Raw genomic sequence first — 229387 nt, forward strand, 5'->3', positions numbered from 1 at the left:
GCGGCCCTGTGCGGCGCGCTCGGCGGCCCGCTGCTCCTCGTACGTACGCTCCTGCGCGCCGCGCAGCAGCGCCTTGGTCTCGATCACCGCGTCCCGGGGCGCGGCCAGCAGCGCCGCGGCCAGGTCCCGCACCGCCGCGTCCAGTTCGGCGGCGGGCACGGCGAGGTTGGCCAGGCCGGTGTTCACCGCCTCCTCGGCCGCGACGAAGCGCCCGGTCACGCAGATCTCCAGCGCGCGGGCGTACCCGACGAGCCCGACCAGCGGATGGGTGCCGGTCAGGTCCGGGACGAGCCCGAGGCTGGTCTCGCGCATGGCGAACTGCACGTCGTCCGCGACGACGCGCAGGTCACAGGCGAGGGCCAGCTGGAAACCGGCCCCGATGGCGTGTCCCTGCACGGCCGCGACGGACACGATGTCGTTGCGCCGCCACCAGGTGAACGCCTCCTGGTACTCGGCGATGGTCGCGTCGAGTCCGGCCTCGGCGCTGCGCGCCAGGTCGAGGAACGAGGGCTCGCCCTCGATCCCCTCGGGCGTGAGCATCTGCCGGTCGAGCCCGGCGGAGAAGGACTTGCCCTCGCCGCGCAGCACCACGACCCGGACGGAGCCCGGCAGCAGCCGGCCCGCCTCGGTCAGCGCCCGCCACAGAGCGGGGCCCTGCGCGTTGCGCTTGGCCGGGTTGGTCAGCGTCACCGTGGCGATCGCGTCGTCGACGGTGAGCCGTACGCCGTCCTTGTCGAGTACCGGACCGAGGTCCTGGGCGGACGAAGCCATGGGGCGCCTCCGATGGGTGCGGTCGTCTTCCGTGCCGTACGGCGGCGTCGAGCCGTCCTGCGGCACAGCCAAGTGACTGCACAGTAACCACCCGGCCGGTCAATCGGCCGACCGGGTGGTCACCATCGGGATCGAGGGGCGCCCGAGGTCAGGCCGTAGGAGCCTTCTTGCCCCGTGTCGCCCCGCCACGCCCTCGGAGCGTGACACCCGATTCGCTGAGCATGCGGTGCACAAAGCCATACGAGCGGCCGGTCTCCTCGGCCAACGCCCGGATGCTCGCACCGGCGTCGTACTTCTTCTTCAGGTCTGCCGCGAGCTTGTCGCGCGCGGCGCCGGTCACCCGGCTGCCCTTCTTCAGAGTCTCGGCCACCCGTGCCTCCTCATGGGAAGTGCGCTCTGGTCTCCTCATGATCACCCCTCCCGGCCTTCATGGCCACCCATTCGGCAAGGTCCGTGAGACAAGGTTGTGACGACAGGAGCGCATCCCCACAAACGGAATTACAGGTTCCAGCCGGTGCCGCCGATACCGCCGAACGGGTTCCTGCGCGAAGTCCCAGGTCAGAAAGGCGCGACGGCCGCGCCCCCGTGCGCGGGGACGCGGCCGTCATTTCGTTGTAGGACACACCTCGGTACGAGGAGATCTCACACGAATGATGGATCACCGATGGGCCGAATGATCCATACGCTGTGGATCATCCGTTCGATCAACCCGGACTGACCGCTCGCGGACGGCCCGGACGATCCGGACGACCCGGCGTCCGCTCAGGCGAGGGCGACGAGGTCCGCGTAGTCGGAGCCCCAGAGGTCCTCGACGCCGTCCGGCAGCAGGATGATCCGCTCCGGCTGGAGCGCCTCGACGGCGCCCTCGTCGTGCGTCACCAGCACGACCGCGCCCTTGTAGGTGCGCAGGGCGCCGAGGATCTCCTCGCGGCTGGCCGGGTCGAGGTTGTTGGTCGGCTCGTCCAGCAGCAGCACGTTCGCCGAGGAGACCACCAGGGTGGCGAGCGCCAGGCGGGTCTTCTCGCCGCCGGAGAGGACACCGGCGGGCTTGTCCACGTCGTCGCCGGAGAACAGGAACGAGCCGAGCACCTTGCGGACCTCGACGAGGTCCATGTCGGGCGCGGCGGAGCGCATGTTCTCCAGGACCGTGCGGTCGGGGTCGAGGGTCTCGTGCTCCTGGGCGTAGTAGCCGAGCTTGAGGCCGTGGCCGGGGACGACGGCCCCGGTGTCCGGCTGCTCGACACCGGCCAGCAGCCTCAGCAGCGTGGTCTTGCCCGCGCCGTTGAGGCCGAGGATGACGACCCGGGAACCCTTGTCGATGGCCAGGTCGACGTCGGTGAAGATCTCCAGCGAGCCGTACGACTTCGACAGGCCCTCGGCCATCAGCGGGGTCTTGCCGCAGGGGGCGGGCTCGGGGAAGCGCAGCTTGGCGATCTTGTCGGACTGGCGGACCTCTTCCAGGCCGGCCAGCAGGCGCTCGGCACGGCGGGCCATGTTCTGCGCGGCGACCGTCTTGGTGGCCTTGGCGCGCATCTTGTCGGCCTGCGCGTTGAGCGCGGCGGCCTTCTTCTCGGCGTTCTGCCGCTCGCGCCTGCGGCGCTTCTCGTCGGCCTCGCGCTGCTGCTGGTAGAGCTTCCAGCCCATGTTGTAGACGTCGATGGCGGCGCGGTTGGCGTCCAGGTAGAACACCTTGTTGACGACCGTCTCGACCAGGTCGACGTCGTGGGAGATGACGATGAAGCCGCCGCGGTAGGTCTTGAGGTAGTCGCGCAGCCAGACGATCGAGTCGGCGTCGAGGTGGTTGGTCGGCTCGTCCAGCAGCAGCGTGTCCGCGTCCGAGAACAGGATCCGGGCCAGCTCGACCCGGCGGCGCTGACCGCCGGAGAGCGTGTGCAGCGGCTGGCCGAGCACCCGGTCGGGCAGGTTCAGCGCGGCGGCGATGGTGGCGGCCTCGGCCTCGGCGGCGTATCCGCCCTTGGTGAGGAACTCCGTCTCCTGGCGCTCGTACTGCTTGAGCGCCTTCTCGCGGGTGGCGCCCTGGCCGTTGGCGATGCGCTGCTCGTTCTCGCGCATCTTGCGGATCAGCACGTCCAGGCCGCGCGCGGAGAGGATGCGGTCGCGGGCGAAGACGTCGAGGTCGCCGGTGCGGGGGTCCTGGGGGAGGTAGCCGACCTCGCCGGAGCGGGTGACGGTGCCCGCGGCCGGGATGCCCTGGCCGGCGAGGACCTTGGTGAGGGTGGTCTTGCCCGCACCGTTGCGGCCGACCAGGCCGATGCGGTCGCCCTTGGCGACGCGGAAGGTGGCGTTCTCGATGAGGACACGGGCACCGGCGCGCAGCTCGATGCCGGAGGCGGAGATCACGGACAGACTCCTGGGCGGTGGGGGTCCCCTGCTCGAACGGGGTCGAGGGTCCGGGGGAGGGTGGCGGGACGGGCGGCTGAGGACGTTCCCGCCGTTTAATGCGCGAGGAGAATGGCCATGCGAGCCATTCTAACGGGGCCGTGCAACCGGTTTTCCCGCGCGCGGCGTTCGGCCGCGCCCCGCCCGCCCCCTTCCCGCACGAACGATCCGGGGCGCCGCCAGTGACCGGTGCCACACTGAGCGGCGAAGGGAATGTCCGGTGATGTCCGGCTACGACACACGAGGAAGTGATCGCCATGGCAGGCACGGGCGGCGGACGTCCGAGCGTCTTCCCGACGCTGCTGTACGCGGACGCGAAGGCGGCGGTCCGGCAGCTCACGGAGGCCTTCGGGTTCACGGAGCTGTCGGTGTACGAGGGCGAGGACGGCACGGTGATGCACGCCGAACTGGCGCAGGGCAACGGCGCGGTGATGCTGGGTTCCCGGGGCCGCGGCGGGGTGTTCGACACCGCGATGAAGGACGCGGGCCCGGCCGGGGTGTACATCGTCGTGGACGACGTCGACGCACACCACCGGCGGGCGGTGGAGCGGGGCGCGGAGATCCTGATGCCTCCGACGGACCAGGACCACGGCTCGCGGGACTACCTGGCCCGGGACCTCGAGGGCAATGTCTGGGGCTTCGGCACGTACGCGCCCGGGGTCGGGACCTGAGGGGGGCCGTCGGCGGTGTCAGCCCCCGGTGTGCACCTGGAAGGCGGCCCGGCGGACCGCCTTGGCCAGGGCGGGGTCGGGATGCGCGGCGGCGAGCGCGACCAGGACCTGCACGGTGCGCGGGTGACCGACGGCGCGCACCTCGTTGAGCAGGGCGGGCACGGTCGGCTGCACCGCGGACTCCAGGTGCCGGACCAGCAGCGGGGCCTCGCCGTGGTCGGCGACGGCGGCCGCGGTGTCCACCCACAGCCAGGTCGCCTCCTCCCGGGTGAGGACCGCGGGGGCGTCCTCGGGGTCGGCGCCCTCGTGCTCGGCGAGCCACAGCAGGGCGTAGGGCCGCAGCGTCGGCTCGTCGAGCACGGCGCGGACCTCGGGCTCGGCGGGGGCGCCGACCAAGCGCAGGGCTTCGAAGGCGAGACCGCGCAGCAGGGCGTCCTCGCCCCGGGCGGCGCCGATCAGCTCGGTGACGGCGCTGCCGACCGGGCGGGCGGCCAGCCAGGCGCGGTACTCGGCGCGGGCCGCGTTGGGCCGCAGCTGGGCACAGCCGCGGAGCATGTCCTCGGCCCCCTGCTCGATGTTCCCGGCGGGGCTCTGCGCGGCGACGCAGATCTGCTCCAGTTTGACCCACACCGCCCAGCTGCCGAGCGGGGTGAGCGTGGCCTGCCCGTCGCCGTAGGTGAGGGCGCCGACGGAGGCGAGGGCGCGCAGGGCCCAGTCGAGCAGCGGCTCGAGCGGGGCGTCGGCGGCGGCCGGGTCGGCGGGCGCGGGACGGTGGGCGGCCCGGGGCTGCGGGGCGTAGTCGACCTCGCAGCGCTCGGTGCGGAGTTCGGTGACCCGCTGCTGCAGGAGGTCGAGGAGCTGCGGCACGGGCACCGGGCCGGCGGACAGCTGGAGGAAGGAGAGCACCTGGGGCATGGCCGAGACGACCTCGGCGACGGCGGCGGGCTCGTACTCCTCGGATTCCGGATGGGCCAGCGACCAGGCGTCGAAGAGGGCGACCCAGCCGCGCAGCACGGCGCTGTCGTCGCGGTCCCAGGCGCGCAGCCGCCAGCCGGGGCGGGCGGTGCCGCCGTGCACCTCGATGAGGCCGGCCAGGCGGGCGGTGTCCCAGTCGGCGCGGACCTGAGCCGGGGTCAGGCCCAGTTCACGGGCCGCCCGTTCCGCCGTCGCGTCGGAGAGGATGGCCTTGCCGTCGGCGGTGGCCCCGGCCCGGCCGGGGCCGAGGGCGGCGTCGGCCCAGCGGGCGACGCGGGCCGCGCCGGCCAGACCGGAGCGTGCCATTCTGGCCAGCTCGGCCGGGGCCGGGGTGCCCTCCGGGGGGCGCGGCGCGGGGCGGCGCGGGCGCCGCTGGTTCATCGCTCTGGGGGCGGCGGCCAGGGGTCGTGGGCGGACGAGTCGAAGCCTGGAGTCGCGCGGGATACGGGACGTCACGAGTGCAGTCTTGCGGTTGGCGGTCCGAAAACCCAAACGGAATGTCACGGTGGGCGAGCGGGATGGCCAACGCACGGGGCCCGGCGGTGGCCGGAGGGGGGAGAACAGGCCAGTGGCGCGGGGCCAAACGGAATCCTCGGGACCGGCTGATCGGCCGCCGCGGACCGCGGTCACATGAGGGGGGTGAGGAAGCGCCGCAGGGCCTCTTCATAGGTGTGCGGGTCGGCGTTCCACATCGCCGCGTGGGGAGCGCCCCTGACCGTGTGCAGCGTGACGGTGTTCGGGTGGGCGGCGGCCAGGCGGCGGGAGAAGCGCCAGGGGGCCACCGTGTCGTCGGGGCCGTGGAAGATCCGGGTGGGGACGGTGACGTGCTCCGGACGGAGGACGCCGGGGCCGCGGTCGCCGTACAGGCCGGTGCGCCCCTGCGCGGCGCGGACCGCGAGCGGCAGCAGTACGCCGGGGGTGCGGCCCGCGGCGAGGGCGCGCAGCGTCGCGTCCCAGCTGAGCACCGGGGAGTCCAGGACCAGCCCGGCGATGTGCTCGCGCGCCATGGAACGCGCGGCGGCGCGCAGCGCCATGGTCGCGCCCGTGGACCAGCCGTACAGGACCACCTGCCGGGCGCCGGCGCCCACCGCGTGGTGCAGCGCCACGTCGAGGTCGTGCCACTCGGTCTCGCCGAGGTGGTGGAGGCCGTCCGGGGAGCGCGGGGCGTCCGGGTCGCCCCGGTAGGCGAGGGCGAGCACGGGGAAGCGGTGGCGGTGCAGGAACTCCATGACGTTCATGGTGTGTTCCCGGGTGGTGCCCAGACCGTGCACCGCGATCACCCAGGTGTCCCGGACGCCCGGCACGAACCACGCGGGAAGCGGGCCGAGGTCGCCGGGGATGACGAGGTCGGTGTGGTCCAGGCCGAGGGCGGTGCCGGGGTCGCCGACGTACAGGTTCGGGGTGAGCCACGCCCGGTCGCCGGGCTCCGGGGTGCCGTAGGTGACGTGTTCCAGGCGGCGCACCACGGTGTCGGCGGAGTCGGAGGTGCCGGCCAGCACGGGCCCGACGACCGCGTGGAAGCCGTCACCGGTGAGGCCGTGGCGTCCGGGCCGCAGCGCGGCGAGGTCGCGGGTGAGGCTGACCTGGCCCGCGGCGGTGCCGTGGACGGTGAGCCGGGGTTCGGTGGGCAGGGGCCCGCCCGGGGGCACCTTGAGGGCGGCGTCGCTGGCGAGCCGGCCGGCGGCCACGGCGGCGGCGCCGGCCCCTATCACGGCGGTGACGGCAGCGGCCGTCGCTCTGGCAGTGCGCACAAGACCAGTGTCCCGGCGGAGCCCGGGACCGGCCAGTGGGCGGCGGGGATCACCCGCCGGGGCGACGGGCCCGCCGGGGCGCGCTCCGGCGGGCTTCACCCCCGCTGCCCGTACCCCCGCAGGCGCTCCGCCGCCTCCGCCACCTGCTGCGGCGACAGCAGGTGCGGGGACAGGCCCGGGACCGACGAGGCGGTCAGCCAGACGCGGCACATCCACTCCAGCTGGGCCGTGCGGTCGTAGGCCTGGGCGAGGGTCGTGCCGTGGGTGACGGTGCCGTGGTTCTGCAGGAGGCAGCCGGTGCGGCCGTCGAGGGCGCGGAGCATGTTCTCGGCCAGTTCGTCCGTGCCGTAGGTCGCGTAGCGGGCGACCCGGACGGGGCCGCCCAGCGCCGCGGCCATGTAGTGGATCAGCGGCAGCTCGTCGACGAGCGTGGAGACGGCCGTCGCGTGCACGGCGTGCGTGTGCACGACGGCGCGCGCGCCGGTCGTCCGGTGGACGGCGAGGTGCAGGGGCAGCTCACTGGTCGGGACCAGCGAGCCGAGGACCTGCCGGCCGGCGAGGTCGACACCGGTCACGTCGTCCGGCGTCAGCCGGTCGTACGGCACTCCCGACGGGGTGACCAGGACGGTCCCGCCGACCCGCACCGAGACGTTGCCGGAGGTGCCGACGACGAGTCCGTCAAAGACGGTCCGGCGCGCGGTCTCGACGAGTTCCGCCCAGGCCCGCGCCTCCTCCTCGCGCACCCGGCGCCCGGCGCCCGGCGCCTCCCGTCCGTCCCACCGCTGTCCTGCCATGCCGCGATCCTGTCAGGCGGCACGCTCCCGGGTGACGGAAACCACTTCGGCGGTCCACTCGATCGGCTGAAGAGGCCTCAGCGGGCCGCTCGGCGCCCCAGCACGGGGCCGTCCGCCGGACACGGCGGCGGTTGCGCCGTCCGGCGGAGCAACCACCCCCTCTTACGGTCACCGTGATGCCCATTCCAGTTCATCTTCCGTTCACCCTGGTTACCTACGTTCGTCCAGCCAATGACCTCGAACGAATGCCTGGGTAAATGGAAAGCTTCTCGCTGATCCTCGCGATTGTGGTGGTGACCGCACTCGCGTTCGATTTCACGAACGGTTTCCACGACACCGCGAACGCGATGGCGACGACCATTTCGACCGGTGCGCTGAGGCCCAAGGTCGCGGTGGCCATGTCCGCCGTGCTGAACCTCGTCGGTGCCTTTCTGTCGGTCGAGGTCGCCAACACGATCTCCAAGGGCCTCGTCGACGAGGCCGGCATCCGTCCCGAGGTCATCTTCGCCGCCCTGGTCGGCGCGATCCTCTGGAACCTCCTCACCTGGCTGGTCGGCCTGCCGTCCAGCTCCTCGCACGCCCTCATGGGCGGTCTGATCGGCGCCACCGTCGCCTCCGCCGGCGTCGGCGCGGTGCACGGCGACGTCCTGGTCACCAAGGTGCTGATCCCCGCGATCGCCGCCCCGCTGGTCGCCGGCGTCGCCGCGATGCTCGCGACCCGGCTCACCTACCGGATGGGCAAGAAGGCCGACGGCGAGGCCGCCGAGAAGGGCTACCGCGCCGGCCAGATCGCCTCGGCCGGTCTGGTCTCCCTGGCCCACGGCACCAACGACGCCCAGAAGACGATGGGCATCATCACCCTGGCCCTGGTCGCCGGCGGCGCCCTCGCCCCCGACTCCGACCCGCCCCTGTGGGTCATCGTCTCCGCGGGCGTCGCCATCGCGCTCGGCACCTACCTCGGCGGCTGGCGCATCATCCGCACCATGGGCAAGGGCCTGACCGACCTCCAGCCGCAGCAGGGCTTCGCCGCCCAGACCAGCGCCGCGACGGTCATCCTGGCCTCCTCCCACCTCGGCTTCTCGCTGTCCACCACGCACTCCGTCTCCGGTGCCGTGATGGGCGCCGGCCTGGGCCGCAAGGGCGGTGTCGTCCGCTGGTCGACGGCCACCCGGATGTTCGTCGCCTGGGGCCTGACGCTGCCCGCCGCCGCCCTGGTCGCGGCGATCGCCGAGTGGATCTGCGGCTTCGGTTCCTGGGGCACCGCCGTGGTGGCCGTCTTCCTGGTCGTCTCCAGCGCGGCGATCTGGAAGATCTCCCGGCGCGAGATCGTCGACCACACCAACGTCAACGACACCGACGCCTCCGGCGAGGAGCCGTCCGGCGTGGTGACCCAGGCGGTGGCCGCCGTGACCCCGCCCCCGGCCGGCACCGTGACCGACGAGTTCGCGGCCGCCTTCCCGGAGCAGGTGGCCACCGACCCGCCGACCAAGACGACCGTCTGACCGCGACCCGGCACGAAGGAAGAAGAGCACCATGCAGATCGACTGGGCGGCCCTCGGTTCCGTCTTCGGCGTCAGCCTCGTGGTCACCGTGGCCCTGGTGGGCCTGTTCACCCTCGGCATCGCCGGTCTGTCCCACCGCGACCGGGCCGCCGCCCAGGGCCGGCCCGCGGCCCTGGCGGTCACCGGCGCCTACACCTGCTTCGCGGCGTGCGCGGCGGCGGTGGCGTACGGGATCTCCCTGATCATGGCCTGACCGCGGGTCGTCTCCGTCCGACGGGCGGTGCGGGGGCTTCGGCCCCGCACCGCCCGTCCGCGTGCGTTCGCGGCTCCCGCCCGCCGTTCCCCCACCGGCGCACCTCTGTGGGCCTCGGCACACTTCAGCCTCGCAGGTCAACGGCAAGTTGACGGTTCTTCCACGGCCGTGGTGGACTGCCTCAGCCAATACGGCGGCAGGAGAGGAAGCCGGTGAGAGTCCGGCGCGGTCCCGCCACTGTCACCGGGGCGTTCGCCCCGGGAGCCAGGAACTCTCGCCGCCGGTCTCGTCGAGCCAGGGCGTGGACACCCTGAGTGAGGACACAACGCCATGCGCGGCTGCCTGTTGAGGTCGACCAGCGACGCTCCGCCCCGTCCCGGGGCCCCTCGCACCGGAATTCCCGCCGGATCCACGACCGGCTGACCCCATGGGTGCCGATCGCGTGTTCGCGTACGGCGCCGCCGCCGGCCTCCTCGGCGACCTGCTGCTCGGCGATCCCCGCCGCGGGCACCCGGTCGCCGCTTTCGGGCGGGCCGCGGCTGCCGTGGAACGGGTGCTGTGGCGGGACGACCGGGGCCGGGGCGCGGTGCACACCGCCGTCTGCGTCGGCGGGGCCGTCGCGCTGGGAGGTCTGGCCGCCCGCTGCGTGCGGTCCTCCCCCGCCGCCTCCGTCGCCCTGACCGGTGCCGCCACCTGGGCCGTCGTGGGCGGGACGTCGCTGGCCCGCGAGGCCCGGGCCGTCGGGCGGGCCCTCGAGGCCGGGGACGTCGAGGCGGCGCGGGTGCGGCTGCCCCACCTGTGCGGGCGGGACCCGCAGGCGCTGGACGCCGACGGGATCGCCCGCGCGGTGGTGGAGTCCGTCGCCGAGAACACCTCCGACGCCGTCGTCGGCGCGCTGGTGTGGGGGGCCGTCGCCGGGGTGCCGGGCCTGCTCGGCTTCCGGGCCGTCAACACGCTGGACGCGATGGTCGGCCACAAGTCCCCCCGCTACCGCCGCTACGGCTGGGCCTCCGCCCGCCTCGACGACGTGGCCGGGTGGCCGGGGGCGCGGCTGACCGCCGTGCTCGCCGCGCTCACCGGACCGGACCCGCGCGGGGCCGTGCGGGCGTGGCGGGCGGACGCAGCCCTGCACCCGAGCCCCAACGCCGGCCCCGTGGAGGCGTCCTTCGCGGGCGCGCTCGGCGTGCGGCTCGGCGGGACGCTGTCCTACGGCGGGCGGACCGAGCACCGGCCCGTCCTCAACGGCGGCGGCCGGGCGGTGACCGTGCGCGACATCGACCGGGCGGTACGGCTCTCGCGACGGGTCGGCTGGCTCGCGCTCGGCGTCGGTGCCGCCGCGCGGCTCGCCGTGAAGGGACGTGCGGCGTGAACGGTGGGGGTCTGCTGGTCGCCGGGACCACCTCGGACGCCGGCAAGAGCGTGGTGACCGCCGGGATCTGCCGGTGGCTGGTGCGGCAGGGCGTCAAGGTCGCGCCGTTCAAGGCGCAGAACATGTCGCTGAACTCGTTCGTGACGCGCGAGGGCGCCGAGATCGGGCGGGCGCAGGCCATGCAGGCCCAGGCCTGCCGGATCGAGCCGACCGCGCTGATGAACCCGGTGCTGCTCAAACCGGGCGGGGAGCGCAGCAGCCAGGTGGTGCTGCTGGGCCGGCCCGTCGGGGAGATGAGCGCGCGCGGCTACCACGGAGGACGTCAACAGCGGCTGCTGGGCACGGTGCTGGACTGCCTGGAGCAGTTGCGGGACACGTACGACGCGGTGATCTGCGAGGGGGCCGGGAGCCCGGCCGAGATCAACCTGCGCCGCACGGACATCGTGAACATGGGCGTCGCCCGGAACGCCGGGCTGCCGGTCCTGGTGGTGGGCGACATCGACCGGGGCGGCGTCTTCGCCTCCTTCTTCGGCACCGTCGCCCTGCTCTCCCCCGAGGACCAGCGGCTGGTCGCCGGGTTCCTGGTGAACAAGTTCCGCGGCGACGTGTCGCTGCTGGAACCCGGACTGGAGATGCTGCACGGCCTGACCGGGCGGCGGACGTACGGCGTGCTGCCCTTCCGGCACGGGCTCGGCATCGACGAGGAGGACGGACTCAGGGTGTCGCTGCGCGGCGCCGTACGGGAGTCCGCGGTGGCCGCGCCGGTCGGTGAGGACGTGCTGCGGGTCGCCGTGTGCGCGGTGCCGCTGATGTCCAACTTCACCGACGTGGACGCGCTCGCCGCCGAACCGGGGGTCGTGGTGCGGTTCGTGGACCGGCCCGAGGAACTGGCCGACGCCGACCTCGTGGTGGTGCCCGGGACCCGCGGCACGGTGCGGGCGCTGCAGTGGCTGCGCGAGCGCGGACTCGCGGACGCGCTGGCGCGGCGGGCCGCCGGGGGACGGCCCGTGCTCGGGATCTGCGGCGGCTTCCAGCTCCTCGGCGAACACATCGAGGACGACGTGGAGAGCCGCCGGGGGCACGTGGACGGCCTCGGGATCCTGCCGGTGCGGGTGCGGTTCGCCCGGGAGAAGACGCTCGCCCGGCCCACCGGGCAGGCCCTCGGCGAGCGGGTCGAGGGGTACGAGATCCATCACGGGGTCGCCGAGGTGACCGGCGGGGAGACGTTCTTCTCCGACGACCGGGGACACGGCCTGGACGGCTGCCGGGTCGGACAGACCTGGGGCACGCACTGGCACGGCTCGCTGGAGTCGGACGGCTTCCGCCGGGCCTTCCTGCGCGAGGTGGCCGCCGCCGCGGGACGCCGCTTCACGCCCGCCCCGGACACCTCCTTCGCCGCGCTGCGCGAGGAGCAGCTCGACCGGCTCGGCGATCTCATCGAACAGCACGCGGACACGGACGCGCTGTGGCGGCTCATCGAGTCGGGCGCGCCGCAAGGACTGCCTTTCATTCCACCGGGAGCGCCCGCATGAGCACTGTGTTGTTGTTGTCGACCGCCGACACGGACCTGCTGGCGGCCCGTGCCTCCGGCGCCGCCTACCGGATCGGCAACCCGACCCGGGTGGACGTGGCGGAGGAACTGCCGGCGCTGCTCGACGGCGCGGACCTCGCCGTCGTACGGCTGCTGGGCGGCAAGCGGGCCTGGGAGGACGGGCTCGCGGCGCTGAAGGCGTCCGGGGTCCCGGCGGTGCTGCTCGGCGGGGAGAGCGTGCCGGACGCGGAGCTGATGGCCGAGTCGACGGTGCCGGCCGGAGTCGTGGCGGAGGCGCTGCGCTACCTCGTCGAGGGCGGCCCGGACAACCTCACCGAGCTGGCCCGGTTCCTGTCGGACACCGTGCTGCTGACCGGCGAGGGCTTCGAAGGGCCGCGGAAGATGCCGGAGTACGGCGTCCACGGCACCCGCGCCCTGGAGCCGGGGCGCCCGACCGTCGGCGTGCTCTTCTACCGGGCCCACGAACTGAGCGGCAACACCGCCTTCGTGGACACGCTGTGCGACGCGATCGAGGCCCGCGGGGCCAACGCCCTCCCGGTGTACTGCGGTTCGCTGCGCGGTGCCGACGCGGAGCTCTACGCGCTGCTGTCGCGGGCCGACGCCCTGGTCGCCACGGTGCTCGCGGCCGGCGGCACGCACGCCTCGCAGGCGTCGGCGGGCGGGGACGAGGAGGCCTGGGACATCGGGGCGCTGGCCGATCTGAACGTGCCGGTGCTGCAGGGCCTCTGCCTCACCTCCTCGCGCGCCGCCTGGCAGGAGTCCGACGCCGCCCTGTCCCCCATGGACGCGGCGATGCAGGTCGCCATCCCGGAGTTCGACGGGCGGCTGATCACGGTCCCGTTCTCCTTCAAGGAGCAGGGCCCGGACGACGTCCCGGTCTACGTCGCCGACCCGGAACGGGCCGCACGCGTCGCCGGGATCGCCGTACGGCACGCCCGGTTGAAGCACAAGCCGAACGCCGAGAAGAAGCTCGCGCTCGTCTTCACCGCGTACCCGACGAAGCACTCGCGCGTCGGCAACGCGGTCGGCCTGGACACGCCCGCCTCGGCGGTGCGGGTGCTGGACGCGCTGCGGGACGCGGGGTACGGGGTGCACGGGTACCCCGACAACGGCGACGAGTTGATCCACCGGCTCATCGAAGCGGGCGGCCACGACGTGGAGTGGCTGACCGAGGACCAGTTGGCCGCCGCGCCCGCGCGGGTGCCACTGGCGGACTACCGGGCCTGGTTCGAGAAGCTGGACCCGGAGCTGCGGGAGGCGATGACCGAGGCGTGGGGCGAGCCGCCGGGCTCGCTGTACGTCGACGGCGACGACATCGTGCTGGCCTCCCTCCAGTTCGGGAACGTCGTCGTGATGATCCAGCCGCCGCGCGGCTTCGGCGAGAACCCGATCGCCATCTACCACGACCCCGACATGCCCCCGTCGCACCACTACCTGGCGGCCTACCGGTGGCTGGAGAACAGCTTCGGCGCCGACGCGATCGTGCACATGGGCAAGCACGGCACCATGGAGTGGCTGCCGGGCAAGGGGCTGGGGCTGGGCGCCGGGTGCGCGCCGGACGCGGTGCTCGGCGACCTGCCGCTGGTCTACCCGTTCATCGTCAACGACCCCGGCGAGGGCACCCAGGCCAAGCGGCGCGGGCACGCCACGGTGGTCGACCACCTCGTCCCGCCGATGGCGCGCGCGGACACCTACGGCGACCTGGCGAAGCTGGAGCAGCTGCTCGACGAGTACGCGCTGGTCTCCGACCTGGACCCGGCGAAGGCCCCGGCGGTGCGCGCCCAGATCTGGACGCTGGTGAAGGCCGCCGAGCTCCACCACGACCTGCACGTCGACGAACAGCCGGGCGACGACGACTTCGACGAGTTCGTCATGCACATCGACGGCTACCTGTGCGAGATCAAGGACGTGCAGATCAGGGACGGCCTGCACGTCCTGGGCGGCGGGCCCGTCGGTGAGCCCCGGGTGAACCTGGTGCTGGCCGTGCTGCGCGCCTCGCAGGTGTGGGGCGGGCAGGCGAACGCCCTGCCGGGCCTGCGGGCCTCGCTGGCCGAGCACTTCGGACTGGTGGAGAAGGAACTGCTGGCCGAGCCCGGCGCCCCGGTGAAGGCGCCGGTGGAGCTGACGGACCTGGTGGACGGCCCCGCGCGCACCGCCTCCGACGCGATCGACCTGCTGGAGCAGCTGTGCCGGCGGATCGCCCAGGGCATGGAGGAGCGCGGCTGGGCGGCCGCGGAGGGCCCGGCCCTCGTGCGGGAGGTGCTGGGCACCGGGCTTCCGGACGCGGAGGCCGTGGTGGAGTTCGCCTGCACCGAGGTCGTGCCGCGGCTCGCGCGCACGAGCGACGAGATCGGGCACATCCTCCGCGCGTTGGACGGCGGTTACGTCCCGGCGGGACCGTCGGGCTCGCCCACCCGCGGGCTGGTCAACGTGCTCCCCACCGGGCGGAACTTCTACTCCGTCGACCCCAAGGCGATTCCCTCGCGGCTGAGTTGGGAGGTCGGGCAGTCGCTGGCGGACTCGCTGGTGCAGCGGTACCTGAGCGACACCGGTGAGTACCCGAAGTCCGTCGGCCTGACGGTGTGGGGGACGTCCGCGATGCGCACCCAGGGCGACGACATCGCCGAGATCCTGGCGCTGCTCGGGTGCCGGCCGGTGTGGGACGACGCCTCGCGCCGGGTGACCGGCTTCGAGGTGGTTCCCCTGGAGGAGCTGGGCCGGCCGCGCATCGACGTCACGGTCCGCATCTCCGGGTTCTTCCGGGACGCGTTCCCGCACGTGGTGGGGCTGATCGACGACGCGGTACGGGCGGTGGCCGAGCGGGACGAGCCGGCCGACCGGAACTTCGTGAAGGCGCACGCCGACGAGGACACCGCCGAGCACGGCGACCGGCGCCGGGCCACGGCCCGCGTCTTCGGCTCCAAGCCGGGCGCGTACGGTGCCGGTCTGCTGCCGCTGATCGACGCCCGCAACTGGCGCTCCGACGCCGACCTCGCCGAGGTGTACGCGGTGTGGGGCGGCTACGCCTACGGGCGCGGGCTCGACGGGCGGGCGGCGCGCGGGGACATGGAGACGGCGTTCCGCCGGATCGCGGTGGCGGCGAAGAACGTCGACACCCGGGAGCACGACCTCGTCGACGCGGACGACTACTTCCAGTACCACGGCGGCATGGTCGCCATGGTCAGGCACCTGACCGGCGCCTCACCCGAGGCCTACGTCGGTGACTCCGCCACTCCCGACCAGGTGAAGACCCGCACGCTGGGCGAGGAGACGCACCGGGTGTTCCGCGCCCGGGTGGTCAACCCGCGCTGGATGGCGGCGATGCGGCGGCACGGCTACAAGGGCGCCTTCGAGATGGCGGCCACCGTCGACTACCTGTTCGGGTACGACGCGACCGCCGGGGTCGTCGACGACTGGATGTACGAGAAGCTCAGCGCCGAGTACGTCTTCGCCCCGGAGAACCGGGACTTCATGAAGAAGTCCAACCCGTGGGCCCTGCGCGGCATCACCGAGCGGCTCCTGGAGGCCGCCGACCGCGGACTGTGGGCGGAGCCGGACGCCGACACGCTGGAGAGGCTGCGCGCCACCTACCTGGAACTCGAAGGCGATCTGGAGGGCGACGACAAGTGACCACCCCCTTTCCGTTCACGGCGGTCGTCGGTCAGGACGACCTGCGCCTGGCGCTGCTGCTGAACGCGGTGAGCCCGGCCGTCGGCGGTGTGCTGGTGCGCGGCGAGAAGGGCACCGCCAAGTCGACGGCGGTGCGGGCGCTCTCGGCGCTGCTCCCGAAGGTGGCCGTGGTCCCCGGCTGCCGTTTCTCCTGCGACCCGTCGGCTCCGGACCCCGGTTGCCCGGACGGTCCGCACGAGAGCGGCCACGGTACGGCGCGGCCCGCCCGCATGGTCGAGCTGCCCGTCGGCGCATCCGAGGACCGGCTCGTGGGCGCGCTGGACATCGAGCGGGCGCTGGCGGAGGGCGTGAAGGCGTTCGAGCCCGGCCTGCTCGCCGACGCGCACCGCGGAATCCTGTACGTCGACGAGGTCAACCTCCTCCACGACCATCTCGTCGATCTGCTGCTGGACGCGGCGGCGATGGGCGCCTCCTACGTCGAACGCGAGGGCGTCTCCGTACGGCACGCGGCCCGGTTCCTGCTGGTCGGCACCATGAACCCCGAGGAGGGCGAGCTGCGGCCGCAGCTCCTCGACCGGTTCGGGCTGACCGTCGAGGTCGCGGCCTCGCGCGAGCCCGACCAGCGGGTGGAGGTCGTCCGGCGGCGGCTGGCGTACGACGACGACCCGGCCGCCTTCGCCGCCCGCTGGGCCGACGAGGAGGCCGCCGTACGGGCGCGGATCGTGGCCGCGCGGGAGCTGCTGCCGCAGGTGCGTCTGGGCGACGGGGCGCTGCGGCAGATCGCGGCGACCTGCGCGGCCTTCGAGGTGGACGGCATGCGGGCCGACATCGTGATGGCGCGCACGGCGACCGCGCTGGCGGCCTGGGCCGGGCGGACGGAGGTGCTGGCGGAGGACGTGCGGCAGGCCGCGCTGCTGGCACTGCCGCACCGGCGCCGGCGGAACCCGTTCGACGCGCCGGGACTGGACGAGGACAAGCTCGACGAGACGCTGGAGGAGTTCGGCGACCCGGGCGAGGGCGACGACGACCCCGATCCGGGGCCGGGCGGGCCCGGTGGGCGGCCGGCGCCCGAGGACGGCCCCCAGGGGGGCGACACCGCCGCGCGGCCCGAGGCCGGTGAGGACGGGGAACCGCAGGCGGGGCCCGGCGCCGGGGAGCAGACGGCCGTACGGGCCGGGGAGCCGTTCCGGACGAAGGCGCTGAGCGTGCCGGGCCTCGGCGAGGGTGCTGCCGGGCGCCGTTCGCGGGCACGGACGGAGCACGGGCGGACCACCGGGGCCCGCCGGCCCCGGGGCGCGCTGACCAAGGTGCACCTGGCCGCCACCGTGCGGGCGGCGGCGCCGCACCAGCGGGCCCGGGGGCGCGGCGGTCCGGGGCTGGTCGTCCGGCGGGACGATCTGCGGCAGGCGGTGCGCGAGGGCCGCGAGTCCAATCTCGTGCTGTTCGTGGTCGACGCCTCCGGGTCGATGGCGGCGCGGCAGCGGATGAGCGCCGTGAAGGGCGCCGTGCTGTCGCTGCTGCTGGACGCCTACCAGCGGCGGGACAAGGTGGGGCTGGTGACCTTCCGGGGGTCGGCGGCCGATGTCGCGCTGCCGCCGACGTCGTCGGTGGACGCGGCGGCGGCGCGGCTGGAGTCGCTGCCGACCGGCGGGCGCACCCCGCTGGCGGCCGGGCTGCTCAAGGCGCACGACGTGCTGCGGGTGGAGCGGCTGCGCGATCCGGCGCGGCGTCCGCTCCTCGTGGTGGTGACGGACGGACGGGCCACCGGCGGCCCGGAGCCGGTCGCGCTGGCCGGGCGGGCCGCGCGGCTGTTCGCGGCCGGGTCGGTCGCATCCGTGGTCGTGGACTGCGAGTCGGGTCCGGTGCGGCTGGGGCTCGCCGGGCAGTTGGCCGGTGAGCTGGGCGGTACCGCGGTGACGCTGGACGAGCTGCGGGCCGACTCGATCGCCGGGCTGGTCAGGGACGTGCAGGGAGCCGGTGCTTCGAGGAGGGCCGCGTAATGCCGAAGGGACAGCCGAGCGTCGTACCGGACGACGGACTGACGACCCGTCAGCGGCGCAACCGGCCGCTGGTGGTCGTGCACACCGGGGTCGGGAAGGGCAAGTCGACGGCCGCGTTCGGGCTGGCGCTGCGGGCCTGGAACCAGGGGTGGCCGATCGGGGTGTTCCAGTTCGTCAAGTCGGCCAAGTGGAAGGTCGGCGAGGAGCGGGCGCTGCGCGTGCTCGGCGACTCCGGCGAGGGCGGGACCGTCGCCTGGCACAAGATGGGCGAGGGCTGGTCCTGGGTGCAGCGCGACGCGCAGATGGACAACGAGGAGAAGGCCCGGGAGGGCTGGGAGCAGGTCAAGCGGGACCTGGCCGCCGAGACGTACCGGCTGTACGTGCTGGACGAGTTCGCCTACCCGATGCACTGGGGGTGGGTCGACACCGACGAGGTCGTGTCCGTGCTGCGGGACCGGCCGGGCACCCAGCACGTGGTGATCACCGGGCGGAACGCGCCGGAGGAGCTCGTCGGCCTCGCCGACCTCGTCACCGACATGTCCAAGGTCAAGCACCCCATGGACGTCGGACAGAAGGGGCAGAGGGGCATCGAGTGGTGACCCCGTCCCCGTCCGTGCCCCGGCTGGTGATCGCCGCGCCCTCCTCGGGCAGCGGCAAGACCACCGTCGCCACGGGGCTGATGGCCGCGCTCGCCGCGCGGGGGCTCGCCGTGTCCCCGCACAAGGTGGGCCCGGACTACATCGACCCCGGGTACCACGCGCTCGCCACCGGGCGGGTGGGGCGCAACCTCGACGCGTACCTGTGCGGGCCGGAGCTGATCGCTCCGCTGTTCCTGCACGGGGCGCGCGGGTGCGACATCGCCGTGGTCGAGGGCGTGATGGGGCTGTACGACGGGGCCGCCGGGGAGGGCGAGCTGGCGTCCACCGCGCAGGTGGCGAAGCTGCTGCGGGCGCCGGTGGTGCTGGTCGTCGACGCGTCGTCGCAGTCGCGGTCGGTGGCGGCGCTGGTGCACGGGTTCGTGAGCTGGGACCCGGAGGTGCGGGTCGGGGGCGTGATCCTGAACAAGGTCGCGTCGGACCGGCACGAGGCGCTGCTGCGGGAGGCGCTGGACTCCGTCGGGGTGCCCGTGCTCGGTGCGGTGCGGCGGGCCGGGCAGGTCGCCGTGCCGTCGCGGCACCTGGGGCTGGTGCCGGTCGCCGAGCGGCGGGCCGCGGCGGTGGACGCCGTCGCGGCGATGGCCGCGCGGGTGGAGGCCGGGTGCGACCTGGAGGGGCTGGTCGCACTGGCGCGGGGCGCGGGTGCGCTGCCGGGCGCGGCCTGGGACGCGGCCGGGGCTCTGACCTCCCCGCCCCCGCCGCCCCTTCCCGTCCCGGCCTCCGGGGGCTCCGCCTCCCACGCCCCCGGCCGGCACCGCACTCCCCCGGGCTCTTCGCACGGGGAGGCGTCCCCGGACGGGCCGGTGGTGGCCGTGGCCGGCGGGGCCGCGTTCACGTTCTCCTACGCCGAGCACGCCGAGTTGCTCGTCGCCGCCGGGGCCGAGGTCGTCGTCTTCGACCCGCTGCGGGACGAGCGGCTGCCCGACGGTGTGCGCGGGCTGGTGATCGGTGGCGGGTTCCCCGAGGTGTACGCCGCCGAGCTGTCCGCCAACGAGCCGCTCAGGAAGGCGGTGGCCGCCCTCGCCGGGAGCGGGGCGCCCGTCGCCGCCGAGTGCGCCGGGCTGCTGTACCTGTGCCGGGAGCTGGACGGCCTGCCCCTGTGCGGGGTGCTGGACGCCTCCGCGCGGATGTCCGAGCGGCTGACGCTGGGCTACCGGGACGCCGTGGCCGTGACCGACGGTGCGCTGGCCGCCGCCGGGACGCGGATGCGCGGGCACGAGTTCCACCGGACCGTCGTGGAGCCGGGGGCCGGGGCCGCGCCCGCCTGGGGGATACGGGCGCCCGAGCGGCGCGTCGAGGGTTTTGTACAGCACGGGGTGCACGCGAGCTACCTGCACACGCACTGGGCGTCCGCGCCCGGTGTCGCCCGTCGGTTCGTGGAAGGGTGCCGGACGTCATGAGCAGCAGGCTGATCGGGGTCGGGGTCGGGCCGGGCGACCCGGAACTGGTGACCGTGAAGGGCGTGAACGTCCTGCGCGCGGCCGAGGTCGTCGTCGTGCCCGTGATGGACACCGGTGAGCGGGGGCGGGCCGAGGCGACCGTGCTGCACTACGTGCCCGCCCGGAAGGTGGTCCGGGTGGTGTTCGCGCTGAACGAGCGCACCGACCGGGCGCGCCGGGAGGCCGCCTGGGACGCGGCCGGGGAGCGGGTCGCCGGGCTGCTGCGGGAGCACGGGTCCGTCGCCTTCGCGACCATCGGGGACCCCAACGTGTACTCGACGTTCACGTATCTCGCCCAGACCGTCGCGGAGTCGGTGCCGGGGACGGTGGTGGAGACCGTGCCGGGGATCACCGCCATGCAGGATCTCGCGGCGCGGTCGGGCGCGGTGCTCACCGAGGGGACCGAGCCGCTCACGCTGGTGCCGGTGACCGCCGGGGCGGCCGTGCTCAAGGACGCCCTCGCCGGGCCCGGGACCGTCGTCGCGTACAAGTTCGGGCGGCAGGCGGGCGAGGTGGCCGAGGCGCTGCGGGAGACCGGGCGGATCGGCGACGCGGTGTGGGGGTCGGCGCTCGGGCTGCCGGAGGAGTCGGTCCGGCCGGCCGCCGAGCTGGACGGGACGCCCCTGCCCTACCTCTCGACGCTCATCGCGCCGCCGCGGCGCGACGGCGGGCGGGGCGGCAAGCTGTGAACCGGACGAGCCCGCGCGGGGGCCGGTCAGTGCGCGGCGCCCACCACCAGCCAGACGAACAGCACCCCCGCGACCGTGCACAGCAGGGTCGAGCGGGCCGGGTGCGCGTGGTGGGCCTCGGGCAGGATCTCGGCCGCCGCGAGATACAGCAGCGCGCCGCCGAACAGGCCGAGGTAGCCGCCGAGCAGCGGCTCCGGAATGGTGACGAACAGGGTCGACGCGGCGCCCGCGACCGGGGCCGCCGCGGCCGCGAGGAGCATCGCCAGCGCCCGGCGGTGCGCGTTCCCGTACACCCGGGTCAGCGTGTAGGTGTTGAAGCCGTCCGCGAAGTCGTGCGCGATCACGGCCATCGCGACGGTGGCGCCCATGCCGCCGCCGACCTGGAAGGCGGCGCCGATCGCGACGCCGTCCATGGCGCTGTGGCCGACCATCGCGGCGGCGGCCGTGAGGCCCACCTCGGGGGTGCGGCCGTCGGTCTCCCCGGCGCCGTGCGCGGCCGTGGGGGTCTCCCCCGCCCGGGCGGGGCCGAGGGCCCGGGGGCGGTGGGCCAGCAGGTGTTCCACCAGGTGGGCGAGGAGGAAGCCGGCGACGAAGAGCAGCAGGGCCGCCGGCACGCCGTGCACCTCGGTGCCGGCCGTCTCCAGGGACTCCGGGAGGAGTTCCAGGCCGACGACGCCGAGCATCAGCCCGCCGGCCAGGCCCAGCACCAGGTGACGGCGGTCGGTCACGCGGTGTGCCGTCCAGCCGCCGGCCAGCGTCATCAGGAACGCGCCGAGCGCGACGAGGACCGCCATGTGCCCTTCGTATCCGATCGGCGCCCGCCCGCGCACGCGTGACAGCCGGTCACCGCCCGCTTCTCGATCCCGAGATCCCCGATCCCCCCGAACCCCCGACGTCCCCGCACGTCCCCCGAGATTCCCCGACCGCAGGAGAGGACCGATTCCCATGGCCGATGCCCCCGCAGGCAAGGTGACCTTCGTCGGTGCCGGCCCCGGCGCCGCCGATCTGCTGACGTTCCGCGCCGCGCGCGCCATCGCCGGGGCCGATGTCGTGATCTGGGCCGCCAGCCTGGTCCAGGCGGAGGTCCTCGAGCACGCGCGCGAGGACGCGGAGATCCTCGACTCGGCGACGATGTCCCTGGAGGACGTCGTGGCCGTCTACGAACGGGCCCACGCGGAAGGACTGAAGGTCGCGCGGATCCACTCCGGCGACCCGGCGCTGTGGGGCGGCACGCAGGAGCAGCTCGACCGGTGCGCCCGGATCGGCATCGCGACGGAGGTCGTGCCCGGGGTGTCGTCGTTCTCCGCCGTCGCGGCACTCGCGCAGCGGGAGCTGACCGTCCCCGAGGTGGCGCAGTCCGTCGTCCTGACCCGGCTCGGCGGCGGCAAGACGCCGATGCCGCCCGGTGAGGAGGTCCGCGAGTTCGCCCGGCACGGCACCACCATGGCGATCTTCCTGTCGGCCGCCCGCAGCGGGCAGCTGGTGCGGGAGCTGCTGGAGGGCGGCTACCCGACGACCACGCCGGTCGTCGTCGCGTACCAGGCGACCTGGCCGGAGGAGCTGATCGTGAGGTGCACGGTCGGCACGCTGGAGGAGACGGTCAAGGAGCACAAGCTCTGGAAGCACACCCTGTTCCTGGTCGGACCGGCCCTCGACGCGCACGGCACCCGCTCGCACCTGTACCACCCGGGGCACTTCCACGGCTACCGCAAGGCGGACCCCCGGGCCCGCCGGGAGCTGCGTTCGCGGGGTGCGCGCACGTGATCACCGTCGTGGGCGCGGGGACCGGCGCGCCGGTGGACGCGGACGCCCTCGCCGGGGCGGAGCTGGTCGTCGGCGGACGGCGGCACCTGGACGCCGTGCGGCTGCCGGAGCGGGCCGAGCGGGTCGTCCTCGGGCCGCTGGCGCCCGCGCTGGACACCGTGGGGAAGTACGTCGCCGAGGAGCGGCCGGTCGTGGTGCTGGCCTCCGGGGACCCCGGGTTCTTCGGGATCGTGCGGGCGCTGGCCGAGCGGTTCGGGGCCGAGCGGCTGGACGTGCGACCCGGTGTCTCCTCCGTGGCCGCCGCGTTCGCGCGGGCCGGGCTGCCCTGGGACGACGCCGTGGTCGTCAGCGCGCACGGGCGGGATCCGCGGACGGCCGTGCACCTGTGCCGGGCCCACCCGAAGGTCGCCGTGCTGACCGGGCCGGGCGCCGGGCCGGCCGAGCTGGGGGCCGCGCTGGCCCGCCACGCCCCCGGGCGCCTCCTGGTCGTCGCCTCCGCGCTGGGCGACCCGGAGCGCGAGCGCGTCGAGCGGGTCACGCCCGCCGAGGCCGCGGCGCGGGACTGGGGCCCGGCGGTGAGCGTCGTGCTGTGCCTGGATCCGTCACGGGCCCTCGGCCCGGTGCGGACCGTCGCGGGCGGGGACGCCGGCCGGCCCGCCGGCTGGGCGCTGGAGGAGGCCGCGTTCACCCACCGCGACTCCATGATCACCAAGTTCGAGGTGCGGGCCCTGGCCCTGGCCCGGCTCGGGCCGCGCCCCGGTGACCTGGTGTGGGACGTCGGCGCGGGCTCCGGCTCCGTGGCCGTGGAGTGCGCGCGGCTGGGGGCCGCCGTCACCGCGGTGGAGAAGACCCCGGACGGGGTGGAGCGGATCCGCGCCAACGCCGCCGCGCACGGGGTCGACGTGCGGGTGGTGCACGGGACGGCGCCGGACGCGCTGTCCGGACTCGACGGCCCCGACGGCTCCGACGCCCCCGACGCCGTGTTCGTCGGCGGGGGCGGGCGGGAGCTGCCCGCCGTCGTCGCCGCGTGCGCGCGGCGCGCCCGGCGGACGGTCGTCGTCGCCCTGGCGGCGCTGGACCGGGTCCCGGCGGCCCGCGAGGCGCTGACGGACGCCGGGTTCACCTGCGACGGCGTGCTGCTGCAGGCGTCGCGGCTCGCGCCGCTGCCCGGGGACGTGACCCGGCTGGCGGCCACCAATCCCGTTTTCCTGCTGTGGGGCGTGAGGTCCCCCGGCCGTACCGAAGGAGTCACCCAGTGATCGGCCTCATCTCCGCCACCGCGGCGGGAGCGGCTGCGCGGGACCGGCTGGCCGCCGCGTGGCCGGACCGCACGCGCGTGTACGAGGGTCCCGTCGCGGACGCCGTGCGGGCCGCGTTCGCGAGTTGCGAGCAGCTCGTGTGCTTCCTCGCCACGGGGGCCGTGGTGCGGCTGGTGGCACCGCTGCTGGCCGGCAAGGCGGCCGACCCGGGCGTGGTCTGCGTCGACGAGGGCGGACGGTTCGCGGTGTCGCTGCTGGGCGGGCACGGGGGCGGGGCGAACGACCTGGCCCGTGAGGTCGCCGGAGTGCTGGGCGCCGAGCCCGTGGTCACCACGGCGACCGACGCGGTGGGCCTGGCCGGCCTGGACACCCTGGGGCTGCCCGTGGAGGGCGACGTCGCCGCCGTCTCGCGGGCCCTGCTGGACGGCGAGGCGGTGGCGCTGCGCGCCGAGGTGGCCTGGCCGCTGCCGCCGCTGCCGGTGGCCGACGAGGGGGCGTACACGGTCCGCCTCACGGACCGTCTGGTCGAGCCGGGCGAGGGGGAGGCGGTCCTGCGACCGCCGACCCTCGTCGTCGGGGTCGGTGCCTCCAAGGGCGCCCCCGTCGAGGAGGTGCTCGCCCTGGTCGAGGGCGCCCTGCGGGAGGCCGGGCTGTCGGCCGCGTCGCTCGCCGAGCTCGCCACCGTGGACGCCAAGGCCGAGGAGCCCGGCATCGTGGAGGCGGCCCGGCGCCTGGGCGTGCCCCTGGTGACGTACGGGGCCGAGGAGTTGGCGCGCATCGACGTGCCCCACCCCTCCGACGCGCCGCTCGCCGCCGTCGGCACCCCGTCGGTCGCGGAGGCCGCCGCGCTGGTGCGCGGGGGCGAACTCCTGGTGCCCAAGCGGAAGTCGGAGCGCGCGGACGGGGGGCCGGCGAGGGCGACCTGCGCCGTCGTACGGCGGCCGGGACGCGGGCGGCTCGCGGTGGTCGGGCTGGGGCCGGGGGCCCGGGACCTGCTCACCCCGCGGGCGGAGGCGGAGCTGCGGCGCACCTCCGTGCTGGTCGGGCTCGACCAGTACGTCGACCAGATCCGGGACCTGCTGCGGCCCGGCACCCGGATCCTGGAGTCGGGGCTCGGGGCCGAGGAGGAGCGGGCGCGCACGGCCGTCGAGGAGGCCCGCCGGGGCCGGGCGGTCGCGCTGATCGGCAGCGGGGACGCGGGCGTGTACGCCATGGCCTCCCCGGCGCTCGCCGAGGCGTCCGACGACATCGACGTGGTCGGCGTGCCGGGTGTGACGGCGGCGCTGGCGGCCGGGGCGGTGCTGGGGGCGCCGCTGGGGCACGACCACGTGTCGATCAGCCTGTCCGACCTGCACACGCCGTGGGAGGTCATCGAGCGGCGGGTGCGGGCGGCGGCCGAGGCGGACCTCGTCGTGACGTTCTACAACCCGCGCAGCCGGGGCCGCGACTGGCAGTTGCCGAAGGCCCTCGCGATCCTCGCCGGGCACCGCGCGCCGACGACGCCGGTCGGTGTCGTGCGCAACGCCTCCCGGCCGGACGAGTCGAGCCGGCTGACGACGCTGGCGGCGCTGGACCCGGCGACGGTCGACATGATGACGGTCGTGACCGTGGGCAACACCGCGACCCGTGAGGTCGCGGGGCGCATGGTCACCCCGCGCGGCTACCGCTGGCAGGAGACCCCGGAACGCCAGGAGATCCAGAAGGCCCAGGAGGCCCGGGAGACTCGGGAGACTCGGGAGACCCAGGAGGAGGCCCGGTGAACCGCGTGGTCCACCCCATCGAGCAGGAGTCCTTCCGCCGGCTGCGCGCCCGGCTGGACACCTCGCACTTCCCGCCGCTGACTCGGGCGGTCGTCGAACGGGTCGTCCACTCCTCCGCCGACCTCGACTACGCCGACGAACTCGTCATGGACGAGGCCGAGTTGGCGAAGGCCCACGTCGCGCTGCACGCCGGGGCGCCGGTCGTGGCGGACGTGGAGATGGTCGCGGCCGGGATCACGCGCCGGGCGACCGTGTGCCGGCTGAAGGACGCGCAGGCCGGACCCGGCCTGACGCGTTCGGCGCACGCGATGCGGCTGGCGTACGAGGAGGTCGGGCCCGGCGCCCTGTGGGTGATCGGCTGCGCGCCGACCGCCCTGGAGGAGTTGCTGACCCTGGACGCCTCCCCCGCGCTCGTCATCGGCCTGCCCGTCGGGTTCGTCGGGGCGGCCGAGTCCAAGGCCGCGTTGCGCGAGAGCGGACTGCCCGCCGTGAGCAACGTGTCCGAGAAGGGCGGTTCGGCGGTCGCCGCCGCCGCGCTCAACGCCCTGCTGTACCACCCCACTTCGTCTGAGGAGACCCTGTGACCACCCCGCCCGCCCTGCTCATCGCCGGCCACGGCACCCGGGACGACGCCGGAGCGGAGGCGTTCCGCGCCTTCGTGCGGGAGCTGGCGCGCCGCCACCCCGAGCTGCCCGTCGCCGGCGGTTTCATCGAGCTGTCCCCGCCGCCGCTGGGCGAGGCCGTCGCCGAACTGGTGGGGCGCGGTGTGCGCCGGTTCGCGGCCGTGCCGCTGATGCTGGTGTCCGCCGGGCACGCCAAGGGCGACATCCCGGCGGCGCTGGCCCGCGAGAAGGAGCGCCACCCGGGGATCTCGTACACCTACGGCCGTCCGCTGGGCCCGCACCCCGCCCTGCTGGACGTGCTCCAGCGGCGGCTGGACGAGGCGGTGGACCCCTCCTGGGACCGCTCCGAGGTGACCGTGCTGCTGGTGGGCCGCGGGTCGACGGACCCGGACGCCAACGCCGAGGTGTTCAAGGCGGCGCGGCTGCTGTGGGAGGGGCGCGGGTACGCGGGCGTGGAGACGGCCTTCGTGTCGCTGGCGGCGCCGGACGTGCCAAGCGGGCTGGACCGCTGCGCGCGGCTGGGCGCCCGGCGGATCGTCGTCCTGCCGTACTTCCTGTTCACCGGGATCCTGCCGGACCGGGTGCGGCGGCAGACGGAGGAGTGGGCCCACGCGCACCCGGAGGCTCAGGTGCGGTCGGCGGACGTCATCGGCCCCGAGCCGGAGCTGCTGGACCTGGTGCGGGAGCGGTACGAGGAGGCCGTGAAGGGCGACCTCAGGATGAACTGCGACACCTGCGTGTACCGGATCGCGCTGCCGGGCTTCGAGGACAAGGTGGGGCTGCCGCAGCAGCCGCACTTCCACCCCGACGACGACGGCCATCACCACCACGGGCACCATCACGGGCATGGACACGCACATTCTCACGCGCACTGAGTCCGGGGGTGCCGTGCCCGCGCACGATCTGCGCCACCACGGGGACGCGGAGGTCCGCGACGACGGTTCGGCGCTGATCGACCTCGCCGTGAACGTCCGCGCGGACACCCCGCCGGCGTGGCTGCGCGAGCACATCGCCGCGTCGCTGTCCGGGCTGGCCGCCTATCCCGACGGCCGGGCCGCGCGGGCGGCGGTGGCGGAGCGGCACGGGCTGCCGGCGGAGCGGGTGCTGCTGACGGCCGGTGCGGCGGAGGCGTTCGTGCTGCTGGCGCGGGCGCTCGGGGCGCGCCGGCCGGTGGTGGTGCATCCGCAGTTCACGGAGCCGGAGGCGGCACTGCGGGACGCGGGGCACGCGGTCGGCCGGGTGCTACTGCGGGAGGCGGACGGGTTCCGGCTGGATCCCGCGGCGGTGCCCGGGGACGCGGACCTGGTGGTGATCGGCAACCCGACGAACCCGACGTCGGTGCTGCACCCGGCCGCGGACGTCGCCCGACTCGCCCGTCCCGGGCGGATCCTGGTGGTGGACGAGGCGTTCATGGACGCGGTGCCGGGCGAGCGGGAGGCGCTGGCCGGGCGGACGGACGTGCCGGGGCTGGTGGTGCTGCGCAGCCTCACCAAGACGTGGGGGCTGGCCGGGCTGCGGATCGGTTACGTGCTGGCGGCGCCGGAGACCGTCGCGGAGCTGGAGCGCGCCCAGCCGCTGTGGCCGGTGTCCACGCCCGCGCTGGCCGCGGCCCGGGCGTGCGTGGGGGCCGGGGCGCTCGCGGAGGCGGCCCGGGCGGCCGAGCGCATCGCGGCGGACCGGGCGCATCTGCTCGCGGGGCTGCGGGACTTCGCCGGACACGGACTGCGGGTCGTGGAGCCCGCCGAGGGCCCCTTCGTCCTGGTCCGGCTGGAGCACGCGGCGGCCGTGCGGAGCCGGCTGCGCGACCTCGGCTACGCGGTGCGCCGCGGGGACACGTTCCCGGGACTGGACGAGCGGTGGCTGCGGCTGGCGGTACGGGACCGGGAGACGGTGGACGGCTTCCTCGCGGCCCTGGGGCGGGTGCTGGCGGCCGGCTGAGCCGTGCGCCGCGCCCGCCCCGCGCCGATCCGGCCTTCCGGCCCACCGGGCCGGACGGCGGGCGGGCCGGGAGACCGGAAGCCCGGGAAGCCGGGAAGCCGGAGGGCCGGGAAGCCGGAGCTCCCCGGTCCGGCAGAGCAGTCCGGCTCATCCCGCCGGACCCAGGCCCCCGCCGTGTTCGGGCGGCGGGGGTCCGGGTCCGCGGGCTCCGTCCCGGCGTCAGCTCCGCCGGCCCCGGCGGGCCAGCGCCACCGCTCCGCCGCCCGCCGCGAGGAGGGCGACCGCGCCGCCCGCGATGTACGGGGTCATCGAGTCGCCGCCGGTCTCGGCGAGGTTCTCCCCGGCGGGGGCGGTCCGCTCCGCCCGTGCCCCCTGGGGCCGGACGTCGGCGGCCTCGGGCGAGCCCGCAGCGGCCGGCCGCTCGCCGGGGGCGGCGGGTACCTCGCACGTGGCCTCGGCCAGGGTGAGCGTGCCCTCGACCGCGGCGACGTTCAGCTTCAGCGGGTCGACCGCGACCTTCAGCCGCAGCGCGGTGGCGGCGGCCGTACGGGACGTGGTCCGCGTCGTCGACGGGTCCAGCCGCACCTCGCCGACGCCCGGCACCTTCACCTCGGTCGGTCCGGTGGAGGTCAGCGCGACGCGTTTGCCGAGCACCGTCACGGAGCCGGGCAGGGTCGTCGAGGCGAGCGGGGCCCTCCCGGCCTCGCAGACCGCCCTCGCCGTGACCTTCTCGAGTTCGATCAGCCCCAGCAGCGGCAGTCCGGGCACGTGGACCCGGGCCTTGGCGAGGGTGGCGGAGGCCTCGGCCCTGTTCCCCTCCACCGTCGCCCCGGCGTCGGCGACCTCGGCGCGCAGCACGGTGAACGGCCGGCCGCCGTCCACCCCGTCCAACCGGGCGGTGAGCGCGGTCCTCCGCGCGCTCTGCGGCGCCCGGACCTCGTTGAGGGAGACGGTGAGCGGCGCGTTCACGGTCTTGTTGAGCAGGGACACGTCGAGTTCGGTGCGCAGCACGGCGGCGCCGGCGGTGCCGTGCTCCCCGGTGGCGTGCGCGGCGCCCGCGCCGGTCAGCGCGAGGGAACCGGCGGCGAGGACGGCGGCCGCGGCGACGGCGGCCGGGCGGCGTGCGGGCATGCGGAAGATGGCGCTGTTCAAGGTGGTGGGACCCCCGGGAGACAGGTGTGGGACCCGGAAAGAATGTCCGCGCGGGAAACGGGCCGTCAGCGATCCGGCAACTCTTCACTCCATCGTGGCGAGTTGACGCGTGTTTTCGAATTCCTGGGCACGGCTGTTCCCCGGCGTCACCCTCGGGTGTCCCACCCGGGGGCGGCCCTACCCGACCACGCGCCCGTTCAGCACCACCCGGCGCGGATCCCTCAGCACCCGTACGTCCGCGCGCGGGTCGGACGCGTAGACCACCAGGTCCGCCGGGGCGCCTTCCTCCAGCCCCGGTCGTCCCAGCCACCTCCGGGCCGCCCAGGTGCCGGCCGCGAGGGCCTCGACGGGCGGGAGGCCGGCCCTGACCAGCTCGGCGACCTCGTCCGCCGCCAGGCCGTGCGGAAGGGTGCCGCCGGCGTCCGTGCCGACGAAGACGGGGATGCCGGCGTCGTGGGCGGAGCGGACGGTGTCGTAGCGGCGTTCGTGGAGCCGGCGCATGTGGGCCGCCCAGCGCGGGAACTTGGCCTCGCCGCCGTCGGCGAGCTGGGGGAAGGTGGCGATGTTGACGAGCGTGGGGACGATCGCCACGCCCCGTTCGGCGAACAGCGGGATGGTCTCGTCGGTCAGGCCCGTCGCGTGCTCGACGCAGTCGATGCCGGCCTCGACCAGGTCCCGCAGGGAGTCCTCGGCGAAGCAGTGCGCGGTGACGCGGGCGCCCAGCCGGTGCGCCTCGGCGATCGCCGCCTCGACGGCGCCGCGCGGCCAGCAGGCCGACAGGTCGCCCAGGTCGCGGTCGATCCAGTCGCCCACCAGCTTCACCCAGCCGTCGCCGCGCCGGGCCTCCCGGGCGACGTACGCGACGAGGTCGTCCGGTTCGACCTCCCAGGCGTAGCCCCGGATGTAGCGGCGGGTGCGGGCGATGTGCCGGCCGGCCCGGACGATCTTCGGGAGGTCGTCGCGGTCGTCGATCCAGCGGGTGTCGGAGGGCGAGCCCGCGTCCCGCAGCAGCAGGGCGCCGGCGTCGCGGTCGGTGAGCGCCTGCTTCTCGGCGACCTCCTCGGGGACCGCGCCGTGCCGGTCGAGGCCCACGTGGCAGTGGGCGTCGACCAGCCCGGGCAGCACCCAGCCCTCGACGGTCCGGATGTCGCGGGCGCCGACGGGACGATCGTAGGAGATCCGGCCGCCGACCACCCACAACTCGTCGCGGACCTCCTCCGGTCCGACGAGCACCCGCCCCTTCACGTGCAGCACCGCGCGTTCGCTCATACCCGGCACCCTAGTGAGGCGTCGCCCGCTCCCGCCCACCCGGTCCGGGAGCCCCGCGGTCGGGCCGGGTCCCGGGGGCCGGTTACGCTCGACTGCGTCGATCCGCGAAGCCGCGAAGTGAAGAGAGCACCGCCGTGACCCACCCCCTCCTCGACCTGGCCCCGCTGAGCGCCGCGCACTTCGCCTCGATCGAGGACCGCGTGGCGCGCCTGCTCCGCACCGAGCAGGACGTCGTCGTCATGCAGGGCGAGGCGCTGCTGCCGCTGGAGGGCGCGATCCGCGCGACCGCGGGTCCCGGCACCACCGCCCTGAACGTCATCACCGGCCCCTACGGGCAAACCTTCGGCGACTGGCTGCGGGACTGCGGCGCCACGGTGGTCGACCTGACGGTGCCCTTCCACACGGCGGTGACCGCCGAGCAGGTCCGCGGTGCCCTCGCCGAGCACCCGGAGATCGACTTCGTGTCCCTGGTGCACGCGGAGGCGGCCACCGGGAACACCAACCCGGTCGCGGAGATCGGCGAGGCGGTGCGGGCGCACGGGGCGCTGTTCTACCTGGACGCGGTGGCGTCGATCGGCGCCGAACCGGTGCTCCCGGACGCGTGGGGCGTGGACCTGTGCGTGATCGGCGCGCAGAAGGCGATGGGCGGTCCGGCCGGGGTGTCGGCGGTGTCGGTGAGCGAGCGGGCGTGGGCGCGGATGGCCGCGAACCCGCGGGCGCCGCGCCGCTCCTACCTGTCCCTGCTGGACTGGAAGGAGCGCTGGATCGACGGCGGCCGCACGGCACTGCTGCACGCGCCGGCGCAGTTGGAGATGCTGGCGCTCGAGGCGTGCCTGGAGCGCATCGAGGCGGTGGGCCCGGACGCGGTCATGGCCCGGCACGCATCGGCCGCGGCGGCCACCCGGGCGGGCGCGCTCGCGCTGGGCGGCGGTCTGGAGCCGTACGTGCGCGAGGCGGCGGACGCCGCTCCGGTGGCCACGACCCTGCGGGCCCCGGCGGGCACGACCGCCGCGGACCTGGTGGCCCGCGCCCTGGCCGCCGACCCGGCACTGCCCCTGGCCGCGGGCGGCGGCGCCCTCGCCAAGGAGATGATCCGCGTCAACCACTACGGCCCCGACGCGACGCCGGGCGCGGTGCGGGCGGCTCTGACGGCCCTGGGCGCCGTCCTGGCGGAGGAGGGCCTGACGGTGGACGTGGCGGCGGCCCTGCGCGCGGCCGGGAAGTCCTGGCGGTAGCGGGGCGGGACGCCGGCGCCCGGAATGCGCGGGACCGGACGACGCACGGGTACGGCCGGCCCCGGTCGCGCCGTCGGCGCTGACCCGGCCGGAGCCGGTGCGGCGCCTCGCCGGGGCCGGGCGGAACCGGCTCCGGCGGGTCGTCGCCGGCCTCGACGTGCCGCCGGTGGCCGCGGATCCGGCCGGGTACGCCCTCGACCCGGCCCGAGGGCTCGACGCGGCGCTCGGGATCTGGCGCCGGGAGGTCGCGCGGGCGCTGTGCGCGGGGCGGGCGCCGGACGGCACCGGGCGGATCGGCGACGGGCCGATCGCCGGGGCGGAGGCCGGTCCGCGCCGGGTGCTCATCCGTCTGATCGAGGAGCACGCGCGGCACGACGGCCCCGCCGGTCCGCTGCGCGAACGTATCGACGGGGTGACCGGGGCATGAATTCCACGCAATTCCAGGAATCCCTCGCACGCATCTTCCCGCGACATTCTTCCGCTTATTCAGTGAATACATTCCAGAGCGCTTTCCCTTCCTCTTCTGCCCGCTCTCTCCGGTCTTAAACGCAACGATTTCGAGGGCTGGACCAGCGGTTTCCGGAGGCCGTCCGAGGGAGTTACGCAGTTGTGACCGGTTCCACATCGCGCCCGTTCTGCGCCCTATCTCCCTGGAAAAACAGGGCATTCTGCCGAGCCCTCGCGCAGACACACGCGCTCGCGCGATAACACAGATCCAGCTCGTACGTAACCCCGAGAGGCGATGCAATTTTGAATTTACCTGGGTAAGTTCAATTCGCATGACTGCCGCACAAGCAGACCTGCAAATCGACCGCCCCACCGTGGCGGACGGAGCCGTGCTGTGGCGGATAGCCAAGGACTCGAAGGTCCTCGACCTGAACTCGTCGTACAGCTATCTGCTGTGGTGCCGGGACTTCGCCGCGACCTCGGCCGTCGCCCGCGACGAGCACGGGGAACCGATCGGCTTCGTCACCGGGTTCCTGCGGCCGGACAGCCCCCGCACCCTGCTCGTCTGGCAGGTCGCGGTGGACGAGGCGCACCGCGGGCGCGGCCTCGCCGCCGCCCTGCTCGACGGTCTGGCCGCCCGGACCGCCGAGGAGCACGGGGTGGACACCGTGGAGACCACCATCACCCCGGGCAACACCGCGTCCGAACGGCTGTTCACCGCGTTCGCCGAACGGCACGGCGCCCTGCTGGACCGCGAGGTGCTGTTCGAGGCCGGCCAGTTCCCCGACGGACCGCACGACCCCGAGGTCCTGTACCGCATCGGCCCCCTCGCGCACTGACCGCACGGCCCCCGTCCCGACCTTCCGGACCTTCCGACTCCTTCCGATCTCCCACGCCACCGAGGAGCGATTCGTCGTGACCATCACCCAGCCCGACCTGAGCGTCTTCGAGACCCTCGAGTCCGAGGTGCGCAGCTACTGCCGCGGCTGGCCCACCGTCTTCGACCGTGCGCACGGCAGCCGCATGTACGACGAGGACGGCCACGAGTACCTCGACTTCTTCGCCGGAGCCGGCTCACTCAACTACGGACACAACAACCCCGTCCTGAAACGGGCGCTGATCGACTACCTGGAGCGGGACGGTGTCACGCACGGGCTCGACATGTCGACGACGGCCAAGCGCACGTTCCTGGAGTCCTTCCAGAACTGGATCCTGCGCCCGCGCGACCTGCCGTACAAGGTCATGTTCCCGGGGCCGACGGGCACCAACGCCGTGGAGTCCGCGCTGAAGCTGGCGCGGAAGGTGAAGGGACGCGAGGCGATCGTGTCGTTCACCAACGCCTTCCACGGCATGTCGCTGGGCTCGCTCGCGGTGACCGGCAACGCCTTCAAGCGGGCCGGGGCGGGCATCCCGCTGGTGCACGGCACGCCGATGCCGTTCGACAACTACTTCGACGGCACCGTCCCGGACTTCCTGTGGTTCGAGCGGCTCCTGGAGGACCAGGGCTCCGGCCTCAACAAGCCCGCCGCCGTGATCGTCGAGACGGTGCAGGGCGAGGGCGGCATCAACGTCGCCCGGCCCGAGTGGCTGCGGGCCCTGGCCGAGCTGTGCGAGCGCCAGGACATGCTGCTGATCGTCGACGACATCCAGATGGGCTGCGGCCGCACCGGCGCCTTCTTCTCCTTCGAGGAGGCCGGTATCACGCCCGACATCGTCACCGTGTCCAAGTCGATCAGCGGCTACGGGCTGCCGATGGCGCTGACCCTGTTCAAGCCCGAGCTGGACGTCTGGGAGCCGGGCGAGCACAACGGCACCTTCCGCGGCAACAACCCCGCCTTCGTCACCGCCACCGCGGCGCTGGAGGCCTACTGGGCCGACGGCAGCGCGATGGAGAAGCAGACCCGCTCGCGCGGCGAGCAGGTCGAGCGGGCACTGCTCGCCGTCGCCGAGGAGAACCGCGCCGACGTGAAGGAGTACCGGGGCCGCGGACTGGTGTGGGGCATGGAGTTCCACGACAAGGACCGCGCGGAGCGGATCGCCCGGCGCGCCTTCGAACTCGGCCTGCTGATCGAGACGTCCGGCCCGGAGGGCGAGGTCGTCAAGCTGCTCCCGGCCCTGACCGTCACCCCGGACGAGCTGGACGAGGGGCTGACCACGCTCGCCCGCGCCGTCCGCGAAACCGCCTGAACCACCGGGCCGACGGCCCGGGCACCCGGCAGACACCACCATCTAGGAGGCATCGCAACACCGTGATTGTCCGTTCCTTCAAGGAGATCGAAGGCACAGACCGGCACGTGAAGTCCGCGTCCGGCACCTGGGAGAGCAAGCGCATCGTCCTCGCCAAGGAGAAGGTCGGCTTCTCCGTGCACGAGACGATCCTCTACGCGGGTACCGAGACGTCGATGTGGTACGCCAACCACATCGAGGCCGTCGTCTGCACCAAGGGCGACGCCGAGCTGACCGACCACGAGACCGGGAAGACGTACCGGATCACGCCCGGGACCATGTACCTCCTGGACGGCCACGAGCGGCACACGCTCAAGGTCAAGGAGGACTTCCACTGCATCTGCGTCTTCAACCCGCCGGTCACCGGACGGGAGGACCACGACGAGAACGGCGTCTACCCGCTGCTCACCGAGGAGGTGTGAGGTTCCATGACCACCGCGACCACCACCACCGGCACCCGGGTCCCCGACCTCTACCCGACGCGCGGCACCGCCGAGGTGCTCACCCCGCGCCAGGACCCGGTCGTCTGGGGCGCCCCCGACGCGCCCGGCCCGATCACGCCGGCCGACCTCGGGGCGTTCGAACGTGACGGCTTCCTCGCCGTCGACCAGCTGATCGGTGAGGACGAGGTCGCCGTCTACCGGGACGAGCTGAACCGCCTGGTCGCCGACCCCGCGATCCGGGAGGACGAGCGGTCGATCGTCGAGCCGAAGTCCCAGGAGATCCGCTCGGTCTTCGAGGTGCACAGGATCAGCGAGGTGTTCGCGCGCCTGGTGCGCGACGAGCGCGTCGTCGGCCGCGCCCGGCAGATCCTCGGCTCGGACGTGTACGTCCACCAGTCGCGGATCAACGTCAAGCCGGGCTTCGGGGCCAGCGGCTTCTACTGGCACTCGGACTTCGAGACCTGGCACGCCGAGGACGGTCTGCCGCGGATGCGGACGGTGTCCGTGTCGATCGCGCTGACCGAGAACTTCGAGACCAACGGCGGGCTCATGATCATGCCGGGGTCGCACAAGACCTTCCTCGGCTGCGCGGGGGCCACGCCGAAGGACAACTACAAGAAGTCGCTGCAGATGCAGGACGCGGGCACGCCGTCCGACGAGGCGCTGACCTCGCTGGCGTCCGAGTACGGCATCAAGCTGTTCACCGGCAGGGCGGGCTCGGCGACCTGGTTCGACTGCAACGCCATGCACGGTTCCGGCGACAACATCACGCCGTTCCCGCGCAGCAACGTGTTCATCGTGTTCAACAGCGTCGAGAACACGGCGGTCGAGCCGTTCGCGGCGCCGGTGCGGCGGCCGGAGTTCATCGGGGCCAGGGACTTCACGCCGGTGAAGTGACGGTGTGACACCGACCGCGGGCCGGGCCTCCTCGGGTGGGACAGGGAGGCACCGGCCCGCTGCCGTGCGCACGGCCGGGGGGAGGGGGCGCCGGGCCCTCAGCCGGGCAGCGCCTCCAGCAGCCGGTCCACGTCGGCGGCCGTGTTGTACAGGTGGAAGGACGCCCGCAGGTTGCCCGCGCGGTTCGACACCTCGATGCCCGACGCGGACAGCTCCGGCTGCAGGCGCCCCAGTCCGGGCACGGACACGATCGCCGAGCCGGGCGCGGGCACGGGCACGGGCTCGTGGCCCAGTGCGGCGAGGCCCGCGCGGAAGCGGTCGGCGAGGGCCAGGTCGTGGGCCCGGACGGCGTCCACGCCGAGCTCCTCGATGAGTTCGAGGGAGGCGCGCAGTCCCGCGTAGGTGAACAGGGCGGGGCTGGAGTCGAACCGCCGCGCGGAGTGGGCGAGTTCGGCGACGGGTCCGTAGCAGCTGGCCCAGGGGTCCTCCCCCGCGGCCCAGCTCGCCTGCACCGGCGGCAGGTCGCCGAGGTCCTCGGGCACGACGAGGAAGGCCGCCCCGTGCGGGCCGAGCAGCCACTTGTAGGTGATGGAGGCGGAGTAGTCGAACGCGTCGGCCTCCATCGGCAGCCAGCCGGCCGTCTGGGAGAAGTCGACGTAGGTGCGCGCCCCGTGCGCCCGGGCCGCCTCGCGCAGCGCGGGCAGGTCGGTGATCCGGCCGTCGGCGGACTGCGCGGCGCTGACCGCGACCAGCGCGGTGCCCGGCCGGACGGAGTCGGCGATCCGCTCCAGCGGCACGGCCCGCACCTTGAGGTCGCCGCGGGTGTGGAACGGGTTGAGGACGGAGGTGAAGTCGTCCTCCGCGGTGAGCACCTCGGCGCCCGGCGGCAGCGAGGCCGCGATCAGCGAGGTGTGCAGGGCGACCGTGGCCCCGGCCGCCACCCGCTCGACGGGGACGCCGGCCAGCCGGGCGTAGGCGGCCCGGCAGGCCTCGACGTCGGCGTACAACGAGTCCAGCGGACGGCCCTGCGCGCGCAGCCGCACGGCGTCCTGGAGCGCGGCCACGGTACGGGCCGGCAGGAGGGAGTTGCTCGCGGTGTTCAGGTAGGTGGTCTTCGGGGCGAACTCGGCACGGACGAGGTTCTCGAAGGTCTCCATGGGTCCACTCTGCGGGCCCGGGGCCTCCCCGTCCATTGCCGAATTCCGCGCGGTACCGCCAAGGAACCCTTATGCGTACGGCCCGACCTGGGCGTTTCAGTGCTGCGGCACCGCGCACCCCTCCGGGCCGCAGGTCTCCGCCGCGTTCTGGCCGTCCTGGCCGCCCTGGCCGTCCGCCGCGCCGGAGCCGCCGTCGACCGGCTTCAGCCGCGGGCGCTCGCCCCAGGCCTGCGTCAGCGCCCGGGTGAAGACCTCGGCGGGCTGGGCGCCGGAGACGCCGTACTGGCGGTCCAGCACGAAGAACGGCACCCCGGTCGCGCCGAGCTGCGCGGCCTCGCGCTCGTCGGCGCGGACCTCGGCGGCGTACGCCTCCGGGTCGGCGAGGACCCGCCGGGCGGCGTCCGCGTCCAGACCGGCAGCGACGGCCAGCTCGACGAGCCGTCCGTCGTCGCCGTAGACGGACCGCTCCTCGGCGAAGTTGGCCCGGTACAGCAGGTCGAGCAGCTCCACCTGGCGGCCCCGCTCGCGGGCGAAGTGCAGCAGGCGGTGCATGTCGAAGGTGCTGCCGTGGTCCCGGCCCCGGGTGCGGTAGGGCAGGCCCTCGGCGGCGGCCTGGACGCCCAGGTTGTCCTCACCGGCCTCGGCCTGCGCCTCGCTCATGCCGTACTTCTCGGCGAGCATCGTGATCACGGGCTCGACGTCGTCCTTGGCACGGCCCGGGTCCAGCTCGAAGGAACGGTGCACCACCTCGACCTCGTCGCGGTGCGGGAAGGCGGCCAGCGCCTTCTCGAAGCGGGCCTTTCCGACGTAGCACCAGGGGCAGGCGATGTCGGACCAGATCTCGACGCGCATCGTGTCGGCACTCTCCAGGTCGTACGGGGACGGAGGCTCCCTCCGCCGACTGTGTGAACGTTCAAACAGCCGCTCCCATTCCCGGGCGCGGCGGGGAGCGGTCCGCTCAGCTGCCGTCCCGCAGGTCGCGCGGCCAGTTCGGCCGGTACTCGATGTGGTCGTACGTCACCACGCAGCCCTCGCCCATCGGCGACTGGGTCATGAAACCGACCAGGGCGGCTCCCGACTCCTTCTCGTCGCCGAGGGTGAACAGGCGCACGAAGGTCCAGCGCTCACCGTCGCGGGAGGCGTGGAAGGCGAAGGCGCGGCCGGTGCGGCTCACCCGGAGCCAGAGGGAACCGCCCTCGACGGTGAAGGAGTTGGCGTCGTCGGAGTGGCCCCGGGTGACCACCGTGCAGAGGGTGGGCACGTCCGGGGAGTACTCCAGGCAGAGCTTGGCCCAGGCCCGCTCGCCGACGTGGACGTAGAGCACCCCGGCGTCGAAGGCGGCGGCGAAGCCGACCGTGACGCGGGCGATCAGCTGGAAGTCGCCCTCGGGCGCGCCCAGCAGCCGGGGCGCGTCGGTGGCGGAGTCCAGCGCCTCGCCGGTGGGCGGCACGAAGCGGTCCTGGCGGGCGCCCGCCCAGCCGGTCAGCACACCGTCCTCGTACGACCAGTTCCCGTCGGGACCGTACGTACGGAGGGGGAAGGGGAGTTCGGGAAGTTCTACGTCCATCCGGTGAGTGTGCCAGGCGGGCGCGTCCGCCGGGACGCTACCGCTCCAGACGCCCGTTGAACCGGCGCGGCAGCCCCAGCGGGTTGTCGTCCCGCAGCTCCGCCGGCAGCAGCGCCGGGGGCGTGTTCTGGTACACGACGGGCCGCAGCCACCGCTCGATGGCCGTGCCGCCCACGGACGTGGACGTGGAGGTCGTCGCCGGGTAGGGCCCGCCGTGGTGCTGGGCGGGGGCCACCGCGACGCCCGTCGGCCAGCCGTTCACCAATACGCGGCCGGCCAGCGGCGTCAGCTCCCGCACCAGCTCCGCGCCGCGGCCCTCGCCCTCCGCCTCCCGGGTGGAGAGCTGGACGGTCGCGGTGAGGTTGCCCGGCAGCCGCGACAGCACGGCCCGCGCCTCGGCCTCGTCCTCGTAGCGGGCCACCACGGTGACCGGGCCGAAGCACTCCTCCAGGAGCAGGTCGTGCTCGCCCTCCTGAGCCAGCCGGCTCGCCGGGACGGTGAGGAAGCCCGCGCTGACCGTGTGCTCGCCGCCCGCGCCCGGCGTCACCGGGGACTCCACCTCGGGCAGCCGGGTGCGCTCGGCGACCCCGGCGACGAAGTTGTCGCGCATGCGGTGGTCGAGCAGGACACCCGCCTCGGTGTCGCTGACGGCGTCGGTCAGGGACTTCACCAGCCGGTCGCCGGCCGCGCCGGCCGGCACCAGGACCAGGCCCGGCTTCACGCAGAACTGGCCGACGCCCAGCGTCATCGAGCCCGCCAGGCCCGCACCGATCTCCTCGGCGCGCTCGGCCGCCGCGGCCTCGGTGACCAGGACCGGGTTCAGGGAGCCCAGCTCGCCGTGGAACGGGATCGGGACCGGGCGGGCGGCCGCCGCGTCGAAGAGGGCGCGGCCCCCGCGCACGGAACCGGTGAAGCCGGCCGCCGAGACCAGCGGGTGCTTGACGAGTTCGACGCCCGCCTCGAAGCCGTGCACCAGGCCGAGCACGCCCTCGGGGACGCCGTGCCGGGCGGCGGCCCGGCGCAGCACCCTGGCGACCAGCTCGGACAGGGCCGGGTGGTCGGGGTGGGCCTTGACGACGACCGGGCAGCCGGCCGCGAGCGCGCTCGCGGTGTCGCCGCCGGGGACGGAGAAGGCGAAGGGGAAGTTGGAGGCGGAGTAGACGGCGACGACGCCCAGCGGGACCTTGTGGCGGCGCAGGTCCGGGACGGGCGGGGTGGCGGTGTCGTCGGGGTGGTCGATGACGACGTCGAGGAAGGCGCCCTCGTCGACGATGCCGGCGAAGGCCCGCAGCTGGTAGCAGGTGCGGGCGAGTTCACCGGTCAGCCGGACCGGGCCGAGCGCGGTCTCCGCGTCGGCGGCCTCGACGAGGCGGTCCCGGGCCGCCTCGAGTTCGTCGGCGGCCGTGCGCAGGAACGCCGCGCGGACGGTGCGGTCGGCCAGCGCGTCCCGCGCGTCGTGCGCGGCCCGGACGGCGGCGTCCACCTCCTGGGCCGTGGCCTCCACCGCAACCTGTTCACGCTGCTTCCCGGTTCGGGGGTCGACACTCCAGACTGGTGCTGCTGCCACCACGGGTCCCTCCACTTGAATGCCGCATGCGATGCCGCAGGATGTACGTCATCCACCAGGACTGTTCGATATGCTGAACACTGTCTCTGATGATGAATATGCTGCGGAGACTATTTCCCGGCGAACGAGAGGGTCAAGGGCGATGTCGGCTGGCGAGACGGGCGGCGGGGCGCAGGTCAAGTCCGCGGTGCGGACCGTTGAACTGCTCGAGTACTTCGCCGGACGCCCCGGGATGCACTCACTCGCGGCGGTCCAGGAGGCCGTCGGCTACCCCAAGTCCAGCCTCTACATGCTGCTGCGCACCCTCGTGGACCTCGGCTGGGTGGAGACGGACGCGACGGGCACGCGCTACGGCATCGGCGTCCGGGCGCTGCTGGTCGGCACCTCCTACATCGACGGCGACGAGGTGGTGGCGGCGGCCCGCCCCACCCTGGACCGGCTCTCGGACGACACGACGGAGACCATCCACCTCGCCCGGCTCGACGGCACCAACGTCGTCTACCTGGCCACCCGCCAGTCGCAGCACTACCTGCGCCCCTTCACCCGGGTCGGCCGCCGGCTGCCCGCGCACTCGACCTCGCTGGGCAAGGCGCTGCTGAGCACGTACACGGACGAGCAGGTGCGCAAGATGCTCCCCGAGACGCTGCCCGCCCTGACCGAGAACACCATCACCGATCGGGAGAAGCTCATCGAGGAGCTGCACCAGGTGCGGGAGCAGGGCTTCGCCGTGGACCGCGAGGAGAACACGCTCGGGCTGCGCTGCTTCGGCGTGGCGATCCCCTACCGCACCCCCGCGCGGGACGCGATCAGCTGCTCGGTGCCGGTGGCCCGGCTCACGCCCGCGCACGAGCAGATGGTCAAGGACGCCCTGTTCGACGCGCGTGACCGGCTGACCCTGGCGACCCGGAGGCTCTGAACGGTGAACCCGACGAACCCGACGGACGGGACGTACCCGATGGACATCGCCCTGCGTGCGGTGCACGACAGCGACCTGCCCGTCTTCTACCGGCAGTTGAACGACCCGGACGCCCTGCGCATGGCGGCCTTCACCCCCCGGGACCCGGCCGACCGGGACGCCTTCGACGCCCACTGGGCCCACATCCGCAGCTCGCCGGAGATCGTCGTGCGCACCGTGCTGGGCGACGGGGACGTGATCGGCCACGCGTCGGTGTACGGGGAGGCGGGCGAGCGCGAGGTGACGTACTGGGTCGACCGCGCGTACTGGGGCCGGGGCGTCGCCACGGCCGCGCTACGCGGGCTGCTGGCCGAGGTGACCGAACGCCCGCTGTACGCGCGTGTGGCCGCGGACAACACGGGGTCGCTGCGCGTGCTGGAGCGGTGCGGCTTCGAGGTCTCCGGACGGGCCACGGCGTACGCGCCCGGGCGGGACGCGGAGGTCGACGAGCTGGTGCTGGCCCTGGACGGCTGACCGCGCGCGGGGCCCGCGGCGCGGCCGGAGCCCGGCCCGGGCGGGCGCGGTGTGCGACCTCGCGCCGAGTGCCCCTCCCCCGTGCGGCGGAGGCGGATCGTCGCCGTGCAGGAGGTGCCCGCGGGCGGTCGCGCGGGACGGTGGGGGCATGTCACAGACCCTCGTCCCCACCGCCTCCGCCGAAGGCACCGCACTCCCCCGCTCCCGCAGGCTGCTGCGCGCCGTCGCCGTCGCGGCCTGCCTGCCGTACCTCACCCTCAAGGCCGCCTGGTTGATGGGCAGTCGCGTCGGCATTCCGGCGGACAGCCCGCTGCTGGACCACGGCACCGGGCTGCTCGTCGCGAACGTCCTCACGGTCCTGATGGACTGCGCCGTGATCGTGCTCGCGCTCCTGCTGACCCGGCCCTGGGGCCGCGGGGTGCCCGCGTGGCTGCTCGCGGCGCCGATGTGGGTCGCGACCGGGCTGCTGGCGCCGATCACGGCCGGCTATCCGCTCCAGTTGCTGGTGCACGCGCTCGGCGGGAGCGCCGGGGGCACCTCCGGCGGCACGGACGAGCCCTTCCTGCACACGTGGGTGTTCGCCGTCGTCTACATCGGGTTCATCGTCCAGGGCCTCGCGCTGGGCGCGCTGTTCGTGCTCTACGCCCGGGACCGCTGGGGGCACCTGTGGCGCGGCCGGATGCGGGACCTGCCGGCCGGGCCGGCGGGGACGGCGCAGCGGGTCCTCGCGGTGACGGCCGCCGTGGTCGCGCTGTTCCCGCTGACGCTCCGGGTCCTCTGGGCCTGCGGCGGCACGGCCGGTCTGAGCGCGGGCGCCGTCGCGGGCCGGGGCAGCGACTTCCACGTCCTGGAGACCCTGTACGCCCTCTTCCTCCTGGCCGCGGTCACCGGCGGGGTGCTGCTGGCCTTCCGGCGGGCCCCGGCTCTCGCGGTGCGGGTGCCGCTCGCCCTCGCCGGGATCGGCTCCGGCGCCGTGGCCTGCTGGGGCGGCTGGATGGCGGCGGTCGCGCTGATCCCCGGAGGGGATTCCGCCGACCACCCGACGAAGTTGATGTTCCTGACCTACGCTGGCCAGATGATCGTGGGCCTCCTCGTCGCCGCCGTCGGCGCCCGCTTCCTCGCGGCGCGGTCCGCCGGGGCAGTGCGGCGTCCGGTGACGTGAGGGCGTTCGCGCGGCCGCTGTTCGGGCGGCGGGCCCGCCTGCGCTGGGTCCATCTGATCCTGGGCGGTGCGCTCGCCATGCCGTACGTCTTCGTCGGCGCGGTCCTCGTCGGGCCGGCGGCCGACGACACCGGCGTCTTCACCTCGCTGCCCCTGCAGCTCTCCTCGTTCGGCATCGGTCTGCCCCTCGCCGCGCTCACCTCCCTGTTCCCGCTGACCCGGCCGCTGGAGAGCGCCGCCGTGCGCTGGCTGTGCGGGGTGGACGCCGACCGGCTCGCCGACGGGCCCGCCCGCGGCCGGGTCGCGAAGGGCCGTACGGCGGCCTGGTACACGCTGCACCTGGCGCTCGGCGGGATCGTCGCCGGGATGTCGCTGGCGATACCGCCGTTCGCCGCCGTGCTGATCGTGCTGCCGCTCGTCGCGGGGCTGCGGGACTCCCGGCTCGGGCTACCGGAGGTCCTCGACCACTCCTGGGCCCTGGCGCTCGCGCCGGTCGCGGGCGTGGCCTCGCTCCTGGCGCTGGCCGGCTGCGCGGCCGGGGCCGGGGCGCTGCTGGCCCGCTGGGCGCCCGCGCTGCTCGGCCCCACCCCCGAGGACCGGCTCGCCGCCGCCGAGGCACGCGCCGCCGACCTCGCCGTGCGCAACCGGCTGGCGCGCGAGCTGCACGACTCCGTCGGGCACGCGCTGAGCGCGGTCACCCTCCAGGCGAGCGCGGCGCGCCGGGTCCTGGACGGCGACCCGGAGTTCGTCCGTGAGGCGCTCGCCGCGATCGAGGAGACCACCCGGCGCACGGTGGGCGAACTGGACGCGGTGCTCGGGGTGCTGCGGGACGGCGACGCGCCCGGCACCGCCCCGGCACCCACGCTCGCCGACGACCTCGACGGCCTGCTGCGCCGCACCCGGGCGAGCGGGGTGACGGTGACGGCCCTGGTCGGGACGGCGCCGGAAGCACTGCCGCCGGTGCTGTCCCGCGAGGCCTACCGGATCGTGCAGGAGGGACTGGGCAACGCCCTCAGGCACGCCGGCGAGGGCGTCGCCGTCACCCTGCGCGTCGAGGTGCGGGACGGCCACCTGGAGATCACCGTGACCAATCCCCTGGCCGCCGCCCCCGGCCGGCGCCCCGGGCCCCGCCCCGGCGGCGGCCACGGCCTGCGCGGCATCGGGGACCGCGCCCGGCTGCTGGGCGGCTCCGTCCGGGCCGGCCCGGTGCGGGGAGACTGGCGGCTGCACGTGCGGCTGCCGATGCGGACGGCGACCTGACCGAAAGGACCCCCATGACCGGCCCCTCCCCGATCCGTGTCGTCCTCGCCGACGACGAGCGCATGGTGCGCACCGCGCTGCGGGCGATCCTCAGCGCCGAGCCGGACCTGGAGGTGGTCGGCGAGGCGGCCACCGGTGCGGAGGCGGTGTCCGTGGTGCGGGACCGCCGGCCCGACGTCGTGCTGATGGACGTCCGGATGCCCCTGGTCGACGGCATCCGCGCCACCGAGCGGATCCTCGCCGATCCCGGCGAGGCGCCCCGCATCGTCGTCGTCACCACCTTCGAGAACGACTCCTACGTGTACGACGCGCTGCGCGCCGGCGCCGCCGGGTTCCTGCTCAAGCGGACGGACGCCGACACGCTCGTGGGAGCGGTGCGGCTGGTGGCGCGCAGCGACACCCTGCTGTTCCCGGCGGCGGTGCGCACCCTCGCCACCGAGCACGCGCGCACCTCGCCCGCGCCTCCCGCCTGGGTGGCGCGGCTCACCGGACGGGAGAGCGAGGTCCTGCGGCACGTGGCGGCCGGGCTGACCAACGCGGAGATCGCACGGCGGATGGAGGTCGGCCCCGCCACGGTGAAGACGCACGTGGCGTCGGTGCTGGCGAAGACCGGCGCCCGGGACCGCACCCAGGCCGTCATCGCGGCCTACGAGGCGGGCTTCCTGCGCGGGAGGTGAGCGGCCGCCCGGGCCGTCCTCCGGCCGACGGGGCGCTCTGACGCCCCGTCAATTCCTTGGTGAGGGCGGCGGCAGGCGCGCGGGGTCGTCCCCGGCGCCGCAGGACGCCGCGCACGCTCCTCGGTGCCCGGGTGGTCCATGGCCGAGCACCGGTCGAACCGTGCCCGCGGGGGGTCGAGTCGGGATGTGTTTCGTGCTACGGAATCGAGTGTCGACCCGTCATACACCGTTCGGCCCTCCGCACGAACGCGTGAACGATCACTGCTACGCTCCGGATCCCGTTCGGCCGACGCCGGACGCTCACACGTCGCCCACAGGACGGACACAGCCAGACAGGTGCCCGCCGGGCGCCCGACGCCGCTGCGAGGGGAGGTAGGCCATGGGCACCGTCGTCGACGACACCGCCTCCGTGGAGTTCCACGCCTTCTTCGAGCGCCACTACGCCGAACTGTCCCGGCTGGCCCATCTGCTGACCGGTGAGGCGGACACCGCCGACGACCTGGCGGCGGACGCGCTGCTGGCGCTGTGGCACCGCTGGGACCGGGTGCGGGCCGCGGACCATCCGGTGGCGTACGCCCGGGGCGTGGTGGCCAATCTGGCCCGCACCCGGATCCGCGGCGCGGTGCGCGAACGGCGCCGGATCGCGCTGTTCTGGTCGCAGCGCGAGGAGCGGACCGAGAACCCCGACGTGGCGGGCGTGGTGGACGTGCAGGAGGCGCTGCGCCGGCTGCCGTTCCGCAAGCGGGCGTGCGTGGTGCTGCGGCACGCCTTCGACCTGTCGGAGAAGGACACCGCGCTGGCCCTGGGCGTCTCGGTGGGCACGGTGAAGAGCCAGACCTCGAAGGGGATGGCCGAACTGCAGAGGCTGCTGGGCACCCGGGAGGTGCCGCAGCGGGTGCACGCGGCGGTGGGGACGGCCGCCCGCGGGGACACGGCCGCGGGCGTGCGGAAACGCTCCGGTGGGGCCGAGGGAAGGGACCGGTGACGATGCGGCGGGACGTGCACGAGGAGCTGCGCGCCCGGCTGCAGGAGGCGGCCGGGGCGCACGAGCCCGACCGGGAACGCATGCTGGCCCGGATCGAGCGCGGCATGGCCGGCCCGGCCCGCCCGGACCACCGGGCCCGGCGTCCAACGGTGTTCGGCTGGCTCCGGGTGGCGGGCGCGACGGCCGCGGTGGCCGGTGTGCTCGCGGTGGGCGGTTACGCCGTCGCCTCCGCGGTGAAGGGCGACGAGGCCCCCTCGCAGCGGCACGTGGCCGTCTCGCCGGTCCCGGCGCCCACGCCCTCCCCGGAGGCGACGAGCAGGGCGCCCGTGCCGCCGGTGGAGCCCTCGACGGACGCCCCGGACCGGCCGCGGGACACCGGCACCCCGCCCGCCGGGACGCCGACCCCGTCCGGCACCGTCCGGCCGCCGGCCGGGGTGGAGGACGGGCCGCTGTGGTCGGACGGCTCGGTGGACCCGCACAGCAACGAGTTCTGGGCGCAGAGCAACGTCACCCTGAAGACCACCGAGCGGCTGACCGCGCTCACCGTGGAGCTGCGGATCGCGCAGACCGGCGGGGTGACCTCCACGGGCGCCTGGCGCTCGCTGCCCGAGGCCGACTTCGGCCTCACGGTCCGGGAGCGGGACGGCTTCCTCGTCTACACCTGGGCGCTGAAGGAGGGCCGTACGGTCCCGCCGGGCGAGTGGGTGTTCGCGGGACAGTACGACCACGCACGCGGCGGCCGGGACGCCGGGGGCGACCGCTACACCGCGACGGCCGCCGCCGGTTCGCAACGGCTCTCCGTGGGCGGTGACTTCGCGCGCCAGGGCGACAAGGACACGACGGACGGGGGCGGTTCGTCCGACGACGGGGACTCGTGACGACCGGCTCGTGGAGAATTCCTCGGAAGAGCGGCAACCCTTCCCGCACCGGTGGCGACCAAGAGGCGCAAAGATCCTCCCCACGCAAGGAATTGGGCATGACTGCACGAGCCGAACAGCGCGTCTCCCACCGGCGCCGGACCGCGAAGAGGCGGGCGGCGATCGCCGGGTTCTCCGCGCTCGGCGTCACGGGTGCGGCGATCGTCACCTCGACGATGCTGTCCACCGCGGGCGCCGCCTCCGCCTGGCCCTCGGACACCGGCGGCAAGCCGGTGTCGAAGACCGTGCCGGTCTCCGGCGTCTACGACGGCGGCATGAAGCGCTTCTACGGCACCGGCGCCCTGGGCGGCGACAGCCAGGACGAGGGCCAGGACCCGATCTTCGAACTGGCCGACGGCGCCACGCTGAAGAACGTCGTCATCGGCACCCCGGCCGCCGACGGTGTGCACTGCAAGGGCAGTTGCACGCTGCAGAACGTGTGGTGGCTGGACGTCGGCGAGGACGCCGCCAGCTTCAAGGGCAAGTCGTCGTCGGCGCAGTACAAGGTGATCGGCGGCGGCGCGAAGAAGGCCGACGACAAGGTGCTGCAGTTCAACGGCGCGGGCACGCTGACCGTGAGCGGCTTCCAGGTCGAGGACTTCGGCAAGCTGGTGCGCTCCTGCGGCAACTGCAAGACGCAGTACAAGCGCACGATCGTGCTGAAGGACATCGACGTGACCGCGCCCGGCAAGTCGATCGTCGGCATCAACACCAACTACGGCGACACCGCCACGCTGTCGGGGATCCGCGTCCACGGCGACGGCAAGAAGAAGATCAAGACCTGCACCCGCTTCCAGGGCAACAACTCGGGCAAGGAGCCGAAGGACCTCGGCTCCGGTCCCGACGGGACGTACTGCAAGTTCTCGGACTCGGACATCACCTACCAGTGACCCCGCCGCGTCCGTGACCCGGCTCCGGGCCGCCGTTCCGACGTCCGGCGGCCCGGTCCCGGTGCGCCCGACCCCCCTCGGGCGGCCGGAGTCCCGGCTCTCCGGACCCCCATCCGGACGGGCCGACGAGGGCGCCCCCGCCGGTACCACACCCGGCGGGGGCGTCCGCGGTGCGGGGCGTCCGCGGCCCCCGCTGGACCGGGCCCGGTCTCACAGGACGGAGCCGAGCCAGGCGTGGACCTCCTCCTGCATCGCGGCGTCGAAGACGTGGCCGGTCCCGGGCCAGACCTTCAGCCGCAGCCGTTCCCCGGCCCCGCACGAGTTCCAGACGGCGCGCAGCCTGTCGTACGCGGCCCGCACCCCGTCGGCGGGGAACAGGGCGTCGCGCCCGCCGTGGAAGAACAGCATCGGCCGGGGTGCGGCGATGCTCGCCACGTCGGGGATGTCGAGGTACCGGGCGAGCCCGGGGTGGAGCATGTGGAACGCCGACTGCCCGCGCAGCGTGTTGTTGCCGGGGACCATCATCTCCTTCAGGCCCGTCATCCAGCACACGCTCGCCGCGGCCGCGACGTCGTCGCCGAGGGCGGCGACCTGCCAGGCGCGGTAGCCGCCCATGGAGAACCCGAGGGCGGCGACCCGGCGCGCGTCCACCCGGTCCAGTCCCGCCAGGAAGGCCGCGGCCCGCTGGTCCTCGCGGGCGTGGAGGCCGGCGAGCGAGGAGCCGAGGTTCAGGAGGTTGCTCGCCAGCGCCTGCTGCTGCTCGTAGGCGAGGGGCCCGCGGTCGCCCCAGCCGAGGGCGTCCAGGCACAGCACCACGTGGCCGCGCCGGGCGAGTTCGTCCCCGACGAAGCGGCCGTCGAAGTGCCGGGCGGCCCACTCCTCGGCGGAGGCGAGCCGGGTGTCGTCGTACCAGGGCCGGACGGCCTTCTCCTTGCCGATGTCGAACCGGGAGCCGTGGTCGTGCAGCAGCAGCACGGCCGGGAAGGGGCCGGGGCCCCGCGGGGTGAGCAGGGCGCCGCGGACCCGTGCGTAGCGGGTGAGGGAGACGGTCACCAGCTCGCGCGTGAAGCCGTCGGCCTCGGCGCGGTGCGTGAACTCCGGCGCGTGCGGGGTGTCGTCCTGGCGGGGGACGACCAGCAGCTCCTCCACCTTGGCCCGGGCCGCCCGCCGCCACGCGGGGAAGTCGCGGATCGGCGAGGTGCCCCAGGCGAGCGGGAAGCGCAGGTCGTCCTTGAGCGCCCGGTGGAGGCCGGGCGGGCCGGGGAAGGGGGCCGTCACCGGGGCCGCCAGTCCCCGAGGTGGGCCTTCGGGGTGTGGGACGCGGCCTCGGCGCGACCGAGCTGGGGCCGGTTCTCCGGCACGGTGATCACGGCGCCCGGCCCGGTGTTGCGGTACTCGGCGAAACGCTGCTCCTGCCAGGGGTGGCCGCTCGACATGTCCGTGTACGGCGCGACCGCGTCGATGCCGGCGCCGAGGTGGGTCTCCCGGACGGTGAGCATCGGCCGGGCGGTGGGGTCGGAGCTGGGCACCCAGGGGCGGGCCAGCTTGTAGAAGCCGTCGGGGGCCTCGCTGCTGATCCGGCTTCCGGTGACCAGGTAGCCGCGCGGGTTGGCGCCGGCCGTGGAGGGCGCGAAGACGAAGCCGTACGGGGCGCCCGTCAGGTCGGGGCGGACCAGGGTGCGGAAGTGGCAGTGCGCGAAGACGGCGGTCGCCCGGCCGAAGACGACGTCGACGTCGCCCTCGACGTAGCAGTGCGCGAAGTACTGGCGGGCGAAGGTGCCGAGGGAGAGGGTGTCGGCGTACAGGGTGTCCTGGTGGCCGAGGAACCGGCAGTGGGTGAAGGCGCTGCGGTCGCCCTGGACCTTGAGGGCGACGGCCTGGGTGCCGCCGGTTCCGGGGAGGTCGGTGCGCAGCCAGTCGTTGGCGAAGGTGATCCCGCGGGCGGTGAAGCCGTCGGGGCGCAGGGTGGTGGTGGCCGAACCGGAGGTGCCGAGGGTGCCGCCGCCGGGCTTGGGGGTGCCGGCCGCGTTGTCGTACACGATGACCGTGTCGCGGGGGTTCCCGGAGGCGCCGAGCCAGGTCATGTCGGTGCGGTCGGCGTCGACCGAGACCGTCTCGCGGTAGGTGCCCGGTGCGACGACCAGGGTGCGCCCGGTGCCGGTCGCGGCGTCCACGGCGGCCTGGACGGTGGTGAAGTCGCCGGCGCCGCCCGGGTGGACGTACAGGGTCTTCGGGGTCAGGCGCGCGGCGGGTGAGCCGTACCGGCCGAACGGGTGGCGCGGCCGGCCCGCGGCCCGTGCGGTGGTGGTGGGCAGGGCGAGCGCGGTGCCGGCCGTGGCGCCGGCCAGCAGCAGGCCCCTTCTGGACAGGGGCACGGGGCCGTGGGGCGGACGCATGCGGGTGCTCCTTCGGTGCGGACGGTGCGAAGGCCGGGGCGGGGGCGCCCCTCAGTGGGGGTGGGACGCCTCCCGCCCCGGCCGGCTCTCGGGGGTGTCAGCGGATGCGGCCCGCGCCCGCGTGCCGCTTGACCAGTGCCGGGACCGCCTGCGCCGGGTGGACGGCGGTGCGCAGCACGGGGGTCCACCCGGCACCGGACCGGAGGGCCGCCTCCGGGTTCTCCGCGTTGTGCGCGGCGATCAGGTCCACGCGCTTGCCGTTGACCCGGTTGTGCGCGGCGGTGAGCGGCGAGTCGTTCCACCGCTTGAGGACCTTCGCCGGGCTGACGCCCTTCGGCAGGGTGAACGCGTTGTGCTCGGCGACGAGTCGGGACTCCTTGCCGATGCCGAAGCTGTAGCCGTAGCCCGCGTCGGCCACGAAGTGGTTGTTGTACACGTCGACCTCTCCGAAGCGGACGCGCGGCGTGCGCTCGGTCAGCTTCGAGAAGAGGTTGTGGTGGAAGGTCACCTTCAGCTTGCCCCGGTCGCCGACGGCGGTGGACTCGCTGTCGCTGTTGCCGATCAGGATCGTCTTGTCGTGCTCGGTGAAGACGTTCCAGGAGGCGGTGACGTAGTCGGAGCCCCGGACGATGTCCAGCTGTCCGTCGTGCTGCTGGTACAGCATGCCGAAGTGGACGGGTGCCTCGCTGTCGGGGTGCTCGCCGTCGGTGAAGGTGTTGTGGTCGAACCAGACGTGCGTGGAGCCGTACACCACGGCGGTGTCGTACTCGGAGTTCCAGTTGCCCCGGTCGCCGTCGGTCGGGTCCCACTGGGGGAAGCAGTCGACCGGGCTCTCGAGGGTGAGGTTGCGGACGATGACGTTGTCCACGTTCCTGATCTGCAGGCTGGCGCCCTTGATCCCGGCGTTCCTGCCGATGCCGATGAGGGTGGTGTCGGCGGGGATGTTCACCTTGATGGCCCGGTCCTGGTTCGCGGCCGACACCCTGCGCAGCCCCTCCGGGCTGTCGTCGGGCTCGGCGCTCAGGTCCTCCTCGTACCCCCAGGCCTGCGGGGAGTACTTCTCGAGGTAGGCGCCGAAGTCGTAGCCGGGCGCGGCGAACGCCTCACAGCCCTGGGAGACCGCGTCGATGGTCCCCTTCACCTTGATGATCCTCGGCGCGCTGCCGCCGTCCGCCAGGGCGGCCTTGAACTCGGCCCAGTTCGTCACGGTGTACACGTGCCGGGCGTCCGCGGCGGCGCCCCCGGTGGTGCCGGTGCCGTGGGCGGCCCAGCCGTCGTTCGGGGCCAGTGTCTGCCGGGCGGCGTCGCGGTGGGGGGACGGGGAGTGCGCCTGGGCTCCGGTGCCGGCCAGGGCCAGCACCAGGGCGGTGCAGCCGGCCAGCGAAGCGGTTCTCACTGTGGCATGGGCATGCCACTTCGTTCCGTTCACGGTGCTGTTCTCCTTGGGTTCGGGGGTGTTACGCGGTGGCCTCCGGCCAGGTGATCCACGACTCCGGGACCGTCTCGTCCAGCCTGCGCACGTCGCGCGGCGCGAGCACCCGGGTGCGCAGCAGCTCCCGGGCGACCAGTCGTGCCACGGCGATCGCGCCCGGCGGGTTGAAGTGCGTGTTGTCCTGCTCGGTGGGCGTCCAGTTGAAGTACTTCGTGGTCTCCTCGGCCCCGAGTTCCCGCCACAGCGCCAGCGACAGGGCCTGGACGTCGAGCAGCGCCACCCGCTCCTCGCGGGCCAGCGCCCGCATCGCCGCCGGGTACTCGCCGTGGCTCGGCACGGCGTCGCCGCCCGCGTCGAACCGCCGCCGCTCCACGGCGGTCGCCAGCACGGGCCGCACCCCGCGGGCCCGCGCCCCGTCGACGTACAGCCGCAGGTACTGCCGGTACGTCGACCAGGGCTCGGTGTAGCGGCTCGGATCGGTGGCCTTCTCGTCGTTGTGCGCGAACTGGACCAGCAGGAGGTCCCCGGGCCGGGCGGAGGAGAGGATCGCCTCGAGCCGCCCCTCGTCCACGAAGCTCTTGGAGCTCCGCCCGTTCACGGCGTGGTTGGCCACGTCCAGGTGCCGGTGGAGGAAGAAGGGCAGCGCCGTGCCCCACCCGGTCTCGGGAGCGGCGTCGGCGTACTTCCGGGCGGCGGTGGAGTCGCCGGCGATGTGGAGGGTGCGGGCGCGGCGGCCGGGGGCGGCCTGCGCGGTGCCGGTCGTGGCGAGGGCGAGGGGAACGGCGGCGAGTGCGGCCGAGGAGACCCGTCTGCGGCTCAGGGACACGGGGCGGTGCCTTTCGGTGGGGGACCTGGACCTTTCGGAAGGGAGACCCGGACCTGTCGGCAGGGGGAGGGAGGGCTCTGCGGAGGGAGGGGACGGCCCGCGGCCCGGAGCGGACGGGCCGTCCCACGGCGGGTCCGCGAGCGGACTCACCCCATCTGCTCGTCCCACTCCGCCTGCGCCTCGTTCAACTGCTCGGCCAGCCTGTCCAGGAAGTCCTTCGCGCTCAGGTCGCCGTTCAGCACCTTCTGGAAGTTCGGCTCGTTGTCGGCCTTGGAGATCGTGTTCCAGTCCGGCAGGTAGTACGGCAGCTGGACGATGGTCGTGGAGCCGTCGTTCAGCGCGTCCGCGGCCAGCTTGGTCGGCTCCGCCTTCGCGATCCACGCGTCCTTCGCGGCGTCCGTGTGCGACGGCACCTGCCCGGCCGACTCGTTGAACTTCGAGTTCGCCTCGTGCGAGGTGGCGTACTCGATGAACTTCCAGGCGGCCTCCTTGTTCTTGGAGCTCTTGAACAGGCCCAGCCCGTCGACCGGGTTGGAGACCTGGACCCGCTTGCCGCCGGGGCCGGTGGGCTGCGGGATGCCGCGGAACTTCTCGGCACCGAGCGCCTTCACGTGGTCCTGGTAGGACCCGAGGTTGTGGTTGAGCATGCCGATCGTGCCGGAGTCCCACTGCGCGACCATCTTGGTGAAGTCGTTGTTCAGGTCGGCCGCGGGAGTGACCTTCTTGAACAGGCCCGCGTACTTCTCCAGGGCCTCGACGTTCTTCGGGTCGTTGACCGTGGCCTTCTTGCCGCTGGAGTCCCAGAACGTGGTGATGCCGGACTGGCCGTACATCGCGTCCAGGGCCTGGGCGATGGAGCCGGCGCCGCCGCGGATGGTGTAGCCGAACTCGTTCTTGCGCTTGTTCGTGAGCTTCTCGGCGGCCTCGTAGAAGCGGTCCCAGGTCGTCGGCTCCTCGAGGCCCGCCTTCTCGAACAGGTCGGTGCGGTAGTACAGCACGCCGTTGTTAGCGGAGGTCGGGATCGAGTAGAGCCTGTCGTCGCCGCCGCCGGCGGCGCGCAGCGACTCGACCATGTCCTTGTTGAGCTTGCCGTTCAGGGAGGACTTCTCCAGGCGGTCGTCCAGCGGGTCGAGCGCCTGCTGCGCGGCGAAGCCCGCGAGCATGGCGGCACCGACACCGCCGACGTCCGGCAGGCCGCCGCCCTGGATGGCGGTGTCGACCTTGGACTGGTACTCGGTGGCGGCGATGCCGACGTACTCGACGTCGATGCCCGGGTTCGCCTTCTCGAAGTCGGCGATGACCTCCTTCCAGATGTCGGTGCGGACACCGCCGTTGTTGTCCCAGAAGACGATCTTGCCCTTGCCGTCGCCCTCGGCTCCCTTGTCGCCGCCCGCTCCGCTGCCGTCGTCGCCGCAGGCGGTGGCGGTCAGGGCGAGCACGGCCCCCAGGGCGACGGCGGCCGAGGTGCGGCGCCTGCCGGTGCTGCTTCTGAGATTGCTGATCTTCATCGGTCGGCTCTCTTCTCCTGGATCCAACGGGATGTGGCGTTGTGGGGGGACGGTCGTCGTCCGGCGGCGCTCAGCCGTGGGACGAGGCGCTGATCCTGAACTGGGTGAACACGGCCGCGCCGGCGTGCCCCTGACCGGCGGGCGCGAGGGCGACCAGGCCGAGCAGGGCACCGACCCAGCGCCAGGGGGTGGCGGCGAAGACCTGACCGGAGGGACGGAAACCGTCCCCGGTGTCGTACGAGAAGCGGCAGCGCGCCCCGGCCCCGATCTCGACGCGCAACCGGGCCCGGCCCTCGGGGGCGGGCCGCGGGTGATCGGCGTCCCGCTCCTGCCCCGCGGCCGCCTCGGCGAACCGGTGCACCAGGTGCGCGGTGCCGTCCGGGCCCCGCTGGAGCCCGATCCAGCGGTACGCGTCCCCGAGGACCGCGAGGCCGGCCCGCGCGCCGGGCTCCCCGCTGTCGAGCCGCAGCTCCACCTCGACGGTGCACGGGGTACCGGGCAGCCGCTGGGTGAGGACGTGGGGCAGCGTGCGCAGGTCGTGCGCGTCGGCGGAACGGACACAGGTCAGCCGCAGTCCGTCGGCGGAGTGCTGGGTGGTCCAGCCCTCCCTGGGATTGGCGGTCCACTGCCACTGGCGGCCGTGGCGTCCGCCGGGGAAGTCGTCGTCGGTGGCGGGCGCGGCGGGCGGCTGCGGCGGCAGGTCCGGGCGGCGGTGCTCGGCGACGGGGGCGCCGTCGTCCCCGATCACCGGCCAGCCCCCGGGGCCCCAGCGCATCGGCTGGAGGTGGACCACCCTGCCGTACGCCCCGCGCTGCTGGAAGTGCAGGAACCAGTCCTCGCCGGACGGGGTGCGCACCCAGCCGCCCTGGTGGGGTCCGTTGACGTCGGTGTCCTTCTGCTCCAGGACGACCTTCTCCTCGTACGGCCCGAAGAACTCCCGTGAACGGAAGGCGCCCTGCCAGCCGGTCTCCACTCCCCCGGCGGGCGCCAGGATCCAGAACCAGCCGTCGTGCCGGTAGAGCTTGGGCCCCTCCAGGGTGAACCAGCCGGGGATGCGGTCGGCGTCGACGATCACCTTGCCCTCGTCGAGGAGTTCGGTGCCGTGGGGGTGCATCCGGTGGCCGGTGAGGCGGTTCTTGACGCCGGCGCGGGACTTCGCCCAGGCGTGCACGAGGTAGGCCTCGCCGGTCTCCTCGTCCCACAGGGGGCACGGGTCGATCAGGCCCTTGCCGGCCTTCACCAGGTGCGGGCGGGTCCAGGGTCCGCGGATCCCGGGGGCGTTGACCTGGAAGACGCCCCGGTCGGGGTCGCCCCAGAAGATCCAGAACCGGTCGTCGTGGTGGCGCAGCGACGGTGCCCAGACCCCGCAGTCGTGCCGGGGCTCCGCGAACTCAGCCTCGGGTTCGAGGCGTTCGAGGGCATGCCCGACGAGGGTCCAGTTGACCAGGTCGCGGGAGTGCAGCAGCGGCAGTCCGGGGGCGCGGCCGAAGCTGGAGGCGGTCAGGTAGAAGTCGTCGCCGACGCGGATCACGTCCGGGTCGGACCAGTCGGCGTTCAGGACCGGGTTGCGGTAGGTGGGGTCCGTCCGCCCGGCGGTCATGGTCCCACCGCCTTGCGGACCAGGGCCGCCGCCTCGTCCCGGCCGAGGCGGCCGTCGGCGACGACGGTGACGATCCGGCGGACCACCGTCCCGCCGGGCGGGACCGGCAGCCGTGCGTCGTGGGCGAGGGAGGAGCCGACGCCCGGGTACTCGGCGGTGCGCACGAACCAGGGGTCGCGCCGGGTCGGTTCGGTGGCCCCGGCGAAGACCAGCGTCCAGGTGGAGCCGGCCAGGGCGAGCCAGTCCGCGCGGCGGCCGTGGACCGCCTCCTCGCCCTCCGCGCCGGCGGTGAAGACGTCCGGTGCCGCCTCCTCCTTGCGGGCCCGCCAGAAGAAGCCGCCGTAGGCGGCGCCGGGGCGGCCGTTGGTGGCGGGGCTGCCGAGGGAGAGCGGGGCGGCGGTGACGTTGGTGAGGGAGAAGGTGAGGTCCAGCGCCCAGGCGCGGTCCGTGAGTGCGGTGGCCGCGACCGTGCGGCGCTCGCGCAGCAGCTCGCCCGGTGCGGCGACCCAGCGCAGCTCCTGGACGAAGCCGTCGGGGTCGCGCAGCTGGAAGGCGGTGTGCCGCTGGGAGCCGTGGTTGTCCAGCTCGGTCGGGCCGCGGTCGCGGACGAAGGTGCGCCCGCCCCAGAAGTTGTGCCCCTCGACGTCGGGAACGGCGACACCGACGCCGAGGTGGTGTGCGTGGTCGGCGGGGCTCAGCTCGGTGACCGCCGTGCCGGCCAGGGTGGTGACGGGATGCAGGTACGGGCGCGGGGAGAGCCGGGCCGGCAGCTCGGGCCGGACGACGTACCGGCCGACCGGCCGGCCCGCGACGCGCAGGACCGTGGAGTCGTTGCCGCTCAACGGGTGCTCACCTCTTTCGGCAGGTGCTCGGCGGGCCGCGCCCAGGGGGCGCCCAGCTCGGAGTAGAGGGACAGGGTGTCGGCGGCGGCCGCGACGAGTCCGTCGACGCCGGGCACGACCCGGCGGTTCTCGCCGGGGACGCGGCGCCAGGCGCCGGCGGGCAGCGGGGCCGGGTCGGGGGCCCGCCGGATCGCCTCGACGACCTTCATGAAGGCGCCCGTCCGGTCGGGGGTGACCAGCAGGGGGGTGCCGTCGGTGAGGTGGGCGACGAGGTTCTCCAGCAGGTCGGTGCGGCCGTACTCGAACTCCTCCGGGCCGTGGTCCGCGCGCTGGAGCAGCACGCGGTCCTGCTTGTACCAGAAGGTGATGCGGCCGCTGGTGCCGTGCACCAGGACGTACGGCTCGCCGGCCCGCTCGGCGCACAGCGTCGCGGCGACGGTGACCGGTCCGCCCCGCGCGGTGGTGACGCGGACGCAGGAGGTGTCGTCGGACTCGATGTCGTGGGCGCGCAGCAGCTCGGTCTCGATGCCGGTGACGTCCTCGGCGCGGGTGCTGCCGTCGAGCGCGAGGGCGGTGGCGACGGCGTGGGCGAGCGGGTTGGTGAGCGCGCCGTCGACCACGTCGGCGCCGTTCAGCCGCCGCCGGCCCGCCCAGGGCGCCCGCCGGAAGTAGTCCTCGTCGCGCACCCAGGCCCCGGCCCCGCCGATCCCGACGGTCCGGCCGATGGCGCCCTCGGCGACCAGTTCGCGGATCGCGGGCACGGCGTGCGAGCCCAGCGACTGGAAGCCGATCTGGCAGGCGACCCCGGCCGCGGCGATTCCGTCGGCCATCCGGCGGAACTCGGCGTACGACGGCGCCGGCGGCTTCTCCAGCAGCAGGTGCACGCCCCGCTCGGCCGCCGCCAGGGCCAGGTCGGCGTGGGTCGGGATCGGTGTGCAGACGATCGCGATCCGGGCGCCGGTGGACTCCAGCAGGGCGCCGAAGTCGGCCGACTGCTCGGGGAGTCCGCCACCGAACTCCTCCTCGGTGAGCGGGGTGAGCTCGCAGATCCCGACGAGCCGTACCAGCCCCTCGTCCTGGAGCCGGCGGATGTTCGCCACGTGCCAGCGGCCGTGGCCACGGGCGCCGGCGAGGACGACGGGCAGGGGTGCGCGGGCTCCCGTCCGGGAGGGCGTCGAAGGCATCGGGGAGGCCTCGGAGGCCGGGGACGCCGTCATCCCTTCACCGCCCCCGCGCTGAACCCGGTGATCAGCCACTTCTGGATGAAGGCGAACACGAGCACGACGGGGACGGCCGCGATGATGCCGCCCGCGGCGAGCGCGCCGAGGTCGACGCTGTCCGCGCTCATCAGGGTGTTGAGGCCGACCGGGATGGTCTGCTTCTCCTGGTTGTTGAGGAACATCAGGGCGAACAGGAAGTGGTTCCAGGAGTGGACGAAGGCGAAGGAGCCGACGGCGATCAGGCCGGGCCGCAGCAGCGGCAGGACCACTACCAGGAAGGCCCTCATCCGGTTGCACCCGTCGACCCAGGCGGCCTCTTCCAGGGAGTACGGCACGTTCTTGATGAAGTTGCTGATCAGGATCATCGACAGCGGCAGCTGGAAGACCGTCTCGGCGATGATGACGCTGCCGAGGGAGTTGATCATCTGCAGTTCGGCGAAGATCTCGAACAGCGGGACCAGCAGCAGCGCGCCGGGCACGAACTGGGAGCACAGCAGGGCCAGCATGAAGCCCCGCTTGACGCGGAAGTCGAACCGGGCGAGGGCGTAGCCGCCGGCCAGGGCGACCAGGGTCGTCATGACCAGGGTGGCGACGCCGACCAGCACGCTGTTGGAGAAGAAGGTGCCGAAGCTGCGGTCCGTCCAGACCTTCTCGAAGTGGTCGAAGGTCATCGGCCAGGGGACCAGCGAGGTCGAGCCGGCCGGGCGCAGCGCGAAGAGCAGGATCCAGTAGAACGGGACGAGGGTGAAGACCAGGTAGATGCCCAGCGGGAGGTAGATCTGCCAGCGGGGCGCCTCGTCCCAGGCCCGGTGCCTCTTCGCCGGGCGGGGCGGTTCGGGGGCGGTGCGCGCGGGGGCGGGGGCGGCCGGGGCGGCCTCTTTGGTGATCACTTGCTTTCGCCTCCGAACTTGCTCAGCCGCAGGTAGACGATCGAGCAGAAGAGCAGGATCACGAACGCGACCGTGGTGAGGGCCGACGCGTAGCCGAAGTCGTGGGCGTCGACGGAGGTGTTGGCGATGTACAGCGGCAGCGTCGTGGTCTCGCCCGCGGGTCCGCCGCCGGTCAGCGTGTAGAGCAGGTCGACGTTGTTGAACTCCCACACCGCGCGCAGCAGCGTGGACAGGATGATGGCGTCCTTCAGGTGCGGCAGCGTGATGTGCCAGAACTGCTTGATGCGGCTGGCCCCGTCGACCTCGGCGGCCTCGTAGAGGTCCTTGGAGACGGACTGGAGGTCGGCGAGGATGAGGATCGCGAAGAAGGGCACGCCGCGCCACAGGTCGGCGACGACCGCCGCCGGGAAGACGGTGGAGGTGTCCGACAGCCAGCTGACGCCGTAGTCGCCGATGCCCAGGTCCGCGAGGTAGCGGGTGATGCCGGTCTGGGAGTTGTAGAGCAGCACCCAGATCGCGGAGGTCAGCACGCCGGAGACGGCCCACGGGGAGAAGACCAGGGCGCGGCCGAGGCCCCGCCCGACGAAGGTCTGGTTGACGATGAGGGCCAGCGCGAGCCCGAACAGCAGCTGGAGGCCGACCTCGACGAAGACCCACTTGGCGCTGAAGACCAGCGTGTCCCAGAACAGCGGGTCCTCGGTGAAGATGTGGACGAAATTGTCGAAGCCCGCGTAGCCGTTCCGCCACGGCTTGGTGGGGTTGTACTCCTGCAGGCTGTAGTAGAAGACGCTGAGGACCGGGTACGCGATGAAACCCAGCATGAGCAGGGCGGCCGGCGCGATCAGCAGATAGGGAAGCCTGCGGGGCGTGGCGGAGGCACGGCGCCGCCGGGGTGGCTCGGGCGGTTTCGCCACGGCTGCGGCTTGGGCCATGACTGTTCTCCGTTTCTCGGTACGTCGTGCTGTGTCGTGCGTGAGCGGGTGAAGCGCTTTCTTCGTAGGTGTGCGGGGGCCGGTCCGAACGGCGGTTCAGCCCGCGTAGGGGTCCCGCACCTCGCCCGGCCGGGCGAGGAACTCGAAGTCGCAGCCGGTGTCGGCCTGGGTGATCTGGTCGTGGTAGAGCGCGCCGTAGCCGCGCTCGTACGGCACGGGCGGCGGCGTCCACTGCGCCCTGCGCCGCTCCAGCTCCTCGTCGTCGACGTCGAGCCGAAGGGTCCGGTTCTCCACGTCGAGGGTGATCGGGTCCCCGGTGCGCACCAGGGCCAGCGGTCCGCCGACGTACGACTCGGGGGCCACGTGCAGCACGCACGCGCCGTAGCTCGTCCCGCTCATGCGGGCGTCGGAGATCCGCACCATGTCCCGCACGCCCTGCTTGAGCAGGTGGTCGGGCAGCGGCAGCATCCCGTACTCGGGCATGCCCGGGCCGCCCTTGGGGCCGGCGCCCCGCAGCACCAGCACGTGGTCGGCGGTGATGTCCAGCGCCGGGTCGTTGATGGTCCGCTGCATCTCCTTGTAGTCGTCGAAGACGACGGCGGGACCGGTGTGCTTCAGCAGGTGCGGTTCGGCGGCGATGTGCTTGATGACGGCGCCGTCCGGGCAGAGGTTGCCGCGCAGCACGGCCACCCCGCCCTCGGGGGCGACCGGGTTGTCGCGGGGCCGGATGACGTCGTCGTCGTGCACCCGCGCGCCGGCGATCTGCTCGCGCAGGGTGTCGTGGCAGACGGTGGGCCGCTCCAGGTGGAGCAGGTCCGGGATCCGGGAGAGGAACCCGGGCAGCCCGCCGGCGAAGTGGAAGTCCTCCATCAGGTACGTCCGGCCGCCGGGCCGTACGTTGGCGAGCACCGGGACGGTGCGGGCGATGCGGTCGAAGTCGTCGAGGGTGAGCCGCACGCCCGCGCGGCCGGCCATGGCGATCAGGTGGATCACCGCGTTGGTGGAGCCGCCGAGCCCCAGGACGGTCGTCACCGCGTCCTCGAACGCCTCCGCGGTGAGGATGTCGCTCGGCTTCCGGTCCTGGTGGACCAGGTCGACGATCGTCATGCCCGCCCGCGCGGCCATCCGGTCGTGACCGGAGTCGACGGCCGGGATGCTGGACGCGCCCGGGACCGTGACGCCGAGGACCTCGGCGGCGGCGGTCAGGGTGGACGCCGTCCCCATCGTCATGCAGTGCCCGGGCGAGCGGGCCAGGCCGCTCTCCAGTTCCTGCATCTCGCAGTCGCCGATGACGCCGGCCCGCCGGTCGTCCCAGTACTTCCACATGTCGGTGCCGGAACCGAGGGTCTCCCCGCGCCAGTGGCCGGGGAGCATGGGTCCGGCGGGCACGAAGACGGCGGGCAGGTCGGCGCTGGCGGCGCCCATCAGCAGGGCGGGCGTGGACTTGTCGCAGCCGCCCATCAGCACGGCCCCGTCGACCGGGTAGGACCGCAGCAGCTCCTCGGTCTCCAGCGCGAGGAGGTTGCGGTAGAGCATGGGGGTCGGCTTCTGGAAGGTCTCGCTGAGGGTGGAGACCGGGAACTCCAGCGGGAAGCCGCCCGCCTGCCACACCCCGCGCTTCACGGCCTGCGCGCGGTCCCGCAGGTGGACGTGGCAGGGGTTGATGTCGGACCAGGTGTTGAGGATCGCGATGACGGGCTTGCCCAGGTGCTCCTCGGGCAGGTAGCCGAGCTGGCGGGTGCGGGCGCGGTGGCTGAAGGAGCGCAGGCCCGACGCGACGCCGCTGCCGTACCACTGGTGGCTGCGCAGTTCCTCGGGCCGCTTGCGCCGCGGGTCGGGGGCGCTCATGCGGACCATCCGGCGGCGATGGCGGCGACCTCGGCGCGCTCGCTCTCGGGCAGGGGCTTGCTCGGCGGGCGGACCTCGCGGCGGCACAGGCCGAGGGAGGCGAGGGCCTCCTTGACGACGGTGACGTTGTTGGCGGAGCCGTTGGCGGCGCGCAGTTCCTCGAAGCGGCGGATCTGCTCCCACACCTTCATGGCGGCCGGGTGGTCGCCGGAGCGCAGCGCCTCGATCATGTTCAGCGAGACGGACGGGGCGACGTTGACCAGCCCGGAGGTGAAGCCGGTGGCGCCCGCCGAGAAGTAGGAGGGCGCGTACGGCTCGGCGAGGCCGGCCACCCACACGAACCGGTCGAGGCCCGCGTCCCGGGCGAAGGCGGCGAACCTCGCCGCGTCCGGCACGGCGTACTTCACCCCGATCACGTTGGGGCAGGCGTCGCCGAGTTCGGCCAGGCGGGCACCGGCGAGCCGCTCGTTGCGGATGTACGGGACGACGCCCAGCTCGGGCACGGCCTCGGCGACGGCGCGGTGGTAGTCGACCCAGCCGCCCTGGGAGACGTAGGGGTGGACGGGCTGGTGCACCATCACCATCCGCGCGCCGAGCTCCCGGGCGTGCCGTGCGGAGGCGACGGCGGTGGGCACGTCGTGGCCCACGCCGACCAGGACCGCCGAGCCGTCGCCGGCCTCCTCGACGGTCAACTCGGCGACCAGGCGGCGCTCTTCGGGGGTCAGGGCGTAGAACTCGCCGGTGTTGCCGTTGGGGGTGAGGGTCGTGATGCCGCCGTCGAGGAGACGCCGCAGCAGGGCCCGGTAGGTGCCGGGGTCGACGGAGCCGTCCTCGGCGAACGGGGTCACCGGGATCGCCACCACGTCGGCCAGGGCCGCCCGCTGGGTCTCGAACGTCCTTGTCATGCCTGACCGTCCTCTTTCCGGGCGCCCCGGGTTTCCGGAGCGTCCTGGGCTTCCGGGGCGTCCTGGGTCTCCGGGGTGTCGAACCCCGCTTCGGGGAACGCCCGTCGTACGAACGACGCGATGTGCGCGTGCAGGGCGCGCGCCGCGCCGTCGGCGTCCCCGCCGAGGGCGAGCCGCAGGATCTCGCGGTGCTCGCCGGCCTCCCGCTCCCAGGAGGGGTCGGCGGCCCAGGCGACGGCGGAGACGAGGGCGGCCTGGTCGCGGACCTCGTCGAGCATCCGGCCGAGCAGCGGGTTGCCGCACGGCAGGTAGAGGGCGCGGTGGAACTCGCGGTTGGCGAGCGACCGTTCGGCCGTGTCGGTGGCCTCGTCGGCCCGGGTCAGCGCGGAGCGGGCGGCGTCGAGGGAGGCGCCGCGCCGCACGGCGCGCTTGAGGGCCTCGGGTTCGAGGAGCAGGCGCACGTCGTAGACCTCGCGCGCCATGTCCGCGTCGACCATGCGCACCGTGACGCCCTTGTACTGGCTCATCACCACCAGACCGGTGCCGGCCAGGGTCTTGAGCGCCTCGCGCACCGGGGTCTTGGACACCCCGAACTGTGCGGCGAGGTCGGTCTCGACCAGGGCCTGGCCCGGCGTCAGCCGGCCGGTGAGGATGCGGCGTTTGATCTCCTCCAGCACGTACTGCGTGCGGGAGGGGATCGGGGTGGGCACAGAGGTCATGCGCGCCTCTCGGATCTCGCGTATCGGATCTCGCGTATCGCGTCTCATATATGACGTACGAAGTACGACGCGGATGACCGTAGAAGCGGCCCCGTGTTTCGTCAATGCTTCTGACAAAGGAACGTGCGGTTGCCGCCCGGCCGTTGGGCGCGCGGTCCGCGCGGGCGGCCGGGGCGGGACCGCCGGAGGGGACGGCGGTCCGGGCGGCCGCCGGCTCGGGGCGGGCGCGGGTCGGCGGTCGGGTGCGCCCGTTCGCCGTCGCGACGCCCGCCGACGCCGGCCTCGCGGAGGAACAGGCCGCCGGGCGGACCGGACGGCCGTCGTACAGCGGCCGGACGCCGAGGGGCCCCCTCGGGAGTCGGCGTCCGGGTGCCCGAGCGACCGGTGTGCCGCCGCAACCTCGCGAACGGTCCGGACCCGGCGTCCACCCCTGCCCGGGCGCCCCCGCCGCGCGACGGACACCCGCCGCGCGGCGGACACCCGGCGCGGGGGCGGTCCGGCCGGGGTGCGGGGAGGAGACGACGGACGACGAGGCCGGTGCGGGTGGGGAAGGTGCCCGAAGGACACGCGCCCCTCCCCCGCCCGCCGCCCCCGTTCGTAGGGCATCTGCCCGATGCCCGCACCCCGGCCTCAGCCCCACGATGGCCGGGCATGGAGACGAACGGAACGAGTCGGACGGGCGGGCGGACCTGGACCGTGCTGCGCGTGGCGCGGGACCGGAACGCGGGGCTCTGCCTCGCCGGGGTGGTGGTGTCGGGCTTCGGCACCTCCGCGCTGTGGCTGGCCTGCGGTGTGTGGGTGAAGGACCTCACCGGTTCGGACGGTCTCGCGGCCCTCTGCATGCTGGCGATGTGGGCGCCGACCCCGGCCGGCCCGCTGCTGGGCGCGCTCGCCGACCGCGTCCGCCGCACGCCCCTGCTGATCGGCACGAGCCTGTTCATGGCCGGGCTCCTGCTCACCCTGCTCACCGTCGACTCGGCGCACGGTGTGGGGCTGCTGTACGCGGTGCTGTTCGTGTACGGCGCGGCCGGCGTCGTCCACGAAGCGGCCGAGTCGGCGCTGGTCGCCACCGCCGTGGACCGCTCCCTGCTCGGCGACTTCAACGGGCTGCGGACGACCCTCAACGAGGGCATGAAGCTCCTGGCCCCGCTGGCGGGGGCCGGTCTGTACGCCGCGTACGGCGGGGCGGGCGTGGTCCTCCTCGACGCGGTCACCTTCCTGCTCGCGGCGTCGGTGTACGCGCTCCTGCGGGTGCGGGAGGAGCGGCCCGGGCCGCCGTCGGGCGGCCGCCCGCGGCGGACCGCGGAGGGCGCCCGCGCTCTGTGGTCGCACCCGCTTCTGCGTCCGCTGATCCTGGCGGGCGGCGCCACGATGCTGTGCGCGGGGGTGAACGGGGCGCTGGTGTACGCCGTCGTGGACGCCCTGGGCCGCTCCCCCGCGTACGCCGGTGTGCTGTACGCGGTCCAGGGCGCGGGCTCGGTGGCCGTCGGCCTGCTCTCCGGTCCCGCCCTGCGCCGTCTGGGCGAACGGCGCTTCGCGGCGTACGGCATCGCCCTGCTGGCCGTCGCGGTGGTGCTGCGCGCGGTGCCGAACGACCCGCTGGCGTGGGTGACCGGCGCGACGATCGGGGCGGGGCTGCCCGCCGTGCTGATCGCCGCGCTGACCGCCGTGCAGCGCGAGACGCCCGGACCGCTGCTGGGCCGGGCCACCGCCACCGCCCACGCGCTGGTGTTCACACCGAACGTGCTCGGACTGGCGGTCGGCGCGGCCGTGGTCGGGCCGCTCGGCCACCGGCTGCCGCTGGCCGTCTCGGGGCTCGCGCTGGCGGCGGTGGCGGTGGCGCTGCTTCAGAGCGCGGTAAGTGCCGAGCGCACCGCCTCCAGGTCCCCGTCCGACGCCAGCCCCGCGTGATACAGCCGCAGCTCCGTCGCGCCGAGCCGGCGCGCCTCGGCCGCGTCCGCCGCGAGGGTGCCGGGGCTGCCGCCCAGGCCGGAGACCACGGTGAAGTTGGCCGCGAGGACGGCGCCCTCGCGGCCCTCCCGCGTGAACGGCGCCAGCAGGCCGGCGCCCCCGGTGCAGGGCACCACCACGCCGTCGGCCACGGAGAGGACGTGCGCGGGGTCGACGCCGGCGTTGGCGCCGCAGTGGTACGACACCGGGTCCGCGTGCAGCAGCACCTGGAAGCCCTCGGGGGCCGCCTCCCGCACCGCCCGGACCGCCGCCTCCTGGAGGGTGCGGGCCGTCTCGTCGCGCCAGGCGCGCGTGGCGTTCGCCGCCGCGGCGCCGAGGAGCTTCTCGACCCCCGGCCAGCCCCCGTCGGAGGGCGCCCCCCGCCACACCGGTTCGAGCGCGTCCCGTACGGCGGCGGCGAGTTCGTCGGCGTCCAGGCCCTGGGCCCCGTAGCCCTCGCGGCAGACCGGGCAGAAGCACAGGGACATCAGGTACTGCCCGGCGTCCCCGAGGCCGACGCCGGCGGTCTTGTCGTGGGCGTGCAGATGGGCCAGCCCGTACCAGCCGAGGGACTCCAGCTCGGTGCCGCGCGCCCCGGGCCGTACCGCCGCCTCGGCGGCGAGGTCGGTCAGGTACGCGCGGGTGGCGGGCCGGGCGATGCACGGCGCCCAGGGGTAGCGGTCCCCGTGGGCGTTGACCACCGAGGTGTCCGGATGCTCGGCGCCCAGGCGGGAGTTGTGCGCGAGGACCACCCAGGTGTGCACCTCGAGCCCCGCGTCCGCGAGCGCGGCGGCGGCCTCGCCGAAGGCGTCGCCGGGGGCCCAGTCGCCGGCCGGGTACGGGCGCAGGGCGCGGCCGGACCAGCGCCCGTCGGCCGGGTAGAGCACGGCCGCGTGCTCGGCGGTGACGATGCGGTGGCGCGGGTGACGGGGGGTCAGCGCGCGCGTGGAGTGGTAGGCGGAGGCGAGCGTCACCTGCGCCACGCCGAGCGCGGCGATCCGCGCGGGGGCCTCCGGGTCCCCGTTGACGTCCCAGGGGTAGACGAACGCCGACGCCTTCACTTGTCCTCCTCCAGAAGCGCGTGTCCCCGCTCGATCAGCCGGGCGAGCCGTGCGACGTGGTCCCCGGCCGGTTCGTGCAGCGGCGGCCGGACCTCCCCGACGTCCAGCCCGCGCAACCGTACGCCGGCCTTGACGAGGGAGACGGCGTACCCCTGGCCCCGGTCGCGCAGTTCGACGAAGGGCCGGTAGAAGCCGTCCAGCAGGCGGTGGGCGGTGGCCTCGTCGCCGGTGCGGAAGGCCGTGTGGCAGGCGAGGGCGATCTCGGGGGCGAAGCAGAACACCGCGGACGAGTAGAGGGTGATGCCGATGCCGCGGTAGGCGGGCTGGGTCAGTTCGGCGGTGGGCAGCCCGTTGAAGTAGAGGAAGTCGCCGGGCGCCTCGGTGCGTACGGCGCTGACGGTCCGCTGCATGAGGTCGAGGTCGCCGTGGCCGTCCTTGAGGCCGATGATCCCGTCCGTGCGGGCCAGTTCGACGACGGTGGCGGGGGTGAGGACGGCGTTGTCGCGCTGGTAGACGACGACGGGCAGGGAGGTGGCGGCGGCCAGCTCCCGGTAGTGCCGCAGCAGTCCCTCCTGCGCGGCCCGGACCAGGTACGGCGGCATGGCGAGCAGCCCGTCGGCCCCGGCCCGCTCGGCGAGCCGGGCGTAGCGCACCGCGAGGGCGGTGCCGTACCCGGCGCCCGCGACGACCGGGACGCGTCCCCCGGCGGCCTCGACCGCGGCGGCCACGCACCCGTCGAACTCCTCGGGCGTCAGCGCGTGGAACTCCCCGGTGCCGCAGCAGGCGAACACGGCGGCGGCCCCGGCCTCCACCCCGCGCCGCACATGGGTGCGGTAGGTGTCGAGGTCGACGGCGCCGTCGGGTCCGTACGCGGTGACCGGGAAGAACAGCGGCCCGCTGGGGATACTGAGTCGGGCGGTGAGGGGGGCTGGCGTCACGAGCTCTCCCAGGTCCATATTCTTGATTGACGTCTACATCTCTGAACGGTCCCACGCTAAGCCGCCCCCGGGACGCCGGTCAAGCACGGCAACTCGCCGCGCACCAGCGGATTCTTCCCATCCGCGGCGGGTGGCGGGACACTTGACGGGCCGCGCCCCGTCTCCCTACCGTGTCCACGCTTATGAATGCCGTGCGCCCATGTGCACGTCCGCGCCTCATGCGCACGGCCGGCGACGCAAGGAGACCCGAGGATGCCCGCTCCCCGCACCGTTCTGCTCACCGGCGCCGCCGGCGGACTCGGCACCCTGATGCGGGACCTGCTCCCGGACTACGGCTACGAGCTGCGCCTGCTCGACCTGCGGCCGGTCGAGGGCGAGCCGGACGCGCTCGTCGCCGACCTCGCCGACCGGGGGGCCGTGCGCGAGGCGGTCCGGGGGGTCGACGCGATCATCCACCTCGCGGGCATCTCCCTGGAAGCCCCCTTCGAGAAGATCCTCAGGGCGAACATCGAGGGCACCTACCACCTCTACGAGGCCGCCCGCGAGGAGGGCGTCGGGCGCATCGTCTTCGCCTCCTCCAACCACGCCGTCGGCTACACCCCGCGCCCGCGGGGCGACGACCCCCTCATCCCGGTCGACACCCCGCGCCGCCCCGACACCTTCTACGGCCTGTCCAAGTGCTTCGGCGAGGACCTCGCCCAGCTGTACTGGGACAAGCACGGCCTGGAGACCGTCTCCGTGCGCATCGGCTCCTGCTTCCCCGAGCCGACCAGCGTGCGCATGCTCTCGGTGTGGATGAGCCCCGCCGACGGCGCCCGCCTCTTCCACGCGGCCCTGACCGCCGAGAACGTCGGCCACACCGTGGTGCACGGCTCCTCCGCCAACACCCGCCTGTGGTGGGACCTCACCTCCGCGCGGGCGCTCGGCTACGAGCCGCAGGACGACTCCGAGCCGTACGCCGAGAAGCTGATCGCCGAGCAGGGCGAGCTGGACCCGGACGACCCGGCGCACGCCTGCCTGGGCGGCCACTTCGTCACCGACCCGCCGATCTGGCCGTACTGACGCGGCACCGCGCGGAGAACGGGCCGCGGGCCGCACGCCCCCGCGGCGGGAAATCGACGCTCGCACCGGCGGGCGGGCACCGAACGGGCCCGCCCGCCGCCGCATTCGGGCATCCGTGCCGCCCGTTCCCACGCCCCGGGCCGTCCCCGCGCAGGTCCGAGGCGGGCACCACCGGATCCGAACGGGCACAAGCGGGCAGGAACGAAGCCGTAACAAGCCTGGTCAGAACCCCGCACCCGCTGTAGAACATCCTGCAAGGGCCGCACCGGGCCCGAACGGGCAGCGAGATCAGGAAGCGGGTGGTCGGACCCATGGGCCACGGGACGGCCGAGGAGCGCCAGCGCGAGATCGTGCGGCTGGCGCGCGCCACCGGCTCGGTCGACGTCACCGCGCTCGCCGCCGATCTGGGCGTGGCCAAGGAGACCGTACGGCGGGATCTGCGCGCCCTGGAGGACCACGGTCTGGTGCGCCGCACCCACGGCGGCGCCTACCCGGTGGAGAGCGCCGGCTTCGAGACGACCCTGGCCTTCCGCGCCACCAGCCACGTACCCGAGAAGCGCCGGGTGGCGGTCGCCGCCGCCGGGCTGCTCGGGGACGCCGAGACGGTCTTCGTCGACGAGGGCTTCACCCCGCAGCTCATCGCCGAGGCGCTGCCCCGGGACCGGCCGCTGACCGTGGTCACCGCCTCCCTGCCGGTCGCGGGCGCCCTCGCCGAGAGCGGCACCGTCTCCGTCCTGCTGCTCGGCGGCCGGGTCCGCTCCGGCACCCTCGCCACCGTGGACCACTGGACGACGAAGATGCTCTCCGGTTTCGTCATCGACCTGGCGTTCATCGGCGCCAACGGCATCTCCCGCGAACACGGTCTGACCACGCCCGACCCGGCGGTCAGCGAGGTCAAGGCGCAGGCGGTCCGGGCCGCGCGGCGCGTGGTGCTCGCGGGCGTCCACACCAAGTTCGGGGCGGTCAGCTTCTGCCGGTTCGCCGAGATCGGCGCGCTGGAGGCGATCGTCACGAGCACCCTGCTCCCGGCCGCCGAGGCCCACCGCTACTCCCTGCTCGGACCACAGGTCGTCCGGGTCTGACGGCCGCACCGCCCGGCACCCCGAAGAACCCCACCTCCCCCACCCCGTCCCGCAAGACACCCCTGTCTCCCACAAGTCCCCCTAAGCAACGACATATCTTGGAGTACCCATGCGAACCCAGAGCCGACGCTCGCCACGGACCCTCTTCGCCGTGGCGGCGGTAGGGACGCTGCTCGCTCCGCTCGCCGCCTGTTCGGGCGCCGGTGGGTCCGGAGGGTCCGACGGCGGCGGCTCCCTCAACGTCCTGATGGTGAACAACCCGCAGATGGTGCAGCTGCAGAAGCTGACCGCCGCCCACTTCACCAAGGACACCGGCATCAAGGTGAACTTCACCGTCCTGCCGGAGAACGACGTCCGCGACAAGATCAGCCAGGACTTCGCCAACCAGGCCGGGCAGTACGACGTCGCCACCCTGAGCAACTACGAGGTCCCGATCTACGCCAAGAACGGGTGGCTGCACTCCCTGGACTCCTACGTCGAGCAGGACCCCGACTTCGACCAGGACGACATCCTCCCCCCGATGACCCGGGCGCTCACCGCGGAGGACGGCAAGCTGTACGGCGAGCCGTTCTACGGCGAGTCCTCCTTCCTGATGTACCGCAAGGACGTCCTGGAGAAGGAGGGCCTGACCATGCCGGACAAGCCCACCTGGAAGCAGGTCGCCGACCTGGCCGCCGAGGTCGACGGCGCCGAGTCCGGCATGAAGGGCATCTGCCTGCGCGGGCTGCCCGGCTGGGGCGAGGTCATGGCGCCGCTGACCACGGTGGTCAACACCTTCGGCGGCACCTGGTTCGACGAGGACTGGACGGCGCGGCTGGATTCCAAGGAGTTCAAGGAGGCCACGCGGTTCTACGTCGACCTGGTCCGCGAGCACGGCGAGGCCGGCGCCGCCCAGTCCGGCTACGCGGAGTGCCTGAACAACATGACCCAGGGCAAGACGGCCATGTGGTACGACGCCACCGCCGGAGCCGGCTCCCTGGAGGCCGACGGCTCCCCGGTCAAGGGCAGGATCGGCTACGTCCCGGCGCCGGTCGAGAAGACCGACAGCTCGGGCTGGCTCTACACCTGGGCGTGGGGCATCCAGAAGGCGTCCAAGAACACCGGGGACGCCTGGAAGTTCATCTCCTGGGCCTCCGGCAAGGACTACGAGAAGCTCGTCGGCGAGAAGGTCGGCTGGTCCGACGTGCCGGCCGGCAAGCGCGCCTCGACCTATGACATACCGCAGTACCGCGAGGAGGCCGCCGCGTTCGCGGACGTCACCCGGGACGCCATCGCGAACGCCAAGCCCGAGGACCCGGGCGTGCAGCCCCGGCCCGCGCCCGGCATCCAGTTCGTCGGCATCCCCGAGTTCACCGACCTGGGCACCAAGGTCTCCCAGGAGATCAGCTCCGCCATCGCCGGACGCCAGTCGGTGGACAGCGCGCTGAAGAAGGCCCAGAAGCTCGCCGAGGCCGTCGCCGAGAAGTACGAGGGATCATGACCCTGACGACCCCGGCCCGGGCCGCCGCCGCCTCCGGACGGCCGGCGGCCCGGCGCCCGAACCGCATGCGCGTCTGGGCCACCCGGGCGCCCCTGCTGCCGGCGCTGATCTTCATGATCGTCGTCACCCAGCTGCCCTTCGTGGCCACCCTGGTGATCTCGTTCCTCGACTGGAACGCGCTCTACCCCGACCGGCGCGGCTTCGCCGGCTTCGCCAACTACGGCGAGGTGCTGACCGACCCCGACCTGCGCGGGTCGGTGGGGACGACCATCCTGCTGACCGTCACCGTGGTGCTGGTCAGCCTGCTGCTCGGGCTGCTGCTGGCGCTGCTGCTGGACCGCCGCTTCCCCGGCCGGGGCGCCGTGCGCACCATGCTCATCGCGCCGTTCCTGCTGGTGCCGGTCGCCGCCGCGCTGATGTGGAAGCACCTGCTGTTCAACCCGGAGTACGGGCTGTTCAACGGCATCCTGCGCGCCGTCGGCGGGGACGGGGCCGCCCAGCCGGACTGGATCTCCGAGATGCCGCTGATGGCGGTGGAGGCCGCGCTGATCTGGCAGTGGACCCCGTTCATGATGCTGATCCTGCTGGCCGGGCTGCAGAGCCGCGACCCGCAACTGGTGGAGGCGGCCCGGATGGACGGGGCGAGCGACTGGCAGGTGTTCGTGCACCTCACGCTGCCGCACCTGCGCCGCTACATCGAACTCGGCGTGCTGCTCGGCTCGATCTACATCGTGCAGAACTTCGACGCGGTGTTCACCCTCACCTCCGGTGGCCTGGGCACCGCGAACCTGCCGTACACGATCTACCAGACCTTCTACCAGGCGCACGAGAACGGCCTAGCCTCCGCGGCCGGGGTCGTCGTCGTGATCGGCTCGATCGTCCTGGCGACCTTCGCGCTGCGCGTGGTGTCGTCGCTGTTCCGTGAGGAGGTGTCCCGCTGATGGCCACCACCACCGCCCCGCGGCGCAGCCGGCCGCACGGCCGGTTCCGGGGGGCCGCCCTGGGCGTCGCCGCCTGGCTGGCCGGCATCGTGTTCGTGCTGCCCGTCCTGTGGATGGTGCTGACGTCCTTCCACTCCGAGGCGGACGCGGCGACCAACCCGCCGTCCGTGGCCGCCGCGCTGACGCTGGAGGGCTACCGCGAGTTCTTCGGGCTGACCGGCGGCGCCAGCCCCTGGCCCTCGCTGATCAACTCCATGACCGCCTCGCTGGTCTCCACCCTGCTGACCCTCCTCCTCGCGCTGCCCGCCGCGTACGCGCTGTCCATCCGGCCGGTGAGGAAGTGGACCGACGTCCTGTTCTTCTTCCTGTCCACCAAGATGCTGCCCCTGGTGGCCGCGCTGCTGCCGATCTACCTGTTCGCGAAGAACACCGGCCTGCTCGACAACATCTGGGCGCTGGTCATCCTCTACACGGCCATGAACCTGCCGATCGCGGTCTGGATGATGCAGTCGTTCCTGTCCGAGGTCCCGGTCGCGATCATCGAGGCCGCCCAGCTCGACGGCGCCCGGCTGCCGACCGTGCTGGGCCGCGTGGTCGCCCCGATCGCCCTGCCCGGCATCGCGGCGACCGCCTTGATCTGCTTCATCTTCAGCTGGAACGAGCTGATGTTCGCGCGGGTCCTCACGGGCGTGGTCGCCGAGACCGCCCCCGTCTTCCTCACCACCTTCATCACCAGCCAGGGCCTGTTCCTGGCCAAGGTGTGCGCCGCGTCGCTCGTCATCTCCCTGCCGGTGCTCGCCGCGGGGTTCGCCGCCCAGGACAAACTCGTCCAGGGCCTGTCGTTGGGAGCCGTGAAATGAAGGCCGCCGTCATCGAGTCCGTGGGCAGGGTCGTCGTCGCCGAGGCCCCGGACCCGACGCCCGGGCCGCGCGAGGTCGTCGTCGAGGTCGCGGCCTGCGGGCTGTGCGGCACGGACCTGCACATCCTCCAGGGCGAGTTCGCGCCCGAGCTGCCGATCGTGCCGGGGCACGAGTTCGCGGGCGAGGTGGTCGGCGTCGGCACGCAGGTCACGGAGGTGTCGGTCGGCGACCGGGTCGCGGTGGACCCCTCCCTGTACTGCCACGAGTGCCGCTACTGCCGTATCGGCCACAACAACATGTGCGAACGCTGGGGGGCGATCGGCGTCACCACGGCCGGCGGCGCCGCGCAGTACGCGGTGGCCCCGGTGGCGAACTGCGTCAAGCTGCCCGAGCACGTCCGCACCGAGGACGCGGTGCTGATCGAGCCCCTCTCCTGCGCGGTGCGCGGCTACGACGTGCTCCAGTCGCGCCTGGGCGCCCGGGTGCTGGTCTACGGCTCCGGGACGATGGGCCTGATGATGCTGGAGCTGGCCAAGCGGACCGGCGCGGCGAGCGTGGACGTGGTGGACGTGAACCCGGCGCGCCTGGAGACGGCCCGCAAGCTGGGCGTGTCGGCCGCGGCCGCGAACGCCGACGAGCTGGACCGCCCGCAGGGCTGGGACGTCGTCGTCGACGCCACGGGCAACGCGGCGGCGATCCAGGACGGCCTGGGCCGCGTCGCCAAGGCCGGCACCTTCCTCCAGTTCGGCGTCGCCGACTACGCGACACGGGTGACGATCGACCCGTACCGCATCTACAACCAGGAGATCACCATCACCGGCTCGATGGCGGTCCTGCACAGCTTCGAACGGGCGGCGGAGCTCTTCGCGGGCGGTGTCCTGGACCCGGAGGTCTTCATCAGCGACCGCGTCCCGCTGGAGCGGTACCCCGAGGCGCTGGAGCAGTTCGCGGCGGGGGTGGGCCGGAAGATCGTGGTCGTGCCGTAGGGCCCCCCGTCCGCGCGGCCCTCGCCCTCCTCGGGGGGCGGGCGAGGCCCGCGGGGGCGGAGATCCGCGGGCCCGCCGGGCGGCACAGGGTAAGGGAACGGCAAAACACCCTCGCTCGTTCACCCGGCATGACCGCTATGACCCCTGGCTCGAACATTCCCCTCTCCGCCGCCCGCGTGACGGTGGACGTCGCCGCTCCGGTGCGGCTCGACGTATCGGGCCTGCTGCTCGCCGCCGACGGCAAGGTGCGCTCCGACGACGACTTCATCTTCTACAACCAGCCCGCCGGCCCCGGCGTGACCTACCGTTCCGGCGGCGGCACCGCCCCCGACGCCATCACGGTCGACACCGCGGCCGTGCCGTCCGGCATCGAGAAGATCGTCATCACCGCGAGCCCCGACGCCGCCGGCCAGACCTTCCAGGGCATCGAACCGACGGCCACCCTCCGCAACGCGGACGACGGCACCGTCCTGGCCACCTTCACTCCCCCGCGCCTCGGCGACGAGACCGCCCTGGTCGTGGTCGAGATCTACCTGCGCAACGGCGCCTGGAAGGCCCGCGCGGTCGGCCAGGGATACGCCGACGGCCTGGCCGGCATCGCCACCGACTTCGGCGTCACGGTCGAGGAACCGGCCGCCCCGGCCCAGCCGACCCCCGCGCCCCCGCAGCCGGTCGCCCCGCCGGCCGCTGCGGTGTCCGTCCCGCAGACGCCGCCCGCGCCCGCGGCGCCCCCGGCCCCGCCCGCCCCCGGCACCGGGAAGATCAACCTGGACAAGGGCCGGGTCAGCCTCCAGAAGAACCAGACCGTCTCCCTGATGAAGGGCGGCCGTCCGCTGCTCTCCCAGGTCAGGATGGGTCTCGGCTGGGAGCCGGCGTACCGCGGCAAGGACATCGACCTCGACGCCTCGGTCATCGCCTACGGCCCGCAGCGCAACCACATCGACAGCTGCTACTTCGGCAAGCTCCAGATCGTGGGCGGCGCGATCCGCCACTCCGGCGACAACCTCACCGGTGAGGGCGCCGGGGACGACGAGGTGATCACCGTCGACCTCGGCCGCCTCCCCCAGGAGGTCACCGGCCTGGTCTTCACGGTCAACTCCTTCTCCGGCCAGAAGTTCACCGAGGTCGCGAAGGCGTACTGCCGCCTCCTGGACGGCACCACCGGGGAGGAGCTGGTGCGCTTCGACCTCACGGGCGCCGAACCGCAGACCGGCGTGATGATGGCGAAGCTGATCCGCCAGTTCTCCGGGGAGTGGGAGATGACGGCGATGGGCGACTTCGTGAAGTCCCGCACGGTGCGGGGGATGGTGAAGCCGGCCGCCCAGGCCCTGTGACCCCTCGCGCGCACCGCCGGGCGCCCCGCCGCGGGCGCCCGGCGCCGCGGCGCCCCCGCCCGGCGCCCGCACGGCCCCGGGCCGTCCCGGCCGGGAGGAGCGCCTAGAACAGCGCGCTGTACGCGTTCAGCGCCGGCTGCCCGCCCAGATGGGCGTACAGCACGGTCGCGTCGCGGCCGATCTCCCCCCGGGACACCAGGTCGATCAGCCCGGCCATCGACTTCCCCTCGTAGACGGGGTCGGTGACCATCCCCTCGGTCCGCGCCGCGAGCCGCATCGCCTCCAGCGTCGCCCCGTCGGGAACGCCGTACGTGCCCGCGTGGTACCGCTCGTCCAACTCGACGTCTTCCTCGGTCAGTTCGGCCTCGACGCCGATGAGCCGGCCGGTGTTCCGCGCGATCCGCGCGATCTGCTCCCGGGTCCGGGCGGGCGCCGCCGACGCGTCGACGCCGATCACCCGCCGCCGCCGTCCGCCCGCCTCCTCCAGGGCGCGGAACCCGGCGACCATGCCCGCCTGGGTGGACCCGGTCACCGAGCACACGACCACGGTGTCGAAGAAGACGCCCAGCTCCCGCTCCTGCTCGGCGACCTCGTACGCCCAGCCCGCGAACCCGAGCCCGCCGAGCGGATGGTCCGAGGCGCCGGCCGGGATGGCGTACGGCTTGCCCCCCGCCTCCTCGACCTCCCGCAGCGCCTGCTCCCAGCTCTCCTTGAACCCGATCCCGAATCCGGCCCGCACCAGCCGTACGTCGGCCCCGGCGAGCCGGCTGATCAGGATGTTGCCGACCTTGTCGTAGACGGCGTCCGGCCAGTCCACCCAGCTCTCCTGCACCAGCACGCACTTCAGCCCGGCGCGGGCGGCGACGGCGGCGACCTGGCGGGTGTGGTTGGACTGCACGCCGCCGATGGAGACCAGGGTGTCGCAGCCCTGCGCGAGCGCGTCGGCGACCAGGTACTCCAGCTTGCGGGTCTTGTTCCCGCCGTAGGCCACACCGGAGTTGCAGTCCTCGCGCTTGGCCCACAGGGAGGCACCGCCGAGATGCGCGGTCAGCCGCTGGAGCGGATGCACGGGCGAGGGCCCGAAGAGCAGCGGGTAACGCTCGTGGGACGAAAGGGACATGAGTGGTCCTCCCGGTCGGTGGATCCCGGTCAGGGAATGTCGGCGAGCTCCTCCAGGCCCCGCCAGATCTCCGCCGTGACCCGGACCGCCTCGTCCGTGTCACCGGCCGCGCAGGCCGCGATCAGCCGCTCGTGCAGCCCGGCGGAGCGGCAGGCGCCGCCCTCGCCGAAGCGCCGCCGTTCCAGCCGGCGGATGAGCGGGGTGTAGCGGGCGGCGGTCGCGGCGGCCGCGCGGTTGCCGCTCACCCGCACGAGCACGTCGTGCAGTGCGTCGTCGGCGCGCAGGGCGCCGTCCACGTCGGCGGCGCGGACGGCCGCCGCGAACCGCTCGTTGGCGGTGCGCATGGCGTCCAGGTCCGCCTCCCGCAGCCGGGGCACGGCGACCCGGGTGACCAGCTCGTGCATGGCGCCGACGACGGCGGCGGCGTCCCGCACGTCGGCGGCCACGAGCGGGGTCACCCGGGTGTGGCTCTGCGGCTTGCTCTCCAGCAGCCCCTCGTCGACCAGCCGCGAGAACGCCTCGCGCACCGGCGCCCGGGACAGCCCCAGCCGCTCGGCGAGCTCGGCGTCCCGCACCACCGCCCCGGGTTCGATCTCCCCGGCCACGATGGCGTCCCGGATCGCTTCGTGGGCACGGTCCCTGAGCAGGGTCCGGCGCACGGGTCGCATGGCTTCCACAACTGACATGTTAGATGTCAGTGAAGGGCCGGACAAGACGGCGACCCGCACGGATGTGCGGGTCGCCGGGAGAGGGCCGCGAGCGTCGGGTCAGCGGCGCCGCTGGCGCTTCCACGGGCCGGTGACGGCGAGCATGATGCCCGGCTCCTGGATGTTGGCGTACAGGGTCTTCCCGTCGGGCGAGAAGGTGACGCCGGTGAATTCGCTGAACTCCGGCTCCTCCTCGGTGCCGATGTTCAGTTCGTTGCGGGCGATGGGGTACGTGCGCCCGCTGTCGGTGGCGCCGAACAGGTGCTGGGCGCCCTCGCCGTCCTCGGCGATGATCAGGCCGCCGTACGGGGAGACGGTGATGTTGTCGGGGCCGCCGAAGGCGCCCTCCCCGGCCGGGTCCGGGTCGACGCCGAGCAGGACCTTCAGGGTCAGGGTGCGGCGCCGGGGGTCGTAGAACCAGACCTGGCCGTCGTGTCGGCCGGGGCTCTCCTCACGGGCGTACGAGGAGACGATGTACGCCCCGCCGTCGCCCCACCACATGCCCTCCAGTTTGCGGGCGCGGGTGACTTCGGCGGGCCCGAACTGCTCGCGCACCGCGACGGTCCGCGCGTCGCGGTCGGGCACGTCCACCCAGTCGACGCCGTACACCGTGCCGGTCCTCGTGGCGCGGGAGAGGTCGTCGACGAACCGGCCGCCGGAGTCGTAGCACTTGGGCGCCTGGAGGACGCCCGCGTCGTCGGCGAGGGCGCGGAACCTGCCGGGGCCGTGGCGGAAGTCCTTCGGCGGGGTCCAGCGGTAGAACAGGCCGTTGGGCTCGTCGGCGTCCTCGGTGAGGTAGGCGTGGCCGCGCTTGGAGTCGATGACCACGGCCTCGTGGTCGTAGCGGCCGAAGAACTTCAGGGGCTTGGGGTCGCGGTTGGCGCGCCGGTCGGCGGGGTCGACCTCGAAGACGTAGCCGTGGTCCTTGGTCATGCCGTTCTCGCCGGCCCGGTCGGAGTTCTCCTCGCAGGTGAGCCAGGTGCCCCAGGGGGTGCTGCCGCCCGCGCAGTTGTTGGCGGTGCCGGCGATGCCGACCCATTCGGCGACGCTGCCGTCGGGGCGCACCTCGACGACGGTGCAGCCGCCGGGCGCGGCCGGGTCGTAGACGAGGCCCTCGGCGAGCGGGACGGGGAACTCCGCCTGGTCGCGCGGGCCGTCCATCTCGTGGTTGTTGACCAGGAGGGTGCTGCCGCGCGGGCCGGGGAAGGCGGCCGTGCCGTCGTGCTCGGCCGGCGTGAACTCGCCCGACTCCAGACGGGTTTTGCCGGCGTGGGTGAGGATGCGGTAGGTGAAGCCCGCGGGCAGGGCGAGGATGCCGTCCGGGTCCGGTACGAGGGGGCCGTAACCGATCCCGCCGTGCCGGTCCGCCGCGTCCCCGGACGACCCGTCCGCGCTCTCGGTGTCGACGGTCGCGAGGGCGTGGGGCGCGGAGGAGAGGGCGCCGACGCTGCCCACCAGCGCGACACCGGCACCGGCGATCGCGGAGGTTCTGGCGAAGTCCCTGCGGGTGAGCGACATGGTGTCTCCTGTGACGGTCGGCAGGCCGTGGCGGGGGGCGGAGCCCGTGCGACGCCACCCTCCCGCCCCCGCCTGAACACCGGTTGAACTCCACGGGTCACGCCGCGCCCCGCTCGTGTGAACCGCGGGGTCCGCCCGGGCCGCGGGGCCGCGCCCCTCCGGCACCCCGCCGGTGCCCGGTCGCCGCGCGCCGTCCGCGGCTCAGCCTCCGTGCTGCGACCGGGCCTTGAACGCCGCCTTCCGGGCCTCCTTGGCGATCTTCTTGTCCGGGTGCAGCCGGCCCATCGCCTCCAGCACGTCCGCCGTGGCCGGGTGGTCCACCCGCCAGGCGGTGGCGAAGAAGCCGCTGTGCCGGTGGGCCAGTCCTTCCACCAGCTCGCGCAGTTCCTCGGAGTTGCCCTCGGCCGCGAGCTGGGCGGCCACCGTGTCGATGGTCAGCCAGAAGATCATGGCCTCGGACGGGGGCGGCACGTCGGCCGCCCCGTGCTCGGTCAGCCAGACCCGTGCCAGCCCGCCGAGTTCGGCGTCGTCGAGCACCTCCCGCAGGGCCGGCTCGGCCGAGGCACCGACCAGGGACAGCGCCTGCTGGCAGCGCAGCCGCCGCAGCGGGGCGCCCTCGTCCGTCCCACGCGCCGCGGCCAGCAACTCCCGGGCGGCGGTGAGGGGTTCACGCCGGTTCAGCCAGTGCTCGGTCTCCGCGTGGGCCGCCGCCGACGGGAAGGAGGCCGTGCCGTCGAGCAGCGCGTCGGCGCCCTTGTCCGCGAGGTCCCCGACCGCCGGGGCGTCGAACCCGGCCTCCAGCAGCCGGGCGCGCAGTCCGTACAGTCCGAGCGGGGTCAGCCGCACCATGCCGTAGCGGGAGACGTCGGTGTCGTCCACCGGCGCCGCCGGCTCCTCGTCGGCGTCGCTCAGCAGCGTCTCGTCCACCGGTCGGTACTCCACGAGTCCCACCGGCTCCAGCATGCGGAACTGGTCGTCCAGCCGCATCATGGCGTCCGACACCTGCTCGAGGACCTCGTTGGTCGGTTCGGCCATGTCGTCGGGGACGAGCACGGACGCGGCCAGCGCGGGCAGCGGCACCGGCGCCCCGACGGGCCCCTCCTCACCGACGGTCAGCAGGTAGAGGTTGCCGAGCACGCCGTCGAGGAACTCCGCCTCGGCCTCGGGGTCCCAGTGCAGGGAGTCGAGGTCGAGCTCTCCGGACCCGTCCCCCGCGGCGATGGCGTCGACGAGCCCGCCCAGGTCGGGCACGCTCGCGTCGGCCAGCACCGTCTCCAGGGCGGCCAGCCACACCCCGAGCACGTCCTGCGGCGACCCCCCGGTGAGCAGCGCCAGGTCGGCGCCCGCCGCGACCGTCCCCTCCTCCTCGTCGACCACTTCGACGAGCCCGGCGTCCAGGGCGACGCGCCAGGCCGCGCCGGCGTCGGCGACGGCGTCCTCCCCGGTCAGCCCCAGCGCCTCGGCCGCCTCCGGCACCTGCTCGTCGACGAGCCCACCGCCGGCGTCGACCCTGGTCCGGGGCCCGGCCCAGCGGGCGAGCCGGACCGCGCGGGACAGCAACGGGGTGGACAGCGCGTCACGCGCCAGCTCCGCTTCGGGGTGCAGCCGCGCCGGCGGCAGGGGGGAGCTGTCTGACATCGGCCGGTTCTCCTAGGACGTCTCCAACGACTCAGCCGCTCAGCCTAGACGGATTTCCACCCATGCCGCCCGCTTCATCTGCCCTTCAGCATCCGTGCATGGCCGAAACCTTGACAAGTGACCTGGCCAGGCTGGAGATTGACGCGCGTAGAAATCGGCGGACAGTTGTACACCGGACCTCCAGGGAGCCGGCCCGCACCCCTGTCGGCCCCCTGCGCGCGTCGCACCGCCCCACCGGTCGCGGCTCCCGCCGTCCACGCTCCACCCTCGTCCCGGCGCTCCACATGTCCCCGGAGGGAATCCGTTGCCGAGCAAGCCGTCCGCGCGTCTCGCCGCGCTCACCGTCGCCGCCGTGTGCTCCGCGGCGTCCACCGTCCTGGTCACCGCCCCCGCGCACGCCGACGGCGTGCGCATCCACGACATCCAGGGCGACACCCGCATATCGCCGTACGCCGGCCGGCAGGTCACCGACGTGACCGGCATCGTGACCGGTATTCGCACCTACGGCTCGTCCCGGGGCTTCTGGATCCAGGACCCGGTCCCGGACGCCGACCCCGCCACCAGCGAGGGCGTGTTCGTCTTCACCGGCTCGACCCCGAAGGGCGTGGCCGTGGGCGACGCCGTCGCCGTCTCCGGCACGGTCACGGAGTACGTCCCGGGCGGCGCCTCCTCCGGCAACCAGTCCCTCACGCAGATCACGCGCCCCGCCTTCACCGTCGTCTCCGGCGGCAACCCGGTCCCGGCCGCCACCGTCATCGACGCGCGGTCCGTGCCCGCCGCCTACGCCCCGGCCGGCGACCCCGCCGCGAACGGTTCGATCGACGCCCTGCCGCTGCGCCCCTCCGCCTACGCCCTGGACCGCTACGAGTCCCTGGAGGGCATGAACGTCCAGGTCTCCGACACCCGCGTGGTGGGCGCCACCGACCCGTACACCGAGCTCTGGGTCACGGTGAAGCCCCGGGAGAACCGCAACCGGCGCGGCGGCACGGTCTACGGCTCCTACGACGCCCAGAACACCGGCCGCCTCCAGATCCAGTCCCTGGGCAGCGCCGCGGCCTTCCCCGACGCGAACGTCGGCGACACCCTCGCCGGCGCCACCACGGGCCCCCTGGACTTCAACCAGTACGGCGGCTACACCCTGGTGGCGAACGAGCTCGGCACCCTTGAGGAGGGCGGCCTGCGGCGCGAGACGACCCGCAGGCAGCACGCCGGCGAACTCTCGGTCGCCACCTACAACGTCGAGAACCTCGACCCCTCCGACGACACCTTCGCCGCGCACGCCGCCGCGATCGTGGACCACCTCAGGTCCCCCGACATCGTGGCCCTGGAGGAGGTCCAGGACGACAACGGCGCCGTCGACGACGCAACGGTCACCGCCGGCGTGACGGTGACCAGGCTGATCGACGCCGTCGAGGCGGCCGGCGGCCCGCGGTACGACTGGCGCTCGGTCGACCCGGTCGACAAGGCCGACGGCGGCGAGCCCGGCGGCAACATCCGCCAGGTGTTCCTGTTCGACCCGGAGCGGGTCTCCTTCACCGACCGCGCGGGCGGCGACGCCACGACGGCCGTCGGCGTCACCAAGGTCCGCGGCAAGGCGGCCCTGACGGTCTCCCCCGGCCGCGTCGACCCGGCGTCCGCGGCCTTCGAGAACAGCCGCAAGCCGCTGGCCGGCGAGTTCGTCTTCCGCGGCCGCACGGTCATCGTGATCGCCAACCACTTCGCCTCCAAGGGCGGCGACCAGAGCCTCACCTCGCGGTACCAGCCGCCGTCCCGTGGCTCGGAGACCCAGCGCCACCTCCAGGCGAAGGCGGTCCACGACTTCACCGCGAAGATCCTCACGACGCAGAAGAACGCGGCCGTCGTCGCCCTGGGCGACATCAACGACTTCGAGTTCTCCCGGACGACCGAGATCCTCGAGGGCGACGGCACCCTCTGGTCGGCGATCAAGTCCCTTCCCCCCGGCGAGCGTTACTCCTACGTCTACCAGGGCAACAGCCAGGTCCTGGACCAGATCCTGATCAGCCCGTCGATCCGCCGCGGCGGCACGTTCAGCTACGACAGCGTGCACCTCAACGCCGAGTTCCACGACCAGATCAGCGACCACGACCCGCAGGTCCTGCGCTTCCGCCCCTGACCGGCTCACCCGTGCGGCGGTACGAGCCCGAGGACGTGCTCGTACCGCCGCACGGTGCTGCTCCTCAGCCCGGGCCACTCCCGCACCCGCCGCCACGCGGCGGTCGCCGAGCCGACCCCGTCACCGGGCGCCGCCAGCGCGTCGGCGTGCGCCCGGGCGCTCTCCCACTCGGCGTAGTTGAGCACCCGGGTCCCGTCGGTCCCCAGGTGGAAGTGGGCGCAGATCCCTCCGGGGTGCGGGTCCGGCTCGCTCTCCAGAGCGTCGAGAACGGCATCGGCCCAGCCCCGCAGCCGCTCGGGGTCCGCCCCCTCGAACTCCACGTCGACGATCACCACGCACCCGGGGACCCGGCCCTCCTCGCGCGCGGCGCTGCGGTAGTGCCGGTACCGGTGCAGCGCCACCCGCTCGATGCCCGGCACGGCGGTGTCGATCTCGTCCACCCGCTCCTGCCGGTGCGTCTTCACGAACGCCTCGTACGCCTGCTCACTCGCCCACTGCGAGTAGTGCAGCAGCGTCTCGCCGTCCTCCCCGGCGTAGACGTGGTACCCGAGCAGTCCGCGGGCCGGCCAGGCCCGCCGCTCCCAGGTCCGCCCGATCGCCTCGACGACCTCCTTCTGCCGCTCCGGCGTCCCCACCCGCCAGGTGCTGAAGAACGGTGCGCCGATGCGGGGATCGGCGGGATCGGGGTGCCGGTCCGTACGGCGGGCCATGGCTGCCTCCACTGCTCGGCGAACGCGATGACCCCACCCTCCGACCTCAACCGGACTTCAGGTCAAGCAGCGCACGGCGCACGGGTCCCACCGGGCGGCGGACGCGGTAGGTGCGCCTCCACCCGCCCGTGCCCGGCCTCGTCCGGCCCGTCGCGGGCATCCACGTCCGCCCGGTGCCCGTGCGGCCCGCCGCGGGCATCCGCACCCGGCCGGTGCCCGCGCCCCCGTACCGCCGCATCATCACGCTCGCCACGACGACCGCCCCCGCCGCCGCCCCGGTGATCAGCGCCGGCCGCCGGTACCGCACCCCGGTCCGCCCCGCGTGGGCGGCGCTGCTCCGCAGCTGCACGGTCATCGCCCCGGCCTTGTCCCGGAGATCGTCCGCCCGGGCCCGGGCCCGTCCCTTGACGTCCATCTTGCTCGCCAACTGCTCCACGGTGTCGCCGAGTTGGTGACGGGTCCGCTCGATCTGCCGCCGCAGCTCGTCCGGCCCCTTCGCCCCCCGGGCGTCGGCCGCACGCTCCGCGTCCGCATCCAGGTGCGAACCCGAGCGCGTCACGTCCTGCGTCATCGGTGCGCCCTTCCCTTGATCTCCTCCACATCGGCCTTCACGCTGCCCATCGTCCGTTCGGGCTTGGGCGGCGTGGCCCGGCGCAACTGGCTGCGCCCGGCGGCGGCCAGCACGGCCGCGACGGCGAACAGCAGCGCCGTGACGATCAGTGCCGCCGCCCAGACGGGCAGCACCAGCGACAGGGCGGCGATCCCCGTGCCGGCCAGCGCGAGCAGCCCGGCGTAGGCGAACGCCCCCGCCGCGCCCAGCATCCCGCCGCCCCGTCCGGCGCGGCGGCCCTTCTCGGCCAGCTCCTCCTTGGCGAGGGCCATTTCCTGTCGCACGAGCCGCGAGAGCTGTTCGGTGGCCTGCCCGATGAGCTCACCCACGCTGTGGTGCTCGTCGCGGACCGGCCGTTGGTCGATGGTCCCTGTCACGGTGTACCGCCTCCTCTCGGTCGGGGGCATCCGGGTACCCCCGACCGCCCCGCGCTACCGCTCCCGGACGAGGCACGGGAAAACACCGCACGCCCCCACCATTCGACAGCAACGCTTACCGATACCGGACAGGAATCACAAGTAGACCTTCACGATGAAGCCGCCGACACTACTGCCATGGCTCCCACGACTCCCACGGATCCCATGACCCCCACGGCGTCTCCCGCGGCCTCCCCCACGGCGCGCCCCTTCGGCCGCGCCCTGTGCGCGATGGTCACCCCGTTCACCCCCGACGGCGTGCTCGACCTGGACGGCGCCCAGCGGCTGGCCGACCACCTGGTGGCCCGCGGCTGCGACGGCCTGGTCCTCTCCGGCACCACGGGGGAGTCCCCCACCACCACGGACGCGGAGAAGGCGTCCCTCATCACGGCGGTGCGCCAGGCGGTGGGGACCCGCGCGTCGGTCGTCGCGGGCGTCGGCACCTCCGACACCCTCCACACCGCCGCACTGGCCCGCGAGGCCGGGAAGGCCGGCGCCGACGGCCTCCTGGTGGTCGCCCCGTACTACAGCCGCCCCCCGCAGGACGCGGTCGAGGCGCACTTCCGCGAGATCGCGGACGCCACGGAACTCCCCCTCGTGCTGTACGACATCCCGGCCCGCACGGGCGTCCGCATCGAGCCCGACACCCTGCTCCGGCTCGCCGAGCACCCCCGGATCGTGGCGGTCAAGGACTGCTCGTACGACTTCCTCGCCGCCCAGAAGGTCATGTCCCGCACGGACCTCGCGTACTACGCGGGCTGCGACGAGCACGTCCTGGCCCTGTACGCGGTCGGCGGCGCGGGCTTCGTCAGCACGGTCGCGAACGTCGCCCCGGGCCACCTCCGCGCGGTCCTGGACGCCTTCGACGCGGGCGACACGGCCCGGGCGGCCCGCCTCCAGCACCGGGCGACCCCCCTCATCGAGGCGATGATGGCCGGCGGCCTGCCCGGCACGGTCACGGCGAAGGCCCTGCTCACCGTGCTGGGCCTCCCCGCGGGCCCGGTCCGCCCGCCCCTGCGGCCCGCCGACCGCGAGACGACCGACGGGCTCAGGGCGGCGTACGACCACCTGACCGGCCCCGACCGGGCCGACCTCCCCGGCTAGGGACGGCGTTCGACGAACACCGGCTCCCACTCCACCGTCCCGGAGGACTCGTCCGGCTCCCGCACCCCGCTGAGCGGCAGGACCTTCTCGCTGCCGAGGGTGACCAGGACCAGCCGCGGCCGGTACTCCCCCGGCCCGGGGGCCCGCTCCCAGGCGATGAGCCGCCGGTCGTCCGCCCAGGCGAGCAGGTGCCCCCCGCGCACCCGGGCGACCTCCTCGCCCGTGCGCGGATCGCGGATCGCGGACCACGACCTGTCCCCGGCCTCGGCCGTCAGGCCGGACGCGGCGAGCCCGCCGTCGGGGGACAGCCGCGCGGGGACGTCCGACCGCAGGTGCCGTTCCTCCGCGGGCGCCGGGACCGGGGTGCCGGCGAGGTCGTGGAACTGCTGCATCCCGTCCCGCTCCCCGACCACCTGCGCGTACACGAGCCGGCCGTCCCGGGAGAACGCGAAGTCCTGCCGGCCGTTGACGTCCCGGCGCTCCGCCACCGGACTCCAGGTGCCCCGGCCGTCGGCCACCTCCAGGACGTGGAAGCCGCTCCGGGAGGACGTGCCGCCGAACTGCCGCACCCAGGCGACGCCCCCGGCCTCGTCCCTCATCCGCACCATGAGGTCGGGGTGCTCGCGGTAGGTGGTGGCGACGAGCCTCCTCCCGTCGTGCGAGAAGGCGAGGCCGCCGACCCCGTGGTCGACGGTGATCCACCGGTCGACGCGGCCCGTCGCCAGGTCGAGGAGGCCGATCCGCCGCGCGGGCAGCTCCCGTTCCAGGACGGCCGCGGTGCGCGCGCCGGGCGCGACGGCGACGAACGACCACCGGTCGTCCTCCTCGTACTTCCCGGTCCGTGGGTCGAGCAGCCAGTAGGTGCGGGTGAGCACGGCCCGGCCGTCCGGGCCCTCCACGGGTTGCGCCGTGTAGTGGGCGGCCAGCACCGACCGGCCGGCCGCGATCAGGTCGCGCGGCGGCGACTGGTCCGGGTGCGCGAGGACACCGCTCCCGTCCAGGACGGCGGCGGGACGGACGTCCTCCTTCCCGGTGTCCAGCAGCGGCACGGCGGCCGCGATCGCGACCACCACCGTCGCGGCGGCGACGGCGGAGGCCAGCCTGCGCGTGCGGCGGCGCCGGCGCGCCGCCAGCACCCGGTCGGCGAATCCCGGCCCGGGCGCGGTCAGTTCCGCTGCCTGCTCGCGCAGCGTGTCCCGCACGAGTTCGTCGACGTTCACGACCGCACCTCCACGGGCGAGTAGTCACGGGACGGCCGCCGCTCGGCGCCGGCCGGGCCGAGGGCCCGCAGTTCGGGCGCGAGGGTGCGCAGCCGGGCCAGGGAACGGTGGGCGGTGGACCGCACGGTGCCGACGGAGCAGCCCAGGATGCGGGCCACTGCGGAACGGACGGGGCCGGGGCCGCACCACGCCGTCGTGCGTGGTGCGGCCCCGGCCCGCCGAGGCGCTCGCCCCGTTCCGGAACCGGGAACCGTCAGTTCCAGGCGTATCCGTCCCCGAACAGCAGGAAGTGCTCCAGCACGTCCTCCGCGGGATCGTCGACCTGTCCGGTGTCGACGTTGAGGAGTCCGACCCGGGGCCCGTTGTGCGAGCCGGTGGTGGTCTCGTCCGCGTACGCGGCACCGGCCACCGTCCCGCACAGCACCAGCACGGCGACCACACCGAGCGCCCCGACCGTCCAGCGGAGTACGCCCCGCGCCCGCTCGTTCCTCATTGCCCGCTCCCCATGTTCCTCGGCCGGTCGTCCCGGCATCCGATCGGACTTCGCGTCCACCCGTTCATCTGCCGAAACGACCCCGAAGTCACGGGGAGTAACCCGTACGTGAGAGGACGGGGCGGGGACCGGGTCAGTTGTGGCTGTGCAGGACCTCGTTCAGGCCGCCCCAGACCGCGTTGTTCGGCCGGGCCTCGACCGTGCCGGTGACGGAGTTGCGGCGGAAGAGGATGTGGGAGGCGCCGGAGAGTTCGCGGGCCTTGACGACCTGGCCGTCGGGCAGGGTGACACGGGTGCCGGCGGTGATGTAGAGGCCGGCCTCGATCACGCACTCGTCGCCGAGCGCGATGCCCACGCCCGCCTCGGCGCCGATCAGGCAGCGCTCGCCGACGGAGATGACGACGTTGCCGCCGCCGGAGAGCGTGCCCATGGTGGAGGCGCCGCCGCCGATGTCCGAGCCGTCGCCGATCACGACACCGGCGGAGATGCGGCCCTCGACCATCGACGTGCCGAGCGTGCCGGCGTTGAAGTTGACGAAGCCCTCGTGCATGACGGTGGTGCCCTCGGCGAGGTGGGCGCCGAGGCGGACCCGGTCGGCGTCGGCGATGCGGACGCCCTTGGGGACGACGTAGTCCGTCATGCGCGGGAACTTGTCGATCGAGGTCACCTGGAGGTGCAGGCCCTCGGCGCGGGCGTTGAGCCGCACCTTCTCGACGTCGTCCACGGCGACCGGGCCGAGCGAGGTCCAGGCGACGTTGGCGAGGAAGCCGAAGACGCCGTCCAGGTTCTGGCCGTGCGGCTTGACCAGGCGGTGCGAGAGCAGGTGGAGGCGCAGGTAGACGTCGTGCGCGTCGATCGGCTTCTCGGTGAGCGAGGAGATGACCGTGCGGACCGCGACGACCTCGACACCCCGGCGGGCGTCCGGCCCGATCGCCGCGGTCGCGCCGCCGCCCAGCAGTTCCGCGGCCTGCTCGGCGGAGAGCCGCTCGGTGCCGGAGGGTCCGGGCTCGGCGACGAGTTCGGGGGCGGGGAACCAGGTGTCGAGGACGGTGCCGTCCGCGGCGATGGTGGCGAGGCCGGCGGCCACGGCGCCGGTGGTGCTGTGAGCAGTCGTGTCGGTCATGAGGGCAACCTAACCGGCGGGGACCCGGCGATGCGAACCGGTGCACCGGCGTCTCACGTGCCGGGCCGCACCCCGCCGGGCGGGGAGGGCGCGCTCAGGCTCCGGGGACGATGCGCGCCATCATCTCCCGGGCGTACTCCTCGTCGTAGGGCCCGCCGGTCAGCAGGACCTGGAGGCAGATGCCGTCCATCAGCGCGACCAGGGCGCGGGCGGTGACCGGGTCGGTGCGCCGGGAGAGCAGTTCGGTGACCTCCTCGCACCACTCGGCCGCGACGGGGCGCAGGGCGGGACGGCGCAGGGCGGCCAGGTACAGCTCGTACTCCAGCTCCACGCCGGTGCGTTCGCCGGCGAGCCACTCGCCGATCAGGGCGGCGAGTTCGGCCGCCAGGTCGGTCCGGGGGTCCATCAGGGTCCGGCGGGCCGCCACCGCCTTGGCGAAACCCTCGTTGGTCTGGCGCAGTGCGGCGACGAGCAGTTCGTCGAGGGTCTTGAAGTGGTACGTCGTGGAGCCGAGCGGCACGTCGGCCTCGGCGGCGGCGCTGCGGTGGCTCAGCCCGGCGATGCCGCCGCGGCCCACGACCCGGATCGCCGCGTCGATGATCCGCTGCCGCCGTTCGGGGTCGTGGCGCCGGGTCATCAGTGCGCTCCCCCCAGGTTCAGCACCACCACGCCGATGATGATCAGCGCGATGCCGGCGGCCTTGGCCGCGGTGAGCCCCTCGCCGAGGAACAGGACGCCGATCGTGGCGATGGCGGCGGTGCCCACCCCGGCCCAGATGGCGTAGGCCGTGCCGACGGCGACGGTCCGCAGCGTCTGCGCGAGCAGGGCGAAGGAGACGACGTAGCCGAGCAGCGTCAGCAGCGAGGGCCAGAGCCTGCTGAAGCCGTCGCTGTACTTCATGGCGGTGGTGGCGCACACCTCGGCGACGATCGCGCCGGCCAGCAGCAGGTATCCCATGTGTACGAGCGTACACAACGGCGGTCCGCCGCAGACGGGGAACGGCGGCGCCCCGCGGGCGCCGCCGTTCCCCGTGTCCTGGTGCCGTGCGTCTCAGACGTTGAAGCCGAGCGCCCTGAGCTGCTCACGGCCGTCGTCCGTGATCTTGTCGGGGCCCCACGGCGGCATCCAGACCCAGTTGATCCGCAACTCGCTGACCAGGCCGTCCGTGGCGGACTTCGCCTGGTCCTCGATGACGTCCGTCAGCGGGCAGGCCGCGGAGGTCAGGGTCATGTCGACGGTCGCCACGTTGGAGTCGTCGACGTGGATGCCGTAGATCAGGCCGAGGTTGACGACGTCGATGCCCAGTTCGGGGTCGACGACGTCCATCAGGGCCTCACGGAGTTCCTCCTCCGAGGCCGGCTTCATCTCCACGGTCTCGCTCATGCCGTTGTCCTTTCGGCGTCGGCGCCCAGCGCCTGGGCCGTCGCGTCCTTCCACGCCATCCAGCTCAGGAGGGCGCACTTGACCCGGGCCGGGTACTTGGACACCCCGGCGAACGCGACCGCGTCCTCCAGGATCTCCTCCATCGCGTCGTCGGGCTCGATCCTCCCCTTGGACTGCATCAGCTGCAGGAAGGTCTCCTGGATCCGCTGCGCCTCGGACAGGTCCTTGCCGACCAGCAGGTCGTTCAGCACGGAGGCGCTGGCCTGGCTGATGGAGCAGCCCTGCCCCTCGTAACTGACGTCGCTGACGGTCGTGCCGTCGTACTTCACGCGCAGCGTGATCTCGTCGCCGCACGTCGGGTTGACGTGGTGCACCTCGGCGTCGCCGTCCCGCAAGCCCCGCCCGTGCGGGTTCTTGTAGTGGTCCAGGATCACGTCCTGGTACATGGAGTCCAGCTTCACGCCTCAGCCCCTCATCCGAAGAAGTTCCGTACGTGCTCCAGGCCCTCGACCAGTGTGTCGACCTCGGCCGGAGTGGAGTACAGATAGAAGGACGCTCGCGTGGTCGCGGGAATTCCGTACCGCAGGCAGACCGGCCGCGCGCAGTGGTGGCCGACCCGGACCGCGATGCCCTGCTCGTCGAGGACCTGGCCCACGTCGTGCGGGTGGATGTCCCCCAGGACGAAGGAGATCGCGGCGCCGCGGTCCTCGGCCGTGGCGGGGCCGATGATGCGCAGGTCCGGGACCTCGGACAGGCGCTTGACCGCGTACTCGGTGAGGGCGTGCTCGTGGGCGAGGATCCGGTCCATGCCGATGGCCGACAGGTAGTCGATCGCCGCGCCGAGACCGACCGCCTGGGCGACCGGCGGGGTGCCCGCCTCGAACTTGTGCGGGGCCGGGGCGTACGTCGACGAGCTCATCGACACGGTCTCGATCATCTCGCCGCCGCCGAGGAACGGAGGTAGGTCCTCCAGCAGCTCCTGGCGCCCCCAGAGCACGCCGATGCCGGTCGGGCCGCACATCTTGTGGCCGGTGAAGGCCACGAAGTCGGCCTGGAGGGCCTGGACGTCCAGCGGCATGTGCGGCGCGGCCTGGGAGGCGTCGACGCACACCAGGGCGCCGACCTCCTGGGCGCGGCGCACGATGGCCTCGACCGGGTTGAAGGTGCCCAGGATGTTGGACACCAGCACGAAGGAGACGATCTTCGTCTTCTCGGTGATGACCTCGTCGATGTTCGACAGGTCGAGCCGGCCGTCGTCGGTGAGGCCGAACCACTTCAGCTTCGCGCCCGTGCGCTGCGCGAGCAGCTGCCACGGCACGATGTTGGAGTGGTGCTCCATCTCCGTGATGACGATCTCGGTCTCGTGGTCCACCCGGTAGGGCTCGTCCGCCCAGCCGAGCATGTTCGCCACGAGGTTGAGCGACTCGGAGGCGTTCTTGGTGAAGATCACCTCGTCGCGGCTCGGCGCGTTGACGAACTCGGCGACCTTGTCGCGCGCGCCCTCGTACAGCGCCGTGGCCTCCTCGGCGAGCACATGCACACCGCGGTGGACGTTGGCGTTGTGGCGCTCGTAGTACTCGCTCAGGGCGTCCAGCACCTGGCGCGGCTTCTGGCTGGTCGCCGCGTTGTCCAGGTACACGAGCTTCCGGCCGTCGTGGACCTGACGGTCCAGGACGGGGAAGTCCTTGCGGATCGCCTCGGTGTCGAGGAGGCCCGGCAGCTGTGTCACTCGGATGCGCCACCCTTCGTGTATGCCTCGTAGCCCTCGGCCTCCAGCTTGTCGGCGAGCTCGGCGCCGCCGGACTCGGCGATCCTGCCGTTCGCGAAGACGTGGACGTGGTCGGGCTTGATGTAGCGCAGGATGCGCGTGTAGTGCGTGATCAGCAGGGTGCCGACCTCGCCGCTCTCACGGACGCGGTTGACGCCCTCGGAGACGACGCGCAGGGCGTCGACGTCCAGGCCGGAGTCGGTCTCGTCGAGGATCGCGACCTTCGGCTTGAGCAGTTCGAGCTGGAGGATCTCGTGGCGCTTCTTCTCACCGCCGGAGAAGCCCTCGTTGACGTTGCGCTCGGCGAAGGCGGGGTCCATGTTGAGGCGCTCCATGGCCTCCCGGACCTCCTTCACCCAGGTGCGCAGCTTGGGGGCCTCGCCGCGGATGGCGGTGGCGGAGGTGCGCAGGAAGTTGGAGACGGAGACGCCGGGGACCTCGACCGGGTACTGCATGGCGAGGAACAGGCCGGCGCGGGCGCGCTCGTCGACGGACATCTCCAGGACGTCCTCGCCGTCGAGGGTGACGGTGCCGCCGGTGATCGTGTACTTGGGGTGACCCGCGAGGGAGTAGGCGAGGGTCGACTTGCCCGAGCCGTTGGGGCCCATGATGGCGTGCGTCTCGCCCTGCTTCACGGTGAGGTCGACGCCCTTGAGGATCTCCTTCGTGGCGTTGTCGGCCTCGACGGTGACGTGCAGGTCTCGGATTTCAAGCGTTGCCATGGGTGCCTCAGGACTCCTGGGTGAGGGAGACGAGCACGTCGTCCCCTTCGATCTTTACGGGGTATACGGGGACGGGGCGCGTCGCCGGAAGGGCGTCGGGCTTGCCGGAACGGAGGTCGAAACGCGAGCCGTGCAGCCAGCACTCGATGTGGCAGTCGTCCACCTCGCCCTCCGAGAGGGAGACGTTCGCGTGCGAGCAGATGTCGTGGATCGCGAACACCTCGCCCCCGGTCTGTACGAGGGAGACCGGCGTGCCGTCGAGTTCCACCCTTTTCGGGGTGTCCTCCTCCAGCTCGCTCAGCCCACAGGCGCGTCGGAAGGTCATGCGACCGCCGCCTCCAGCTCCTCCTCGATCTTGGCGATCAGGCGCTCCTCGATGTCCGGGACGCCGATCTGCTGGACCAGCTCGGCGAAGAAGCCGCGGACCACCAGGCGGCGGGCGTCCTTCTCCGGAATGCCGCGGGCCATCAGGTAGAACAGCTGCTCGTCGTCGAAGCGGCCGGTCGCGGAGGCGTGGCCGGCACCGACGATCTCGCCGGTCTCGATCTCCAGGTTGGGGACCGAGTCGACGCGGGCGCCGTCGGTGAGGACCAGGTTGCGGTTCATCTCGTAGGTGTCGGTGCCCTCGGCCTTGGCCTCGATGAGCACGTCACCGATCCACACGGCGTGCGCGTCGTCGCCCTGGAGCGCGCCCTTGTAGACGACGTTGGACTTGCAGTGCGGGACGTTGTGGTCGACCAGGAGGCGGTGCTCCTGGTGCTGGCCGGCGTCGGTGAAGTACAGGCCGAACAGCTCGGCCTCGCCGCCGGGGCCGGCGTAGGTGACGCGCGGGTGCAGCCGGACGACGTCGCCGCCGAAGGTGATGACCACCGACTTGAAGGAGGCGTCGCGGCCGACGAGGGCGTCGTGCTGGGCGGCGTGCACCGCCTTGTCGTCCCAGTCCTGCACGGAGACGACGGTCAGCTTGGCGCCGTCGCCGAGGACGTACTCGACGTTGGCGGCGAGCACCGCGTCACCGGTGTGGTCGATGACCACGACGGCCTCGGCGAAGGCGCCGAGCTCGATCACCTGGTGGGCGTAGGCGGTGCCGCCCTCGCCGTGCACCGCGATGCGGATCGGCTCGGTGAGGACGGTCTCCTTCGGCACGGTCACGACCGAGGCCTGCTCGAAGGCGGAGTACGCCTGGGCGGCGACCCGGTCCACCGGGGTGCCCGCGCGGCCGAGCCGCGCGTCGTCGCGGCCGACGGTCTCGACGGTGACGCCCTCGGGCGCCTCGACGGCGACCTTGACGCCCTCGCCGCTGGCGGTGGCGGTGCCGTCGTGCAGACCGCGCAGCCGCTCCAGCGGGGTGAACCGCCACTCCTCCTCGCGGCCGTGGGGGACGGGGAAGTCCGCCACGTCGAAGGACGGGGGCGCGCTCATGCGGGTGGCGACGGTCGACTCGGCGGCGACCGCGATCGAGCCCGTGGTGGTGGAGCCCACGGGGATGTTCTGAGCCTCAGCCATGGCTGTCGTAGTGCTCGCTTTCCTGTGCGTAAGGGGCTTGACGGAACGGCGCTGGTGCTTAGCCGACCGCGCCTTCCATCTGCAGCTCGATCAGCCGGTTGAGCTCGAGGGCGTACTCCATCGGCAGCTCCTTGGCGATCGGCTCGACGAAGCCGCGCACGATCATCGCCATCGCCTCGTCCTCGGACAGGCCGCGGCTCATCAGGTAGAAGAGCTGGTCCTCGGAGACCTTGGAGACGGTCGCCTCGTGGCCCATGGACACGTCGTCCTCACGGACGTCCACGTAGGGGTAGGTGTCCGAGCGGGAGATGGTGTCCACGAGCAGCGCGTCGCACAGCACGTTGGACTTCGAGCCCGGGGCGCCCTCGCCGATCTCGATCAGACCGCGGTAGGAGGTGCGGCCGCCGCCGCGCGCCACCGACTTGGAGACGATGTTGGACGAGGTGTTCGGGGCCATGTGGACCATCTTGGCGCCCGCGTCCTGGTGCTGGCCCTCGCCGGCGAAGGCGATGGACAGGGTCTCGCCCTTGGCGTGCTCGCCCATGAGGTAGACGGCCGGGTACTTCATCGTCACCTTGGAACCGATGTTGCCGTCGACCCACTCCATGGTCGCGCCCTCGTAGGCCACGGCGCGCTTGGTGACCAGGTTGTAGACGTTGTTCGACCAGTTCTGGATGGTCGTGTAGCGGCAGCGGGCGTTCTTCTTGACGATGATCTCGACGACCGCGGAGTGCAGCGAGTCCGACTTGTAGATCGGGGCGGTGCAGCCCTCGACGTAGTGCACGTAGGCACCCTCGTCGACGATGATCAGGGTCCGCTCGAACTGGCCCATGTTCTCGGTGTTGATCCGGAAGTAGGCCTGGAGCGGGATCTCGACGTGCACGCCCTTCGGCACGTAGATGAAGGAGCCGCCGGACCACACGGCGGTGTTCAGCGCGGCGAACTTGTTGTCACCGGCCGGGATGACCGTGCCGAAGTACTCCTTGAAGAGCTCGGGGTGCTCCTTCAGGGCGGTGTCGGTGTCCAGGAAGATGACGCCCTGCTCCTCCAGGTCCTCGCGGATCTGGTGGTAGACGACCTCGGACTCGTACTGGGCGGCGACACCGGCGACCAGGCGCTGCTTCTCGGCCTCGGGGATGCCCAGCTTGTCGTACGTGTTCTTGATGTCCTCGGGCAGGTCCTCCCAGGACTCCGCCTGCTTCTCCGTGGAGCGCACGAAGTACTTGATGTTGTCGAAGTCGATGCCGGAGAGGTCGGAGCCCCAGTTCGGCATGGGCTTCTTCTCGAACAGGCGCAGGCCCTTGAGGCGGAGCTTGGTCATCCACTCCGGCTCGTCCTTCTTCGCGGAGATGTCCCGGACGACGTCCTCGTCCACACCGCGGCGCGCCGACGCACCGGCGTCGTCACGGTCGGCCCAGCCGTATTCGTACTTGCCCAGACCCTCGAGCTCGGGGTGGGCCGTCTCCGTGGGGAGAGTCATGCGGGGTTCCTCCCGGACGTGCTTGCAGATGCGTGGTGGGAAATCTTGGGGATGAACGTCGTGCAGACGCCGTCGCCGTGCGCGATGGTCGCCAGCCGCTGCACATGCGTACCGAGGAGCTCGGCGAAAAATTCCGTCTCGGCCTCGCACAGTTGCGGGAACCGTTCGGCGGCGTGGGCGACCGGGCAGTGGTGCTGGCAGAGCTGCTCGCCGACCGGTGCGCTGCGCGCCGTTGCAGCGTACCCGTCCGCGCTGAGCGCCTTGGCCAGTGCTTCCGCGCGCTTCTCGGGGGGTACGGCCTCGACCGCCTTGCGGTACGCGCCCGCCTGCGCGGCGATCCGGGCGCGGGCGAACGCGGCGATCGCCTCGTCCCCGCCCTCCTTCTCGCCGATCCAGCGCAGGGCGTCCACGGCGAGCTGGTCGTACGACTGGTAGAAGGCGTCCCGCCCGCAGTCGGTGAGGGCGAACACCTTGGCCGGGCGCCCGCGCGTGCGCGCGCCGTAGACCCGCCGGTCACGCGCCTCCACGACACCGTCCGTGGTCAGGGTGTCGAGGTGGCGGCGCACGGCCGCCTGGGTCAGCCCCAGCCGCTCCGCGAGTTCGGCGACGGTCGAGGGCCCGTGGTCCAGGATGGAACGGGCGACCCGGTTGCGGGTGGACCGCTCTCCGGTCGCCAGTTCCTCGTGGGGGGACTCGCCGACGTTTTTCACAACGCCATTGTTGCGTAATTCATCCGGACCCGGCAAGCCGCGCCCCGACGGCCCCACGGTGCGCTGCGTCACTTAGGTGAACCTAAGCTGACCTGCGGAAACGATCTCTGATCGATCAATTCGGTGGCGTCCGGCGGTGGTGTCCGGGAGACTCACGGACCATGCCCGCAGCCTCTCCCACCGGTCCCCTCGTCACCCGGGACAGCCTCGCCGCGCAGCTGCGCGAGCTCGGCGTGCGGCCGGGCGAGACCCTCCTCGTGCACTCCTCGCTCAGCTCCCTGGGCTGGGTCAACGGCGGTCCGGTCACGGTCGTCGGGGCACTGCTCGACGCGCTCGGCCCGGACGGCACGCTGGTGGTCCCCGCCCAGTCCGGCCACCTCTCCGACCCGGCGCTGTGGCAGGCGCCGGCCGTGCCCGAGGAGTGGTGGGCGGCCATCCGGGCCACCATGCCCGCGTACGACCCGCTGACCACGCCCACGCGCGGAGTGGGGGTGGTCCCGGAGACCGTGCGGACCTGGCCGGGCGCCCTGCGCAGCGCGCACCCCCAGACGTCGTTCGCGGCGGTGGGCCCGCGGGCCGCCGAGGTCGTCGCCGGGCACGCGACCGACTGCCGGCTCGGGGAGCGCAGCCCGCTGGCCGCCCTGGAGCGGATCGGCGCGCGGGTGCTGCTGCTCGGGGCCGGGTACGACAGCTGCACCGCCTTCCACCTCGCCGAGTACCGCCTCCCCGCCCCCCCCCGCGTCGAGGTGGGCCGGCCCGGTCCCGGCGGCTGGGAGACGGTGACCGAGGTGTCGATCTCCTCCGAGCGGTTCGACGAGCTCGGGCACGACTTCGAACGGGACCGTCCCGTGCTGCGCGGCCGGGCCGGGGCGGCCGAAGCGCGGCTGTTCCCGCTGGCGGAGGCGGTGGCGTACGCCGAGCGGTGGCTGGAGCTGCACCGGCCCCGGGCGGAGGAGTTCGAGAACCCCGCGGTCTGAGGCGCCCGCCGCCTCCCTAGACTCGTGACCCATGCGAAGTGAGCCCGTGGTCCAGGTCCAGGCCCTGGTGAAGCGGTACGGAACGAAGACCGCGGTGGACGGCCTCGACCTGGTGGCCCGACCGGGCGTGACCGCCGTACTCGGCCCCAACGGGGCGGGCAAGACGACCACGGTCGAGACCTGCGAGGGGTACCGGCGGCCGGACTCCGGCACGGTGCGCGTCCTGGGCCTCGACCCGGTGCGGGACTCGGCGGCGCTGCGGCCCCGCGTCGGCGTGATGCTCCAGTCCGGCGGCGTCTACTCGGGCGCGCGGGCGGACGAGATGCTCCGGCACGTCGCCCGGCTGCACGCGCACCCACTGGACGTGGACGCCCTGATCGAGCGGCTCGGGCTCGGCTCCTGCGGCCGCACGACGTACCGGCGGCTCTCCGGCGGCCAGCAGCAGCGCCTCGCGCTGGCGATGGCCGTGGTCGGGCGCCCCGAGCTGGTGTTCCTGGACGAGCCGACGGCCGGTCTCGACCCGCAGGCCCGCCGCGCCACCTGGGACCTCGTGAGGGACCTGCGCGCCGACGGCGTCTCCGTGATCCTCACCACCCACTACATGGACGAGGCCGAGCAGCTCGCCGACGACGTCGCGATCATCGACGCCGGCCGGGTCATCGCCCAGGGCTCCCCCGAGGAGCTGTGCAGGGGCGGCGCCGAGAACACGCTCCGCTTCACCGGCCGCCCCGGCCTGGACGTGGTCTCCCTGCTGAAAGCCCTGCCCGACGGCTCCTCGGCCGCCGAGGTGACCCCGGGCTCGTACCGGGTCGTCGGCGAGGTCGACCCGCAACTGCTCGCCACCGTCACCTCCTGGTGCGCGCAGCACGGGGTGATGCCGGACCGGATCTCGGTGGAGCGGCACACCCTCGAAGACGTTTTTTTGGAGCTGACCGGCAAGGAGTTGCGCTCATGACGTCGGCCCACACCCGGAGCGGCCGGGGGTCCGGGGGTCGCCCCCCGGGAAGACACAGCCTGGAGCTGACCGGCAAGGAGTTGCGCTCGTGACGGCCACCGGCACCTACTCACCGAAGCCGGGGGCGGCACCGCTCCCCCGCATGATCGCCGCGCAGGCCGTGCTCGAGACGAAGATGCTGCTGCGCAACGGCGAGCAGCTGCTGCTGACGGTGGTCATCCCCACCCTGCTGCTGGTGCTGTTCAGCACCGTGGACATCGTGGACACCGGTGAGGGCGAGACGGTGGACTTCCTCGCCCCGGGCATCCTCGCGCTCGCCGTGATGTCGACGGCGTTCACCGGGCAGGCCATCGCGACCGGCTTCGAGCGCCGGTACGGGGTGCTGAAGCGGCTGGCCTCGTCCCCGCTGCCGCGCTGGGGCCTGATGACCGCGAAGACGCTGTCCGTGCTGGTCACCGAGGTCCTCCAGGTCCTCCTGGTCACGGTGATCGCCCTCGTGCTCGGCTGGTCGCCGCAGGGCAACCCGTTCGCGGTGCTCCTGCTGCTGGTGCTGGGCACGGCCGCCTTCTCCGGGCTCGGCCTGCTGATGGCGGGCACCCTGAAGGCCGAGGCGACGCTGGCCGCGGCCAACCTGGTGTTCCTGCTGCTGCTCGTCGGCGGCGGGGTGGTCGTGCCGCTGGACAAGTTCCCCGGCGCGGCGCAGGACGTGCTCGGCCTGCTGCCGATCTCCGCGCTGTCGGAGGGGCTGCGGGACGTGCTCCAGCACGGGGCCGGGATGCCGTGGGGCAACCTCGGGATCCTCGCCGTCTGGGCGGTCGCGGGGCTGGCGGCCGCCGGGAGGTTCTTCCGCTGGGAGTGAGCCCGGGGCCTCCGGGCCCGGAGGGCGTGATGTGGGCGACCCTCGTGAAAGTGTGCACAAGCGGCGCCCTACGATGGGACGCGTGCCAAACGTGACTCGCGCCGACGCCTCGGCGGCCGTGCGCAACCCGCTCGCCTTCATCGCCGCACGCTGGACCCCGGATCCCCGGACGGTCCGGCGGGCGGCCCTCGTCGCGCTCGTCATGTCGGTGGTCATCGTGGTCACCGGCGGCGCCGTGCGGCTGACCGGCTCCGGCCTGGGCTGCCCCACCTGGCCCAAGTGCACCGAGGACTCGATCGCCGCCACCCGCGAGATGGGCGTGCACGGCGTCATCGAGTTCGGCAACCGCCTGCTGACCTACGTGCTCTGCGCCGCCGTCGGCTGGGCGATCATCGCCGCGCGGTCGCAGAAGCCCTACCGGCGCCGCCTGACCCGGCTGGGCTGGGCGCAGTTCTGGATCGTCATGGGCAACGCGATCCTCGGCGGCATCGTGGTGCTCGTCGGCCTGAACCCGTACACGGTCGCGGCGCACTTCCTGCTCTCCTCGGCGCTGATCGCGGTCGCCACCGTGATGTGGCACCGCACCCGGGAGGGTGACGCGGAGCCCCGTCCGCTGGTCGGCAAGGCCGTGCGGCAGCTCGTGTGGTTCCTGGTGGCCGCGTCCGTGCTGCTGATCGCGGTCGGCACGGTGGTGACCGGCGCGGGCCCGCACGCGGGCGACTCCAGCGAGGTCGAGCGGATGCCGGTCGACTGGGAGACGGTGAGCAAGATGCACGCCGTGCTGGCGTGGATCGTGGTGACGCTGACGTTCGCCCTGTGGTTCGTCCTCAAGGCGGTCGACGCCCCCAAGGGCCCGCTGGACCGCACCCGCGAGCTGTTCCTGATCATCCTCGCGCAGGGGGTGATCGGTTACGTGCAGTACTTCACCGACCTCCCCGAGGTCCTGGTCGGCCTGCACATGTTCGGCTCCTGCGTGATGTGGATCTGGGTGCTCCGGGTCCTGCTGTCGCTGCGCGAGCGTCCCGGGGCGGTGGCGGAGGTGCCGGGGCCGGCGACCGAGACGTCCCTGGCCAAGGCGTAGGCGGGCCGTTCCCCGCTCCCCACCCCACCCCCGTTCACCCCCGTTCCCCGTTAGCACCCTCGGACATCCCAGGTTCCCGCAGCGCCCGCCGTGCCCTTCACTGGGAGCCGGTAACCACCGGCAGAACCACCTCACGGGGGAACACATGGACCGCAGGAAGAACATCGTCACCGCAGGCCTGGCCACCCTGGTCTCGGCGCTGGCCCTCACGGTCGGCGGCGTGGCCGCTCCGGCCCAGGCCGCTCCGTCCGCCCCGCTGGGCGTCGACTGCGACGGCCGGGTGCACCACAACAACCCGGACCACGGCATCGTCGGCTGCAAGAACAACACCGCCGGCACCATCACCTTCCGCGCCGAGATCGTCTGCGGCCGGGCTCCGGACGTCTCGGGCCAGTGGGTGACGCTGCGGCCCGGACAGTACGGCGAGTCCTCGGGCGTCTGCGCGTTCTACAGCTCGGGGGTCGGCAGCGTGGGCTGGACGATCAAGTAGGGCCGAGCAGGGCGACGGACCCGCCGGAGCCGGCGGGCACGGGCCGGGACCTCATCGGGGTCCCGGCCCTCCGCCCGTCCGCTCCAGCCCGTACACCCGGCCCGCGTTCCCCGAGGCGATCATCGCGCCCACCCGCCCCGCGTCCGCCGCTGCCCACGCGCCCTCCGCCACCCAGGTGCCGAGCACCCGGTCGAGCGCCTCGCGGAACAGCCGGGCGCCGACGACGTGCAGCTCGGGCAGCCCCTGGGCGCCGGTGGAGAAGAGGATCTTGCCGAAGGGGGCGAGTTCCAGGATCTCCGCGAGGACGGTCGCCGCGCGGGCGCCGGTGCGCACGAGGGCGGCGCCGGCGTCGGTGTAGACGTGCGGGAAGACACCGGCGAGGTGGGCGGCGTGGCGGTGGTACGGGTAGCCGTGCAGCAGCACGAGGTCGGCGCGGAGGCCGGCGGTGGCCCGGACGAAGTCGGTCAGCAGCACCGGGTCGGCGCGGTCGACGCGGGCGCCCGGCGCGCCGAGTCCCGCGTGCAGCTGCAGGGGGCGGGCCGAGGCGACCGCGCTCCACAGCAGGTGGCGCAGCAGCACCGGGTCGCTCAGCTCGTCCCCGGCCCGGCGGGCGGCCAGCCAGCGCCCGGCCGCGCCGCGCACCTCCCTGGGCCCGGGCGGCTCGGGGGCGAGGGCCAGCCCGTGCCGCAGGCCGGCGACGGAGGCGAAGGCGACGGCGTGCGCGGCGGCGCCGTGCACGGACTCGTCGAGGTTGGCCAGGAAGGACTCGACGGTGCCGGAGGTGTCGGCGACCTGTTCGGCCAGTTGCTCCAGGGGGACGATCTCGTGGGCCTCGGCGTCCCCGGCCGCGGCCAGCTCGGCGGGACCGGTGAGGTCGCCGGGCGGTCCCGTGTCGACCAGGTAGGTGGTGATGCCGCTGCCCCGCAGCAGCCGGCGTCCCGCCTCGACGACGCCCAGCTCACGGCGCCGGGCGAGATAGCGGGCGGGCGGGCAGTGCGGCTCCAGGCCGAGCAGGGGCGGGCACCAGCGGCGTACGGCGAACCCGGTCTGGGTGTCGAAGAGGGTGGTGCCGGGGGCGGGCGGCCCCTCGGTGCGGGCCAGCTGGGCCTCGAAGGTGCCGAGGCCCAGCTCCGTGCGCAGTACGCCGTGGCAGTACTGGTCCACGAGGGACGGCGGGTCGATCATCCGGGGCTCCCCGTCTGGACGCTGTGCTGCCTACACGTCCTAACGGGTGAACCGGCGCAGAGGTGTTGCGGTCGGGCCGGTCAGCCGTTGGAGGGACCGCCCACCTGGATGCCCGCCATACGGCTCCACTCGTACGGGCCGGTCCTGACCTTGGCCGCGAACTCGCCGTCGAAGTCCTCGTGGACGGTGATCCCCGCCTTCTCCACCGCCCTCTCGGCGATCGCGTAGGAGGGTGCGACGAGATCGCCCCAGCCGCCGTCCTCGCCGACGAGCACGATCCGGGCGCCGCGCTGGCCGAGGTAGGCGATCTGCCCCTCGGCGCCGCCGTGCGCCTTGGCGAAGCCGCTGATCTGCTGGGCGAGCCGGGCCGCCTTCTGCTCGGCCTTCGGGTCCACCTGCTGCGTGTCTGCCATGACCAGGATGCTACCGACGAGTAGATCAAACGGCGACGGCGGGGTCCGTGGCCTTGGCCACGTCCCCCGCCCGATCGGCGTCAGCAGGCGGTCACCTCAGGAACGGGTCCACCGCGATCGCCACGAAGAGCAGCGACACATAGGTGATGGACCAGTGGAACAGGCGCATCTCCTTCAGCTTGGCGCCGGTCACCTCGGCCTTCGCGCGGTTCAGCAGCGCGTGCGCCTCCCACAGCCACCAGCCGCCGGCGGCGAGGGCGACCGCGGTGTAGAACCAGCCCGTGTAGCCCAGCGGGGTGAGCAGCAGGGACACGCCGACCATGACCCAGCTGTAGATCACGATCTGCTTGGCGACCGCCTTGTTGCCGGCGATGACCGGCAGCATCGGCACGCCCACGCGCGCGTAGTCGTCCTTGACCTTCATGGACAGCGGCCAGTAGTGCGGCGGCGTCCAGAAGAAGATGACCATGAAGAGGACGAGCGGGGCCCACGAGAGGGAGTTCGTCACCGAGGACCAGCCGATCAGCACCGGCATGCAGCCGGCGATGCCGCCCCACACGATGTTCTGCGCCGTGCGCCGCTTGAGGATCATCGTGTAGACGACGACGTAGAAGAGGAGCGCGCCGAGGGCGAGCCAGGCCGACAGCCAGTTGACGGTGAGGCCGAACAGCAGCGTCGAGACGACCGCAAGGGTGATGCCGAAGGCCAGGCACTCGCGCGGGCTGACCATGCCGGTCACCAGCGGGCGCTGGGAGGTGCGGTCCATCAGCGCGTCGATGTCGCGGTCGATGTACATGTTGAGCGCGTTGGCACCGCCCGCGGACAGGTAGCCGCCGACGCAGGTCAGCAGCACCAGCTTCAGGTCGGGCACACCCTGCTGCGCCAGGAACATCACCGGGACGGTGGTGATGAGCAGCAGCTCGATGATCCGCGGCTTGGTGAGAGCCACGAACGCCATGACACGCGCCCCGAACGGCCGATGGGCCGGGCTCTGGCTCGTCCCGAGCATTCCCGCTGGACGGGATTCAACGGCCGTCACGCACACCCCTACAGAGATCCCAGCAAGCCCCCGCGATGGGAAACGGCGGTAAAGGGCTCGCGCGTACCACGCCACTGTAGACGTTGCCCAGACCCGGACATCCCCGGGGGTCCGGTCGTGTTGTGCGGCGGTCTCCGAGGTGCGCTTTCCAGCTCGATTGAGCACCCGGATGAGCGGCTCCGTATTCATCTGCCGAATACGTCGATGCCCTAGTCAGGAGGCGGATCCACGGGAGTTCCCACAGTCTGGAATGACTCGAAAGAAGGCACGTCCTACGGGGGTAGGCTCGACCTCGCCGGTGGGCAGACACCGGCATCCGACATGTGGAGAGGAGCCCTGACTCAGGGTGAGCACCAAGCCGACCACCACAGACCTCGAGTGGACCGAGTTGGACCAGCGGGCCGTCGACACCGCCCGCGTCCTGGCCGCCGATGCCGTACAGAAGGTCGGTAACGGCCATCCGGGTACGGCGATGAGCCTGGCGCCTGCCGCCTACACCCTCTTCCAGAAGGTGATGCGGCACGACCCGTCGGACCCCGACTGGGTCGGCCGCGACCGCTTCGTGCTGTCCGCCGGCCATTCGTCCCTGACCCTCTACACCCAGCTGTACCTGGCCGGCTTCGGCCTGGAGCTGGACGACCTGAAGGCCTTCCGCACCTGGGGCTCGAAGACCCCGGGCCACCCGGAGTACGGGCACACCAAGGGCGTGGAGACGACGACCGGCCCGCTGGGCCAGGGCGTCGCCAACGCCGTCGGCATGGCGATGGCCGCCCGCTACGAGCGCGGCCTGTTCGACCCGGAGGCCGCCGAGGGCGAGTCCCCCTTCGACCACTTCGTCTACTGCATCGCCGGCGACGGCTGCCTGCAGGAGGGCATCTCCGCCGAGGCGTCCTCGCTGGCCGGCCACCAGAAGCTCGGCAACCTGATCCTGCTGTGGGACGACAACCACATCTCGATCGAGGGCGACACGGAGACGGCCGTCTCCGAGGACACCGTCAAGCGGTACGAGGCCTACGGCTGGCACGTGCAGCGGGTGGCCCCGAAGCCGGACGGCGACCTGGACCCGAACGCGATCTACGACGCGATCCAGGAGGCGAAGAAGGTCACCGACCGGCCGTCCTTCATCGCGATGCGCTCGATCATCGCCTGGCCGGCCCCGAACGCGCAGAACACCGAGGCCGCCCACGGCTCGGCGCTGGGCGACGAGGAGGTGGCGGCCACCAAGCGCGTCCTGGGCTTCGACCCGGAGCAGACCTTCGAGGTCTCCGACGAGGTCATCGGTCACACCCGCAAGGCGCTGGAGCGGGGCAAGCAGGACCGCGCGGAGTGGGAGAAGTCGTTCCAGGAGTGGCGCAGCGGCAACCCGGAGCGCGCGGCCGAGTACGACCGCATCGCGGCCGGTGAGCTGCCCGAGGGCTGGGAGGACAAGCTCCCGGTCTTCGAGCCGGGCAAGGGCGTCGCCACCCGCGCCGCCTCCGGCAAGGTGCTCCAGGCGCTCGGCGCGGTGATCCCGGAGCTGTGGGGCGGTTCGGCCGACCTGGCCGGCTCCAACAACACCACGATCGACAAGACGTCGTCGTTCCTCCCGGCGGGCAACCCGCTGCCCGAGGCCGACCCGTACGGCCGCACGATCCACTTCGGCATCCGCGAGCACGCCATGGCCGCGGAGATGAACGGCATCGCGCTGCACGGCAACACCCGGATCTACGCCGGCACCTTCCTGGTGTTCTCCGACTACATGCGCAACGCGGTGCGCCTGTCGGCGCTGATGCACCTGCCGGTGACGTACGTGTGGACGCACGACTCCATCGGCCTGGGCGAGGACGGCCCGACCCACCAGCCGGTCGAGCACCTGGCCTCGCTGCGCGCGATCCCGGGCCTGAACGTCGTCCGCCCGGCCGACGCGAACGAGACCGCGATCGCCTGGCGCGAGATCCTCAAGCGCTGGACCAAGGAGTTCGGCAAGGGCGCCCCGCACGGTCTGGCCCTCACCCGCCAGGGCGTGCCGACGTACGAGCCGAACGAGGACGCGGCGCGCGGCGGCTACGTGATGTTCGAGGCCGACGGCGGCGAACCGCAGGTCGTGCTGATCGCGACCGGTTCCGAGGTGCACGTCGCCGTCGAGGCGCGCGAGCGGCTCCAGGCCGACGGTGTGCCGACGCGCGTGGTGTCCATGCCGTCGGTCGAGTGGTTCGAGGAGCAGGACCAGGGGTACCGGGACAGCGTCCTGCCGCCGTCCGTGAAGGCGCGCGTCGCGATCGAGGCGGGGATCGGACTCACCTGGCACCGGTACGTGGGGGACGCCGGCCGCATCGTGTCCCTGGAGCACTTCGGTGCGTCGGCGGACGGCAAGGTGCTGTTCGAGGAGTTCGGTTTCACCGCCGAGAACGTGGCCGCCGTCGCGCGGGAATCGATTGCCGCAGCTCAGCGCTGACGCTCACATACGACACGTAGGAGATGGAATTTCCATGACAGACGCACTCAAGCGCCTTTCCGAGGAAGGCGTCGCGATCTGGCTGGACGACCTGTCGCGCAAGCGGATCACGTCCGGCAACCTCGCCGAGCTGATCGACCAGCAGCACGTCGTGGGCGTCACCACCAACCCGACGATCTTCCAGAAGGCGATCAGCGAGGGCGACGGCTACGACACGCAGCTGACCGACCTCGCCGCCCGCAAGGTCACCGTCGAAGAGGCCATCCGCATGATCACCACGGCGGACGTCCGCGACGCCGCCGACATCCTGCGCCCGGTCTTCGACGCCACCGACGGCCGGGACGGCCGGGTCTCCATCGAGGTCGACCCGCGCCTGGCCCACAACACCCGCGCCACCGTCGCCGAGGCCAAGCAGCTGGCCTGGCTGGTGGACCGGCCCAACACCCTCATCAAGATCCCGGCGACCGAGGCCGGCATCCCGGCGATCGCCGAGGTCATCGGCCTGGGCATCAGCGTCAACGTGACGCTGATCTTCTCCCTGGAGCGCTACCGCAAGGTCATGGACGCGTTCCTGACCGGTCTGGAGAAGGCCAGGGAGCGCGGCCTGGAGCTGTCGAAGATCCACTCCGTGGCCTCGTTCTTCGTCTCCCGCGTGGACACCGAGATCGACAAGCGGATCGACGCGCTCGGCACCGACGAGGCCAAGGCGCTGCGCGGCAAGGCCGCCGTCGCCAACGCCCGCCTCGCCTACCAGGCGTACGAGGAGGTCTTCTCCTCGGACCGCTGGAACGCGCTGGAGCGTGAGGGCGCCAACAAGCAGCGCCCGCTGTGGGCCTCCACCGGGGTGAAGGACAAGGCGTACAGCGACACCATGTACGTCACCGATCTGGTGGCCCCCAACACGGTCAACACCATGCCGGAGGCCACCCTGCTGGCCACCGAGGACCACGGCGAGATCACCGGCAACACCGTCGCCGGGACCTACGAGCAGGCCCGCGCCGACCTCGACGCCGTGGAGAGGCTCGGCATCGAGTACGACGACGTGGTGCGGCTCCTGGAGGAGGAGGGCGTCGAGAAGTTCGAGGCCTCCTGGAACGACCTGCTGAAGTCGACCGAGGCGGAGCTGCAGCGCCTCGCCCCCGCGGAGGGCTGACACGTTGTCCAGCAGCAACCCGCTGCGTGACCCCGCAGACCGACGGCTCCCGCGCATCGCGGGGCCGTCGGGCCTGGTCATCTTCGGCGTGACGGGCGACCTGTCGCGCAAGAAGCTGATGCCGGCCGTGTACGACCTCGCCAACCGAGGTCTGCTGCCGCCGGGCTTCTCGCTGGTCGGCTTCGCCCGCCGCGAGTGGGCGAACGAGGACTTCGCCCAGGTGGTCCACGACGCGGTCAAGGAGCACGCCCGCACCCCCTTCCGCGAGGAGGTCTGGCAGCAGCTCATCCAGGGCATGCGGTTCGTGCAGGGCACCTTCGACGACGACGAGTCCTTCGAGCGGCTGCGCGCCACGATCGAGGAGCTGGACAAGGCCCAGGGCACGGGCGGCAACTTCGCCTTCTACCTCTCGGTGCCGCCGCGCTCCTTCCCGGTGGTCATCCAGCAGCTGAAGAAGCACGGACTGGCCGACCAGAAGGACGGCTCCTGGCGCCGCGCGGTCATCGAGAAGCCCTTCGGCCACGACCTGAGGTCGGCCGAGGAGCTGAACGCGATCGTCCACGAGGTGTTCGCCCCGGACCAGGTCTTCCGGATCGACCACTACCTGGGCAAGGAGACGGTCCAGAACATCCTGGCGCTGCGCTTCGCCAACCAGATGTTCGAGCCCGTCTGGAACCGGTCCTACGTGGACCACGTGCAGATCACCATGGCCGAGGACATCGGCATCGGCGGCCGGGCCGGCTACTACGACGGCATCGGCGCCGCCCGCGACGTCATCCAGAACCACCTCCTGCAGCTGCTCGCGCTCACCGCGATGGAGGAGCCCGCCTCCTTCGACGCGGACGCGCTGGCCGCGGAGAAGACCAAGGTGCTCGGCGCCGTCCGGCTGCCGAAGGACCTGGGCCGGGACACCGTGCGCGGGCAGTACGCGGCCGGCTGGCAGGGCGGCGCGAAGGTCATCGGGTACCTGGAGGAGGAGGGCATCGACTCCTCCTCGAAGACCGACACCTACGCGGCGGTCAAGCTGGGCATCGACAACCGCCGCTGGGCGGGCGTCCCCTTCTACCTGCGCACCGGCAAGCGGCTGGGCCGCCGGGTCACCGAGATCGCGGTGGTCTTCCAGCGGGCGCCGCACTCCCCCTTCGACTCCACCGCCACCGAGGAACTGGGCTCCAACGCCATCGTGATCCGCGTCCAGCCGGACGAGGGCGTCACGGTGCGCTTCGGCTCCAAGGTGCCGGGCACGTCGATGGAGATCCGGGACGTGTCGATGGACTTCGCCTACGGCGAGTCGTTCACCGAGTCCAGCCCGGAGGCGTACGAACGGCTGATCCTCGACGTGCTGCTCGGCGACTCCAACCTCTTCCCGCGCACGGAGGAGGTCGAGCTGTCCTGGAAGATCCTCGACCCGATCGAGGAGTACTGGGACGCCAACGGCAGGCCGGCCCAGTACGCGGCCGGTACGTGGGGACCCGTCGAGGCGGACGAAATGCTCGAGCGAGACGGACGGAGCTGGCGCCGGCCATGAAGATCGATCTCACGGACACCACGGCCAGCAAGATCAACAAGGCGCTGGTGCAGGGCCGCCGGGCCATCGGCACACCGGCCGTGGGCATGGTGCTCACCCTGGTCATCGTGACGGACGAGGAGAACGCCTACGACGCGCTGAAGGCGGCCGGCGACGCCTCGCACGAACACCCCTCGCGCATGCTCGTGGTCATCAGGCGCGTCTCCCGCTCGCCCCGCGACCGCACGCAGTCCCGCCTGGACGCCGAGGTGCGGGTGGGCGCGGACGCGGGCACCGGCGAGACGGTGGTGCTGCGGCTGTACGGCGAGGTCGTCGACCACGCCCAGTCGGTGGTGCTGCCGCTGCTGCTGCCGGACGCCCCGGTGGTGGTCTGGTGGCCGGTCAACGCCCCGCTGGACCCGGCGAAGGACCCGCTGGGCGCGCTGGCCCAGCGCCGGGTGACCGACACCTACGCCTGCGAGCGGCCGGTCCAGGAGCTGGTGGCCCGCGCCGACGCCTACACCCCGGGCGACACGGACCTGTCCTGGACCCGCATCACGCCGTGGCGTTCGATGCTGGCCGCGGCCCTGGACCAGGTGGCCTGCCAGGTGGTGGGCGCCGAGGTGGAGGGCGAGGAGTTCAACCCGAGCTGCGAGCTGCTGGCGATGTGGCTCGCGGACCGGCTGGACGTCCCGGTGAAGCGCTCGCTGTCGAGCGGTCCGGGGCTCACGGCGGTCCGCCTGGACACCGACTGCGGCCCGATCGTGCTGGACCGTGCCGACGGTTCGCTGGCGACGCTGTCCATCCAGGGCCAGCCCAAGCGCGCGGTGGCGCTCAAGCGCCGGGACACGGCGGAGCTGATCGCGGAGGAGCTGCGGCGCCTGGACCCGGACGACACGTACGCGTCGGCGCTGCGCTACGGCGTGGAGCGGCTGAAGAAGCCCTCAAACGCGCCGGGCGGGCCGGGTGAGGCGCCGGCCAAAGGGGAGTCGGAGCGCGCGGCGGTCCCCGCGCCCGTCGAGTCGGTCGCGAAGGGTCCCGCGGACCGGGCGACGGCGCAGGCACCGGTGAAGAGGACGGCGACGAAGTGAGTACGACACCGCAGCTGGTCGTGCACCGCGACAAGGAGCTGATGGCGCAGGCCGCGGCGGCCCGGCTGATCACGAAGATCGTGGACGCCCAGGCCTCCCGGGGTTCGGCGTCCGTGGTCCTGACCGGTGGCCGCAACGGCAACGGCCTGCTGGCCGCGCTGGCGGCGGCCCCGGCCCGGGACGCGATCGACTGGGGCCGGCTCGACCTGTGGTGGGGCGACGAGCGGTTCCTGCCGGAGGGCGACCCGGAGCGCAATGTCACCCAGGCCCGGAAGGCGCTGCTCGACGCGGTGCCGCTGGATCCGGAGCGCGTGCACGCCATGCCCGCGTCCGACGGACCGCACGGCGCCGACGTGGACGCGGCGGCGGCCGCCTACGCCCAGGAGCTGGCCCGCGCGGCCGCTCCGGAGAACCACGGCCCCGTCCCGGCGTTCGACGTCCTGATGCTGGGCGTCGGCCCGGACACGCACGTGGCCTCCCTCTTCCCGGAGCTCCCGGCGGTCCGGGAGACGGAGCGCACGGTGGTGGGCGTGCACGGCGCGCCCAAGCCCCCGCCGACCCGGGTGACCCTCACCCTCCCGGCGATCCGCGCGGCCCGCGAGGTGTGGCTGCTCGCGGCCGGCGAGGACAAGGCCGAGGCGGCGGCGATCGCCCTGTCGGGCGCGGGCGAGATCCAGGCCCCGGCCGCGGGCGCGTACGGCCGTGCCCGCACGCTGTGGCTGCTGGACTCGGCGGCGGCGTCGCAGCTGCCGCGCTCGCTGTACCCGGCGGCGTCGGCCTGACGCACCCGTCGAACGCACGGACCCCCGCTTCCTGACGAGGCGGGGGTCCGTGCGTTCGACGGGTGCGGGCGTCACTTCACCGATCCCGCCATCACCCCTTGCACGAAGTGCCGCTGGAAGGCGAAGAACACGACCACCGGCACCACCAGCGACAAGAACGCGCCCGGCGCCAGGACATCGATGTTGCTGCCGAACTGCCTGATCTGCGACTGGAGTTCCACCGTCAGCGGCTGGGAGGAGCTGTCGGCGAAGAGCAGGGCGACCAGCATGTCGTTCCAGACCCACAGGAACTGGAAGATGGCGAGGCTGGCGATCGCCGGGCGGCCGACGGGGAGGACGAGCCGGGTGAAGATGCGCCACTCGCTGCCGCCGTCCATCCGGGCGGCCTCCAGCATCTCCTTGGGCATCTCGGCGAAGTAGTTCCGCAGCAGGAACACCGCGAACGGCAGCCCGTACGCCACGTGGAACAGCACGACCCCGGGGATGGTGCCGAACAGGCCCAGTTGACCGAAGAGTTTGGCCACCGGCAGCAGCCCGATCTGGACGGGGACGACCAGCAGCGCGACCACGACCAGGAAGATCGGCTCGCGCCCCGGGAAGTCCAGCCAGGCGAAGGCGTATCCGGCGAGCGCGGCGACGACCACGACCAGGACGGTCGTCGGCACCGAGATCAGCACGGTGTTCCAGAACGCCTGCGTCATGCCGGAGTTCTCCAGCAGCGCCGCGTAGTTGTCGAAGGACAGCTGCCCGGGGTCGGTGAACACGGTCCACCAGCCGCCCTCGGCCGTGTCCTCGGCGGAGCGCAGCGAGGACAGGAACAGTCCGGCCAGCGGGGTCATCCACACCAGGCCGATCACGACCAGGAAGGCCTGCACCACCGCGCTGCTCAGACCGCGACGGATCGCGTTCATCGCTGACTCCTTCGGAAACGGCGGACGTTGAAGACCATCGCCGGGACGACCAGGAGGAGCAGCAGCACACCGAGCGCGCTGCCGAGCCCCTGGTTGTTGCCTCCGCCGAACGACACCAGCCACATCTGCGTCGCGAGCACGGTCGCGTCCTCCTGCACGGGCCCGGGCGCGATGATGTAGACGAGGTCGAAGACCTTCATCACGTTGATCACCAGGGTCACGAAGACGACGGTGAGCACCGGTGCGAGCAGCGGGACGGTGATGCGGCGGAAGATCTGCCACTCATTGGCCCCGTCCATCCGCGCCGCCTCCAGCGCGTCCCGGGGCAGGGTGGACAGACCGGCCCCGATCAGCACCATCGCGAAGCCGGTCCAGATCCACAGGTAGGCGCCGATGATCGCCGGCGTGACGAGGGTCGGTCCGAGCCAGGAGATGCCCTCGTAGGGCGGTGCGAAGTTGGCGGCGGGCAGCTTCAGCGCGTACGAGCCGCTCTCCAGGCCGGTGAGGCGGAACGAGCCGTCGGACGCGGTGGTCGTGCTCGCGACCGTCCTGCCGTCGCGGAGCGCCTCGACCTTCATCCCGGGCAGTCCGCTCTCCTCCCGGTCGACCACCCCCGGCTTCCCCCCTCCGCCGGGGGTGAAGTCGAGGTACACCACACCGCGCACCTCGTCGGCGCCGGCCCGGCGCGAGGCCGCCGCGTGGGCGGGTCCGGCGTCGTCCGGGAGGTCCTTGGGGGCGACGCCGACCAGGCCCAGCGCCGCCGTGCCGCCGGGCGAGACGTCCGCGCCGGTGACGTAGGAGCCGTCCGCCTGCCGGGTCAGGCCCTCGTCGTCGCGGGCGCGGGCGGTCGGGTAGGACGAGGTGCCCTTGAAGGCGTCGTGGACGGTGACCGCGGCGGCGTTCAGGACGCCCTTGTCCGGGTCCTGGTCGTAGGCGAGCCGGAAGATGATGCCGGCGGCCAGGAAGGACACCGCCATCGGCATGAACAGCAGCAGTTTGAAGGCGGTGGCCCAGCGGACCTTCTCCACCAGCACGGCCAGGATCAGTCCCAGGCCGGTGAGCAGGGCGGGGGCGACGACGACCCAGATCGCGGTGTTCCGGACGGCCTTGAGGGTGGTCGGGTCGCGGAACATCTCGGTGTAGTTCCCCGCGCCCACGAACTCGTTCCCGGAGGCGTCGAAGAGGCTGCGGCCCACGGAGAACAGCACCGGGTACACCACCAGCGCGCCCAGCAGGAGCAGCGCGGGGAGCACGAACAGCAGGGCGACGACCCGCCCCCGGCGGCGCGGGCGTCCGCCGCGCGCGCCGCCGGGGTGCGCGGGCGCCGGAGGGCCCGCCTCTTTCACCAGTGTGGCGGTCATGGTCGTCAGTTCCCGTACGCCTTGGCCGCGGCGTCCTCGAGCTCGGCCGCGGTCTTCTTCGGGTCGGACGGGTCGCGCAGGAAGTCCTGGAGGATCTTCCACTCGCCGGCGCCCTTGGTGCCGCCGAAGGCCGCCGGGGCCTGGTCGGACATGTCGAAGCGGACCGAGTCGCCGGCGTCGATCAGGGACTTGGCGGTGGCCCGGGTGACGTCGTCGCCGTAGGAGGAGAGGTCCAGCTCCTTGTTCGGGGAGAGGAAGCCGCCCGCCTCGGCCCACACGGCGGCGGCCTCGGCGGTGGCCAGGTACTCCAGGAGCGCCATGCCGGCCTCGGCGTTCTTGCCGTCCTTGAGGACGACGGCCGCGTCGCCGCCGCTGACCACGGGGGCCTTGCCGGAGCCGACCGGCGGGAAGGGGAAGAAGTTCGCGTCGGTGCCGATGGTCTTCCCGAACTGGTCCTTGGCGACGCCCGCGACGAAGTCGCCCTCGTAGACCATGGCCGCCTCGGCCTTGGGGCCGAAGACCTTCTCCACCGAGCCGGGGAAGTCGGTGTTGAGGGCCCCCTTCTGGCCGCCCTCGATGAGCTGCTTGTCCTTGAAGAGCTTGCCGAGCGTGGTGAGCGCCTCGACCACCGTCGGGTCGGTCCACTTGATCTCGTGCGCGGCCAGGGCGTCGTACTTCTCGGGCCCGGCCTGGGAGAGGTAGACGTTCTCGAACCAGTCGGTGAGCGTCCAGCCGTCCTGCCCGGCGACCGAGAAGGCGGCGAGGCCGGAGTCGGAGATGGTCCGCCCGCTCTCCAGCATCGCCTCGTACGTCTTCGGCGGCGTGACGCCGGCCTGTTCGAGGGCCTCGGGGCTGTACCAGACGGTCGACTTGTGGGCGGCCTTGAAGTACAGGCCGTACAGGGTGCCGTCGACGCTGCCGTAGTTGCGCCACACCTCGGCGAAGTTGTTCTCCACGGTGTCCCGGACCTTCTCGTCCAGCGGCTTGAGCCAGCCCTTCTCGGCGAACTGCTTGAGCACGCCGACCTGCGGGACCATGACGACGTCGGGGGCGTTGCCGCCCTCGATCTTGCTGCCGACGACGGTGGAGACGTTGTCGCCGGTGGACACGAACTGGGTCTTGGCGCCGGTCTTCTCGGTGAAGGCGTCCAGCACCTTCTGGAAGTTCTTCTGCTCGCTGCCGGACCAGACGCCGGCGACGGTGACGGTCTGGCCGCCGAGCGACTTGTCGCCGCCGCCGGCCGTGACGGGCTCGCCGCCGCCGCAGGCGGTCGCGCCGACGGCGAGGACGAGGGCGGTGCATCCGGTGAGCAGGGTGGTACGTCGAGTACGTCGCATCATCGTTGATGTCCCTTCAGAGGTGCGGAAGTTGCCGGGGTTCAGGAACCGTCGATCCACCAGGCGGCGGTGGAGCCGGGGAGCATCCCGGGCGGGCAGGGGCCGCTGGCGAGCAGCGGGGTGCCGGGGACCGGGGCGGGTGCGGGGGCGGTGCCGAAGTTGACGGCGCACACGAGGCCGTCGCCGCGGACGAAGGCGAGCACACCGGGCTCGGTGTCCAGCCAGCGCAGGGTGCCCTCGCCCAACTGCGGGAGCGCGGAGCGCAGTTGCAGACCGTCCCGGTACAGGTGCCAGAAGGACCGGGTGTCGGCGAGGGCGCGGTCGGTGGCGTACTCGGCGAAGTACTCGGGCTGGGGCAGCCACGGCTCGGCGCTCTCGGCGCCGGGGGTGAAGCCGAACGGCGAGGCCTGGCCGGACCAGGGCAGCGGCACCCGGCAGCCGTCGCGGATCCGGGCGCGGCTGCCGGTGCGGCGGAAGATCGGGTCGGTGAGCACGTCGTCGGGCAGGTCGACGACCTCCGGCAGGCCCAGTTCCTCGCCCTGGTAGATGTACGCGGCGCCGGGCAGCGCCAGCATCAGCAGCGCGGCGGCGCGGGCGCGGGCGGCGCCGAGTCCGCTGCCCTGGGGGGTGGGCTCGCCGTAGCGGGTGACGGTGCGGACCTGGTCGTGGTTGTTGAGGACCCAGGTGACGGTGGAGCCGGTGCCTGCGATGTCCTCCATGGCCTCGGAGATGACCTTGCGGAAGGCGTCGGCGTCCCAGGGGGCGCTGAGCAGGTCGAAGAAGAACGCCTGGTGCAGCTCGTCCGGGCGGACGTACTGGGCGTGCTCGCGGGCGGTGGGGACGGAGACCTCGCCGACCAGGAGGCGTTCGCGGCCGTCGCGGGCGGTGTACTCCTCGCACACCGCGCGCCAGTGCCGCCACACCTCGTGCACCTCGGGCTGGTTCCAGGCGAGCGGGTTGACCGAGTCGCGGGTGCGGGCGTCGGCCTCCGGGTCGGGCGAGTCGGGCAGTTCGGGGTGCTTGAACAGGCCGGCGGCGACGTCGATGCGGAAGCCGTCGACGCCCCGGTCCAGCCAGAAGCGCAGGATGCGGTCGAACTCGGCGGCGACCTCCGGGTTGCGCCAGTTCCAGTCCGGCTGTTCGGGCGTGAACATGTGCAGGTACCACTGGCCGGGCCGGCCGTCCGGCTCGGTGAGGCGGGTCCAGGCGGGGCCGCCGAACATGGCGTGCCAGTTGTTGGGCGGTTCGGCGCCGTCGGGTCCGCGGCCGTCGGCGAAGTGGAAGCGGGCGCGCTCCGGGCTGCCGGGGGCCGCGGCGAGCGCCGCGCGGAACCAGGGGTGCTCGCTGGAGCAGTGGTTGGGGACGATGTCCAGCAGCACCTTGATGCCGAGCCGCCGGGCGGCGTCCACCAGCAGGTCGAACTCGGCGAGGTCGCCGAAGACCGGGTCGACGTCCGTGTAGTCGGCCACGTCGTAGCCGTGGTCGTGCTGCGGCGAGGGGTAGAAGGGGCTCAGCCAGATCCCGTCCACGCCGAGCTTCCTCAGGTACGGCAGACCCGCCCTGACCCCGGCGAGATCGCCGATGCCGTCACCGGTGCTGTCCAGGAAGCTGCGGACGTACACCTGGTAGATCACTGCGTCGCGCCACCAGTGGTGGGTGTCGATGTGCTGGAGACTCACCCCGTCGACCTGTCTGTGCGTGCGGAGGCCGCCCGGGACTCCGGGCCGGCGGTTATGCATGCATGTTAAGTAGGCGTGTCGAGAAGGTGTCAACGAATGCGCGGAAGCTGCCCGGGAGTTGCCAGGGTGAAAGGGACTCATATCCGGACGAATCGACGCCGAATGAGATGTCGGCGTTACCTAACAAGTAACTAGGAGGGTCTAGCGGGAGGAGACGGCGGCGAGTTCGGTCGCCAGTCGGCGCACCGCGGCCTCGGGCGTCTGCTGCCCGGTCATCGCGTCGTGCACGACGGCCTGCACGACCAGGCTCACCTGGTCGTAGTGCGGGCTCTTGGGGCGCGGGGCGGCGGCGAGCACGCTCTCGCGCAGGGTCGGCAGGTAGGGGAACCGCCGGACCAGTTCGGGGTCGTCGTACAGCGCGGCCCGCACCGGCGGCAGCGCGCCGCGCGTGAGGACCTGGCGCTGGACCCGCTCGCCGGTGAGGTACGCGATCAGGCGCGCCGCGGAGTCGGGGTGCCGGGCGTGGCTGCTGACGGCCAGGTTGGAGCCGCCGAGGACGCTCGTCCCCGGACCGTCCGGCCCCGGCAGCGGCACGGCGCCCACCTTGCCCGCGACCTCGGAGCCCGGGGCGGAGGCGGCGACGTAGGCGTAGGGCCAGTTGCGCAGGAAGAGCAGCCGGCCGTTCTGGAAGGCCTGCTTGGACTCCTCCTCCTTGTACGTCAGCGCCTCCTGCGGGATCCAGCCCTCGCGGACCCCGCGCGCCAGGAAGCCGATGCCCTCCCTGGCCGCCCGGGAGTCCACGGTGACGCGCTCGCCCTCGTCGCCGAGGATGGTGCCGCCGGCCGAGTAGACGGCCTCGGCCGCGTTGACGGTCAGGCCCTCGTAGGGCAGGAACTGGCCCGCGTAGCCGTCGAGGCCGTGCTCCGGGGCGACGGTCCTCGCGATCCGCTCCAGCTCGGCCCAGCTGCGCGGCGGCTCGACGCCCTCCTCGGCCAGGACGTCCTTGCGGTACAGGAGCAGTCCGGCGTTGGTGACGTAGGGGACGGCGTAGAGCCGGCCGTCGTAGGTCGCCGTGTCCACCACCCGTGGCAGGAAGGTGCCGAGCGGGAAGCGCTCACGGGGCAGCGGGCGGATCCAGCCGGCGGCGGCGAACTCCGAGGTCCAGCTGACGTCGATGTTGAGCACGTCGAACCGGCCGCGCTCGCCGCCGCGCAGGTCGGTGATCATCTGCGCGCGGGTCTCGTCGGCCGAGTCGGGCAGCTCGACGAGGGTGACCTTCTCCCCGGGATGGGTGCGGTTCCAGCCCTCGAGGACGGAGCCGAGGTAGCCGGTGAGGTCGCCGGCGGTGGCCAGGGTGAGCGGGCCGCGGCCGTCCGCGCCGGCCCCCCCGGCCTGCGCTCCGGAGGCGACGTAACCGGTCAGGACCACGACCAGGACGAGGAGGCCCCTACCCGCGGCACGGACCCACCGCATAGGTTCCTCCCTGTACACCGTCACCCGGGCACCCTTGTCCGGGAGTCAGAGGCCATGTATACCCGTTAGGTATGCGCGATACTAGGGCCCGCGGCACACAACTCGGGATGCGAGGAGGAGAGCACGAGTGCGGCTGCCCCTCCTGGCCCTGCTCGCGCGCGGCCCGGCCCACGGCTACGAGCTCAAGCAGGGTCTTGAGCAACTGCTGGGCTCCGCGTACCCTCAGCCGAACGTCGGCCAGATCTACGTCACCCTCGGCCGCCTCGAGAAATCGGGGCTGATCGAGGGCGAGGACGTCGAGCAGTCGAGTCGGCCCAACAAGAAGGTCTACCACCTCACCGACGCCGGGCGGGAGGCGCTGCACGCCTGGTACGAGGAGACGGCGGACGAGCCTCGGGTGCGGGACGAGTTCTTCATGAAGCTGGCCCTGGCCCCGCAGACCGGTCTCGCCGACCAGATCGCCCTGATCAACCGGCAGCGGCGCCAGTACCTCAACACCATGCGGCAGTTGTCGAAGCTGGCCGCCGCCGAAGACCGGGACAACCGCATCGCCCATCTGCTGATCGAAGGCGCGATGCTGCACCTGCAGGCCGACCTCGACTGGCTGGAGCGGTGCCAGGAAGAGCTGGAGGGGCTTCAGTGAGCGAGAGCACCGCTCCCGTGCTGCGTGCCGAAGGCCTGGTCAAGACGCACCACGGCGAGGGCGCCCCGGCGCACGCCGTGCGCGGGGTCGATCTGAGTGTGGCGCGCGGCGAATTCGTCGCGATCACCGGTCCGTCCGGCGCGGGCAAGTCGACGCTGCTGCATCTGCTCGGCGGACTGCAGCGGCCGGACGCGGGCAGCATCTGGCTGGACGGCGAGTGCACCGACGGCTACGGCGAGGCGCGCTGGGCGGTGGAGCGCCGCAGGCGGATCGGGATCGTCTTCCAGTTCTTCAACCTCGTCTCCGACCTGTCGGTCGCCGACAACGTGGAACTGCCCGCCCTGCTCGCCGGGGTGTCGCCGAGGAAGGCCCGCGCCGAGCGCGAGGAGCTGCTGGCCGAGCTGGGGCTCCGGGGCAAGGAGCGGAGCATGCCGGGCGAGCTGTCCGGCGGTGAGCAGCAGCGGGTCGCGCTGGCCCGGGCGCTGGTCAACCACCCGCCGCTGCTGCTGGCCGACGAGCCCGCGGGCAGCCTGGACAGCAGGGGCACCCGCGAGGTGATGCGGCTGCTGTCCCGCTTCCACCGGCGGGGCCAGACGATCCTGCTGGTCACCCACGACGCCCGGCTGGCGAGCGCCGCGGACCGGGTGATCAGCTTCTTCGACGGGCGGATCGCCGACGACGTGGAGCTCGACGGCGTGCCGCCGCGCGGCAAGGGCATATCCGGGGTCCTGGAGCTGAAGGACTGACATGCGGGCCTGGTACGACCACTGCGCGCCGGGGGACTGAGGCCGGTGCGGGCGACCCTGCGCTGGGCGCACTCCGATCTGCGCACGCACCGCGGCGAGGCGCTGTTCCTGGTCCTCGCCACCGCGGGCATCGTCGCGTGCCTGCTGCTGGCCACGGCCCTGTTCGGGTACGCGACCAACCCCTGGCAGCGCGTCTTCGCGCAGGCGCACGGCGCGCACGTGACGCTGCACACCACCGCCGCCGCCGACGCCGGGAAGCTGGCCGACCTGGACGGTGTGGAGTCCGTCGACGGCCCCCACCCCACCGCCCCGGTCACCCTCGCCTCGCGCGGCAGCCGCGCCTCGGTCGAGCTGCGCGGCACCGTCGAGCGCCCCGAGGTGGGCCGCCCGCTGGTCACCTCCGGGCACTGGCTGGACCCGGCCGTCCCCGACGGCGTGGTCCTGGAGAGCCGTCTGGCCGGTGCGCTGCTGGCGGCACCCGGTGACACGCTCACCGTGTCCGGCACCGCGCGGAAGCTGACCGTCGTCGGCGTCGCCGACAGCGCCGAGCCCCGCTACCGGCCCGGTGAGCGGCCGGGCCTGGTGTGGGCCCTGCCGTCGGCCGTGACGGACCCGGGCGGACAGGTGGTCGGGCTCCGGCTGACCGACCCCGGCGACACCGGGTACGCCGTGCAGCGGGCGGTGACCGTGCTGGGCGCCGGGGCGATCGGCGAGGTCACCACCTGGCAGCAGGCGCGTGCCGAGGCCCAGGGCGACAACCGGCTGCTCGGCCAGGTGCTGGGCCTGTTCGGGCTGGGCGCGCTGATCGCCGCCGGGTTCGCCGTGCACGGGGCGATCGGCACCCGGATCCGGGGGCACCTGCGGGACATCTCCGTCCTCAAGGCGATCGGCTTCACACCGGGCCAGGTCGTCCGCGTCTTCCTGGTCCAGCACCTGGTCTACGCCCTGCTGGGCGCCGTGGCCGCCGCCGTGCTCACCGAGGCGCTGGGCAGCGCGGTACCGGGGCGGCTCGGCGACGCGGTCGGCGTGTGGCAGGGGCTGCCCGGGCACACCGCCGCGCTGTTCGCGGTGCCGGTGGGGGCGGTGCTGTTCATCGGCGCGACCACCGGGCTCGCCGCCTGGCGGGCCGGCCGGGTGCCGCCGGTGCCGGTGCCGCGGCCGTCGGCTCCCCCGGCCGGCCGGCTGACGGGCGTGGCGCGGCGGGCGCTGGGAGCACGGGTGCCGCCGGCGCTGGTGCTCGGCTGGCACCGGGCGTTCACCCGCCGCCCGCGCTCCCTGGGCGCGGTGGCCCGGCTGGCGCTGCCGCTGGTGCTGATCGTGGTGGCGATGAGCGCGTGGACCACCCTGGACCGCTTCCACAGCACCCCCGAGCGGGTGGGGCTGCCGACCGCGCTCAGCGTCCGCGCCGACGCGGGTCCCGGCGAGCGGGAGGTCCGCGCCCTGCTGGAGCGCGATCCGCAGGTCGCCGCCGCCTACCCGGGCGTGGAGGTGGCCGCCCTGGTGCCCGGGCAGACGGCCACCATCGCCCTGCGCGGTCTCGGCACCCACCGGGAGCCGTACCCGTTCACCCTGGCCGAGGGCCGGGCCGCGCGGGGCCCGGACGAGGCGGTGGCCGGGCAGGGGCTGCTCGATCTGCTGCACGTCCGGGTCGGCGACTGGGTGCGGGTGACCGTCGGCGACCGGCCGCAGATCCTGCACATCGTCGGCCGCAGCATCGAACCGGAGAACGCAGGCCGGGTCATCTCCACCTCGCTCGACACCCTCCGCGCCAACGACCCGGACCTCCGGCCGACCCTCCACCACCTCCGTCTGGCCCCCGGTGCCGACCCGGAGGCGGTGGCCGACCGGCTGACCGAGGCCGGGCGCGGCCACCTCGACGTGCACACGGTGGCCAACCCGGCCGACGGGCTGTCCCCGCTGCGGGCGGTGGTGCTCGGGCTGATCGTGGTCCTCGCCCTGATCGGGCTGATCGAGCTGCTGACGGCGATCGGCGGCACGGTCCGCGAGGGCGAGCGGGACCTGCTGGCGCTCAAGGCCATCGGCCTCTCCCCCCGGCAGATCACCGCGATCACGGTCACGGCCATCTCCGGCACCGCGCTGGCGGCCGTGCTCGTGGCCACCGTCCTGGGGCTGCCGCTGGCGCACTGGCTGATCGACGCCCAGGGCAGGTCGAGCGGCATCGGCGCCGGCATCGCCCAGGGGCCCTCCCCCGTGCTCCTGCTGCTGCTCGGGGCGGCCGCCGTGCTGGGCGCCGCCGCTCTCGCCGCCCTCCCGGCCGCACGGGCGGCCCGCCGCCGCCTCGCGGACACGCTGAGCGCGGTCGCCTGAACTCCCGGCGGGGTCAGCCGCCGTAGGGGCCCCGGGGGCGCCGCGGGGGGTACGGCGGCCGCGGGGCGTACGGGTGGCCGCTCCCCCCGGGCGCGTACGGGCCCTGCGGGCCCGGCCCGTACGGGTGCCGCGGATACGGGGCGTGCGGGTGCTGCGGGTGGGGCGCGTACGGGTGCTGCGGGTGGGGGACGTGCGGGTGGCCGTAGGGGTTGCCCTGCGGCGGTACGTGCGGCAGTCCCGTCGGGACGGGGCCCGGCAGGGGCGGGAGGCTCGCCGGGTGCGCGCGCAGCCGGATGCCGTAGCGCCGCTTCAGCCGGCCCGTCTCCAGCAGGGCGATGGCCGTGACGGTGACGGGCGCGCCCAGGATGAAGACGACGCCCAGGGTCAGGCTGAGCCCGTGCAGATCACCGGTGACCAGGTCCGGGACCGCCATCAGCCAGCTGGTGACCGCGGCGAGCAGCGCCGGCAGGGAGCGGTGCACGGCGGCCGCCCCGAAGAGGTTGCCGGAGACCCGCACGGCTCCGGCGACCACGAAGACGAGAAGCCACATCATCGCCAGGCCGCCGACCAGGGACAGCAGGATGCCGCCCGAGGTGCTGGTCGTCTGCACCAGCAACGCCAGGCCGACGACGCTGCCGACGAACAGCAGGAGCAGCTTGAGGGAGTTGAGCAGCGGCACCCGGAGCTGCCGCACGGTACCGGTGCTCCGCCAGACCAAGAGCATCACGCCGACCGTCAGCGGGGTGAGGAACAGCAGCACCGCCGACGCGGTCAGCGCGTTCTCCAGCAGCTCCGTGAGGGCGAAGCCGCCCTCGACGAAGGTGTAGACGCCGAGCGAGGCGACCGCTCCGGCGACGACCCGGAAGCGCTTGAGGCGCTCCACGGTCGGATCGAGCGAGTCCGGTATCCACGCGGGGTGGAACACCGCCCGGGCGACCGTGTGGGGCTTCAGAAAGGACCGGGCCGTCAGCGTGCCGTCCGTCCAGCTTCCTCGTGCGCGTGCCACCTGGTGCTCCCCCGAGCGCTCGCTTCCATGATCGCCGGGGATTGTACGGGAGGCGGACGGCGCTGTGCCGTCCGCCTCCCGCGCCGTGCCTCACTGCCGGCCGCGCAGCTCCCGGTAGGTGCTGACGAGGGCCTGGGTGGAGGCGTCGAGGCCGGGGACCGGGGTGCCGTCGGTGAGGGCGGGCTCGACGCGCCGGGCGAGCACCTTGCCCAGCTCCACCCCCCACTGGTCGAAGGAGTCGATGTCCCAGACCGCGCCCTGCACGAACACCTTGTGCTCGTAGAGGGCCACCAGCTGGCCGAGCACCGACGGCGTCAGCGCACGCGCCAGGATCGTGGTCGTGGGATGGTTGCCCCGGAACGTCTTGTGCGGCACCAGCTCCTCCGGCACCCCCTCCGCCCGCACCTCCTCCGGCGTCCTGCCGAACGCCAGCGCCTGCGTCTGGGCGAAGAAGTTGGCCATCAGCAGATCGTGCTGGGCCCTCAGCCCCCCGCTCAACTCGGCCACCGGCTCGGCGAAACCGATGAAGTCCGCCGGAACCAGCTTCGTGCCCTGATGGATCAACTGGTAGTAGGCGTGCTGCCCGTTGGTCCCCGGCGTGCCCCACACCACCGGACCCGTCTGCCACTGCACCGCCCGCCCCCGGCGGTCCACCGACTTGCCGTTGGACTCCATGTCCAGCTGCTGCAGGTACGCGGTGAACCTCGCCAGGTAGTGCGAGTACGGCAGCACCGCGTGCGACTGCGCGCCGAGGAAGTTGTTGTACCAGATGCCCAGCAGCCCCAGCAGCAGCGGGACGTTGGCCTCGGCCGGCGCGGTCCGGAAGTGCTCGTCGACGATCCGGAACCCCGCCAGCATCTCCCGGAACCGCTCCGGACCGATGGCGATCATCAGCGACAGGCCGATCGCCGAGTCGTAGGAGTAGCGCCCGCCGACCCAGTCCCAGAACTCGAACATGTTCGCCGGGTCGATGCCGAACCCGGCGACCTCCTCCGCGTTGGTGGACAGCGCCACGAAGTGCTTCGCCACCGCCGCCTCGTCCCCCAGCGCCGCCAGCAGCCAGGCGCGCGCCGCGGTGGCGTTGGTGACCGTCTCGACGGTGGTGAAGGTCTTGGAGGCGATGACGAACAGCGTCTCCGCCGGGTCCAGGTCGCGGACGGCCTCGTGCAGGTCGGCGCCGTCCACGTTGGACACGAACCGGAAGGTCAGCGCGCGGTCGGTGTAGGCGCGCAGCGCCTCGTACGCCATCGCGGGGCCCAGGTCGGAGCCGCCGATGCCGACGTTGACCACGTTGCGGATCCGCCTGCCGGTGTGCCCGGTCCACCGCCCGGAGCGGACCCGGTCGGCGAAGGCGGCCATCTGGTCCAGCACCGCGTGCACGGCCGGCACCACGTTCTGCCCGTCGACCTCGACCACCGCCTCCCGCGGCGCCCGCAGCGCGGTGTGCAGCACCGCCCGGTCCTCGGTGGTGTTGATCCGCTCGCCGCGGAACATCGCGTCCCGCAGCGCGAACACCCCGGTGGCCTCCGCCAGCTCCCGCAGCAGCGCGAGCGTCTCGTCGGTGACCAGGTGCTTGGAGTAGTCGACGTACAGGTCACCGACCCGGAGGGTGTACGCGGTGCCGCGACCGGGATCGGCGGCGAACAGTTCGCGCAGGCTCGTCCCGCCGAGCTCCTCACGGTGCTTGGCCAGCGCGCTCCACTCGGGCGTCTGGTTGAGCCTGGTACGGCTGTCTGCGTTCATCTCGGACTTCAGCCTTCTTCCTTGCTGCCTGTGCTGCGTACCTGCCCCGCTGCGCTTCCAACCTAATTGATCAGCGGTGGACATGAGCTGTCGTGACGCCGTCGGCCGACGCAACAACAGGTACGTCCGATCGGCTCACCGGTATCAGCGGCCGGCCCGCGGGTGTTCGCGCGTGTCGGCCACGGCGTGCAAGGAAACGGCTTCGGCCAGGCCCCCCGTGGGTGCCCGGCCGGTCCTGGAACGCTAGATCTCGCCCCGCAGTTTGGCGAGCGCCTCGGCGAGGATCGCCTCGCCGTCCGCGTCACTGCGCCGCTCCCGCACATAGGCGAGGTGCGTCTTGTAGGGCTCGGTGCGCGGCGGGTCCGGGGGGTTGTCGCGGTCCTGCCCGGCCGGGAATCCGCAGCGGGGGCAGTCCCAGGTTTCGGGCACCTGCGCGTCGCTCGCGAAGCTCGGCTGTGTCTCGTGCCCGTTGGAGCACCAGAAGGAGATGCGCAGCCGCGGCGCGGACTCGCCACGCTCGGCCTCACCCATCGGCCCCGCCCCGACCCGGCTCCCCCGGATCGCGTTGCCACTTGCCACGGTCGTAACTCCCTGCGTGATGGTGCCGCGAAGCGAGTCGGCGTGCCGCTCCGCTGCGAGCGCCTCAGTCTACGTAAGGCCCAACGCGCGTCCAGTGTCCGGAGTTACCACCCCCACGTCCAGACGCAGGCCCCATGATAGGACGCGCCGTGCCGCACGTACCGGACATGGGGCCTTACGTGGGGAGCGCCGCAGGGAAGGGGCGCGCAACGTCCCCTCGGGTCAGTTGTTCACCTTCATCATGATGCCCAGCACCACGATGCACGCGAACCAGAGCAGACCGACCACGACGGTGATCCGGTCGAGGTTGCGCTCGGCGACCGAGGAGCCGCCGACGGAGGACTGCATGCCACCACCGAACATGTCGGAGAGACCGCCGCCCTTCCCCTTGTGCATCAGCACCAGCAGCATCAGCAGCAGGCTGAAGACGATCAGGGCGATCGAGAACCCCAAAACCACGGCTGGACCAACTTCCTCGGATTCGGACGGACGACACGGGGCCCAGCACAGGGCCGGACCCCGCAAGGGTACGACGGATCGCCGCTAGCGCATACTCACTGGTCGCGGAAGCGGACGATCTTGACGAACTCGTCCGCGTCCAGCGAGGCACCGCCGACCAGCGCGCCGTCGATGTCGGCCTGCGCCATGATCTCGGCGACGTTGCCGGACTTGACCGAGCCGCCGTACTGGATGCGGACCTTGTCGGCCAGCTCCTGCGAGTACAGCTCGGCGATCTTGCCGCGGATGGCGGCGCAGACCTCCTGGGCGTCCCCGGCGCCGCAGACCTTGCCGGTGCCGATGGCCCAGACGGGCTCGTAGGCGATCACGATCGACTCGGCCTGCTCGGCCGGGAGGTCCTTCAGACCGCCCTCGACCTGGGCGAGGGTGTGGGGGACGTGGTGGCCCGCCTCGCGGACCTCCAGCTCCTCGCCGACGCAGAGGATGGGGGTGATGCCGTGCTTGTAGGCGGCCTTGACCTTGGCGTTCACCTGCTCGTCGGTCTCGCCGTGGTACTGGCGGCGCTCGGAGTGGCCGATCGCGACGTAGGTGCACTTCAGCTTGGCCAGCATGGGGCCGGAGATCTCGCCGGTGTAGGCACCGCCGTCGTGCGCCGAGATGTCCTGGGCGCCGTACTTGATCTTCAGCTTGTCGCCTTCGACGAGGGTCTGCACGGAGCGCAGGTCGGTGAAGGGCGGCAGGACGGCGACCTCGACGTCCTCGTAGTCCTTGTCGGCCAGGGCGAAGGCGAGCTTCTGGACGTGGGCGATGGCCTCGAGGTGGTTGAGGTTCATCTTCCAGTTGCCCGCCATCAGCGGCGTACGGGTGCTCATTGAGGGTCAGTCCTCCAGTGCGGCGAGGCCGGGGAGCGTCTTGCCCTCGAGGTATTCGAGGGAGGCGCCGCCTCCGGTCGAGATGTGGCCGAATGCCTGCTCGTCGAAGCCCAGGGTACGGACGGCCGCGGCGGAGTCGCCGCCGCCGACCACGGTGAAGCCCCGGGAGTCGGTGAGGGCCTGGGCGACCGCCTTGGTGCCCTCGGCGTAGTCGGGGTGCTCGAAGACGCCCATGGGGCCGTTCCAGAAGACGGTGGCCGCGTCGGCGAGCTTCGAGGCGTACAGCTTGCGGGTCTCGGGACCGATGTCCAGGCCCTCCTGGTCGGCCGGGATGGCGTCCGCGGCGACGGTGGCGGGGTGGGCCGGCGCCTTGGTCTTCAGGTCCGGGAACTCCCCGGAGACCAGCGTGTCGACCGGCAGGACCAGCTCGACACCGCTCTTCTCGGCGCGCTCCAGGTACTCGCGGACGGCGGGGAGCTGGTCCTCCTGCAGCAGGGACTTGCCGACCTCGTAGCCCTTGGCCTTGAGGAAGGTGTAGGCCATGCCGCCGCCGATGAGGAGCCGGTCGGCCTTGTCGAGCAGTTCGTCGATGACGGCGAGCTTGTCGGAGACCTTGGCGCCGCCGAGGGCGACGACGTAGGGCCGCTTGACGTCCTCGGTGAGCTTCTTCAGGACGCCGACCTCGGTGGCGATCAGGTGGCCGGCGTAGTGCGGCAGGCGGGCCGGGAGGTCGAAGACCGAGGCGTGCTTGCGGTGCACCGCGCCGAAGCCGTCGCCGACGTAGACGTCGGCGAGGGCGGCGAGCCGGTCGGCGAAGGCGCCGCGCTCGGCGTCGTCCTTGCTGGTCTCACCGGCGTTGAAGCGCAGGTTCTCGATGACGGCGACCTGCCCGTCGGTGAGGCCGGCCACGGTGGACGTGGCGGACTCGCCGACGGTGTCCGTCGCGAAGGCCACGTCGGCGCCGAGGAGTTCACCGAGGCGCGCGGCGGCCGGGGCGAGGGAGAAGGCGGGGTCCGGGGCGCCCTTGGGGCGGCCCAGGTGCGAGGCGACGACCACGCGGGCGCCCGCCGCGGCGAGTGCCTCGACGGTGGGCAGCACGGCGCGGATGCGGCCGTCGTCGGTGATGGTGGTGCCGTCCAGCGGCACGTTGAGGTCGGCGCGGACGAAGACCCGCCTGCCCGCGACCCCTTCGGAGAGGAGTTCGTCGATCGTCTTCATGAGGGCTCCCTGGGTAGAGCTCGTGTTCACTCGTGATCGCTCGTGATCGAAAGAGGACAACCGTTCCGATACGCGCGTCAGGGCTCGGACGGCGCGTCGCCGCACCGGCCGAGCCCTGCACTCATATCAGGCTGCCCGCTCCACGGTCAGAGCTGGTTGCCCACGAAGACCGTCAGGTCGACGAGACGGTTGGAGTAGCCCCACTCGTTGTCGTACCAGCCGATGACCTTCACGTTCTTGCCGTCCTGGACCATGGTCAGGGACGAGTCGAAGGTGCAGGACGCCGGGGCGTTGACGATGTCGGAGGAGACGATCGCGTCCTCGGTGTACTCGAGGAGGCCCTTGAGCTCGCCCTCGGCGGCCTTCTGGAAGGCGGCGTTGACCTCTTCCTTGGTGACCTCGCGGCCGAGCTCGACGACCAGGTCGGTGACCGAGCCGGTGGGAACCGGCACGCGCATCGCGATGCCGTCCAGCTTGCCCTTGAGCTGCGGCAGCACCAGGGCGGTGGCCTTCGCGGCGCCCGTGGTGGTCGGGATGATGTTCTCGGCGGCGGCACGCGCGCGGCGCAGGTCCTTGTGCGGGAAGTCCAGGATGCGCTGGTCGTTCGTGTACGCGTGCACCGTCGTCATCAGACCCTTGACGATGCCGAAGTTCTCGTCGAGCACCTTCGCCATCGGCGCCACGCAGTTGGTGGTGCAGGAGGCGTTGGAGATGACGTGGTGGTTCGCCGGGTCGTACTGATCCTGGTTGACGCCCATGACGATGGTGACGTCTTCGTTCTTCGCCGGGGCGGAGATGATGACCTTCTTGGCGCCGCCGGTGATGTGCTTCTCGGCGTCTTCCTTCTTCGTGAAGATGCCGGTCGACTCGATGACGATGTCGACGCCCAGCTCGCCCCACGGGATGTCGGCGGGGTTGCGCTCGGAGAGCACCTTGATCGTCTTGTCGCCGACGGTGATGGTGTCCTCGGTGTGCGAGACCTCCTGCTTGAGACGGCCGAGGATGGTGTCGTACTTCAGCAGGTGGGCGGTGGTCGCGGTGTCACCCAGGTCGTTGACAGCCACGATCTCGATGTCCGCACCCTGCTCCAGCAGAGCGCGGAAGTAGTTGCGACCGATGCGGCCAAAGCCGTTGATGCCTACGCGGATCGTCACGAACCGATCTCCTCGTTGGTACGCCGGCCCGATGTGCCGGCGAGCTGTATTTGGGATGTCCCCGACCACTGTCGACCCTACCTCTCCGGGGCCCCGGCCGTGACATCGAGTCGTCCCATACCCGGCAGGGCGGCCCTTACCCACCAGTAGGGTACGGACCGCCCGAACCGGAGGGCCTTTGTCCCTCCATCTCGCTACAGCGGGTCAGCGCTCGTTGACGCCCCCGGTCACGCGTCGAGGGCGTCGAGCGCCTTCCTCATCAGCGCGGCCCGGTCGGCCGCCGAGGTCAGGTGCTCCAGGCCGAAGCCCAGCAGCACGGTGTCCTCGGTGGTGACCGCCGAGTAGGTCCGGAACAGCTCTCCGGTGCGGGTCCAGTCCTTCAGGACGGCGGGACTCCCGGCGGGCGGTCCGGAGGCCCTCCAGGCCCCGAGCGAGGTCTCGAAGCCCTCGGTGCCGGTCGCGGTGGAGCCGACCACGAGGGAGGCGTCGTCGACGAGGACGCCGTGGCCGCCGCTGCCCGGGTCGGTGACGTAGGCGATCGAGACCTCGACCGTCTTTCCGGCGTAGGCGCTCAGGTCGAAGTCCACCTGCCGCCAGCCGTCGGAGGAGCCGGTGAGGCTGTGCCACGCGCCGGTGGTGCCGGTCGCGGCGCAGCCGCCCTCCGCCGGGGTCAGGTAGTGCTTCAGCCAGGGGTGCTCGCCGACGTAGAACCCGCCCCCGCACTCGGTGGGCACGGTGGTGCGGGTCGCGCCGCCCGCCTCGGGCAGCGTCGTCCAGTCGTCGGCGCCGGCGGTGTGCGCCTCGACGACGACGTGGTCGTAGCCCGGTTCGGTGTCCCACAGCAGCTGGGCGCGCAGGGCGGGCTCGTCGGCCGCGTCGGTACCGGTGAGGTCGATGGTGCGGGTGAGGCGCTTGTAGCCGTCGTCGGTGTGGACCGCGGCGGCCATGTACGCGCCCGCGTACGGGCCGTACGGGCTGGCCGTGCCCGGGAACCGCCCGGCGCCGGCGCTCGCGAACCGCGGATGCGTCGCGACGGGCAGCTCGTCGGAGGTGACGCCGTAGGTGCCGGCCTTGTCCAGCGGGTTGCCGGGCGCGTCGCCGAGCGCGCCGGAGAAGCCCTCCAGCCTGCCGGAACCGGTGAACGCGGTGGCCTCGGAGGTGGACGTGCGCGTGTAGGCGCCCAGGTAGTACTGGCTGAAGTCGTCGGACAGGGCGCCGCCGAGGTCGACGCTGCCGCCGGCCTGCTCGCCCGCCTCGATCAGCCGGCCGCCCTCGTTGAGGAAGGCGCGCAGCTGGAGCTGGGTGGCGACGCCCGGGGTGCCCGCGCCGGTGTGGTGGACGACGGTGTCGAAGTGGCTCAGCACGCCGAGCGCGTCGGGCGCGCCCCTCTCGGCGACGTCCCAGACGGCCGCCTTCCGGCCGTTGGCCCCGAGGGCGTCGACGTACTTGCGGGCCTGGGCGGCCTTCGCGCCCTCCTCGGCGACCACGAGGACGTCCGCGCGGGGCCGTTCGGCGACGGTGTAGGTGAAGCGCTCGCTGGAGACCTTCTTCCCGCCCCCGGTCCTCCCGGTGAACCACACCTCGACCTCGTCGCCCGGCTCGCCGTGCCCGATCCCGGCCCGGTACTCGTCGAAGTAGAGGTTGTCCTCGCCGCCGAACCGCTCGCCGCCCTTCCAGGGCCGCAGCGCCTCGCCGTGCGTACGGCCGCCGTTGACGCGGTACTTGAGCTCCTTGTCGCGCACGGCCTTGCGGACGACGACGGAGACCTCCTGGTCGCCGCCGCGGGCGTACGACGTCGTGAACGCGGCCGGGGTGAAGTCGGCGGCCTGCGAACCGACCGCGGAGGACGGCCGGTCGGGGTGAGCGGCGCTCTCGGCGACGGACAGCGCGAACGGGACGTTCTTGGCGAACTCCTGCTGGATCAGCTTCTCGTCGTCGGGGAAGGTGAAGGTCGAGCGGCAGTCGTCGGGCCGCCACGCGTCGTCCGGGTCGACCTCCGAGGCCGTCTGGCAGGTCGACATCTCGGGCGTGAACATCGCCATGCCGTTGACGTTGGCCGCGTGGCCGTCGGCCTCGCCGTTGGTGGTGTACAGCTCGGAGGAGAGCTGCGGGTGGTAGCCGGGGATCGCCGAGTTCCCGGGCGTGCCGGCGAGGGCCCGGTAGAGCACGTCGTCGGGGGTCGGCGTGGCCACCTGCCAGCCGACCCCGTAGAGCAGGAGTTCGGCGGCGGAGTGGTAGTTGATGCCGTAGGTGAAGCCGATCCGCTTCTGGAAGGCGTCGATCGCCCTGGTCTCGGGCTCGGAGCCGGGACTCGCGCCGCGGTAGGTCTGGCCGGCGGGGCGGGGGGACGAGCCCTCGTCGTCGTAGCCCCACTTGTAGGGGAAGTTGCGGTTGAGGTCGACGCCGTCGCCGGTGCCGATGACGCCGTCGCCGTTGACGTCCCGCAGGTTCTTGCGCCACAGGCGGTTGGCGTCGCTCGCGAAGGTGTGGTCGTAGCCGTCGGGGTTGGCCGACAGGACGAACCACAGCTCGGTGGTGTCGACGATCTTCTTGACGCGCCGGTCCGTCCGGTAGTTGTCCAGGTAGTGGTGCATCAGCCGCCGGGTCATCTCCGGGGTGATCCACTCGCGCGCGTGCTGGTTGGACATGTAGAGGACGGCCGGTTTCGAGCCGTCCTTCGTCTTCCCGGCCTTCCGGGTGAGCTTCAGGGCGAGGATGTCCTGGCCCCTGATCGTCCTGCCGATGGAGACGACCTTGGTGAGGTCGGGGTGGTTGCGGGCGGTGCGGAGGATCTCCTCCTTGAGGCCGCCCTTCCCGCCGTACGGGCGGAAGACGCCCTCGGCGGCGGCCGCGACCCGGTTCTCCGCCCGGGCGGAGAGCGTGTGCTCGGTGAGGTCGACGCCCCGTTCCTCCAGCCGGGCGGCCTGCCGGTCGGTGAGGTACACCTCGACGGTGGCGGTGCCCTTCTCGGGGACCCGCTCGCCGAGTTCGTGGGCGTCCTGCCCGGCCTCCAGCAGCAGGGGCACCTGCCGGCCGGTGACGTCGGCGCGGAAGACCTTGACCTCCTCCGCGCCGGGAGCCCCGGGGCTCTCCGGTTGTGCCCGGGCGACGGGCGCCAAGGCGGCCGTGCCGGCCAGGAACGCGCCGACGGCGAGGATCGATCCCGCTCTGTGTCTCATGAACCCCACGGCCTCCCCCAGAGGTGGTCCGCCACGGCGGCGAACAGATGCCAGGCTCATGACACACGATGATCGAGTCAAGGGCGCCTCGGCGACACGCGAAGGCCGGTGCGGATCACCCGAGTGGGCGCCCGCACCGGCCTCCTGACGGGTCGTCAGCCGACGAGGTTGTCGGCGAGCTCCTCGCCGAGGTTGGCCTCCGTGCCCGGGATGCCGAGGTCGGCGGCGCGCTTGTCGGCCATGGCGAGCAGCCGGCGGATGCGTCCGGCCACGGCGTCCTTGGTCAGCGGCGGGTCGGCGAGCGCGCCCAGCTCCTCCAGGGAGGCCTGCTTGTGTTCCATGCGCAGCCGGCCGGCGGCGGCGAGGTGCTCGGGGACGTCCTCGCCGAGGATCTCCAGGGCGCGCTGCACCCGGGCACCGGCGGCGACGGCGGCGCGGGCGGAGCGGCGCAGATTGGCGTCGTCGAAGTTGGCCAGCCGGTTCGCCGTGGCCCGCACCTCGCGGCGCATCCGGCGCTCCTCCCAGGCCAGTACCGACTCGTGGGCGCCGAGCCGGGTGAGCAGGGCGCCGATCGCGTCGCCGTCGCGCACGACGACCCGGTCCACGCCGCGCACCTCACGCGCCTTGGCGCCGATCGACAGGCGGCGGGCGGCGCCGACCAGGGCGAGCGCGGCCTCGGGGCCGGGGCAGGTCACCTCCAGGGAGGAGGAGCGGCCCGGCTCGGTGAGCGAGCCGTGCGCCAGGAACGCCCCGCGCCAGGCCGCCTCGGCGTCGCAGGTGGCCCCCGAGACCACCTGCGGGGGCAGACCGCGGATCGGGCGGCCCCGGCCGTCCACCAGACCGGTCTGGCGGGCCAGCTGGTCGCCGCCCGCGACCACGCGCACGACGTAGCGCGAGCCGCGGCGCAGCCCGCCCGGAGCCATCACGATCAGTTCGGAGCTGTGGCCGAAGATCTCCAGGATGTCCCGCTTGAGCCGGCGGGCCGCCATCGCGGTGTCCAGCTCGGCCTCGATCACGATGCGCCCGCTCACCAGGTGGAGGCCGCCGGCGAACCGCAGGACGGCGGAGACCTCCGCCTTTCTGCAGCAGGTCCGGGTGACGGGAAGCCGGGAGATCTCGTCCTTCACCGCTGCCGTCATCGCCATGGGCCGATCCTTCCATGCATCCGAAAAATACGGTCGTACGCGGCGGCCAGCAGCTCCGGGTCGTGCCGGGGGCTTCCGTCGGGCCGGGCCACCGGCGCCAGTTCGACCGCGGCCCCGAACCGCTCGGCGGCGTCGGTCAGCAGGTCGCGGTCGGGCACGGCGGCCTCGTCGGCCAGCACCACGTCCAGGGCGAGTTTAGGGGCGTGTCGTCCCAAAACCTCCAAATGACGCTGCGGGGAGAAGCCCTCGGTTTCTCCCGGCTGCGGGGCGAGGTTCAAGGAGAGCACCCGGCGCGCCTTCGTCTGGAGGAGGGCGTCCAGCAGCTCGGGCACGAGCAGGTGCGGGATGACCGAGGAGAACCAGGATCCGGGGCCGAGCACCACCCAGTCCGCGTCGAGGACCGCCTCGACCGCCTCGGGGACGGCGGGCGGGTCGTTGGGCACGAGGTGCACGGACTGCACCTCGCCGGGGGTGAGGGCGACGGTCGCCTGCCCGCGGACGGTGTCCACGTCCTCCGGGCGCCGGGGGTCGTGCCCCAGGACGCGGGCCTGGAGCTCCAGCGGCACCGCGGACATGGGCAGCACCCGCCCGTGCGCGCCGAGCAGCCGGCCCACCAGGTCCAGGGCCTGGACGTGGTCGCCGAGCTGCTCCCACAGGGCGACGATCAGCAGGTTGCCGACCGCGTGCTCGTGCAGGTCGCCCTTGGACTGGAAGCGGTGCTGGATGACCCGGGCCCAGGTCTGGCCCCAGTCGTCGTCGCCGCACAGCGCGGCCAGCGCCTTGCGCAGGTCGCCGGGCGGCAGCACGCCCAGTTCGTCGCGCAGGCGCCCGCTGGAACCGCCGTCGTCGGCCACGGTGACGACGGCGGTGAGGTCGCCGGTGATCCGGCGCAGCGCGGCGAGCGAGGCGGACAGCCCCATGCCGCCGCCGAGCGCGACGACCTTGGGTTGGGTGCCCCGGCGGCGCGGTCTCGCGCCGCGGGTCTCGGCCGGCCGGCCGGCACGCCCCTCGGGGACCGCGCGCCGCAGCCGGCTCAGCCGCGGAGTACGTGGTGTCATTCCCGTCCCATGTCCCGGTGGACGACCACCGTCTCCACGCCCTCGGCGACGAGCCGGGCGGCGAGCTTCTCCGACATGGCGACCGAACGGTGCTTGCCGCCGGTGCAGCCGACGGCGACGGTCACGTAGCGCTTGCCCTCACGGCGGTAGCCCGCGGCGACCAGCCGCAGCAGCTCGGCGTACCGGTCGAGGAACTCCTTGGCGCCGGTCTGGTTGAGGACGTACGACGCCACCTCCTCGTTGAGGCCGGTGTACGGGCGCAGCTCCGGGACCCAGTGGGGGTTGGGCAGGAAGCGCATGTCCACGACCAGGTCGGCGTCGACCGGGAGGCCGTACTTGAAGCCGAAGGACATGACGGTGGCCCGCAGCTCGGGCTCCTCCTCGCCGGCGAACTGGGCGTCCATCTTGGCGCGCAGCTCGTGCACGTTCAGGCTGGAGGTGTCGATCACCAGGTCGGCGTCGCCGCGCAGCTCGCGCAGCAGTTCCCGCTCGGCGGCGATGCCGTCGACGATGCGGCCGTCGCCCTGGAGGGGGTGCGGGCGGCGCACGGACTCGAAGCGGCGCACCAGCGCCTCGTCGGAGGACTCCAGGAAAACGATCCGCCGGGTGACGCCCCGGGCGTCGAGGTCGGCCAGGGACTCGCGGAGGTTGTCGAAGAAGCGCCGGCCGCGGACGTCCACGACGACGGCGATCCGCGCCACGTTGCCCTGGGAGCGCGCGCCGAGCTCCACCATGGTGGGGATCAGCGCGGGCGGCAGGTTGTCGACGACGAACCAGCCGAGGTCCTCCAGACACTTCGCGGCCGTCGAGCGGCCGGCTCCGGACATGCCGGAGATGATCACCAGCTCGGGGATGGCCGCCTCGGGCGCCCCGGCCTTTTCCTTGCCCGTACTCACCTGTGCTCCGTCGTCCTGGCGTGTGCTCCGGGGGGTGCCACCCTCACCGGGTCCCTGCTGCGCCCGCTCCCGCTGGGTCGCGGGACCTGTCTCGTGCTCGCTCATGTCTCCTGCCCCCGTCGTCGGTCCGGGGCGCCCGCGGGCACGGGCTCCCCGGGAGAACCCGCGGTCCGGCCGGGTTCTTCCACGTCTTCCATGATCTCGCCCGTCGCCGTGTTCACGGCGGGGGCAGCGGGTGCCGCGGCGGCCAGGGCCGCGGCGACCGTCTCGGCCGTCTTACGACCTATGCCCGGAACCTCACAGATCTGCTCGATCGTCGCCGCTCGCAGCTTCCTGACCGACCCGAAATGCTTGATCAGGGCCTGCTTGCGGGTCTCGCCGAGGCCCGGCACGTCGTCCAGGGGACCGGAGCGGAAGCGCTGGGCGCGCTTGGTGCGCTGGTAGGTGATCGCGAAGCGGTGGGCCTCGTCACGGATCCGCTGGAGCAGGTAGAGGCCCTCGCTGGTGCGGGGCAGCACCACCGGGTCGTCGTCGCCCGGCAGCCACACCTCCTCCAGCCGCTTGGCGAGGCCGCAGACGGCGATGTCGTCGATGCCGAGCTCGTCCAGGGCCCGCCGGGCCGCCGCGACCTGCGGCGCACCGCCGTCGACGACGACGAGCTGGGGCGGGTAGGCGAAGCGCTTGGGGCGGCCGTCGTCCTCGGTGAGGGTGCTCGCCGGCGGTTCGGCGAGGCCGTCGGGGGCCGTGCCCTTGTCGCCGTCCTCCCCGTCGGTCCACTCCCCCGTCCGCTCCTTCTCGGCGAGGTAGCGCCGGAAGCGCCGGGTGACCACCTCGTGCATGGAGCGGACGTCGTCCTGCCCCGAGAAGCCCTTGATCTGGAAGCGGCGGTACTCGCTCTTGCGGGCCAGCCCGTCCTCGAAGACGACCATGGAGGCCACCACGTCGTCGCCCTGGAGGTGCGAGACGTCGTAGCACTCGATCCGCAGCGGGGCGCTGTCGAGGTCGAGGGCGTCGGCGATCTCCTCCAGCGCGCGCGAGCGCGTGGTCAGGTCGGAGGCGCGCTTGGTCTTGTGCAGGGCCAGCGCCTGCTGGGCGTTGCGCTGCACGGTCTCCATCAGGGCCTTCTTGTCCCCGCGCTGCGGGATCCGCAGGGAGACGCCCGAGCCGCGCCGCTCGGTGAGCCACTGCTGGACCGGTTCCGCGGGGTCGGGCAGGGCCGGGACCAGGACCTCCCGGGGGACGGTGTCGCCGCTCTCCTCGCCGTAGAGCTGCTGCAGGGCGTGCTCGACGAGGGCGCCGGTGGTGATCTCCTCCACCTTGTCGGTGACCCAGCCGCGCTGGCCGCGCACGCGTCCGCCGCGGACGTGGAAGATCTGGACGGCCGCCTCCAGCTCGTCCTCGGCGACCGCGACGAGGTCGGCGTCGGTCGCGTCGGCGAGGACGACCGCGTTCTTCTCCATGGCCTTCTTCAGGGCCTCGATGTCGTCGCGCAGGCGGGCCGCCCGCTCGTACTCCATCTCCTCGGCCGCCTGCGCCATCCGCTTCTCCAGGCGGCGCAGGTAGGTGCCCGTGCGGCCGGCCATGAAGTCGCAGAACTCCTCGGCGAGCCCCCGGTGGTCCTCGGCGGAGATCCGCTCCACGCAGGGCGCCGAGCACTTGCCGATGTAGCCGAGCAGGCAGGGGCGGCCGGTGCGGGCGGCGTTCTTGAACACGCCGGCCGAGCAGGTGCGCACCGGGAAGACGCGCAGCAGCAGGTCCACGGTGTCGCGGATCGCCCACGCGTGCGCGTACGGGCCGAAGTACTTCACGCCCTTCTTCTTGTGGCCGCGCATCACCTGCACGCGCGGGAACTCCTCGTTCATCGTCACCGCGAGGTACGGGTAGCTCTTGTCGTCGCGGTACTTGACGTTGAACCGGGGGTCGTACTCCTTGATCCAGGAGTACTCCAGCTGGAGCGCCTCGACCTCCGTGGACACCACCGTCCACTCCACGGACGCGGCCGTGGTGACCATGGAGCGGGTGCGCGGGTGGAGGTTCGCCAGGTCCTGGAAGTAGTTCGCCAGGCGCTGGCGCAGGCTCTTCGCCTTTCCGACGTAGATCACCCGGCGGTGCTCGTCGCGGAACCGGTAGACCCCCGGCGAGTCGGGGATCTCACCCGCTCTGGGGCGGTAGCTGGAGGGGTCGGCCATGTCTCACACCCTACTGTCGGGGGCCGACACTGCGGCGGGGCGCGGGGCCGGGCCGGTGGCCCGGGTGGGTTACCACCGGCCGGGAGCGGGAAGGTGGGGGGTCCGCCCCTCGGGTGAGCGGCGGACGGTCACGAGTCGGAGGGCTGGTCGGATGCGACGGACGCGGATCGAGAAACCACGACGGCCGGCCCGGGCCCGCCGGTACGCGGACGAGGCGCCCGCGCTCGTCGAGTCCCTCGACCCGCGCGATCCCGACATCGTGCGCGCCAAGCGGCTGCGCCTCCTCCAGGACCGGGAGGGGCCCGGCCGCGCGTAGAGCCGCCACGGCACTCCGGACGAAAACCGCATCCCGGTACGGACCCCAGGGGCCGTCCCGGCCCTCGGGCCGGTACGGCCCCTGGCAGGTGTGCGCCCCTGTGGGGCATCAGGTGTTGTCGGGACTTGGTCAACACGCTTCAATGCGGGGGAACTCGGGGCCCTGAACGGCGGCGTACGGATGTGCGGACTCCGCCGTGCCGACGGGGGCGGGCCCCGGAGTGCCCCGTGCGAACGGTCTGACCAGCCGTTGTGGACATTCACAGAAAGGCCCCTGCATGCCGCACGCCACACAGCACGCGGACGTCGCCACCGCGGAACTGGACTCGGCCCTGCGCGGCGGCCCCTTCCACGTCGCCCTGAGGGCCGCGATCGCCGCGCGCGGACTGCCGCTGCAGCGGGTCCAGCACCATCTGTCCCGCTACGGCGTGCGGGTCGGCGTCACGAGCCTGAGCTACTGGCAGCAGGGCGCCCGCCGCCCGCAGCGCCCGGAGTCGCTGCGGGCCGTGCGGGCGCTGGAGGAGATCCTGCAGCTGCCGGAGGAGTCACTGATCCGGCTGCTCGCCGAGGCGGACGAACGGCCGGCAAACCGGCGCTCCGCGGCCCGGTCCTACCGCTCCCTGATCGAGGCCTCGGGCGTCCTCGAGCGGCTGCTGGCCGAGCTCGGCGCGCACCGGGAGGGCGGGCTGCACACCCTGGGGCACCACGAGCGGGTCCGGATCGGCGCACGCCGCGAGCTGGCGGAGCGCGAGTCGCACCACATCGTGCGCGCGCACCGGGACGGCGTCGACCGTTTCATCGCCGTCCACCGCGGCGACCCGGGCTCCGCGCCGGACCGGATGACCGTGCACGCCCTGGAGAACTGCCGCACCGGACGCGTACGCCGGCACCAGGACACCGGCGTGCTCGCGGCCGAGCTGCTCTTCGACACCAGGCTGCGGACCGGGGACACCTTCCTCTTCCGCTACGCCGTCGAGGACGGCACGGCCGGGGTCTCGCGCGAGTACGTGCACGGGACGGACTCCCCGGGGGGCCAGTACGCGCTCCAGGTGTGCTTCACCGCCGGGGCGCTCCCGGCGCGCTGCCACCGGTTCGCCCAGCACTCCGCCGCGGCCCCGCGCGGCGGCCGTCAGGAACTGGCGTTCAGCGGCCGGCACCGCTCGGTGCACCTGGTGGAACCGCGCGTGCGGTCGGGATACGTGGGGATCGCCTGGGACTGGGAGTGACCGCGGGGCGGGACGGCGGGCGCCGCCCGGCCCGCGTCCCGGTCACTCCTGCGGCCTGGCGACCATCGTGCCGTTCCGCACCTCGACGGTCAGCGGCTTCAGGGGGGCCACGGCGGGCTCGCGCAGTGCCTTGCCGGTGGTGGCGTCGAACTCGCTGCCGTGGCAGGGGCAGGTCAGTTTCGTCCCCTCCAGCTTGTTGACGGGGCACCCCGCGTGCGTGCAGAGGGAGCTGTAGGCCTTGACGGTGCCGTCCTCGCCCCGGCTGACCACGACCTTGTGGTCCTGGTACAGCTTCGCGCCGCCCTCGGCCACCTCGCTCTCGGGGCCGAGCTCGACGGGCCCGGTCAGTCCCAGGGGGGCGTCCTCGACCTTTCCGCAGGCGGTGAGCCCCAGTCCGGCGACGGGGGTGAGAGCCACGCCTCGCAGAACGGTGCGGCGGCTCGCGGCGGGTCGGGCGGACATACGGTGCTCCACGGGTCGAACGGCAGTACCCCGGGACGATACCCGGGGCGGTCGTGGCGGCCGAGGGCGGGTGCCCGCGCCCACGGTGCGCGCGGGCACGCGTGCACCGGCTTGCGCGAGCGTGCGCGTAAACGCTTGCGCAAGCGTTTACGCGCGCCGCCGGATGGGATATCTTCCCGACTCGGAAGCGACGCGCGCGGGGCGCCGGAGGGGGAGCACACGATGGCGACGATGGCGGACGTGGCACGGAGCGCCGGTGTCTCGGTCGCGACCGTCTCGCACGTCCTGAACGGCACCCGGCCGGTGCTCCCGCACACCCGCCGGGCGGTGCTGGACGCCGTCGAGGAACTCGGCTACACCCCGAACACCCTGGCCCGCTCCCTGGTGACCTCCCGCACCCGGTCGATCGGGCTGGCGGTGTCGGCGATCAGCAACCCGTACTTCACCGAGATCCTCCAGGGCGTCGAGGCCAAGGCCCTGGAGCACGGTTACAGCCTGCTCATCGCCGACCCGCACGACGATCCGGAGCACGAGCGCAAGGTCGTCCAGCTGCTGCACGAGCGCCGGGTGGAAGGCGTGATCGCCGCGCCCTCCGCGCAGCCGGCCGGGCTCCTCGCCTACCTCGGGCGGCACCGGGTGCTGGCCGTGTTCCTGGACCGGGTGGTCGACGACCCGGAGGACGGGGACGCGCGCTTCGACCAGGTCTGCGCCGAGAACACCGGTCCGACGGCCCGGCTGGTCACCCACCTCGCCGAGCTCGGCCACCGCAGGATCGCCCTGGTCGCCGGGCTGCCGGGGCTCAGTACCACCGCCGAGCGGATCGCCGGGTACCGGCACGGTCTGGCGGCCGCCGGGCTGCCGTACGACGAGCGGCTCCTGGCGCACGGCGACTCCGCGTCGGCCGGTGCCGAACGGGCCACCGCCGCCCTGCTGTCCCTCGAACCGCGTCCCACCGCGCTGGTCACCGCCAACAACACCATGACGATCGGCGCGCTGCGTGCCCTGCGGGCGCACGGGTTGTCCGTGCCCGAGGACATCGCGCTGTGCTGTTTCGACGACTTCGCCTGGGCGGACCTGTTCTCGCCCCGGCTCACCGCGATCGCCCAGCCCAGCAGGGACATCGGCGCCCGTGCCGTCCAGGTGCTCCTGGACCGCCTCGCCGCGCCGGAGCGGCCCGCGCGGACGGTACGGCTCCCGTGCGCCTTCGTGCACCGCACCTCCTGCGGCTGCCCGGACCTGCCGGAGTCCGGGCACGCCGACCCCCGCCGCACGTCCCGGCGGTCCGTGCAGCCCGCACAGCCCGTGCAGCCCGTGCAGCCCGAAAGGAACCCCTCGTGATCGTCGTGGCCGGTGAGGCACTGATCGACCTGGTACCGCAGAGCGCCGGCGCGCTCGCGGCGCTGACGCCGGCGCTCGGCGGCGGCCCCTTCAACACGGCGGTGGCGCTCGGACGCCTCGGCTCCCCCGCCGCCTTCTGCTCCCGGGTCTCCCGCGACGCCTTCGGCGAGGCGCTGCTGGACCGGCTGCGGGAGACCGGGGTGGACGTGTCGTCGGTGCAGCGCGGGGACGAGCCGACGACGCTCGCCGTCGCCACGGTCGGCGCGGACGGCTCGGCGGCGTACACCTTCTACGTGGAGGGGACCGCGGACCGGCTGTTCACGGCGCCCCGGGCGTTGCCGGCCGGCACCCGTGCGGTGTCCTTCGGGACCTGTTCGCTCGTCCTCGAACCGGGTGCGAGCGCCTACGAGGAACTGCTGCGCACCGCGTCCGCCCGGGGTGTGTTCACCGCGCTGGACCCCAACGTCCGTCCGGGACTCATCCCCGACCCCGACGCCTACCGGGCCCGGTTCGAGAGCTGGCTGCCGTCGGTGTCGCTGCTGAAGCTGTCGGCGGAGGACGCCGAGTGGCTCGGCGGGTCCCCCCGGACGTGGGCGGCCGCCGGTCCGGCGGCGGTCGTGGTCACCCGGGGCGGCGACGGGCTGACCGTGTTCACCCGCGGGGGCGGCGAGTACTCCGTGCCGGGCGAGCGGGTCGAGGTGGTGGACACCATCGGCGCCGGTGACACGGTGAACGCGGCCCTGCTGCACGGCCTCGCGGCCCGGGACGCGCTCAGTGACACGGGCGTGGCCGCCCTGGACGCCGACGGCTGGGCGGGGCTGCTCGGCTTCGCGGCGCGCGCGGCGGCGGTCACCTGCTCACGCGCGGGCGCGGAACCTCCGTACGCCCACGAGCTGGCCGGCTGAACCCGCCGCGGCGGGCACGGGACCGGCCGGTCCCGTGCCCGCCGCGGGAGCCGTACTACGGCACGTCGTGTCCCCACGGGCAGTCCCGTGGGGACACGACGGCGTGCGGGAGTCCGGCCGGGTCAGTCCCCGGCCGTCCGCGTCGCCTTCTTCTTCGCGGCGGCCGTCGCCCTGCCGCTCCCGGCCGTCTTCCCGGTGGCGGTGCCGTCGACCGCCTTGGTGGCGGTCCTCCGGGTGGTGGACCGGGCGGCGACCGTCTTCTTCGCCGCCTTGCGCGGGGCCGGCACCTGGGTGGCGTCGCTGATCCTCTCCGGGCCCAGGATCTCCCGCAGGAACTTGCCGGTGTGGCTGGTCGAAACGCTCGCGACCTGCTCGGGCGTGCCCTCCGCGACGACCAGGCCGCCGCCGGAACCGCCCTCGGGACCCATGTCGACGACCCAGTCGGCGGTCTTGATCACGTCGAGGTTGTGCTCGATGACGATGACCGTGTTGCCCTTGTCGACCAGGCCCGACAGGACCTTCAGCAGCTTGCTGATGTCCTCGAAGTGCAGTCCGGTGGTCGGCTCGTCCAGGACGTAGACCGTGCGGCCGGTGGAGCGCTTCTGCAGCTCGCTGGCGAGCTTCACGCGCTGCGCCTCACCGCCGGACAGGGTGGTCGCGGACTGGCCGAGCCGGACGTAGCCGAGCCCGACGTCGTTGAGCGTCCTCAGGTGACGGGAGATCGCCGGAACGGCCTCGAAGAAGTGCAGGGCCTCCTCGATCGGCATGTTCAGCACGTCGGCGATGGACTTGCCCTTGTAGTGGACCTCCAGGGTCTCCCGGTTGTAGCGGGCGCCGTGGCAGACCTCGCACGGGACGTACACGTCCGGGAGGAAGTTCATCTCGATCTTGATGGTGCCGTCGCCCGAGCAGTTCTCGCAGCGTCCGCCCTTGACGTTGAAGGAGAAGCGGCCGGGCATGTACCCGCGGACCTTCGCCTCGGTGGTCTCGGCGAACAGCTTGCGGACGTGGTCGAAGACACCGGTGTACGTGGCCGGGTTGGAGCGCGGGGTGCGGCCGATGGGCGACTGGTCGACGTGGACGACCTTGTCGACGAGGTCGTCGCCCTCCACGCGCGTGTGCCGGCCGGGGACGCTGCGGGCGCCGTTCAGCTCGCGGGCCAGGTGGGTGTACAGGATGTCGTTGACCAGCGTGGACTTGCCGGAGCCGGAGACGCCGGTGACCGCGGTGAACACGCCCAGCGGGAAGGACACGTCGATGTCCTGGAGGTTGTTCTCGCGGGCGCCGTGCACCGTGAGCCGGCGCGACGGGTCGTGCGGGCGGCGGTCGTCGGGCAGCGGGATGGACTTCCTGCCGGACAGGTACTGGCCGGTCTGCGACTCGGTGTTGGCGAGCAGTTCCTTGTAGGAGCCGCTGTGCACGACCTTGCCGCCGTGCTCGCCGGCGCCGGGGCCGATGTCGACGACCCAGTCGGCGGTCTTGATGGTGTCCTCGTCGTGCTCGACGACGATGAGCGTGTTGCCCATGTCGCGCAGCCGGACCAGGGTCTCGATCAGCCGGTGGTTGTCCCGCTGGTGCAGGCCGATGGACGGCTCGTCGAGGACGTAGAGCACGCCGACGAGTCCGGAGCCGATCTGGGTGGCCAGGCGGATGCGCTGGGCCTCGCCGCCGGAGAGCGTGCCCGCCGCGCGGTTGAGCGAGAGGTAGTCCAGGCCGACGTCGACCAGGAAGCGCAGCCGCTCGTTGACCTCCTTGAGCACGCGCTCGGCGATCTTCTTGTCGCGGGCGGTGAGCTTCAGCTCGCCCAGGAAGTCCGCGCAGTCGCTGATGGACATCGCGGAGACCTCGGCGATGGACCTGCCCATGACCGTGACGGCGAGGACGACCGGCTTGAGGCGGGTGCCCTCGCAGGCGGGGCAGGGCACCTCGCGCATGTACCCCTCGAAGCGCTCGCGGCTGGCGTCGCTCTCGGCCTCGCTGTGCCGGCGCTTGACGAAGGGGACGGCGCCCTCGAAGGCCGTGGTGTACCGGCGCTCGCGGCCGTAGCGGTTGCGGTAGCGGACCTCGACCTGGGTCTTGTGGCCGTACAGCAGCGCCTTCCTGGCGCGCTGCGGCAGGCCACCGAAGGGGATGTCGGTGCGGAAGCCCAGCGCGTCCGCGAGGGCACCGATCAGACGGTCGAAGTAGTCCTTGGTGTGGCCGTGCGACCAGGGGTGGATGGCGCCCTCGTCGAGGCTCTTGTCCGGGTCGGGGACGACCAGCTCCGGATCGACCTCCATCCGCGTGCCGATGCCGGTGCACTCGGGGCAGGCGCCGAAGGGCGAGTTGAAGGAGAAGGAGCGGGGCTCCAGCTCCTCGAAGGACAGGTCGTCGTACGGGCAGTACAGGTGCTCGGAGTACATGCGCTCGCGCTCGGGGTCGTCCTCGGGGAGGTCGACGAAGTCGAGCACGACCATGCCGCCGGACAGGCCGAGGGCGGTCTCCACGGAGTCGGTGAGGCGGCGCTTGGCGCCGTCCTTCACCGTGAGGCGGTCGACGACCACCTCGATGGTGTGCTTCTCCTGCTTCTTCAGCGTGGGCGGGCTGGAGAGCTGGACGGTCTCGCCGTCCACCCGCGCGCGGGAGTAGCCCTTGGTCTGGAGGTCGGCGAAGAGGTCGAGGAACTCCCCCTTGCGCTCGCGCACCAGCGGGGAGAGCACCTGGAAGCGGCTGCCCTCCGGCAGCTCCAGGACCCTGTCGACGATGGCCTGCGGCGACTGGCGGGAGATCGGCCGGCCGCACTCGGGGCAGTGCGGCTTGCCGATGCGCGCGAAGAGCAGACGCAGGTAGTCGTAGACCTCGGTGATGGTGCCGACCGTGGAGCGCGGGTTGCGCGAGGTCGACTTCTGGTCGATGGAGACCGCCGGGGACAGGCCCTCGATGAAGTCGACGTCCGGCTTGTCCATCTGGCCGAGGAACTGCCGGGCGTACGAGGAGAGCGACTCCACGTAGCGCCGCTGCCCCTCGGCGAAGATCGTGTCGAACGCGAGCGAGGACTTGCCCGACCCCGACAGGCCCGTGAAGACGATGAGCGAGTCGCGCGGGAGGTCGAGCGAGACGTTCTTGAGGTTGTGCTCGCGCGCTCCACGGACGATGAGACGGTCGGCCACGCCGGTCCGCACCTTTCTTGAGAGAAGTGACAGGGGCGGGGCCCCCGTACTTTTCCAGACTAGGGGGAGCCACTGACAACGCCGGTCGGATTCACAGGTTGAGAACACATCCCGGCCTTCCAGCATGCCCGACGCCGCCCACGACCTTATAGCACGTGCATTCGATTTACGGCGCTGCTTCGCCCCCTTCACCCGAAGGTGTGGCGCGGCTAGGGTCGGCGCCATGAACGATCACGCTCATGACCTGGCGTCTGTGCAGGCCGCGACCGAGCGGCTGCTCACCGCGGTCGGCGCACTGGACAACGCGGCTGTGACCCATTCGTCACGGCTGCCCGGCTGGACCCGCGGTCACGTGCTGGCCCACCTCGCCCGCAACGCGGACGCCCTGGTGAACGTCCTCGAGGGGCGCCCCATGTACGTCTCCGGCGAGGCCCGGGAGGCCGACATCGAGCGGGGTGCCCCGCGCCCCCTCGACGCGCACCTCGCCGATGTGCGGGAGAGCGCGGAGCGCTTCCGGGCGGTGTGTGCCGCGCCCGCGGACTGGTCGCGCACGGTGGAACTGCGCAACGGGGTCACGGACCGGGCGGTCGGGGTGCTGTTCCGGCGCTGGGCCGAGGTGGAGCTGCACCACGTGGACCTCGGCATCGGCCGCGAACTGGAGGACCTGCCGGCGGAGTTCACGGAACGGGAGATCGGCTTCCTGGCGCAGCGGTTCACCGGGCACCGGGACGTGCCCGCGACGGACCTGACCGCCGACGACGGCCGTTCCTGGAGGACCGGGGGCGGAGCCGGGGGCGGCCCGGTCGTGGTCGAGGGCGCGGCCGCCGACCTGCTCGGCTGGCTCGCCGGGCGCCGTGACGGCTCCGGGCTGAGGGTGAAGGGCGGCGCGCTTCCGGCGCTCCCGCCGCTGTAGCGGGGGGCGGCGACGCTCCCCCGCCGCACCGGGGACGACCGCGCGGGGTCGCCGCTATAGGCTGACGGCCATGACGTACAGCGGTCGGGTGACGGTCGGCGGTCCGGCCGACGTGCACGAACTCAAGGACCTGATGATCACCAAGGTCGCGGTCGGTCCCATGAACAACAACGCCTACCTGCTGCGGTGCCGGGCCACCGACGAGCAGTTGCTGATCGACGCGGCCGACGACGCCCACACCCTGCTGGGCACGATCGGTGACGACGGCCTCGCGTCCGTCGTCACCACCCACCGGCACGGCGACCACTGGCAGGCGCTGGCCGAGGTGGTGGCCGCCACCGGCGCCCGCACCCACGCCGGCCGGTACGACGCCGAGGGCATCCCGGTGCCGACCGACGTCCTGGTCGACGACGGCGACACCCTCCGCGTGGGGCGGGTGGAACTCACCGCCCGCCACCTGGTCGGGCACACGCCCGGATCGATCGCCCTGGTCTACGACGATCCGCACGGGCATCCGCACGTGTTCACCGGGGACTGCCTGTTCCCGGGCGGTGTGGGCAACACCCGCAAGGACCCGGAGGCGTTCGCCAGCCTGATCCACGACGTCGAGACCAAGATCTTCGACGTGCTCCCCGACGAGACCTGGGTCTACCCCGGCCACGGCAACGACACCACGCTGGGCGCGGAGCGCCCGCACCTGCCGGAGTGGCACGCGCGCGGGTGGTGAGCGGGTGGTGGGCGGCGGGGCTCACGCCCCGGCCGCTCCCGCGCCGGCCAGGGCCGCGATCCGCTCCACCGCGAACACGTACCCCTGCACCCCGCATCCCGCGATGACGCCGTCGGCGCGCAGGGAGACGTAGGAGTGGTGCCGGAAGGACTCGCGCCGGTGGATGTTGGAGATGTGGACCTCCACCACGGGCAGGCCGTCACAGGCGTTGAGGGCGTCCAGGATCGCGACGGAGGTGTGCGAGTACGCGCCGGGGTTGATGACGATCCCGCAGTGGTTCAGCCGCGCCTCGTGGATCCAGTCCACCAGCCGGCCCTCGTGGTTGGACTGCCGCAGGTCCACCGTGCCGTTGTGGGCGGCCGCCGCCTTGGCGCACATCGCCTCCACGTCGGCGAGCGTGTCGGAGCCGTAGATCTCCGGCTGGCGCTGTCCGAGCAGGTTCAGGTTGGGGCCGTTGAGGATCATGATCGGGGCGGTGGCCAGGTTGCGGGGCACGGTTCCTCCGGTCCGTTCGGGAGTGGGGCGGTCCCCGCCGGGACCGCTGCTGGCACCCGGTCTATCACGGTGCGCCGGACGGCTGCCCGGCCCCGGCCTCGCACCCTGCGGAACGTGCGTGGACCTGGGCACGCCGTTCCGCAGCCGGTGATCCCCCGCGGCGGCCCGGTCCGGGTGGGCGGTCCCGCCCGGCGCGGCACCGTCGCCCGCTGGGGCGTCGCGTACGGGAAACCGCCCGGTCCCCGGGCGAGCCGCCGTGTGCGGTTCGCCCGGGGACCGGCGGTGCGCCTTCCGCGCTACGGGTTGATCGCCAGCTCCAGATAGGCCGCGAGCAGCACCAGGTGCACCCCGCCCTGGAGCGGTGTGGCCCGTCCGGGGACCACGGTCAGCGCGCTCACCAGCACGGTCAGGAGGAGCAGCACCATGTGGGTGCTGCTCAGGCCGAGGATGAGCGGACCGGTGAGCCAGAGGGAGGCCAGCGCCACCGCGGGAATGGTCAGGCCAATGCTCGCCATCGCCGAGCCGAGCGCGAGGTTCATGCTGATCTGGACCTGGTCGCGCCGAGCGGCGCGCACCGCGGCGATGGTCTCGGGGAGGAGCACCAGCAGGGCGATGATCACACCGACGATGGCGTGGGGCAGACCGGCCGTGTCCACCGCGGACTCGATGGCGGGTGAGACTCCTTTGGCAAGGCCGACCACACCGATCAGGGCCAGGCCCAGCAGCCCCAGGCTGATCAGCGCGGTGCGCGCGGACGGCGCTTCGGCGTGCTCCTCGACGGGCCCCGCGGAGGTGTCCCCCTTCTCCTGCCGGGGGACGGGCAGGAAGTAGTCGCGGTGCCGCACGGTCTGGGTCGCCACGAACAAGCCGTAGAGGACCAGGGAGATCACCGCCGCGAACGTGAGCTGCACGGAGGAGAACTCCGGGCCCGGCTTGCTCGTGGTGAACGTCGGCAGCACGAGGCTGAGGGTCGCCAGTGTCGCGACCGTGGCGAGGGCCGAACCGCTTCCTTCCGAGTTGAAGACGGCGGTGCCGTGGCGCAGCGAGCCGACCAGGAGGCTCAGTCCGAGGATGCCGTTGCAGGTGATCATCACGGCCGCGAACACGGTGTCCCTGGCGAGCGTCGCGCTCTTGTCCCCGCCGTCCATCATGAGGGTCACGATCAGCGCCACCTCGATGACGGTGACGGCGACCGCGAGGACCAGGGAGCCGAAGGGTTCACCGACCCGGTGGGCGACCACTTCCGCGTGGTGCACGGCTGCCAGCACGGCCCCCGCGAGGACCAGGGTGGCCACCGCGACGATCCCTCCGGGCAGCTCGCGTCCCCAGGTGAAGACCAGCAGGATCACCGCGAGCGGCGGCACCAGGGTCGTCCACTGGGTCGCGAACGGTCTCATCCGAGCGATCACGGGGCGACCGCCCCGGCCCCCAGCGGGCGGTGCACCGTGCCGGAGACTCCTTTCGACCACCGGTGGACCGGGGCGGGTGTCATGACTGTCACCGTCGCACGGGGTGTCCGTGCGCTCCGCCGTCCTGATCGCCTCGGGGTCATCATGGTCACGTATGGCCTCCTCGTACGAGTTCGTTGCGATGGGCGCCGACCGTTCGGCGCGGATGTGGGCATGGGTCGGTGGCGTGTTCGTGCAACGACACGCCACCGACCCATGCGGACAGCGGGAATGAGGGACTGCTATGCGCTCTCTCCGTTCCCGGTAGGGGCGGTTGTTCCGTGCGGAGGACGGATCAGGCGTCGACCTCGTCCTTCACGGGATCGTCTCCCCGGCCTCCCCGGTCCTCTGCGGCTTCGGCCTCCGCCAGCTTGCGGGAGGCCCGCAGGCTGGTGATCGTGGTGACGACCAGGACCCCGCAGATCACGCCCAGCGAGACCGGAATGCTGATCTCGGGAACGTGTACCCCCGACTCGTGCAGGGCGTGCAGCACCAGCTTCACGCCGATGAAGCCGAGGATGATCGACAGACCGTAGGAGAGGTGGACCAGCTTCTTCAGCAGGCCGCCGATGAGGAAGTACAGCTGCCGCAGGCCCATCAGGGCGAACGCGTTCGCGGTGAACACGATGTACGGGTCCTGGGTCAGGCCGAAGATCGCGGGGATCGAGTCGAGCGCGAACAGGACGTCGGTGGTACCGATGGCGAGCATCACGACCAGCATCGGGGTCATGACCCGCTTGCCGTTCTGCTCGATCCACAGCTTGGTGCCGTGGTACCGGTCGGCCACGCCGAAGCGGCGCTCGGCGGCCTTGAGGAGCTTGTTCTCCTCGAACTCCTCTTCCTCCTCGTCGGCCCGGGCCTCCTGGATGAGCTTCCAGGCGGTCCAGATCAGGAAGGCACCGAAGATGTAGAACACCCACGAGAAGCTGGCGATGATCGCGGCGCCCGCGGCGATGAAGACGGCGCGCAGCACCAGGGCGATGAGGACACCGACCAGCAGGACACGCTGCTGGTACTGCGACGGCACCGCGAACTTCGCCATGATCAGGACGAAGACGAAGAGGTTGTCGACGCTCAGCGACTTCTCGGTGATGAAGCCGGCGAAGAACTCACCGGCGGGCTGGCCGCCGCCGAAGACCAGCAGGCCGAGCCCGAAGAGCACGGCCAGGGCGATCCAGACGATCGTCCAGATACCGGCTTCCTTGACGGATACGTCATGCGGTTTGCGGCCGATGAAGAAGTCGACCGAGATCAGGGCGGCGAGGCCCACGATCGTCAGGACCCACAGGGTCATGGAAACATCCACTGCGCCTCCGGCAGATACGTCACACGGCAAAAGTCAGCGTCGTCGCTGCCGGAGGTCTCTTCCACCCGGACCCGGGCGCTGGACAGCGCCGGACAGGCCCATGGGCCGACGCCCCGGGATCTGGCCTGATCCGTATTGACGGGGTCGCCGCACAGACAGGGAGTACTCCCCTCCGTACGAGAAACAGTACCCCCATCACCAAGTGATGGTAAAGAGCTAGATAAACGACGGTATAGAGGCGCAGGTCACAGTTGCTCTGCCGAGGGCCCGGCGCAGGGGCGCGGGGCCCTCACCGGTTCCACGCGCGGCGGGCGGCGGCGACCTGGGTGAGCACCTGGTGGAGGACCTGGCTGCCGGGCGGCACCAGCGGGGGCTCGTACGTCCAGGCGTGTCCGACCCACGGGTCGGCCAGGTGGTCGTCGGCCACCGGGGTCAGCCGCAGCAGCGAACGCCACAGCGGATCGAGCAGCGGGCCGTAGCCGGCGGACTCCTCGCGGTCGGCGACCATCATCAGGTGCACGCCGACGGACGGGCCCTCGTCGGCGAGGTAGCGCAGCTGGTTGACGGCCCGGTCGTCGAAGCCGTGCGGGAAGTCGTTGACGATCAGCAGCTGCTGGGAGGTGTCGAAGCCGGGGGGCAGCGCGTCCGGTGCGCCCCCGCGCAGCGCCATCTGCACCAGGTCGACCCGCTGGGTGAGCCGGCCCAGGACGTCCGCCACGCCCGCGGCGCCCAGGGCGGGCGGGGCCGCGAGCACACCGGTCCGCGTCAGCGGCGCCAGCGCCCGCGCGCCGGATCCGGCGGGGTCGATGACGTGCACGGTGAACTCACCGGCCGGGTAGGCGGCGAGCAGCCGGGCCGCGTGGGCCACCGCCGTCTCCACGGCGAGGTGCCGCACGTCGTGGGAGTCGGTGAACGATCCGTCGGGCGAGCCGGTCCGTCCGCTGTCGATCCACAGCCCGCGCTCCAGGGGCAGCCGGAGCAGCATGGGGATGCGGAGCCGGTCGGCCTCGGGAAGGCTGAGGTCGCCCAGGCGCAGCGCCATGGGTATCTCCATGGGCACCCGGTAGGCGTGCCAGACGGGGTTGTCCCAGCGCGCGAAGGCCGGGGGCAGTGCGGGTTCGACGACCTCGGCCTCGGCGACGAGCTGGGCGAGGTCCCGGTCGAGGACCTCCCGCGCCTGGTCGACGAGCCGGCCGTGCCGGGCGCGGGCCGCCTCGCGCGCGGCGTCGCCCTGGCCGCCGATCCGGCTGCGCGGGTCGGACAGGGCCTGCTCGAGCTCCTTGTCCATGCGCGACTCGGCGAAGTCGACGGCGCTGCGGTAGGCGGCGGTGGTGCGGGCCAGGTCCTCGAACATGCCCCAGACCTGGTTGTAGAGCCGCTCCTCCATGGACCAGCCGGTGGCGTCCCCCGCGACGGGCTGCGCGGGCTGCCCGGGCGGGGCCGGCGGGGCGGTCGGCGGGGGCGGCGGCGGAGCGGAGGTCCGCCGCCGGGGGTGGCTGTAGTCGATCGGGCCGCCGGTGGCCGGGGCCGGCTCCGCCGCGCCGGCTCCCCCGTACGCCGGCTGGGGGCCGTCCTGACCCGGCAGGCCGGTCGGCTGCCCGCCGTACGCGGGCGGAGCGGGGTCCGGGGTGCTCCGGGGAGCGGTGCCGCCCTGGTCCGGGCCGACGGCCGGTGCGGCGGCCTGGCGGGAGCGGTCGCCGCCGGACGGGCGGGACGGGGGTGCCTGCACGGAGCGGGCGAGGCCCTGCGCGACCGCCTCGCCGATGCCGGCCGCGAGCTGCCCGGCCTGGGGCAGGCCCTGGTCGGTGAGGAGTTCGGCCAGGCCGCCGGCGTACCCCTGGCCGACGGCGCGCACCTTCCAGGCGCCCTGCCTCCGGTAGAGCTCCAGGGCGATGACGGCCGACTCGGTCTCCAGGCCGGTGATGGTGTAGCTGGCGACCTCGGTGCCGTCCAGGCCGGTGACGGCGACGAAGGGGGCCGCCACGGCGCCGAACCGGGTGGGCCCCGGGCCGCCGCCCGCGGCGGGCAGGGCGAGCAGCACGCTGACCCGGTGGACCGCGTCCGTCATGGCGTCCAGGTCCACCGCGAGACGGTGGTCGGCGGCCGCCTGCCGCGGTACCTCCAGACCGGGCTGGGTGGGGGCGCCCGGATGGGCCACCCACTGCGTCCCGTGGATCCGGCCGTTCTCGTCGCCGAGTGCGGCCGCGGCCACGATCGGCGTGCCGGCCGAGATCCGGATCTCCAGACGGGACTGGGAGAGCGGGTGGTTCTGCCCCCGCACCAGCTCGGCCGTCATCGCCTTCGTCCCCCCGTGTCGCGTGTGATGGGTGCGTGTGCCGCCCGCCGGCCGCCTCGGCCCCGCGGCGCCTAGAGAACCGGCAGGATCGCCGGCATCAGGTCCTGGAAGGTGCGGCCGTTGGCCGGGTTGCCGAGGGCCGTCATCGTCCAGCCCGAGCCCGCGCGGTGCACCTTCGCCATGATCTGGGCCGTGTAGGCGCCGCCGCCGGCCAGCGTGTAGCGGGCGAGCTCCTGGCCGTTGGTCTCGTCGACGAGGCGGCAGAAGGCGTTCTGCACCTCCTGGAAGGTCTGGCCGGTGAAGGAGTTCACGGTGAAGACGATCTGGTCGATGTGGACCGGGACGCGCGACAGGTCGACGAGGATGGCCTCGTCGTCGCCGCCCTGGCCGACACCGCCGACGAGGTTGTCACCGGTGTGCCGCACGGAGCCGTCGTCGCTCACCAGGTGGCGGAAGAAGACGACGTCGACCGGCTGCTTGTCCGCGAACAGGACGGCGGAGGCGTCCAGGTCGATCTCCCGGGTGCGCGAGCCGAACAGGCCGCGACGGGGAGCCGCCTGCCAGCCGAGACCCATGCGGACCGCGGTCAGACTGCCGCCGTCGTCCTTCTGAAGGCTGATGGCCTGACCCTTGGTCATGTTGACGGTCACGCGCTGATTCCCCTCTCGAACTGTCCCCTGTTGCCGCAAAACCGCGGTTGACCAGAACCCTACGCAGGGGCACGGACGGCGCCGTACCCCGGTCCGCACTTTGTGTCGGTCTTGCAACACAGTCCGTGCGGGGCGGGGCGGGGGCGCGTCGAGGCACCGGTCGCGGGCTGTGGACCGGTGCCTTCCGGCGCCGTCAGGACAGGCCCGCCTCCTGCATCTGCCGCAGTTCCTTCTTCATCTCGGAGACCTCGTCGCGCAGCCGGGCCGCGATCTCGAACTGGAGGTCCGCGGCGGCGGCCCGCATCCGCGCGGTGAGTTCCTCGATCTGCTCGGCGAGTTCGGCGGCGGGACGGTCGGTCGGCGCCGTCTCCCCGGCCTTGCCCTTGGCTCCCTTGGCCGCCTTCGCGCCCTTGGCCGCCTTGGTTCCGAGGGCGGGCACGGGGGTCCTGGTGCCCCCGCCGTCCTTGCCGGCCTTGCGGTAGCCGGATCCGAGCAGCTGCTCGGTGTCGATGTCCTCGCGGGCGATCTGGGCGACGATGTCGTTGATCTTCTTGCGCAGCGGCTGGGGGTCGATGCCGTTCGCCTTGTTGTAGGCGATCTGCTTCTCCCGGCGGCGGTTGGTCTCGTCGATGGCCTTCTCCATCGCCGGGGTGATCTTGTCGGCGTACATGTGGACCTGGCCGGAGACGTTCCGCGCGGCGCGGCCGATGGTCTGGATCAGGGAGGTGCCGGAGCGCAGGAAGCCCTCCTTGTCGGCGTCGAGGATCGCCACCAGGGACACCTCGGGCAGGTCGAGCCCCTCCCGCAGCAGGTTGATGCCGACGAGGACGTCGAACTCGCCGCTGCGCAGCTCCCGCAGCAGTTCCACCCGGCGCAGGGTGTCGACGTCGCTGTGCAGGTACCGCACCTGGATGCCGAGTTCCAGGAAGTAGTCGGTGAGGTCCTCGGCCATCTTCTTGGTGAGCGTGGTGACCAGGACGCGTTCGTCCTTCTCGACGCGCGTGCGGATCTCGTGCACCAGGTCGTCGATCTGGCCCTCGGTGGGCTTGACGACGACCTCCGGGTCGACGAGGCCGGTGGGGCGGATGATCTGCTCGACGACGCCGTCCGAACGGGAGAGCTCGTACTGGCCGGGGGTGGCCGACAGGTAGACGGTCTGGCCGACGCGCTCCTGGAACTCCTCCCACTTCAGCGGCCGGTTGTCCAGGGCGGAGGGCAGCCGGAAGCCGTGGTCGACCAGGGTGCGCTTGCGGGAGGCGTCGCCCTCGTACATGGCGCCGATCTGCGGGACGGTGACGTGCGACTCGTCGATGACGAGGAGGAAGTCGTCCGGGAAGTAGTCCAGCAGGGTGTTGGGCGGGGAGCCGGGCAGGCGGCCGTCGAAGTGCATCGAGTAGTTCTCCACGCCGGAGCAGGTGCCGATCTGGCGGAGCATCTCGATGTCGTAGGTGGTGCGCATGCGCAGCCGCTGGGCCTCCAGGAGCTTGCCCTGCTTCTCCAGTTCGGCCAGGCGCTCGACGAGCTCCTTCTCGATGTCGTTGACCGCGCGCTCCATGCGCTCGGGGCCGGCGACGTAGTGGGAGGCCGGGAAGACGTACAGCTGCTGGTCGTCGCTGATGATCTCGCCGGTGACCGGGTGCAGCGTGGACAGCGCCTCGATCTCGTCGCCGAACATCTCGATGCGCACGGCGAGCTCCTCGTAGACCGGGAAGATCTCGACGGTGTCGCCGCGGACCCGGAAGGTGCCGCGGGTGAAGGCCATGTCGTTGCGCGTGTACTGGATGTCCACGAAACGGCGCAGCAGCTGGTCGCGGTCGATCTCGTCGCCGACCCGGAGGGGGACCATGCGGTCCACGTACTCCTGCGGCGTACCGAGGCCGTAGATGCAGGAGACGGAGGCGACCACCACGACGTCGCGGCGGGTGAGCAGCGAGTTGGTCGCGGAGTGGCGCAGCCGCTCGACCTCCTCGTTGATGGAGGAGTCCTTCTCGATGTAGGTGTCCGACTGCGGGACGTACGCCTCGGGCTGGTAGTAGTCGTAGTACGAGACGAAGTACTCGACGGCGTTGTTCGGCAGCAGCTCGCGGAACTCGTTGGCCAGCTGCGCGGCCAGCGTCTTGTTCGGCGCCATCACCAGGGTGGGGCGCTGGAGCTTCTCGATCATCCACGCCGTGGTGGCGGACTTGCCGGTACCGGTCGCACCCAGGAGGACGACGTCCTTCTCACCTGCTTCGATGCGCCGGGCGAGGTCGGCGATGGCCGTGGGCTGGTCGCCGCTGGGCCGGTAGGAGCTGACGACCTCGAAGGGCGCCACCGTGCGTTCGATGTGGGAAACGGGCCGCATGCCTTCCACCGTACGGCTCCCCACTGACAACCGGTCCGGGTCAGTGCCTCTGCGGGGTGCGGGAGCGGCGTTCGACGGGGCCCCGGACGCGCGGCCGCCGCCGCGCCGGGGAGTGGCGGACGGAGGAGTGGGCGGGTATGCCGGGCTTGCGCTCGGCGGGCACCGCGGCGGGGCCGCCCATCACCATCAGCGGGTCGAAGACCACCACGACGCCCGCGAGGACGAGGAGGGCGAGCGGGCCGACCAGCATCGGCCCGAGCAGCGCCGCCGCGGAGTCCCCCGCGGCGGAGCCGGAGACGCTGTGGACGTGCACGTCGAGCGCGGCCATCCCCGTGTAGTGCATGCCGGTGACCCCCACCCCCATGACGAGGCTCGCGCCCACGCTCCACAGGAAGCCCCCGCTCCGCCCGGCCGCCCACAGGGCGGCGGTGGCGGCGGCCACGGCGATGGTCACGGACAGGGCGACGGTGGGCACGTCGTAGTCCAGACGTCCGTCGAGGCTCATGCCGGCCATGCCGAGGTAGTGCATCGAGGCGATGCCGAGGCCCGTGATGGCGCCCCCGGTGAACAGGGCCGTCCCGGACGCGCCCCGGTAGCCGACGATGAAGATCCCCGTGCCCACCATGACGATGGCGACGCCGAGGCTCGCGAAGGTCATCGCCCGGTCGTAGTGGATCGGCGTCCCCTCGATCGTGAAACCCATCATCGCGACGTAGTGCATCGTCCATATGCCGCAGCCGATGGCCACCGAGCCCAGGGCGAGCCAGCCGGGGCGCCAGGAGCGGGCGACCACCATGGCCCGGGTGGTGCAGCGCAGGCCCAGGGCGCCGCCGAGACAGGCCATGAGGTAGGCCACCAGTGGTGTGACCAGACCGTAGCTGAATCCGTCGACCGTGCTCTGCATGCGCGACTGCCCTCCCGCCCCGTGCGTCCCGGAATTCCCGTTATGATCCCCCTTCCCGGGACCGCACCGGCGGCCGGGGTTGACGCAGAGGGTACGGCCCCCACCGGAACGGCCGAACGGCCGTCCGGCAAAGAAACACGTCTCTGCCCCATATGTGTGCCACCAGTGTGCGCGGTCATGGGCAACTCCGTTCAATCCGCGGTCATCCCGTGCCCCTCTCGCGTTGACCGTCGGCTGTCACAGTGGGACTGTCCGTGATCGTCCGACGCGAGGAGTACGCATGCACGCACGTGCTGTCGCCGCTTCGACCACCGCGCTCCTGGGAACCGCCGCCCTCCTGCTCCCGCTCTCCCCCGCCCGGGCCACCGACACCGGCGCGCCCCCCGTGGTGATAGCCCACCGGGGCGCCTCCGCCTACGCGCCCGAGAACACCCTGGCCGCCGTCGACAGGGCGGCCGCACTCGGCATCGACTGGGTGGAGAACGACGTCCAGCGCACCAAAGACGGTGAACTCGTCGTCCTCCACGACGACAGCCTGCAGCGCACCACCGACGTCGAGGAGGTCTTCCCCGGCCGGGCGCCGTGGAAGGTGAAGGACTTCACCGCCGCGGAGATCGCCCGGCTGGACGCGGGCAGCTGGTTCGACCCCGCGTACACGGGCACGCGCGTGCCGACGCTCGAGCAGTTCGTGGACCGTGTCGAGCAAAACCGTCAGAAGCTGCTGCTGGAGATCAAGAACCCGCAGCTGTATCCCGGTATCGAGCAGGAGACCCTCAAGCTCCTGGGCAACGAGGGCTGGCTCGACCGCCGGCACCTGGAGGGCCGGCTGGTCGTGCAGAGCTTCAGCGCGGACAGCGTGCGGACCGTCCACGCTCTGAAACCCGCGGTGAAGACCGGCTTCCTCGGTACGCCGCCCGTGGCGGACCTGCCCGCGTACGCGGCCTTCACCGATCAGATCAACCCCTCGCACGGTTCCCTCTCCGCCGGGTACGTCACCGCCGTGCACGCCCTCGACGGGGCGCACGGCAAGCCGCTGGAGGTCCTCACCTGGACCGTGAACGACGCGGCGGCCGCCCGGCGGGTCGCCGGGTTCGGGGTCGACGGGATCATCACCAACACGCCCGACGTGGTGCGGGACGCGGTGGGCGGCTAGAGGCGTCCCCGCGCGCCGCTCCTCGCCCCGTTCCACCCCGTCCGCTCCGCCCCCGTCTCGTCCCGGTGTTGTCAGTGGCGGGTCCTACGGTGGGCGCATGGACAGTCATGGGCAGTACGAGCAGCGGGTCGTGTGGGCCGTCGTCGCCACCGGCATCGGCCCGTTGCTGCTGGCCGCGACCCGTGAGGGCCTGGTCAACGTGGTGTTCCACGCCACGGACCCGGTGCGCGACGGCGCGCTGGAGCGGCTGGCGTCCCGGCTCGGCACCGAGCCCGTCGAGGAGCCCGGCTCCCCCCTGCTGGCCGAGGCGATACGCCAGGTCGAGGCGTACTTCGCGGGCGAGCGGCACGCTTTCGACCTGCCGCTGGACTGGTCGCTGGTCTCGGGCTTCCCCCGCGAGGTCCTGCGGGAGCTGGCCTCCGGCGTGCCGTTCGGCGCGGTCGTCGGGTACGGCGACCTGGCCGAGCGGGTCGGGCAGCCCGGCGCCGCCCAGGCGGTGGGCATGGCGATGGGCGCCAACCCGCTGCCGGTGGTCGTGCCCTGCCACCGGGTCGTGGAGAGCGACGGCGGCATCGGCGGGTTCGGGGGCGGGCGGGAGACCAAGCGCCGGCTGCTGGCCCTGGAGGGCGTGCTGCCCGAGCCGCTGTTCTGACGGCTCGGGCGGCACGGCCGCCCGGCGGGGGCCTCCGGCCGGTCGCGGGGTCCTCGGTCAGTCGTAGTGACGCGCTTCGAGGACGTTGCCGTCCGGGTCGCGGAAGTAGAAGCTGCGCCTGGCCGGGCCGCGCGCCCCGAAGGAGTCGTGCGAGAGGTCCGTCACCGGTACGGACTGCTCCTCGAGGCGGCTGCGGAGGGTGTCGAAGCCGTCGGCCGGCAGGGACAGGCAGATGTGGTTGACGGGGTGGCCGGAGCTCTCGGCGGCGCCGGGAAGCATCGTCATGCGTTCCGCCATGGCCAGCGGCATGAGGTCGAGGATGGTCTCCTCGTTGACGCGCACCGAGGGGAAGGGGACCTCGCCGACGGAGAACTCGGCGAGCCTGACGGGTTCGAGGCCCACCGCCTTCTCGTAGAAGCCGGCGGCGGCGATCGGGTCCCGCACCCAGAGGACGACGTGGTCGAGACGTGTCGTGTGATCCGTCATGTGTCCCAGCCTCCGCCGTGACCGCGGCGGCGCACAAGGGGTTTGATCCGGCTCGCGGCCCGCCAGGGATGAGGGGAGACCGGGAGACGGGAGGCGGACGCGTGGTGCTCATGGTGTCCGAAGAGGTGCGGGAGGCGATCGCCGCGGGCCGGCCGGTGGTGGCCCTGGAGTCCACGATCATCGCGCACGGGCTGCCCCGGCCGCGCAACCTCCGGGTGGCGCTGGAGCTGGAGGCGGCCGTACGGCAGGAGGGTGCGGTACCGGCCACGGTCGCCGTGCTGGACGGCCGGCCCCGGGTCGGCCTGGACGAGGGGCAGTTGGAGCGGGTGGCCGACGAGGACGGCATCCGCAAGCTGGGCCACCGTGACCTGCCGCTCGCGGTGGCCGGCGGGGCGAGCGGGGCGACCACGGTGTCGGCCACCGCCCTGCTGGCGTCGCTGGCGGGCGTACGGGTGTTCGCGACCGGGGGACTCGGCGGGGTGCACCGGGAGTGGACGGTGACCCAGGACGAGTCGGCCGACCTGGGTCTGCTGGCGCGTACCCGGATCACCGTGGTGTGCGCGGGGGTGAAGTCGATCCTGGACGTGCCGGCGACGTTGCAGAGACTGGAGACCCTGGGGGTCGCGGTCGCCGGGTACGGCACGGACCGCTTCCCCGGCTTCTACCTGTCCGACTCGGGGCATCCCGTGGACTGGCGGCTGGACACCCCGGAGCAGGTGGCGGACGTCATGCGGGCGCAGGACTCGCTCGGCGGGCCCGCATCGGCGCTGATCGTGGCCCGGCCGGTTCCCGCGGAGGAGCAGTTGGATCCCGGGCTGCACGCACGGGTGCTCGAGGAGGCGCTGCACGCGTGCGAGGAGCAGGGCGTCACCGGCCAGGCGGTCACCCCGTTCCTGCTCGACCACCTGGTCCGCCGCACCGACGGCGCCTCCCTGACCGCCAACCTGGCGGCGGTCCGGGGCAACGTACGCCTGGCGGCACGCGTCGCGGCGGCCTGGGCCGCCGGGCAGTGACGGGGGCCGTGCGGGGCGGGGCGCTGCTGGTCGTGGGTGACGTGATCACGGACGTGGTCGCCCGGCACCGGGGGCCGCTCGCTCCGGGGACGGACACGGCGGCGGCGATCCGGACGCTGCCCGGCGGCGCGGGGGCCAACGTGGCCTGCTGGGCGGCGCGCCGGGGCGGCGGCGAGGTGCGGCTCCTCGGCCGGGTGGGGGCGGACGCGGCGGCCTGGCACGAGCGGGAACTGGTCGCCCGGGGGGTGCGCCCCCTGCTCGTCGTCGACGAGCGGGCGCCGACGGGGACGGTGATCTGCCTCGTCGACGGGGACGCGGCCGGCGAACGGACCTTCCTCACCGACAGCGGCGCGTCGCTGCGGCTGGATCCCGGTGACTGGTCGGACGCGCTGCTGGACGGAGTGGCGCGGCTGCACCTGTCGGGCTATCTCCTGTTCGCCGAAGCGGGCCGTGCCCTCGTCGCGGTGGCCCTGAGGGCGGCACGCGCGCGGGGGGTGCCGGTGAGCCTGGACCCGGCGTCGGCCGGGTTCCTCGCGCGGCTGGGCGCCGACCGGTTCCTGACGCTGGTCGAGGGCGTGGACGTCCTGCTGCCCAGCCGGGACGAGGCGTGCCTGCTCACGGGTTCGTCCGAGGCGGCGGACGCGGCGGCGCGGCTGAGCCGGCACGTCCCGCTGGTGGTGGTCAAGCAGGGCGCGGAGGGCGCCCTGCTCGCGCGGTCCGGCGAGGTGTGCGCACGCGTTCCCGCGGTGCGGGCGGTCCCCCGGGACACCACGGGCGCCGGTGACGCCTTCACCGGCGCGTTCCTCGCGGCCCTGCTCGCGGGCGCCGACCCGGAGCAGGCGGCGCGGGAGGGGTGCGGGGCGGGTGCACGGGCGGTGGAACGGACAGGGGGCCGCCCACCCGTGCTCCCCTGACGCACGGCGCCCGGTGACCGGGAGGCGGCGGCAACGGACGCGCCGGCCGCACCCGGCTCCGGCCCGCCCGGGCCTCCCGTGCGGCGGGCCGCGGTCAGCCCGCGGCGGTCCTGGCGTAGACGTTCTCGGCCCAGGTGGCGATCTGGTCGTCCGACAGGTGCCGGGCGAGGTCGGCCTCGCTGATCATGCCGACGAGGCGCTTGTTCTGGATGACGGGAAGCCGGCGGATCCGGTGCGTCTGCATCTCCTGGAGGACCTCGCTGATGTCGGCGTCCGCCTCGATCCAGCGCGGTGTCCCCTGGGCCATGTCGCCCGCGGTGACCCGGGCCGGATCGTGTCCCACGGCGACGCAGCCGACGACGATGTCGCGGTCGGTGAGGATGCCGCACAACCGTTCGTTCGCGTCGCTGATGGGTAGGGCGCCGACGTTCAGCTCGCGCATCAACTGGGCGGCACGGTCGAGGGTTTCGTGGGCGGGGATCCACTGGGCGCCACGGTGCATGATGTCTCCGGCGGTGGTCATGGAGTACCTCCCGGTGCCGGACGGCCGGCGCGGCACGGGGCGCACCGCGAGTCCCGGCGTCCCTCATTCTCGTCGCCCCGCCCGCCCACGGCACCCGGAGGAAGCGGCTCGGGCCGGGCGTCCGGCCCGCCGGGCCCCGCGGTCCCGGCGGTCTCAGCCGCGCCATGCCGGATGCCTCGGATCGTCGGCCCGCACCAGCACGTCCGCCGTCCCGGCCGGGTCCGTCTCCCGTTCGTAGCGTGCGAAGGCGGGGAGGGTCCAGTGCTCGGCCTCCGGGGTGCGGCGGCGCAGGGCGCCCGGGGAGAGGAGGAGGTGGACGGTCAGGTCGAAGGGGAACCAGTGCCGCAGGAGGAGCGGGCCGTGCAGCACCAGCACACCGCCGGGCGGGAGCCGGACGTAGGGGCTGCGGGTGGCGCGGTCGGTGACGGGGTCCCACAGGTCGGGCAGGACCCGTCCGCTCCCGCCGGGTTCGAGGGGACCGAACACCTCGCGCCACAGGGCTCCGGTGTCGTACCAGCCGCCGTAGTAGGACTCCACGTCCCGGTGTCCGTGCTCGAGGCGGACGGAGGCGGGGCGCAGGAAGCCCTCGGCGCCCACGACGAGGGAGGGGCGGCCGCGTATCCGCAACGCCTCGGCGACCCGCTCGGCGAGGTCTCCCGGGCGGGCGGCGGGGGCTCCGTCGACGGCGAGCCGCAGCCAGGGACCGCCGTCGGCCGCCCTCAGCTCCAGCAGGCGCTCGGCGAGGAGGTCGCCGAGCCGATCCCAGGTGATCGCTTCCAGTCGCACACCGCCCATGATGCGTCAACGGCCGGCGCGGGAGCGGGGCGCCGCACGGACGCCCACCGGATGCGGCCCACGGCGCCCGGCACGTGGTCCCCGTCCGGTCGAGGGGGGAAGGAAAGACCTATGGAACCCCGTTCAATTCCCCCTCTCTTCAACGGACTTGTCGTCCACCGGCCGGTCAGGAGACGTCACTGCGCCGACTGCCGCCGCGGCCCCCTCCCCCTGCTGGTGAGGGAGAACGGCGCGCCGCGCTGTCTCGACTGCGCCGATCTGGGCCATCTCGTTCTCCTGCCGCGCGGCGACACGGCGCTCACCCGCAGGGCGCGGGAGGAGAGCACGCTGTCCGCGGTGGTCGTGCGGTTCGACCGGCGCAGGGGCCGCTACGAGCGGCAGGGCGTCCTGGTGGAGGAGGAGGCGCTGGCCCGGGCCGAGCGGCGCTGTCTCGCGGACGCCGAGGCACGCCGGCGGCGCCGGGCACGGGACGCACGGCGGCGGGCGGCCGAGGACGCGCGGTTCACGGAGGCCTTCGCGGCGGAGATACGGCGGCTGTTCCCCGGGTGTCCCGCCGAGCGGGCCCGGTCCGTCGCCGCGCACACCTCGGTCCGGGGCAGCGGACGGGTGGGCCGGAGCGCGGCGGGCCGGGCGTTGTCCGAGGGGGCGGTGGTCTCGGCGGTCGCGGCGTCCGTACGGCATCTGGACACGCCGTACGACCGCCTGCTGATGAGCGGGGTGCCCCGGAACGAGGCGCGGCGGCGGATCGCCCCCGCCGTGGAGAGGGTGCTGGCGCAGTGGTCGCGGGCCCGGCCGGACTCCGCCGGGTGACGGGACGTGCCGCCGCCCGTGGAGGCTCGCGCATGCCGCCGCGCTCCTCGGCCATGGCCGGGCGTGCCCCTCCTCGCGTTCACTCGGGGTGACGGTGGAGGCGATGAGGGCCGGGCGGGGTCCCGGCCGACGGGGTGGACGACATGACCGAGGGGCCGTACTTCGTGCTGACGGTGCTGGGCGTGCTCGGGACCGGGCTGGTGGCCGGGGTCTTCTGCGGCTTCTCGGCCTTCGTGATGAAAGGGCTCGCGGCCCTGCCGCCCGCGCGGGGCGTCGCCGCGATGCAGGCGATCAACGCGGCGGCGGTGCGGCCGGCCTTCATGGCGCTGTTCCTCGGTTCGACGGTGCTGTGCGCGGCGCTCACCGTGGTGGCGTCGGTGCGGTGGCCCACCGAGGGGGCGGTCGAGTCGCTGGTGGGCGGCGCGCTGTACCTGCTCGGGTCCTTCGGGCTCACCGCGGTCGCGAACGTCCCGCGCAACGACGCGCTGGCCGGACTCGACCCGGAGGGTGCGGAGGCGTCCGCGTACTGGCCGTCCTATGTGCGCGCGTGGACGGCGTGGAACCACGTCCGCACGGTCGCCTCGGCCGGGGCGGCGACGGCCTACCTCCTGGCGCTCACCTGACGGACCCGCCGTCCCGGCCCTCGGGAAAGCGCTGTCCGGCACCCTGCGGGTCCGCGCGAGCGGACGTATCGTGACCGGGGAGGCGGCCTGACGGCGGCCGGGGGTGCCGCCCGACGACGCACGGCCCGTCACCCGCGCACGCAAGGAAGACGGCCATGGCCGATCCCAAGGGTTTCTTGACCACGCCGCGCCAGGAGTGGCCGCGCAGGCCGGTGGAGGAACGGGTCCGGGACTGGCGGGAGGTCCATGTTCCCGGGGCGCTGCTGCCCCTCATCGGTCCGCAGGCCGACCGCTGCATGGACTGCGGGGTCCCGTTCTGCCACGACGCCTGCCCGTTGGGCAATCTGATCCCCGACTGGAACGACCTGGTCGCGCGCGAGGACTGGCGGGCCGCGGCGGAGCGGCTGCACGCCACCAACAACTTCCCGGAGTTCACCGGCCGGTTGTGCCCGGCTCCCTGCGAGGCCGGCTGCGTCCTCGCCATCAACCAGCCCGCCGTCACCATCAAGAACGTCGAGTGCGCCATCGCCGACCGGGCCTGGGAGGAGGGCTTCGCGCCGCCGGCCCCGCCGGAGCGGCTCTCCGGCCGAACGGTCGCGGTCATCGGCTCGGGGCCCACCGGACTGGCCGCGGCCCAGCAGTTGACCCGGGCCGGTCACACGGTCGCCGTGTACGAGCGGGACGACCGGATCGGCGGGCTGATGAGGTACGGCATCCCCGAGTTCAAGATGGAGAAGCACCATCTGGAACGACGCATCGAGCAGATGCGGGCCGAGGGCACGAGGTTCCGCACGTCCACGACGGTCGGGCGCGATGTCGACGCCGCCGAACTGCGGGCCCGTTACGACGCGCTGGTGATCGCCACGGGGGCGACCGCGTGGCGGGAGCTTCCCGTACCGGGGCGCGAACTCACCGGGATCCACCAGGCGATGGAGTACCTGCCGCTGGCCAACCGGGTGTGCGCGGGGGACCTGGAGTCGTCGCCGCTGTCGGCCGCGGGCCGGCACGTGGTGATCGTCGGCGGCGGGGACACGGGCGCCGACTGCCTGGGCACGGCCGTGCGGGAGGGCGCCGCGTCCGTGACCCAGCTCGACATCTACGGCCGGCCGGGCACCGAGCGGGACGACGACGCCGACCCCTGGCCGACGTACCCCAGGCTCTACCGGCTGTCCGCCGCGCACGAGGAGGCCCGCGACCTGCGCACGGCCCCGGCGGCGGACGCGGACGCGCGCCTGTTCGCGGCGTCCACCCTGCGCTTCACCGGTGACGCGCAGGGGCATGTGCGTTCCCTGCACCTGGTCGAGGTGGACGCCGGGCGCCGGCCCGTGCCGGGTACCGAGCGCACCCTGCCCGCCGATCTCGTGCTGCTCGCGCTCGGCTTCTCGGGTCCGGACCGGACGGACGGGCTCATCGACCGGCTGGGGCTCGCGCTGGAGCCGCGCGGCACGCTCGCGCGGGACGCCGGCTTCGCCACCGGCGTGCCGGGCGTGTTCGCGGCCGGGGACGCCGCCCGCGGGCAGTCGCTCATCGTGTGGGCGATCGCCGAGGGCCGCGCGGTGGCGGCGGCCGTCGACCGCCACCTGTCGGGCGGCACCACACGGCTCCCGGCGCCCATCGGTCCGGACGACCGGCCGATGAGGGTCTGACCGGCACCGGGCGCACGGCCGCGCCGGTCCCCCGCACGCCGCACGGGGCCGGCGTCCCGCGCGGCACGGGTGGTCGCCCGCGCCGGCCCGCCGTCCGGGACGGGCGGGCCGCCGCGGGCGGAACGGTGCCGGAACGCGGGCTCCCGCCCCACCGGGGCTCAGGGCTTGCGCCCCACCGCCCCGTAGCCCGGGATCACCCCGTCGTCCTGCCCCTCCACCGGCTCCCCCAGCTCGGGGTGCCACCGGTGCGGCACCTGGACGCCGGGCTCGACCAGCTCGAGACCGTCGAAGAAGCGGGTGAACTCCTCGCGGGAGCGCAGCGCCAGGGTGACGCCCGCGGCCTTGAGCTTCTCGGTGGCCGCCTTCGACTCCTCGGGGGTGAAGTCGGCCGTCGCGTGGGTGACGACCAGGTGGCTGCCGGAGGGCAGGGCCGCCAGCAGCCGTCCGACCAGGTCGTGCGCCCCGTCCTCGTCGGGGACGAAGTGCAGCAGCGCGATGAGCGACAGCGCGACCGGCTCGGTGAGGTCGAGGACCTTCCGCGCGCCCTCCAGGATGCTGTCCGGATCGCGCACGTCCGCCTGGAGGTACTCGGTCGCCCCCTCGTCCGTGCCGCGCAGCAGGGCCGCCGCGTGGGCCAGCACGATGGGGTCGTTGTCGCAGTACACGACGCGCGCCCCGGGCGTGATCCGCTGGGCGACCTGGTGGAGGTTGGGCTCGGTGGGGATGCCGGTGCCGACGTCGAGGAACTGGCGTATGCCCCGGCCGACCAGCCAGCGCGTGGCCCGGTGCATGAACGCGCGGTTCACCCGCGCCATCACCGGCACCCTCGGGTCCAGGGCCAGCATCTGCCGGCCCATGGCCTCGTCGACCGGGTAGTTGTCCTTGCCGCCGAGATACCAGTCGTACATCCGTGCGGGATGGGGCCTGCTCGTGTCGATCTCGACGGGGGACTGCCCGGTCATGACGGACTCCATAAGTCTCTGCAGTTGTCAGTGGTCAATGCGGTGCCATATCACAAGTCAGGAAATAAAAAGCAGGACGCACAACAAGGTTCAGGACAGCAGGAAGTCCGCCTCCCCCGCCTTCGCTCCCTCGATGAAGGCCGTCATCTCGGCGGAGGTGTAGATGAGCGCCGGCCCGTCCGGATCGGTGGACTGCCGTACGGCGATCCGGCCGTCGTCGAGCTTCATCGCCTCCAGGCAGTTGCCTCCGTTGCCGCCGCTCCACGGCTTGTGCCAGCCCTCACTGCCCAGCTCCCGCGCGGGCATGCCGTTGTAGATCCGCTCGGTGCGGGCCCGCGGTCGGGGCAGGGACGTCAGGGACTCCACGAGTTCCATTCACAGCTCCTTGCGGAGATCCCGGAGGATCTCCTTCGTGCGATGTGCCGTAGCGGCCTGCGCCGCCATGCGGTCCATGACCTCGAGGTGGGTCGCCACCTCGGCGCGCGCGTCCAGGTAGACGGCGCCGGTCAGGTACTCGCTGTAGACCATGTCCGGCAGTTCGGGCATGGCGAATCGGAACAGCACGAAGGGCCCGTACGTGCCGGGGTGCGGCCCGCTGGAGAACGGGGCGACCTGCAGCGTCACGTTGGGCAACTTCGTGGCCTCGAGCAACTTGTCGATCTGGGCACGCATCACCTCCGGGCCGCCGACCGGGCGGCGCAGCGCGGTCTCGTCCATCACGACCCACAGCCGGGGCGCGTCCTCGCGGGTGAGCAGTTCCTGCCGTTGCGTGCGCAGGTCGACGTGGCGCTCGATGTCCTCGGGCCGCGTCTGCCCGACGGCGCCCGAGCGCAGCACCCCGCGCGCGTAGTCCTCGGTCTGGAGCAGTCCGGGGACGAAGTGGGGTTCGTAGCTGCGAATGAGGGAGGCCGCGCCCTCCAGGCTGACGTACATCGAGAACCAGCCGGGCAGGATGTCGTGGAAGCGCTGCCACCAGCCGGGCCGGTTGGCCTCCTCCGCCAGCTGCACGAACGCGTCGGCCTCGTCCTCGCAGACGCCGTAGGCCTTCAGCAGGAGCTGGAGGTACGGGATCTTCAGCGCGACCTCGGCCATCTCCATGCGGCGGACGGTGGCGGGGGCGACACGGAGGATGCGGGCGGCTTCCTCCCGCTTGAGTCCCGCGCGTTCCCGCAGGTCCAGCAGGCGCCGACCGAGGACGACCTGCCCGACCGTCGGCGCGGACCGCGGTTCGCTCACGCTCCACCTCCACGAGAAGAATTCCTGACAGCCCGGCGGCGCCCGTTCGACGGTCCGCCCCGGGAACCCGCCCGTCCGGCCACCACTCCGACCATGTGTTCGAACGGGTCTTCGGCGGCCTCAACCGACGCCGCGCGAGGTGCTGTTGCGAGCAGTGTGCCACGCCCGTCCAGACCGTCACACAGCACTCTGCATTTTTCAGAGTGACACTTGCCAAGTGTTCACGGCGGGGCGATAGTGGCAAGCGTGATTCCGTCCGCGCCCTTAGGAACAGACGCCGTCGCAGGCCCTCTCGGTCTCGGCGCCCCCTCGGAAGACGACCCCGCGGGGGCCGCTGCCGAGCGCCGGTTCCGTTTCGAACTGGCCGCCCATCCGGGTTCCCCCGCTCAGGCCAGACGCCTGACGAGATCACGGCTGACCGGCTGGTCGGTGTGCGAGGACACCCGCGACACAGCGGCCCTGGTCGTCTCCGAACTGGTCACCAACGCCATCGTGCACACGGCGAGCAGCCGCATCGTCTGCGAGCTGCAGGACGGCGACGGCCTCGTGCGCATAGCCGTGCGGGACGAGGGCTGCGCACCGGACCAGCCGCGGGCGAACACCCTGCAGCGGCCGGAGGAGGAGCACGGGAGGGGCCTGCTCCTCGTCGACGCCCTGTGTCACGCGTGGGGCACCCGCGAGCACGGTCCCGGACTGCTGGTCTGGGCCGACCTGCCCCGCCAGGCCGGCATCCCGCCCGATCCCGCAAAACCCCGCAACGACCTGGGCTGGGGCGCCCGCCCGACCCCCGGGCCGCCCCACGGCCCGGACGACGGCGACGGCGACCGGCCCGACGAGCAGCGCCGCGCGGCGGAGAACCTGGTCCCGCCCTCGCGCCGGTACCACCCGGACGGGGGGCGGCCGTGACGGTCACGTCCGGCGCCCGGGTGCTGCACCTGGACACGCTGGTCCGCCTCCAGCGCGGACACCGCGCCCCCGGCACGCTCCGGCGGCTCCCGGTGCCCGACGGCATGACGGCCCCGATGGGCTGCGACGCGGTGGCGGTCCCCGCCCGCCTCGGCCCCCTGGTGATGCCCCGGCTGCCCCGGGTGGGCTGCGTCTACGCCGACGCGGCGCACTGGTGGTGGCTGGTCCCGTCCGACTCGGACTACGCCCTGGAGTGGCCCGCCCCCGCGCGCTACGCCACCGGCGCGGTCCTCCACGACACCCCGGACCTGCCCGGTCTGATCCACCGCCCCGACGGCACGCTCCCCTACACACCGCCGATACCGCTCTACCTCACCCTGTGCCGGCTGACGGGCACCGCACCGGCCTGGTCCCGCCCGGTCAGCGCGTAGCCGGCGGGCCGGCGCCCTTCCCACGCCCCCGCGCCACGCCCCCCGCACCGCGCCCCTGTGTGCCCGGCCCCGCGCACGGTCCTCCGTCCGCGCACCCGGGCTCGGCCCTCGGTGCCCCCGCCCCGGCCGGTCCCCCCGGCCCGTGCGCCCGCACGCCTCCTCCGCCCCGTCCCGCGCCCTGCCCCCGGTGGACCGTGCCCCGCCATAGTGACCGTCCGTCGGGATCGGCGAGCGGGGGAGGCCAGCGGTGGGAGACACACGGGGCTCCGGCGACCGGGGGGCACGGTCACGGAGCAAGCCGCGGAACGGGGCACGGAACACGGGCACACCGGGACCGGACCGCGCACCGGGACCGGACGGACCGCCGGGGCCGGACCGTCCCGGCGGGCGGAAGGAACCCCGGCGCTCCGCCCGCCGCGGGAAACGCCCCGCATCCGGCGCCCCGCCCCTCTCCGAGTCCGAGCGCCTGCTCTTCGGGGGGCCGCTGCGCTACGACATGGGCTGGAACCAGCACAGCGACGCCTTCCTGGAGCTGGGCTTCCGCGCCATGATCACCCGGTTGCCCGCCCTGCTGGCCTCCAGCCTCCGGCTCGCCCTGCAGGCCGACCGGCGGGCCGCGCGGACCGTGCTGGCCGCCGAGGTGGGCCGGGGCCTGGCCCAGGCGGTGAGCCTGCTCGCGGTCAACAGCGTCCTGGGCCGGCTGCTGGGCGGCGGCCCGATCGAGGAGCGGTTGCGCGACGCCGTGCCCGCCCTCGTCGCGGTGGCCGCCGTCATGCTGGTCGCGGCGCTGCTGCGGGCGGCGAGCACCTACGCCACCGGGCGCCTCGAACCCAAGGTCGAGCGGGTGGCGACCGAGCTGTACCTGGAGCGCGCCGCGGCCGTGGAGCTGGCCGCGATCGAGGACCACGCCTTCCACAAACTGCTGGACACCGCCCAGTACGGCGCCTCCTCGGCCCGCCGCATGATCATGTACGGCGCACGGGTGATCAACGCGATGATCTCGCTGGTCGCGGCGGCCGGTGTGCTCACCGTGCTGCATCCGGCGCTGCTCCCGCTGCTGGCGACGATGACCCTGCCGAGCGCCTGGAGCGCGCTGACGAACGCGCGCCGCCGCTACGCCTCGTTCCACACCTGGGTGCAGCACGCCCGCGCCGGCCAGTTGATCAGCCGCCTGCTCACCGAGCCGGAGGCGGCACCGGAGATCCGGGTGCACGGCGTCGGCCCCTTCCTGCTGCGCCACTTCCGGGCGATGTCGGAGACCGCGGAGGCCGAGCAGGCCCGGCTGGCCCGGCTTGCGGCCCGCACGGGTCTGATCGCGGCGACGTGGACGGGGCTGGCGACGGTGGCGACGTACGCCACGCTCGGCGGGCTGCTGCTGGCCGGGGCGATGGCGCTGTCGGTCGCGGGCACGGCGGTGATCGCGATCCGCACCGGCTCGGCGAGCCTGGAGACCCTGGTCCTGGAGGTGAACCAGCTGCACGAGGAGGCCCTGTTCGTGGGCGATCTGCAGCGGCTGTACGTCGAGGCGGCCGAGCGCGCGATCCCCGTCGGCGGTCTCCCCCTGCCGGAGGACCCCCGGGAGATCCGCTTCGAGAACGTCACCTTCCGCTACCCGGGCGACGCCGCCCGCCCCGCCCTGGACGACGTCTCGCTCGCCCTCCCGCTGGGCCGGATCGTGGCGCTGGTCGGCGAGAACGGCTCCGGCAAGACCACCCTGGTCAAACTGCTCGCCGGGCTGTACACACCCGAGCGGGGACGGATCCTGTGGGACGACGTGGACGCGGCGGCCGTGGACCGGCACCGGCTGGCCGAGCGCATCGCGATGGTGGCGCAGGACTTCAAGCGGTGGCCGTTCACGGCGCGGGTGAACGTCGTCCTGGGGCGGCCGTCGGCACCGGTGAGCGAGGAGCGGCTGGCCGCCTCGATCGCCGAGGCCGGGGCCGAGGCGGTGGTCGCGGACCTGCCGCGCGGCCTGGACACCCTGCTGGCCCGGCACTTCAGCGGGGGCCACGAGCTGTCCGGGGGGCAGTGGCAGCGGCTGGGCATCGCCCGGGCCGCGTACCGGCGCGGACGCATCCTGATCGTGGACGAGCCGACGGCCGCCCTGGACGCCCGGGCCGAGCTGGAGGTCTTCGACCGGATCCGGGCCCTGGCGGACAGCGGCCAGACGGTGGTGCTGATCACCCACCGGCTGGCGTCCGTGCGCCACGCGGACCTGGTGCACGTGCTCGACCAGGGCAAGCTGGTGGAGTCCGGATCACCGGACGAGCTGCTGGCCGCGGGGGGCCTCTACGCCGAGCTGTACGCACTCCAGGCGGAACAGTTCACCGCACCGCCCTCGTCGTCCCCGCCCGGCAGGGTGCCGTCGCCGAAGGCGGGCTGAGCCGTCCGGTCCGGCCGCTCGGGCGGCACCGCTCACGCCGTCGCGTCACCGCCGTCGCCGCTCCGTACGATCACCAGGAACATGTCGGTAGCCAGGTCCATGACGACCTCGGCGGGCAGGCCCTCCAGACGCCGCGCCTGCGCGAACTCCTCCGCCGGCCAGGACCCGCGCGGCCCACCTGCGGGAAAGCGTTCGAGCACCGTTCGCCCGTTCACCCTGCCACCTCCATGTAGCGCTGTACTCGTAGAGTTAAACGCCAACCATGGGGCGGACGCCTCGTCCGGTGACGGTACTGAGACGTAGTTGACACCCGTTCACCGCACAATGTGAGCGGGCTCTCATCTTTTCGGAGCAACCCGTCACCGTCCGTGTCAGTCGTCGTACTCGTCGTGGTAGCGGATGTGCTCGCTTCCCACAGGCGCCCCGAGAGCCGACGCGCGTCCCTCGGGCTCCTCCCACTCCTCCTGCCGGCCGAGCGCGGTGAGGTCCAGCAGGCTGGTGGTCGAACCGAGCCCGTCGAGGCCGCGTCCGTACGTCGAGTAGGTGTGGAAGACCCGGTCGCCGTTCTGCAGGAAGCAGCTGAGGCCGGGCCGCTCGACGCGTTCGCCCCCGTGCACGAGGGACGCCTCGAAGTCCTCGCCGAAGTCGCCGTGGTACGAGGAGTACCACGGCAGGATCCAGCCCATCCGGGCCTTGAACGGCAGGATCCTCCTGTACGGCGCCCGGGAGACGGCCGCGAACGTGGTGCCGCGCGCGTGCAGGTGGGCGAGATGCCCGATCTGGTCCAGGAAGGCCGAGCAGCAGCGGCACCCGGCGTCCCACTCGGGGGCGAACGCGAAGTGGTGGACGACGAGCTGCTGCCGCCCCTCGAACAGGTCGAGCAGCGTGACCTTGCCGTCGCCGCCCTCGAACACGTACTCCCGGTCGATCGCCACCATGGGCAGGCGGCGCCGCTCGGCGTGGAGAGCGTCCCGCGCGCGGGTGACGGCCTTCTCCTTGACCAGCAGTTCCTCGCGCGCCGCGCGCCACCGGGCGCGCGAGACGATCTCCGGAAGCGACATGGTTCCTCCTGTGCGACGGTCCCGTTGCGGAAGGTGACCGCGCGGGGAGGCGGAACTCATCGTTCGCCCGCCGGATTCCTCCCGGCCTTCCTCCGGCTCTCCTCCCGGCCTTCCTTTCGCCCCCTCGGCCTTCCTCTCGGCCTCAGGTGTCGTACTCCTGGATGCGCCGGCCGTGGCCGCGGTCGACGAGCGCGGGCAGCCGCTCCTCCAGCTCGCGCACCACCGCCGGGAGGTCGAGGGTGAGCAGCCGCCGGTCGCGCATCAAGATCCGGCCGTCGACGATCGTCGTGCGGACGTCGGCCGCGCGGGCGCTGTGCACCAGCGTCGCGGCGAGGTCGTGCACCGGCCGGGTGTGCGGGCCCGTGAGGTCGACGAGGACGAGGTCGGCGCGCCGACCGGGGGCGATGCCGCCGATGTCCTCGCCGAGGCCGACCGCCCGGGCGCTCTGCAGCGTGGCGTGGTGCAGCGCCTGCCGGGAGGTCAGCCACCGGGGGTCGCCCTCCGTCGACTTCTGGATCAGCGAGGTGAGCGCCATCGCCTCCCACACGTCGAGGGAGTTGTTGGAGGCGGCGCCGTCCGTGGCGAGTCCGACGGGGATCCCGAGGTCGCGCAGGGCGCGGACGGGTGTGGTGGTGGGCCAGGCGAACTTGAGGTAGCCGCGGGGTGCGGTGGCCACGGCCGTACGGCCGCCCGCGCGCTCCAGCAACGGCAGGTCGCTGTCGAGGATGCCGGTGCCGTGGGCGATGAGCACGTCGGTGTCCAGGATCCCGGTGCGGTCCAGGACCTGGATCGGGGTGACGCCGTGCCGGGCGAGGCTGGTGTCGGTCTGGTCGCGGTTCTCGGCGGCGTGCAGGTGGACGGGCAGCCCGTGCGCGCGGGCCAGCTCCGCGGTGGCGGCGAGGTCGGCGTCGTCGACGGTGTAGGGGGCGTGCGGGGCGAGGGCGGTGGTGATGCGGCCGCCGGCCGAGCCGCGGTGCCGCAGCGCGAACTCCAGTGACCTCTCCCGCCCCCGCGGCCCCTGGGAGGAGAAGTACGCCTCCCCCAGCAGCGCCCGCATGCCGCACTCGGCGACGACGGCGGCGACCGCGTCCATGGCGAAGTAGTGGTCGGCGAAGCAGGTGACGCCGCCCCGGATCATCTCGGCACAGGCGAGCCGGGCCCCCAGCTCGACGTCCCGCTCGGTGAGGTTGGACTCCACCGGCCAGACGACGTCGTTGAACCACTCCTCGGTCGGCAGGTCCTCGGCGAGTCCCCGCAGGGCGACCATCGGCGCGTGGGTGTGGCAGTTGATCAGACCGGGCAGCGCGACCTGCCCCCGGGCGTCGATCCGTTCCCGGGCCGCCCGGCCCTCGGCCGCCCCGGCGCTCGTCACCGACTCCACCACCCCGTCGCGTACGACGATCGCCGCGTCGTGGGCGAACCCGATCCGTTCCTGGTCGTCGTGCGTGAGGACGGCGCATCCGGTGATGACGAGATCGGCCGGGGGCTCGGGGGTGGCCCGCGTCGTCGCGGTGGGCGTCCTCCCGCCCGTCCCGTCCATCCCGTCCGCCCTGTCCACCCCGCCCTCCCTGTCCATCCCGTCCGCCCCGTCCGCCCCGTCCTCCTTGTCCATCCCGTCAACGTACGACGCCGTCCCGGCCCGGGGTGGGCCGAACCGCGACATCCCCGCCGCGGATCCGTCGCGGGGGCCGCCGACCCGATCGCCGCCGTGTCCACCGCGCGCGCCGTCCGTCCGGTCAGTCGGCCGCCGTCAGGGCCGCGCGCGGCCGCGAGGACCTCCTCGGAGATCGGGAAGCCTTTGGTGGCCCGCGCCAGGACGAGTGCGCCGAACAGGGTGCACAGCCGGACGATGCCGTCCTGGTCCTCGGCGCCCGCGGCCTCCTCCTGCGTTCTGTCGAGGTCGGCACGCGTGGCGAGTTCCGCGGCGAGGTCGTCGTCCGTGATCCCGATCAGCCGGTCGACGAGGTCGGACGGCAGGGCCGAGTTCGCGGCGAGCCCGCACAGCACGTGATCCACCGGGTCATCATGACCGACGGTGCCCGAAGGGCTCGTGGTTTTCCGCTCCGCCCGGTACGGGTCCGCCGTCCGCTCGACGCCGTGTCAGCCGCCTTCCCTCCGGGGCGCCTTCTCGGATGCGGCACGTCCGGCGCGCCCCTTCCCGTACGAGCCGCCGGGGCGCGCTCACCGCCGCGGTCCTCACGGGCACGCCGGTGCCCCGTGGCGCCGGTCGGCCGGATCACCGCAGGGCCGCCTCCACGGCTCGGCCGAACCGCTCCTCCGCGGCCTCGACCACCCGCGCGAGGACGTCCGGGCTGCTCTTCAGGCCTTCCAGCAGGGTGTTCACGTCCCCGAGCCCGGCCCGTGCGACGAGTCCCTTCTCATTGGTCACCCACTCCCCCCGCGCCGCCATCACCGCGTGCGCGGTGTGGGTCGCGGCGACGGCGATGCTCCCCGCGACCTGGGTGAGGGCGCCCTCGGGGGCGTGGCCGGCCCTGGCGTAGGCGAGGGTGGCGGCGGCCGTGCCGTGCCAGCGGGGCGGGGCGGTCTCGCGCAGGGCCCGCGGGTAGGCGGCGGGGCGGGGCAGCTCGCCGCGCAGCACCCTGTGGAGCGCGAGCTCCGCGACCAGCAGGTACGTCGGAATTCCGGCGAGGTGGAACAGCAGCGGTTCCACGCGGAACCGTCCCTGTTCCGCCTCCGCCAGCTCGTGTGCGACGACCTCGAGGTCGCGGTAGTGGACGTCGACCCGGCGTCCGTCGATCGTCAGCCAGGCGCCGCCGTTGAAGACGCCGCCGCCCCAGCCGCCGATCGCGGAGACCTCGCCCTCCCAGCCGACCGCGCGCAGGTCGTCGGGGTCGAAGGAACCCCGGTAGTAGACCGCCAGGTCCCAGTCGCTGTCGGGCCGTTCGGTGCCCTGGGCGCGCGAGCCGCCGAGGGTGACGGCCCGGACGCCGGGGAGGGCGGCGAGCCGGTCGGCGGTGCGCTCCAGGAAGACCTCGTCCGGGAGGGAGGGCAGGGCTGGCACTGCTGCGGCTCCTGGCGGTCGGGGGGTGTGGGCGGCCATGGGCAGATTAGGGGGTGTCCGGGCCCGGGTCGAACGAAATAGGGATGCGGCGGCGTGGCGGGACGCGCAGGATCGGGGTGTCGTCCACCCCTCGCGGCCCGCCCTGCGCGGTCCGCTCCCCGCAGATCGGAGCCCGCGTGATCCGGCGTGTCACCGTCCCCACCCTCCTCCCGCCGCCCGGCTACTCCCACGCCTGTGTCGTCGAGGCGGGCACCGCGCTGGCGTTCCTCGCGGGTTCGGTCCCCCTCGACGCCGACGGCGAGCTGGTGGGGGCGGGGGACCCGGTGCGGCAGGCCCGGCAGGTGATCGCCCACCTCGAGGAACAACTGCGCGCGGTGGGCAGCGACCTGGCCCATGTCGTGGCCACGGACGTGTACGTCGTGAGCAGTGATCCCGCGGTGCTCTCCGCCGTGTGGGGGGTGGTGAAGGCGTCGGGGCTGAGCACGGGCCCCCACGCGTCGACCCTGATCGGTGTGGCCTGCCTCGGCTACACCGGGCAGCTCGTCGAGATCACCGCGACGGCCGTGGTCCCGGGCACGACGGACACGACAGACACAGCGGATACGGCGGACACGGCGGATACGGCGGACGCACCGGACACGGCGGGTACGCCGGACACGGCAGGCACGGCAGGCACGGCGGGCACGGTCTCGTGAGGGCCGGCGGCCGGGCCGTGACGCTGCGCCGGGCCGTTTCGGCCGACGACGCCGACGCCGCGGCCGAGGTCTGGCTGCGCTCCTTCGCCGCCGCGCTGCCGAGCGTGGTCCGGCCCCGGTCCGACGACGAGGTGCGCGCCTACTTCCGTCACGTCCTGGTGCCGTCGCGCGAGACCTGGGTGGCGGAACCGGCGGGCGGGGGCGTCGTCGGGGTGATGGCCCTGGAGGGCGAGGAGCTGGCCCAGCTGTACCTCGCCCCCGAGTGGCGCGGGCGCGGTGTCGGTGGCCGGTTCGTCGCCCTGGCCAAGGAGCTCCGTCCGAGGGGCCTCTCCCTGTGGACCTTCCAGGTCAACGCGCCCGCCCGCCGCTTCTACGAACGGCACGGCTTCACGGCCGTGGAGCGGACGGACGGCTCGGGCAACGAGGAGCGGGAGCCGGACGTGCGGTACGTGTGGCGGCCGTAGGGCGGCGGGTTTCAGCGGCCTTCCGCGCGCGCGTACCGGTCCGTCGCCGCCACCAGGGCGTCGTCCCCGGCGGCACCGGCGTCGTGGCCGGCCTCGTCCACGATCACCAGCTCGCTGCCCGGCCAGGCGTGGTGGAGCCGCCAGACGACGCCGAGGAGGTTGCCGAAGTCGAGGCTGCCCTGGACCAGGGTGCCGGGGATGCCCCTCAGCAGGTGGGCGTCCCGGAGGACGACGCCCTCGTCGTTGCCCTCGCCGAGGAAGTGGTCGTTGCCCCAGTAGTGGGTGACGGTGCGGGCGAAGCCCCTGCGGAAGTCCGGGTCCCGGAACCGCGCGACCGAGCCGGGCGGGGCGGGGATCATCGCCGTCTCCCAGTCGGTCCAGGCCCGCGCGGCCCGCTCCCGCACCCCGGGGTCGGGCGACTCCAGCAGCCGGTTGTACGCGGCGGCCGGGTCGCCGTCGCGCTCGTCGGCGGGCAACGCGGCGAGGAACCGCTCGTGGGCCTCCGGGAAGACCTTCCCCAGTCCCCGGGTCAGCAGGTCGACTTCCCGGCCGGATCCGGTGGCAACCCCCGTCAGCACCAGCTCGGACACCACCCCGGGGTGGGTCTGCGCGTACCGCAGGCCCAGGATCGATCCCCACGACACGCCCCACACCAGCCACCGCCCGATCCCCAGATGGGCGCGCAGCCGCTCCAGGTCCGCCATGAGGTGGGCGGTCGTGTTGACGCTCATGTCGGTGGCGGGGTCGCTCGCCGGGGGCGTCGAGCGTCCGGCGCCGCGCTGGTCGAGCAGCACGATCCGGTACGCGGCCGGGTCGAAGTACCGCCGCAGGTTCGGGCTCGTACCGGAGCCCGGGCCGCCGTGCAGCACCACCGCGGGCTTGCCGTGCGGGTTTCCGCTGGTCTCCCAGTACACGCGGTTGCCGTCGCCGACGTCGAGCATGCCGTGGTCGTACGGTTCGATCTCCGGATAGCGGCCCATCGGGGCACCATAGCGACCGTACTGTGGAGGCTCATCTCATTTTCGCGGGGCGTTCCGTGGGGACAGCCCCGCCGCCTCCGCCGCCGTGCGCAGCACCTCCCGGAGCATGTCGGGGGTGAGCAGGCCGGTGAAGGTGTTGCGCTGGCTGACGTGGTAGCAGCCGAAGAGGTGCAGGCCGGGGCCGTCGGCGGCGGGCAGCGTGACGTGTGCGCCGTGCTTGAAGGCGGGGCGCGGCCGGGGCACCGTCCAGCCGGCCCCGGCGAACGCGGGCAGCGCGGCCTGCCAGCCGAAGGCGCCGAGGACGAGCGCGGCCCGCACCGTCGGCCGCAGCAGGTGCAGCTCCTGCACCAGCCAGGGCCGGCAGGTGTCCCGCTCCGCGGGCGTGGGCTTGTTGGCGGGCGGGGCGCAGTGCACGGGCGCGGTGACGCGTACGCCGTGCAGTTCCAGGCCGTCCCCGGCGTGCACGGAGGACGGCTGCGAGGCGAGCCCGACGTCGTACAGCGCCCGGTACAGCACGTCCCCGGAGCGGTCACCGGTGAACATGCGCCCCGTGCGGTTGCCGCCGTGCGCGGCGGGCGCCAGTCCGATGATCAGCAGCCGGGCGTCCGGCAGTCCGAAGCCGGGCACCGGCCTGCCCCAGTACGTCCAGTCCGCGAAGGCGGCACGCCTGGTGCGGGCCACCTCCTCGCGCCAGTCGACCAGCCGGGGGCAGGCCCGGCAGTCGGCGATGCGCCGGTCCAGTTCGGTGAGGCCGCCGGAATCCATGACTCCACGGTAGGGCCCCGGCGATCCCGCAGGTCGGGGCGCCTCCCGAAAAGCGGGCACGGTCTGCCGGGGAGGAGGGTTAAGGTCGGGACATGGCTTCTGAGGGTGCGGAGTACGACAGGACGCGTGGGGCCGGGGACACGGCGGAGGCGACGGGCGAGGGCGGTCGGGAGACGGCGGCTCCCCCGGACCCGAAGATCGCCGCTGCCGTGGCGGCGGCCGAGGCGGCCGGGCCCCAGCACGGCGAGACGGTCCGGATCGACAGCTGGATCTGGTCGGTGCGCCTGGTCAAGACGCGTTCCCTCGGCGCCACCGCCTGCCGCGGCGGCCATGTGCGCGTGAACGGTGAGCGGGTGAAGCCCGCGCACTCCGTCCGCATCGGCGACGAGGTGCGTCTGCGGCACGAGGGCCGGGAGCGGGTCGTCGTCGTCAAGCGGCTGATCCGCAAACGGGTCGGGGCGCCGGTGGCCGCCCAGTGCTACATCGACAACTCTCCGCCGCCCCCGCCCCGCGAGGCCGTCGCCCCGGCCGGGATCCGCGACCGCGGCGCGGGCCGCCCCACCAAGCGCGATCGCCGCGAGCTGGAGCGCCTGCGCGCTCTGGGTGGGCGGGGCGGACCGGGCGGCCCCGGGAGCACGGGCCGGCCGTGACCGGGCGGTGTCCGGGAGGGCCCCGTCCCGCCCGGACACCGCACCCGGTGGTGCCCGCGCGTCACCGCCGTCGGCGGGCCGGTGCCGTGCGCGGGCCTCACCGCCGCCCGGAGGGGCACCCTGCCCTCAGCCGTCCGCCACCGGCACCGCCCTCACCCACGTCCGGTCCTCCGTCAGGTACCGGTCCACCTTCAGGCCCTCCTCCCCCAGCGCCTCCTCGAACTGCCGCCTCGTCAACGGCCGTGTCCGGAACGTCTGCGTCCAGGTCGCGTCCGGGAACACGTACTCCGCGTGCACCGAGTCGACCCCGTCGCCGACCGGCTCCGACGACACGATCCGCACCGTGAAGCCCGCCGGGTCCACCCGCTCGCGCGGCACATGGGTGTGCCAGTCCTCGCCCTCCCGCTGGATCAGCACGCACCCGCCCTTCGCCAGGTGCCGCACACAGGTGCGCAGCATCCCCCGCCGCACCTCGGCGTCCCCCGCGTGCACCAGGAACGACGCGAGCAGCACCACGTCGAACGTCTCGCCCAGGACGAGCCTCTCCACGGGGCTGCATATCGTCCGCGCCCCGCGCACGCGCTCCAGCATCTCGGCGGACTCGTCCACCGCCGTGACCGTGAAGCCGCGCTCCAGCAGGGCGTGGGTCATCCGCCCGACGCCGCTGCCCAGCTCCAGGATGCGCGCGCCCGCGGGCACCGCCCCGGCGATGATGTCCGGCTCGTCCCCGACGGGCAGCCGTGCGTAGAGCTCCACCGCGCAGCCGTCCGGAGTGATCGCCCCGGGACCCGTCCCCTCGTACCCCTCACGCATGTTCTGCTCCATGCCCGTCCAACGGCCCGGTTCCGCACACCCGTTCCCGTCTACCGTGGGTTCACCCGATCGTGTTAACCCTCTCGGCTCGCGGGGGGTCCGGCGCCCTCATGGGCGCTCCTCGTCCGGGGAATCCGGCACAGAAGGGGGACCGTGGACAGGGGACAGGGGGACAGGGGGTGATCGTCGTGAGGCGTACGGGCAACGAGCCGGTGACCGCGCGCAGTGCGCTGCGGATGCGGTTCCGGCTGAGCGTCTGGGGTCTGGTCTGGACGGTGTTCGGGACCGCGGCGTTCGCGATCGTGGGGCGCTGGGGCTGGGCCCTCGCCTGCGGACTGCTGTGGCTGGTCGTCACGGTCGACCTGGTCGTCGTCGTGCGGCACATCCGCCAGGGCGCCCACTACCAGCCGGGCCCCGACGTACCGCCGTACGAGCCGCCGAGCGACCGGCCCTAGCGGCGGCGGGCGGCCTGCCGTGGCGGCGGCGGGTGGCCGCTCACGTCTCGAAGCGTGCCGCCTGGAGGTACTCCGGGTTCGGATCCAGCGCCGCCGCCAGCCGGAAGTGGCGCCTGGCCGGGCGGGGCCGGTTCTGGCGCTCGTAGGTGCGGGCGAGGGCGAAATGGGCGAAGGCGTTGTCCGGCTCGCGCTCCAGGACGAGGGAGAACTCCAGCTCGGCGGGCCGCAGCTGGGCCGAGGCGAAGAAGGCGCGCGCCCGCAGCAGCCGCGCGGCGGTGTTCTCCGGGTGGACGTCGATGACGCCGTCGAGCAGTTTCACCGCGCCCTGCGGGTCGCGGGAGGCGAGCAGTTGCTCGGCGGCACGGAAGTCGATGACATGCGTCTCCGGCGTACGTCCGGTCGAACCACTGGTCTCGGGCACAACGCATTCCTTCCCTCGTCGGAGGGGTTCAACGCCTCGGGCGGGGACCGCTATTCCTGAGGGGGCCGCCGGGACGCCCGTGCTCTGCGGACGAGGTCGGCCCACACCTCCTTCACGCGCCGCTCCAGCGCCTCCAGGGGCACGTCGTTGTCGATGACGATGTCGGCGATCTCCCGGCGCTGCTCGCGGGTCGCCTGGGCGGCCATGCGCGCGCGGGCGTCCTCCTCGGTCATGCCGCGCCGCCGCACGAGCCGGTCGAGCTGGGTCTCGGGGCTCGCGTCGACGACGATCACGAGGTCGTAGAGGGGGGCGAGGCCGTTCTCGGTGAGGAGGGGGACGTCGTGGACGACGACCGCGTCCTCGGCGACGGCCGCCTCCAGCTCACGGGAGCGGGCGCCCACCAGGGGGTGGACGATCGAGTTGAGGACGGCGAGCCTGTCCGGATCGGCGAAGACGAGGGAGCCCAGCGCGGGCCGGTCCAGGCTGCCGTCCGGAGCGAGCACGTCCGTGCCGAAGGCGTCCACGATCGCCGCGAGACCGGGCGTTCCCGGCTCGACGACCTCGCGCGCGATGCGGTCCGCGTCGATCAGCACGGCCCCGCACTCGACGAGCAGCCGGGACACCTCGCTCTTGCCGGCGCCGATCCCGCCGGTCAGGCCAACCTTCAGCATGAGCGGAAGCTTAGGGCCCGGCGCCGGCGAGCGCTCCGGCGGACCCCGCCCGGAGGGCGGGGCCCGTCAGCCCTCTCCCTCACGCTCCGCCAGGAACCGCTCGAACTCGCGCCCGATCTCGTCCGCCGACGGGATCTCCACCGGTTCGGCGAGCATGTTGCCCCGGGTCTCGGCGCCCGCGGCGGCGTCGTACTGGTGCTCCAGGCCCTGGATGAGGGCGGTGAGTTCTTCGTCGCCCTCCCTGACCTGGCGCTCGATCTCGGTCTGGGTGCGGTGGGCCTCGGTGCGCAGGGTGTGGGCGACCCCGGGCAGGACCAGTCCGGTCGCGGCCGTGATGGCCTCCAGGACGGTGAGCGCCGCGTCCGGGTACGGGGAGCGGGCGAGGTAGTGCGGGACGTGCCCGGCGACGCCCAGGACGTCGTGTCCGGCCTGCATGAGCCGGTACTCGACGAGGGCCTCGGCGCTGCCGGGGACCTGCGCCTCGTCGAAGGGGCTGCTGTGGCCGGGGACGAGGTCGGTGCGGTTGCCGTGCGGGGTGAGGCCGACGGGGCGGGTGTGCGGGACGCCCATCGGGATGCCGTGGAAGTTCACCGACAGGCGGACGCCGAGCCGCTCCACGATCTGCCGCACGGCCACGGCGAAGCGCTCCCACTCCACGTCCGGTTCGGGGCCGGAGAGCAGCAGGAAGGGGGCTCCGGTGGTGTCCTGGACGAGGCGCACCTCGAGGGCGGGCACCTCGTAGTCGCTCCAGCGGTCGCGGGTGAAGGTCAGCAGCGGGCGCCGGGCGCGGTAGTCGATCAGCCGGTCGTGGTCGAACCGGGCGACGACCTGGTGGGGCAGCGAGTCGAGCAGCCGGTCGACGATCTGGTCGCCGGTCTCCCCCGCGTCGATGTATCCGTCGAAGTGGTAGAGCATGACAAGTCCGGCCGACTCCTGGGCGAGCGCCATGTCGACGACGGCCAGGCCCTTCGGCTCCCATGCGTACAAACCCTGCGGATCAAGCACAGTGACCGCTCCTCCTCGTGTTCGTACTGCACAACGTGGCGCACGGCACTCGCATTCCCGGTCGGCGGGGAACGCGCCGAGGGCCCGCACCCCGGACGGGGTGCGGGCCCTCGGCTCACGGACTCGCCTCAGCGGTCACCGCTCGGCGCGGGATCCGCTCGGCGCGCGTGCGCTCAGCTCTGGCCGCCGGCCAGCTTCTCGCGCAGCGCGGCCAGTGCCTCGTCCGAGGCCAGCGCGCCGGACTGGTCGCCGCCCTCGGAGGAGTACGAACCGCCACCGGACGCGGCCGGAGCGGCGGCCTCGCCACCCTCGGCAGCGGCCTTCTCGTCCGCCTCGCGGGACTTGATGACCTGCGCCTGGTGCTGCTCGAAGCGGGCCTGCGCCTCGGCGTACTGGCGCTCCCACTCCTCGCGCTGCTTCTCGTAGCCCTCGAGCCAGTCGTTGGTCTCGGGGTCGAAGCCCTCGGGGTAGATGTAGTTGCCCTGGTCGTCGTAGGACGCGGCCATGCCGTACAGGGTCGGGTCGAACTCGACCGCCGTCGGGTCGGCACCGAAGGACTCGTTGGCCTGCTTCAGCGAGAGGCTGATGCGGCGGCGCTCGAGGTCGATGTCGATGACCTTGACGAAGATCTCGTCGTTGACCTGGACGACCTGCTCCGGGATCTCCACGTGGCGCTCGGCCAGCTCGGAGATGTGGACCAGACCCTCGATGCCCTCGTCCACGCGGACGAACGCACCGAACGGAACCAGCTTCGTGACCTTGCCGGGCACGACCTGGCCGATCTGGTGGGTGCGGGCGAACTGCTGCCACGGGTCTTCCTGGGTCGCCTTCAGCGACAGGGAGACGCGCTCGCGGTCCATGTCGACGTCGAGGACCTCGACGGTGACCTCCTGGCCCACCTCGACGACCTCGGACGGGTGGTCGATGTGCTTCCAGGACAGCTCGGAGACGTGGACCAGGCCGTCGACGCCACCCAGGTCCACGAAGGCACCGAAGTTGACGATCGAGGAGACGACGCCGGACCGCACCTGGCCCTTCTGGAGGGTGGTGAGGAAGGTCTGGCGGACCTCGGACTGGGTCTGCTCCAGCCAGGCACGGCGGGACAGGACCACGTTGTTGCGGTTCTTGTCCAGCTCGATGATCTTGGCCTCGAGCTCCTTGCCCACGTAGGGCTGGAGGTCGCGGACACGGCGCATCTCGACCAGGGAGGCCGGGAGGAAGCCGCGGAGGCCGATGTCGAGGATGAGACCACCCTTGACGACCTCGATGACGGTACCGGTGACGATGCCGTCCTCTTCCTTGATCTTCTCGATGGTGCCCCAGGCACGCTCGTACTGGGCGCGCTTCTTCGAGAGGATCAGGCGGCCTTCCTTGTCCTCCTTCTGGAGGACCAGGGCCTCGATCTCGTCGCCGACGGCGACGACCTCGTTCGGGTCGACGTCGTGCTTGATCGAGAGCTCGCGGCTCGGGATGACACCTTCGGTCTTGTAACCGATGTCGAGCAGGACCTCGTCCCGGTCGACCTTCACGATGACGCCGTCGACGATGTCGCCGTCGTTGAAGTACTTGATCGTCTCGTCGATCGCTGCGAGGAATGCTTCCTCGTTACCGATGTCGTTGACCGCTACCTGCGGGGTGGTGGCGGTGGTCTCGGTGCTGCTCGTCATGTGGGAAAGGGCTCCGGTACGGACATTGAAGTCGTAGGTACTGCTACGCCGGAGCCCGTTTCGCTCTGTAGAAGCCGGACAGCCAAGGAAGCGCCTCACCAATGACGGTGATGCGCCTCGACAACCGAGGGGACATACAACAGATGCGAGCGCAGCCTGCTACGTCTGAGGTGCGCAGGCCCGCAGCGCAACTTGTAGCATACGGGGGCAGCCGGGCAGGGTCAATGCGCGAAGCCGCCCACCCGGGGTGGTTCGCCGCATAACCGGCACAATTCCCCACGCGGCCGGGCCGCGTACCAGGGAGGCCCGGGGCCGCACAGGTCGTGTCGCGCCCCCACGGCGGCACGCCGGGGACGGGCTGGACGGAAGATTACGACGAGGGAGCCGATCATCCAAGAGCCCGAAGGTCCCGAACCGGAGGCGACCCGGCGGGAGGCCGGTGTCACCGAGAGCTCCCGGGCCAACCGGGGCTGGTGGGACCGCAACGCGGACGAGTACCAGACCGAGCACGGCACGTTCCTCGGCGACGACCGCTTCGTGTGGGGCCCCGAGGGCCTGGACGAGGTGGAGGCCGAGCTGCTCGGTCCGCCGGAGGAGCTGAAGGGGCGGGACGTCCTGGAGCTGGGCGCCGGCGCGGCGCAGTGCTCGCGCTGGCTGGCCGCCCAGGGCGCGCGCCCGGTGGCCCTGGACATCTCGCACCGGCAGCTGCAGCACGCGCTGCGCATCGGCGGGTCGTTCCCCCTGGTGTGCGCCGACGCGATCGCGCTCCCCTTCGCGGACGGCTCCTTCGACCTGGCCTGCTCGGCGTACGGGGCCCTGCCCTTCGTCGCCGATCCGCGGCTGGTGCTGCGCGAGGTGCACCGGGTGCTGCGGCCCGGCGGTCGGCTGGTCTTCTCGGTCACGCACCCGGTCCGCTGGGCGTTCCCGGACGAGCCCGGCCCGGAGGGGCTGAGCGTCTCCGGGTCGTACTTCGACCGCACGCCCTACGTCGAGCAGGACGAGGAGGGCCGCGCGGTCTACGTCGAGCACCACCGCACCCTCGGCGACCGCGTCCGCGACGTCGTCGCCTCCGGTTTCCGCCTGGTGGACCTGGTGGAGCCGGAGTGGCCGGACTGGAACACCTCCGAGTGGGGCGGCTGGTCCCCGCTGCGCGGCGCCCTGCTCCCGGGGACGGCGATCTTCGTGTGCGTACGGGACTGAGCGCGTGATCCGTCAGGACGCCCTGGACGCCCTCCCCGTACGCGACGCCCTGCCCGAGCTGGCCGACGCCCTGGCGACGCACGGCACCGCCGTGCTGGTGGCGCCGCCCGGCACCGGCAAGACGACGCTGGTGCCCCTGGCGCTGGCGGGGCTGCTCGGCGAGGGGCCCGCGCGGCGGGTGGTGGTCGCCGAGCCGCGGCGGATCGCGGCGCGGGCGGCGGCGCGGCGGATGGCGTGGCTGCTCGGCGAGGAGGTGGGCGGGTCCGTCGGCTTCACGGTGCGCGGCGAGCGGGCCGTCGGGCGGCACACGCGCGTGGAGGTCGTCACCACCGGTGTGCTCCTCCAGCGGTTGCAGCGCGACCAGGAGCTGGCCGGCGTGGACGTGGTGGTGCTCGACGAGTGCCACGAGCGGCACCTGGACGCGGACACCGCGGCGGCGTTCCTGTGGGACGTGCGCGAGGCCCTGCGCCCGGAGCTGCGCCTGGTGGCCGCGTCGGCGACGACGGACGCCGAGGGCTGGGCCCGGCTGCTGGGCGGCGCGCCGGTGGTGGAGGCGTCCGGTGCCGCGTTCCCCGTGGAGGTGGTGTGGGCGCCGCCCGCGCGCCCGGTGCGGCCGCCGCACGGCCTGTGGGTCGATCCGGCGCTGACGGCGCACGTGGCGTCGGTGGTGCGGCGGGCGCTGGCCGAGCGGGACGGCGACGTGCTGGTGTTCCTGCCGGGGGTGGGCGAGATCGCCCGGGTGGCCGGGCAGCTCACCGGTCTCGGGGAGGTCGACGTGCTCCAGGTGCACGGGCGGGCGCCGGCCGCCGTGCAGGACGCGGTGCTGGCGCCCGGCGCGAGGCGCCGGGTGGTGCTGGCGACCTCGGTGGCGGAGTCGTCGCTGACGGTGCCCGGGGTGCGGGTGGTCGTGGACGCGGGGCTCGCCCGGGAGCCCCGGGTCGACCACGCGCGCGGGCTGAGCGCGCTGACGACGGTGCGGGCCTCGCGGGCGGCCGGGCGGCAGCGGGCGGGCCGGGCCGGACGGGAGGCGCCGGGTGCGGTGTACCGCTGCTGGGCGGAGGCGGAGGACGCGCGGCTGCCGCGGTTCCCCTCCCCCGAGATCAAGGTGGCCGACCTGACGGCGTTCGCGCTCCAGGCGGCCTGCTGGGGCGATCCGGACGCCTCCGGGCTGGCCCTGCTGGATCCGCCGCCGGGCGGGGCCATGGCTGCGGCCCGGGACGTTCTCGCGGCGATCGGGGCGGTCGGCCCCGACGGGCGGGCCACACCGCGGGGGGCGCGGCTCGCGCGGCTCGGTCTGCATCCCCGGCTGGGGCGGGCGCTGCTGGACGCGGCCCCGGTCGTGGGCGCCGGGCTCGCGGCCGAGGTGGTCGCGCTGATCGGCGAGGAGCCGCCGCGGGAGTACGGGGACGATCTCGCCGGTGCGCTGCGGGCCGCACGGCGCGGCGGCGACGCGTACGCGGGGCGGTGGCGGACGGAGGTGCGCCGGCTGCGCTCGCTCGTCTCGGAGGTCTCGAAGGGTTCGGGGGGATCGGAGGGGTCGGAGGTTCCCGGGGTCCCGGGCGTCTCCGGCCCGTCCGCCCGTGGCTCCGGTTCCCCGTCGGTGCGGCCGGCCGGGGAGGACGCCCGGGTGGGGCTGGTGGCCGCGCTCGCCTTTCCCGAGCGGGTCGCCCGCGCGGACGGCGGTTCGTACCTGATGGTGTCCGGGACCCGTGCCGAGGTGGGGGCGGGGACCGGGTTGCGCGGCGCGTCCTGGATCGCGGTGGCCGTGGCCGACCGGCCCGTGGGGCGGGGGCACGCACGGGTGCGGCTCGGCGCGGCCGTCGACGAGGACGTCGCGCGCGCGGCGGCGGGGACGCTGCTGGAGTCGCGCGAGGAGGTCCGCTGGGCCGACGGGGACGTCGTGGCGCGGCGGGTCGAGCGGCTCGGGGCGGTGGAGCTGGCCGTGCGGCCGCACACCGGCGCCGACCCCTCGCTCGTACGGGCGGCGCTGCTGGAGGGGCTGCGGCGGGAGGGGTTCGGGCTGCTGCGGTGGCCGGCGGGGGCGGTCGTGCTGCGGCAGCGGCTGGCGTTCCTGCACCGCCGGCTCGGCGAGCCGTGGCCCGACGTCTCGGACGAGGCGCTGCACGCGCGCGCGGAGGAGTGGCTGGAGCCGGAGCTGAGCCGTGCCCGCAGGCGGGCCGACCTCGCGCGCATCGACGCCGGGCAGGCGCTCGGACGGCTGCTGCCCTGGGCCTCCGGCCGGGCCGTGCTCCTCGACGAACTGGCGCCCGAGCGGATCACCGTGCCCAGCGGGTCCGGGATCCGGATCGACTACTCCGACCCGGAGCAGCCGGTGCTCGCCGTGAAGCTCCAGGAGATGTTCGGGCTCCAGGAGACGCCCCGGGTGGCCGGCGTGCCGCTGCTGGTGCACCTGTTGTCCCCGGCCGGACGGCCGGCCGCGGTGACCGCCGACCTCGCCTCCTTCTGGAAGGACGGCTACCGCGGCGTACGGGCCGAGCTGCGCGGGCGGTACCCCCGGCATCCCTGGCCGCAGGACCCGGCCACCGCCGCACCGACCCGGCACACCAACGCGCGGCTCGGGCGGTGAGCCGCTCCGGTTCCGCCGCCGGCACGGGAGCGGGGTCCCCGGCGGCGGGCCTCCGGGAAGGCGGCGGGGCCGACACGGCCCGGGGCGCCCCTCCGTCGTGGCGGAGGGGCGCCCCGGGCCGGTGAGGGGCCGGCGGTCACGCGCCGGGGCTCTCCGACGGGTCGGCGGACGGGCTCGGTGACGTCGTCCCGGCCGGCGCCACGGTCAGTTCGACCGTGAGGGCGGCCCCGCCCGCGGTGGTGACGCGGAGCAGGAACGTGCCGGTGGTGTCGTCGGCGTACAGCCGCGGCAGCTTCAACAGGCCGTTCTCGTCCGTCTCCAGGCCGGTCAGGGTGCGGACGGCCCGGCCGTCGGCGTCCTTGAAGTAGGGGCCCTTGTCGTTCGGGGCCGCGTCGTCGGCCGACGTGATCAGCGTGGCGGTGGCCGCGACCTTGCCGGCGGCGGCGCCGTCGTGCGTGGCCCTCACCTCGACCCGGTCCGCGAACTCGCCGCCCGGGGCGCAGATGAGCTCCGCGTCGCCGGTGCGCACGAGGGTGTCGGCGACGCGCTCGGTGACGGTGGCCCGGTAGCCGAGGCCGGGGACCATGCGGCCGACGACGGTGGCGCGGACGGTGACGTCGCCGGTCTTCTCGCCCGCCCGGAGCGCGGGCGCCACGGCGACGCCCGAGCCGTTGGTGACGACGGTGGCCACGCTCTCGCCGCCGGCGAAGGTGGTGTCGGTGTCGCCGATGACGGTGAAGCGGATCCGTACCGCCGCCACGGCCTTGCCGGTGGCCGTCTCGGCGCGGGCGCGGATCCTCTCGTCGAACACGTCGCCCGCCCGCGCGGTGAGCTTCGCGGTACCGGCGTTCTCCAGGTGGTCCACCGTGTCGGTGGGCGTCTGCGGCGGTGTCGGCGTGGTGGGCGGCGTGCTCGGGGCGCCGGGCGGCGTGCTCGGGGTGCCGGGCGAGGTGGGCGGCGTGCTCGGAGTGCCGGGCGAGGTGGGGGGCTTGGGGCTCGGGCCGGAGCCGGCCGGCTTGCCGGGCGTGGAGCCGGAGCCGGACCCCGGCCGGGAGGTGGCCGGGGCCGAGGGGGTCGGCCGCACCCGGTCGTGGTCGTCGCTGCGGTCGACGGGCAGGGCGCCGGTGCCGTCCGGGACCTCGTGGGTGCCCTTGCGGTAGTACTCCAGCCACGACAGGACGGTGTTCAGGTAGTCCGTGGAGTTGTTGTAGCTGAGGATCGCCTTCCTGAGGTCGCCCCGGTCGGACAGGTCCCAGCCGAAGCGGCACAGGTAGTGGCCGGCCGAGAGCGCGGCGTCGTAGATGTTGTTGGGGTCCTTGCGGCCGTCGCCGTTGCCGTCGCGGCCCGCCCACTCCCAGGTGGAGGGGATGAACTGCATGGGGCCGACGGCGTTGTCGTAGGTGCTGTTGCCGTCGTACGCGCCGCCGTCGGTGTCCTTGATGAGCGCGAAGCCGTTGCCGTCGAGCTGCGGGCCGATGATCGGGCTGAGGGTGGTGCCGTCGGCGTCGACCCGGCCGCCGCGGGCCTGGCCGGACTCCACCTTGCCGATGGCGGCGAGCAGTTGCCAGGGCAGGTTGCAGCCGGGCTTCGCCTCGCGCAGCGCGGCCTCCGCCTTCTTGTAGGCGTCGAGGACGGTCGCGGGTATGCCGGCCTCGGACCTGCCGGCCGTGCCCGGGCCGGTGCTCGCGGACGGGGAGGGGTGGGGGCTGTTGAGCGGCGGCAGGTCCGTGTAGTAGGGCGAGTTGCCGGTCGCGCCGACGTCGGCGGTCTCCTCGGGCGCGGGGGTGGTGTCCGCGGTGGCCTGTCCGCCCCGGCCGTCGACCGTCACCCCCGGAGCCTGGGACGCGGACAGGGCCGCCACCGCCGCCGCGGCCACGGCGGTGGTTGCCGCCCCCTTGCGCAGCCTCCTGCCGAATTGCGCCGCCATAGAGTGAACCCCTCCCGTGGACGCCGGAGCGTCCGTCGACGTCTGTCGTCCCGCCCTGTGAGGACGGTTCGCCCGCCTCGCCGGTTGCCCTCGGCGGGTGTGCGCGTGCGCTGTTGCCCTCCGCCCGCGCCCGCCCGTCCTGCGCCCCGACACGACGGCTTCCGTGACCCTACGACAACTTCCTTTGCCCGGACACCCGTTCATGCCCGATATCCGCCGGTTGGCCGTGTTCATCCGTGGCCGGTGGCGGTGCGGGGCATCGCGCATACTGGGGCCCGCCGGTCCCCGCCAACGCCTGACACGAGGAGCCGAGTTGCCGTTCACGCTGAGCCACGCGGCGGCGGTGCTGCCCGCCGTGCGCGCCGACGGGACCGGCCGGGGCCCGCTGGTTCCGGCCGTGCTCGTCGCGGGCTCCTTCGCTCCCGACCTGACCTACTACGCGGCGAGCGTCCTCTCCGGGGCGATGGAGTTCGGGGACGTCACGCACTCCCTCCCGGGCGTGTTCACGGTCGACGTGCTCCTCGCCTGGACACTGGTGGGGCTGTGGCTGCTGGTGCGCGAACCGCTGGTGGCGCTGCTGCCGCGGGCCCGGCAGGGACGGACGGCCGCCCTGCTGCGCTGCGGGGCGCCCCGGGCACGCGTACGGCCGTCCCTGGCGCTGCGCTGGTACGTCTCGGCGGTGCTCGGCGCGCTGACGCACGTCGTGTGGGACGCCTTCACCCACCTGGACCGGTGGGGGATGCGGGTGTTCCCCGTGCTCGGCGAGGAGATCGCGGGCTCACCCCTGTACTGGTACCTGCAGTACGGCGGTTCGGCGGTGGCCGCGCTCGTGATCGCCGCGTTCCTGGTGCGGGCGCTGCGCCGGACGCCCCGGTCCGCCGGGCCGGTGGGGGTGCCGGTGCTGTCGGGTGCGGACCGGTGGGGGGCCGCCGCGCTGCTCGGCGGCTGCGCGCTGGTGGCGGCGGTGCACCGGGCCTCCCGCTGGTGGGCCTTCTGGGGTTCGGCCGCGAAGCCCTGGGAGCTGATCCCGACGGTGTGCTTCGGGGCGGGCGCGGGGCTCGTCCTCGCGCTGCCGCTGTACGCGCTGGCGGTCAGGGCGTGGCGTCCGGTCCCGGCCGCGCCGGGCCCCGAAGCGGCCGGGACGCGGCGGCCGGGCCGTACGGCCGCACGCTGAGGGTCTCGCCGGCCGCGACGAACACGGTGATCGTGCGGACCGGGCGGGGCCGGGGCAGCAGGGTGAGGGCGAGCGCGAGGTAGCCGCGGACCAGTTCGGTCCACAGGCGCCAGGCCGGCGGCTCGCCGGGGCGTACGGCCCCTGCGGCGGTGGAGGCGCGGTCGGTGCGCCGCCGGCCGTCGGTGACGCGGCGGCCGAGATCCGCCGCGGCGTGCCGCAGGGCGGTCACGCGGGTGGTGGGGAGGCGGACGGTACTCGCGGCGGCCGCGAAGACCGGAACCGGCGAGAACGCCTCGAGGGCGGGTCCGTCGGCGCCGGCCCACGGGGGTATCGCTCTGCGGTGAAGCACGCGTATGCCCATGCCCCGCATCCTGGCGGGCGGGGGTGCGGGGGGCCGCTTCTCGGGGGCCACGCGGGTGAAGGGCGCGGCGGGGCGGGCGGGAGGACCGCCCGGTGCGGGCACCGGGCGCCGGGCGCCGTCCGGTGGACACCGCGATGGATGCCCGCGGGCGCGGGTCCGCCTCCGCCCCGCGCCCCCGCGGCGGGGAGCGGGGGCCGGGGCGGGCCACGCCTGCTCCCGCCCCCTGTGGCCCCCGCTCCGGCGGGGTCAGTGCGCGGCCGACTCCCAGTTCGGGCCCGCGCCCACCGAGACGCCCAGCGGGACGCGGAGGCGGACCGCGTCCGCCATTTCGCGGCGGACCAGTTCCTCCACGGCCGGCCGCTCGCCGGGAGCGACCTCCAGGACGATCTCGTCGTGGACCTGCAGGAGCATCCGGGACGCCAGGTCCGCCTCCCGCAGTGCGCCGTCCACCTTCAGCATGGCGATCTTGACGATGTCCGCGGCCGTGCCCTGGATCGGCGCGTTCAGGGCCATGCGCTCGGCCGCCTCGCGGCGCTGGCGGTTGTCGCTGCTGAGGTCGGGCAGGTAGCGGCGGCGGCCGAAGAGGGTCGCCGTGTAGCCGGTCGCCCGTGCCTCGTCCACGACCCGGCGCAGGTAGTCCCGCACCCCGCCGTACCGCTCGAAGTACGCGTCCATCAGGGCGCGTGCCTCGGCCGCCTCGATGTTCAGCTGCTGGGAGAGGCCGAAGGCCGACAGCCCGTACGCCAGGCCGTACGACATGGCCTTGATCTTGCGGCGCATCTCCGCGTCCACCGCGGACCGCTCGACCGCGAACACCTGGGCGGCCGCCGTGGTGTGCAGGTCCTCACCGGAGGTGAACGCCTCGATCAGGCCCTCGTCCTCGGAGAGGTGGGCCATCACGCGCAGTTCGATCTGGCTGTAGTCGGCGGTCAGCAGCGACTCGAAGCCCTCGCCGACCACGAAGCCGCGGCGGATGGCGCGGCCCTCGTCCGTGCGGACCGGGATGTTCTGCAGGTTCGGGTCGGTCGACGACAGGCGGCCGGTGGCGGCGACCGTCTGGTTGAACGTGGTGTGGATGCGGCCGTCCGCGGCGATCGTCTTGATCAGGCCCTCGACGGTGACGCGCAGCTTCGCCTGCTCACGGTGGCGGAGCATGATCACCGGCAGTTCGTTGTCGGTCTGCGTGGCGAGCCAGGCCAGCGCGTCGGCGTCCGTGGTGTAGCCGGTCTTCGTCCGCTTCGTCTTCGGCAGGGCCAGCTCGCCGAAGAGGACCTCCTGGAGCTGCTTGGGCGAGCCCAGGTTGAACTCGTGTCCCGCCGCCGCGTGCGCCTCCTTCACCGCCTGCTGCACGGCGCCCGCGAACATCTGCTCCATGGCTTCCAGGTGGGTCCGGTCGGCGGCGATGCCGTGCCGCTCCATGCGGGCCAGCAGCGCCGACGTCGGCAGCTCCATGTCACGGAGCAGGTCCGCCGCGCCCACCTCCTCGAGGCGGGACCCGAAGGCCTCCCCCAGGTCGAGGATCGCGCGGGCCTGCACCATCAGCGCCTCGGCCTCGGCGCCCTCGTCCGCGCCGAAGGCGAGCTGCCCGTCGGCCACGGCGGCGGGCGCCAGCTCGCGGTGCAGGTACTCCAGGGACAGCGCGTCCAGGTCGAAGGAGCGGCGGCCGGGCTTGACCAGGTACGCGGCGAGGGCGGTGTCCATGGTGACGCCCTCGATGCTCCAGCCGTGCTCGGCGAAGACCCGCATCGCGCTCTTGGCGTCGTGGAACACCTTGGGGCGGCCCGCGTCGGCGAGCCAGGCGGCGAACGCCCGCTCGTCGGCCTCGTCCAGCTCGGCCGGGTCGAACCAGGCGGCCGGTCCCGCGGACGTGGCCAGCGCGACCTCGGCGACCGAGCCGGTGCCCAGCGCCCAGGCGGCGACGGTGGCGACGCCGAGGGGCCCGGTGCCGTGCTCGGCGAGCCAGCCGGCCAGCTCGCCCGTGCCCAGCACGGTGCCCTCCAGCTCCACGCCGTCCGCGACGACCGGGGCGGCCTCGGCCTCCCCGGCTCCGGGGTCGACGGCGAAGAGCCGCTCGCGCAGCGAGGGGTTCCTGATCTCCAGGGTGTCCAGGATCATCGTCACGGCCTTGCGGTCGTAAGCGGCCCGCTCCAGGTCGAGGACGCCCTTGGACAGCTCCACCCGGCGCTCCAGCTCGGTGAGCCGGCGGTTGAGCTTGACCGCCTCCAGATGGTCGCGCAGGTTCTGCCCGGCCTTGCCCTTGACCTCGTCGACGCGCTCGACGAGCTCGGCGAACGAACCGAACTGGTTGATCCACTTCGCGGCCGTCTTCTCACCGACGCCGGGGATGCCCGGCAGGTTGTCGGACGGGTCGCCGCGCAGCGCCGCGAAGTCGGGGTACTGCGCGGGGGTCAGCCCGTACTTCTCGACCACCTTCTCCGGGGTGAACCGGGTCAGCTCGGAGACGCCCTTCGTCGGGTACAGCACCGTGGTGTGCTCGGAGACCAGCTGGAAGGAGTCCCGGTCGCCGGTGACGATCAGCACCTCGAAGCCCTCGGCCTCGGCCTGGGTGGCGAGGGTGGCGATGACGTCGTCCGCCTCGTACCCCTCGACGGCGAAGCGGGGGGCGTGCATCGCGTCGAGCAGCTCGCCGATCAGCTCGACCTGGCCCTTGAACTCGTCCGGGGTCTTGGAGCGGTTCGCCTTGTACTCGGTGAACTCCTCGGACCGCCAGGTCTTGCGGGAGACGTCGAAGGCGACCGCGAAGTGCGTGGGCGCCTCGTCGCGCAGCGTGTTGGCCAGCATCGACGCGAAGCCGTAGATGGCGTTCGTCGGCTGGCCCGTCGCGGTGGTGAAGTTCTCCACGGGCAGCGCGAAGAACGCGCGGTAGGCCAGCGAGTGCCCGTCCATGAGCATCAGTCGCGGACGGGTCCCGCCGGAGGTCTGGTCGGTCTTCTTCGATGCTGTCTCTGCCACGCCCCCGATCCTGCCACGCTCCACCGACACTCGGCCCCGTGCCCGCGCCGCCGCCCCCGGGGCCCGCGCCCCCGGTCCGCCGCCCCCGGGCCGCCGGACCCGGGCCGCCGGACCGCCGTCGGGCCCCTGCCGGTCCGCCCGGCGGTGCGGGCCCCGCACCCTTTGTCTCCGCTTCCCGTGCTGCCTCCGCTTCCCGTGCGGCCCGGCCACGACCGCCGCCGGCACCGCGTGGGAGGATCGAGGACCACCTCACAGGTGTACGCGAAGGGGAGTGCGCGATGGCCACGAAGCCGCCCAAGGGTGATCCGGTCCAGGACGCGCCGCAGGTCGCCGAGCCGAAGCACGCGGCGGCGGGCCTGACGGCGATCGGTCACACGCTGCGCATGGCCCATCGGCAGATGGGTGTGAGGCGCACGGCGCTGACGCTGCTCGACGTCAACCAGAAGGGCGGCTTCGACTGCCCGGGCTGCGCCTGGCCGGAGCCGGAGCACCGGCACCGGGCGGAGTTCTGCGAGAACGGCGCGAAGGCCGTGGCCGAGGAGGCCACCCTGCGCCGGGTCACCCCCGAGTTCTTCGCCGCCCACTCCGTCGCCGACCTGGCCGGCCGCAGCGGCTACTGGCTGGGCCAGCAGGGCCGCCTGACCCACCCCGTGTACCTCCCGGAGGGCGGCGACCACTACGAGCCGGTCACCTGGGAGCGCGCCTTCGACATCGTCGCCGAGGAGATCGGCGCCCTCTCCTCCCCCGACGAGGCCGTCTTCTACACCTCCGGGCGCACCAGCAACGAGGCGGCCTTCCTCTACCAGCTGTTCGCGCGCGAGCTCGGCACCAACAACCTGCCCGACTGCTCCAACCTGTGCCACGAGTCCTCCGGCTCGGCCCTGTCGGAGACCATCGGCGTCGGCAAGGGCAGCGTCCTGCTGGAGGACCTCTACCGGGCCGACCTGATCATCGTCGCCGGGCAGAACCCCGGCACCAACCATCCGCGCATGCTGTCCGCCCTGGAGAAGGCCAAGGCGAACGGCGCGCGGATCATCAGCGTCAACCCGCTGCCCGAGGCGGGCCTGGAGCGCTTCAAGAACCCGCAGACCCCCAAGGGCCTCACCACCGGCGCCGCCCTGACCGACCTGTTCCTGCAGATCCGCCTCGGCGGCGACCAGGCCCTCTTCCGTCTCCTCAACAAGCTGATCCTCGACACCCCGGGCGCCGTGGACGAGGAGTTCGTCCGCGAACACACCCACGGCTACGAGGAGTTCGCCGAGGCCGCGCGCGCCGCCGACTGGGACGGGACGCTCACCGCGACCGGTCTGACGCGCGAGGACATCGAGCGGTGCCTGCGGATGGTCCTCGACTCGCGGCGCGTCATCGTGTGCTGGGCGATGGGCCTCACCCAGCACAAGCACTCCGTGCCGATGATCCGCGAGATCGTCAACTTCCTCCTGCTGCGCGGCAACATCGGCCGTCCGGGGGCGGGCGTGTGCCCGGTGCGCGGCCACTCCAACGTGCAGGGCGACCGCACCATGGGCATCTTCGAACGGCCCGCGCCGGCCTTCCTGGACGCCCTGGAGAAGGAGTTCGGCTTCGCCCCGCCGCGCGAGCACGGCTACGACGTCGTACGGGCCATCCGGGCCCTGCGCGACGGCCGTGCGAAGGTGTTCTTCGCCATGGGCGGCAACTTCGTCTCCGCCTCCCCCGACACCCAGGTCACCGAGGCCGCGATGCGGCGGGCCCGGCTGACGGTGCACGTGTCGACCAAGCTGAACCGCTCGCACGCCGTCACGGGCGCGCGGGCCCTGATCCTGCCGACCCTGGGCCGCACCGAGCGCGATCTCCAGGACGGCGGCGAGCAGTTCGTGACGGTCGAGGACTCCATGGGGATGGTGCACGCCTCGCGCGGCCGGCTGGAGCCGGCGAGCCCGCACCTGCTGTCCGAGCCGGCCATCGTGTGCCGGCTGGCCCGCCGGGTCCTCGGCGCGGACAGCGTGGTGCCGTGGGAGGAGTTCGAGAAGGACTACGCCACGATCCGCGACCGCATCGCGCGCGTGATCCCCGGCTTCGAGGACTTCAACGCGCGCCTGGCCGCCCGCCCCGAGGGCTTCGCGCTCCCCCACGCCCCGCGCGACGAGCGCCGCTTCCCCACGGCCACCGGCAAGGCCAACTTCACCGCGGCGCCGGTGGAGTACCCGGAGCTGCCCGAGGGACGGCTGCTGCTGCAGACGCTGCGCTCGCACGACCAGTACAACACCACGATCTACGGCCTCGACGACCGCTACCGGGGCATCAGGAACGGCCGCCGGGTGGTGCTGGTCAACCCCCAGGACGCGCGGCACCTGGGGTTCGCGGACGGCACGTACGTCGACCTGGTCGGCGAGTGGAAGGACGGCGTGGAGCGCAGGGCGCCCGGCTTCCGCGTCGTGCACTATCCGACGGCCCGCGGCTGCGCCGCCGCGTACTACCCGGAGACCAACGTCCTGGTGCCGCTCGACGCCACCGCGGACACCAGCAACACCCCGGCCAGCAAGTCCGTCGTGGTGCGTCTGGAACAATCTGCGACCGACTGAGCGTTCGCTCAGCGACAGCGCGGTGGGGCGCGGCGCGGCAGGAAGCGGCGCGCCCGCGCGGTCGGTCGCAGTGATCACGACGAACGGAGCCGGGCTCATGGGAGAGCAGCAGCACGTGAAGTTCCCGCAAGAGGTCATCGACGAGTACGCCGCGCTCGGCGTGGACCTGCAGGCGCTGTTCTCCGCGGGCCATCTGGGCACGCGGATGGGCGTGCAGATCCTGGAGGCCTCGGCCGAGCGGGTCGTCGGGACGATGCCGGTGGAGGGCAACACCCAGCCCTACGGCCTGCTGCACGGCGGCGCCTCCGCCGTGCTCGCCGAGACGCTGGGCTCGGTGGGGTCGATGCTGCACGGCGGCAGCTCCAAGATCGCGGTCGGCGTCGACCTCAACTGCACCCACCACCGCGGCGTGCGCTCCGGACTGGTCACCGGGGTGGCCGCACCGGTGCACCGGGGGCGGTCCACGGCGACGTACGAGATCGTCATCACCGACGAGGCGGACAGGCGGGTGTGCACCGCGCGGTTGACCTGTCTGCTGCGCGACGTGACCCCGAAGGACGCGGAGCGCGTCAACGGCGCGGGCTGAGCCCGCGCGGCGGTGCGGGGCCCGACCGCCCCGCACCGCACGGCCGTTGCCTCCGGACAGCGAGCGGTCCTAGCGTTCGGGACATGCGACGGGGAGGCGGCCGCCCGCCGGCGGCGGGGGCGTTCGGGACGTGTCTCGTGGCCGCGCTCGTGACGGGCGTCCTGGCGACCGGGTGCGGTGCGGCCGGCTCCGGCCGCGCGGAGGGCGCCCCGCCGGCCGGAACGGGCGGCGGGGCGCCCTCCTCGCCGTCACCGCGGGTGACGTCCGACGAGGACCTGTGCGCGAAGCTCGTCGGCCACTGGTCGCGCAGGGTGCTGGAGGGCCGCACCTACGGCGACTACCAGTCCATGGGACTGTCCGGCGGGCAGTACGACATCCTGCGCGAGGTGGTCGACGCCGCGCGGGCCGCCGAGCGCCGAGGAACGGCAGAAATCGGCCAGTTGATCGACCGTCAGGCGCGCGAGGGGTGCGCCGCCCGGTATCGCACCGGCGGACCGGGCGGGGGACCCTGGCGGTGAGCGGGGTCGGCCCGGTGGAGCCGGGAGAGGGCACCCGCGCCCAGGACGCCTCCCCTCCGCCCCGCCCGCGCCGCGAGGCCCTCGCACGGCCGTACGGGCGGCGCCGCGGGGCCGTGCTCGCCACGCTCCTGGCCGCCGCCGTCCTCGCGGGCGGCGGCCACCTCTACGCCACCCGGCCCCGGCCGGCCCCTCCGCCGGCCCCGCTGCACCCGACCCAGGTGACCGTCATCCATTACCTGAAACCGCAGGCCACCGGCCGGGGAACCGCTTCGCGGAGCTTCGTTTTCGACGTGGAGATGATCGTGGAATCTGATCTTCCGGTAACCGTCACACGCATTTCCCAGCCCTACGCGGGACTGTCCGTGATCTCCAGCCCACGCACCCCTTTCCGGACAAAAGCAGGATCCCCCCGCAAGATCACGATCACCATGCAGGTGGCGGAATGCGGAAAAGTGCCGCGGAACGTCGGACTCCCTTTCCTGGACGTAACTCTACGTAATACGCGTGCAATACAGACACACAGCTTCATCCTCGGCCCGCGGTACGCACAGGACCTCTCCCGGGCCCTGGAAGTCGCCTGCAGCAACGACTTCCGGTAATCACCAAAACCGCTGATACACCTGAACGACCCCCTTCCGGTCCTGCGGTTTCTCATCATCCGGACAGGGCAAACCGGCGAGAATTCTGCCCTTCCCCCCACTCAGTACCGCTCTGCAATACGTCGTGTCATAACAAGAGCGTCACAGCATTGGCCAGAGTCTCCTCCGCATTCCCCACCCGCGCCTAGAGTCACCGCCAGTCACCGCGCCGCCTGATTCTCACTTCGGCCCAGCGCTCGACTCGGCTGTTTCCACCGGGAAGCGGCTGTCAGGGGAAAGGACTGGATCGTGCGTCAACGTTCACTCATCGCCATCACCGCCGCGCTGGCGGCGGGAGCACTCACCCTCACCGCCTGCGGCTCACGCGACGAGGACGGCGGCGGCAGCTCGGACTCCGGCAACGGTGGCACCACCGTGGTCATCGGCGTCGACGCACCGCTGACCGGCGACCTGTCCGCGCTGGGCCTCGGCATCAAGAACTCCGTCGACCTCGCGGCCAAGACCGCCAACGAGAAGAAGTACGTCGAGGGCATCACCTTCAAGATCGAAGCCCTCGACGACCAGGGCCAGGCCTCCGTCGGCCAGCAGAACGCCACCAAGCTCGTCGCCAACGACGACGTCCTCGGTGTCGTCGGCCCGCTCAACTCCTCCGTCGGCGAGTCCATGCAGAAGGTCTTCGACAGCGCCAAGCTGGTCGAGGTCTCCCCGGCCAACACCAACCCCGCCCTCACCCAGGGCGTGAACTGGCAGACCGAGAAGGTCCGGCCGTACAAGTCGTACTTCCGCACCGCGACCACGGACGCCATCCAGGGCCCGTTCGCCGCGCAGTACATCTACAACGACGCCAAGAAGAAGAAGGTCTTCGTCATCGACGACAAGAAGACCTACGGCGCCGGCCTCGCCGCCACCTTCACCGCGGAGTTCAAGAAGCTCGGCGGCAAGGTCGTCGGCACCGAGCACATCAACCCCGAGAGCAAGGACTTCAGCGCCGTCGCCACCAAGGTCAAGAACTCCGGCGCCGACGTCGTCTACTACGGCGGCGAGTACCCGCAGGCCGGCCCGCTGAGCAAGCAGATCAAGGAAGCCGGCGCCAAGATCCCGCTGGTCGGCGGCGACGGCATCTACAGCGCCGACTTCATCAAGCTGGCCGGCGCGGCCGGCACCGGCGACCTCGCCACCTCCGTCGGCGCACCCGTCGAGGACCTCCCCTCCGCCAAGGAGTTCGTCGCCAACTACGAGAAGGCCGGCTACAAGGAGGCCTACGAGGCCTACGGCGGCTACTCCTACGACTCCGCCTGGGCGATCATCGAGGCCGTCAAGAAGGTCGTCGAGGACAACGACGGGAAGCTCCCCGACGACGCCCGCGCCAAGGTCGTCGACGCCATGCAGAACGTCTCCTTCGACGGAGTGACCGGCAAGGTCTCCTTCGACGAGTTCGGTGACGCCACCAACAAGCAGCTCACCGTGTACTCCGTCAAGGACGGTGACTGGGGCACCGTGAAGTCCGGCACCTTCACCGGCTGACACCGCCAGCACCACTCCCACGAGCCGCGCGGGGCGCTGTTCCACTGGCGCCCCGCGCGGACTCGCATCCGGCCCCATCCGTCGAACATTCCGAAAGTCTCGGAGGACATGCGGTGAACGAACTGCCGCAGCAGCTGGTCAACGGCCTGCTCCTGGGATCCATGTACGGCCTGGTCGCCATCGGCTACACAATGGTCTACGGCATCGTCCAGCTCATCAACTTCGCCCACGGCGAGATCTTCATGGTCGGCGCCTTCGGCGCCATCACGGTCCATCTGTACCTCTTGCCCGACGGCACCTCCATCTGGGTCGCGCTGCCCCTGATGCTGCTGGGCGCCGTGATCGTCTCGGTCCTGGTCGCCATCGGGGCGGAACGGTTCGCCTACCGCCCCCTGCGCGGCGCCCCCCGCCTCGCCCCCCTCATCACCGCCATCGGACTCTCCCTCGCGCTCCAGCAGGCCGTCTGGGCCTTCTACCCCGAGGCGAAGTCCAAGCTGGCCTTCCCGCAGATCGAAGGCGGCCCCTTCAGCATCGGCGGCGCCACCATCCAGACCGGCGACATCTTCCTCCTCATCGCCGCGCCCATCAGCATGGCCTTCCTCGCCTACTTCGTGATGCGCACCCGCACCGGACGCGGCATGCAGGCCACCGCCCAGGACCCGGACACCGCCAAGCTCATGGGCGTCAACACCGACCGCATCATCGTGATCGCCTTCGCCCTCGGCGCCGTCTTCGCCGCCGTCGGAGGCGTCGCCAGCGGCCTCAAGTACGGCCAGATCGACTTCAAGATGGGCTTCATCCTCGGCCTCAAGGCCTTCACCGCGGCAGTCCTCGGCGGCATCGGCAACATCTACGGCGCCATGATCGGCGGCCTGGTCCTCGGCATCGTCGAAACCCTGGCCACCGCCTACATCGCCGACATCCCCGGCCTGCACCAGTTCGGCAGCCAGTCCTGGGCCGAGGTCTGGGCCTTCATCCTCCTCATCCTCGTACTGCTGTTCCGGCCCCAGGGCCTGCTCGGCGAGCGCGTTGCGGACAGGGCGTGACACCGATGACCACACAGACCACCGCCTCGACCACCACGGCCACCCCCGCCGCGGACGCCTCCACCGGCCTCATCGGCATCCCCCCGCACCTCGGCCGCGCCCTCGCCACCGGCGGCAGCGCCCTCGCCGTCGTCTCCACCTTCCTCGCGTGGACCTGGACCGCCGAATTCCCCGGCGACCTCACCTACTACGGCTACCCCGGCGGACTCCAGGTCCTCGTCCTCGTGGGCGGCGCGCTCGCCACACTGTTCTCCCTCGCCTCCTACGGCGTCAAAGGACTGCGCTGGCTCACCCCGGCCGGCGCCGACGCGGCCGTCAAGTACGCCACCCTCGGCACCTTCGCCACCGCCTGGTACACCATCCTCGCGATCAGCTTCCAGCTCGGCGGCCTCGTCAACCTCGAACCCGGCGGCTACCTCGCCGCCGCCGCCACCCTCATAGCCCTCCTCGGCGCCCTCGCCCTCCCCTTCGAACGACCCGAACCCGACCCCATCGACCCCGACGAAACCGGCTGGGAACGCTTCAAGCACGACACCGGCCACCGCTGGACCACCCTCCGGGCGGCCTTCGCCTCCGGCAGCCCGCGCCCCGTGCGCGCCCTCCCGTCCTACGCCGAGATCCTGATCATCGTCGCCGTCCTGGCACTCGCCCTGGTCGTCTTCACCTACGGCATCGGCACCGAGTACGACGAACTCTTCGTCGGCTTCCTGATCACCGCCGGCTTCGGGTTCGCCGCCCTGAACCGCTCCGGCCTGATCGCCCACGCCTCGCAGATCACCGCACGGCACCAGAACATCACCGTCTGCGGCGCCTTCATCGCCGCAGCCTGCTTCCCCTTCACCCAGACCGACGACCAGTACGCCACCCTCGGCGTCTACATCCTCATCTTCGCCACCGTCGCCCTCGGCCTGAACATCGTCGTCGGGCTCGCCGGCCTGCTCGACCTCGGATACGTCGCCTTCCTCGGCGTCGGCGCCTACGCGGCCGCACTCGTCTCCGGCTCCCCCAGCTCACCGTTCGGCGTCCACTTCCCCTTCTGGGCCGCCGTACTCGTCGGAGCCGTCGCCTCACTGATCTTCGGCGTCCTCATCGGCGCCCCGACCCTGCGACTGCGCGGCGACTACCTCGCCATCGTCACCCTCGGCTTCGGCGAGATCTTCCGGATCGCGGTCAACAACACCGACGGCACCTCCGGCCCCGACCTCACCAACGGCTCCAACGGCATCGCGTCCATCCCGGACCTGAACATCCTCGGCTTCGACTTCGGGATCGAACACGACATCGCCGGCTTCACCATCGGCCGGTTCGCCAACTACTTCTTCCTGATGCTGCTCATCACGGCCGTCGTCGTCCTCGTCTTCCGACGCAGCGGCGACTCCCGCATCGGCCGCGCCTGGGTCGCCATCCGCGAGGACGAGACGGCAGCCCTCGCCATGGGCATCAACGGCTTCCGCGTCAAGCTCATCGCCTTCGCCGTCGGCGCCACCCTCGCCGGCCTCGCCGGAACCGTCCAGGCACACGTCACCTACACCGTGACCCCCGAGCAGTACCTGTTCGCCGGCACCACCCCGCCCAACTCCGCCTTCCTGCTCGCCGCAGTCGTCCTCGGCGGCATGGGCACCATCGCCGGACCCCTCATCGGAGCCGCGCTGCTCTTCCTGATCCCCAACAAACTCCAGTTCCTCGGCGACTTCCAGCTCCTCGCCTTCGGCCTCGCACTCGTCCTGCTGATGCGCTTCCGGCCCGAGGGCCTCATCCCCAACCGGCGCCGCCAACTGGAGTTCCACGAAGACCACGACGCGCCCGCAGTCCTGAGCAAGACAGGGGCCTGACCACCATGACCACCGACACCACCACCAAGGACACCACCCCGGGCGCACCCGCCCCCGGCACCACCGTCCTCGACGCACGCGGCGTCACCATGCGCTTCGGCGGCCTCACCGCCGTCCGCGACGTCGACCTCACCGTCAGCAGCGGCGAGATCGTCGGCCTCATCGGACCCAACGGCGCCGGCAAGACCACCTTCTTCAACTGCCTCACCGGCCTCTACATCCCCACCGAGGGCGAGGTCCGCTACAAGGGCAAGCTCCTGCCGCCCAAGTCCTTCAAGGTCACCGCCGCCGGCATCGCCCGCACCTTCCAGAACATCCGGCTCTTCGCCAACATGACCGTCCTCGAGAACGTCCTCGTCGGCCGCCACACCCGCACCAAGGAAGGCTTCTGGTCGGCCGTCCTGCGCGGACCCGGCTTCCACAAGGCCGAAGCGGCCTCCCGCGAACGCGCCACGGAACTCCTGGAGTTCGTCGGCCTCGCCGACAAGGCCGACCACCTCGCACGCAACCTCCCCTACGGCGAACAGCGCAAGCTCGAGATCGCCCGCGCCCTCGCCAGCGAACCCGGCCTGCTGCTCCTCGACGAGCCCACCGCCGGCATGAACCCCCAGGAGACCCGCGCGGCCGAAGAACTCATCTTCGCCATCCGCGACCAGGGCACCGCCGTCCTCGTGATCGAGCACGACATGCGGTTCATCTTCAACCTCTGCGACCGCGTCGCCGTCCTCGTCCAGGGCCAGAAACTCATCGAGGGCGACCCCGCCACCGTCCAGGGCGACGAACGCGTCATCGCCGCCTACATCGGTGAACCCATGGAGAACGACCCCGGCGCCGCCGAGGCCGCCGAAGTCGAAGCCGCCGAAGCCGCGGCCGAGGCCACCACGGACGCCGCGCCCGGCAAGGAGAACGACCGATGACCGCACTCCTCGAAGTCGAGGACCTCAAAGTCGCCTACGGCAAGATCCAGGCCGTCAAGGGCATCTCGTTCAGCGTCGACGCCGGCGAAGTGGTCACCCTCATCGGCACCAACGGCGCCGGCAAGACCACCACCCTGCGCACGCTCTCCGGGCTCCTCAAGCCCGTCGGCGGCCAGATCAAGTTCAACGGCAAGTCGCTCAAGAAGATCCCCGCCCACAAGATCGTCTCCCTCGGGCTCGCCCACTCCCCCGAGGGACGGCACATCTTCCCCCGCATGACCATCGAGGACAACCTCCGCCTCGGCGCCTTCCTCCGCAGCGACAAGGCGGGCATCGAGAAGGACATCCAGCGCGCCTACGACCTCTTCCCCATCCTCGGGGAACGCCGCAAGCAGGCCGCCGGAACCCTCTCCGGCGGGGAGCAGCAGATGCTCGCCATGGGCCGGGCCCTGATGTCCCAGCCCAAACTCCTCATGCTCGACGAACCCTCCATGGGCCTCTCACCGATCATGATGCAGAAGATCATGGCGACCATCGCCGAACTCAAGTCCCAGGGCACCACCATCCTGCTCGTCGAGCAGAACGCCCAGGCCGCCCTCTCCCTCGCGGACCACGGCCACGTCATGGAGGTCGGCAACATCGTCCTCTCCGGCACCGGACAGAACCTCCTCCACGACGAATCCGTCCGCAAGGCCTACCTCGGCGAGGACTGAGACCGCCCGGCCACCCGGCCCACACGGCGAGAGGCCCGCACCCCTGAAGGGGCGCGGGCCTCTCGCCGCCGGGGGACTCACCCCTTCGACGCCTTCTTCTCCTCCGCGTCGTCGATGACCGCCTGCGCCACCTGCTGCATCGACATCCGCCGGTCCATCGACGTCTTCTGGATCCACCGGAACGCCGCCGGCTCCGTCAGCCCGTACTGCGTCTGCAGCACCGACTTCGCCCGGTCCACCAGCTTCCGCGTCTCCAACCGCTGGCTCAGGTCCGCGATCTCGCGCTCCAGCTCCTTGAGCTCCGTGAACCGCGACACCGCCATCTCGATGGCCGGGACCACGTCGCTCTTGCTGAACGGCTTCACCAGGTACGCCATCGCCCCCGCGTCCCGCGCCCGCTCCACCAGGTCGCGCTGCGAGAACGCGGTCAGCATCAGCACCGGGGCGATGCGCTCCTCGGCGATCTTCTCCGCCGCGGAGATACCGTCCAGCTTCGGCATCTTCACATCGAGGATCACCAGGTCGGGCCGGTGCTCACGGGCCAGCTCGATCGCCTGCTCACCGTCACCGGCCTCACCGACGACGGAGTACCCCTCCTCCTCCAGCATCTCCTTGAGGTCGAGCCGGATCAGGGCCTCGTCCTCGGCGATCACGACACGCGTCGTCAGCGGAGGCACGTGCGACTTGTCGTCGTCGGGCACGTCTACGGGCTGGGGCGGCTCGGGGGCGCTCACGTGGGCTCCTTGGTGCGGGGCAGACGGTACTGCTGACAAGAGCGTACCTAGCTGCGGTAAAGTAGTGGGCACGGAGTTGAGGTCAACCTTCGATTCCATGGGCCCCGGTAGTCCAATTGGCAGCAGACGATGGTCTCAAACACCATACAGTGTGGGTTCGAGTCCCACCCGGGGCACATTTCCTTCAATCCCAAGGTCGCGCCTCATGAGTGGATGTTCACGTTCTCGTGAACATCCACTTTTTGCTGCTCGTGGTCACGGCAAGTGACCCAGAGTGGTCGCGTGTACGACATGAACACGCGTGAGCGAGCACTGGCGCTGGTGGCACAGGGGCGCAGCCTGAACTCCGTCAGCAAGGAGATGGGGGTGTCCAGATACGCCATCCGCTCCTGGCAGACACGTATCGAGCCGCTCGAGTGCGTGAGCAGGTCCTGCCCTCGCTGTCAGGGAGTTCTCAGTACACCCGAGAATCCTGCGGCCTACGCCTACCTCCTCGGTCTCTACCTCGGCGACGGCTGCATCAGTGCCCACCGTAAAGGCGTGTACATCATGCGCATCGTCCTGGACAACGCATGGCCGGGCATCATCGACGAGTGCGAGGGGGCACTGCGCGCCGCTCGCCCGGACAACAGCGTCTTCCGCGTGCAGAAACAAGGGTGCGTGGCGGTCACCAGCACCAGCAAGCACTGGCTCTGCCTCTTCCCCCAGCACGGCCCGGGCATGAAGCACACCCGAAAGATCGCTCTCGAACCCTGGCAGCAAGCGATCGTCGACGCCCACTCCTGGGAGTTCATCCGCGGGCTCATTCACTCGGACGGCTGCCGGATCACCAACTGGACGACCCGCACGGTGGCCGGCGAGCGCAAGCGCTACGAATACCCTCGGTACTTCTTCACCAACACCTCGTCCGACATCGTCCGCCTCTTCACGGACACCCTTGATCGCGTCGGTGTCGAGTGGAAGCCGCTCAACCAGAGCCGCGCCGCGGTCACGATCTCCGTCGCCCGCAAGGCCTCCGTCGCCCTCATGGACCTCCACGTGGGCCCCAAGTACTGACCGGCCGGGGCCCGGGGTCCCTCAGTCGGCGGTGTCGTCCTCCCCGATGTGGTGGACCCGGACGAGGTTCGTCGTGCCGGGGACCCCCGGCGGGGAGCCCGCGGTGATGACGACCGTGTCGCCCTTCTCGCAGCGGCCGTACTCCAGCAGCAGTTCGTCGACCTGCTCGACCATCGCGTCCGTGGTGTCCACGTGCGGGCCGAGGAAGGTCTCCACGCCCCAGGTGAGGCTGAGCCGGGAGCGGGTGGCCGGGTTGGTGGTGAAGGCCAGCAGCGGGATCGGGGAGCGGTAGCGGGAGAGGCGGCGGGCGGTGTCGCCGGACTGGGTGAAGGCGACGAGGAACTTCGCGCCGAGGAAGTCGCCCATCTCGGCGGCGGCCCGGGCGACCGCCCCGCCCTGGGTGCGGGGCTTGTTGCGTTCGGTCAGGGGCGGGAGGCCCCGGGCGAGGATGTCCTCCTCGGCGGCCTCCACGATGCGGGCCATCGTCCGGACCGTTTCGACGGCGTGCCTGCCGACGCTGGTCTCGCCGGAGAGCATGACCGCGTCGGTGCCGTCGATGACGGCGTTGGCGACGTCGGAGGCCTCCGCGCGGGTGGGGCGGGCGTTGTCGATCATCGAGTCGAGCATCTGGGTGGCGACGATGACCGGCTTGGCGTTGCGCTTGGCGAGTTTGATGGCGCGCTTCTGGACGATGGGGACCTGTTCGAGGGGCATTTCGACGCCGAGGTCCCCGCGGGCGACCATGATGCCGTCGAAGGCGGCGACGATGTCCTCGATGTTCTCGACCGCCTGGGGTTTCTCGACCTTGGCGATGACGGGGAGGCGGCGGCCCTCCTCGTCCATGATCCGGTGGACGTCCTTGATGTCGCGTCCGGTGCGGACGAAGGAGAGGGCGATGATGTCGAAGCCGGTGCGCAGGGCCCAGCGGAGGTCGTCCTCGTCCTTCTTGGACAGGGCGGGGACGGAGACGGCGGCGCCGGGGAGGTTGAGGCCCTTGTGGTCGGAGACCATGCCGCCCTCGACGACGGTGGTGCGGACGCGGGGGCCGTCGACGGCGGTGACCTCGAGGGTGACCCTGCCGTCGTCGACGAGGATGCGTTCGCCGGGGGTGACGTCGGTGGCGAGGCCGCCGTAGGTGGTGCCGCAGCCGTGGCGGCCGCCCTGGGCGCCTTCTTCGACGGTGAGCGTGAAGGTGTCGCCGGCTTCGAGGAGTACGGGGCCTTCGGTGAAGCGGCCGAGGCGGATTTTCGGGCCTTGGAGGTCGGCGAGGACGCCGACGCTGCGGCCGGTTTCGTCGGCGGCCTTGCGGACGTGCCGGTAGCGCTCCTCGTGTTCGGCGTGGCTGCCGTGGCTGAGGTTGAATCGGGCGACGTCCATTCCGGCGTCGACCAGGGCTTTGAGTTGGTCGTACGAGTCGGTGGCGGGGCCCAGGGTGCAGACGATCTTCGCTCGGCGCATGGTTCGACCCTAGGGCTTACCGACGGGTAGCGATTTGGTGGCGCGTGACGACCCAACGGCCTGTCGGTGAAAGGTTGTTGACGAGGGCTGACGTGTGCTGCGGGCTATTCCGATGAGCATATGGGGAGGGTCGGACACCGGCCGTCGGGTCGCAACCCGGGGGGTCTGTTCGGGGGCGGCGTGCTCGGGTCGGAGTCCTCGCGCGTCTGTGCGCGTCGTCCGTCGGTTCCTCCTCCGTGCGGGTCCTCAGGTCCCCTCCGCCAGGGGGGTGAGCCGGGCGGCTCGCCGGGTGGGCGGGGCCTGCGGCGTCCGGGGGCGGAGGCCGAAGGTGGTGAAGGCGGTGCGGGCGGGGAGGGGGTAGGTCTGTCCGCCGGTGAGGTGGTTGAGGATCGTGGCGCTGCGCCAGGCGGCGAGTCCGAGGTCGGGCGCGCCCACTCCGTGGGTGTGCAGTTCGGCGTTCTGGACGTACACCGTTCCGGTGACGGAGGGGTCCAGGGTGAGGCGGAAGTGTTCGTCGACGCGGGGGCGGCCGGCGCGGTCGCGGTGGGGGGCGAGGGCGGCGAGGAGGCGGTCGAGGGGGCGCTGCCGGTGGCCGGTGGCGAGGACGACGGCGTCGGTGGTGAGGCGGGTGCGGGTGTGCTGCCGGGGGTGCTCGAGGTGGAGTTCGATTCCGCCGGTGGCGAGGCGGCCGGCGGTGCGGACGTGGACGCCGGGGGTGAGCACGGTGTCGGGCCAGCCGCCGTGGAGGGTGCGCCGGTAGAGCTCGTCGTGGATGGCGGCGATGGTGGCGGCGTCGATGGCCTTGTGGAGTTGCCACTGTGCGGGGACGAGCCGGTCGCGGACGTGTTCGGGGAGGGCGTGGAAGTAGCGGGTGTGGTCGGGGGTGAAGTGTTCGAGGCCGAGTTTGGAGTACTCCATGGGGGCGAACGCCTCGGTGCGGCCGATCCAGTGCAGCCGCTCGCGTCCGGTGGGGCGGCGGCGCAGCAGGTCGAGGAAGATCTCCGCGCCGGACTGGCCGGTGCCGACGACGGTGATGTGGCCCGCGGCGAGGAGGGTGTCGCGGTGGGTGAGGTAGTCGGCGGCGTGGAGGACGGGGAGGGCGGGGTCTGCGGCGAGGGGGCGCAGGGGGGCGGGGACGTGGGGTTCGCTGCCGATGCCGAGGACGACGTTCCGGGCGCGGGCGCGGCCGGGGGGTGCGGCTTCGCCGTCGGCGGCCGGTCGGGTGAAGTCGATTTCGAAGAGGGCGTGTTCGGGGTTCCAGCGGACGGCGTCGACCCGGTGGCCGAAGTGGAGTGTGGGGAGGCGGTCGGCGACCCAGCGGCAGTAGGCGTCGTACTCGGTGCGGCGGACGTGGAAGTGCTCGGCGAAGTAGAAGGGGTAGAGGCGTTCGCGGTCCTTGAGGTGGTTGAGGAAGCTCCAGGGGCTGGTGGGGTCGGCGAGGGTGACGAGGTCGGCGAGGAAGGGGACCTGGACGGTGGCGTCGTCGAGGAGCAGGCCGGGGTGCCAGGTGAAGCGGGGGTGCTGGTCGTAGAAGGCGGTGCGCAGGTGGGTGAGGGGGTGGGCGAGGGCGGCGAGGGAGAGGTTGGCGGGGCCGATGCCGATGCCGATGAGGTCGTGGGGGGCCTCGGGGGCGTGGGGGGTGGGGGTCATCGGGGTCCTTCGGCGTGGGTGCGGTGCACGAGGGTGAGGAGTGCGCGCAGGTCGTCGGGGCGGGTGGCGGGGTTGAGGAGGGTGGCCTTGAGCCAGAGCCGTCCGTCGGCGCGGGCGCGGCCGAGGACGGCGCGGCCGGTGGTGAGGAGGTGGCGTCGTACGGCGGCGACGGCCGGGTCGGGGGCGTGTGCGGGCCGGAAGAGGACCGTGCTGATGGCGGGCCGGTCGTGGAGGTGGAAGCGGGGGTCGGCGTGGACGAGGTCGGCGAACTCCCGGGCGTGGGCGCAGACCTGGTCGACGAGGGCGCCGAGGCCGGTGCGGCCGAGGGTTTTGAGGGTGACGGCGAGTTTGAGGACGTCGGGGCGGCGGGTGGTGCGCAGGGAGCGGCCGAGGAGGTCGGGGAGTCCGGCTTCGGTGTCGTCGTCGGCGTTGAGGTAGTCGGTCCGGTGGTGCAGGGCGGCGAGGTCGTGGGCGTCGCGGACGGTGAGGAGGCCGGCGGGGACGGGCTGCCAGCCGAGTTTGTGCAGGTCGAGGGTGATGGTGTGGGCGGCGTCGAGACCGGTGAGCTTGGCCCGGTGGTGGTCGCTGAAGAGGAGGGCGCCGCCGTAGGCGGCGTCGATGTGGAGGCGGGCGCCGTGGGCGGTGCAGCGGGCGGCGATGTCGGGCAGGGGGTCGATGAGGCCGGTGTCGGTGGTGCCGGCGGTGGCGGCCACGAGGACGGAGCCGCGGGGGCCGGGCAGTCGGGTGAGGGCGTCGTCGAGGGCGACGGGGTCGAGGGTGCCGGCGGGTGCGGGGACGACGACGGGGTCGGGCAGGCCGAGCAGCCAGGCGGCGCGGGGCAGGGAGTGGTGGGCGTTGGCTCCGTGGACGAGCCGTACGGTGCCGTGGGTTTCGCGGGCCAGGAGGAGGGCGAGTTGGTTGGCCTCGGTGCCGCCGGTGGTGACGAGGCCGTCGGTGTGGCCGGTCTCGCGGGCGAGGGTCCGGGTGAGGAGGGTTTCCAGGGCGGAGGCGGCCGGGGCCTGGTCCCAGGAGTCGAGGGAGGGGTTGAGTGCCGAGGCCGCGAGGTCGGCGGCGGCCGCGACGGCGAGCGGCGGGCAGTGCAGGTGGGCGGCGCACAGGGGGTGTGCGGGGTCGGCGGCGCCCGCGGCGAAGGCGTGTACGAGGGTGCGCAGGGCGTCGGGGTCGCCCCGGTCGGGCAGGAGGTCGCCGGCCGCGTCGTGGACGGCCGCGGTGACGGTGTCGGGTCCGCCGGTGGGCAGGGGCCCGCCGCGTGCGTGGGTGCCGGTGTGCAGGGCGTCGAGGACGGTGTCGAGCAGGGGCCGCAGGTGGCGGGGGCCTTGGGGGCCGGACGCGAGGGGCGGCGTGTGCATGGGCGGTCCTCCGGGGGCGCGGCGCGGGCGGGGTTCCGCGGGGAGGATCCAGCTTGTACGCGCAGGGGGTGCCGCGTCCGAAAAGCCCGGTGAACACCCCCGAAGGTGGTACGTCCGCTTTCGGGGGCGGGTGGGGTGCCGCCGGGGCCGGCGGCGGCACCCCGAGGGGCCGGGTTACGCCTGCTGGACCCGCAGGGCGCGGGCGAGGTCGTCGAGCTGGTCGACGAGTTTGCGGCGCAGGGCGGGGATCGGGTCGGCTTCGCTCAGGCACTTCTCGCCGAGTTCCAGGTGCTCGGCGTCGACGGCGTGGGCGGGGAAGGCCCAGCGGCCGGCGGCCTCGGCGATGGCGGGGCCGCGGCGGGCGGCGACGGCCACGGCGTCCTGGTAGTAGCGGGCCACGTAGGGGCGTACGAGGTCGGCCTGTTCGGGCTGCCAGAAGCCCTGGGCGGTGGCGGTGAACAGGTAGTTCGACAGGCCGGCCTGGGTGTCGGAGCCGAACATGGCGTTCCAGGCGCGGGCCTTGGCGGCTTCGTCGGGGAGGGCGGCACAGCAACGGGCGGCGCCTTCCCGGCCGGTGGCGCTGGGGTCGCGTTCGAGTTCGGCGGCGATGTCGGTCTCGTCGACGGCGCCGAGGGCGGCGAGGCGGGCCAGGATCCGCCAGCGCAGTTCGGGGTCGAGTTCGGGGCCGCCGGGGACGGTGCCGTCGGCGAGCCAGGCGGCGATGGTGTCGGGGTGGGCGACGGTGTCGATGCGGTGGCGTACGGCGATCAGGCGCAGGCCGGGGTGGTCGCCGTCCTCGGTGCGCCGGATGAGGTCGCGGCACAGCTCGGTGAGGGTGGCGAGCGCGGCGGGCCGCCGGCCGGGGGCGAGGTAGCGGTCGGCGATGTGGGCGGTGGCGAAGGCGAGGACGCCCTGGACGAGGGCGAGGTCGGTCTCCTCGGGCAGGTGGGCGGCGGCGGTCGCCAGGTAGTCGGCCGGGGCGAGTGCGCCGTCGCGGACCATGTCGCGCAGCGCGTTCCACACCACGGCGCGGGTGAGCGCGTCGGGGATGCCGGACAGGCCGCGCAGGACGGTCTCCAGGGAGGCGTCGTCGAAGCGGATCTTGGCGTAGGTCAGGTCCAGGTCGTTGGGGACGACGAGGGCGGGGCGGGTGCCGGGGCGCGGCTCGGGGGCGGTGTCCCGGGGGACGTCGGTCTCGTAGCGTTCCCGCAGGACGAGGGTGCGGCCGTCGCCGAGGGCGCGGTCGTACACGCCGACGGTGACGCGGTGGGGGCGGTCGCCGTCGCGGTCGAGGGCGAGGGTCCACTGGCCGGGGCGCGCCTCGACGGAGGCGGTGAGGGTGTCGACGCCGGTGGTGCGCAGCCAGGCGTCGGCCCAGGCGTGGACGTCGCGGTCGGTGGCGGCGGCGAGGGAGTCGATGAAGTCGGCGAGGGTGGCGTTGGCGAACTTGTGCCGCTGGAAGTGGATGTTGATGCCGGCGAGGAAGTCCTTCTCGCCGAGCCAGGCGACGAGCTGGCGCAGGGCGGAGGCGCCCTTGGCGTAGGAGATGCCGTCGAAGTTGAGCAGTGCGGAGGCGGTGTCCTCCACGTCTTCGGGGGCGACGGGGTGGGTGGAGGGGCGCTGGTCGGCGTCGTAGCCCCAGGCCTTGCGGGCGACGCCGAAGTCGGTCCAGGTGTCCGTGAAGCGGGTGGCCTCGGTGAGGGTCTGGTAGCCCATGTACTCGGCGAAGGACTCGTTCAGCCAGATGTCGTCCCACCAGGTGAGGGTGACGAGGTCGCCGAACCACATGTGGGCCATCTCGTGCGCGACGACCATGGCGCGGGTCTGGCGTTCGGTGTCGGTGACGGCGGAGCGGTAGACGAACTCGTCGCGGAAGGTGACCAGTCCGGGGTTCTCCATGGCGCCCGCGTTGAACTCGGGCACGAAGGCCTGGTCGTAGGAGTCGAAGGGGTAGGGCTCCTCGAACTTCTCGTGGTAGCGGTCGAAGCAGGCGCGGGTGATGTCGAGGAGTTCTTCGGCGTCGGCGTCCAGGTGGGGGGCGAGCGAGCGGCGGCAGTGGATGCCGAAGGGCAGGCCGCGGTGCTCGGTGCGCACGGAGTGCCAGGGGCCGGCGGCGACGGCGACGAGGTAGGTGGAGATGGGCGGGGTGGGGGCGGCCTTCCAGACGCCGTCGCCGGTGTGCTCGGTGACGCTGTTGGCGAGGACGGTCCAGTCCTCGGGGGCGGTGACGGCGAGTTCGAAGACGGCCTTGAGGTCGGGCTGGTCGAAGGCGGCGAAGACGCGCTGCACGTCGTCCAGGAAGAGCTGGGTGTAGACGTAGGTCCGGCCGTCGGTGGGGTCGGTGAAGCGGTGCATGCCCTCGCCGGTGCGGGAGTAGCGCATCCGGGCGTCGACGCGCAGTTCGTGCGCGCCGGCGGTGAGGTCCTTCAGCGGCAGCCGGTTGCCGTCGAGGGTCTGGGGGTCCAGGGGGTGTCCGTCGAGGGTGACGGAGCGCAGCTCGGCGGGTTTGACCTCGACGAAGGTGTCCGTGACGTCCTGGTCCGCGCGGACGGTGAACCGGATCAGGGTACGGGAGTCGAAGGTCTCGTCGCCGGTGGTCAGATCGAGGTCGATCGTGTACCGGTGGACGTCGAGGAGCTGTGCTCGGTTCTGCGCTTCGTCGCGCGTCAGTACGGACATGCAGGCCATGCTGCCTGATACCGGCGGCACGGCACAGAGGCGGTTATCGGTACGCGGCCTATGTCCGGTCCCGTTCGAGCTCCCCGGTGTGCGCCCCCGCGGGCTGTCCGGGTGGTACGCGTGCGTGGGGGTGGGGCAGGGCGGGGCGTCCGGGGCCCGCGGTGTGCTCCTCGAGGCGGGCGCGCAGGGTGCGGATCTCGCGTTCGAGGGCGAGGTGGCGCTGGTGGGTGTCGTAGAGGTGGCGGACCTTGGTGCGCAGGGCCCAGGGGTCGACGGGTTTGGTGACGAGGTCGGCGACGCCGAGGGCGTAGGCGGCGCCGCCGAGCTGCCGGTCGCGGGCGAAGCCGGTGAGCAGGACGACGGGGATGTGCTGGGTCTGTTCCAGGCGGCGCATGTAGCGCACGACCTCCAGGCCGCCGGTGCCGGGCATGTGGACGTCGAGGAGCACCAGGCCGACGGGTCCGCGCAGCAGTTGTTTGAGGGCTTCGTCGCCGCTGGTGGCCCGGCCCAGTGGGCGGCCCAGCGGGGCCAGGGCGTTCTCCAGCGCGTACAGGGTGTCCTTGTGGTCGTCGACGATGAGGATGCGGGCATCGGGTGGCATGGCGCACGTCCCTCCTCGCAAGGGACCGGAGGTGAGCTGTCCGGGGGCCGGCGGGTGGTGTCCGTCGGCCGACAAGGAGCGCACAGCGCAGCATGCCCCGCCCGGGCCCTCGTGTCACTCCCCGGGGGAGGCCGTTGTGGGGCGGTCCGCCGGGGGCGTGGGGCCGTTCACGGCCGCGTCGGCGATGCCCTCGTGGTGGCGGATCACCTCGGCGATGATGAAGTTCAGGAACTTCTCCGCGAAGGCCGGGTCGAGTTTGGCGTTCTCGGCGAGGGCGCGCAGCCGGGCGATCTGGCGGCCCTCGCGGTCCGGGTCGGCGGGCGGCAGCCGGTGCTCGGCCTTGAGGCGGCCGACCTGCTGGGTGCACTTGAAGCGCTCGGCGAGCATGTGGACGACGGCCGCGTCGATGTTGTCGATGCTGTCGCGCAGCCGGGTGAGCTCCTCGCGGACGGCGGGGTCGACGTCCGCGGTGCCGGTGTTGCTGGTGGTCATGGGAGGTCAGCCTACGGGTGGCGGGGGCGGTGGCCCGGGCGTGCCCGTACAGTGGAATCGGGTTCAGGGCGTCCGGGGGTGAGACGTGGCGAACGACGGACCGGTCGAGCACGGCTATCCGCATCTGGAGACGGTGCGGGCGGCCATCACCGCGGTGTACAGGCGTCTGTCGTACGACACGGTCCGTACGTTCTCGACCAGTGTGGCGCCGGCCGACGTGGCGTTCTGCGACACGGACGATCTCCATCTGGGGGCGCAGCGGGTGGCCCGCGAGCTGGTGCGGCACTACCGGCTGCCGGACGCGCGGCTGATCGTCGGGTTCCGGGAGATGAAGCACGCGGCGAACGTCGAACTCGAGGCGGGTCCGGAGTACTTCGTCGAGCTGAACGACCGGTTCCGTACGCATCGGCGGGACATCGGGGCGGCGCTGGCGCACGAGGTGGCGCACGTGTACCTGCACCGTCTGGGGCTGTCGTTCCCCGGTACGCGGGACAACGAGATCCTGACGGACACGGCGGCGACGTACCTGGGGGCGGGGTGGCTGCTGCTGGACGCGTTCCGTCAGGACGGGGTGTCGTCGCAGAAGCTGGGGTACCTCACGCCGGAGGAGTTCGGGTACGTGCTGGCGAAGCGGTCGCTGGCGTTCGGGGAGGACCCGTCGGTGTGGTTCACCAGCCCGCAGGCGTACACCGCGTACGCCGAGGGCATGGCGCTGGCCCGCCGTGACGAGCGGCAGCCGCCGCTGGCGGCGGCCGGCTGGGCGGGCCGCCGGCGTTACGCGCGGGACCGCCGCCGCGCCCGGGACCACCAGCTCGCCGCCGTCCCGGCGGACGCCGGGCCGGAGGTCCCGTACCGCTTCGCGCCGGACGGCGACGGTCCGCTGCGGGTGTCGTTCCCGTGCCCCACCTGCCACCAGCGGATCCGGGTGGAGGTCCGGGGGCGGGTGCGGGCGCGGTGCGGGTTGTGCCGGACGGTGCTGGAGTGCGACACATAGGCGGCGGGGGTGGGGCTCGGCCTCCGTATTCACCGGCGCGCCGCGGTCCGGCGGTGCTTCAATGCCCGCATGACGGAGACGATCAAGGAGCCCTGGGGGCTCAGTACCTTCGGTGCGGGCAGCGTGCGGGTCGAGCCGCAGCTGGTCCGGGTCAGGCTCGGGGTGGACGTGCTGGAGCCCGAGCCGGACGGGGCGTTCCGGGAGGCGGGCGCGGCCGCGGCGCGGCTGCGTCAGGTGCTGCGCCGGCACGGGGTACCGGACGCGTCGGTGTCCGGCTCGCGGCTCAGTCTGAACTCCGAGTACGACGGGTACGGCGGCGAGCGGACGTTCCGCGGCTACCGCTGCAAGGCCGCGTACGTCGTGGAGAGCGAGGCGCTGGACGGCCTCCAGGAGCTGATCGTGGAGGCGGTCGGGGCGGGGGCGCACGCCATCGACGGCGTCGAGTTCGACGTGCACGACAAGCCGGCCCTGCGGGACGAGGCGCGCCGCCGGGCCGTGGCCGCGGCCCGGCGCAAGGCGGAGGTGTACGCGGAGGCGGCGGGCGTGCGGATCGGCACGGTGCTGCACATCCAGGACGTGGACTCCGAGTCGTACGAGTTCCGGCAGTACCGCGGTCACGGCGGCGGGGGCGGCTCCTCGTCCGGGGACCTGGTGCCGGGGATGGTGGAGGTGTCGGCGGGCGTGGTGCTGGGCTTCTCGCTGAGGCAGTAGGCCCCGGGGGCCGCCGGACTCCCCCGGGCCGCTCGGGACCGGCGGTTCCCCGGGCCGCTCGGGGCTGGGCTCCCCCGGTCCGCTCGGGCCGGTCGCGGCCGTGCGGGGTGCCCCCGCCGTCACCGGGACCGGCCGCCCGTCCGGCGGAGACGGCCTCGGGGCCACGGCACGCGCACCCCGCCCCTCTCTCCGGCCACCGTCATTCGTTATTTTGTTCGCTGCCGTCCTCACCGGCTCAGTTCCGTTCCCGTCCCCTCAAGGAGCCGGTCCGTGGATTCCGAGTCCACCGTCACCACCTGCTACCGCCACCCCGGGGTGGAGTGCCATGTCCGCTGCATCCGCTGCGAGCGGTACATCTGCCCGGACTGCATGCGCGAGGCGGCCGTGGGCCACCAGTGCCCCGACTGCGTGAAGGAGGGCGCGCGGTCGGTGCGGCAGGCGCGGACCCTGGTCGGCGGCCGGGTCTCGGCGGTGCCCGTGGTGACGTACGTGCTGATCGCGGTCAATGTGCTGGTGTACGGGGCGGAGTTGGTCCGGCCGGAGATCGTGGACCGGTTCGCGATGCTGGGCGCGGGGCTGACCGGGCCGGACGGCGGGCACTACCTGTGGACCGACCAGTACCCGGAGGGCTTCCGTCCGGAAGGGCTGGTGGACGGGGAGTGGTACCGGTTGCTGACCGGTGCGTTCCTGCACCTGCCGCCCACCGAGGGGACGTTCGGCGTCTTCCACATCGTGATGAACATGGTGGCGCTGTGGAACCTCGGCCGGCTCGTCGAGCCGATGCTGGGCCGTGTGCACTACCTCTCCCTGTACCTGCTGTCGGCGCTGGGCGGTTCGGTGCTGGTGCTGCTGCTCGCGCCGGAGGACGCCGTGGTGGGCGCGTCCGGGGCGGTCTTCGGGGTGGGGGCCGCGTACTACGTCATGGCGCGGCGGGTCGGCGCCGACATGAGCACCGTCAACCGGTTCATGGCCGGTCTGCTGGTGTGGCTGGTGCTCTCCGCCGCGGTCACGTCCTGGGAGGGGCACCTCGGCGGGCTGCTGGCGGGCGGCGCGGTGGCGCTGGCGTTCGCGTACGCGCCCCGGGACGGGCGCCGGACGGCGGTGCAGGTGGGCGCGTGCGCGGGGCTGGTGGTACTGCTGGCGGCAGCGGCGGCGATCAGGATGTCCGAACTGACGGGTGGAGGTGTTCCCCAGTGAAACGTTCCGGTGCGCTGCTCCTCGCGGCCGCTCCCGTGATCGCCACGGCGGTGTACTTCGCCATGCCGACGGACTCGGCCGACGCCCCGGCCGCTCCGCCCGCGGCCACCGCCCAGGCGGCCCGTGAGGACGCCAAGGACCGGGCCGAGGAGGAGCGGGCGGAGGACGACGCGCTCATCGCCGGCCTGCCCGCGGGCCTCGCCGCGCCGGAGAAGAAGGAACTGGCGCAGCGGCTGGTGGCCAGCGTCCAGAACTCCACCCTGGACTGGCGCAGCCTGTACGGCAGCATCGAGGACCACGGCGACGGCCAGGGCTACACGGCCGGCATCATCGGCTTCTGCAGCGGTACCCACGACCTGCTGATGCTGGTCGAGCACTACAGCGAGGAGCACCCGGGCAACGGTCTGGAGCGCTATCTGCCCGCCCTGCGCGAGGTGGACGGCACGGACTCGCACGAGGGCCTGGACCCCGGTTTCACGGCGGCCTGGCGGGCGGAGGCGGAGCTGCCCGAGTTCCGCAGGGCGCAGGAGGAGATGCGCGACCGCCTCTACTTCGAGCCGGCCGTCCGCCTCGCCAAGCTCGACGGCCTGGACACGCTCGGCCAGTTCGTCTACTACGACGCGATGGTCTTCCACGGGCCCGACACCGACCCGGAGGGCTTCTACGGCCTGCGGGAGCGCGTGATGGAGAAGGCGAGGACACCGGCCCGGGGCGGCTCGGAGAAGGCGTACCTGGACGCCTTCCTCGACGTCCGCCGCGAGGCGATGCTCACCAAGCGGCCGGGCAGCGACACCTCCCGCGTCGACACCGCCCAGCGGCGCTTCCTGGAGGCCGGGAACCTGAAGCTGGACACTCCGCTGGTGTGGCGGGCGTACGGCGGGACGTTCCGGGTGCCGTAGGGCCGGTCCGGGCACGCGCACGCAACGACGGCGCCTGCCCGGTCCGGTCGGGGACAGGGGGCAGGCGCCGTCTCGGGGGGTCTGGGGGGTGTCCCCCAGATGTCCCGCCCGTACGCCGTTGTACGGGGCGTCTTGCGGGCCGGTCAGACCGCCAGCGCGCGGTCCGTCGGGCGGATCGGGGCCGGCAGGTCGCTGGCCCCGGTGAGGAAGCGGTCGCAGCCGCGGGCGGCCGAGCGGCCCTCGGCGATCGCCCACACGATGAGCGACTGGCCGCGGCCGGCGTCACCGGCGACGAACACGCCGGGCACGTTGGTCCGGAAGTCGGCGTCGCGGGCGATGTTGCCGCGCTCGTCGAGCTCCAGGCCGAACTGCTCGACCAGTCCGTTGGCCCGGTCGGTGCCGGTGAAGCCCATGGCGAGGGTGACCAGTTGGGCCGGGATCTTCCGCTCGGTGCCCGGCTTCGGGGTCGGCCTGCCGTCGACGAACTCGACCTCGGTCAGGTGCAGCCACTGGACGTGGCCGTCCTCGTCGCCCTCGAAGCGGGTGGTGGAGACGGAGTAGACCCGCTCCCCGCCCTCCTCGTGGGCGGACGTGACCTTGTAGAGCATCGGGAACGTCGGCCACGGCTGGGAGGCCGGGTCCCGCTCCTCGCCCGGGCGGGGCATGATCTCCAGCTGGGTGACGGAGGCCGCGCCCTGGCGGTGGGCGGTGCCCACGCAGTCGGCGCCGGTGTCGCCGCCGCCGATCACGACGACGTGCTTGCCCTCGGCCGAGATCGGAGGGGTGACGTAGTCGCCCTCCTGCACCTTGTTGGCCAGCGGCAGGTACTCCATGGCCTGGTGGATGCCCTTGAGGTCGCGGCCGGGCACCGGCAGGTCGCGCGGGGTGGTGGCGCCGACGGCCAGGACCACGGCGTCGTACCGCTTGCGCAGCGCGGACGCCGGCATGTCGCGGCCGATCTCGATGCCCGTGCGGAACTTGGTGCCCTCCGCGCGCATCTGCTCGATACGGCGGTTGATGTGCCGCTTCTCCATCTTGAACTCGGGGATGCCGTAGCGCAGCAGGCCGCCGATGCGGTCGGCCCGCTCGTACACCGCGACCGTGTGGCCGGCCCGGGTCAGCTGCTGGGCGGCGGCCAGACCCGCGGGCCCCGAGCCGACGACCGCGACGGTCTTGCCGGACAGGCGCTCGGGGATCCGCGGGGCGACGTCCCCGGCCTCCCACGCCTTGTCGATGATCGAGACCTCGACGTTCTTGATGGTGACCGGCGGCTGGTTGATGCCGAGCACGCACGCCGACTCGCACGGAGCGGGGCACAGCCGGCCCGTGAACTCCGGGAAGTTGTTCGTCGCGTGCAGGCGCTCGCTCGCCGCCGCCCAGTCCCCGCGGTAGGCGTAGTCGTTCCACTCGGGGACGAGGTTCCCCAGCGGACAGCCGTTGTGGCAGAACGGGATGCCGCAGTCCATGCACCGGCCGGCCTGCTTGCTGATGATCGGCAGCAGGGAGCCGGGGACGTGGACCTCGTTCCAGTCCTTGAGGCGCTCCTCGACCGGACGGGACGTGGCGACCTCGCGGCCGTGGTTCAAGAAGCCCTTCGGATCAGCCATTGATCGCCGCCTCCATCATCTTCTCGGTGATCTCGGTCTCGGAGAGACCGGCTCGCTCGGCGGCGTCCTTGGCGGCGAGCACTGCCTTGTACGTACGGGGGATGATCTTGCTGAAGCGCCGCACGGAGCCGTCCCAGTCGGCGAGCAGCTTCCCGGCGACGGTGGAGCCCGTCTCCTCCTGGTGCCGGCGGACCACGTCGTGCAGCCACTGCCGGTCGGCGTCGTCCAGCGCCTCGACGGCGTCCAGGTTGCCGGCGTTGACGTGGTCGCGGTCCAGGTCGATGACGTAGGCGACGCCGCCGGACATGCCGGCCGCGAAGTTGCGGCCGGTCTCGCCGAGGACGACCGCGTGGCCGCCGGTCATGTACTCGCAGCCGTGGTCGCCCACGCCCTCGGAGACGACCAGCGCGCCGGAGTTGCGGACGCAGAACCGCTCGCCGACCTTGCCGCGCAGGAACATCTCGCCGCCGGTGGCCCCGTAGGCGAGGGTGTTGCCCGCGATGACGCTGTACTCGGCGAGGTGGTCGGCGCCCCGGTCCGGGCGGACGACGATCCGGCCGCCGGACAGGCCCTTGCCGACGTAGTCGTTGGCGTCGCCCTCCAGGCGCAGGGTGATGCCGCGCGGGACGAAGGCGCCGAAGGACTGGCCGGCGGAGCCGGTGAAGGTGATGTCGATGGTGTCGTCGGGCAGGCCCGCGCCGCCGAACTTCTTCGTCACCTCGTGGCCGAGCATGGTGCCGACCGTGCGGTTGATGTTGCGGATGGCGACCTGGGCGCGCACCGGCTGGGCGTCGGCGGCGTCGGTCGCGGACAGCGCGTCGGCGGCGAGCCTGATCAGCTCGTTGTCGAGCGCCTTCTCCAGGCCGTGGTCCTGGGGGACGGCCTGGTGGCGGACGGCGCCCTCGGGCAGCTCGGGCACGTGGAACAGCGGGGCCAGCTCCAGGCCCTGCGCCTTCCAGTGGTCCACCGCGCGGGTCACGTCGAGCACCTCGGCGTGGCCGACGGCCTCCTCGACGGAGCGGAAGCCCAGCTCGGCGAGGAGTTCGCGGACCTCCTCGGCGATGAACCGGAAGAAGTTCACGACGTGCTCGGCCTTGCCGGAGAACCGGTCCCGCAGGACCGGGTTCTGCGTGGCGATGCCGACCGGGCAGGTGTCCAGGTGGCAGACGCGCATCATGACGCAGCCGGAGACCACCAGCGGCGCGGTCGCGAAGCCGAACTCCTCGGCGCCGAGCAGCGCGGCGACGACCACGTCCCGGCCGGTCTTGAGCTGGCCGTCGGTCTGGACGACGATCCGGTCGCGCAGCCCGTTGAGCAGCAGGGTCTGCTGGGTCTCGGCGAGGCCGAGCTCCCAGGGGCCGCCCGCGTGCTTGAGCGAGGTCAGCGGGGAGGCGCCCGTGCCGCCGTCGTGACCGGAGATGAGCACCACGTCCGCGTGGGCCTTGGACACGCCCGCGGCGACCGTGCCGACGCCGACCTCGGAGACCAGCTTGACGTGGATCCGCGCCTGCGGGTTGGCGTTCTTCAGGTCGTGGATCAGCTGGGCGAGGTCCTCGATGGAGTAGATGTCGTGGTGCGGCGGCGGGGAGATGAGCCCCACGCCCGGCGTCGAGTGACGCGTCTTCGCCACCCACGGGTAGACCTTGTGGCCGGGCAGCTGGCCGCCCTCGCCGGGCTTGGCGCCCTGGGCCATCTTGATCTGGATGTCGTCGGAGTTGACCAGGTACTCGGAGGTCACGCCGAAGCGGCCGGAGGCGACCTGCTTGACGGAGGAGCGGCGCGCCGGGTCGTACAGGCGCTCCGGGTCCTCGCCGCCCTCGCCGGTGTTGGACTTGCCGCCCAGCTGGTTCATGGCGATGGCGAGGGTCTCGTGCGCCTCCTGGGAGATGGAGCCGTACGACATGGCGCCGGTGGAGAACCGCTTGACGATCTCGGAGACCGGCTCGACCTCGTCGACGGGGACCGGCTGCCGGTCGGAGGTGAAGCCGAACAGCCCGCGGAGCGTCATCAGCCGCTCGGACTGCTCGTTCACGCGCTCGGTGTACTTCTTGAAGATGTCGTAGCGGCCGGAGCGCGTGGAGTGCTGGAGGCGGAAGACCGTCTCCGGGTCGAACAGGTGCGGCTCGCCCTCGCGGCGCCACTGGTACTCGCCGCCGATGTCCAGGGCGCGGTGCGCGGGGGCGATGCCGGAGGCGGGGTACGCCTTGGCGTGGCGGGCGGCGACCTCCCGGGCGACGACGTCGATGCCGACTCCGCCGATCTTGGTGGCCGTGCCGTCGAAGTACTTCTCCACGAAGTCCTCGGCGAGGCCGACGGCCTCGAAGACCTGGGCGCCGCGGTAGGAGGCGACGGTGGAGATGCCCATCTTGGACATGACCTTCAGGACGCCCTTGCCGAGGGCGTGGATGAGGTTGCGGATCGCCTTCTCGGGCTCGATGCCCGGCAGGAAGGTGCCGGCGCGGACCAGGTCCTCGACGGACTCCATCGCCAGGTAGGGGTTGACGGCGGCGGCGCCGTAGCCGATGAGCAGGGCGACGTGGTGGACCTCGCGGACGTCGCCGGCCTCGACCAGCAGGCCCACCTGGGTGCGCTGCTTGGTGCGGATGAGGTGGTGGTGGACGGCCGCGGTGAGCAGCAGCGACGGGATCGGCGCGTGCTCGGCGTCGGAGTGCCGGTCGGACAGGACGATCAGACGGGCGCCGTTGCCGATCGCGGCGTCGGCCTCGACGCAGATCTCCTCGATGCGCGCGGCGAGCGCGTCACCGCCGCCGGAGACCCGGTACAGACCGGACAGGGTCGCGGCCTTGAAGCCGGGCATGTCGCCGTCGGCGTTGATGTGGATGAGCTTGGCGAGCTCGTCGTTGTCGATCACCGGGAACGGCAGGACGACGCTGCGGCAGGAGGCGGCCGTCGGCTCCAGCAGGTTGCCCTGCGGGCCGAGGGAGGAGCGCAGGGAGGTGACCAGCTCCTCGCGGATGGCGTCCAGCGGCGGGTTGGTGACCTGGGCGAAGAGCTGGGTGAAGTAGTCGAAGAGCAGCCGCGGGCGCTCGCTGAGCGCGGCGATCGGCGCGTCGGTGCCCATCGAACCGATCGGCTCGGCACCGGACTTGGCCATCGGCGCGAGGATGACGCGCAGTTCCTCCTCGGTGTAGCCGAAGGTCTGCTGGCGGCGGGTGACCGAGGCGTGGGTGTGCACGATGTGCTCGCGCTCGGGCAGGTCGGACAGCTCGATCTCGCCGGCCTCCAGCCACTCCGCGTACGGGTGCTCGGCGGCGAGGGCTGCCTTGATCTCGTCGTCCTCGACGATGCGGTGCTCGGCGGTGTCGACGAGGAACATGCGGCCGGGCTGCAGGCGGCCCTTGCGGACGACCTTCGCCGGGTCGACGTCGAGGACGCCGACCTCGGAGCCGAGGACGACCAGGCCGTCGTCGGTGACCCAGTAGCGGCCGGGGCGCAGGCCGTTGCGGTCGAGCACGGCGCCGACCTGGGTGCCGTCGGTGAAGGTGACGCAGGCGGGGCCGTCCCAGGGCTCCATCATCGTGGAGTGGTACTGGTAGAAGGCGCGCCGGGCCGGGTCCATGGAGGCGTGGTTCTCCCACGCCTCCGGGATCATCATCAGCACGGAGTGCGGCAGTGAACGCCCGCCCAGGTGCAGCAGTTCGAGGACCTCGTCGAAGGACGCCGAGTCGGAGGCGTCGGGCGTGCAGACCGGGAAGACGCGCTCGAGGTCCTCGCCGGAGCCGAACAGGTCGGACGTCAGCTGCGACTCACGGGCGCGCATCCAGTTGCGGTTGCCCTTGACGGTGTTGATCTCACCGTTGTGCGCGACGAACCGGTACGGGTGCGCCAGCGGCCACGACGGGAAGGTGTTCGTGGAGAACCGGGAGTGCACGAGCGCGATCGCGGAGGCGAAGCGGCGGTCGGACAGGTCCGGGAAGAAGGGCTCGAGCTGACCGGTGGTCAGCATGCCCTTGTAGACGATGGTCCGCGCGGACAGCGACGGGAAGTAGACGCCGGCCTCGCGCTCGGCGCGCTTGCGCACCACGAAGGCCTTGCGGTCGAGGTCGATGCCCCGGTTCCCCCCGTCGGTGACGAAGACCTGCCGGAAGACCGGCATCGTGGAACGGGCGGTGGCGCCGAGCAGTTCGGGCGCGGTGGGCACCTCGCGCCAGCCGAGGACGGTCAGGCCCTCGGCGGCGGCGATCCGGCCGATCCGGACGGCGGCGTCCTCGGCGGCGTCCGGGGGCAGGAAGGCGGTGCCGACGGCGTAGGCACCGGCCTCGGGCAGGTCGAATCCGGCGACGTCGCGGAAGAAGGCGTCCGGGACCTGGGAGAGGATGCCGGCACCGTCGCCGGAGTCCGGCTCGGAACCGGTGGCACCGCGGTGCTCGAGGTTGCGCAGGACGGTGAGGGCCTGGTCGACCAGGGTGTGGGACGCCTCGCCGGTGAGGGTCGCGACGAAACCGACGCCGCAGGCGTCGTGCTCGTCGCGGGGGTCGTACATGCCCTGCGCGGCAGGGCGGGCATCCATGAAGGACCAATTCGGGCGGTCGCTCACGGAATGCTGGGACGGCTGGCGCGGCGTACGCATCGGCTCTCCCGTCGTCGTCATGTGGCAGGTGCAAGATGCCGAGGGACGACGCTGGCCCTCTGCGTGGTGCGAAAGCTGGTGCAGGCTACACGATGGAGCGGTTCTCGGGAAGCGGGATATTCCGTTCCGGCATACGGACACCGCACGGGACGCGACGGGTTTCCGCGTCCGACGGTGGAAGAAGCCCCGAGGAGCTTGGGGGGATCCGGCCGGACAGATCGGTGTCCGGCGGTCCGACGGCGGAGCGGGCGTCCTCGTCCGCCCCGCGGGCACGCCGCCGGCCTCCTCGCCCGCAACGCTTACGGCTCATGCCCCGCGCTCACGCGGCCGAAACCAGAGGGTGACGACTGCTTATACGGCACATCGCACAAGAGCGCGCCGGGTCATCCTACGGCCGTCCCGAACAGCGCCCCCAGGGCATACGTCACACCGGCCGCCGCGCCACCGAGGGCGAGCTGCCGCAGACCGCTGTACCACCAGGTCCGCGCCGTCACCTTGGCCACCACCGCGCCGCACAGGAAGAGTCCGAGCAGCGCCACCAGCACGGCGGGCCACAGACTGCTCGCACCGAGGAGGTAGGGCAGCACGGGCAGCAGCGCGCCCAGCGCGAAGGAGCCGAAGCTGGAGACGGCGGCGACGGTCGGCGAGGGGAGGTCGCCGGGGTCGACGCCGAGCTCCTCGCGGGCGTGGATCTCCAGGGCCTGCTCGGGGTCCCGGGAGAGCTGCCGGGCCACCTCGCGGGCCAGCTCCGGTTCGACGCCGCGGGCCTGGTAGAGCGCGGCGAGCTCGGCCTCCTCGTCCTGGGGGTGCTTGCGCAGCTCACGGCGCTCGACCTCCAGCTCGGCCTCGACCAGCTCGCGCTGGGAGGCGACGGAGGTGTACTCGCCGGCGGCCATGGAGAAGGCACCGGCGGCCAGGCCCGCGAGACCGCTGAGGACGATGGTCTGCTGGCCGACGGAGCCGCCGGCGACGCCGGTCATCAGGGCGAGGTTGGAGACCAGGCCGTCCATCGCGCCGAAGACGGCCGGGCGCAGCCAGCCGCCGTTCACGTCCCGGTGCGTGTGGTTGTCGCGGTGCGCCTCGTGCAGCGCCGCCTCGGTTTCGATGATGGCCATGAAGCGTCCCCCAAGAAACTCGCGCAGGGCTCACCCGAGCCCTTGTTTGGACAGATTCTACTTTTCGACATCACCCAATGTACGCCGTGAAACTCCCCGCCGCCAGCAAGGAAAGGCTGGGCTAACCTGCGGCTTTACCGGTTTCGCTCGACTGTGCGAATACCTGCTCATATGTCGTCCGGGTGACGCTGGGGCCGGTGAGGCTGCGCGGAGCACCGCGCCGGGGAGAGTCCAGCAAAGGGCTTCGCGCCCCTCGGGGCGCCCCTGAGAGGAGAGCCGCGCATGGCACCGATCGCCCGCATCCCCTCCGCCCCGGTGCTCGAGAGCGCCGTCGGGCTCCGCGAACGGGCCCGCGGCGCACTGCTCGGCCTGGCCGTCGGCGACGCGCTGGGCGCCCCGGCCGAGAACATGAAGCCCTCCGAGATCCGAGCGACGTGGGGCCGCATCACGGGATACGTGGCGGACCGCCCCGCGGGCACGGACGACACCGAGTACGCGATCTTCTCCGGCCTGCTGCTGGCCCGGCACGGCCACGCGCTCACCCCGGCGCACGCCGAGGCGGCCTGGCACGAACTGATCGCCGACCGCGCCGAGGGTCCCTTCCGGGGCGCCGGTTTCAGCGAGCGCGGCACGCTGGAGAACCTGCGCCGGGGACTGGCCGCCCCCATCTCCGCCCAGCACCGGCACGCCTGGAGCGACGGGCTGGCGATGCGGGCGGCGCCCTGCGGGGTCTTCGCGGCCGGCCGTCCCGACGAGGCGGCCCGGCTGGTGGCGATCGACGGCTCGGTCAGCCACGACGGCGAGGGCATCTACGGCGGGCAGGCGGTCGCCGCGGGCGTCGCGGCGGCGATGGCCGGGGCGCCGGTGGTCACGGTCGTGGCCTCCGCCCTGGCGGTGATTCCGGACGACTCCTGGACCGCCCGTTCACTGCGCCGCGCCGTCACCGCCGCCCACCTCGGCGAACGCGCGGTCCGCTCGGCGGTCGTGATCGGCGGCTACCCCTGGACCGACCTGGCCCCCGAGGCGGTCGCCCTCGCCTTCGGCGCGTACGCGACGGCCGACGGCGACTTCGAGCAGGCGGTGCTGACGGCCGTCAACATGGGGCGCGACGCCGACACCACGGCGGCGGTCGCGGGCGCCCTGGCGGGCGCGACACGGGGCGCCCGCGCGATCCCGGAGCCCTGGGCGGCCGCCATCGGCCCGGCCCACGGCAGCTGCCTGCCGGCGATGGCGGGACACCACGTCCTGGACATCGCGGACCTGCTGACACCGGGCGAGGCACCGCCCCGCGGCGACGGGCCGCACCCGGACCTCTTCGTCCTGGCCGCGGACGACGAGACGGAGGCGCCCGCATGAGGGACACCCGGGCCGCCACCGGACCCGCCACGACCGCCACGACCGCTCCACCCGCCGCACCCGCTGTACCCGCCGTGCCCGCTGCACCCGCCGCGGTCGCCACAGTCGCCACAACCGCCGACGACGAGAAGTCCCCGCAGGCGCTGCCCGCACCCGACCGCGGGACCCGCGCGGACGGCGCGGGCGGGGACCTCCGGGCCGAAGGCGCAGCCGAGGCCGAACGGCCCGTCCCGCCGCCGCGGGCGCGCCGCGTCGAGGGGCTCCTCCTCGGCCTCGCCGCCGGGGACGCCGCCGGATGGCCCGCCGCACGGCACCGGGCCGCCCGGATGCCCGAGTGGACCCGCCGGCTCACCCGGGAGCTGGACACCTTCGCCGAGCGGAACGCGACCACCACCCTCCCCGTACCGATCGCCCTCAACCAGCCGCCGGAGCCCCTGCGCCTCGGCCCCTCCGACGACGCCGAGTGGGCCGCGTTCGCCGCCGAGGCGGTGCTGCTGACCGGGGACGACAGCGCGCTCGGGGGCCCGAGCAGGGAGCGCCGGACGCGTGCCGCCCTCGACCTGACCTGGAACGCCGTCGCCGCCGAGATCGCCGCGGCCACCGAACGCGCCCCCGAGACCGAGTCGGCGGTCCTCCCCCTGCGCGCCCGCATCTCCGTGCGGGCCGGTCTCGGCAACCTGGCCGCCGGTCTGCGCCCGCCCGCCACCGGCCACGACAACCCGCACTACTTCGACGACGCGGCCTGCGTACGGGCCTGTGTGCTGGCCGTGGCCCACCCGGGCGACCCCGCGGGCGCGGCCGGCCTCGCCGAGTTCGACGCCCGCTACACCCAGGACGGCGACGGCGTGCACGGCGCCCGTGCCATGGCCGCCGCCGTCTGCCTCGCGCTGGTGGGAGCGGACACGCACACCTGTGTGACCGCCGCGCTCGCCGAGCTGCCCGAGGGGACGGAGATCGGCCGCAACGCCCGGCACGCCCTGCGGCTCGCGGCGGACGCCGACAGCGCCTTCGCCCTCGTCCCGCCGCTGGAGCACCAGATCGTCGACCACGTCTACAGCTACGGCATCGCCGCCGCCGAAACCGTTCCCGTCGCCCTCGCCCTGGCCACCGCCGCCCACGGCCGGATCGCGGAGGCGGTCCCCGCGGCGGCCTGCCTGTCGCGGGTCGCGGACTCCGCCCCGGCGCTCGCCGGCGCCCTCACCGGCGCGCTGGGCGGCGGCGCGGCGATCCCCCGGTCGTGGCGGGAGAGCTGCCGCGTCCTCTCCGGCTGCGCGCTCCCCCGGCTCACCGGCACCGACCTGGTGGAACTCGCCGAGCGCCTGGAAGCCGCACGACCGGCCCCACCGGGGGGATGATTCGGGCATGACGCGCGAAGAGGAAGAAAGTCGTGGCCGGGGCGTGCCCCTGGAGGAGCGGATCACCGGCGCCCTGGTCGGAGCCGCCGTCGGCGACGCCCTCGGCGGGCCGGTCGAGGGCTACTCCCCCGAGCAGATCGTCGAGCGCCACGGCGGGCGCGTGCGGGGCGTCGTCGGCCCCTGGAACGGCGACGCCTGGCGCACCGCCCGCCCCATCGCCCCGTACCACAAGGGCGACGGCCACGTCACCGACGACACCCTGATGACGCACGCGCTGGTCCGGGTGTACGCGACGGTCCGCGACCACCTGGACGCCCACGCGGTCGCCGACCACCTGGTCCCGGACCTGATGACGACCCCGCGCTGGATCCCGGAGCTGGAGGCGGAGGCGCTCCCGCTGCAGCGGATCTTCCTCGCGGAGAAGTGGCTGGTGGCCCGGATCCACTACGGGCACGTCGACCCGCGCGAGGCGGGCGTCGGCAACATCGTCAACTGCGGTGCCGCGATGTACATGGCCCCGGTCGGCCTGGTCGACGCGGCCCACCCGGCCGCCGCCTACACCGAGGCGCTGGACGTCGCGGGCGCCCACCAGTCGTCGTACGGCCGGGAGGCGGCCGGGGTGTTCGCGGCCGCCGTGGCGGCGGCGTGCGCGCCGGGCGCGACGCCGGACTCGGTGGTCGCCGCGTGCCTGTCCCTGGCGAAGGACGGCACCCGGGAGGCGATCGAGCGGGTCTGCGAGGAGGCGTCCCGGCACTGCGACTTCGAGTCGGCGCTGGGCCCGCTGCGGCGGGCGGTGGCCCCGTACGACACCGTGGGCCCCGACTACCGCTCCCCCTCCCTGGGCGCCCGCCGCCCGTCCCGGCTGCACGCGATCGAGGAACTGCCCGTGGCGCTGGGCATGGTGGTGGTGGCCGGCGGCGACTTCCGGCACGCGGTGCTGGGCGCGGTGAACTACGGCCGCGACTGCGACTCCATCGCGACGATGGCCGGTGCCGTGACCGGTGCCCTCGGCTCGCCCGTCCCCGAGGACTGGGCCAAGACCGTGGCCGAGGCCAGCCGCCTCGACCTGTGGGAGCCCGCGGTCACGCTCACCGGCGTGGCCCGCGAGGTCTTCGCCCGGGACGTGCGGCGCCGCCGTGCCCACGAGCGGGCGTTCGCGGAGCTGGCGGGGGGAGCGCCGGAATGCTCCGACTGACCTGGGTGCAGCCGGAGGACCTGATCGGCCACGAGCTGCGCCAGGCGGCCCAGGACGGCCGTGACCCGTCGGCGATCGCGGCCCGCTGGCGGGCCGCGGGCGGCACCGGGGCCCCGCCGGGCGCGGGCGCGTCACCGCGGCCGGCGCCCCGCCGGCTCCGTCTGCTGGCCGCCGACCTGCTGGACGAACTGGCCGCCCTGCCCAGCGCGGCGGCGGACGACGAACCGACCGGGCTCGACGGGATCAGGGCCCTGTGCCCCGACTGGCCGCCCCCGCCCGCGCGCCCTCCCGCACCGCCCGACCCCGGGCGCCTCGAGGCCGCCTGGCTCGGCCGGGCCGTCGGCTGCCTGCTGGGCAAACCGGTCGAGAAGCTCCCCCTCGACGGCATCCGCCGGCTCGCCCGGGCCGCCGGGAACTGGCCCCTGGCCGGCTACTTCACCGCCCGCGGGGTCCCGGCGGACCTGCTGGCCCGGTACCCCTGGAACCGCCGCTCGGCGGCCACCTCCCTCGCCGAGAACATCGACGGCATGCCCGAGGACGACGACCTCAACTACCCCCTGCTGGGCCTGCTCGTCCTCCGGCGCCACGGCCGGTCCTTCACCACCGCGGACGTGGCCCGGGTCTGGCTCGACGAGCTCCCCGCCGGCCGTACGTTCACCGCCGAGCGCGTCGCCTACCGCAACCTCCTCGGCGGCCTGGAGCCCCCGCTGACCGCCCGGCACCACAACCCCTTCCGCGAGTGGATCGGCGCCCTGATCCGCGCCGACGTGCACGGCTGGACCAATCCCGGCGACCCGGCGGCCGCCGCCGCGCAGGCCCACCGCGACGCGACCCTCACGCACACCGCCAACGGCGTCTACGCGGCGATGTTCACCGCGGCCGTCGTCGCCTGCGCCGCCACCGGCGCCCAGGACGTCCACGCCTGCCTGCGCACCGGCCTCACGGTCGTCCCGCCCCGCTCCCGGCTCGCCCGGGCCGTCCGGGAGGCCGTGCGGCTGGCCCACGAGCACACCGGCTTCGACACGGTCGTCGACCGGCTCCACGCCCTGCACGACGCCACCCACCACTGGGTGCACTCCGTGCCCAACACCGCCCTGCTCGCCGCCGCCCTCACCCACGCGGACGGCGACTTCACCGGCTCCGTCTGCCGGGCGGTGTCCGGCGGCTGGGACACCGACTCGAACGGCGCCACCGCCGGCGGCGTCGCCGGGCTGCTCGCCGGCTCCCCCGCCGCGCTGCCCGACCGCTGGACGGCCCCGCTGAAGAACCGGCTGGCGACCTCCGTCGGCGACTTCCACGGCACCGGCTTCGACACCCTGGCCCGGCTCACCCACCTGGAGGCCTCCCGCCCATGACCCGGCCCGATCCGACCGCCGCCCCACCGACCGCCCCGTCCCCCGCCGGACCCCCGCTGACCGGCCTGCGCGTCCTGGACCTCGCCACCCTCTTCGCCGGTCCGCTGGCCGCCACCCTGCTCGGCGACTTCGGCGCGGAGGTCGTCAAGGTCGAGCATCCGGGGAAACCCGATCCCTCCCGCGGCCACGGCCCGTCCAAGGACGGCGTCGGCCTGTGGTGGAAGGTGCTCGGCCGCAACAAGCGCACCATCACCCTGGACCTGTCCCGGCCCGGCGGCCGGGCCACCCTGCTGCGCCTCGTCGGCACCGCCGACGTGGTCATCGAGAACTTCCGCCCCGGCACCCTGGAGAAGTGGGACCTGGGCTGGCCCGAGCTGTCGGCCGTCAACCCCCGCCTGATCCTGGTCCGGGTCACCGGCTTCGGCCAGTTCGGCCCGTACGCGCACCGCCCGGGCTTCGGCACCCTCGCCGAGGCGATGAGCGGCTTCGCCGCGATCACCGGCGAACCGGGCGCCCCGCCGACCCTGCCCCCCTTCGGCCTGGCGGACTCCATCGCGGGCCTGACCACGGCGTACGCGGTCATGACCGCGCTGGCCGGCCGCGAGCGCACCGGGGAGGGCCAGGTCGTCGACATGGCGCTGATCGAGCCGATCCTCACCGTGCTCGGCCCCCAGCCGACCTGGTACGACCAGCTCGGCCACGTCCAGCCCCGCACCGGCAACCGCTCCCAGAACAACGCCCCCCGGGGCACCTACCTCACCGCCGACGGCAGCTGGGTCGCCGTCTCCACCTCGGCCCAGTCGGTCGCCGAGCGCGTGATGGTGCTGGTCGACCGGCCGGAGCTGATCGACGAACCCTGGTTCGCCACCGGCGCCGGCCGGGCCCGGCACGCGGACGTCCTGGACGAGGCGGTCGGCGGCTGGATCGCCCGGCACACCCGCGCCGACGTGCTGGCGACCTTCGAGAAGGCGGAGGCGGCCGTCGCCCCCGTCCAGGACGTCCGGGACGTGATGACGGACCCGCAGTACCGGGCCCTGGACACGATCACCACGGTCGACGACCCCGAGCTGGGCCCGCTGCGCATGCAGAACGTCCTCTTCCGGCTCTCCGCCACCCCGGGCGCGATCCGCTGGGCGGGCCGCCCGCACGGCGCGGACACCGAGGAGGTCCTGACCGAGCTGGGCCTCACCCCGGCCGACCTCGCGGCGCTGCGCGCGGAGGGCGCCCTGTGACGGACACCCCGCTGACCTGGCTGTACGCCCCCGGGGACCGTCCGGCCGTGGTGGCGAAGGCGCTCGCCTGCGGGGCCGACGTGGTGGTGATCGACCTGGAGGACGCGGTCGCCCCCGACCGCAAGGCCTACGCCCGCGCGGCCACCGCCGAACTGCTGCACGACCCGCAGCCGGTGCCGGTCCACGTCCGCGTCAACGCCCCGGGCGGCCCCTGGGGCGAGGCCGACCTCGCGGCCGTCGTCCCGGCGCCGGGCCTGTCCGGACTGCGGCTGCCCAAGGTGTCCTCCCCCGCCGAGGTCGTGCGCGTCGCACGGCGCGCCGTGTCCGCGCACGGCGGTGCGCTCCCGCTGTACGCCCTGCTGGAGTCGGCCCTCGGCATCGAACGGGCCCACGCCGTGGCCACCGCCCACCCGTCCCTGCGCGGCATCGCGATCGGCGAGGCGGACCTGCGGGCCGACCTCGGGCTGCAGGGCGACGCGGGTCTCGACTGGTCCCGTTCCCGCGTGGTCGTGGCCGCGCGGGCGGCGGGCCTGGCCCCGCCCACCCAGTCCGTCCACCCGGACATCCGCGACCTGGAGGGCCTCCTCGCCTCCTGCGCCCACGGCCGCGCCCTGGGCTTCCTGGGCCGCGCCGCGATCCATCCCCGCCAGCTGCCGGTCATCGAGCGGGCCTACCTCCCCGGCGAGGAGGAGATCGAGCGGTCGGAGGCGATCGTCAAGGCGGCGGCGGCCGAGCGGGGCGCCCAGGCCCTGCCCGACGGCAGGTTCGTCGACGCGGCGGCGGTGGCGGAGGCCCGGCGCACCCTGTCCCTGGCCCGCCGGACCTGATCCGAGGGCCACCGGGAACCACCGCCCGGCACACGCCGAGGGCGCCCGGAACGTCTCCGGGCGCCCTCGGTCGGCGTCGTCCCGCGGGCCGTCAGCTCTTCTTCGCCGAACCGGCCCCGTCCTTGGAAGCCCCGGACCCCTCGGAGACCGAGGAGCCCTCGGAGACCTCGGAGGTTCCGGAAGCCTCGGAGCCCTCGGAAGTCTCGGAGGTCTCGGAGCCCTCCTTCGCCGGGGCGTCGCCCTCGGCCCCGGTCGGCTCCGCCCCGTCCTTCTCCGCGGCGCCGGCCTCGCCGTCGGCTCCGGCGGCTCCCGGCTCCACCGTCGTCTCGCGTCCCGGCCGCTTCCTCGCCGACAGCACGATGTACAGCACCGCGAGCAGGAAGACGAGGAGGGCGGTCCAGTTGTTCAGCCGCAGGCCCAGGATGTGGTGGGCCTCGTCGACGCGCATGTACTCGATCCAGAACCGGCCCGCGCAGTACGCGGCGACGTACAGCGCGAACGCCCGCCCGTGCCCGAGCCGGAAG

The 229387-nt window shown here is 73.2% G+C and carries 204 protein-coding genes, 1 tRNA gene, 1 pseudogene and 1 riboswitch (2 of these 207 cut by a window edge); of the genes and pseudogenes, 97 read left to right on the forward strand and 109 right to left on the reverse strand.

Features of this window, described 5'->3' with window-relative positions; translation table 11 throughout:
* From CP969_RS10205 to abc-f, 3 genes are all read right to left on the reverse strand, one after another.
* Nucleotides 1-771, reverse strand: the 5' portion of a protein-coding gene (locus CP969_RS10205; protein WP_016826855.1) for an enoyl-CoA hydratase/isomerase family protein. 33 nt of this gene lie to the left of the window's left edge; 771 of the gene's 804 nt are visible here — the first part of the coding sequence; its start codon is at nt 769-771; its stop codon lies beyond the left edge, outside the window.
* A gap of 148 nt (nt 772-919) precedes the next feature.
* The gene (locus tag CP969_RS10210; RefSeq protein ID WP_016826854.1) at nt 920-1141 is read right to left on the reverse strand and encodes a helix-turn-helix domain-containing protein; all 222 of its coding nucleotides are present in this window, start codon (nt 1139-1141) and stop codon (nt 920-922) included.
* Nucleotides 1142-1533: 392 nt separating this feature from the next.
* On the reverse strand, nt 1534-3132 hold the full coding sequence (gene abc-f / locus CP969_RS10220; protein ID WP_016826853.1) for a ribosomal protection-like ABC-F family protein: 1599 nt from the start codon (nt 3130-3132) through the stop codon (nt 1534-1536).
* Between the two features lie 296 nt (nt 3133-3428).
* Here abc-f and CP969_RS10225 point away from each other — a divergent pair, with 296 nt between their 5' ends.
* Nucleotides 3429-3842, forward strand: a complete 414-nt coding sequence (locus CP969_RS10225) for a VOC family protein (protein ID WP_016826852.1) — start codon at nt 3429-3431, stop codon at nt 3840-3842.
* Between the two features lie 18 nt (nt 3843-3860).
* Here the strand turns inward: CP969_RS10225 and CP969_RS10230 are convergent, their stop codons facing one another.
* From CP969_RS10230 to CP969_RS10240, 3 genes are all read right to left on the reverse strand, one after another.
* Nucleotides 3861-5273 (reverse strand): hypothetical protein, encoded by a 1413-nt coding sequence (locus tag CP969_RS10230; RefSeq protein ID WP_171817507.1) that lies wholly within the window; start codon nt 5271-5273, stop codon nt 3861-3863.
* Between the two features lie 170 nt (nt 5274-5443).
* Nucleotides 5444-6568 (reverse strand): alpha/beta hydrolase, encoded by a 1125-nt coding sequence (locus CP969_RS10235; RefSeq protein WP_026085295.1) that lies wholly within the window; start codon nt 6566-6568, stop codon nt 5444-5446.
* Between the two features lie 95 nt (nt 6569-6663).
* Nucleotides 6664-7362 carry a class II aldolase/adducin family protein gene (locus tag CP969_RS10240; protein ID WP_016826849.1) on the reverse strand — a complete coding sequence of 233 codons (699 nt, stop codon included), beginning with the start codon at nt 7360-7362 and terminating at the stop codon, nt 6664-6666.
* A 257-nt stretch (nt 7363-7619) separates the two neighbouring features.
* Between CP969_RS10240 and CP969_RS10245 the strand changes: the two genes are divergently transcribed.
* The 9 genes from CP969_RS10245 to cobI all read left to right on the forward strand — a co-directional run bounded on the left by CP969_RS10245 (nt 7620) and on the right by cobI (nt 20452).
* Nucleotides 7620-8864, forward strand: a complete 1245-nt coding sequence (locus CP969_RS10245; RefSeq protein ID WP_016826848.1) for an inorganic phosphate transporter — start codon at nt 7620-7622, stop codon at nt 8862-8864.
* Nucleotides 8865-8895: 31 nt separating this feature from the next.
* Nucleotides 8896-9117, forward strand: coding sequence for a hypothetical protein (locus tag CP969_RS10250; protein ID WP_004989801.1), 222 nt, complete (start codon nt 8896-8898; stop codon nt 9115-9117).
* Between the two features lie 155 nt (nt 9118-9272).
* Nucleotides 9273-9413, forward strand: a riboswitch (cobalamin riboswitch).
* A 131-nt stretch (nt 9414-9544) separates the two neighbouring features.
* Nucleotides 9545-10486 carry a cobalamin biosynthesis protein gene (locus tag CP969_RS10255; RefSeq protein WP_016826847.1) on the forward strand — a complete coding sequence of 314 codons (942 nt, stop codon included), beginning with the start codon at nt 9545-9547 and terminating at the stop codon, nt 10484-10486.
* On the forward strand, nt 10483-12018 hold the full coding sequence (locus CP969_RS10260) for a cobyric acid synthase (RefSeq protein WP_016826846.1): 1536 nt from the start codon (nt 10483-10485) through the stop codon (nt 12016-12018). The genes CP969_RS10255 and CP969_RS10260 overlap by 4 nt, the downstream gene beginning before the upstream one ends.
* Nucleotides 12015-15668, forward strand: coding sequence for a cobaltochelatase subunit CobN (gene cobN / locus CP969_RS10265; protein ID WP_039831249.1), 3654 nt, complete (start codon nt 12015-12017; stop codon nt 15666-15668). Before CP969_RS10260 ends, cobN begins: the two co-directional genes overlap by 4 nt.
* On the forward strand, nt 15665-17668 hold the full coding sequence (locus CP969_RS10270) for a putative cobaltochelatase (RefSeq protein ID WP_016826844.1): 2004 nt from the start codon (nt 15665-15667) through the stop codon (nt 17666-17668). The genes cobN and CP969_RS10270 overlap by 4 nt, the downstream gene beginning before the upstream one ends.
* Complete coding sequence (gene cobO / locus CP969_RS10275) at nt 17668-18267, forward strand: cob(I)yrinic acid a,c-diamide adenosyltransferase (protein WP_016826843.1); 600 nt, start codon at nt 17668-17670, stop codon at nt 18265-18267. Before CP969_RS10270 ends, cobO begins: the two co-directional genes overlap by 1 nt.
* Nucleotides 18261-19724: a cobyrinate a,c-diamide synthase gene (locus CP969_RS10280; protein WP_016826842.1), complete on the forward strand. Its 1464-nt coding sequence runs from the start codon at nt 18261-18263 to the stop codon at nt 19722-19724. The genes cobO and CP969_RS10280 overlap by 7 nt, the downstream gene beginning before the upstream one ends.
* Nucleotides 19721-20452: a precorrin-2 C(20)-methyltransferase gene (gene cobI, locus CP969_RS10285; protein WP_004989783.1), complete on the forward strand. Its 732-nt coding sequence runs from the start codon at nt 19721-19723 to the stop codon at nt 20450-20452. The genes CP969_RS10280 and cobI overlap by 4 nt, the downstream gene beginning before the upstream one ends.
* 26 nt (nt 20453-20478) lie before the next feature.
* Here cobI and CP969_RS10290 read toward each other — a convergent pair whose 3' ends face one another.
* Nucleotides 20479-21246, reverse strand: a complete 768-nt coding sequence (locus CP969_RS10290) for a ZIP family metal transporter (protein ID WP_016826840.1) — start codon at nt 21244-21246, stop codon at nt 20479-20481.
* Between the two features lie 151 nt (nt 21247-21397).
* Between CP969_RS10290 and cobM the strand changes: the two genes are divergently transcribed.
* From cobM to cobC, 6 genes are read left to right on the forward strand one after another with little or no spacing between them, the layout of a single operon-like run.
* Nucleotides 21398-22216, forward strand: coding sequence for a precorrin-4 C(11)-methyltransferase (cobM, locus tag CP969_RS10295; protein ID WP_004989781.1), 819 nt, complete (start codon nt 21398-21400; stop codon nt 22214-22216).
* Nucleotides 22213-23475 carry a bifunctional cobalt-precorrin-7 (C(5))-methyltransferase/cobalt-precorrin-6B (C(15))-methyltransferase gene (locus CP969_RS10300; protein WP_016826839.1) on the forward strand — a complete coding sequence of 421 codons (1263 nt, stop codon included), beginning with the start codon at nt 22213-22215 and terminating at the stop codon, nt 23473-23475. The genes cobM and CP969_RS10300 overlap by 4 nt, the downstream gene beginning before the upstream one ends.
* Entirely contained in the window at nt 23472-25235 is a 1764-nt protein-coding gene (gene cobJ / locus CP969_RS10305) for a precorrin-3B C(17)-methyltransferase (RefSeq protein WP_016826838.1), read from the forward strand. The genes CP969_RS10300 and cobJ overlap by 4 nt, the downstream gene beginning before the upstream one ends.
* Nucleotides 25232-25819 carry a precorrin-8X methylmutase gene (locus tag CP969_RS10310; RefSeq protein ID WP_004989776.1) on the forward strand — a complete coding sequence of 196 codons (588 nt, stop codon included), beginning with the start codon at nt 25232-25234 and terminating at the stop codon, nt 25817-25819. The genes cobJ and CP969_RS10310 overlap by 4 nt, the downstream gene beginning before the upstream one ends.
* Nucleotides 25816-26733 carry a sirohydrochlorin chelatase gene (locus CP969_RS10315; RefSeq protein WP_016826837.1) on the forward strand — a complete coding sequence of 306 codons (918 nt, stop codon included), beginning with the start codon at nt 25816-25818 and terminating at the stop codon, nt 26731-26733. The genes CP969_RS10310 and CP969_RS10315 overlap by 4 nt, the downstream gene beginning before the upstream one ends.
* Nucleotides 26705-27796, forward strand: a complete 1092-nt coding sequence (cobC, locus tag CP969_RS10320; RefSeq protein ID WP_150474913.1) for an Rv2231c family pyridoxal phosphate-dependent protein CobC — start codon at nt 26705-26707, stop codon at nt 27794-27796. Before CP969_RS10315 ends, cobC begins: the two co-directional genes overlap by 29 nt.
* Before the next feature lie 219 nt (nt 27797-28015).
* Here cobC and CP969_RS10325 read toward each other — a convergent pair whose 3' ends face one another.
* Together CP969_RS10325 and CP969_RS10330 are read right to left on the reverse strand one after the other, a co-directional pair.
* Nucleotides 28016-28948, reverse strand: a complete 933-nt coding sequence (locus CP969_RS10325; RefSeq protein ID WP_026085292.1) for an SCO1860 family LAETG-anchored protein — start codon at nt 28946-28948, stop codon at nt 28016-28018.
* 177 nt (nt 28949-29125) lie between these two features.
* Entirely contained in the window at nt 29126-30217 is a 1092-nt protein-coding gene (locus tag CP969_RS10330) for an amidohydrolase family protein (RefSeq protein ID WP_004989762.1), read from the reverse strand.
* Between the two features lie 134 nt (nt 30218-30351).
* Here CP969_RS10330 and CP969_RS10335 point away from each other — a divergent pair, with 134 nt between their 5' ends.
* The 6 genes from CP969_RS10335 (at nt 30352) to thpD (ending at nt 35465) form a co-directional block, all read left to right on the forward strand.
* The gene (locus tag CP969_RS10335) at nt 30352-31452 is read left to right on the forward strand and encodes a pyridoxal-phosphate-dependent aminotransferase family protein (RefSeq protein ID WP_016826834.1); all 1101 of its coding nucleotides are present in this window, start codon (nt 30352-30354) and stop codon (nt 31450-31452) included.
* Nucleotides 31453-31531: 79 nt separating this feature from the next.
* A complete protein-coding gene (locus tag CP969_RS10340; protein ID WP_223887154.1) occupies nt 31532-31879 on the forward strand; it encodes a mycothiol transferase in 348 nt (115 codons plus the stop codon).
* Between the two features lie 352 nt (nt 31880-32231).
* Nucleotides 32232-32738, forward strand: a complete 507-nt coding sequence (gene ectA, locus CP969_RS10345) for a diaminobutyrate acetyltransferase (protein WP_004989754.1) — start codon at nt 32232-32234, stop codon at nt 32736-32738.
* Between the two features lie 76 nt (nt 32739-32814).
* Nucleotides 32815-34086: a diaminobutyrate--2-oxoglutarate transaminase gene (gene ectB, locus CP969_RS10350; RefSeq protein ID WP_004989752.1), complete on the forward strand. Its 1272-nt coding sequence runs from the start codon at nt 32815-32817 to the stop codon at nt 34084-34086.
* Between the two features lie 62 nt (nt 34087-34148).
* The gene (locus CP969_RS10355; protein WP_004989750.1) at nt 34149-34547 is read left to right on the forward strand and encodes an ectoine synthase; all 399 of its coding nucleotides are present in this window, start codon (nt 34149-34151) and stop codon (nt 34545-34547) included.
* Nucleotides 34548-34553: 6 nt separating this feature from the next.
* Entirely contained in the window at nt 34554-35465 is a 912-nt protein-coding gene (gene thpD, locus CP969_RS10360; protein ID WP_004989748.1) for an ectoine hydroxylase, read from the forward strand.
* A gap of 98 nt (nt 35466-35563) precedes the next feature.
* On the opposite strand, the gene CP969_RS10365 is transcribed toward thpD, so the two are convergent.
* The 4 genes from CP969_RS10365 to CP969_RS10380 all read right to left on the reverse strand — a co-directional run bounded on the left by CP969_RS10365 (nt 35564) and on the right by CP969_RS10380 (nt 39756).
* Entirely contained in the window at nt 35564-36622 is a 1059-nt protein-coding gene (locus CP969_RS10365) for an aminotransferase class V-fold PLP-dependent enzyme (protein WP_026085291.1), read from the reverse strand.
* A 96-nt stretch (nt 36623-36718) separates the two neighbouring features.
* Complete coding sequence (locus CP969_RS10370; protein ID WP_016826830.1) at nt 36719-37474, reverse strand: DsbA family oxidoreductase; 756 nt, start codon at nt 37472-37474, stop codon at nt 36719-36721.
* Between the two features lie 106 nt (nt 37475-37580).
* Nucleotides 37581-38189: a DUF1349 domain-containing protein gene (locus CP969_RS10375; RefSeq protein WP_004989741.1), complete on the reverse strand. Its 609-nt coding sequence runs from the start codon at nt 38187-38189 to the stop codon at nt 37581-37583.
* A gap of 37 nt (nt 38190-38226) precedes the next feature.
* Nucleotides 38227-39756, reverse strand: a complete 1530-nt coding sequence (locus tag CP969_RS10380; RefSeq protein WP_078495533.1) for an aldehyde dehydrogenase (NADP(+)) — start codon at nt 39754-39756, stop codon at nt 38227-38229.
* 142 nt (nt 39757-39898) lie between these two features.
* On the opposite strand from CP969_RS10380, the gene CP969_RS10385 reads away from it, so the two are divergent.
* From CP969_RS10385 to CP969_RS10420, 8 genes are all read left to right on the forward strand, one after another.
* Nucleotides 39899-40672 (forward strand): IclR family transcriptional regulator, encoded by a 774-nt coding sequence (locus tag CP969_RS10385; RefSeq protein ID WP_004989734.1) that lies wholly within the window; start codon nt 39899-39901, stop codon nt 40670-40672.
* Between the two features lie 39 nt (nt 40673-40711).
* A complete protein-coding gene (locus tag CP969_RS10390; RefSeq protein ID WP_026085290.1) occupies nt 40712-41185 on the forward strand; it encodes a GNAT family N-acetyltransferase in 474 nt (157 codons plus the stop codon).
* 148 nt (nt 41186-41333) lie between these two features.
* On the forward strand, nt 41334-42347 hold the full coding sequence (locus CP969_RS10395) for a hypothetical protein (RefSeq protein WP_004989729.1): 1014 nt from the start codon (nt 41334-41336) through the stop codon (nt 42345-42347).
* Nucleotides 42344-43606, forward strand: a complete 1263-nt coding sequence (locus CP969_RS10400; protein WP_109541452.1) for a sensor histidine kinase — start codon at nt 42344-42346, stop codon at nt 43604-43606. The genes CP969_RS10395 and CP969_RS10400 overlap by 4 nt, the downstream gene beginning before the upstream one ends.
* Before the next feature lie 14 nt (nt 43607-43620).
* Nucleotides 43621-44283 carry a response regulator transcription factor gene (locus CP969_RS10405; protein ID WP_016826827.1) on the forward strand — a complete coding sequence of 221 codons (663 nt, stop codon included), beginning with the start codon at nt 43621-43623 and terminating at the stop codon, nt 44281-44283.
* Between the two features lie 379 nt (nt 44284-44662).
* The gene (locus tag CP969_RS10410) at nt 44663-45268 is read left to right on the forward strand and encodes a SigE family RNA polymerase sigma factor (protein ID WP_016826826.1); all 606 of its coding nucleotides are present in this window, start codon (nt 44663-44665) and stop codon (nt 45266-45268) included.
* A complete protein-coding gene (locus CP969_RS10415; protein ID WP_016826825.1) occupies nt 45265-46146 on the forward strand; it encodes a hypothetical protein in 882 nt (293 codons plus the stop codon). The genes CP969_RS10410 and CP969_RS10415 overlap by 4 nt, the downstream gene beginning before the upstream one ends.
* A 98-nt stretch (nt 46147-46244) precedes the next feature.
* Nucleotides 46245-47075 carry a pectate lyase gene (locus CP969_RS10420; RefSeq protein ID WP_016826824.1) on the forward strand — a complete coding sequence of 277 codons (831 nt, stop codon included), beginning with the start codon at nt 46245-46247 and terminating at the stop codon, nt 47073-47075.
* A gap of 210 nt (nt 47076-47285) precedes the next feature.
* Here the strand turns inward: CP969_RS10420 and CP969_RS10425 are convergent, their stop codons facing one another.
* From CP969_RS10425 to CP969_RS10485, 13 genes are all read right to left on the reverse strand, one after another.
* Nucleotides 47286-48353, reverse strand: coding sequence for a dienelactone hydrolase family protein (locus tag CP969_RS10425; protein WP_016826823.1), 1068 nt, complete (start codon nt 48351-48353; stop codon nt 47286-47288).
* Nucleotides 48350-49471 carry a pectinesterase family protein gene (locus CP969_RS33785; RefSeq protein WP_016826822.1) on the reverse strand — a complete coding sequence of 374 codons (1122 nt, stop codon included), beginning with the start codon at nt 49469-49471 and terminating at the stop codon, nt 48350-48352. Before CP969_RS33785 ends, CP969_RS10425 begins: the two co-directional genes overlap by 4 nt.
* Before the next feature lie 97 nt (nt 49472-49568).
* Nucleotides 49569-50900 carry a pectate lyase family protein gene (locus CP969_RS10435; protein WP_026085289.1) on the reverse strand — a complete coding sequence of 444 codons (1332 nt, stop codon included), beginning with the start codon at nt 50898-50900 and terminating at the stop codon, nt 49569-49571.
* A 28-nt stretch (nt 50901-50928) separates the two neighbouring features.
* The gene (locus tag CP969_RS10440) at nt 50929-51729 is read right to left on the reverse strand and encodes a rhamnogalacturonan acetylesterase (protein ID WP_016826820.1); all 801 of its coding nucleotides are present in this window, start codon (nt 51727-51729) and stop codon (nt 50929-50931) included.
* Between the two features lie 146 nt (nt 51730-51875).
* Nucleotides 51876-53237: an ABC transporter substrate-binding protein gene (locus CP969_RS10445; protein ID WP_016826819.1), complete on the reverse strand. Its 1362-nt coding sequence runs from the start codon at nt 53235-53237 to the stop codon at nt 51876-51878.
* Nucleotides 53238-53307: 70 nt separating this feature from the next.
* Entirely contained in the window at nt 53308-54837 is a 1530-nt protein-coding gene (locus tag CP969_RS10450; RefSeq protein WP_016826818.1) for a glycoside hydrolase family 43 protein, read from the reverse strand.
* Nucleotides 54834-55679 carry a DUF6807 domain-containing protein gene (locus CP969_RS10455; RefSeq protein ID WP_004989703.1) on the reverse strand — a complete coding sequence of 282 codons (846 nt, stop codon included), beginning with the start codon at nt 55677-55679 and terminating at the stop codon, nt 54834-54836. The genes CP969_RS10450 and CP969_RS10455 overlap by 4 nt, the downstream gene beginning before the upstream one ends.
* A complete protein-coding gene (locus CP969_RS10460; RefSeq protein ID WP_026085288.1) occupies nt 55676-56863 on the reverse strand; it encodes a Gfo/Idh/MocA family protein in 1188 nt (395 codons plus the stop codon). The genes CP969_RS10455 and CP969_RS10460 overlap by 4 nt, the downstream gene beginning before the upstream one ends.
* Before the next feature lie 29 nt (nt 56864-56892).
* Nucleotides 56893-57789 (reverse strand): carbohydrate ABC transporter permease, encoded by an 897-nt coding sequence (locus CP969_RS10465; RefSeq protein ID WP_016826816.1) that lies wholly within the window; start codon nt 57787-57789, stop codon nt 56893-56895.
* Nucleotides 57786-58721 carry a carbohydrate ABC transporter permease gene (locus CP969_RS10470; protein ID WP_004989698.1) on the reverse strand — a complete coding sequence of 312 codons (936 nt, stop codon included), beginning with the start codon at nt 58719-58721 and terminating at the stop codon, nt 57786-57788. The genes CP969_RS10465 and CP969_RS10470 overlap by 4 nt, the downstream gene beginning before the upstream one ends.
* Before the next feature lie 96 nt (nt 58722-58817).
* The gene (araD, locus tag CP969_RS10475) at nt 58818-60569 is read right to left on the reverse strand and encodes an L-arabinonate dehydratase (RefSeq protein ID WP_016826815.1); all 1752 of its coding nucleotides are present in this window, start codon (nt 60567-60569) and stop codon (nt 58818-58820) included.
* Nucleotides 60566-61474, reverse strand: a complete 909-nt coding sequence (locus CP969_RS10480; RefSeq protein ID WP_004989695.1) for a dihydrodipicolinate synthase family protein — start codon at nt 61472-61474, stop codon at nt 60566-60568. Before CP969_RS10480 ends, araD begins: the two co-directional genes overlap by 4 nt.
* Entirely contained in the window at nt 61471-62193 is a 723-nt protein-coding gene (locus CP969_RS10485) for a GntR family transcriptional regulator (protein WP_004989693.1), read from the reverse strand. Before CP969_RS10485 ends, CP969_RS10480 begins: the two co-directional genes overlap by 4 nt.
* A gap of 651 nt (nt 62194-62844) precedes the next feature.
* Between CP969_RS10485 and CP969_RS10490 the strand changes: the two genes are divergently transcribed.
* The gene (locus tag CP969_RS10490; RefSeq protein WP_051044436.1) at nt 62845-64104 is read left to right on the forward strand and encodes an MFS transporter; all 1260 of its coding nucleotides are present in this window, start codon (nt 62845-62847) and stop codon (nt 64102-64104) included.
* Here CP969_RS10490 and CP969_RS10495 read toward each other — a convergent pair.
* On the reverse strand, nt 64041-65204 hold the full coding sequence (locus tag CP969_RS10495) for a hypothetical protein (protein ID WP_016826812.1): 1164 nt from the start codon (nt 65202-65204) through the stop codon (nt 64041-64043). The two genes, CP969_RS10490 and CP969_RS10495, sit on opposite strands and share 64 nt — an antisense overlap.
* A complete protein-coding gene (locus CP969_RS10500; protein ID WP_004989681.1) occupies nt 65201-66142 on the reverse strand; it encodes a 5-dehydro-4-deoxyglucarate dehydratase in 942 nt (313 codons plus the stop codon). The genes CP969_RS10495 and CP969_RS10500 overlap by 4 nt, the downstream gene beginning before the upstream one ends.
* Before the next feature lie 252 nt (nt 66143-66394).
* Here CP969_RS10500 and CP969_RS10505 point away from each other — a divergent pair, with 252 nt between their 5' ends.
* The 7 genes from CP969_RS10505 to CP969_RS10535 all read left to right on the forward strand — a co-directional run bounded on the left by CP969_RS10505 (nt 66395) and on the right by CP969_RS10535 (nt 73887).
* The gene (locus tag CP969_RS10505) at nt 66395-67204 is read left to right on the forward strand and encodes an NAD-dependent epimerase/dehydratase family protein (RefSeq protein ID WP_016826810.1); all 810 of its coding nucleotides are present in this window, start codon (nt 66395-66397) and stop codon (nt 67202-67204) included.
* A gap of 311 nt (nt 67205-67515) precedes the next feature.
* Complete coding sequence (locus CP969_RS10510; RefSeq protein WP_016826809.1) at nt 67516-68286, forward strand: DeoR/GlpR family DNA-binding transcription regulator; 771 nt, start codon at nt 67516-67518, stop codon at nt 68284-68286.
* A gap of 109 nt (nt 68287-68395) precedes the next feature.
* Nucleotides 68396-69766: an ABC transporter substrate-binding protein gene (locus CP969_RS10515; protein WP_026085285.1), complete on the forward strand. Its 1371-nt coding sequence runs from the start codon at nt 68396-68398 to the stop codon at nt 69764-69766.
* A complete protein-coding gene (locus CP969_RS10520) occupies nt 69763-70707 on the forward strand; it encodes a carbohydrate ABC transporter permease (protein WP_016826807.1) in 945 nt (314 codons plus the stop codon). Before CP969_RS10515 ends, CP969_RS10520 begins: the two co-directional genes overlap by 4 nt.
* Nucleotides 70707-71567 carry a carbohydrate ABC transporter permease gene (locus CP969_RS10525; RefSeq protein ID WP_016826806.1) on the forward strand — a complete coding sequence of 287 codons (861 nt, stop codon included), beginning with the start codon at nt 70707-70709 and terminating at the stop codon, nt 71565-71567. The genes CP969_RS10520 and CP969_RS10525 overlap by 1 nt, the downstream gene beginning before the upstream one ends.
* A complete protein-coding gene (locus CP969_RS10530) occupies nt 71564-72553 on the forward strand; it encodes a zinc-dependent alcohol dehydrogenase family protein (protein ID WP_004989668.1) in 990 nt (329 codons plus the stop codon). The genes CP969_RS10525 and CP969_RS10530 overlap by 4 nt, the downstream gene beginning before the upstream one ends.
* Before the next feature lie 137 nt (nt 72554-72690).
* Complete coding sequence (locus CP969_RS10535; RefSeq protein ID WP_016826805.1) at nt 72691-73887, forward strand: TerD family protein; 1197 nt, start codon at nt 72691-72693, stop codon at nt 73885-73887.
* Between the two features lie 103 nt (nt 73888-73990).
* Here CP969_RS10535 and CP969_RS10540 read toward each other — a convergent pair whose 3' ends face one another.
* The 4 genes from CP969_RS10540 to CP969_RS10555 form a co-directional block, all read right to left on the reverse strand.
* A complete protein-coding gene (locus CP969_RS10540) occupies nt 73991-75007 on the reverse strand; it encodes a 1-aminocyclopropane-1-carboxylate deaminase (RefSeq protein WP_016826804.1) in 1017 nt (338 codons plus the stop codon).
* A 29-nt stretch (nt 75008-75036) separates the two neighbouring features.
* On the reverse strand, nt 75037-75684 hold the full coding sequence (locus tag CP969_RS10545; protein ID WP_026085284.1) for a GntR family transcriptional regulator: 648 nt from the start codon (nt 75682-75684) through the stop codon (nt 75037-75039).
* Nucleotides 75685-75774: 90 nt separating this feature from the next.
* Nucleotides 75775-77232, reverse strand: coding sequence for an alkaline phosphatase PhoX (locus CP969_RS10550; RefSeq protein WP_016826802.1), 1458 nt, complete (start codon nt 77230-77232; stop codon nt 75775-75777).
* Between the two features lie 201 nt (nt 77233-77433).
* Nucleotides 77434-78870, reverse strand: coding sequence for a hypothetical protein (locus CP969_RS10555; RefSeq protein WP_016826801.1), 1437 nt, complete (start codon nt 78868-78870; stop codon nt 77434-77436).
* A gap of 304 nt (nt 78871-79174) precedes the next feature.
* Between CP969_RS10555 and CP969_RS10560 the strand changes: the two genes are divergently transcribed.
* The gene (locus tag CP969_RS10560; protein WP_016826800.1) at nt 79175-81004 is read left to right on the forward strand and encodes an endonuclease/exonuclease/phosphatase family protein; all 1830 of its coding nucleotides are present in this window, start codon (nt 79175-79177) and stop codon (nt 81002-81004) included.
* Nucleotides 81005-81009: 5 nt separating this feature from the next.
* Here the strand turns inward: CP969_RS10560 and CP969_RS10565 are convergent, their stop codons facing one another.
* The 3 genes from CP969_RS10565 to CP969_RS10575 are packed head-to-tail and all read right to left on the reverse strand — an operon-like array spanning nt 81010 to nt 82701.
* Nucleotides 81010-81714, reverse strand: a complete 705-nt coding sequence (locus CP969_RS10565) for an antibiotic biosynthesis monooxygenase (protein WP_016826799.1) — start codon at nt 81712-81714, stop codon at nt 81010-81012.
* Nucleotides 81715-81760: 46 nt separating this feature from the next.
* Nucleotides 81761-82285 (reverse strand): DUF3618 domain-containing protein, encoded by a 525-nt coding sequence (locus tag CP969_RS10570; RefSeq protein ID WP_004989653.1) that lies wholly within the window; start codon nt 82283-82285, stop codon nt 81761-81763.
* Nucleotides 82282-82701: a phage holin family protein gene (locus CP969_RS10575; protein WP_016826798.1), complete on the reverse strand. Its 420-nt coding sequence runs from the start codon at nt 82699-82701 to the stop codon at nt 82282-82284. The genes CP969_RS10570 and CP969_RS10575 overlap by 4 nt, the downstream gene beginning before the upstream one ends.
* Nucleotides 82702-82905: 204 nt before the next feature.
* On the opposite strand from CP969_RS10575, the gene dapA reads away from it, so the two are divergent.
* Nucleotides 82906-83844: a 4-hydroxy-tetrahydrodipicolinate synthase gene (gene dapA / locus CP969_RS10580; RefSeq protein ID WP_016826797.1), complete on the forward strand. Its 939-nt coding sequence runs from the start codon at nt 82906-82908 to the stop codon at nt 83842-83844.
* Here the strand turns inward: dapA and CP969_RS10585 are convergent.
* The 14 genes and pseudogenes from CP969_RS10585 to CP969_RS10645 form a co-directional block, all read right to left on the reverse strand.
* On the reverse strand, nt 83841-85064 hold the full coding sequence (locus CP969_RS10585) for a WD40 repeat domain-containing protein (RefSeq protein ID WP_016826796.1): 1224 nt from the start codon (nt 85062-85064) through the stop codon (nt 83841-83843). The genes dapA and CP969_RS10585 overlap by 4 nt on opposite strands.
* Nucleotides 85061-85222, reverse strand: a pseudogene (locus CP969_RS33180) (SigE family RNA polymerase sigma factor); the annotation flags it as partial. The pseudogene CP969_RS33180 and the gene CP969_RS10585, both read right to left, overlap by 4 nt.
* Nucleotides 85223-85317: 95 nt before the next feature.
* Nucleotides 85318-85557: a hypothetical protein gene (locus CP969_RS10590; RefSeq protein ID WP_004989644.1), complete on the reverse strand. Its 240-nt coding sequence runs from the start codon at nt 85555-85557 to the stop codon at nt 85318-85320.
* Between the two features lie 133 nt (nt 85558-85690).
* Nucleotides 85691-86680, reverse strand: coding sequence for a 2,3,4,5-tetrahydropyridine-2,6-dicarboxylate N-succinyltransferase (gene dapD, locus CP969_RS10595; protein WP_004989643.1), 990 nt, complete (start codon nt 86678-86680; stop codon nt 85691-85693).
* Between the two features lie 94 nt (nt 86681-86774).
* Nucleotides 86775-87317 carry a TetR/AcrR family transcriptional regulator gene (locus CP969_RS10600; protein ID WP_016826795.1) on the reverse strand — a complete coding sequence of 181 codons (543 nt, stop codon included), beginning with the start codon at nt 87315-87317 and terminating at the stop codon, nt 86775-86777.
* Nucleotides 87317-87637: a DMT family transporter gene (locus tag CP969_RS10605; protein ID WP_004989639.1), complete on the reverse strand. Its 321-nt coding sequence runs from the start codon at nt 87635-87637 to the stop codon at nt 87317-87319. The genes CP969_RS10600 and CP969_RS10605 overlap by 1 nt, the downstream gene beginning before the upstream one ends.
* Before the next feature lie 93 nt (nt 87638-87730).
* Nucleotides 87731-88063 (reverse strand): metal-sulfur cluster assembly factor, encoded by a 333-nt coding sequence (locus CP969_RS10610; RefSeq protein ID WP_004989638.1) that lies wholly within the window; start codon nt 88061-88063, stop codon nt 87731-87733.
* Entirely contained in the window at nt 88060-88524 is a 465-nt protein-coding gene (sufU, locus tag CP969_RS10615; RefSeq protein WP_004989631.1) for a Fe-S cluster assembly sulfur transfer protein SufU, read from the reverse strand. Before sufU ends, CP969_RS10610 begins: the two co-directional genes overlap by 4 nt.
* 11 nt (nt 88525-88535) lie before the next feature.
* Nucleotides 88536-89792, reverse strand: a complete 1257-nt coding sequence (locus CP969_RS10620; protein WP_004989630.1) for a cysteine desulfurase — start codon at nt 89790-89792, stop codon at nt 88536-88538.
* Nucleotides 89789-90553 (reverse strand): Fe-S cluster assembly ATPase SufC, encoded by a 765-nt coding sequence (gene sufC / locus CP969_RS10625; RefSeq protein WP_004989629.1) that lies wholly within the window; start codon nt 90551-90553, stop codon nt 89789-89791. Before sufC ends, CP969_RS10620 begins: the two co-directional genes overlap by 4 nt.
* A gap of 7 nt (nt 90554-90560) precedes the next feature.
* Nucleotides 90561-90878, reverse strand: a complete 318-nt coding sequence (locus CP969_RS10630; RefSeq protein ID WP_004989628.1) for a non-heme iron oxygenase ferredoxin subunit — start codon at nt 90876-90878, stop codon at nt 90561-90563.
* Entirely contained in the window at nt 90875-92059 is a 1185-nt protein-coding gene (gene sufD / locus CP969_RS10635; RefSeq protein WP_004989627.1) for a Fe-S cluster assembly protein SufD, read from the reverse strand. The genes CP969_RS10630 and sufD overlap by 4 nt, the downstream gene beginning before the upstream one ends.
* A 58-nt stretch (nt 92060-92117) precedes the next feature.
* A complete protein-coding gene (gene sufB, locus CP969_RS10640) occupies nt 92118-93539 on the reverse strand; it encodes a Fe-S cluster assembly protein SufB (RefSeq protein WP_004989625.1) in 1422 nt (473 codons plus the stop codon).
* Entirely contained in the window at nt 93536-94249 is a 714-nt protein-coding gene (locus CP969_RS10645; protein ID WP_016826794.1) for a helix-turn-helix transcriptional regulator, read from the reverse strand. Before CP969_RS10645 ends, sufB begins: the two co-directional genes overlap by 4 nt.
* Before the next feature lie 161 nt (nt 94250-94410).
* On the opposite strand from CP969_RS10645, the gene CP969_RS10650 reads away from it, so the two are divergent.
* The 5 genes from CP969_RS10650 to CP969_RS10670 all read left to right on the forward strand — a co-directional run bounded on the left by CP969_RS10650 (nt 94411) and on the right by CP969_RS10670 (nt 98611).
* Nucleotides 94411-95226 (forward strand): AAC(3) family N-acetyltransferase, encoded by an 816-nt coding sequence (locus CP969_RS10650; RefSeq protein WP_016826793.1) that lies wholly within the window; start codon nt 94411-94413, stop codon nt 95224-95226.
* Nucleotides 95227-95257: 31 nt separating this feature from the next.
* Nucleotides 95258-96181: an ABC transporter ATP-binding protein gene (locus CP969_RS10655; RefSeq protein WP_004989620.1), complete on the forward strand. Its 924-nt coding sequence runs from the start codon at nt 95258-95260 to the stop codon at nt 96179-96181.
* A 142-nt stretch (nt 96182-96323) separates the two neighbouring features.
* Nucleotides 96324-97040 (forward strand): ABC transporter permease, encoded by a 717-nt coding sequence (locus CP969_RS10660; RefSeq protein ID WP_050793904.1) that lies wholly within the window; start codon nt 96324-96326, stop codon nt 97038-97040.
* A gap of 73 nt (nt 97041-97113) precedes the next feature.
* On the forward strand, nt 97114-98121 hold the full coding sequence (locus CP969_RS10665) for a COX15/CtaA family protein (RefSeq protein WP_039831245.1): 1008 nt from the start codon (nt 97114-97116) through the stop codon (nt 98119-98121).
* Between the two features lie 145 nt (nt 98122-98266).
* Nucleotides 98267-98611, forward strand: coding sequence for a hypothetical protein (locus CP969_RS10670; protein WP_004989614.1), 345 nt, complete (start codon nt 98267-98269; stop codon nt 98609-98611).
* Nucleotides 98612-98662: 51 nt separating this feature from the next.
* On the opposite strand, the gene CP969_RS10675 is transcribed toward CP969_RS10670, so the two are convergent.
* The 3 genes from CP969_RS10675 to CP969_RS10685 all read right to left on the reverse strand — a co-directional run bounded on the left by CP969_RS10675 (nt 98663) and on the right by CP969_RS10685 (nt 101218).
* Entirely contained in the window at nt 98663-99796 is a 1134-nt protein-coding gene (locus CP969_RS10675; protein WP_016826790.1) for an amidohydrolase family protein, read from the reverse strand.
* Between the two features lie 80 nt (nt 99797-99876).
* Nucleotides 99877-100209 carry a hypothetical protein gene (locus CP969_RS10680; RefSeq protein WP_016826789.1) on the reverse strand — a complete coding sequence of 111 codons (333 nt, stop codon included), beginning with the start codon at nt 100207-100209 and terminating at the stop codon, nt 99877-99879.
* A gap of 91 nt (nt 100210-100300) precedes the next feature.
* Complete coding sequence (locus CP969_RS10685; RefSeq protein WP_004989610.1) at nt 100301-101218, reverse strand: heme o synthase; 918 nt, start codon at nt 101216-101218, stop codon at nt 100301-100303.
* A gap of 376 nt (nt 101219-101594) precedes the next feature.
* Between CP969_RS10685 and tkt the strand changes: the two genes are divergently transcribed.
* Genes tkt through pgl form a run of 5 tightly spaced genes read left to right on the forward strand, consistent with a single transcriptional unit; the run spans nt 101595 to nt 108215 of the window.
* A complete protein-coding gene (tkt, locus tag CP969_RS10695) occupies nt 101595-103682 on the forward strand; it encodes a transketolase (RefSeq protein ID WP_004989596.1) in 2088 nt (695 codons plus the stop codon).
* A gap of 34 nt (nt 103683-103716) precedes the next feature.
* Nucleotides 103717-104835 carry a transaldolase gene (gene tal / locus CP969_RS10700; protein ID WP_004989594.1) on the forward strand — a complete coding sequence of 373 codons (1119 nt, stop codon included), beginning with the start codon at nt 103717-103719 and terminating at the stop codon, nt 104833-104835.
* A gap of 4 nt (nt 104836-104839) precedes the next feature.
* Nucleotides 104840-106363, forward strand: coding sequence for a glucose-6-phosphate dehydrogenase (gene zwf / locus CP969_RS10705; protein WP_004989592.1), 1524 nt, complete (start codon nt 104840-104842; stop codon nt 106361-106363).
* A complete protein-coding gene (opcA, locus tag CP969_RS10710) occupies nt 106360-107433 on the forward strand; it encodes a glucose-6-phosphate dehydrogenase assembly protein OpcA (RefSeq protein WP_004989590.1) in 1074 nt (357 codons plus the stop codon). Before zwf ends, opcA begins: the two co-directional genes overlap by 4 nt.
* Nucleotides 107430-108215, forward strand: coding sequence for a 6-phosphogluconolactonase (gene pgl / locus CP969_RS10715; RefSeq protein WP_016826787.1), 786 nt, complete (start codon nt 107430-107432; stop codon nt 108213-108215). Before opcA ends, pgl begins: the two co-directional genes overlap by 4 nt.
* Before the next feature lie 71 nt (nt 108216-108286).
* On the opposite strand, the gene CP969_RS10720 is transcribed toward pgl, so the two are convergent.
* From CP969_RS10720 to CP969_RS10740, 5 genes are all read right to left on the reverse strand, one after another.
* Nucleotides 108287-109126, reverse strand: a complete 840-nt coding sequence (locus tag CP969_RS10720; RefSeq protein ID WP_004989586.1) for a carbohydrate ABC transporter permease — start codon at nt 109124-109126, stop codon at nt 108287-108289.
* On the reverse strand, nt 109123-110487 hold the full coding sequence (locus CP969_RS10725; RefSeq protein ID WP_016826786.1) for an ABC transporter permease: 1365 nt from the start codon (nt 110485-110487) through the stop codon (nt 109123-109125). The genes CP969_RS10720 and CP969_RS10725 overlap by 4 nt, the downstream gene beginning before the upstream one ends.
* Before the next feature lie 5 nt (nt 110488-110492).
* A complete protein-coding gene (locus tag CP969_RS10730; protein WP_016826785.1) occupies nt 110493-111827 on the reverse strand; it encodes an ABC transporter substrate-binding protein in 1335 nt (444 codons plus the stop codon).
* Nucleotides 111828-111865: 38 nt separating this feature from the next.
* Nucleotides 111866-113488 (reverse strand): glycoside hydrolase family 13 protein, encoded by a 1623-nt coding sequence (locus CP969_RS10735; protein WP_026085282.1) that lies wholly within the window; start codon nt 113486-113488, stop codon nt 111866-111868.
* A 216-nt stretch (nt 113489-113704) separates the two neighbouring features.
* On the reverse strand, nt 113705-114976 hold the full coding sequence (locus CP969_RS10740; RefSeq protein ID WP_016826783.1) for an ABC transporter substrate-binding protein: 1272 nt from the start codon (nt 114974-114976) through the stop codon (nt 113705-113707).
* A gap of 127 nt (nt 114977-115103) precedes the next feature.
* Here CP969_RS10740 and CP969_RS10745 point away from each other — a divergent pair, with 127 nt between their 5' ends.
* From CP969_RS10745 to CP969_RS10755, 3 genes are read left to right on the forward strand one after another with little or no spacing between them, the layout of a single operon-like run.
* The gene (locus tag CP969_RS10745) at nt 115104-115619 is read left to right on the forward strand and encodes a PadR family transcriptional regulator (protein WP_004989573.1); all 516 of its coding nucleotides are present in this window, start codon (nt 115104-115106) and stop codon (nt 115617-115619) included.
* Nucleotides 115616-116365 (forward strand): ABC transporter ATP-binding protein, encoded by a 750-nt coding sequence (locus CP969_RS10750; RefSeq protein WP_016826782.1) that lies wholly within the window; start codon nt 115616-115618, stop codon nt 116363-116365. The genes CP969_RS10745 and CP969_RS10750 overlap by 4 nt, the downstream gene beginning before the upstream one ends.
* A 45-nt stretch (nt 116366-116410) precedes the next feature.
* The gene (locus CP969_RS10755) at nt 116411-118693 is read left to right on the forward strand and encodes an FtsX-like permease family protein (RefSeq protein ID WP_150474914.1); all 2283 of its coding nucleotides are present in this window, start codon (nt 116411-116413) and stop codon (nt 118691-118693) included.
* Nucleotides 118694-118706: 13 nt separating this feature from the next.
* Here the strand turns inward: CP969_RS10755 and CP969_RS10760 are convergent, their stop codons facing one another.
* From CP969_RS10760 to uvrC, 12 genes are all read right to left on the reverse strand, one after another.
* Complete coding sequence (locus tag CP969_RS10760) at nt 118707-119699, reverse strand: hypothetical protein (protein ID WP_016826781.1); 993 nt, start codon at nt 119697-119699, stop codon at nt 118707-118709.
* 90 nt (nt 119700-119789) lie between these two features.
* A complete protein-coding gene (pgi, locus tag CP969_RS10765; protein WP_150474915.1) occupies nt 119790-121442 on the reverse strand; it encodes a glucose-6-phosphate isomerase in 1653 nt (550 codons plus the stop codon).
* Nucleotides 121443-121685: 243 nt separating this feature from the next.
* Entirely contained in the window at nt 121686-122021 is a 336-nt protein-coding gene (locus tag CP969_RS10770) for an RNA polymerase-binding protein RbpA (protein WP_003976875.1), read from the reverse strand.
* A 222-nt stretch (nt 122022-122243) separates the two neighbouring features.
* Nucleotides 122244-122480 (reverse strand): preprotein translocase subunit SecG, encoded by a 237-nt coding sequence (gene secG, locus CP969_RS10775; protein ID WP_208026456.1) that lies wholly within the window; start codon nt 122478-122480, stop codon nt 122244-122246.
* 95 nt (nt 122481-122575) lie between these two features.
* Nucleotides 122576-123352 (reverse strand): triose-phosphate isomerase, encoded by a 777-nt coding sequence (gene tpiA, locus CP969_RS10780; protein WP_004989562.1) that lies wholly within the window; start codon nt 123350-123352, stop codon nt 122576-122578.
* 6 nt (nt 123353-123358) lie between these two features.
* Entirely contained in the window at nt 123359-124570 is a 1212-nt protein-coding gene (locus CP969_RS10785) for a phosphoglycerate kinase (protein WP_004989560.1), read from the reverse strand.
* A gap of 146 nt (nt 124571-124716) precedes the next feature.
* The gene (gene gap / locus CP969_RS10790) at nt 124717-125724 is read right to left on the reverse strand and encodes a type I glyceraldehyde-3-phosphate dehydrogenase (RefSeq protein WP_004989557.1); all 1008 of its coding nucleotides are present in this window, start codon (nt 125722-125724) and stop codon (nt 124717-124719) included.
* A gap of 227 nt (nt 125725-125951) precedes the next feature.
* Complete coding sequence (locus tag CP969_RS10795) at nt 125952-128903, reverse strand: M14 family metallopeptidase (RefSeq protein WP_026085281.1); 2952 nt, start codon at nt 128901-128903, stop codon at nt 125952-125954.
* A 155-nt stretch (nt 128904-129058) separates the two neighbouring features.
* Nucleotides 129059-130048 (reverse strand): DNA-binding protein WhiA, encoded by a 990-nt coding sequence (gene whiA / locus CP969_RS10800; protein WP_016826777.1) that lies wholly within the window; start codon nt 130046-130048, stop codon nt 129059-129061.
* Nucleotides 130039-131106 (reverse strand): gluconeogenesis factor YvcK family protein, encoded by a 1068-nt coding sequence (locus CP969_RS10805; protein ID WP_004989550.1) that lies wholly within the window; start codon nt 131104-131106, stop codon nt 130039-130041. Before CP969_RS10805 ends, whiA begins: the two co-directional genes overlap by 10 nt.
* Nucleotides 131103-132107, reverse strand: a complete 1005-nt coding sequence (gene rapZ, locus CP969_RS10810) for an RNase adapter RapZ (RefSeq protein WP_004989547.1) — start codon at nt 132105-132107, stop codon at nt 131103-131105. The genes CP969_RS10805 and rapZ overlap by 4 nt, the downstream gene beginning before the upstream one ends.
* Nucleotides 132104-134191, reverse strand: coding sequence for an excinuclease ABC subunit UvrC (uvrC, locus tag CP969_RS10815; protein WP_016826776.1), 2088 nt, complete (start codon nt 134189-134191; stop codon nt 132104-132106). The genes rapZ and uvrC overlap by 4 nt, the downstream gene beginning before the upstream one ends.
* A gap of 151 nt (nt 134192-134342) precedes the next feature.
* On the opposite strand from uvrC, the gene CP969_RS33185 reads away from it, so the two are divergent.
* Together CP969_RS33185 and CP969_RS10820 are read left to right on the forward strand one after the other, a co-directional pair.
* A complete protein-coding gene (locus CP969_RS33185; RefSeq protein ID WP_016826775.1) occupies nt 134343-134507 on the forward strand; it encodes a hypothetical protein in 165 nt (54 codons plus the stop codon).
* Nucleotides 134508-134784: 277 nt separating this feature from the next.
* Nucleotides 134785-135732 (forward strand): hypothetical protein, encoded by a 948-nt coding sequence (locus tag CP969_RS10820; RefSeq protein ID WP_016826774.1) that lies wholly within the window; start codon nt 134785-134787, stop codon nt 135730-135732.
* 42 nt (nt 135733-135774) lie between these two features.
* Here CP969_RS10820 and CP969_RS10825 read toward each other — a convergent pair whose 3' ends face one another.
* Entirely contained in the window at nt 135775-136194 is a 420-nt protein-coding gene (locus tag CP969_RS10825; RefSeq protein ID WP_016826773.1) for a Rieske (2Fe-2S) protein, read from the reverse strand.
* Between the two features lie 222 nt (nt 136195-136416).
* Between CP969_RS10825 and CP969_RS10830 the strand changes: the two genes are divergently transcribed.
* Together CP969_RS10830 and CP969_RS10835 are read left to right on the forward strand one after the other, a co-directional pair.
* A complete protein-coding gene (locus tag CP969_RS10830) occupies nt 136417-137532 on the forward strand; it encodes a LacI family DNA-binding transcriptional regulator (protein ID WP_016826772.1) in 1116 nt (371 codons plus the stop codon).
* Nucleotides 137529-138437, forward strand: coding sequence for a carbohydrate kinase family protein (locus CP969_RS10835; protein ID WP_004989539.1), 909 nt, complete (start codon nt 137529-137531; stop codon nt 138435-138437). Before CP969_RS10830 ends, CP969_RS10835 begins: the two co-directional genes overlap by 4 nt.
* A gap of 122 nt (nt 138438-138559) precedes the next feature.
* On the opposite strand, the gene uvrA is transcribed toward CP969_RS10835, so the two are convergent.
* The gene (uvrA, locus tag CP969_RS10840; RefSeq protein ID WP_016826771.1) at nt 138560-141586 is read right to left on the reverse strand and encodes an excinuclease ABC subunit UvrA; all 3027 of its coding nucleotides are present in this window, start codon (nt 141584-141586) and stop codon (nt 138560-138562) included.
* Nucleotides 141587-141809: 223 nt separating this feature from the next.
* On the opposite strand from uvrA, the gene CP969_RS10845 reads away from it, so the two are divergent.
* Nucleotides 141810-142499 carry a maleylpyruvate isomerase family mycothiol-dependent enzyme gene (locus CP969_RS10845; RefSeq protein WP_004989534.1) on the forward strand — a complete coding sequence of 230 codons (690 nt, stop codon included), beginning with the start codon at nt 141810-141812 and terminating at the stop codon, nt 142497-142499.
* A 70-nt stretch (nt 142500-142569) separates the two neighbouring features.
* The gene (locus CP969_RS10850) at nt 142570-143226 is read left to right on the forward strand and encodes an MBL fold metallo-hydrolase (protein WP_004989528.1); all 657 of its coding nucleotides are present in this window, start codon (nt 142570-142572) and stop codon (nt 143224-143226) included.
* A 21-nt stretch (nt 143227-143247) separates the two neighbouring features.
* Here the strand turns inward: CP969_RS10850 and aroQ are convergent, their stop codons facing one another.
* From aroQ to CP969_RS10885, 7 genes are all read right to left on the reverse strand, one after another.
* Nucleotides 143248-143721: a type II 3-dehydroquinate dehydratase gene (gene aroQ, locus CP969_RS10855; protein ID WP_004989525.1), complete on the reverse strand. Its 474-nt coding sequence runs from the start codon at nt 143719-143721 to the stop codon at nt 143248-143250.
* A 296-nt stretch (nt 143722-144017) separates the two neighbouring features.
* A complete protein-coding gene (locus tag CP969_RS10860; RefSeq protein ID WP_026085280.1) occupies nt 144018-145130 on the reverse strand; it encodes a calcium:cation antiporter in 1113 nt (370 codons plus the stop codon).
* A 334-nt stretch (nt 145131-145464) separates the two neighbouring features.
* Nucleotides 145465-146475, reverse strand: a complete 1011-nt coding sequence (locus CP969_RS10865; RefSeq protein ID WP_026085279.1) for a TerC family protein — start codon at nt 146473-146475, stop codon at nt 145465-145467.
* 289 nt (nt 146476-146764) lie between these two features.
* Nucleotides 146765-148771 carry a TerD family protein gene (locus tag CP969_RS10870; RefSeq protein ID WP_016826768.1) on the reverse strand — a complete coding sequence of 669 codons (2007 nt, stop codon included), beginning with the start codon at nt 148769-148771 and terminating at the stop codon, nt 146765-146767.
* 71 nt (nt 148772-148842) lie between these two features.
* Entirely contained in the window at nt 148843-149421 is a 579-nt protein-coding gene (locus CP969_RS10875; protein ID WP_004989517.1) for a TerD family protein, read from the reverse strand.
* Nucleotides 149422-149614: 193 nt separating this feature from the next.
* Nucleotides 149615-151765 (reverse strand): excinuclease ABC subunit UvrB, encoded by a 2151-nt coding sequence (gene uvrB, locus CP969_RS10880; RefSeq protein WP_016826767.1) that lies wholly within the window; start codon nt 151763-151765, stop codon nt 149615-149617.
* Nucleotides 151766-151805: 40 nt separating this feature from the next.
* Entirely contained in the window at nt 151806-152669 is an 864-nt protein-coding gene (locus CP969_RS10885) for an MHYT domain-containing protein (RefSeq protein ID WP_016826766.1), read from the reverse strand.
* Between the two features lie 280 nt (nt 152670-152949).
* Between CP969_RS10885 and CP969_RS10890 the strand changes: the two genes are divergently transcribed.
* Together CP969_RS10890 and CP969_RS10895 are read left to right on the forward strand one after the other, a co-directional pair.
* Nucleotides 152950-153822 carry a glycerophosphodiester phosphodiesterase gene (locus tag CP969_RS10890; protein ID WP_004989512.1) on the forward strand — a complete coding sequence of 291 codons (873 nt, stop codon included), beginning with the start codon at nt 152950-152952 and terminating at the stop codon, nt 153820-153822.
* A 97-nt stretch (nt 153823-153919) separates the two neighbouring features.
* Nucleotides 153920-154474: a methylated-DNA--[protein]-cysteine S-methyltransferase gene (locus CP969_RS10895; RefSeq protein ID WP_016826765.1), complete on the forward strand. Its 555-nt coding sequence runs from the start codon at nt 153920-153922 to the stop codon at nt 154472-154474.
* Between the two features lie 57 nt (nt 154475-154531).
* Here the strand turns inward: CP969_RS10895 and CP969_RS10900 are convergent, their stop codons facing one another.
* Nucleotides 154532-154960 carry a VOC family protein gene (locus CP969_RS10900; protein WP_016826764.1) on the reverse strand — a complete coding sequence of 143 codons (429 nt, stop codon included), beginning with the start codon at nt 154958-154960 and terminating at the stop codon, nt 154532-154534.
* A gap of 101 nt (nt 154961-155061) precedes the next feature.
* On the opposite strand from CP969_RS10900, the gene CP969_RS10905 reads away from it, so the two are divergent.
* Both CP969_RS10905 and CP969_RS10910 read left to right on the forward strand, forming a co-directional pair.
* Complete coding sequence (locus CP969_RS10905; protein WP_016826763.1) at nt 155062-155973, forward strand: pseudouridine-5'-phosphate glycosidase; 912 nt, start codon at nt 155062-155064, stop codon at nt 155971-155973.
* The gene (locus CP969_RS10910) at nt 155955-156887 is read left to right on the forward strand and encodes a carbohydrate kinase family protein (protein WP_150475009.1); all 933 of its coding nucleotides are present in this window, start codon (nt 155955-155957) and stop codon (nt 156885-156887) included. The genes CP969_RS10905 and CP969_RS10910 overlap by 19 nt, the downstream gene beginning before the upstream one ends.
* 94 nt (nt 156888-156981) lie before the next feature.
* Here CP969_RS10910 and CP969_RS10915 read toward each other — a convergent pair whose 3' ends face one another.
* Nucleotides 156982-157410, reverse strand: a complete 429-nt coding sequence (locus CP969_RS10915) for a CBS domain-containing protein (RefSeq protein ID WP_026085278.1) — start codon at nt 157408-157410, stop codon at nt 156982-156984.
* Nucleotides 157411-157563: 153 nt separating this feature from the next.
* Nucleotides 157564-158196: a nucleoside/nucleotide kinase family protein gene (locus CP969_RS10920; RefSeq protein WP_004989502.1), complete on the reverse strand. Its 633-nt coding sequence runs from the start codon at nt 158194-158196 to the stop codon at nt 157564-157566.
* A 120-nt stretch (nt 158197-158316) separates the two neighbouring features.
* Between CP969_RS10920 and CP969_RS10925 the strand changes: the two genes are divergently transcribed.
* The 3 genes from CP969_RS10925 to CP969_RS10935 all read left to right on the forward strand — a co-directional run bounded on the left by CP969_RS10925 (nt 158317) and on the right by CP969_RS10935 (nt 161284).
* The gene (locus CP969_RS10925; RefSeq protein ID WP_026085277.1) at nt 158317-159015 is read left to right on the forward strand and encodes a DUF2293 domain-containing protein; all 699 of its coding nucleotides are present in this window, start codon (nt 158317-158319) and stop codon (nt 159013-159015) included.
* A 143-nt stretch (nt 159016-159158) separates the two neighbouring features.
* Nucleotides 159159-159638, forward strand: coding sequence for an anthrone oxygenase family protein (locus CP969_RS10930; RefSeq protein WP_004989498.1), 480 nt, complete (start codon nt 159159-159161; stop codon nt 159636-159638).
* 155 nt (nt 159639-159793) lie between these two features.
* Nucleotides 159794-161284 carry a glutamate synthase subunit beta gene (locus tag CP969_RS10935; protein ID WP_016826758.1) on the forward strand — a complete coding sequence of 497 codons (1491 nt, stop codon included), beginning with the start codon at nt 159794-159796 and terminating at the stop codon, nt 161282-161284.
* Between the two features lie 158 nt (nt 161285-161442).
* Here CP969_RS10935 and CP969_RS10940 read toward each other — a convergent pair whose 3' ends face one another.
* The 3 genes from CP969_RS10940 to CP969_RS10950 all read right to left on the reverse strand — a co-directional run bounded on the left by CP969_RS10940 (nt 161443) and on the right by CP969_RS10950 (nt 163482).
* The gene (locus CP969_RS10940) at nt 161443-162246 is read right to left on the reverse strand and encodes an SAM-dependent methyltransferase (RefSeq protein ID WP_026085276.1); all 804 of its coding nucleotides are present in this window, start codon (nt 162244-162246) and stop codon (nt 161443-161445) included.
* Nucleotides 162247-162336: 90 nt separating this feature from the next.
* Nucleotides 162337-162621, reverse strand: a complete 285-nt coding sequence (locus tag CP969_RS10945) for a DUF397 domain-containing protein (RefSeq protein WP_004989488.1) — start codon at nt 162619-162621, stop codon at nt 162337-162339.
* Nucleotides 162622-163482, reverse strand: a complete 861-nt coding sequence (locus CP969_RS10950) for a helix-turn-helix domain-containing protein (RefSeq protein ID WP_004989485.1) — start codon at nt 163480-163482, stop codon at nt 162622-162624. It abuts the gene before it with no gap.
* 237 nt (nt 163483-163719) lie between these two features.
* Between CP969_RS10950 and CP969_RS10955 the strand changes: the two genes are divergently transcribed.
* From CP969_RS10955 to CP969_RS10965, 3 genes are all read left to right on the forward strand, one after another.
* Entirely contained in the window at nt 163720-164388 is a 669-nt protein-coding gene (locus CP969_RS10955) for an ATP-binding protein (protein ID WP_086015519.1), read from the forward strand.
* Complete coding sequence (locus tag CP969_RS10960; RefSeq protein ID WP_004989483.1) at nt 164385-164819, forward strand: hypothetical protein; 435 nt, start codon at nt 164385-164387, stop codon at nt 164817-164819. Before CP969_RS10955 ends, CP969_RS10960 begins: the two co-directional genes overlap by 4 nt.
* 496 nt (nt 164820-165315) lie before the next feature.
* The gene (locus tag CP969_RS10965; protein WP_039831709.1) at nt 165316-167202 is read left to right on the forward strand and encodes an ABC transporter ATP-binding protein; all 1887 of its coding nucleotides are present in this window, start codon (nt 165316-165318) and stop codon (nt 167200-167202) included.
* A gap of 32 nt (nt 167203-167234) precedes the next feature.
* On the opposite strand, the gene CP969_RS10970 is transcribed toward CP969_RS10965, so the two are convergent.
* The 4 genes from CP969_RS10970 to CP969_RS10990 all read right to left on the reverse strand — a co-directional run bounded on the left by CP969_RS10970 (nt 167235) and on the right by CP969_RS10990 (nt 171276).
* The gene (locus CP969_RS10970) at nt 167235-167417 is read right to left on the reverse strand and encodes a hypothetical protein (protein ID WP_004989479.1); all 183 of its coding nucleotides are present in this window, start codon (nt 167415-167417) and stop codon (nt 167235-167237) included.
* Between the two features lie 156 nt (nt 167418-167573).
* The gene (locus CP969_RS10975; RefSeq protein ID WP_016826751.1) at nt 167574-168263 is read right to left on the reverse strand and encodes a DUF899 domain-containing protein; all 690 of its coding nucleotides are present in this window, start codon (nt 168261-168263) and stop codon (nt 167574-167576) included.
* Nucleotides 168264-168405: 142 nt separating this feature from the next.
* Nucleotides 168406-169803: an amidohydrolase gene (locus CP969_RS10980; RefSeq protein WP_051044541.1), complete on the reverse strand. Its 1398-nt coding sequence runs from the start codon at nt 169801-169803 to the stop codon at nt 168406-168408.
* A 696-nt stretch (nt 169804-170499) separates the two neighbouring features.
* Nucleotides 170500-171276 (reverse strand): nucleotidyltransferase domain-containing protein, encoded by a 777-nt coding sequence (locus tag CP969_RS10990; RefSeq protein ID WP_399474632.1) that lies wholly within the window; start codon nt 171274-171276, stop codon nt 170500-170502.
* Between the two features lie 185 nt (nt 171277-171461).
* Between CP969_RS10990 and CP969_RS10995 the strand changes: the two genes are divergently transcribed.
* Both CP969_RS10995 and CP969_RS11000 read left to right on the forward strand, forming a co-directional pair.
* Nucleotides 171462-171980 carry a RidA family protein gene (locus CP969_RS10995; protein ID WP_039831708.1) on the forward strand — a complete coding sequence of 173 codons (519 nt, stop codon included), beginning with the start codon at nt 171462-171464 and terminating at the stop codon, nt 171978-171980.
* Nucleotides 171977-172444, forward strand: a complete 468-nt coding sequence (locus CP969_RS11000) for a GNAT family N-acetyltransferase (protein WP_016826746.1) — start codon at nt 171977-171979, stop codon at nt 172442-172444. Before CP969_RS10995 ends, CP969_RS11000 begins: the two co-directional genes overlap by 4 nt.
* A gap of 11 nt (nt 172445-172455) precedes the next feature.
* Here CP969_RS11000 and pip read toward each other — a convergent pair whose 3' ends face one another.
* Both pip and CP969_RS11010 read right to left on the reverse strand, forming a co-directional pair.
* On the reverse strand, nt 172456-173424 hold the full coding sequence (gene pip, locus CP969_RS11005) for a prolyl aminopeptidase (protein WP_016826745.1): 969 nt from the start codon (nt 173422-173424) through the stop codon (nt 172456-172458).
* A 36-nt stretch (nt 173425-173460) separates the two neighbouring features.
* Complete coding sequence (locus CP969_RS11010) at nt 173461-174189, reverse strand: uracil-DNA glycosylase (protein WP_016826744.1); 729 nt, start codon at nt 174187-174189, stop codon at nt 173461-173463.
* Between the two features lie 92 nt (nt 174190-174281).
* On the opposite strand from CP969_RS11010, the gene CP969_RS11015 reads away from it, so the two are divergent.
* The gene (locus CP969_RS11015; RefSeq protein WP_016826743.1) at nt 174282-174839 is read left to right on the forward strand and encodes an RNA-binding S4 domain-containing protein; all 558 of its coding nucleotides are present in this window, start codon (nt 174282-174284) and stop codon (nt 174837-174839) included.
* A gap of 126 nt (nt 174840-174965) precedes the next feature.
* On the opposite strand, the gene CP969_RS11020 is transcribed toward CP969_RS11015, so the two are convergent.
* Entirely contained in the window at nt 174966-175652 is a 687-nt protein-coding gene (locus CP969_RS11020; protein ID WP_106431163.1) for a class I SAM-dependent methyltransferase, read from the reverse strand.
* Nucleotides 175653-175831: 179 nt separating this feature from the next.
* Here CP969_RS11020 and CP969_RS11025 point away from each other — a divergent pair, with 179 nt between their 5' ends.
* Nucleotides 175832-176107, forward strand: a complete 276-nt coding sequence (locus tag CP969_RS11025) for a DUF6343 family protein (protein ID WP_016826741.1) — start codon at nt 175832-175834, stop codon at nt 176105-176107.
* A 40-nt stretch (nt 176108-176147) separates the two neighbouring features.
* Here CP969_RS11025 and CP969_RS11030 read toward each other — a convergent pair whose 3' ends face one another.
* The 4 genes from CP969_RS11030 to rpsA all read right to left on the reverse strand — a co-directional run bounded on the left by CP969_RS11030 (nt 176148) and on the right by rpsA (nt 179871).
* Nucleotides 176148-176528 carry a tetratricopeptide repeat protein gene (locus CP969_RS11030; protein WP_004989448.1) on the reverse strand — a complete coding sequence of 127 codons (381 nt, stop codon included), beginning with the start codon at nt 176526-176528 and terminating at the stop codon, nt 176148-176150.
* A 50-nt stretch (nt 176529-176578) separates the two neighbouring features.
* Nucleotides 176579-177199: a dephospho-CoA kinase gene (gene coaE, locus CP969_RS11035; RefSeq protein WP_004989447.1), complete on the reverse strand. Its 621-nt coding sequence runs from the start codon at nt 177197-177199 to the stop codon at nt 176579-176581.
* Between the two features lie 66 nt (nt 177200-177265).
* On the reverse strand, nt 177266-178204 hold the full coding sequence (locus tag CP969_RS11040) for a PAC2 family protein (protein ID WP_004989444.1): 939 nt from the start codon (nt 178202-178204) through the stop codon (nt 177266-177268).
* Between the two features lie 173 nt (nt 178205-178377).
* Nucleotides 178378-179871: a 30S ribosomal protein S1 gene (gene rpsA, locus CP969_RS11045; RefSeq protein WP_004989441.1), complete on the reverse strand. Its 1494-nt coding sequence runs from the start codon at nt 179869-179871 to the stop codon at nt 178378-178380.
* A gap of 369 nt (nt 179872-180240) precedes the next feature.
* On the opposite strand from rpsA, the gene CP969_RS11055 reads away from it, so the two are divergent.
* Together CP969_RS11055 and hrpB are read left to right on the forward strand one after the other, a co-directional pair.
* On the forward strand, nt 180241-181071 hold the full coding sequence (locus tag CP969_RS11055; RefSeq protein WP_223887155.1) for a class I SAM-dependent methyltransferase: 831 nt from the start codon (nt 180241-180243) through the stop codon (nt 181069-181071).
* 4 nt (nt 181072-181075) lie between these two features.
* On the forward strand, nt 181076-183658 hold the full coding sequence (gene hrpB, locus CP969_RS11060) for an ATP-dependent helicase HrpB (RefSeq protein ID WP_150474916.1): 2583 nt from the start codon (nt 181076-181078) through the stop codon (nt 183656-183658).
* A 136-nt stretch (nt 183659-183794) separates the two neighbouring features.
* Here the strand turns inward: hrpB and CP969_RS11065 are convergent, their stop codons facing one another.
* Nucleotides 183795-185585: a lytic transglycosylase domain-containing protein gene (locus CP969_RS11065; protein WP_026085271.1), complete on the reverse strand. Its 1791-nt coding sequence runs from the start codon at nt 185583-185585 to the stop codon at nt 183795-183797.
* Between the two features lie 313 nt (nt 185586-185898).
* Here CP969_RS11065 and CP969_RS11070 point away from each other — a divergent pair, with 313 nt between their 5' ends.
* Entirely contained in the window at nt 185899-186759 is an 861-nt protein-coding gene (locus tag CP969_RS11070; protein WP_150474917.1) for a DUF4184 family protein, read from the forward strand.
* Here CP969_RS11070 and CP969_RS11075 read toward each other — a convergent pair.
* Both CP969_RS11075 and polA read right to left on the reverse strand, forming a co-directional pair.
* Entirely contained in the window at nt 186677-187120 is a 444-nt protein-coding gene (locus CP969_RS11075; protein WP_016826736.1) for a hypothetical protein, read from the reverse strand. The genes CP969_RS11070 and CP969_RS11075 overlap by 83 nt on opposite strands.
* Before the next feature lie 246 nt (nt 187121-187366).
* Nucleotides 187367-190093, reverse strand: coding sequence for a DNA polymerase I (polA, locus tag CP969_RS11080; protein ID WP_016826735.1), 2727 nt, complete (start codon nt 190091-190093; stop codon nt 187367-187369).
* 278 nt (nt 190094-190371) lie between these two features.
* Between polA and CP969_RS11085 the strand changes: the two genes are divergently transcribed.
* From CP969_RS11085 to CP969_RS11125, 9 genes are all read left to right on the forward strand, one after another.
* Complete coding sequence (locus CP969_RS11085) at nt 190372-192654, forward strand: FdhF/YdeP family oxidoreductase (RefSeq protein ID WP_016826734.1); 2283 nt, start codon at nt 190372-190374, stop codon at nt 192652-192654.
* 97 nt (nt 192655-192751) lie between these two features.
* Nucleotides 192752-193240 carry a hotdog fold thioesterase gene (locus CP969_RS11090; RefSeq protein WP_004989426.1) on the forward strand — a complete coding sequence of 163 codons (489 nt, stop codon included), beginning with the start codon at nt 192752-192754 and terminating at the stop codon, nt 193238-193240.
* Nucleotides 193241-193323: 83 nt separating this feature from the next.
* Nucleotides 193324-193758, forward strand: a complete 435-nt coding sequence (locus tag CP969_RS11095) for a hypothetical protein (RefSeq protein ID WP_051044433.1) — start codon at nt 193324-193326, stop codon at nt 193756-193758.
* Nucleotides 193755-194357, forward strand: coding sequence for a hypothetical protein (locus CP969_RS11100; RefSeq protein WP_016826731.1), 603 nt, complete (start codon nt 193755-193757; stop codon nt 194355-194357). Before CP969_RS11095 ends, CP969_RS11100 begins: the two co-directional genes overlap by 4 nt.
* A 288-nt stretch (nt 194358-194645) precedes the next feature.
* The gene (locus CP969_RS11105; RefSeq protein WP_004989416.1) at nt 194646-195881 is read left to right on the forward strand and encodes a branched-chain amino acid ABC transporter substrate-binding protein; all 1236 of its coding nucleotides are present in this window, start codon (nt 194646-194648) and stop codon (nt 195879-195881) included.
* 113 nt (nt 195882-195994) lie between these two features.
* Nucleotides 195995-196927, forward strand: coding sequence for a branched-chain amino acid ABC transporter permease (locus CP969_RS11110; protein WP_004989414.1), 933 nt, complete (start codon nt 195995-195997; stop codon nt 196925-196927).
* 5 nt (nt 196928-196932) lie between these two features.
* Nucleotides 196933-198759 (forward strand): branched-chain amino acid ABC transporter permease, encoded by a 1827-nt coding sequence (locus CP969_RS11115; protein ID WP_016826730.1) that lies wholly within the window; start codon nt 196933-196935, stop codon nt 198757-198759.
* A 5-nt stretch (nt 198760-198764) separates the two neighbouring features.
* Nucleotides 198765-199676 carry an ABC transporter ATP-binding protein gene (locus CP969_RS11120; protein ID WP_016826729.1) on the forward strand — a complete coding sequence of 304 codons (912 nt, stop codon included), beginning with the start codon at nt 198765-198767 and terminating at the stop codon, nt 199674-199676.
* Complete coding sequence (locus CP969_RS11125; RefSeq protein ID WP_004989409.1) at nt 199673-200389, forward strand: ABC transporter ATP-binding protein; 717 nt, start codon at nt 199673-199675, stop codon at nt 200387-200389. Before CP969_RS11120 ends, CP969_RS11125 begins: the two co-directional genes overlap by 4 nt.
* A 77-nt stretch (nt 200390-200466) precedes the next feature.
* On the opposite strand, the gene CP969_RS11130 is transcribed toward CP969_RS11125, so the two are convergent.
* Nucleotides 200467-201123 carry an ANTAR domain-containing response regulator gene (locus CP969_RS11130; RefSeq protein WP_004989407.1) on the reverse strand — a complete coding sequence of 219 codons (657 nt, stop codon included), beginning with the start codon at nt 201121-201123 and terminating at the stop codon, nt 200467-200469.
* A gap of 101 nt (nt 201124-201224) precedes the next feature.
* Between CP969_RS11130 and CP969_RS11135 the strand changes: the two genes are divergently transcribed.
* Both CP969_RS11135 and CP969_RS11140 read left to right on the forward strand, forming a co-directional pair.
* Nucleotides 201225-201299: transfer RNA gene (locus CP969_RS11135), tRNA-Leu, on the forward strand.
* Nucleotides 201300-201405: 106 nt separating this feature from the next.
* Nucleotides 201406-202179, forward strand: coding sequence for a helix-turn-helix domain containing protein (locus CP969_RS11140; protein WP_026085269.1), 774 nt, complete (start codon nt 201406-201408; stop codon nt 202177-202179).
* A 21-nt stretch (nt 202180-202200) separates the two neighbouring features.
* On the opposite strand, the gene pyk is transcribed toward CP969_RS11140, so the two are convergent.
* The 6 genes from pyk to CP969_RS11170 all read right to left on the reverse strand — a co-directional run bounded on the left by pyk (nt 202201) and on the right by CP969_RS11170 (nt 210429).
* Nucleotides 202201-203637, reverse strand: a complete 1437-nt coding sequence (pyk, locus tag CP969_RS11145; protein ID WP_004989404.1) for a pyruvate kinase — start codon at nt 203635-203637, stop codon at nt 202201-202203.
* A gap of 246 nt (nt 203638-203883) precedes the next feature.
* Nucleotides 203884-205287, reverse strand: a complete 1404-nt coding sequence (locus tag CP969_RS11150; protein ID WP_016826726.1) for a lysine N(6)-hydroxylase/L-ornithine N(5)-oxygenase family protein — start codon at nt 205285-205287, stop codon at nt 203884-203886.
* Nucleotides 205284-206657, reverse strand: coding sequence for a pyridoxal phosphate-dependent decarboxylase family protein (locus tag CP969_RS11155; protein ID WP_016826725.1), 1374 nt, complete (start codon nt 206655-206657; stop codon nt 205284-205286). The genes CP969_RS11150 and CP969_RS11155 overlap by 4 nt, the downstream gene beginning before the upstream one ends.
* A 174-nt stretch (nt 206658-206831) precedes the next feature.
* Nucleotides 206832-209345: an aminopeptidase N gene (gene pepN / locus CP969_RS11160; protein WP_016826724.1), complete on the reverse strand. Its 2514-nt coding sequence runs from the start codon at nt 209343-209345 to the stop codon at nt 206832-206834.
* A 49-nt stretch (nt 209346-209394) separates the two neighbouring features.
* A complete protein-coding gene (locus CP969_RS11165; RefSeq protein WP_016826723.1) occupies nt 209395-209937 on the reverse strand; it encodes a response regulator in 543 nt (180 codons plus the stop codon).
* Between the two features lie 114 nt (nt 209938-210051).
* Nucleotides 210052-210429, reverse strand: coding sequence for a chorismate mutase (locus CP969_RS11170; RefSeq protein WP_016826722.1), 378 nt, complete (start codon nt 210427-210429; stop codon nt 210052-210054).
* Nucleotides 210430-210514: 85 nt separating this feature from the next.
* Here CP969_RS11170 and CP969_RS11175 point away from each other — a divergent pair, with 85 nt between their 5' ends.
* The 4 genes from CP969_RS11175 to CP969_RS11190 all read left to right on the forward strand — a co-directional run bounded on the left by CP969_RS11175 (nt 210515) and on the right by CP969_RS11190 (nt 214230).
* The gene (locus CP969_RS11175) at nt 210515-211423 is read left to right on the forward strand and encodes a hypothetical protein (RefSeq protein ID WP_004989393.1); all 909 of its coding nucleotides are present in this window, start codon (nt 210515-210517) and stop codon (nt 211421-211423) included.
* A 69-nt stretch (nt 211424-211492) separates the two neighbouring features.
* Nucleotides 211493-212134: an SIMPL domain-containing protein gene (locus CP969_RS11180; protein ID WP_016826721.1), complete on the forward strand. Its 642-nt coding sequence runs from the start codon at nt 211493-211495 to the stop codon at nt 212132-212134.
* A gap of 270 nt (nt 212135-212404) precedes the next feature.
* A complete protein-coding gene (locus tag CP969_RS11185; RefSeq protein WP_016826720.1) occupies nt 212405-213331 on the forward strand; it encodes a rhomboid family intramembrane serine protease in 927 nt (308 codons plus the stop codon).
* Complete coding sequence (locus tag CP969_RS11190) at nt 213328-214230, forward strand: chitosanase (protein WP_016826719.1); 903 nt, start codon at nt 213328-213330, stop codon at nt 214228-214230. The genes CP969_RS11185 and CP969_RS11190 overlap by 4 nt, the downstream gene beginning before the upstream one ends.
* 143 nt (nt 214231-214373) lie before the next feature.
* On the opposite strand, the gene CP969_RS11195 is transcribed toward CP969_RS11190, so the two are convergent.
* The 3 genes from CP969_RS11195 to CP969_RS11205 form a co-directional block, all read right to left on the reverse strand.
* On the reverse strand, nt 214374-215837 hold the full coding sequence (locus CP969_RS11195) for a glutamate synthase subunit beta (RefSeq protein WP_016826718.1): 1464 nt from the start codon (nt 215835-215837) through the stop codon (nt 214374-214376).
* The gene (gene gltB, locus CP969_RS11200) at nt 215830-220428 is read right to left on the reverse strand and encodes a glutamate synthase large subunit (RefSeq protein WP_078495433.1); all 4599 of its coding nucleotides are present in this window, start codon (nt 220426-220428) and stop codon (nt 215830-215832) included. Before gltB ends, CP969_RS11195 begins: the two co-directional genes overlap by 8 nt.
* Before the next feature lie 383 nt (nt 220429-220811).
* On the reverse strand, nt 220812-221543 hold the full coding sequence (locus tag CP969_RS11205) for a VIT1/CCC1 transporter family protein (protein ID WP_004989373.1): 732 nt from the start codon (nt 221541-221543) through the stop codon (nt 220812-220814).
* 282 nt (nt 221544-221825) lie between these two features.
* Here CP969_RS11205 and CP969_RS11210 point away from each other — a divergent pair, with 282 nt between their 5' ends.
* From CP969_RS11210 to CP969_RS11235, 6 genes are read left to right on the forward strand one after another with little or no spacing between them, the layout of a single operon-like run.
* On the forward strand, nt 221826-222899 hold the full coding sequence (locus tag CP969_RS11210; protein WP_016826716.1) for an ADP-ribosylglycohydrolase family protein: 1074 nt from the start codon (nt 221826-221828) through the stop codon (nt 222897-222899).
* Nucleotides 222896-224254 carry an ADP-ribosylglycohydrolase family protein gene (locus CP969_RS11215; RefSeq protein WP_016826715.1) on the forward strand — a complete coding sequence of 453 codons (1359 nt, stop codon included), beginning with the start codon at nt 222896-222898 and terminating at the stop codon, nt 224252-224254. The genes CP969_RS11210 and CP969_RS11215 overlap by 4 nt, the downstream gene beginning before the upstream one ends.
* 7 nt (nt 224255-224261) lie before the next feature.
* Complete coding sequence (locus CP969_RS11220) at nt 224262-225449, forward strand: ADP-ribosylglycohydrolase family protein (protein ID WP_026085268.1); 1188 nt, start codon at nt 224262-224264, stop codon at nt 225447-225449.
* A complete protein-coding gene (locus CP969_RS11225) occupies nt 225437-226804 on the forward strand; it encodes an ADP-ribosylglycohydrolase family protein (protein ID WP_016826713.1) in 1368 nt (455 codons plus the stop codon). The genes CP969_RS11220 and CP969_RS11225 overlap by 13 nt, the downstream gene beginning before the upstream one ends.
* Entirely contained in the window at nt 226801-228036 is a 1236-nt protein-coding gene (locus CP969_RS11230) for a CaiB/BaiF CoA transferase family protein (RefSeq protein WP_016826712.1), read from the forward strand. The genes CP969_RS11225 and CP969_RS11230 overlap by 4 nt, the downstream gene beginning before the upstream one ends.
* On the forward strand, nt 228033-228863 hold the full coding sequence (locus tag CP969_RS11235) for an HpcH/HpaI aldolase/citrate lyase family protein (RefSeq protein ID WP_016826711.1): 831 nt from the start codon (nt 228033-228035) through the stop codon (nt 228861-228863). Before CP969_RS11230 ends, CP969_RS11235 begins: the two co-directional genes overlap by 4 nt.
* A gap of 91 nt (nt 228864-228954) precedes the next feature.
* Here CP969_RS11235 and lgt read toward each other — a convergent pair whose 3' ends face one another.
* Nucleotides 228955-229387: the 3' portion of a prolipoprotein diacylglyceryl transferase gene (gene lgt / locus CP969_RS11240; RefSeq protein ID WP_026085267.1), read on the reverse strand. It continues 596 nt past the right edge of the window; the window shows 433 of its 1029 coding nt (coding positions 597-1029); its start codon lies beyond the right edge, outside the window; it ends in the stop codon at nt 228955-228957.

Source organism: Streptomyces viridosporus T7A, assembly GCF_008704515.1.
Classification (GTDB): Bacteria; Actinomycetota; Actinomycetes; order Streptomycetales; family Streptomycetaceae; genus Streptomyces; species Streptomyces viridosporus.

Coding starts and splice junctions, on each gene's coding strand:
- rpsA (WP_004989441.1), bottom strand. CDS start 179,871: ATGACGAGCAGCACCGAGACCACCGCCACCACCCCGCAGGTAGCGGTC.
- CP969_RS10555 (WP_016826801.1), bottom strand. CDS start 78,870: ATGTCAGACAGCTCCCCCCTGCCGCCGGCGCGGCTGCACCCCGAAGCG.
- CP969_RS10510 (WP_016826809.1), top strand. CDS start 67,516: ATGGGCCACGGGACGGCCGAGGAGCGCCAGCGCGAGATCGTGCGGCTG.
- CP969_RS10525 (WP_016826806.1), top strand. CDS start 70,707: ATGGCCACCACCACCGCCCCGCGGCGCAGCCGGCCGCACGGCCGGTTC.
- CP969_RS10405 (WP_016826827.1), top strand. CDS start 43,621: ATGACCGGCCCCTCCCCGATCCGTGTCGTCCTCGCCGACGACGAGCGC.
- CP969_RS10945 (WP_004989488.1), bottom strand. CDS start 162,621: ATGGAACTCGTGGAGTCCCTGACGTCCCTGCCCCGACCGCGGGCCCGC.
- coaE (WP_004989447.1), bottom strand. CDS start 177,199: ATGCTGAAGGTTGGCCTGACCGGCGGGATCGGCGCCGGCAAGAGCGAG.
- CP969_RS11195 (WP_016826718.1), bottom strand. CDS start 215,837: ATGGCTGATCCGAAGGGCTTCTTGAACCACGGCCGCGAGGTCGCCACG.
- CP969_RS10805 (WP_004989550.1), bottom strand. CDS start 131,106: ATGACACCACGTACTCCGCGGCTGAGCCGGCTGCGGCGCGCGGTCCCC.
- CP969_RS10685 (WP_004989610.1), bottom strand. CDS start 101,218: ATGCTCGGGACGAGCCAGAGCCCGGCCCATCGGCCGTTCGGGGCGCGT.
- CP969_RS10795 (WP_026085281.1), bottom strand. CDS start 128,903: ATGAGACACAGAGCGGGATCGATCCTCGCCGTCGGCGCGTTCCTGGCC.
- CP969_RS10675 (WP_016826790.1), bottom strand. CDS start 99,796: ATGATCGACCCGCCGTCCCTCGTGGACCAGTACTGCCACGGCGTACTG.
- CP969_RS10505 (WP_016826810.1), top strand. CDS start 66,395: ATGCCCGCTCCCCGCACCGTTCTGCTCACCGGCGCCGCCGGCGGACTC.
- CP969_RS10255 (WP_016826847.1), top strand. CDS start 9,545: ATGGGTGCCGATCGCGTGTTCGCGTACGGCGCCGCCGCCGGCCTCCTC.
- CP969_RS10890 (WP_004989512.1), top strand. CDS start 152,950: ATGCACGCACGTGCTGTCGCCGCTTCGACCACCGCGCTCCTGGGAACC.
- CP969_RS10330 (WP_004989762.1), bottom strand. CDS start 30,217: ATGAGCGAACGCGCGGTGCTGCACGTGAAGGGGCGGGTGCTCGTCGGA.
- cobI (WP_004989783.1), top strand. CDS start 19,721: ATGAGCAGCAGGCTGATCGGGGTCGGGGTCGGGCCGGGCGACCCGGAA.
- CP969_RS11220 (WP_026085268.1), top strand. CDS start 224,262: ATGACGCGCGAAGAGGAAGAAAGTCGTGGCCGGGGCGTGCCCCTGGAG.
- CP969_RS10885 (WP_016826766.1), bottom strand. CDS start 152,669: ATGCAGAGCACGGTCGACGGATTCAGCTACGGTCTGGTCACACCACTG.
- CP969_RS10610 (WP_004989638.1), bottom strand. CDS start 88,063: ATGAGCGAGACCGTGGAGATGAAGCCGGCCTCGGAGGAGGAACTCCGT.
- CP969_RS10515 (WP_026085285.1), top strand. CDS start 68,396: ATGCGAACCCAGAGCCGACGCTCGCCACGGACCCTCTTCGCCGTGGCG.
- CP969_RS10605 (WP_004989639.1), bottom strand. CDS start 87,637: ATGGGATACCTGCTGCTGGCCGGCGCGATCGTCGCCGAGGTGTGCGCC.
- CP969_RS10655 (WP_004989620.1), top strand. CDS start 95,258: ATGCGAAGTGAGCCCGTGGTCCAGGTCCAGGCCCTGGTGAAGCGGTAC.
- CP969_RS10385 (WP_004989734.1), top strand. CDS start 39,899: ATGTCGGCTGGCGAGACGGGCGGCGGGGCGCAGGTCAAGTCCGCGGTG.
- pyk (WP_004989404.1), bottom strand. CDS start 203,637: ATGCGCCGAGCGAAGATCGTCTGCACCCTGGGCCCCGCCACCGACTCG.
- CP969_RS11205 (WP_004989373.1), bottom strand. CDS start 221,543: ATGGCCATCATCGAAACCGAGGCGGCGCTGCACGAGGCGCACCGCGAC.
- ectA (WP_004989754.1), top strand. CDS start 32,232: ATGACTGCCGCACAAGCAGACCTGCAAATCGACCGCCCCACCGTGGCG.
- CP969_RS10940 (WP_026085276.1), bottom strand. CDS start 162,246: ATGACCGGGCAGTCCCCCGTCGAGATCGACACGAGCAGGCCCCATCCC.
- cobC (WP_150474913.1), top strand. CDS start 26,705: ATGGACACGCACATTCTCACGCGCACTGAGTCCGGGGGTGCCGTGCCC.
- CP969_RS10250 (WP_004989801.1), top strand. CDS start 8,896: ATGCAGATCGACTGGGCGGCCCTCGGTTCCGTCTTCGGCGTCAGCCTC.
- CP969_RS10915 (WP_026085278.1), bottom strand. CDS start 157,410: ATGACCACCGCCGGAGACATCATGCACCGTGGCGCCCAGTGGATCCCC.
- sufB (WP_004989625.1), bottom strand. CDS start 93,539: ATGACTCTCCCCACGGAGACGGCCCACCCCGAGCTCGAGGGTCTGGGC.
- CP969_RS10375 (WP_004989741.1), bottom strand. CDS start 38,189: ATGGACGTAGAACTTCCCGAACTCCCCTTCCCCCTCCGTACGTACGGT.
- pgi (WP_150474915.1), bottom strand. CDS start 121,442: ATGAACGCAGACAGCCGTACCAGGCTCAACCAGACGCCCGAGTGGAGC.
- CP969_RS11085 (WP_016826734.1), top strand. CDS start 190,372: ATGGCCACGAAGCCGCCCAAGGGTGATCCGGTCCAGGACGCGCCGCAG.
- CP969_RS10485 (WP_004989693.1), bottom strand. CDS start 62,193: ATGACCTCTGTGCCCACCCCGATCCCCTCCCGCACGCAGTACGTGCTG.
- CP969_RS10590 (WP_004989644.1), bottom strand. CDS start 85,557: ATGAGGAACGAGCGGGCGCGGGGCGTACTCCGCTGGACGGTCGGGGCG.
- CP969_RS11115 (WP_016826730.1), top strand. CDS start 196,933: ATGACCACACAGACCACCGCCTCGACCACCACGGCCACCCCCGCCGCG.
- CP969_RS10680 (WP_016826789.1), bottom strand. CDS start 100,209: ATGGCAGACACGCAGCAGGTGGACCCGAAGGCCGAGCAGAAGGCGGCC.
- CP969_RS11020 (WP_106431163.1), bottom strand. CDS start 175,652: ATGCGTGAGGGGTACGAGGGGACGGGTCCCGGGGCGATCACTCCGGAC.
- CP969_RS10420 (WP_016826824.1), top strand. CDS start 46,245: ATGACTGCACGAGCCGAACAGCGCGTCTCCCACCGGCGCCGGACCGCG.
- CP969_RS10730 (WP_016826785.1), bottom strand. CDS start 111,827: ATGATGCGACGTACTCGACGTACCACCCTGCTCACCGGATGCACCGCC.
- CP969_RS10240 (WP_016826849.1), bottom strand. CDS start 7,362: ATGGCAGGACAGCGGTGGGACGGACGGGAGGCGCCGGGCGCCGGGCGC.
- CP969_RS10895 (WP_016826765.1), top strand. CDS start 153,920: ATGGACAGTCATGGGCAGTACGAGCAGCGGGTCGTGTGGGCCGTCGTC.
- CP969_RS10845 (WP_004989534.1), top strand. CDS start 141,810: ATGAACGATCACGCTCATGACCTGGCGTCTGTGCAGGCCGCGACCGAG.
- CP969_RS10925 (WP_026085277.1), top strand. CDS start 158,317: ATGGAACCCCGTTCAATTCCCCCTCTCTTCAACGGACTTGTCGTCCAC.
- dapD (WP_004989643.1), bottom strand. CDS start 86,680: ATGACCGACACGACTGCTCACAGCACCACCGGCGCCGTGGCCGCCGGC.
- CP969_RS10975 (WP_016826751.1), bottom strand. CDS start 168,263: ATGTCGCTTCCGGAGATCGTCTCGCGCGCCCGGTGGCGCGCGGCGCGC.
- CP969_RS10930 (WP_004989498.1), top strand. CDS start 159,159: ATGACCGAGGGGCCGTACTTCGTGCTGACGGTGCTGGGCGTGCTCGGG.
- CP969_RS10720 (WP_004989586.1), bottom strand. CDS start 109,126: ATGAACGCGATCCGTCGCGGTCTGAGCAGCGCGGTGGTGCAGGCCTTC.
- CP969_RS10870 (WP_016826768.1), bottom strand. CDS start 148,771: ATGACGGCCGAGCTGGTGCGGGGGCAGAACCACCCGCTCTCCCAGTCC.
- CP969_RS10670 (WP_004989614.1), top strand. CDS start 98,267: ATGGACCGCAGGAAGAACATCGTCACCGCAGGCCTGGCCACCCTGGTC.
- CP969_RS33185 (WP_016826775.1), top strand. CDS start 134,343: ATGCGACGGACGCGGATCGAGAAACCACGACGGCCGGCCCGGGCCCGC.
- pip (WP_016826745.1), bottom strand. CDS start 173,424: ATGGGCCGCTATCCGGAGATCGAACCGTACGACCACGGCATGCTCGAC.
- CP969_RS10965 (WP_039831709.1), top strand. CDS start 165,316: ATGGGCTGGAACCAGCACAGCGACGCCTTCCTGGAGCTGGGCTTCCGC.
- CP969_RS11090 (WP_004989426.1), top strand. CDS start 192,752: ATGGGAGAGCAGCAGCACGTGAAGTTCCCGCAAGAGGTCATCGACGAG.
- CP969_RS10520 (WP_016826807.1), top strand. CDS start 69,763: ATGACCCTGACGACCCCGGCCCGGGCCGCCGCCGCCTCCGGACGGCCG.
- cobN (WP_039831249.1), top strand. CDS start 12,015: ATGAGCACTGTGTTGTTGTTGTCGACCGCCGACACGGACCTGCTGGCG.
- CP969_RS10935 (WP_016826758.1), top strand. CDS start 159,794: ATGGCCGATCCCAAGGGTTTCTTGACCACGCCGCGCCAGGAGTGGCCG.
- CP969_RS11010 (WP_016826744.1), bottom strand. CDS start 174,189: ATGGATTCCGGCGGCCTCACCGAACTGGACCGGCGCATCGCCGACTGC.
- CP969_RS10445 (WP_016826819.1), bottom strand. CDS start 53,237: ATGAAGATCAGCAATCTCAGAAGCAGCACCGGCAGGCGCCGCACCTCG.
- CP969_RS11125 (WP_004989409.1), top strand. CDS start 199,673: ATGACCGCACTCCTCGAAGTCGAGGACCTCAAAGTCGCCTACGGCAAG.
- uvrC (WP_016826776.1), bottom strand. CDS start 134,191: ATGGCCGACCCCTCCAGCTACCGCCCCAGAGCGGGTGAGATCCCCGAC.
- CP969_RS10980 (WP_051044541.1), bottom strand. CDS start 169,803: ATGGACGGGACGGGCGGGAGGACGCCCACCGCGACGACGCGGGCCACC.
- CP969_RS11015 (WP_016826743.1), top strand. CDS start 174,282: ATGGCTTCTGAGGGTGCGGAGTACGACAGGACGCGTGGGGCCGGGGAC.
- rapZ (WP_004989547.1), bottom strand. CDS start 132,107: ATGAGCGAGCACGAGACAGGTCCCGCGACCCAGCGGGAGCGGGCGCAG.
- CP969_RS10660 (WP_050793904.1), top strand. CDS start 96,324: ATGATCGCCGCGCAGGCCGTGCTCGAGACGAAGATGCTGCTGCGCAAC.
- CP969_RS33785 (WP_016826822.1), bottom strand. CDS start 49,471: ATGCGTCCGCCCCACGGCCCCGTGCCCCTGTCCAGAAGGGGCCTGCTG.
- CP969_RS10365 (WP_026085291.1), bottom strand. CDS start 36,622: ATGGAGACCTTCGAGAACCTCGTCCGTGCCGAGTTCGCCCCGAAGACC.
- uvrB (WP_016826767.1), bottom strand. CDS start 151,765: ATGCGGCCCGTTTCCCACATCGAACGCACGGTGGCGCCCTTCGAGGTC.
- CP969_RS11065 (WP_026085271.1), bottom strand. CDS start 185,585: ATGGCGGCGCAATTCGGCAGGAGGCTGCGCAAGGGGGCGGCAACCACC.
- tal (WP_004989594.1), top strand. CDS start 103,717: ATGACAGACGCACTCAAGCGCCTTTCCGAGGAAGGCGTCGCGATCTGG.
- CP969_RS10480 (WP_004989695.1), bottom strand. CDS start 61,474: ATGACAAGGACGTTCGAGACCCAGCGGGCGGCCCTGGCCGACGTGGTG.
- CP969_RS11095 (WP_051044433.1), top strand. CDS start 193,324: ATGCGACGGGGAGGCGGCCGCCCGCCGGCGGCGGGGGCGTTCGGGACG.
- CP969_RS10460 (WP_026085288.1), bottom strand. CDS start 56,863: ATGCCTTCGACGCCCTCCCGGACGGGAGCCCGCGCACCCCTGCCCGTC.
- CP969_RS11120 (WP_016826729.1), top strand. CDS start 198,765: ATGACCACCGACACCACCACCAAGGACACCACCCCGGGCGCACCCGCC.
- CP969_RS10450 (WP_016826818.1), bottom strand. CDS start 54,837: ATGACCGCCGGGCGGACGGACCCCACCTACCGCAACCCGGTCCTGAAC.
- CP969_RS10290 (WP_016826840.1), bottom strand. CDS start 21,246: ATGGCGGTCCTCGTCGCGCTCGGCGCGTTCCTGATGACGCTGGCCGGC.
- CP969_RS10665 (WP_039831245.1), top strand. CDS start 97,114: ATGGGACGCGTGCCAAACGTGACTCGCGCCGACGCCTCGGCGGCCGTG.
- CP969_RS10395 (WP_004989729.1), top strand. CDS start 41,334: ATGTCACAGACCCTCGTCCCCACCGCCTCCGCCGAAGGCACCGCACTC.
- CP969_RS10725 (WP_016826786.1), bottom strand. CDS start 110,487: ATGACCGCCACACTGGTGAAAGAGGCGGGCCCTCCGGCGCCCGCGCAC.
- CP969_RS11215 (WP_016826715.1), top strand. CDS start 222,896: ATGAGGGACACCCGGGCCGCCACCGGACCCGCCACGACCGCCACGACC.
- CP969_RS11225 (WP_016826713.1), top strand. CDS start 225,437: ATGCTCCGACTGACCTGGGTGCAGCCGGAGGACCTGATCGGCCACGAG.
- CP969_RS10600 (WP_016826795.1), bottom strand. CDS start 87,317: ATGACCCGGCGCCACGACCCCGAACGGCGGCAGCGGATCATCGACGCG.
- CP969_RS10785 (WP_004989560.1), bottom strand. CDS start 124,570: ATGAAGACGATCGACGAACTCCTCTCCGAAGGGGTCGCGGGCAGGCGG.
- CP969_RS10490 (WP_051044436.1), top strand. CDS start 62,845: ATGGAGACGAACGGAACGAGTCGGACGGGCGGGCGGACCTGGACCGTG.
- CP969_RS10225 (WP_016826852.1), top strand. CDS start 3,429: ATGGCAGGCACGGGCGGCGGACGTCCGAGCGTCTTCCCGACGCTGCTG.
- CP969_RS11155 (WP_016826725.1), bottom strand. CDS start 206,657: ATGCACACGCCGCCCCTCGCGTCCGGCCCCCAAGGCCCCCGCCACCTG.
- CP969_RS10410 (WP_016826826.1), top strand. CDS start 44,663: ATGGGCACCGTCGTCGACGACACCGCCTCCGTGGAGTTCCACGCCTTC.
- opcA (WP_004989590.1), top strand. CDS start 106,360: ATGAAGATCGATCTCACGGACACCACGGCCAGCAAGATCAACAAGGCG.
- CP969_RS10370 (WP_016826830.1), bottom strand. CDS start 37,474: ATGCGCGTCGAGATCTGGTCCGACATCGCCTGCCCCTGGTGCTACGTC.
- CP969_RS10630 (WP_004989628.1), bottom strand. CDS start 90,878: ATGACCTTCCGACGCGCCTGTGGGCTGAGCGAGCTGGAGGAGGACACC.
- CP969_RS10570 (WP_004989653.1), bottom strand. CDS start 82,285: ATGACGCAGGACGTGACGCGCTCGGGTTCGCACCTGGATGCGGACGCG.
- CP969_RS10650 (WP_016826793.1), top strand. CDS start 94,411: ATGCCCGCAGCCTCTCCCACCGGTCCCCTCGTCACCCGGGACAGCCTC.
- CP969_RS10245 (WP_016826848.1), top strand. CDS start 7,620: ATGGAAAGCTTCTCGCTGATCCTCGCGATTGTGGTGGTGACCGCACTC.
- CP969_RS10550 (WP_016826802.1), bottom strand. CDS start 77,232: ATGTCGCTCACCCGCAGGGACTTCGCCAGAACCTCCGCGATCGCCGGT.
- whiA (WP_016826777.1), bottom strand. CDS start 130,048: ATGGCGATGACGGCAGCGGTGAAGGACGAGATCTCCCGGCTTCCCGTC.
- dapA (WP_016826797.1), top strand. CDS start 82,906: ATGACCCCCACGGCGTCTCCCGCGGCCTCCCCCACGGCGCGCCCCTTC.
- CP969_RS10830 (WP_016826772.1), top strand. CDS start 136,417: ATGGCGACGATGGCGGACGTGGCACGGAGCGCCGGTGTCTCGGTCGCG.
- CP969_RS10390 (WP_026085290.1), top strand. CDS start 40,712: ATGGACATCGCCCTGCGTGCGGTGCACGACAGCGACCTGCCCGTCTTC.
- cobM (WP_004989781.1), top strand. CDS start 21,398: ATGGCCGATGCCCCCGCAGGCAAGGTGACCTTCGTCGGTGCCGGCCCC.
- CP969_RS11180 (WP_016826721.1), top strand. CDS start 211,493: ATGACGGAGACGATCAAGGAGCCCTGGGGGCTCAGTACCTTCGGTGCG.
- CP969_RS11210 (WP_016826716.1), top strand. CDS start 221,826: ATGGCACCGATCGCCCGCATCCCCTCCGCCCCGGTGCTCGAGAGCGCC.
- CP969_RS10825 (WP_016826773.1), bottom strand. CDS start 136,194: ATGTCCGCCCGACCCGCCGCGAGCCGCCGCACCGTTCTGCGAGGCGTG.
- araD (WP_016826815.1), bottom strand. CDS start 60,569: ATGAGCGCCCCCGACCCGCGGCGCAAGCGGCCCGAGGAACTGCGCAGC.
- CP969_RS10565 (WP_016826799.1), bottom strand. CDS start 81,714: ATGGCCCGCCGTACGGACCGGCACCCCGATCCCGCCGATCCCCGCATC.
- CP969_RS10850 (WP_004989528.1), top strand. CDS start 142,570: ATGACGTACAGCGGTCGGGTGACGGTCGGCGGTCCGGCCGACGTGCAC.
- CP969_RS10530 (WP_004989668.1), top strand. CDS start 71,564: ATGAAGGCCGCCGTCATCGAGTCCGTGGGCAGGGTCGTCGTCGCCGAG.
- thpD (WP_004989748.1), top strand. CDS start 34,554: ATGACCACCGCGACCACCACCACCGGCACCCGGGTCCCCGACCTCTAC.
- sufD (WP_004989627.1), bottom strand. CDS start 92,059: ATGGCTGAGGCTCAGAACATCCCCGTGGGCTCCACCACCACGGGCTCG.
- CP969_RS11150 (WP_016826726.1), bottom strand. CDS start 205,287: ATGACCCCCACCCCCCACGCCCCCGAGGCCCCCCACGACCTCATCGGC.
- CP969_RS10900 (WP_016826764.1), bottom strand. CDS start 154,960: ATGACGGATCACACGACACGTCTCGACCACGTCGTCCTCTGGGTGCGG.
- CP969_RS11170 (WP_016826722.1), bottom strand. CDS start 210,429: ATGACCACCAGCAACACCGGCACCGCGGACGTCGACCCCGCCGTCCGC.
- sufC (WP_004989629.1), bottom strand. CDS start 90,553: ATGGCAACGCTTGAAATCCGAGACCTGCACGTCACCGTCGAGGCCGAC.
- gltB (WP_078495433.1), bottom strand. CDS start 220,428: ATGCGTACGCCGCGCCAGCCGTCCCAGCATTCCGTGAGCGACCGCCCG.
- CP969_RS11165 (WP_016826723.1), bottom strand. CDS start 209,937: ATGCCACCCGATGCCCGCATCCTCATCGTCGACGACCACAAGGACACC.
- CP969_RS10540 (WP_016826804.1), bottom strand. CDS start 75,007: ATGTCCCTTTCGTCCCACGAGCGTTACCCGCTGCTCTTCGGGCCCTCG.
- CP969_RS11230 (WP_016826712.1), top strand. CDS start 226,801: ATGACCCGGCCCGATCCGACCGCCGCCCCACCGACCGCCCCGTCCCCC.
- pepN (WP_016826724.1), bottom strand. CDS start 209,345: ATGGCCTGCATGTCCGTACTGACGCGCGACGAAGCGCAGAACCGAGCA.
- cobO (WP_016826843.1), top strand. CDS start 17,668: ATGCCGAAGGGACAGCCGAGCGTCGTACCGGACGACGGACTGACGACC.
- CP969_RS10820 (WP_016826774.1), top strand. CDS start 134,785: ATGCCGCACGCCACACAGCACGCGGACGTCGCCACCGCGGAACTGGAC.
- CP969_RS11075 (WP_016826736.1), bottom strand. CDS start 187,120: ATGGGCATACGCGTGCTTCACCGCAGAGCGATACCCCCGTGGGCCGGC.
- CP969_RS10740 (WP_016826783.1), bottom strand. CDS start 114,976: ATGCGGTGGGTCCGTGCCGCGGGTAGGGGCCTCCTCGTCCTGGTCGTG.
- CP969_RS10535 (WP_016826805.1), top strand. CDS start 72,691: ATGACCCCTGGCTCGAACATTCCCCTCTCCGCCGCCCGCGTGACGGTG.
- tpiA (WP_004989562.1), bottom strand. CDS start 123,352: ATGAGCACCCGTACGCCGCTGATGGCGGGCAACTGGAAGATGAACCTC.
- CP969_RS10470 (WP_004989698.1), bottom strand. CDS start 58,721: ATGGCCCAAGCCGCAGCCGTGGCGAAACCGCCCGAGCCACCCCGGCGG.